The organism is Stenotrophomonas sp. RIT-551 (assembly GCF_026241915.1).
Taxonomy (GTDB): domain Bacteria; phylum Pseudomonadota; class Gammaproteobacteria; order Xanthomonadales; family Xanthomonadaceae; genus Stenotrophomonas; species Stenotrophomonas bentonitica_A.
Map to the genome: position 1 here is coordinate 55559 of NZ_JAPJIU010000002.1, position 225880 is coordinate 281438.

A 225880-nucleotide genomic window follows, 5' to 3' on the forward strand; every position below is an offset into this window, starting at 1 on the left:
ATCCACCAGCAGCACCACGCGGTTGCGGAACTCCAGGTGGATCGGGTTGAGCTTGCGGCGCACCGACTTCACGCGCTCACCCTGGCCCGGCATGATGAAGGTGCGGCCGATGTAGCGGTTCTTGATGAAGCCTTCGCGGTACTTCACCCCGAGGGTGTTGGAGATCTCCAGCGCGGCATCGCGCGAGGTATCCGGGATCGGGATGATGGTGTCGATGTCGTGGTCCGGGCGCAGGCGCAGGATCTTCTCGCCCAGCTTGATGCCCATGCGCATGCGCGCCTTGTGCACCGACACGTTGTCGATCATCGAATCCGGGCGCGCGAAGTACACGTACTCGAAGATGCACGGGCTGTGCTCGACCGGCTCGGCGCAGACTTCGGAGAACAGCTCGCCGCGCGCGGTGATGACCAGCGCTTCACCCGGGCGCACGTCGCGCACGCGCTGGAAGCCGAGCACGTCCAGTGCGGCCGATTCGGAGGCCACGATGTATTCATCGCCTTCGGCATGGGCGCGCTTGCCCAGTACCAGCGGGCGGATGCCATGCGGATCGCGGAAGGCGACCAGGCCCAGGCCCAGCACCACGCTGATCACCGCATAGCCACCCTTGACCCGGCGGTGCACGGCGGCCACGGCGCGGATCGCCGCTTCCGGGGTCAGCTGGCGCTGCGCGTCCAGTTCGAAGGCGAACACGTTCAGCAGCACTTCGCTGTCCGAATCGGTGTTGACGTTGCGGCGGTCCTGCTCGAACACCTGCTGGCGCAGGGCTTCGGTATTGATCAGGTTGCCGTTGTGGGCCAGCGCGATGCCGTACGGCGAGTTCACGTAGAACGGCTGCGCCTCGTCCATGCCTTCCGAACCAGCGGTGGGATAGCGCACATGCGCGATGCCGACGCGGCCTTCCAGCGTGGACATCCGCTTGGCATCGAACACATCACGCACCAGGCCATTGGCCTTCTGCACGCGCAGGCGGGTGCCATCGGCGGTGGCGATGCCGGCCGCGTCCTGGCCACGATGCTGGAGGACGGTCAGGCCGTCATACAACTGCCCGGCGACGTTCTGGTTGCCGACGATTCCGACGATGCCACACATGGTGCGAGTTCTCCGCTGGGCTGCGCCCATCTACAGTAAAGGTGGCCGTGCCTGGCCGGGGGTACCGTTCCGTGCCGGAGCGGTGTCGTCCGGACGCGGGTGCGCCGGCTCGATATTGACTGGCAGTGTGGAAGCCGGCCCGCGCGCCGCAGCGTCGGCAGGTGCCGTCTCCCTCCCCTCGTCAACGGGACGCGGCCATCCGCGCCCTGCCACTACCTCGCCAAGGACGCCATTATCGCCTGTCGCGAGCGGCTTGCCCAAATCCATCGTCGGCAGTTGCGGCAGATTCACCTCCGGCAACGCCATCTCGGGCAGCTGCGCCTGCATCCAGCGCACGCCCGGCTGCAGCAGCGGACGCACCTGCGAGGTCTGCCAGGCCGGCTCCTGCGGCAACGGTGTGAAGGCGGCCAGCATCAGCAGCACGCAGCCCAGGAAGGCGCCCCGGACCAGGCCCAGCGCGCCGCCCAGCATGCGGTCGGCGCCCGTCAGGCAGGTGACCTTCACGGCGGCCTTGATCAGCATGCCGATCAGGCCCACCGCGATCATGACGATCAGGAAGACCCCCAGATAGCCGGCAACATAGTGGCCGGTGCCCGGTTCCAGGGGGGCGGCCCACCCGTGCGCCGCGTCGTTGCCGAACAGGAATGCGGCCCAACCGGCCAGCAGCCAGGACAGCGTGCCAACCACGATCCCGACGAAGCCGCGCATCAGCCCCAGCAGGACCGAGGCGCCGATCAGGACCAGCAGGACGATGTCGATCATGCCGTCAGGCCGCGCGGCAGGCGCCGTCCAGCAGATGCGGGGCGGCGCAGGTCAGGCATCAGGGATGCGGGCGGACCATGCCGGCCACGCCGACCTTGGCGGCGACCTGGGCCTTGAGGTTCTCGGCATCGGCGCGGTTGGCGACCGGCCCGACGCGGACCCGGTTGAGGGTGCCCTTGTCGGTACGGACCTGCTCCACGAAGGCGCTGAAGCCGGCGGCGCGGACTTTGTCGCGCAGCGCGTTGGCTTCGGTGGCCTGGCCAAAGGCACCCAGCTGCACGGCGAAGCCGACGCTGCTGGCCGCCGGGGCCACCGGGGCAGCAGGCGCCGCAGCGGCAGCTTCGGGCTTGGGTGCCGGTGCCGGCTTGGGTTCGGGCTTGGGCGCGGCCGGCTTCGGTTCCGGCTTGGCGGCCGCGAACGGTTCGGCCGGCAGGGATTCGGTTTTCACCGTGTTGCCCGATGGCGCGGCGGCGGCGCTGGAGGCCGGCGGTGCAGCCGAGGGAGTCGGTGCGGTGGCGGCCGGGGTCGCGGCAACCGCGGTGTCCGCGCGCGCATCGAGGGTGATCACCTCGGCCTTGACGTCGTTGCGCACCTTCACCGCCTGCAGGCGGCCCGCTTCGGCCAGCGCACGATCGGCGTAGGGGCCGACACGCACGCGCCAGGCCTGGCGGCCGTTGATGGTGGCCGGCTCGCGGAAGCCCGCCAGCTGGGCACTCTTCAGCGAGGCGATGACGCGGTCGGCATCGGCTTCGCTGGCGTAGGCGCCAAAGCTCACGGCGTAGTTGCCGGCGGCCACGGCCGGCGAGGTATCGGCCGGGGCCGGATCGGCGGCGACGGCAGCGCTGTCGGCCAGCGGCTGGGTGGTGGATGCCCCGCTCTGCAGGCCGGTGGCGCCACCGGTCGGTGCGACCAGCGGCAGCTCGCGGGTTTCGAACTGGCCATCCGATGGCGCGGCCGGTGCGCTGATCGGCACGTTGGCGACACCACTGTCAGGTGCGGGACCCTTGACCAGCATGGGCAGGAAAATCACGGCCAACGCCACCAGGACGATGGCACCAATCAGTCGCTGTTTCAGAGGAGTATCCACGTGAAGGCAGGCAGGCGGCGCGGCGGAATGCCACGGCGATTATACGGGTGCGCGCGTGTGCGGCGGCTGATGCGGCTGAACGGCACCGCAAAGCGCCCTCAGGCGCCGGGGTCGAGCGTCTGCAGCGCCTGTGCGGCGGTATGGAAGGAGCCGAACACCAGCACGCGGTCGCCGGCGTTGGCCTGCGTCACGGCATGCTGCAGGGCCTCCACGACGGTCGCGTGCGGCGTTGCGGCGGCCGCAGCCGTACCCGCCAGGCGTGCCCGCAGTTCCGCGGCACTCTGCGCACGCGCGCCCTCCAGGCCGGCCAGATGCCACTGCTGGACCTGATCGGCCAAGGCATCCACGACACCGGCAGCATCCTTGTCCTGCAGGGCAGCGAACACGGCGATGGTGCTGCCGGTGACGGGACTGGCCTTCAGCGCCGCCGCCAGCTCACGGGCGGCCTGCGGGTTGTGGCCGACATCGACCAGCACCTCCACACCATCACGATCGAAGGATTGCAGGCGGCCACGGATGCGCGCGGCCGCCACGCCCTCGATGAAAGCGGTGCGCGGCAGCGGGCGATCCAGGGCACGCAGCGCGGCAATCGCGGTGGCGGCATTGGCGCGCTGGATCGGGCCACGCAGGGCCGGGTGCGGCAGTTCAAGCCGGAAGCCGACATCACGCCAACGCCAGCGTTCGCCATCGATGGCCTCGGCGAAGAAGTCGCTGCCGCCGCGGATGGCATTGGCCCCGAGCAGGTAGGCACGCGCGAGCACGCTCGAGGGCGGATCGATTTCGCCCAGGATGACCGGCTTCCAGCCCCGGATGATGCCGGCCTTCTCGGTGCCGATCGCTTCGCGGTCCTCGCCCAGCCAATCGCTGTGATCGATGTCTACAGTGGTGATCACCGCCACGTCGCCATCGACGATGTTCACCGCATCCAGGCGCCCGCCGAGGCCGACTTCAAGCACGGCCAGATCCAGCCCGGCCTGCGCGAACAGATGCAGCGCGGCCAGGGTGCCGTACTCGAAATAAGTGAGCGTGGTATCGCCGCGCGCGTCTTCGATGGCGTTGAAGGCGGCCATCAGCGCGTCATCGCTGGCGTCCTGCCCATCGATGCGCACACGCTCGTTGTAGCGCAGCAGGTGCGGCGAGGTGTACGCGCCGACCTTCCAGCCGGCCGCACGGGCGATCGCCTCGATGAAGGCAACCGTGGAGCCCTTGCCGTTGGTGCCCCCGACCACGATGCTGCGCTCGGCCGGTGCGCCCAGCCCCATCGCCTGCGCCACGGTACGCACCCGGTCCAGCCCCATGTCGATGGTGGCGGGGTGCTGCTGCTCGATGTAGCCGAGCCAGTCGGAAAGGGTTTGCGGGCGGGCGGTGGTGGTCATGGTCGTTGGATCGGAATCGTTGGGGCGGACGGCAGGATGGGACGCAGTGCGTTACAGCGCGCGGTGCTTGGCTTCGCCGAAGAACGGCGTGTGGTGGGCACAATCGTTGAGGCGGACCACTTCCAGTTGGTCCAGGTCGGGCCCTTCGAGCAGGTTGAGGGTGGTCGGTGCCTGGCGGAAGGTCCACAGCCGCGAGATCGGCAGGCCGAGGATGCGGCACAGGATCACGCGGTTGACGGCGTCGTGGGCGACCACCAGCAGGGTGTCATGCTCGCCGAGGCCTTCGGCGGCACGGGCCAGGCCGCGCCAGCTGCGCTCGAGCACCAGGCGCAGCGATTCGCCGCCGGGCATCAGCACGGTATCCGGCTCTTCGCGCCAGGCGCGCAGGCGGGAGGGATCCTTCTCGTGGATCTCGCTGGCCAGCAGGCCTTCCCATTCGCCGTGGGCGATTTCCTGCAGGTCCGGCTCGGTCAGCAGCATCGGGGCTCGCTCGGCGCCAAGGGCGAGCTGGGCGGTCAGCTGGGCACGCACGAGCGGTGAGGCGACGGCGCGGGTGATGTCGACCGAGTTGAGGCGTTCCCCCAAGGCCTTGGCCTGGGCTTCGCCGATCGGCGACAACGGGATATCGATCTGGCCTTGGTAGCGGCCTTCGGCATTCCACGGCGTTTCGCCGTGACGGGCAAGCAGGATGCGCATGCGGACAAGGGGTCCTTGGGGGGAGGAGGTTGCGGCGTTTCGTTCACATCCTGTGAAACCACACCGAACAGGGATCATACCCGGTCGCGGCGGTGAAGCTGTGCGGCGCTTTGCGCTTCGTTGCTTGCGGGCATGCTGGCTTGCTGGCCTCCCTTGCCCGGCCCAGGCCGGCGCGCCCCCACGGGGGAAAACAAGGCGCCGCGGGCTTGACTGTACGTCGCACATAAAAAAAACCCCGCAGATTTCGCTGCGGGGTCATCGAAACCGACGTGTCGGCTTACTTGCTGAGGTTCAGTTCCTTCAGCAGCTGCGGCGCCGGCGCCACTTCCTGCATGATCCACTGCATGTAACGGCTGTCCACGGCAATCATGCGGGTCATCACCGGATCGAACACCCAGTTCGAGCTCACCGATTCCCAGTTGCCGTCGAAGGCCAGGCCGACCAGCTTGCCGTTGGCATCGAGCACCGGCGAACCGGAGTTGCCACCGGTGATGTCCAGGTTGGACAGGAAGTTCACCGGCACCGAGCCGATGCGCTTGTCTTCCAGCCCGCCATAGCGCTTGGCCTTGACCGCTTCCAGCAGCGCCTTGGGCGAATCGAACGGGTCTTCGCCGGTTTCCTTCGCCGCCACGCCTTCCAGGGTGGTGAACGGGGTGTAGTTCACGCCGTCCTTGCCGTAGCCCATGACGTTGCCGAAGGTGATGCGCAGCGACAGGTTGGCGTCCGGATAGACGAACTCGCCCTTGCTCTTCTTGTAGTCGGCCACGGCCTGCAGGTACAGCGGGCGCGATACCAGCGACTCGCCTTCGCGGGTCTTCTTCTGCTCTTCCTGCTGCAGCAGCGCCGGCATCACCGCCACCGCGTACTGGATCGCCGGGTCGGTGCTGGCTTCGAAGGCAGCGCGGTCGGCCTTGAACCACTTCAGGCGCTCATCCAGGCTGCCCAGCTTGGTGCCCGAGAGCTTGCCGACCAGGCCATCCACGGCGGCCTTGTCGCTGCCGGCCAGCCACTGGTTGAGCACCTCGTTGCTGCGCTGCGCGGCCGGCAGGGCCACGTACTGGCTCAGCCAGTAGGTCTGCAGCTGCTGGTCCATGCGCGGCACGTAACGGCGGTCCATCTGCTTCAGGCCGCCTTCGATCGAGGGCAGGTCACGTTCCTGGTAGCCGACCTCACGCTCGGCATCGGCCTTGCTGCGTTCAATCGACAGGCGGTACAGGGTGATCGCCGAGCCCACTGCGGAGGTGCTGTTGAACTGGCTGACGAACAGGTCGCGCTCACGCGTGGCCTTGCTGGTGTCCAGGTGCTGGATCAGCTGCGCATGTGCGGCCAGGGCCGGCTTGCCGGCGGCACCGCGCTTCTTCAGCCAGGCCAGCACGGCGGCTTCTTCGGCCTGCTTCTGGCCGGCCGCGTCGATGCGCTTGAAGCCTTCCAACTGGCCCGCGTAGTTCTTGGCCACGTTGTTCATGCTGGCCGCGGTGGCGGCGTACTTCACCTTGACGTCCGGGTCGGCCTTGCCGGCCTCGTCGATCATCTTCAGCACCGCGTTGTAGTGGCGCGCGATGGTCGGGTAGGTCCAGCTGGCGGTTTCATTGAACTCGCCGGCCAGGGCGTAGCGGTTGGTGCGCCCCGGGTAGCCGGCCACCATCACGAAGTCGTCGGCGCCCAGCGGCTGGTCGGCGAACTTCAGGAAGTGCTTGGGCTGGTAAGGCACGTTGTCGGCCGAGAAGGCGGCCGGCTTGCCGTCCTTGCCCACGTAGGCGCGGTAGAACGAGAAATCGCCGGTGTGGCGCGGCCACATCCAGTTGTCGATGTCGCCGCCGAACTTGCCGACGCTGCCCGGGGGCGCGTAGACCAGGCGCACGTCCTTGATTTCCATGTTGCGGAACAGGCGGTAGGTGTTGCCGCCGGAGAAGCTGTACAGGCGGCAGCGGAAGCCGGCATCGGCTTCACAGGCGGCGGTCTGGGCCTTGTCGAAGGCCTCCAGCGCGCGGGTCCGGGCCAGCGGGTTCTTGCCGGCGGCGGCGATGGCGGCCTTGGCCTGGTCGGTGACGTCGGTGATCTGGTCCAGCACGAACACGCGGGCGTTCGGGCCGGCGCTCAGTTCGTCCTTCAGGGTCGGGGCGTTGAAGCCGTCCTTGATCAGGTTCTTCTCGGCCGTCGAATTCAGCTGGATCGCACCGTAGGCGCAGTGGTGGTTGGTGACCACCAGGCCCTGCGGGGAGACGAAGCTGGCGGTGCAGCCGCCCAATGCCACGACCGCGCCCATCGGGTCGCCGGTCAGGTTGGAGATCTGCTCCGGGGACAGCTTCAGGCCGGCCTGCTTGAGCGGGCCGGCGATTTCCGGCAGCTGCTGCGGCACCCACATGCCTTCAGCGGCATGGGCGACCTGGACCAGCCCAAGGCTGGCGACGACGGAGAAGGCAAGCAGGTTCGAGCGCATTGAGCAGCCCCTGGTGAAAGAACCGCCGAGTGTAGCCCAGCCCCCTGCCCCGGCCCGATCCCCGGAAGTCATGGGCTGGGCCATGCCGCCGTCCGCCGGGCATGGCCCGGCGAGCGCAGCGGCGCCGTTCGAAACGCCCACGCACCCCCGCCTTTCGTTCCGCCAGCGCACCCGCAGCGCAACATGGGAATTCCGCGCAGCCCTTTATAATCCGCGTTTTCCCCCAGATGAGTTCCACCCCGATGGCGCAGCAAACAATGAAGGCCCTGGTCAAACGCGAAGCCGCCAAGGGCATCTGGCTGGAAGAGGTTCCGGTCCCCACTCCCGGCCCGAACCAGGTCCTGATCAAGCTGGAAAAGACCGCCATCTGCGGCACCGACCTGCACATCTACCTGTGGGACGAGTGGAGCCAGCGCACGATCAAGCCGGGCCTGACCATCGGCCACGAGTTCGTCGGCCGCATCGCCGAGATCGGCCCGGGCGTGACCGGTTATGAAATCGGCCAGCGCGTCTCGGCCGAAGGCCACATCGTCTGCGGCCATTGCCGCAACTGCCGCGGCGGCCGCCAGCACCTGTGCCCGAACACCGTGGGCATCGGCGTCAACGTCAACGGCGCCTTCGCCGAATACATGGTGATGCCGGCCAGCAACCTGTGGCCGATCCCGGACCAGATCCCGTCCGAGCTGGCCGCCTTCTTCGATCCGTACGGCAACGCCGCGCACTGCGCGCTGGAGTTCAACGTGATCGGCGAGGACGTGCTGATCACCGGCGCCGGCCCGATCGGCATCATCGCCGCGGGCATCTGCAAGCACATCGGCGCGCGCAACGTGGTGGTCACCGACGTCAACGATTTCCGCCTGAAGCTGGCCGCCGACATGGGCGCCACCCGCGTGGTCAACGTGTCCAACACCTCGCTCAAGGACGTGATGAAGGAGCTGCACATGGAGGGCTTCGACGTGGGCCTGGAAATGAGCGGCAACCCGCGCGCGTTCAACGACATGCTCGACTGCATGTACCACGGCGGCAAGATCGCCATGCTCGGCATCATGCCCAAGGGCGCGGGCTGCGACTGGGACAAGATCATCTTCAAGGGCCTGACCGTGCAGGGCATCTACGGCCGCAAGATGTACGAGACCTGGTACAAGATGACCCAGCTGGTGCTGTCCGGCTTCCCGCTGGGCAAGGTGATGACCCACCAGCTGCCGATCGATGAGTTCCAGAAGGGCTTCGACCTGATGGAACAGGGCAAGGCCGGCAAGGTGGTGTTGAGCTGGAATTGATCACCTGCGCCTTCGGCACAGATGATCAATGGTCCAATCCACCGTATTCCCGCGCCGTTGGCGCGCCCCCTTGAACAGGAAGGGGGCGGCGCTCCAGCAGGGGTTCCGGTGTGAGACCCACAGAGAAAAGGCGCCCATCCGGGCGCCTTTTCTGATTCGCGAGGTGGTCGGCGGTGTCGGGCGCCGGTTACTGCCCGATGCCGACCGTGAACACCACGCGGCTGTCGGCCAGCTTGCCGGAGTTGTCGCGGCCGTTGCCGTCGGTGCCGTAGTAGCCCAGGCCGAGATTGAACAGGCCGAACTGGCGGCTGACGCCGACGTTCCAGTCGGTGTAATCCTTGGAGATGCCTTCTTCGAAGGTGCTGCGGCCGACGTTGGCGCTCAGCGTGAAGTCCTGCGGCAGCGCCCACTCGCCACCCACGGCGTAGTACCACGCATCGGTGCCCGAATTGAACACGTCGTTGGTGTAGGTCAAGGTCAGGCTGTACTGCTTGGCGAAGGTGGTCTTGGTGATGAACTCGTTGTACGCCAGTTCGCTGGAGCCCGGGTAGGTGTAGCGGTTCAGCAGCAGGTCCAGGTTGACGGTGTCGGTCACGTCGAAGGCGTAGCCGATCAGGTAGTCGACCTCGGCATCCGGGCCGCCATCGCCAAAGTCCACGCCCGAGCCCCAGACACCGGCGTACAGGCCGACCGGCGAGGTATAGGTGAAACCGGCCTGGATCGTCGGATCTTCATCGGTCTGGGAGACACCGCGGAACACGTAGTCCGACACGCCGGTCACGTTCCAGCTGAAGGGAGAGGCGGCCTCGTCCTGGGCACTGGCGGCAAACGGGGCAAGCAGGGCGGCGCAGAGCACAACGGCGGCGGTACAGCGCGTGGCGTGGTTCATGCGGGGTCTCTCCAGACGTGGGGGTGGGCGGAACGGTGCGGTTTACAGTTTTTTAACCTGATTGATATTGCGATGCAACAATCACGTCTGCAACGGTTCCCCGCCGGCCCCGGCGCGATCGACCGGACATGCAACCCGGCGGCCGCCTGCGACAGGTAAAATCCCGGGTTTCCCGTGCCGAAGACTGCCTGCCATGACCGACGCCACCACCGCCTCGCTGACCCAGCACTACGTTGAAGAACTCGAGGCGATACGCGCCCAGGGCCTGTTCAAGTCCGAACGCATCATCACCAGCCCGCAGTCGGCCGAGATCACCCTGGACGACGGCCGTACCGTGCTGAACTTCTGCGCCAACAACTACCTGGGCCTGGCCGACCATCCGGACCTGATCCAGGCGGCCAAGGACGCGCTGGATACCCACGGCTTCGGCATGGCCTCGGTGCGCTTCATCTGCGGCACCCAGGACCTGCACAAGCAGCTGGAAAAGCAGATCGCCGGGTTCTTCGGCAAGCAGGACACCATCCTGTACGCGGCCTGCTTCGACGCCAACGGCGGCCTGTTCGAGCCGCTGCTGGGCGAGCACGATGCGATCATTTCCGATTCGCTCAACCACGCCTCGATCATCGACGGCGTGCGCCTGTGCAAGGCCAAGCGCTTCCGCTACGCCAACTGCGACATGGCCGATCTGGAAGCCCAGCTGCAGGCCGCCGATGCGGCCGGCTGCAGGACCAAGCTGATCACCACCGACGGCGTGTTCTCGATGGACGGCTTCATCGCCCCGCTCGATGAGATCACCGCGCTGGCGAAGAAGTACAACGCGCTGGTGCACATCGACGAATGCCATGCCACCGGCTTCCTCGGCGCGACCGGCCGCGGCTCGGCCGAGGTCAAGGGCGTGCTGGAGAAGATCGACATCATCACCGGCACCCTGGGCAAGGCCATGGGCGGCGCACTGGGCGGTTTCACCTGCGCCAGCGCCGAAGTGATCGAGCTGCTGCGCCAGCGCTCGCGCCCGTACCTGTTCTCCAACTCGCTGCCGCCGCACGTGGTCGCCGCCGGCATCAAGGCCTTTGAAATGCTGGCCGCCGCCGACGACCTGCGCAGCACGCTGGCCGAGAACACCGCCTACTTCCGCGAGAAGATGACGGCTGCCGGCTTCGACGTGAAGCCGGGCGTGCACCCGATCAGCCCGGTGATGCTGTACGACGCGCCGCTCGCGCAGAAGTTTGCCGAGCGCCTGCTGGAAGAAGGCATCTACGCGATCGGCTTCTTCTTCCCGGTGGTGCCCAAGGGCCAGGCCCGCATCCGCACCCAGATCAGCGCCGCGCACACGCGTGCGCACCTGGACCGCGCCATCGATGCGTTCACCCGCATCGGCGTCGAGCTGGGCGTGATCAAGGGCTGAGGGCCGCAGCCGACCAACGGTCGGCACGGCCGTAGCACCCGCGCATTGCGGAGGTAGAGCCGACCGTTGGTCGGCTGCCTCTCGTCGCAGGTCATGAACCTCCGGCATGGGGGCACGCTTTGCGTGCTCCAGCCGACCAACGGTAGGCTCTACCGCTGGGGGGTGTGGACATCGGATGCGGGGGCTCGCCTTGCGTGCCCAGCCGACCAACGGTCGGCTCTACCGTTGGGGTGACGCGCGCGGCGGGTTACTTCTTCTTTTTCTTCTGGTCCTTGGCCTCTTCCTTGCTGGCCACCACCACCGGTGCCGCGACCGGGCCATCCTGGCCGTTGCCCTTGGCCACACGGATACCGTTGGCCTTCATCCACGCATCGAACTCGTCGGCGCTCATGCGCTTGTCGCCATCGCTCATCAGGAAGCGGTAGCTGCCGCGGCCATCGAGCTCGGGAATCTTGATCTCCACCACCTTGTCGGCCACCGGCGGATCCTGTTTGGCGATCTGTTTGTGGCCGCCGCAGGCGGTCAGCAGCGCGGCCGGCAACAGCAGGCAGGCGCCACGGAACAGGGAACGGTTGAGGGTACTGACGTGCATGGTCTTACTCCCGGTGTTGAACGGAACGTCCCTTCGAAGGCCATCCATTGCCCGGGTCGACTGGCCTGCCACCTGCCGGCAGGCCACGAGGTCACGGTGTCGCCGCGGCGCTGTCGGCCACGGCATGAAGCAGATCCAGATCGTGTTGGCTGAGCTTGCGCCAGGCGCCTTTGCCCAGCTCGCCCAACGGCAGCTGGCCGATCGCCACGCGTACCAGGCGCAGCACGGTAATGTCCAAGGCGGCCAGCAACCGGCGGATATGCCGGTTGCGGCCCTCCTCCAGCACGATTTCCAGCCAGGCGGTCTTGTCTCCGCTGCGCAGCAGCGTGGCGCGGCGCGCGCGCAGCCATTCGCCTTCGTCCTCGATGCCGGCGCACAACGCCTGCAACTGCGCGGCGTCGGGGATGGCATCGATCTGGACGTGATAGGTCTTGTCCGGACCGGTGGCCGGATCGGTCAGGCGCGCGGCCCACTGCGGATCATTGCTGAAGAGCAGCAGGCCTTCGCTGGCCTTGTCCAGGCGCCCGACCGGCGCAATCCACGGCAGCCCGGCATCGTCGAAGCAGCGGTAGACGGTGTCGCGGCCGCGCTCGTCCTGCGCGGTGGTGACCAGGCCGCGCGGCTTGTTCAACAGCAGGTACACGCGCTTGGGGGCGTCCAGCGGCTGACCATCCACGCGCACCTGGTGGCGGCCGTCGATGATCGGAAATTCGGGGTTGTTGATGACACGGCCATCGACCGTGACCCGGCCCTCGGCGATCCAGCGCGCCGCTTCCGTGCGCGAGCACAGCCCGGCTTTGGACAGTACCCGCGCCAGGCCATGGCGCGGTGCGGTCGGGGTGGCGCTGGAGGCGGTGCTGCGGCTGCCTGTTGCGGGGCTCGCACGCCGCTCGGGGCGGCGTGGTCGGGACGCGTTCGCGGCGGGTGGCCGGCGTGTCGTCATCGTGCTCCGCTCAGGCGACTTACTTCTTGTCCGCCGGCTTGGTCTCAGCCGGGGCTTCGGTGGCGGCGGCCGGGACGGCAGCCGGTACCGGGCGCGCCTTGACCACGCGCACACCGCGCGCCTTCATCCAGGCGTCGAACTCTTCGGCGGTCATGCGCTTGCCGTTCTGGCTCATGTCAAAGCGCCACGGCGTGTTGTCGAACTCGGTCTGCGGCTTGTAGGCGGCCGGATCGTTCGGGTTGATCACCGGTGCGCTGGGGATCGCCTTGGCGATGTTCTGGCAGCCGTCGATGCGCAGGCGCTGCAGCACGCGGTCCAGCGACTGTTCCTGGTCGAAGTTGGAGGTCAGCACGCCGGCAGGCATGCCCAGCTGCACGTTGCGGATGTACAGCTCTTCGGCCACCGGTGCGATCGCGGTGGCCGGCAGCGGCAGCGGTGATGCGCTGACAGGTGCCGAACAGTCCACGGCAGCGTGGGCGGTGGGAACCAGGGCCAGGCCAAGCGCGGCGGCCAGTGCAAAACGCTGCATGGGATGCATCCAGGAAGGGGTCGACGCGGCGAGTTTAACAGCGCCACAACGTCTTTCAAGCGCCACCTTCAATGAATACGGCAACTTGTTGGATTTATTGTTGATTTCTCTGTTTCTGGCCGGCCAGAGGCAAAAAAAAACAGGGCCCGGCAATGCCGGGCCCTGCTGATGAGACTGTACTGCCAGAAGGATTAGTTCTGGACGTTCAGCTCGGTACGACGGTTCTTGGCGCGACCTTCCGGGTTATCCGAACCATCCGGGTTGGTGTTCGGCGCAATCGGGCGGCTCTCGCCGTAACCGATCGGACCGACCAGACGCGAAGCGTCAACGCCGTTCTGGGTCAGGTAGTTGTACACCGAGGTGGCACGACGCTCGGACAGCTTCTGGTTGTAAGCGTCGGTACCCTTGGAATCGGTGTGACCGGCCACTTCAACGCGCAGATCCGGGTAACGCTTCAGGATTTCCGAAGCTTCGCTCAGGATCGCAACCGCGTCCGGACGCAGGTTCGACTTGTCGAAGTCGAAGTTCACGCCCTTCAGATCGATCGACACCGGGACCGGGCAACCGTCCGGACCGATGGTCTGGCCAGGCTGCGAGTTCGGGCACTTGTCGTCGCAGTTGTTGACGCCGTCACCGTCGTCATCCAGGTCGGCGCAGCTCGGGGCCACCGGAGCCGGAGCCGGCACGGCAGCAACCGGGGCCGGGCCCAGCGGGATCACGACGCCGACCGAAGCCAGCACGTCGCCGAACCAGTCTTCGCTCGGAGCAGCAACGCTCTGGTCGTCGAAGTCAGCGCGGTAGGCCACTTCGGCACGCACGGCGACGCGCTTTTCGAAGGTGGTCTGCAGACCGACGCCGAGCTTGGCGGCGAAGTTGCCGTCCTTGCGCTCACGCGGACCGTTGGTGTTCAGCGCTGCGTACTCTTCTTCCGACTTCTGGTAGCCCAGGCCGAACAGCAGGTACGGGTTCCAGCCGCGGCCTTCCTGGATGAAGTGGCGACGCAGGTCGAGCGAGGCGCCGTACTGGCTCCAGTTCAGATCCTGGTTGGCATCGAAGTTCGGGTTCTGGTAGTTCAGCTCGCCGTCCAGCGACCAGTTGGGGCTGATGAACTTACCGAGGCCCAGGGTAACGAACGGAGCGTCGTTGGTCAGACGGTCGCTATCCTGGAAGTTGAAGCCGGCCGAACCGGTCAGGTACCAGCGGTCGTCAAAATCCTGCGCCGATGCAGCCTGGGCGAAAGCCAGACCGCCCAGCAGCGCGGCAGTGAGGATCTTCTTGTTCATTGAGTACAGCTCCTATTTCGGGGGTATGAAACCGGTAGAGGCATGGGCCAGCACTACTGCGTCGTTTTCAGACTGCCGATTCAGCACGCCACCGCCGCGAACATTATGCTCAGGCGAGTGAAGGTGATGTTAACAGTCACGTAACATGTGAAGACGACCGCCAGACCTCTACCGGGTCCAGCTGGTGGCACCCTATACAGGTTGATGAAATTCCGCAAGACCCAGCAATGACAAGGGTTTTGCCTAATTCAGGCGACGTCGCGACACATTTTTCACGTTAGGGTTCAAATCGCGATGGCGCCTTGATTCAGCGCAAAAACAGGGACGGCCTGATCCGTATGATGGGGAGGATTCCCCCGTTTCCGGAGCCGACATGAAAGCCGTGGGATTGACCCAGTATCTGCCGATTGAAGACCCCGCCGCGCTGCAGGACGTGAATGTGGCGACCCCCGGCGCGCCAGAGGGGCGCGACCTGCTGGTGCGGGTACACGCTGTTTCCGTCAATCCCGTGGATACCAAACAGCGCGCGCCGCGCGCGCAGCACGAAAACCCACCGCGGATCCTGGGCTACGACGCGGCCGGTGTCGTGGAAGCCGTCGGCCCGGAAGTCAGCGCTTTCGCGCCCGGCGATGAGGTGTATTACGCAGGCGATGTCACCCGCCCCGGTTGCAATGCGCAGTACCAGTGGGTGGATGAGCGCCTGGTCGGGCGAAAACCCACCACGCTGGATTTCGCCGAGGCCGCGGCGTTGCCCTTGACCACGCTGACCGCCTGGGAGCTGCTGTTCCAGCGCATGCCGCTGCAGTTCGAAGATCGCCGCCATCGCGGCCAGCATCTGTTGATCATCGGCGGTGCCGGCGGCGTCGGTTCGATGGCGATCCAGCTCGCGCGCCATGCAGGCTTCACCGTGATCGCCACCGCGTCGCGCGAGCAGAGCCGTGCGTGGTGCCTGCAGATGGGCGCCGACCACGTGATCGATCATCGCCAGCCATTGGCGGCGCAGCTGCAGGCGCTGGGGATCACGCAGGTGCAGGTCGCGCTGAACCTGGCCGACACCGACCACTACTGGGACGCGCTGGGCGAACTGCTGGCCCCGCAGGGGCATGTGGGGCTGATCGTCGAACCCCGTGGACCCCTGCGGATCGGCGATCCCTACAAAGCCAAGTGCATTGGCATCCACTGGGAATTCATGTTCGCGCGCTCGCGCTTCCAGACCGCCGACATGATCGAGCAGCACTGCATCCTGGGCCGCGCCGCCAGCCTGATCGACGCCGGTGAGCTGCGCACCACCGCGCACACGCACCTGGGTACGATCAATGCGGCGAACCTGCGCGAGGCGCACCGGCGGCTGGAAGGCGGCGGGGTGATCGGCAAGCTGGTGCTGTCGAGCTGGGGGTAACCGGCGCGGCAACGTGTCAGCGCACATTCGCGGTCATCTGTATCTGTCGGCGCGGCCCGGCGCCGCCTACAGTCAGTGGCCCTTCCGGTGCGATCGCCATGCCCACTTCCCTGCCCCTGCGCCTGCTGCAACTCCTGCTTGGTCTGTTCCTGTATGGCTTCGGCGCGGCGGTGATGATCCGCGCCGCGATCGGCGTGGCGCCCTGGGATGTGCTTTCGCAGGGCATCGCGCTGCAGACACCGCTCTCCTTCGGCGTGGCCACCAATGTGATCGGCGCGCTGGTGCTGCTGCTGTGGTGGCCGATCCGGCAGAAGCCGGGCCTGGGCACCGTGCTCAACGTGCTGCTGATCGGCCCCAGCGCGCAGTTCGGGCTGTGGCTGCTGCCGGAGGTGCACGGCCTGGGCTGGCAGATCCCCATGTTCCTGTGTGGCCTGCTGCTGGTCGCGCTGGCCACCGGCCTGTACATCGGCGCGCGCTTCGGCCCGGGCCCGCGCGATGGCCTGATGACCGGCCTGCACGCCCGCACCGGCTGGCCGATCTGGATCGTGCGCAGCGCGATCGAAGGCACCGTGCTGCTGATCGGCTGGTGGCTGGGCGGCAATGTCGGTGTCGGTACCCTCGCCTTTGCCCTGCTGATCGGCCCGCTGTGCGGCATCACGCTGCCACTGTTCGGCATCCGCAAGCCCGCCCCGGCAACCGTCACCCCATAACGGGCCTCCGCACCGACCGGCGTTCGGTGCGTGGCAGGACACATGCGCTTGCTCTTCAGGGGCTTTCGCGGCACCCTGCGGGCTTCCGTACGCAAGCGTATCCACATGTCGCCAGCCGCTGAATCCGCCGCCTATCCGCATCTGTTTGCCCCGCTCGACCTGGGTTTCACCCAGCTGCGCAACCGGGTCCTGATGGGGTCCATGCACACCGGTCTGGAAGACCGCGCGCGCGATTTCCCGCGCCTGGCGGCGTATTTCGCCGAGCGGGCGGCCGGCGGCGTCGGCTTGATCGTCACCGGCGGCTTCGCCCCCAACGTGGTCGGCTGGCTCAAGCCGTTCGGCGGCAAGCTCTCCTGGCCGTGGGAGGTGCGACCGCATCGCCAGGTCACCCGGGCCGTGCACGACAACGGCAGCAGGATCTGCCTGCAGCTGCTGCATGCCGGCCGCTACGCCTACCACCCCCTGTCGGTGGCGCCTTCCAGGCTCAAGGCCCCGATCAATCCCTTCACCCCGCGGGCGCTGTCCGCGCGTGGCGTGGACCGGCACATCGCCGATTACGCGCGCAGCGCGCGGCTGGCCCGCGAGGCCGGCTACGACGGCGTCGAGGTGATGGGCTCGGAAGGCTATCTGATCAACGAATTCATCGCGCCACGCACGAACCAGCGCAACGACCGCTGGGGCGGCGACGCGGCGCAGCGCATGCGCTTTGCGGTGGAAATCGTGCGCCGCATCCGCGAGGCCTGCGGGCCGGACTTCATCATCATCTACCGGCTCTCGCTGGTGGATCTGGTGCCCGACGGCAGCAACTGGGCCGAGATCGTGCAGCAGGCCCAGGCCATCGAGGCGGCGGGCGCGACCCTGATCAACTCCGGCATCGGCTGGCACGAGGCGCGCATCCCCACCATCGCCACCTCGGTGCCGCGCGGCGCCTTTGCCGGGGTCACCGCCAAGCTCAAGCCGCATGTGCGCGTGCCGGTGATCGCCACCAACCGCATCAACATGCCCGACGTGGCCGAGCGCATCCTCGCCGCGGGCGGTGCCGACATGGTTTCGCTGGCGCGGCCGCTGCTGGCCGACCCGCAGTGGGCCAACAAGTCGCGCGCCGGCCGGCCGGAGGCGATCAACACCTGCATCGCCTGCAACCAGGCCTGCCTGGACCACGTGTTCGAGAACAAGACCGCCAGCTGCCTGGTCAACCCGCGCGCCGTGCACGAGACCGAGCTGGTCTACCGCCCCACCACCGCGCCGCGCCGGATTGCCGTGGTCGGTGCCGGCCCGGCCGGGCTGGCCTGCGCGACCGTGGCTGCCGAGCGCGGCCACGCGGTCACGCTGTTCGATGCCGGCAGCGAGATCGGCGGGCAGTTCAACGTCGCCAAGCGCATCCCGGGCAAGGAAGAATTCCACGAGACGCTGCGCTACTTCCGCCACAAACTGGACGAGACCGGTGTCGATGTGAAGCTGGACACCGTGGCCGACGTGGCCGCGCTGGCCAACTTCGACGAGGTGGTCATCGCCACCGGCATCACCCCGCGCCGGGTCGATTTCCCCGGCGCCGACCATCCCAAGGTGGTCACCTACCTGGACGTGCTGCTCGGCCGGGTCCGGGTGGGCGAGCAGGTCGCGATCATCGGCGCCGGCGGGATCGGCTTCGATGTCGGCGAGTTCCTGGTCCACGAGGGCCCCTCCTCGGCGCTGGACCCGGCACGCTGGATGGCCGAATGGGGCGTGGACCCCAGCTTCGAGGGCCGTGGCGCGCTGGCCAGGCCGGCGCCGGAGCCCCCTGCGCGCAAGGTGTGGCTGCTGCAGCGCAGCCCGGGCAAGCCCGGCGCCCGCCTGGGCAAGACCACCGGCTGGATCCACCGGGCCACGCTCAAGGCCAAGGGCGTGAGCATGCTCGGCGGCGTGGAGTACCTGGGCGTGGACGACAGCGGCCTGCGTATCCGCGTGGAGGGCGAAGAACAGCTGCTGCCGGTGAGCCATGTGGTGGTCTGCGCCGGGCAGGAACCGCGCCGTGATCTGCACGCCGCGCTGCAGGCCGCCGGCATCACCGCGCAGTTGATCGGCGGTGCCGATGTCGCCGCCGAACTCGATGCCAAGCGCGCGATCAATCAGGGCAGCCGGGTCGCCGCTGCACTCTGAGCCGGGATTGGATCAGGCTCTGATGCCGGTCCAAGCGGACCTGAATACGGGGCTGAACCGCCGATTCAGCCCCACCTCCCAACCTGAATGTCAAGCTTTCGGGTTCAGGATGTATTGGGAAATCCCCCCCTATCGTGCGCCAACTTTCCCGCTCACCACCCAGTTCGAGTGAGCGCGCGGACCCCACGTCTTGTTCGGGTCCGCCCCCGGGCGGCCCCGATGGCCGCCTCCCCATGACGCCAAGTCGTATCCCACGCCCCGTCCGCACGATCGGATGGAACAGCCAGGTGCGGCCCACACGGAGCAAGGAGATTTATGAAACTGGCCTGGATTCTCTGGCTGTCACAGTTGTTGCCGCAGCCTGCCGCCGATTCGTTGTGCCTGAGCACGACCGTCTACCTCGAAGCGCGTGACCAGACCCTGCGCGGCCAGCAAGCCGTCGCGGAAGTGGCCCTGCGCCGGCTGGACAGCGGCCTCTGGGGCGACTCGATGTGCCAGGTGGTGACCGCGCGCAAGCAGTTCGCCCCGACCATCGTCGCGCCCGGCACCCAGCTCGGCAACGCCGATGCCTGGCAGGAAGCGATGACCGTGGCCTTCGATGCCGAGCGCAACTGGGCCCTGCCCGCCGGTGAGCGCAAGGAGATCGTGCCCGGCGCGAGCCACTTCGCCGCCATGGCGATCGCCAACCCGAGCTGGCGCAACGCCTACCAGGTGGCCACCATCGGCGACCACACCTTCTACCGCGTGCAGAAACTCAAGCCGCGCGCGTCGTAACGATCTGTTACGGCCATACCGTTGAGGATGAAGGGCCAGCTCTGGAATAGTGGGCGGCTCACCTTCCACCGATCCGCAACGGAGTTCCCATGAAGCTGTACAGCAAGCCCGGAGCCTGCTCCACCGCCGACCACATCGCCCTGCAGTGGACCGGCCAGCCGTTCGAGGTGGAACTGCTCGACAAGGACACCCTGAAGGCACCGCCGTTCCTGGCCATCAATCCGGCCGGTTCGGTCCCGGTGGTGGTCGATGGCGATTTCGTGCTGACCCAGAACGCGGCAATCATGGGCTATATCGCCGATACCCACCCGCAGGCCGGCCTGACCGGCGATGGCAGCCCCAAGCAGCGCGCCGAAGCCACCCGCTGGCTGTCCTTCGTCAACTCCGACCTGCACCCGGCGTTCAAGCCACTGTTCGCGCCGGGCGCCTTCATCGAAGACGACACCCAGTACGACGCGCTCCGCGCCGCCGCCCGCAAGCGCCTGCGTGGCCTGTTCGAGCGCGCCGATGCGCAGCTGGCCGATCGCCCCTGGCTGGCCGGGTTCCGCAGCTTCGCCGACCCCTACTTCTACATCACCCTGCGCTGGGCGGCGGGCGCGAAGATCGACCTGAGCGGCCTGGACAACCTCGCCGCCTTCAAGCAGCGCATGGAGGCTGATACCGGCGTGCAGGCGGTGCTGAAGGCCGAAGGCCTCCTGTAAAGCCATCCCATGGGTGGCTGCAGCCGGTCCGGCCAGAACAGACGCGTCCGGCCGGACAAGGAGCCACGCATGGCGTGGCTCTACCCGATCGTACGTACCACAGTGCCCTCGGCATCGCGCAGCTCGCTCGGCTCCACCACCACCTGCAGCGCCGGCCAGCCCGGGATCGCATAGGTCCCGCGGCGTGGCATGACCGTGGCAACCAGCGCCTGCACCGTGGCCGGGGCCAACTGGCAGTCCAGCGCATCGGCGTCGATCACCAGCGCATTGACCGCCGCTGGCGACAGCGTGATCTGCCGGTCATTGCCGACCAGCGTCAACGGCTGCCCGAACAGCAACCGCGCTGGCAGCAGCGCGAGCAGCGATTCCACCTGGCGCGCGCCCAGCGTCAGGGTCAACTGCTGCCCAGCGCCCTCGCCCTGCACCGACCAGGCCAGCTTTTCCAGGAACAGATAGGCCGTCTGCGAGCCCTCGCGTGCCGCCCCCTCTGCCACGGCGGCAGCCAGTGCCGGGTCGCCCAGCAGCGAGCCACGCGCGATATCGGTGATCCACAGCGGCATCCTGGGCAGCAGCGTCTCGAGCACGCCGGTGGTCGACCAGCGCTTCACCGCCTCCATCTCGTCATCGGTCAGCCCGATCACCTGCAGGAACTCCAGCGAACCGTTGGGCGTCTCGCGCGGGGGCAGCTGCGGGTCGCGCATGAAGGCGACGTGCCGCAGCAGCGTATCGGTATCGGCGGCGATCGGCCCGCCCGCGTTGAGGTAGTGGCCCTGCTGGAACACCTTGCCGTTGGCGAACACGTAGCGCGCCAGGTTCTGCAGGAAGTTCATCGCCCACGCTGGTGGTTCGCTGCCCGCTGCGGCGGCCACCCGGAAGCTCAGCTCGAACCCGTAGCCACTGGTGGCCGGATCATCGCTCTCTTTTTCATACAGTTCGGAGAAGCCGTAGCTGACGAAATGCCAGTGCGGCAGCGGCGCATCGTTCCAGTACGCGCTGATGCCGTCCAACGGGTCCTCACCGCCCAGCAGCGAGCGCAGCACGGGACCGTAATGCTGTGGCGCCTGCACGGGATACACCGCCTTCAACGCGGCATCGATGGCCTCCCAGCCAGGCGCGCCGTCGTCCTCGATCTCGTCCACCATCACCGCTCTCCAGCCACAGAATCAGCGCGCATTCTAAACACCGCGCTGGCTGACTGCCGTGGAGGCCTCGGCTCAGGCGACCACGGGATCGGCCTGCACCAGCGCGCGCGTTTCGTCGAGCCAACGGTTGGCCAACGCCGGGCTTTTCGCCTTGCTGATCGCGGCGGCCATGTCCGGCCACAGCTTCTCCAGGCTGCCGGCATCGGTGCAGCGCTCCACTTTCAATTGCATGAAACAGCCCTTCAGACCGAGATGCCTGCGCACCGATTCGCTCATCCAGTCGTACAGTCGCTTGTACAGGTCCGGATCCTGCTCGCGCCCGGCGGTCAGGGCCGCAGCAACAACCGGCGCGACACTGCCGCCGACGATCTCGATCAGGCCCTGCGCGGACAACTGCGCGAGCGCGTCCTCCGGTGCACGCAGGCCCGGCAACAGAGCGGTCAGCGCAGTGTCATCGCGCTGACCATCCACCATCAGCAGAATGGAGCGCAGCGACGGCGGCAGGCGCCGTGCACGGTCCTCGATTTCCTGACGGCCAGCGGCCGTCTTGGCATGGATATACGCCATGTGTTCCCCCTCACGTGGTGCATCACCGCGCGTGGCACCCGGCCATTCGCCGATGCGTACGCGCCCCCTTGCGATCTTCCAGGCCGATGCGCATCACGGGCCGCGCGTGGCGCGCCGTGTCCCCAGCGCGCGGCGTCGGGCCGGTGAGGCCTGCAACGATCGCCTGCGCAGCTTACCGGAGCGCTCCGCTTGCCGGTAATGCGCTGCAGCATGGTCCTGAGCGGTGGCACGGTAGGCGTTGAAGGCCCGCCCTCGGGGGAAGGCGGACCGTGGGGAGGCGTGGGGCACGCCAGGACGACGGCCGGTCAGTTGCCCAGCGCGCGCCGGATCTCGTCCAGGGCCGCCGGGTCGTCCAGGGTCGACAGATCGCCCGGGTCACGTTCCTCGGCCAGTGCCTGCAGCGAGCGCCGCAGCAGCTTGCCCGAGCGCGTCTTGGGCAGCGCGTTGACGATATGGATGTGCGCCGGCCGTGCGACCGCGCCCAGCGTGCCACTCACCCGCTGCATCATCTCGGCCACCACGGCACTGCCGTCGCCTTGAAGGGCCTGCTTGAGGGTGACGAACACCAGCGGTACCTGGCCCTTGAGTTCGTCCTTGACCCCGATCACGGCAGCCTCGGCCACCAGCGGATGCCCGGCGATGCACTCTTCGATCTCACGCGTGCCCAGCCGGTGGCCGGCGACGTTGATGACGTCGTCGGTGCGGCCAAGGATGAAGGTGTAGCCATCCTCGTCCTGGATCGCCCAGTCGAGCGAGCTGTAGAGCAGTTCCTTGAAGTGGCTGAAATAGCTCTGGATGAAGCGCGCATCGTCCTTCCACACGGTGGTCATGCAGCCCGGCGGCAGGGGCGGAATCATCACCAGCACGCCCTTCTGCCCCGGCGCGACGGTGTCACCGGTGTTCTCGTCGATGACCTTCATGCGGTAGCCAAGATTCGGGAAACCAGGCGAACCGAAGCGGACCGGCTTCATGTCCACGCCCGGCAGCAGGGTCAACGCAGGCCAGCCGGTTTCGGTCTGCCAGTAGTTGTCGATGATCGGCTTGCCGAGTGCGTCGTTGATCCAGTGCGCGGTGGGTTCATCGAGCGGTTCACCGGCAAGGAAGACGTACTTCAGCGAGGCCAGATCGTGGCGGCGGATGAAGTCCGCATCGTGCTTCTTGAGCACGCGGATCGCCGTGGGCGAGGAGAACAGCGTGCGCACGCCGTACTGTTCGCACAGCGCCCACCAGATGCCCGGATCGGGACTGGTCGGCAGCCCTTCGTACAGCAGCGAGGTGCAACCGCCGATCAGCGGGCCGTACACGTTGTAGGAGTGCCCGACCGCCCAGCCCACATCCGAGGTGGAGAACATCACCTGGCCGGGTTTGCAATCGAACACGGTCTCCATCGACTGCGCCATTGCCACCGCGTAGCCGCCGACGTCGCGCTGCACGCCCTTGGGCTTGCCCGTGGTGCCGGAGGTATACAGCAGATAGCTGGGCTCGCTGGATTCCAGCCACACCACCGGCACATCCTGGTCGCCCACCTCGGCGCGCAACGTGGCGTAGTCCACGTCGCGGCCGGGCACCTTCGGCTCGGCCGGGTCCAGCCCGCGCGAGACGATCAGCACGTGCGGCGGCGGCGAAGCGGCTTCGGCGCAGGCGGCATCGACCATCGCCTTGTAGGGAATCACTTTGCCACCGCGCTTGCCGGCATCGGCGGCGATCAGCAGCTTGGGTTCGGCGTCGTCGATGCGCAGTGCCAGGTTGTGCGCGGCGAAGCCACCGAACACCACCGAGTGGATGGCACCGATGCGCGCGCAGGCCAGCATCGCGAAGACTGCCTCGGCCATGTTCGGCATGTAGATCACCACGCGATCGCCGCGCTGCACGTCCAGCCGCAGCAGCACGGCGGCGAAGGCATTTACTTCGCGGTGCAGCTCGCGGTAGGTGATCTCGCGGGTGACGCCGGTTTCACTGGAGACCGCGACCAGCGCGAGCTGGTCGGGGCGATCGACCAGATGGCGGTCCACCGCGTTGTAGCAGAGGTTGGTTTCCCCGCCCACGAACCAGCGCCGGAACGGCGGGTTGCTGTAATCGAGGATCTGCTGCGGCGGCGTGTGCCAGTAGATGCGCTGGGCCTCTTCGCCCCAGAACGCCTCGGGTTCATCGACCGAACGTCGATAGACATCTTCGTAACGCATGACAGCCCTCCCAGACAAAGTCATGGGATCGAGCATAGTCCGATGGTGAAGCGCGAGCCGTCCGACCTTGGTCGTAGGGCCGATCGGTGGGTCGGGCGCTGGGCCCCCATACCCTTGTAGGCGAAATAAAGGAGGAGGGGGCGGCCGCAGGCCGACGCCGGGGGACATTCGCCGGAAAGGGTATGGGGGCCCAGCGCCCGACCCACCGATCGCCGCGCAGGAAAAGACTCAGTTCGCGCCTCTACCTGCACCGCCGATGGGCGAAGAACAAAAAAACGCCGGGCAATGCCCGGCGTTTCTTCCATCAGGCACCGACCAACGGCCAGCACCTGTCGCGGCGTGCGATCAGCCCAGCAGGTGGGCGACGCCGGCGCGCTCTTCTTCCAGCTCGGCCAGGGTCTTGTCGATGTACTTCTGGCTGAAGTCGTCGACCGGCAGATCCTTGACCAGGGTGTACTCGCCGTTCTCGGTGGTGACCGCGAAGCCGAAGATCACGCCTTCCGGGATGCCGTAGGAGCCGTCGGACGGCACGCCCATGGTGACCCACTTGCCGTTGCTGCCCAGCACCCAGTCACGGATGTGGTCGACGGCGGCATTGGCGGCCGAGGCTGCCGAGGACGAGCCACGCGCTTCGATGATCGCCGCGCCGCGCTTGCCCACGGTCGGGATGAAGGTCGATGCGTTCCATTCCTGGTCGTTGATCGCCTCGGCGATGGAGGCACCATCGGCGGTGGCGAAACGGTAGTCCGGATACATGGTCGGGCTGTGGTTGCCCCACACGATCAGCTTTTCCATGCCACCGACCGGCTTGCCGAGCTTGGTCGACAGCTGGCTCAGCGCGCGGTTGTGGTCCAGGCGCAGCATGGCGGTGAAGTTGCGCGGGTTCAGGTCCGGCGCCGACTTCATGGCGATGTAGGCGTTGGTGTTGGCCGGGTTGCCGACCACCAGCACCTTGACGTCACGCTTGGCGACCTTGTTCAGCGCCGCGCCCTGGGCGGTGAAGATCTTCGCGTTTTCCAGCAGCAGATCCTTGCGCTCCATGCCCGGGCCGCGCGGACGCGCGCCGACCAGCAGGGCGATATCGGCATCCTTGAAGGCCACTTCGGCGTCATCGGTACCGACCATGCCGGCCAGCAGCGGGAAGGCGCAGTCTTCCAGTTCCATCATCACGCCGCGCAGGGCGGCCTGGGCCTTGTCGACCGGCAGCTCGAGCAGCTGCAGGATGACCGGCTGGTCCTTGCCCAGCATGTCGCCGGAGGCGATGCGGAACAGCAGGGCGTAGCCGATCTGGCCGGCGGCGCCGGTCACGGCAACACGAACAGGTGCTTTCATGGGGATTTCCTCTGCTAAGAATCGTAAAAACGGCCCCCTTCACAGGGGGCCGTCGGGATCGGATCAGGCGCTGGGGATCAGCTTGTTCCACTCCGCCACGCGCTCGGCCTGGGCGGCCAGCACGGCGTCGGTGTCGCCTTCCAGGGTGATCGAATGGATCACATCGCCCTGCTTGACCGAGTCCACGATGGCCTGGCCGTCCAGGACCTGGCCGAACACGGTGTGCTTGCCGTCCAGCCAATCGGTCTTGATGTGGGTGATGAAGAACTGGCTGCCGTTGGTGTTCGGGCCGGCATTGGCCATCGACAGCGAACCGACCTGATGCTTCACGCCATTCTTTTCGTCTTCGAACTTGTAGCCCGGGCCGCCGGTGCCACGACCCTGCGGGCAGCCGCCCTGGATCATGAAGTCGGGGATGACGCGGTGGAAGATCAGGCCGTCATAGAAGCCGTGCTTGACCAGGTTCACGAAGTTGGCGACCGTCAGCGGGGCCTTGTCGGCGAACAGCTCGACCTTGATCGGGCCCTGGGTGGTGTCGAAAGTGGCGATGAGGGACATGCAAATCCTTGGGGTACGGGGGTTTGTCGTTAGCCCCATAGGATACACCGCGCCCCCTGACCAACGGGCGCCTGTTGGACAAACGCGTCGCCACGCGCCCAGGCACCTCCGCGCCGGCACGGACACGCTTTGCTGAATGCCTCAGGGAGGGCGGTCGTGCCGGCCGTTGGCCAGCAGCCAGGCAAACCTGCCGGGGATCACGGGGTCGCCGGCCAGCGGCCGGCACTACCTGAATGCCCGTCCGGCAAGGCTTGCGAGGCACTTTTCGCGATTGGTCATCTTGGCCGTATAATGTTGGACTTCTTTTTCCAAATCCGGCGCCGACTGGCCCCCTTTCGCATGTCTATCGAAAATCTTCGCAACATCGCCATCGTCGCCCACGTCGACCACGGTAAGACCACCCTCGTCGACCAGCTGCTCAAGCAGTCCGGCACCCTCTCCGAGCGCACCGTGCTCGCCGAGCGCGTGATGGACAGCAATGACCAGGAAAAGGAACGCGGCATCACCATCCTGGCCAAGAACACGGCCATCACCTGGGAAGACAAGAAGACCGGCATCAAGAACCGGATCAACATCGTCGACACCCCGGGACACGCCGACTTCGGCGGCGAAGTGGAGCGCGTGCTGTCGATGGTCGACACCGTGCTGATCCTCGTCGATGCGATGGACGGCCCGATGCCGCAGACCCGCTTCGTGACCCAGAAGGCCTTCGCGATGGGCTTCAAGCCGATCGTCGTGGTCAACAAGGTCGACCGTCCGGGCTCGCGTCCGGATTGGGTGATCGACCAGGTCTTCGACCTGTTCGACAAGCTCGGCGCCACCAATGAGCAGCTGGACTTCCCGATCGTCTACGCCTCGGCCCTGAACGGCTACGCCGGCCTGGAAGACACCGTGCGCGACGGCGACATGACCCCGCTGTACGAAGCGATCATGCAGCACGCGCCGAAGCCGGAAGTGGACCCGGAAGGTCCGTTCCAGATGCGCATCAGCCAGCTGGACTACAACAACTTCGTGGGCGTGATCGGCATCGGTCGCGTGCAGCGCGGCACCCTGAAGAAGAACATGCAGGTCGCGGTCATCGATCGCGAAGGCAAGAAGCGCAACGGCAAGGTCGCGCAGGTGCTGGGCTTCCTGGGCCTGGAGCGCATCGAACAGGATACCGCCGAGGCCGGTGACATCATCGCCATCTCGGGCATCCCGGAACTGACCATCTCCGACACCCTGTGCCACCCGGACACCCCGGAAGCGCTGCCGGCACTGACCGTCGATGAGCCGACGATCTCGATGACCTTCCAGGTCAACAACTCGCCGTTCGCCGGCAACAAGGACCTGTCCGGTGGCAAGTTCCTGACCAGCCGCCAGATCAAGGACCGCCTGGACCGCGAGCAGGTCCACAACGTGGCCCTGAAGGTGGAACAGCTGGAAGACGCCGACAAGTTCCTGGTCTCCGGCCGTGGCGAACTGCACCTGTCGGTGCTGATCGAGAACATGCGTCGTGAAGGCTACGAGCTGGCCGTGTCGCGCCCGGAAGTGATCATCAAGCAGATCGACGGCCAGGCCATGGAGCCGATCGAGCAGCTGGTGGTGGACATCGAAGAGCAGCACCAGGGCGGCGTGATGGAAAAGCTGGGCACCCGCAAGGGCCAGCTGAAGAACATGGAGCCGGACGGCAAGGGCCGCGTGCGCCTGGAATACCAGATCCCGGCCCGTGGCCTGATCGGTTTCCAGAACGAGTTCAAGACCCTGACCCAGGGTTCGGGCCTGCTGTTCCACGTGTTCGATCATTACGGCCCGAAGGAACAGGGTTCGATCGCCAAGCGCCAGAACGGCGTGATGATCGCCAATGCTCCGGGTGCCACCCCGGCGTACTCCCTGGGCCCGCTGCAGGAACGCGGCAAGCTGTTCGCTGCTGAAGGCGACAACGTGTATGAAGGCCAGCTGGTCGGCATCCACTCCAAGGACAACGATCTGACCGTCAACGCGATCAAGACCAAGCCGCTGACCAACATGCGCGCTTCGGGCAAGGACGATGCGATCCAGCTGACCCCGGCGATCAAGTACTCGCTGGAGCAGGCCCTGGACTTCATCGAAGACGACGAGCTGGTCGAGATCACCCCGAAGGAAATCCGCCTGCGCAAGAAGGGCCTGACCGAAAGCGACCGCAAGAAGGCATCGCGCGGCGGCTGATAGGACCCTGTCGTGACCGACAAGCCCTACAACCCGGATCCTCACAAGCATCCGGGGCTTCACCTGATCGCCTTGCTGGAAGCCAGCAAGGCGGTTCTGGCGCTGTTGGCTGCGACCGGGCTGGAAATGCTCGGCCCGCAGCCCCTGCGCGATGCGGTCAATGCCTTGATCCGCCGGTTCAGTCTGGACCCGGATCACGGCACCCTGCCCTCGCTGCTCAACATGATCAGCCCCGATGCCGTGCATCTGGCGGCGGCTGCGATGGTCGCCTATGGCGTCCTGCACCTTTTCGAGGCCTGGGGCCTCTGGCGCGCCAAAGCCTGGGCCTCCTGGCTGGGCTGCGTCACCGCCGGCATCTACCTGCCATTCGATATCTACGCCATTCTCCGTCACCCGGGCTGGGCCTCGTGGTCGGTGCTGGTGATCAATCTGATCGTGGTCGGCGTGCTCGCCCGCGATATCCGCAAACGCCCTGGCAAGGCCGCCAACGCGGCTTGAGTTGCCAAGCGCCGTCTGTGCTGGTTAGCCTGTCGGCCGGTTCGGGGGGACAGGCATGCGCCTGACACTGACATCACTGATGCTCATCGCACTGGCCGGCTGCAGCCCGGGCCCGGCGCCCCTGCACGCCCGTGAGTCGCCTGCCGCGGCACCGCCCACCAGCGCGCCGATTCCCTTCGCCTACGCCGAAGCCGACATCGCCGATCTGCAGGCGCGCATGGCCAGCGGCGAGCTGGACAGCGTCACCCTGGCCCGCGCCTACCTGGACCGCATCGCCCGCCTCGACCGCGCCGGCCCGCGCCTGCGCGCGGTCATCGAGCTCAATCCGGACGCACTGCGCGAGGCCGCCCAACTGGACGCCGAGCGCCGCCGGGGCCAGCTCCGCGGCCCGCTGCACGGCATCCCGGTGCTGCTCAAGGACAACATCGGCGCCAGCCCCATGAGTACCACTGCCGGCTCGCTCGCACTGGAAGGCTTCCGCCCCGACGATGCGTTCCTGGTCAAGCGGCTGCGCGCGGCCGGCGCGCTGATCCTGGGCAAGACCAACCTGAGCGAATGGGCCAACTTCCGCTCCAGCCAATCGGTCTCTGGCTGGAGCGCGCGTGGCGGACAGACCCGCAACCCGTATCGGCTCAGCCACAGCCCCTGCGGCTCCAGCAGCGGCAGCGCGGTGGCGGTGTCGGCCAACCTGGCGGTGGCGGCGATCGGAACGGAAACCGATGGCAGCATCGTCTGCCCGGCCGCCGTCAACGGCGTGGTCGGGCTGAAACCGACCGTCGGCCTGGTCAGCCGGGAAGGCATCCTCCCGATCTCCTTCAGCCAGGACACCGCCGGCCCGATGGCGCGCAGCGTCGCCGATGCGGCGGCCCTGCTGACCGCCATGGCCGGCCGCGACGAGGCCGACCCGGCCACCGCGACCATGCCCGGGCGCGCGGTCTACGACTACACCTCCCGCCTCAACGCCGATGGCCTGCGCGGCGCGCGGGTCGGCGTGCTGTATGGCGACCTGATGCAGAAGCCAGGCATCGCCCCGGCCCTGCAGCATGCCGTGGCCGTGCTGCGCGACGCCGGCGCCACCGTGGTACCGGTGCAGCTGCCGACCCAGGGCCAGTGGCAGGACGCCGAACGCATCGTGCTGATGCACGAGTTCAAGGCGGGGCTGCAGCGCTACTTCACCACCTACCAGGCCCCGGTGCGCAGCCTGGAGGACGTGATCGCCTGGAACCGGCAGCACGCGGGCAAGGAGCTGGCGCTGTTCGACCAGGACCTGATGGAAACCGCCGCCACCATGGGCGGGCCGGGCACCCCGGCGTACATCCGCGCACGCAGTGACGCACGCCGCCTGGCCGGCCCCGAGGGCATCGATGCGGTGCTGCGCGAGCAGAAACTGGATGCGCTGGTGGCCCCGACCACCGGCGTGGCCTGGCCGATCCGGCCGGGCAGTGGCGATGACTTCCCGGGCGAGAGCTACAGCGCTGCCGCCGTGGCCGGCTACCCGAGCCTGACCGTTCCGATGGCGCACGTGAACGGCCTGCCGCTGGGCCTGCTGTTCATGGGCACCGCGTGGAGCGAACCGCGCCTGATCGAACTGGGCTACGCCTACGAGCAGCGCACGCGGGCGCGCCGCCCACCACGCTTCCAGACCGACAGTCTGCTGACGAACGCCGTCGCCCCCTGACGGGCGTGTACCGAGCAACGGTCGGCACCTACCCGATAACGTACGTCCCACCTCGGTAGTGCCGGCCGCTGGCCGGCAACCACGCGATCCCGACCCAAGGTCCATGCGTTTGCCGGCCAGCGGCCGGCACTACCGGGATGCATCACCCGGGTCTGGCAGGATCGCCGGCTCACCATCCTCGGCCCCGGGCGAGCGCACATCCTCGGCCGGCTGCGAGCGCGGCCGGCGCGTCGGCGTCACTTCCTGGTTGAGCTCGGCACGGGTGCGCGGCAGCGCCTGCGGATGCTCGCGCGCCAGGAAATCGAGCATCCGCTCGCGCACGATGCAGCGCAGATCGAATGCATCGCCGGAGTTGCGCGCGCTCACCAGCAGGCGCACCTGCAGGGTGTGCTCGCTGGTTTCGGTCACCTGGGTTACGCAGACCTGGCCGTCCCACAGTGCCTCGCCTTTGCAGATCCGCTCCAGTTCAGCGCGGATCGCCGGGATCGGCGCGGTGTAATCCAGCCACAGGAAGGCAGTGCCGAGCAGGTCCGCACTGCGCCGTGTCCAGTTCTGGAACGGGTGCTCGATGAACCACGTCAGGGGCACCACCATCCGCCGCGCATCCCAGATCCGCACCACCACGTAGCTGCTGTTGATTTCCTCCACCCGGCCCCACTCACCTTCCACGATCACCACATCGTCCAGCCGGATCGGCTGGGTCAAGGCGATCTGCAGGCCGGCGATCAGGTTGCCGAACACCGGCTTGGCCGCGATACCGGCGACCAGGCCGATGATGCCGGCCGAGGCCAGCAGCGCGGTGCCGATCTGGCGCACCATCGGGAAGGTCAGCAGGATCAGCGAGACGCCGACCAGGATGATCGCGCCCATCAGCACGCGGCTCAGCACGCGGGTCTGGGTCTGGATGCGACGCGCTTCGAGATTGTCGGCCACCTCCATCGGGTGGTCGCGCAGGATCGCCTGCTCGCCGGCAGCGACCGCGCGCACCAGCAGCCAGATGAAGCAGCCGGTCAGGCCGATATGCAGCAGGCGCAGTGACTGATCCAGCCAACGCCCGTGCAGCGGCGTGGCTTCCAGCGCGGGAATCAGCAGCAGCAGCGGCAGCGCGAACGCCAGCGGCCGGCTGATCACGCGCGCGATGCGGGCGCGGCGGTAATCGCGGTTTTTCAAGCGCCGCGTCAACGCCATCAGCAACCACCAGCCCGTGATCCCGATCACCAGTGCGATCGAGATCGGCCATAGATACAGCGCTGCCTGCTGCCAGTCCACGGTCACTGCACGCTCCTGTGTTCTTCGCAAGGAAGTCCACAGGATACCGGTACCACCATGACCGGGGTATCAGACAAATGTAAGGTGCGTGTCGAGGACACGCCCCCGGGTCAGTCGGCGTAATGCGCCTGCTTGCGCACGATCGCCATCGCGATCTCCAGCGACTGCTCGTAGTTCAGGCGCGGATCGACGGAGGAGCGGTAGGCACGCTCCAGGTCGCGTTCGGTCAGCTCGCGGGCGCCGCCGGTGCATTCGGTCACGTCCTCCCCGGTCAGCTCCAGGTGCACGCCGCCCAACCGCGTGCCGGCCGCGGCATGCAGATCGAAGGACATCTCGACCTCGCCACGCACGTTGTCGAAACGGCGCGTCTTGTAGCCATTGCTGGTGCTCTCGGTATTGCCATGCATCGCATCGCACACCCACAGCACGCGCCGGCCATCGCGCTTGACCGCATTCAACAGCGGCGGCAGCTTCTGCGCGATCTGAGCCGCGCCCATGCGGTGGATGAAGCTCAGGCGGCCCGGTTCGTCATCGGGGTTGAGCACATCGATCAGGCGCAGCAGCTGGTCCGGCTGCACCGACGGGCCGACCTTGATCGCGATCGGATTGCGCACGCCACGCAGGTATTCCACGTGCGCGCCATCCAGCGCCGCGGTGCGCATGCCGATCCACGGGTAGTGCGTGCTCAGGTTCAACCAACCCTGCTGGCGCGGCACCTGGCGGGTCAGCGCCTGCTCGTAGGGCAGCAGCAGCGCTTCGTGCGAGGTGTAGAAGTCGATCCGGTTGAGGTTGTACACCTGCGTGCCGGACAGCGTTTCCATGAAGCGCACCGCGTCGCCGATCGAGGACACCATCTTCTGGTAATCGGTGGCCAGCGGCGAATGCCGCACCCACTCCAGGTTCCAGTACTCGGGGTGGTGCAGATCGGCGAAGCCGCCATCGATCAGCGCCCGCACGAAGTTCATCGTCATCGCCGAATGCGCATGCGCCTGCAGCATCCGCCGCGGGTCGGGCAGACGGGCAGCTTCGGTGAATTCCGGCGCATTGATCACGTCGCCGCGGTAGCTGGGCAGGGTCACGCCGTCGCGGGTTTCGGTATCGGCCGAGCGCGGCTTGGCGTACTGCCCGGCGAAACGCCCGACCCGGATCACCGGCTTGCGCATGCCGTGTACCAGCACCAGGCTCATCTGCAGCAGCACCTTGAGCCGGTTGGAGATGGTGGTGGATTCGCAGTCGCTGAAGTTCTCCGCGCAGTCACCGCCCTGCAGCAGGAAGCGCTTGCCTTCCTGGGCATCGGCCAGCTGCTGCTTGAGCGCCAGGATCTCCCAGGAGGTCACCAGCGGCGGCAGCCGCTTGAGCTCGTGCAGCGAGGCATCCAGCGCCAGCGGGTCCGGGTAGGTCGGCATCTGCAGCGCCGGCTTGCCACGCCAGCTCTCCGGCGACCAGGCAGCGTCGACGGCGGTCGCGGCGGGATCGGCTACGGGGGGGGCGGACAGGCTCATCACGGACTTCCGGGGTGTGGGGCCGGTCATGGTCGCAGAGCGCGCCGCCGCCGCAAAGGGCTGGGCCGGCCTGCGCGGCTGAACACCGGTCAACGGGCGCGGCGATCGGCCAGATCGCGCATGGTCCAGCGGCCGCGGACAGGCGCATGATTTGTTACGGAGTAACACTTGCCAGGCCGGCCCCCTCCCCCCTTTGCCCAGCCAAGCCATCCTCATGAAGCCCTCCCTGCTTGCTACCGGTATTGCTATTTCCCTGGCCTTGACCGGCCTGCCCGCCCTCGCCGCCGCCCCTGCCAACACCACCCCCGCCGTCACCGATCTGGATGCCGTCACCGTCAGCGCCCAGCTCGACCAGGCGCGCAACGCCCTGTCGCCGGATATCGGCAGCAGCCAGTACCAGATCACCGCCGAAGACATCCAGAACCTGCCGCTGGGTGCCGCCACCCCGTTGAACCAGGTGCTGCTGCAGGCACCGGGCGTGGTCCAGGACTCGTACGGCGGCGTGCACGTGCGCGGCGACCACGCCAACCTCCAGTACCGCCTCAACGGCGTCCTGCTGCCCGAATCGATCTCCGGCTTCGGCCAGACCCTGGACGCCCGCGCGATCAAGAGCCTCCGCCTGATGGATGGCGCCCTGCCGGCACAGTTTGGCGAGCGCACCGCCGCCGTGGTCGACATCACCACCCGCAGCGGTGCCGAGCTGGGCAATGGCGGCAGCGCCGGCCTCACCGCCGGCTCCTACGGCAAGGTCAACCCCAACGCCTCGTGGTGGGGCAGCCAGGGCCGCTGGAGCTGGTACCTGACCGGCAACTACGACCAGGACCAGGTCGGCATGGAAAATCCCACCGCCTCGCGCCGGCCGGACCACGATGACACCCACCAGGGCAAGGCGTTCGCCGACCTGACCTACCTGGTCAATGACGCCACCCGCCTGAGCCTGTTCGCCGGCTTCTCCAACAACCGCTTCCAGATTCCGGTCAACCCCGGCCAGAGCCCGCAGTTCGGCTACCTGGATACGGTGAACGCCGCCTCGGCCGCGCTGGACGAAAACCAGCGCGAGACCACCCGCTTCGGCATGCTGGTGCTGCAGGGAACAGTGGGCGACACCGCCTACCAGGTCTCGGCCGGCCAGCGCTACAGCGACCTGTCCTTCGACCCGGACCTCGCCGGCGACCTCATCTTCAACGGCGTGGCCTCGCAGGTGGAGCGCAGCAATCGCGCCAACAGCGTGCAGGCCGATTTCTCCACGCCGCTGGGTGAGAACCACACGCTGCGCTATGGCCTGTACGTCAACGCCGAGCGCGCCCGCGCCGGCAGCGACACCTGGGTCTTCCCGGTCGATGCCGACGGCCAGCAGGCCAGCACGACGCCGCTGCGCATCCTCGACGCCAATGCCTTCAACGCCACCACCACGGCTGTCTACCTGCAGGACGAATGGCGCCTGGGCGACGACTGGACGATCAACTACGGCCTGCGCGGCGACCGCTACAAGGCCTTCGGTGGCACCGAGGGCCAGCTCAGCCCGCGCCTGGGCGTGGTCTGGAACGCCAGCGACAGCACCACCGTGCACGCCGGCTACTCGCGCTACTTCACCCCGCCGGCCAGCGAACTGGTGGCCAGCAGCGACATCGCCCTCTATGAGGGCACCACCAACCAGCAACCGGCCGGCGGCAGCACGATCCCGCTGTCCGAGCGCAGCGATTACTTCGACATCGGCGTCTCCCAGCAGATCGGCGATCACCTCACCCTCGGCCTGGACGCCTATGACCGCAAGGTCGACCGGCTGCAGGACGAAGGCCAGTTCGGCGCCGCCTACATCTACTCGACCTTCAACTATCGCTACGGGCATATCCACGGCGTGGAATTCAGCGCCGACTACAGCAATGGCCCGCTCAGCGCCTACGTCAACGCGGCCTACAACAAGGCCATGGGCAAGCAGGTCATCACTGGCCAGTACAACCTGGATCCGGAGGCACTGGCCTATGTCCAGGACAACTGGATCCACCTGGACCACGACCAGAAATTGACCTCCTCCGGCGGCATCAGCTACGCCTTCGCCGGCCACAATCGTCTTGGCGCCGACTACGTCTTCGGCAGCGGCCTGCGCTCGGACGCCGATGGCGTGCCCAACGGCGGCGAACTCCCCGCCTACTTCCAGCTCAACCTCAGTGCCGGCCACGACTTCAACGCCGACAGCGGCCACCCGCTGCATGCACAGCTGGCCCTGGTCAACGCACTGGACCGCAGCTACCAGCTGCGCGACGGCGGCGGGATCGGCGTCTTCGCCCCGCAGTGGGGCCCACGCCGTGGCGCCTACCTCAGCCTGCAGCAGGACTTCTGAGCGGTACCCTGACGCCTTGCGACCGGATCAGGCCGGGAACATCCCGACCTGACCGCAGCCTCCGACCTGGCCGCGCAACGCGTGCCAGGCCGGAGACGGCCGGATGCGACCTCAGTGGCGGCGGCGCGCACGGAACGCCGTCACCAGCGCCCACAGCGCCAAGGCCGCGAACCACACCAGGCTCCACATCGGCATCGTCAGGCCCAGGAACTGCCAATCGATGTTGCCGCAGTTGCCGGTACCGGTCAGCACCGTGCGGAACACCTCGAACGGCCCCATCGTCTCGCTGAGGAAGCTCAACGGTGGCCCGCAGCTCGAGCCCATGTCCTGCGGCAGCAACTGCACATACACATGGCGCCCGGCAATGCCGATACCGACAGCCGCCGCGATGAAGGCCAGCACGCCATAAGTCTTCCGCCCGGCCGGATCACGCGGACCGTGCAGCGCCCCGATCAGGAACAGCAGCCCCAGCGCCGCAAACGCGATCCGCTGGAAGATGCACAACGGGCACGGCTCCAGCCCCATCTTCAGCTGCAGGAAGATCGCATACCCCAACAGCGCCGCGCAGACCAGGAACCCCAGCAGGAACTGGGCGCGGAAACTCCAACGCAATGGATTCATTGCCAACACTCGTGAAAGTCCAGGCGCCAAGATTAGCAGGGCCGTGACCGCCCACGTCCATGCGCACCTGCCGACCATCGGCGCAGCCGACCGGACAGCGTGTTCCGTGCAGCACGCCGAACCACACGAACGTGGTGATGGTGCCGAGGAGCCGGCCAGCGGCCGGTACTACCCACGCGTCGAGACCGGCACATGCGCCGCTTTACCCCATGCGCACCGACCATGTGTGCAGGCGTTCCCGCCAACCTACCCGCGCCAACGCCCCCCCACCCGCAGCGCCACGCTCTTGCCGTCATCAAACCCCAGAAACGGAAAAACCCGGCACCAGGCCGGGTTCTTCACCGAATAACAGGTACAGCTCGAAGATTACTCTTCGACGGCTTCAGCCACAGCGGCCGGACGATCGACCAGCTCAACATAGGCCATCGGCGCATTGTCGCCAGCGCGGAAACCGCACTTCAGCAGACGCAGGTAACCGCCCGGACGGTTCGCGTAACGCGGGCCCAGGGTGGTGAACAGATTGCCGACGGCTTCGTTGTCGCGCAGGCGAGCGAACGCCAGACGACGGTTGGCGACGGAGTCGACCTTGGCCAGGGTGATCAGCGGCTCGGCAACGCGGCGCAGTTCCTTGGCCTTGGGCAGGGTGGTCTTGATCAGCTCGTGCTTGAACAGCGACGCGGCCATGTTCTTGAACATTGCTTCGCGATGGGCGCTGGTGCGGTTGAACTTGCGACCGGACTTCATATGACGCATGACGGTGATTCCTGAAGTGAATGTTGGATCGGTTGGGTATCGCTGTCGCCATCCTGGCGTTGCTGCTTGGACTGCGGATGGTCCGGTGCCAGCCGTCCTGGCTGGCCGTCACCGCAGGCTATCGACCTGTCGGTGCGGGGTGTTGCCGGTGAAGCCCCCGCACCCGAAGGTGCGGGGTAAAGCATCTTGCGTAGCGCTGGATCAGCCGAGCATGCCGTGCTGGGCGACACCGGCCGGCGGCCAGTTCTCCAGCTTCATGCCGAGCGAAAGGCCGCGCTGTGCGAGGACTTCCTTGATCTCGGTCAGCGACTTCTTGCCGAGGTTCGGGGTCTTGAGCAGCTCCACTTCGGTCTTCTGGATCAGATCGCCGATGTAATAGATGCTCTCTGCCTTGAGGCAGTTGGCCGAACGCACGGTCAGTTCCAGGTCGTCGATCGGGCGCAGCAGCACCGGATCCACGCCATTGTTGGCCGGCTTGGCCGCACCGCGGTCGCGGTGGGTGAAGTCACCGAAGACCGACAGCTGATCGCTGAGGATGTCGGCGGCAGTGCGCACGGCTTCCTCGGCATCGATCGTGCCGTTGGTTTCGATGTCCAGCACCAGCTTGTCCAGATCGGTACGCTGTTCAACGCGGGCCGCTTCCACCGAATAGGCGACGCGACGGACCGGCGAGAACGAGGCGTCCAGGACCAGACGGCCGATGGCACGGGTTTCTTCATCCGGACGACGACGCGCGGCCGCCGGCTGGTAGCCGAAACCACGCTCGATCTTCAGACGCATATTGATTGCCGTGTCCTTGGTCAGGTGGCAAATGATATGGTCGTTGTTGAGGACTTCGACGTTGTGGTCCAGCTTGATATCAGCAGCGGTCACGACACCCGGACCCTGCTTGGACAGCGACAACGTAGCGTTGTCACCGGTATGCATGCGGATGGCCACGTCCTTCAGGTTGAGCAGGACTTCCAGCACGTCCTCCTGCAAGCCTTCGAGCGTGGTGTACTCGTGCAGTACGCCATCGATTTCGACTTCCGTGATGGCGAAGCCCGGGATGGACGACAGCAGCACGCGACGCAGGGCGTTGCCCAGCGTATGCCCGTAACCACGCTCCAAGGGTTCGATGACGACCTTGGCGCGGGTATCGGTAAGGCGTTCGATCTGCGGACCGCGAGGACGCAGAACCTGGTTGGCGGTAACCGTCATGTTGCGGGTTCTCCTGCGAACCTCCGGTGTGACCCGGAGGTTCTCCAATGTGAATTACTTCGAATACAACTCGACGATCAGCGCTTCGTTGATATCCGCAGGCAGGTCCGAACGATCCGGCACGGCCTTGAAGATGCCGGCGAACTTGCCGGAATCAACTTCAACCCACGACGGACGCAGGTCATGCGTGGCAGACACGGTCAGGGCTTCCTGAACGCGCAGCTGCTTGGCAGCCTTCTCGGACAGAGCGACGGCGTCGCCAGCCTTGACCTGGTACGAAGCCAGGTTGACCGACTTGCCGTTCACGGTGACGCCGCGGTGCGAGACCAGCTGACGGGCAGCCGGACGGGTCACAGCGAAGCCCATGCGATAGACGACGTTGTCCAGACGGGTTTCCAGCAACTGCAGCAGGTTCTCGCCGGTGTTGCCCTTCTTGGTCGAGGCCTTCTTGTAGTAGTTGCGGAACTGACGCTCCAGCAGACCGTAGATACGCTTGACCTTCTGCTTTTCGCGCAGCTGGGTAGCGTAGTCGGACAGCTTGCCCTTACGGGCAGTGGCGCCGTGCTGGCCGGGCTTCTGCTCCAGCTTGCACTTGGAGTCCAGCGCACGGGCCGGGCTCTTGAGGGAAAGGTCGGCGCCTTCGCGGCGGGCGAGCTTACAGGTAGGACCGATATAACGAGCCATTTCTTATCGCTCCTTTAGACGCGACGCTTCTTCGGCGGACGGCACCCGTTGTGCGGGATTGGCGTCACGTCGATGATGTTGGTGATCTTGTAGCCCACGTTGTTCAGCGAGCGCACGGCCGACTCACGACCCGGACCCGGGCCCTTGATGCGGACTTCCAGGGACTTGACGCCGTAGTCGAGCGCGGCACGGCCGGCCTTCTCGGCAGCCACCTGGGCAGCGAACGGGGTGGACTTACGCGAACCGCGGAAGCCAGCGCCACCGGAGGTCGCCCACGACAGAGCGTTGCCCTGACGGTCGGTGATGGTCACGATGGTGTTGTTGAAAGAAGCATGGACGTGGGCGACGCCGTCAGTGACGACGCGCTTGATCTTCTTCTTGGTCTTAGCGACGGGCTTAGCCATTTCTTAGGTCCCTTACTTCCTGATCGCCTTGCGCGGGCCCTTGCGGGTGCGGGCGTTGGTACGGGTGCGCTGGCCACGAAGCGGCAGACCGCGACGGTGACGCAGACCGCGGTAGCAGCCCAGGTCCATCAGGCGCTTGATCGCGATACCGATTTCACGGCGCAGATCGCCTTCCACGATGTACTTGCCGACTTCGAGACGCAGACGCTCGATTTCCGGCTCCGACAGATCGCGGATCTTGGTGGTCGAGGTCACGCCTGCGGCGTCGCAGACCTTCTTCGAACGGGTACGGCCGATGCCGTAAATGCTTTGCAACCCGACCCAGACGTGCTTCTGGGCTGGCAGGTTGACGCCTGCAATACGCGCCATGACGCGGTTCTCCAGCTGAGTGATGGCCGACAGCGCACCATGGGCGCGCCAATCCGGCAGGATGGATCAAAAAAGTGAACTAGCGATTCTATCAAGGTCTCGGTTTACTGGGAAGCCCGTGGAACCTTGAGGTTCCATGGACCCGGCGTGGGGAGTGTGCCCATGCTCCGGCGCCGGATGTCGTTGACTGCAGAGGTTGCCCTCGCCGCCGCCCGCGCTACTCCCGCGCGGGACCACCACATCACACCCCCACCCGAAACCGCTGCAGGGGCCGCCCTTCGATTTGGAAGGCCAGTCCGGGAACCGGAGGGCCTTCACAACAAGAAGACTAGTGTAACAGGTCAATCAGCCGCGGGCAAAACCGCCGCGGTTGCCGCCCTTCAGGTTGGCCTTCTTCAACAGGCTCTCATACTGGTGCGACATCAGGTGCGCCTGGATCTGGGCGATGAAGTCCATCACCACCACCACCACGATCAGCAGCGAGGTGCCGCCGAAGTAGAACGAGGCGCCCAGCTGGGTGCGCAGGATTTCCGGCAGCAGGCAGACAATCACCAGGTACAGCGAACCGGCAGCCGTCAGGCGGGTCAGCACGGCATCCACGTAGTCGGCGGTGGCCTTGCCCGGACGGATGCCCGGAATCAGCGCGCCCGACTTCTTCAGGTTGTCGGCGGTTTCCTGCGAGTTGAACACCAGCGCGGTGTAGAAGAACGCAAAGCCACTGATCAGCGCAGCGAACACGATCATGTGCAGCGGCTCGCCCGGCCCGAGGGCGTTGGCGACCTTCTGCAGCCACGTGGCCGAGCTGGCCTGGCCGGACCACATCGCCAGCGTCGTCGGGAACGCCAGGATGCTTGAGGCGAAGATGGCCGGGATCACGCCCGCCATGTTCAGCTTCAGCGGCAGGAACGAGGTCTGGTTCATGTACGCGTTGCGGCCGCCCTGGCGACGTGCGTAGTTCACCGTGATGCGGCGTTGGCCGCGCTCGACGAACACCACGAAGTAGGTGAAGGCCAGCACCACCAGCACGATCAGCAGCAGGGCGATGAAGCTCATGTTGCCGTCGCGGTAGGCTTCCACGGTGTGGATGACCGCGCCCGGCAGGCCGGCCACGATGCCGGCGAAGATGATCAGCGACACACCGTTGCCGATGCCGCGCTCGGTGACCTGCTCACCGACCCACATCAGGAAGATGGTACCGGCGGTCAGCGCGACGATGGCGGTGAGCACGAAGCCCATGCCCGGTGCGTAGACGACCGGGGCACCGCCCGGGGAGACCTGGTTCTGCAGCGCCAGCGCGATGCTGCCGCCCTGCACCACCGCCAGCAACACGGCGCCGATGCGGGAATATTGGGTGATCTTGCGACGACCCGATTCACCCTCCTTCTGCATCGATTTCAATGCCGGGAAGATGTGGACCGCCAGCTGCATCACGATGGATGCCGAGATGTACGGCATCACGTTCAGCGCGAAAATGCTGAAACGGTGCAGGGCGCCGCCCGAGAACATGTTGAACATGTCCACGATGCCGCCGCCCTGCGCCTGCATGAGCGCAAGCATGGCATCGGGATTGACGCCAGGCACCGGCACATAACAGCCGATGCGATAGACGATCAATGCCCCGATGACGAACAGCAGGCGCTGGCGGAGTTCCGTGAACTTGCCGAGCCCGCCGCCGAGGTTACCAATGCCAGCTTGCGCCATGTCTTACTCCTGTACGCTGCCGCCGGCAGCTTCGATCGCGGCCTTGGCACTGGCCGTTGCAGCGACGCCCTTCAGGGTGAAGGCCTTGGTCAGGTCACCCTTCATGACGATCTTGGCACGCTTGGCGGTGCTCGGGACCAGCTTGGCAGCGCGCAGCGCGGCAAAGTCGATCTCGCCGGCTTCCAGGCGTTCCAGCTGGTAGGACAGCACTTCAGCGGTGTCCTTGGCGATCTTGGAACGGAAACCGACCTTCGGCAGACGACGCTGCATGGGGGTCTGGCCGCCTTCGAAGCCTGCCTTGATCTTGCCGCCACCCTTACGGGCGAACGAACCCTTGTGGCCGCGGCCGCAGGTCTTGCCCAGGCCGGAGCCGATACCACGACCGACGCGGGTGCGCTCTTTACGAGCGCCCGGTGCCGGGCTCAATTCATTCAGATGCATGGTCATTGGATTATTCCTCAACCTTGACGAGGTAGTGGACCTTGTTGATCAGGCCGCGAACCTGCGGGCTGTCCTTCAGTTCACGCACATCGTTGAGCTTGTTCAGGCCCAGGGCACGCACCGACAGGCGGTGACGCGACTGGGTGCCACGCAGGCCAGCCACCAGGCGGACCTTGACGGTCTTGACGGTTTCATTAGCCATGGTTGAGATCCTCCACCTTCTTGCCGCGCTTGGCCGCGATGCGGACCGGCGACTGCATTTCGGTCAGACCCTTCAGCGTGGCGCGAACCAGGTTGATCGGGTTACGCGAACCGACGGCCTTGGCCAGCACGTTCTTGACGCCAACGGCTTCCAGGACGGCGCGCATGGCACCACCGGCAATCACACCGGTACCTTCGGAGGCCGGCATCATGAACACGCGGGCTGCGCCGTGGCCGGACTTCACCGGGTGCCACAGGGTGCCGTTGTTCAGATCGACGGTGGCCAGGTTCTTGCGAGCCTGTTCCATCGACTTCTGGATCGCGACCGGCACTTCACGCGCCTTACCGTAACCGAAGCCGACCTTGCCTGCGCCGTCACCGACCACGGTCAGTGCGGTGAAGGTGAACTGGCGGCCGCCCTTGACGGTCTTGCTGACGCGGTTGACCGCGACCAGCTTTTCGATCATGCCGTCGTCGACTTTCTCTTCGCGGCGATCGCGATCGCGACCCCGCTGCTGACGTTCTTCTGCCATGTTGATTCCTTGATTGATTGAGTATGTACGGCTCAGGGCCGCTTATAGCTGTGAGATGGAGCGGTGATTCGAGCGCCCCTGCAGAAGAAGGACGTCGCCCGGCGCAACCCGCGCCGGCAGGCAGGCGGAAGCGGGGACCAGCCCCGCTTCCTTATCCCTTAGAACTGCAGGCCGCCTTCGCGGGCTGCATCAGCCAGTGCCTTGATGCGGCCGTGGTAGCGGTAGCCCGAGCGGTCGAAAGCGACCTTCTCGATGCCCGCAGCCTTGGCGCGCTCGGCGACCAGCTTGCCAACCTTGGCGGCGGCGTCGCTGTTCTTGCCGTTCTTCAGGCCTTCCTTGACGTCGGCCTGGGTGGTGTTGGCAGCTGCCAGCACCTTGGAGCCGTCGGCGGTGAAGACCTGGGCGTACAGGTGCTGACCGGTGCGCAGCACCGACAGACGCGGCACGCCGAGCACACGGATGTGGGCACGGGTCGACTTGGCACGACGCAGACGAGCGATGTTCTTGTTCATGATCTTTTTCCTTGAAAGCTGAGGGCGTGAGTTACGCCTTCTTGGCTTCCTTACGAATGATGACTTCGCCGGCGTACTTCACACCCTTGCCCTTGTAGGGCTCCGGCGGACGGAAGCCACGGATCTTGGCGGCAACTTCGCCAACGCGCTGCTTGTCGGTGCCCTGGACCAGCACTTCGGTCTGGGTCGGGGTCGAAATGGTGATGCCTTCCGGCGCCACGAACAGGACCGGATGCGAGAACCCGAGCGACAGGTTCAGGTCCTTGCCCTGCATGGCGGCACGGTAACCGACGCCGACCAGCTCGAGCTTGCGCTCGAAGCCTTCGGTCACGCCGTGGACCATGTTGGCCAGGATGGCGCGCACGGTGCCGGTGAGGGCGACCAGCGAGGCATCGTTGGCGGCCAGGGTGGCAACGCCGTTGTCGACAGTGATTTCAACGCCAGCAACCTTGGTAAGCGACAGGGTGCCCTTCGGGCCCTTCACGCTGACGGATTCCGGCTGGATGTTCAGTTCAACGCCCTTGGGCAGGTTGACTGGCTTCTTGGCTACGCGGGACATAGTTGTTTCCTTCTCGCCTTAGGCCACGAAGCACAGGACTTCGCCGCCGACGCCCAACTGGCGCGCCTGCGCATCAGTCATGATGCCCTTGGAGGTGGAGATGATGGAGATACCCAGGCCGTTGAGGACCTTCGGCAGCTCGGACTTGCCACGGTACTGGCGCAGACCCGAACGCGAGAAGCGCTTCAGGGTCTCGATGACCGGCTTGCCTTCGAAATACTTCAGGACGATTTCAAGCTCGGCCTTGTTGTTCTCGATCTTGGTCACGCGCAGATCGGTGATGTAGCCTTCGGCCTTCAACACCTCTGCGATTGCCACCTTGATCTTGGACGACGGTGCTTTCACCGTCTGCTTGCCAACCGCGGCCGCATTCTTGATGCGTACCAGCAGATCGGCGATGGGATCAGTCATGCTCATAGTCGATACCTTTGAGTGCACCGATATCCGCTTTCGCGAAAATCTTGTGTCTACCTGGGATGGGCCAGGGCCCTTGTTGCCTGTTCAGCGGACCAACGGCCCGCTCTACGCCAGCCCCCGTGACGGAGCAAGACGCGGGAGTATACGGCAAAAAGAGCCCGACTTGCGTCGGGCTCCCTTAATCCGGGATCAGGACCGGAAAACCGGCCCCTCTCCCCTGCCCCGTGCCGTGAAGGCGCGCGGCAGTGGAAGGGACGAATCCCTTACCAGCTGGCCTTGCGCAGGCCCGGCACGTCGCCACGCATGGTGGCTTCACGCAGCTTGTTACGGCCCAGGCCGAACTTGCTGTACACGCCACGCGGGCGGCCCGAGAGCTCGCAACGGTTGCGGTGACGGCTCGGCGACGAGTCGCGCGGCAGCTTCTGCAGCTTGATGACGGCCTCGGCCTTTTCGTCGTACGACGCGGTCGTGCTGGAGATGATCTTCTTCAGCTCTTCACGCTTGCCGGCGTACTTGACGGCCAGCTTCGCACGCTTGAGGTCGCGGTTGACCATGGAGGTCTTTGCCATTTCGGATTCCTCGACGTATCAGTTACGGAACGGGAACTTGAACGCTGCGAGCAGCGCCTTCGCTTCCGCATCGGTCTTGGCGGTGGTGGTGATGGCGATATCCATGCCGCGGATCGCGTCGACAGCGTCGAAGTCGATTTCCGGGAAGATGATCTGTTCCTTCACACCCATGTTGAAGTTGCCGCGACCGTCGAAGGAACGACCCGAGACACCACGGAAGTCGCGCACGCGCGGCAACGAGATGTTGATCAGACGGTCCATGAACTCGTACATCTTTTCACGACGCAGCGTGGTCTTGCAGCCGATCGGCCAACCATCGCGGATCTTGAACGATGCCACCGAGACGCGGGACTTGGTCACGATCGGCTTCTGACCGGAGACCTTGGCCATATCGGCGACGGCATTTTCCAGGATCTTCTTGTTCGTGGCTGCTTCGCCGACACCCATGTTCAGGGTGACCTTGACCAGCTTCGGAACCTGCATCGGATTGGTGTAGCCGAACTGCTTCATCAGCGCCGGCACCACTTCTTCCTTGTAAAACTTTTCGAGACGGGAATTCATCAGCTCATTCCTCAGGCGTCGAGCGCCTCACCGCTGGAGCGGAACACACGCAGTTTGCGTCCATCCTCCAGCACCTTGAAGCCAACGCGCTCGCCCTTGCCCGAAGCCGGGTTCAGCACATTCACGTTGGAGATATGGATCGACGCTTCACGCTCGACCACGCCGCCGGCAACGCCTGCCTGCGGGTTCGGCTTGGTGTGGCGCTTGACGATGTTCACGTTGGCGACGATCACACGATCGCCGTCGACGCGGACGACTTCGCCCTGCTTGCCCTTGTCCTTGCCGGTGTTGACGACGACCTGGTCGCCCTTCTTGATACGGTTAGCCATGATTATCTCCTGGCGCTCACAGAACTTCGGGAGCGAGCGAGACGATCTTCATGAACTTCTCGGAACGAAGTTCACGGGTCACCGGTCCGAAGATGCGGGTGCCGATCGGCTCTTGCTTGTTGTTGAGCAGGACCGCGGCGTTGCCGTCGAAACGGATCAGCGAGCCGTCGGCGCGACGCACACCCTTGCGGGTACGCACCACGACGGCGTCATACACTTCACCCTTCTTGACTTTGCCGCGCGGGATTGCGTCCTTCACGGTGACCTTGATGATGTCGCCGATGTGGGCATAACGGCGCTTGGAACCACCCAGCACCTTGATGCACATCAGTTCCTTGGCACCGGAGTTGTCCGCGGCGTCGAGGTAGCTCTGCATCTGGATCATGATTCAGATCTCCTTATTCAGCCGCACGCGTGATGACTTCCACCACGCGCCAGTTCTTGGTCTTGGACATCGGAGCAATCTCGGCCACGCGCACGACATCACCTTCGTTGCAGGTGTTGTCGGCGTCGTGTGCGTGCAGCTTGGTCGAACGCTTGATGTACTTGCCGTACAGGGCGTGCTTGACCAGGCGCTCCACCAACACGGTGACCGTCTTGTCCATCTTGTTGCTGACGACACGGCCTTCGACCGTGCGCAGCGTCTTGCTGTCGTTGTTATCGCTCATCGCGGCCATCCTTACTTGGTGCTGCCGAGCAGGGTCTTGACGCGAGCGATCTCGCGACGAACCCGGCGGGTTTCGTGGGTCTTCGGCAGCTGGCCAGTGACCTGCTGCATACGGAGCGAGAACTGCTCCTTACGCAGGTCGATCAGGTGGCTCTTCAGGTCGTCAGCCGACTTTTCGCGAAGTTGTTTGATATCCATCAGAGCACCGTCCGGGTCACGAAAGTGGTGGTCACGGAGAGCTTGGCGGCAGCCAGGCGGAACGCCTCACGTGCCACGTCTTCTGCGACGCCTTCGATTTCATAGATCATGCGGCCGGGCTGGATCTGGGCTACCCAGTACTCCACGTTGCCCTTACCAGAACCCATTCGGACTTCGATGGGCTTCTTGGTGATCGGCTTGTCGGGGAACACTCGGATCCACATCTTGCCGCCGCGCTTGACGTAGCGGCTGATCGAGCGGCGGGCCGCTTCGATCTGACGCGCGGTCAGCTGACCATGAGCGGTTGCCTTCAGGCCGTACTCGCCGAAGCTGACGGCGTTGCCGCTCCAGCTCAGACCATCGTTACGGCCCTTGTGTACCTTGCGGTATTTGGTTCGCTTGGGTTGCAACATTGTCGTTACCTCGCTTCACGAGCCGGGCGCGACGGACGGTCACCGCGGTCGCCGCGATCGTTACGATCGTTGCGCGGGGAGTCGTCCTGCTTTTCCTGGCCAACCTGGGAGAAATCGAAGACTTCGCCCTTGTAGATCCAGACCTTGATGCCGATGATGCCGTAGGTCGTCTTGGCTTCAGCGAAGCCATAGTCGATGTCGGCACGCAGCGTATGCAGCGGCACGCGGCCTTCGCGGTACCACTCCGAACGGGCGATTTCCGCGCCGTTCAAGCGGCCACCGACGTTGACCTTGATGCCCAGGGCACCGAGGCGCATCGCGTTGCCGACCGAGCGCTTCATCGCGCGGCGGAACATGATGCGACGCTCCAGCTGCTGCGCGATCGACTCGGCAACCAGCTGTGCGTCCAGCTCGGGTTTACGCACTTCGGTGACGTTGATGTGCGCCGGGACGCCCATCATTTCGCTCACTTCCTTGCGCAGCTTCTCGATGTCCTCACCGCGCTTGCCGATCACCACGCCCGGACGGGCGGTGTGGATCGTCACGCGAGCGGTCTTTGCCGGACGCTCGATCAGGATCTTGCTGATGCCGGCCTGCGCAAGCTTCTTGCGCAGCATGTCCCGCACCTTCAGGTCGGCTGCCAGATAACCAGCGAACTCGGCCTTGTTGGCGTACCACTTGGAGTTCCAGTCCTTGGAAATGCCGAGGCGGATACCAATCGGATGAACTTTATGACCCATGGTGTTTTCCTTTCCGCTTACTTGCCGGCGCCCACAACCACAGTGATGTGGCTGGTGCGCTTGAGGATGCGGGTGCCGCGGCCTTTCGCCCGCGCCATGAAACGCTTCAGGGTCGGACCTTCATCTACCATGATGGTCTGTACCTTCAGCTCGTCGACGTCGGCGCCCTGGTTGTTCTCGGCGTTTGCAATAGCCGACTCCACCACCTTCTTGATCAGGTGGGCAGCCTTCTTGTCCGAGAACTTCAGCAGGTTGACCGCACGCTCGGCCGGCAGGCCACGCACCTGGTCAGCGACCAGGCGGGCTTTCTGCGCAGAGATGCGCGCGGAGCGCAGGATTGCTTTCGCTTCCATTGTCATCTCTCCTTACTTGCCCGACTTCTTGTCACCACCGTGACCCTTGAAGGTCCGGGTGATGGCAAATTCGCCGAGCTTGTGGCCGACCATGTTCTCGTTGACGAGCACCGGAACGTGGTTCTTACCGTTATGAACGGCGATGGTGACGCCTACCATTTCCGGCAGGATCATCGAACGGCGCGACCAGGTCTTGATCGGCTTCTTGCTACCCGCAGCGGCTTCCACCTTCTTGATGAGGTGGTGATCGACAAACGGGCCCTTCTTGAGTGAACGTGCCATGGTCGATTAGCCCCTACGATCGCGGACGATGAATTGCTGGGTGCGCTTGTTATGGCGCGTCTTGTAACCCTTGGTCGGGACACCCCACGGGGTGACCGGATGCGGGTTGCCCTGGCCGGCCTTCGCCTCACCACCACCGTGCGGATGGTCAACCGGGTTCATGGCAGCACCACGAACGGTCGGGCGGACACCACGCCAGCGCTTGGCGCCAGCCTTGCCCAGCTTTTCCAGGTTGTGTTCGTCGTTACCGACTTCACCGATGGTGGCGCGGCACTCGACCGGCACCTTGCGCATTTCACCCGAGCGCAGGCGCAGGGTGGCGTAGATGCCTTCACGAGCGACGAGCTGCACGGCAGCGCCGGCGGCACGCGCGATCTGTGCACCCTTGCCCGGCTTCAGTTCGATGCCGTGGACAGTGGTACCGACCGGGATGTTGCGCAGCGGCAGGGTGTTGCCGGTCTTGATCGGCGCATCCGAACCCGCGATCACCTGGTCACCGGCCTTCAGGCCCTTCGGTGCGATGATGTAGCGGCGTTCGCCGTCGACGTAGCACAGCAGGGCGATATGGGCGGTGCGGTTCGGATCGTATTCGATGCGTTCCACGCGCGCCGGAATGCCTTCCTTGTTGCGCTTGAAGTCGATGACACGGTAGTGCTGCTTGTGACCACCACCCACGTGACGGGTGGTGATGCGGCCGTGGTGGTTACGACCACCGGACTTGCTCTGCGGCTCCAGCAGCGCGGCATGCGGCGCGCCCTTGTGCAGATCGGGCGTGACCACGCGCACGGCCGAACGGCGGCCGGGAGAAGTGGGTTTGAATTTCATCAATGGCATGGGATGGACCTCAGGCCTTGGCCGTTACATCGATGGACTGGCCATCGGCGAGACGCACGTACGCCTTGCGCCAATCGCCGCGGCGGCCGGTGCGGTTACGGAAGGACTTGTTCTTGCCCTTCACGTTCAGCACGTTGACCGACTCGACCTTGACGTCGAACAGCTGCTCGACCGCGGCCTTTACATCGGCCTTGGTGGCTTCGTTCGAAACTTCGAAGACATACTGGTTGGAATGTTCCTGCAGGCGCGCGGTCTTTTCGGAGACTCGCGGAGCGCGCAGCACGCTGAAGACTTTTTCGTTGCTGCTCATGCCAGCCACTCCTCGACCTTCTTGACCGCATCAGCGGTGATGACGACCGTGTCGGCACCGACCAGCGACACCGGGTCCAGGCCCTGCACGTCACGCACTTCCACGTAGGGAATGTTGCGCGCCGACAGGTACAGGTGCTCGGAAGCATCTTCGGTGACGATCAGCGGACGCTTGCCCACTTCCAGGCCGGCCAGCTTGGCGATCAACGACTTGGTGTTGGTCGCTTCGACATCGAAGGACTCCACGATCGTCAGACGGCCCTGGCGGTTCAGCTCGGACAGGATCGCGCACATGGCTGCACGGTACTGCTTACGGTTGACCTTCTGCTCGAAGCTGCGCGGCTTGGCCGCGAAGGTGACACCGCCGCCGATGAAGATCGGAGCCGTCAGTGCGCCATGACGCGCGCCGCCGCCCTTCTGCTTCTTCGACTTCTTGGTGGTACCAGCCACTTCAGAGCGAGTCTTCTGTGCCTTGGTGCCGGCGCGACCGGCGTTGCGGTAAGCAACGACGACCTGGTGAACCAGATCTTCGCTGAAATCGCGACCGAACACGGCATCGGAGACCGAGACCTTGTTGTTGCTACCCGTGATAACGAGTTCCATCGTCATCTCTCCTTATGCCTTGCTAGCCGGACGAACGATCACGTCACCACCCGCTGCGCCCGGAACGGCACCACGGATCGCGATCAGACCACGCTCGACATCGACCTTCACCACTTCCAGGTTCTGGGTGCTCTGCTGCACCGAACCCATGTGGCCGGACATCTTCTTACCCGGGAAAACGCGACCCGGGGTCTGGCGCTGGCCCAAGGAACCCGGCGCGCGATGCGACAGCGAGTTACCGTGGGTTGCATCGCCCATACGGAAGTTGTAGCGCTTGATGGTGCCCTGGAAGCCCTTACCCTTGGTGACACCCTGGACGTCGACCTTCTGGCCAACTTCAAAGATGTCCGCCTTGACTTCGCCGCCGACGGCGAAATCGCCGAGCTGCGCGTCTTCAACGCGGAATTCCCACAGGCCACGGCCCGCGTCGACCTTCGCCTTGGCGAAGTGACCGGCTTCCGGCTTGTTGACCAGGGCAGCGCGACGCGCGCCGACGGTCACCTGCACGGCGCTGTAGCCGTCAGCTTCGACGGTCTTGATCTGCGCGATGCGGTTCGGGGTGGCTTCAATCAGGGTTACCGGGATGGCCTGGCCATCTTCGGTGAACACGCGGCTCATGCCAGCCTTGCGGCCCACGAAGCCCAACGAATATTTCTTCGTCATGGTCGTAGTCCTCAGGTCAGCTTGATCTGAACGTCGACGCCGGCAGCCAGTTCGAGCTTCATCAGCGCGTCCACGGTCTTGTCGTTCGGGTCAACGATATCGAGCACGCGCTTGTGCGTGCGGGTCTCGTACTGGTCACGCGCGTCTTTGTCGACGTGCGGGGAGACGAGAATGGTGTAACGCTCGATCTTGGTCGGCAGGGGGATCGGGCCACGCACTTGCGCGCCGGTCCGCTTTGCCGTTTCTACGATCTCGCTGGCCGAACGGTCGATCAAACGATGATCGAACGCCTTCAGCCGAATCCGGATCTTTTGGTCCGCCATGACGGTGGGTTCCTTCGTTAAAAGAGCGACGGACAAGGCCTCTGGGTTGCCTTGTCCCATGAATATCCTGAATGCAGACGCCGCACATTCCTGCGCGGCGACAAGATCTTTCCGTAGACCTCAAAAATCGAGGCAGACCGGTTTCCCGATCTGCCCAGACAAAAAGTATAGCGCGCATACAAGTTGGCAGTCAACAGGGTCACTGTTGACAAAGCCTGAATGGCGCGACCCTTCCTGGTCTGGGGAACACGAGGTGCATCCTGCGCCTCTTTTCCCATTTAATTACGCCCCGATGCCCTACCCAGGCAACATCGGGGCGCAGATTCTAGCAGATTACTCGAGGATCTTGGAGACCACGCCGGCGCCGACGGTACGACCGCCTTCACGGATGGCGAAGCGCAGACCTTCGTCCATTGCCACCGGGTTGATCAGGGTGACAACCATCTTTACGTTGTCGCCCGGCATCACCATTTCCACACCTTCCGGCAGTTCGCAAGCGCCGGTGATGTCGGTGGTACGGAAGTAGAACTGCGGACGGTAGCCCTTGAAGAACGGGGTGTGGCGGCCGCCTTCATCCTTGGACAGGACGTAGACTTCGGCGTCGAACTTGGTGTGCGGCTTGATCGAACCCGGCTTGGCCAGGACCTGGCCACGCTCGACGTCGTCACGCTTGGTGCCGCGCAGCAGCAGACCGGCGTTGTCACCTGCCTGACCCTGGTCCAGCAGCTTGCGGAACATTTCCACGCCGGTCACGGTGGTCTTCTGGACCGGACGGATACCGACGATTTCGATTTCTTCGCCGACCTTGATCACGCCGCGCTCGATACGACCGGTCACCACGGTGCCGCGGCCCGAGATCGAGAACACGTCTTCCACCGGCATCAGGAAGGGCTTGTCGACGTCACGCTCCGGGGTCGGGATCCAGCTGTCGAGGGCTTCGACCAGCTTGATCACGGCCGGCACGCCGATCTCGCTCTGGTCGCCTTCCAGCGCCAGGCGGGCCGAACCCGAGATGATCGGGGTGTCGTCGCCCGGGAAGTCGTACTTGCTCAGCAGCTCGCGGACTTCCATTTCAACCAGTTCCAGCAGCTCGGCGTCATCGACCATGTCCGCCTTGTTCAGGAAGACGACGATGTACGGCACGCCGACCTGACGCGACAGCAGGATGTGCTCGCGGGTCTGCGGCATCGGGCCGTCAGCAGCGGAGCAGACCAGGATCGCGCCGTCCATCTGGGCAGCACCGGTGATCATGTTCTTGACGTAGTCAGCATGGCCCGGGCAATCGACGTGGGCGTAGTGACGAACGGTGGATTCGTATTCGACGTGCGCGGTCGAGATCGTGATGCCACGTGCCTTTTCTTCCGGCGCGGCGTCGATCGCGGAGTAATCCTTGAATTCGCCACCGAAGCGCTCGGCACCGATCTTGGTCAGTGCAGCGGTCAGCGTGGTCTTGCCGTGATCGACGTGACCGATGGTGCCGACGTTGACGTGCGGCTTGGTGCGCTCGAACTTACCCTTTGCCATTGTTGTATACCTTGGATATCAGAAAAGAATGAGGTGGAGTCCTGAGCTTATGCTCAGGACTTCTTGACCACGGCTTCGGCGATGTTCGACGGAGCCGGCTCGTAATGGTCGAATTCCATCGTGAACGTTGCACGACCCTGGGTCTGCGAACGCAGCGAGGTCGCGTAGCCGAACATTTCACCCAGCGGAATCATCGCATTGATGATTTCAGCCGAACCGTCACCGGTCACGCTCGAACCCTGCAGCATGCCGCGACGACGGCTCACGTCGCCCATCACGTCACCCTGGTAATCGCTCGGGGTCACGATCTCGACCTTCATGATCGGCTCCAGCAGGACCGGCTTGGCCTTGGAGAAGCCCTGCTTGAAGGCCATCGAGGCGGCCAGCTTGAACGCCATTTCCGAGGAGTCGACGTCGTGGTACGAGCCGAACACCAGCTTGACCTTGACGTCCACGACCGGGAAGCCCGCCAGCGGACCGCTGGTGATGGTTTCGCGCAGACCCTTTTCGATCGACGGAATGAATTCCTTCGGAATCACGCCACCGGTGATGTCGTTGATGAACAGGAAGTCGTCCTTGATCAGCGGCCCGATCTTCGGGTCGGCGCGATCTTCGGCGGTGATCGGCGACAGCTCGATCACGACGTGACCGTACTGACCCTTACCACCGGACTGCTTGGCGTGCTTGTAGTCCGACTTGACGTCCGCGGCCTGGATGGTTTCGCGGTAGGCCACCTGCGGCTTGCCGACGTTGGCTTCAACGTTGAACTCGCGCTTCATGCGGTCAACGATGATGTCCAGGTGCAGCTCACCCATGCCCGAGATGATGGTCTGGCCGGATTCTTCGTCGGTCTTGACGCGGAACGACGGATCTTCCTGCGCCAGACGGCCCAGGGCCAGACCCATCTTTTCCTGGTCGGACTTGGTCTTCGGTTCGACGGCCATCGAGATCACCGGCTCCGGGAACACCATGCGCTCCAGGATGATCGGATGGTCCTGCGAGCACAGGGTGTCGCCGGTGGTGGTGTCCTTCAGACCCACCGCCGCGGCGATGTCACCGGCCAGCACTTCCTTGATTTCTTCGCGATCGTTGGAGTGCATCTGCAGGATGCGGCCGATGCGCTCCTTCTTGCCCTTCACCGAGTTCAGCAGCTGGTCGCCGGCGTTCAGCGTGCCCGAGTAGACACGGAAGAAGGTCAGCGCGCCGACGAACGGGTCGGTGATGATCTTGAAGGCCAGGGCCGAGAACGGCGCCTTGTCATCGGACTTGCGGCTCAGCGCAACGGTTTCATCGTCGACGTCGGTACCGGTCACGTCCGGCACGTCGATCGGCGACGGCAGCAGCTGCACCACGCCGTCCAGCATGGCCTGCACGCCCTTGTTCTTGAACGCCGAGCCGCAGTACATCGGCACGATGTCGGTGGCCAGGGTGCGCACGCGCAGGGCTTCGACGATTTCGGCCTCGGTCAGCTCTTCGCCGCCCAGGTACTTTTCCATCAGCTCTTCGCTGGCTTCAGCCGCAGCTTCGATCATGTAGGTGCGGGCCTCTTCGGCCTCCGCCTGCATGTCCGCCGGGATCTCCAGGTACTCGAACTTCATGCCCTGCGAGGCTTCATCCCAATGGATGGCCTTCATCTTGATGAGGTCGACCACGCCCTTGAAGTTATCTTCGGCGCCGATCGGCAGCTGCATCGGGACGGCGACAGCACCCAGCTTGGCCTTCAGCTGGCCAACGACCTTGGTGAAGTTCGCGCCGGTGCGGTCCATCTTGTTGACGAACGCAATGCGCGGCACCTTGTAACGGTTGGCCTGGCGCCACACGGTTTCCGACTGCGGCTGCACGCCACCGACGGCGCACAGCACGAAGACGGCACCGTCGAGCACGCGCAGCGAGCGCTCCACTTCGATGGTGAAGTCGACGTGCCCAGGGGTGTCGATGATGTTGAAGCGGTGCTCCGGCAGGGACTTGTCCATGCCCTTCCAGAACGCGGTGGTGGCAGCGGACTGGATCGTGATGCCACGCTCCTGCTCCTGCTCCATCCAGTCCATGGTGGCAGCGCCGTCGTGCACTTCACCGATCTTGTGGCTCTTGCCGGTGTAGAACAGGATGCGCTCGGACGTGGTGGTCTTGCCGGCATCGATGTGGGCCATGATGCCGAAATTGCGGTAACGCTCGATGGGAGTGGTGCGGGCCACGGGAGCCTCTCAATTTCTTGGAATTCGGATGGCCGAACGCCGCCTTTCGGCGGCCTTCGGATTGGCGCGGCACCCCAGGTGCCGCGGGGCAGCACCTAGATGGTGCTGCCGTGCCTGTTTTGCAAGGCCGTCAAACTCACCAGCGGTAGTGCGCGAAGGCCTTGTTGGCTTCGGCCATGCGGTGGGTTTCTTCGCGCTTCTTGATGGCGCCACCACGATTTTCCGAGGCGTCCAGCAGTTCGGCAGCCAGCTTCTTCGGCATGGTGTTCTCACCACGCTTGCGCGCCGAGTCGATCAGCCAACGCATCGCCAGTGCCATCTTGCGCGAGGAACGCACTTCGACCGGCACCTGGTAGGTGGCACCACCGACGCGGCGGGACTTGACTTCGACCGACGGAGCCACGTTTTCCAGAGCCTTCTGAACCAGCTCGACGGAATTCGGGTTCTTTTCGCCGATCACGTCCATGGCACCGTAGACGATCTTTTCAGCGACCGACTTCTTGCCGCTCAGCATCACCATGTTGATGAAACGAGCGATGGTTTCACTTCCGTGCTTCGGATCCGGCAGGACAGAGCGCTGCGGCGTATTACCTTTACGAGACATGTGTACTTTCCCTTAGCTCTTCGGACGCTTGGCGCCGTACTTGGAACGGCCCTGGCGACGCTTGGCAACGCCGGAGGCGTCCAGCGAGCCACGCACGGTGTGGTAACGCACACCCGGCAGATCCTTGACGCGACCGCCACGGATCAGGACCACGGAGTGCTCCTGCAGGTTGTGGCCTTCGCCGCCGATGTAGCTAATCACTTCTTCCTGGTTGGTCAGGCGAACCTTGGCAACCTTGCGAAGCGCCGAGTTCGGCTTCTTCGGAGTGGTGGTGTACACGCGCGTGCAGACGCCACGGCGCTGGGGGCACTTATCGAGGGCCGGGGAGGCACTCTTATAAGTGGTTGCCTGCCGCGGCTTGCGGACAAGCTGATTGATCGTCGCCATCAGTATGTTCTTCTGAGAGAGGCCAATGAAAAGACTGGCCATGAATGCGGAAATGTGCGAGCAGGCGAAAGACCGGCCTGCTGAGACAGACGATTGTAGCAACCCGGCGAAAACGCAGTCAAATGCGCACGCGCCAAGCCAGCCCTGATCCCGGGCCGTTACAGGGGAGCCTTTTCCATGCCCCCCGTTCAGGTTGTCAAGCCGGTCCGTTGAAAGACCGGCGGGCATCCTACCTCATCGGCAGGCGGACGACCAGTGGCCGCTGCCTGCTGATTTGCCGGGAGGGCCACCGACCGGAGTCGGCGCCCTGCCCTGCCGCGGGCCCGGCCGGAGCCGGGCCTGCGTATTACTCGTCGCTGCCCGGCGCCTGGTCGGCGTCGGTCGATTCCACCGCCACGGCGGCCACCGGGGCCACCTCAGCCACGGCCGGCGCGCTGCCGGACAGGGTCTGCATTTCCGAGTCGGTCAGCCCGGAGGCGTTGCGACGACGGTTGGCGTGGTAAGCCAGGCCCGTACCGGCCGGGATCAGACGGCCGACGATGACGTTTTCCTTCAGGCCGCGCAGGTTGTCCGAGGTGCCGCGAACGGCCGCTTCGGTCAGCACGCGGGTGGTTTCCTGGAACGACGCCGCCGAGATGAACGATTCGGTCGCCAGCGAGGCCTTGGTGATACCCAGCAGGACCGGATCGAAACGGGCCGGCAGCTCGTTGCGGGCGGCCAGGCGGGCATTTTCCTCGATGACGCGCTGGCGCTCGGCCTGCTCGCCATTCAGGAACTTGCTGGTGCCCTGGTCGGTGATCTCGACCTTGCGCAGCATCTGGCGGGTGATCACCTCGATGTGCTTGTCGTTGATCTTCACGCCCTGCAGGCGGTACACGTCCTGGATTTCCTTGACCAGGTAGGCCGCCAGCGGTTCGACACCCAGCAGACGCAGGATGTCCTGCGGGCTCGGCTCGCCGTCCACGATGGTTTCGCCCTTGGTCACGTGCTCGCCTTCGAAGACGATCACCTGACGGTACTTCGGGATCAGCTCTTCGTGTTCCGAACCATCGGTGTCCTTGATGATCAGGCGCTGCTTGCCCTTGGTGTCCTTGCCGAAGCTGATGATGCCCGAACGCTCGGCCAGGATCGCCGGATCCTTCGGCTTGCGCGCTTCGAACAGATCGGCCACGCGCGGCAGACCACCGGTGATGTCACGGGTCTTGGACGCTTCCTGCGGGATCTTGGCGACCACGTCACCCACGCCGACGGCGGCGCCGTCCTGCAGGTTGACGATCGAGCGCGGCGGCAGCAGGTACTGGGCCGGCAGATCCGTGTTCGGAATGGTCAGGTCGTTGCCGTTCTTGTCCACGATACGGACGATCGGGCGCAGATCCTTGGCCTGCGAACCACGACGCTTCGGATCGGTGATTTCACGCGATGCCAGGCCGGTCAGTTCGTCGGTCTTCTCGATGACGGTGACGCCGTCGATGAAGTCGATGAAGCGGATGAAACCGGCCACTTCCGAAACGATCGGGTGGTTATGCGGGTCCCAGTTGGCCACGGTCTGGCCAGCCTTGACCGCATCGCCGTCCTTGGACGTGATGGTCGCACCGTACGGCAGCTTGTAACGCTCACGCTCACGGCCGTGGGCATCGAGCACCGACATTTCACCCGAACGCGAGACCGCCACCAGCGAACCGCTGGCGTGCTCGACCGACTTCAGGTTGTTGAACTTCACCGAACCGGTGGTCTTGACGGTGATGTTGTCGACCGCAGCAGCTCGCGACGCCGCACCACCGATGTGGAACGTACGCATGGTCAGCTGGGTACCCGGCTCACCGATCGACTGCGCGGCGATGACGCCGACCGCTTCGCCGATGTTGACGATGTGGCCACGGGCCAGATCGCGACCGTAGCAGTGTGCGCAGACGCCGAACGGCGAGGCGCAGCTGATGGTCGAACGGACCTTGACCGACTGCACCGAGGCGTCTTCCAGCTTGGCCACCCACTGCTCGTCGAGCAGCGTGTTGCGGGTCACGATCGGATCTTCGTCGTTGCCCGGCAGGAACACGTCCTCGGCCACGACACGACCCAGCACGCGGTCCTTCAACGGCTCCACGACGTCGCCGCCTTCCACGATCGGGGTCATGGTCAGGCCTTCGGTGGTACCGCAATCCACTTCGGTGATGACCACGTCCTGCGCCACGTCGACCAGACGACGGGTCAGGTAACCCGAGTTCGCCGTCTTCAGCGCGGTATCGGCCAGACCCTTACGGGCACCGTGGGTGGAGTTGAAGTACTCCTGCACGTTCAGGCCTTCACGGAAGTTCGCCTTGATGGGCGTTTCGATGATCGAGCCATCCGGACGCGCCATCAGGCCGCGCATACCGGCCAGCTGACGGATCTGCGCCTGCGAACCACGCGCACCGGAGTCGGCCATGATGTACAGCGAGTTCATCGACTTCTGGTCGATGGTCTCGCCTTCGGCATTGACCACCTTCTCGGTACCGATGGTGTCCATCATCGCCTTGGCGATGCGTTCATTGGTGCGCGACCAGATGTCGACCACCTTGTTGTAGCGCTCGCCGGCGGTGACCAGGCCCGACTGGTACTGCTCCTGGATTTCCAGCACTTCGGCTTCGGCCTCGGTGAGGATGCCGCGCTTCTCGTCCGGGATCAGCATGTCGTCGATGCCGATCGACACGCCCGCGCGGGTTGCGTAGGCGAAGCCGGTGTACATCAGCTTATCGGCGAACACGACCGTGTCCTTCAAGCCCAGCTGACGGTAGCTGGAGTTGATCAGGCGGCTGATGTTCTTCTTGGTCAGCTCGGTGTTGGCCAGCGCGAACGGCAGGCCTTCCGGCAGGATTTCAGCCAGCAGGGCGCGACCGATCGTGGTGTCCACGATCGAGGTCTTGTTCTGCTTGTTGCCTTCCTCGTCGGTCACCACTTCGGTGATGCGGACCTTGACGCGTGCGTGCAGTTCCACCACGCGATTGTCGTAGGCGCGCTTGACTTCGGCGATGTTGGCGAAGGCCATGCCCTCGCCCTTCTTGTTCACCAGCGAGCGGGTCATGTAGTACAGACCCAGCACGACGTCCTGCGACGGCACGATGATCGGCTCGCCGTTGGCCGGCGACAGGATGTTGTTGGTGGACATCATCAGCGCACGCGCTTCCAGCTGGGCTTCCAGCGAGAGCGGCACGTGGACGGCCATCTGGTCACCGTCGAAGTCGGCGTTGAACGCGGTGCAGACCAGCGGGTGCAGCTGGATGGCCTTGCCTTCGATCAGGACCGGCTCGAAGGCCTGGATGCCCAGACGGTGCAGGGTCGGCGCACGGTTCAGCATCACCGGATGTTCGCGGATGACCTCTTCCAGGATGTCCCAGACTTCGGCTTCTTCGCGCTCGACCAGCTTCTTGGCGGCCTTGATGGTGGTGGCCAGGCCACGACGCTGCAGCTTGGCGAACACGAACGGCTTGAACAGCTCAAGCGCCATCTTCTTCGGCAGGCCGCACTGGTGCAGGCGCAGGTACGGACCGACCACGATGACCGAACGGCCCGAGTAGTCCACGCGCTTGCCCAGCAGGTTCTGGCGGAAGCGGCCCTGCTTGCCCTTGATCATGTCGGCCAGCGACTTGAGCGGGCGCTTGTTGGTGCCGGTGATGGCACGGCCGCGACGGCCGTTGTCCAGCAGCGCATCGACCGATTCCTGCAGCATGCGCTTTTCATTGCGCACGATGATGTCCGGCGCGTTCAGCTCGAGCAGGCGGCGCAGGCGGTTGTTGCGGTTGATGACGCGGCGGTACAGATCGTTCAGATCGGAGGTCGCGAAGCGGCCACCGTCCAGCGGCACCAGCGGACGCAGGTCCGGCGGCAGCACCGGCAGCACGGTCATGACCATCCACTCCGGACGGTTGCCCGACTCGAGGAAGGCCTCGACCAGCTTGATGCGCTTGGTCAGTCGCTTGAGCTTGGTTTCCGAACCAGTGCTGGCGATTTCTTCGCGCAGGCGGGTCATTTCCGACTGCAGGTCGATGGTGCGCAGCAGTTCGTACACGGCCTCGGCGCCCATGGCGGCATCGAAGTCGTCGCCGTGTTCCTGGCGGGCCTGCAGGTACTGTTCTTCGGTCAGCAGCTGGCGGCGTTCCAGGGCGGTCAGGCCCGGCTCGGTCACCACGTAGGCTTCGAAGTACAGCACGCGCTCGATGTCACGCAGGGTCATGTCCAGCATCAGGCCGATGCGCGACGGCAGCGACTTGAGGAACCAGATGTGCGCGACCGGCGAGGCCAGGTCGATGTGACCCATGCGCTCGCGGCGCACCTTGGCCAGGGTGACTTCGGTGCCGCACTTTTCGCAGACCACGCCGCGATGCTTCATGCGCTTGTACTTGCCGCACAGGCACTCGTAGTCCTTGACCGGTCCGAAGATGGCGGCGCAGAACAGGCCGTCACGTTCCGGCTTGAACGTACGGTAGTTGATGGTTTCCGGCTTCTTCACTTCGCCGAAGGACCACGAACGGATCAGGTCCGGCGAGGCCAGCGCGATCTTGATCGCGTCGAAGTCCAGCGTCTGACGCTGCTGGTTGAAGAGGTTGAGCAAGTCTTTCATGGTGTTTCTCCGAAAGGAGGAAATCTTGTCGATGGGGCTGTCGGTTCAGATGTGGCGGCGCGGCTGCCGGGGCAGCCGCGCCTGCGCGATCAGTTGCCGTCCAGTTCCATGTTGATGGCCAGCGAGCGGATTTCCTTCACGAGCACGTTGAAGGATTCCGGCATGCCCGCGACCATCTCGTGCTCACCGTCGACGATGTTCTTGTACATCTGGTTGCGGCCCTGCACGTCATCGGACTTCACCGTCAGCATTTCCTGCAGGGTGTAGGCCGCGCCGTAGGCTTCCAGCGCCCAGACTTCCATTTCACCGAAGCGCTGGCCACCGAACTGCGCCTTGCCGCCCAGCGGCTGCTGGGTGACGAGCGAGTACGGGCCGGTCGAACGGGCGTGCATCTTGTCGTCGACCAGGTGGTTCAGCTTCAGGTAGTGCATGTAGCCCACGGTGGTGTGGCGATCGAATGCCTCACCGGTGCGGCCGTCATACAGCTGGGTCTGGCCGCTCAGCGGCAGGTCGGCCAGGGCAAGCATGTGCTTGATCTCGGCTTCCGTCGCACCGTCGAACACCGGCGTTGCCATCGGCACGCCGTCGGTCAGGTTGGCGGCCAGGCGCAGCAGCTCCTCGTCGCTGAACTGGGTCAGGTCGACGTGGTTGGCGTGCTGGGTCTTGTCGTGGTTGTAGACGTCGTCCAGGAACTTGCGCAGGTCGTTGATCGCGGCCTGGGCTTCCAGCATGCCCTGGATCTTGCGACCCAGGCCCTTGGCGGCCCAGCCCAGATGCACTTCCAGAATCTGGCCGATGTTCATACGCGACGGCACGCCCAGCGGGTTCAGCACGATGTCCACGGTTTCGCCCGAGGCCATGTACGGCATGTCCTCGACCGGCACCACGTTGGAGACCACACCCTTGTTGCCGTGGCGGCCTGCCATCTTGTCACCCGGCTGGATGCGACGCTTCACGGCCAGGAACACCTTGACCATCTTCAGCACGCCCGGGGCCAGATCGTCGCCCGCGGTGATCTTGCCGCGCTTGTCGGCGAAGCGACGCTCGAATTCCTTCTCGTGCGCCTGGATCTGCTTCTGGGCGCGTTCGATGGCTTCGGAGGCGTCCTCGTCCTTCATGCGCAGCACGAACCAGTCAGCCTTCTTCAGGCCGTCCAGGTAGGCGTCGGTAACGGTGTCGCCCTTCTTCAGGTTGGCACCGCCGTTGACCACCTTGCCCACGATCTGCGAACGCAGACGGGCGTAGATGGCGCCTTCCAGGATGCGGAACTGGTCGTCGAAGTCCTTCTTGACGCGCTTGATTTCAGACTCTTCGATCTGACGGGCGCGCTTGTCCTTCTCGATGCCATCGCGGGTGAAGACCTGCACGTCGATGACGGTGCCGTCCATGCCCGGCGGCACGCGCAGCGAGCTGTCCTTCACGTCCGAGGCCTTCTCGCCGAAGATCGCGCGCAGCAGCTTCTCTTCCGGGGTCAGCTGGCTTTCGCCCTTCGGGGTGACCTTGCCGACCATGATGTCGCCGGCGCGGACTTCGGCACCGATGTACACCACGCCGCTCTCGTCCAGGCGGTTCAGGGCCTGCTCGGAGACGTTCGGGATGTCGGCGGAGATTTCCTCCGGCCCCAGCTTGGTGTCACGCGCAACGCAGGTCAGCTCTTCGATGTGGATCGTGGTGTAGCGATCCTCTTCCACCACGCGCTCGGAAAGCAGGATGGAGTCTTCGAAGTTGTAGCCGTTCCACGGCATGAAGGCGATCAGCATGTTCTGGCCCAGGGCCAGTTCGCCGATGTCGGTGGACGGACCGTCAGCCAGCACGTCGCCACGCGCCACCACGTTGCCCACTTCCACCAGCGGACGCTGGTTGATGCAGGTGTTCTGGTTGGAGCGGGTGTACTTGATCAGGTTGTAGATATCCACGCCGGCGTCGGTCGCGTCGGTGATCTCCACTTCGTTGACCTTGACCACGATGCGGCCGGCGTCGATCTGCACGATCTCGCCACCACGACGGGCGTTCACGGTCACACCCGAGTCACGGGCCACGGCGCGTTCGATACCGGTACCCACCAGCGGCTTCTGGGCACGCAGGGTCGGCACGGCCTGACGCTGCATGTTGGCGCCCATCAGCGCGCGGTTGGCGTCATCGTGCTCCAGGAACGGGACGAGCGCGGCAGCGATCGACACGGTCTGCATCGGCGAGACGTCCATGAAGTGGACTTCCGCCGGCGGCTTGAGCAGCGACTCACCCTGGAAGCGGCACGGCACGAACTGCTCGGTGAGCATGCTCTTGGCATCGGTCAGGGCGTTGGCCTGGGCGATGACGTACTCGTTTTCTTCGATGGCCGACAGGAATTCGATCTCGTCGGAGACCTTGCCGTCGGCAACCTTGCGGTACGGGGTCTCGAGGAAGCCGTACTGGTTGGTGCGGGCGTACACGGCCAGCGAGTTGATCAGGCCGATGTTCGGGCCTTCCGGCGTTTCGATGGTGCAGACGCGGCCGTAATGGGTCGGGTGCACGTCGCGCACTTCGAAGCCGGCGCGTTCGCGGGTCAGGCCACCCGGGCCCAGGGCCGAGACGCGACGCTTGTGCGTCACTTCCGACAGCGGGTTGTTCTGATCCATGAACTGGGACAGCTGCGAGGAGCCGAAGAACTCCTTGATGGCCGCAGCGACCGGCTTGGCATTGATCAGTTCCTGCGGGGTCAGGCCTTCGGATTCGGCCATCGACAGGCGTTCCTTGACCGCGCGCTCGACGCGGACCAGGCCCACGCGGAACACGTTCTCGGCCATTTCACCGACCGAACGCACGCGACGGTTGCCCAGGTGATCGATGTCATCGACCACGCCGCGACCGTTGCGGATCTCGGTCAGGACCTTGATCACGTCCAGGATGTCGGAGGTGTCGGCGTGCTCGGCGACCAGGCGCTTGGACTCTTCGTCGTTGCGCTCACCGAAGTACTTGCGGTCGTACAGCACGGCTTCGCCGGTGACTTCCTTGCGGCCGACACGACGGTTGAACTTCATGCGGCCGACCGTGGACAGGTCGTAGCGCTCGAAGGTGAAGAACAGGTTGTGGAACAGGTTCTGCGCGGCGTCCTTGGTCGGCGGCTCGCCCGGACGCATCATGCGGTAGATCTCGACCAGGGCTTCGAGCTGGGTCTTGGTCGGATCGATGCGCAGGGTGTTGGACAGGTACGGGCCACGATCCAGATCGTTCACCCACAGGGTGCCCACGGCATCCACGCCGGCCTTGCGGAAGGCCTGCAGCTGCTCGTCGGTGATTTCGTCGTTGGCCTGGGCCAGCAGTTCGCCGGTGTTCGCATCGACCACGTCGTGCGACAGGATGCGGCCGACCATGTACTCGTCCGGCACGGCCAGGGCAGCGATGCCCGAGGCTTCCAGCTGCTTGACGTGGCGCGCGGTGATGCGCTTGCCCGCTTCCACGATGACCTTGTCACCGTCGGCCAGGTCGAAGTTCAGGGTCTCGCCACGCAGGCGCTCGGAGACCAGCTCCAGCTGCACGCCTTCATCGGGGTTGATGTGGAACGTGTTGATCTCGAAGAACTCGGCCAGCATCTCTTCGTTGCTGTAACCCAGCGCACGCAGCAGGATCGACACCGGCAGCTTGCGGCGACGATCGATACGGGTGAACAGGGCGTCCTTCGGGTCGAACTCGAAGTCCAGCCAGGAGCCGCGGTACGGGATGATGCGGGCGCTGTACAGCAGCTTGCCCGAGCTGTGGGTCTTGCCACGGTCGTGGTCGAAGAACACGCCCGGCGAACGGTGCAGCTGCGAGACGATCACGCGCTCGGTACCGTTCACGATGAAGGTGCCGTTGTCGGTCATCAGCGGGATTTCGCCGAGATAGACTTCCTGCTCCTTCACGTACTTGATGGCCTTGGTCGACGACTCGCGGTCGTAGATCACCAGGCGCACGGTCACGCGCAGCGGCGCGCCGTAGCTCATGCCACGCTGGCGGCACTCGCGCTCGTCGAACACCGGGTCGCCGAGCTTGTAGCCGACGTATTCCAGGGCGGCATTGCCGCTGTAGCTGGAAATCGGGAACACCGACTTCAGGGCCGCATGCAGGCCGTGGTCCGTGCGCTTGGCCGGATCGACGTTTTCCTGCAGGAATTCACGGTAGGAATCGACCTGGATGGCAAGCAGGAACGGCACTTCGAGGATCGAGCGCTGCTTGCCGAAATCCTTGCGGATACGCTTCTTTTCGGTGAACGAATAAGACGTCATGAGGTATCACCTTGGCTGTGCGGATCGTGCGTCCACGACCCGAGGGGAAACTGAAATTGTCAGTTGGAAGTCGCTGGTATTGCCGGCACCAGCACGCCTTCTCCCGCTACTTCCAACTGCCAACTCGTCTGCATCCACTCCCCTGCCCGCGCGCTTGTGCGCCGCTGTGACGGGGGATGACCGCAGCCCGTGTTGGGCTCGTACTTCGGGTGTTGCGTGAAACGACCAAAGGCCGGGGGCTTACGCCCCCAGCCTTGGCTGCATCGCCGTGTTTCGATGGCGAGGCAAGGAACTGCTTACTTGACTTCGACAGTCGCGCCAGCAGCTTCCAGGTCCTTCTTGAACTTGGCAGCGTCGTCCTTCGAAGCGGCTTCCTTGATCATGCCGCCGGCTTCTGCCAGATCCTTCGCTTCCTTCAGGCCCAGGCCGGTGATGGCGCGGACAGCCTTGATGACTTCGACCTTCTTGTCGCCGGCCGACTTCAGGATGACGTCGAATTCGGTCTGCTCTTCAACAGCGGCAGCCGGGCCAGCAGCAGCTGCTGCGGCGACCGGAGCAGCGGCGGAGACGCCGAACTTCTCTTCGATGGCCTTGACCAGCTCCATCACTTCCATCAGGGACTTCTCGGCGATGGCGTCGACGATCTGTTCGTTGGTAAGGGACATTTTGATTACCTTTGGATAATTTTCTGGGTTGAGGTTCCGTTCGGAACCACGGAAACGTCGACTCAGGCGGTTTCGGCGACCGGCTCGGCAGCGTCAGCGGTTTCACCGCCATCCTGCTTGTCGGCCACGGCCTTGACGGCGCGGGCGAACATGGCAGCCGGCTCGGACAGGACGCGGGCCAGCATGGCCAGGGCCTGATCACGGGTCGGCAGCGAGGCCAGCACGTCGACATGACCGGCCGGGAACAGTTCCCCGCCGATGGCCACGACTTTTGCCTGCAGCTTGTCGTTGGTCTTGGCAAAATCCTTGATCAGGCGACCGGCTGCGCCGGGCTCCTCGAGCGAGAACGCGTACAGCAGCGGACCGACGAGTGCGTCTTTGGCGCATTCGTATTCGGTACCTTCCACTGCACGTGCCGCCAGCGTGTTCTTGACAACTTTCAAGAAAACGCCGGTTTCGCGTGCCTGCTTGCGCATCGCGGTCATCTGGGAGACCGTGGTGCCAGCGTATTCGGCTGCGATCAAGGAGTGAGCCTTGGCGGCGACGTCTGCCAGCTCGGCGACTACTTCTTGCTTCTGGGACAGATTGAGAGCCATTGCACTCCTCCAATTGAACTCCGCTTACGGCTCCTGCCGTGTGCGGTCCTGGGCGGCATCCGTCCTGGACGCCGGGAACATCAGGTGATGTTCCAAGGGTGGGCCGTTCTAGACCTGGATGGCCAACCTGGGAGAACCCAGACGTGCGTAAACCAGAAAAACTCCAGAAGGGCACCATCTACGCAGGGTGATTCCCGGGGGAATCGATTAAGCGTTCGGTACTGCGCCGGCGGCGACTCCCTGCCAATGCGAGCATCCCTGCCCGTCGCCGGTATGTACTGACCGCGCCTGCGGTCTTTGACGGCTATCTCCGCGGGGCGGACCCCACTCGGATTGCCTTCAAATATCGCGGGTACCGGACCGGAGCCCGGTACCCGCTTGAAACGATTACTTCAGCGACAGCGACGACTGGTCGACAGTGACGCCCGGGCCCATCGTCGAGCTGACCGAAACCTTCTGCAGGTAGGTGCCCTTCGAGGTGGCCGGCTTGGCCTTGATCAGGTCCATCAGCAGCGCCTGCAGGTTCGACTTCAGCGCGTCTTCGGCGAAGTCGGCCTTGCCGATGGTGCAATGGATGATGCCGGCCTTGTCGGTGCGGTAACGCACCTGACCCGACTTGGCATTCTTGACGGCTTCGCCCGGGTTGGCCGAGACGGTGCCGACCTTCGGGTTCGGCATCAGGCCGCGCGGGCCGAGCACGGTGCCCAGCTTACCCACGACGCGCATGGCATCCGGGGTCGCGATGACGACGTCGTAGTTCAGATCGCCGGCCTGCATCTTCTCGGCCAGATCGTCCATACCAACGGCTTCGGCGCCAGCGGCCAGGGCTTCGTCAGCCTTGGCACCGGCCGGAGCGAAGACGGCAACGCGCACGCTCTTGCCGGTACCGGCCGGCAGCACGGTGGAACCGCGCACCTGCTGGTCGGACTTCTTGGCGTCCACGCCCAGGCGCACAGCAACGTCGAAGGACTCGACGAACTTGGCCTTGGTAGCGGTCTTCAGGATCTTGATGGCGTCCTCGAAGGCATATGCCTTGCCCGGGACGACGGCGGCCTTGATGGCCTTCTCACGCTTGGTCTGTGCCATCTTCTTAACCCTCTACCACGAGGCCCATGGAACGGGCAGAACCGGCGATGGTGCGCACCGCGGCATCCAGATCGGCAGCCGTCAGGTCTGCTTCCTTGGTCTTGGCGATCTCTTCGAGCTGCTTGCGGGTCACCTTGCCCACCTTCTCGGTGTTCGGACGCTTGGAGCCCGACGAGATGCCTGCAGCCTTCTTGAGCAGCACGGCAGCCGGGGTGCTCTTGGTGATGAAGGTGAAGGTACGGTCCGAGTAGGCCGTGATGATGACCGGCACCGGCAGACCCGGCTCCAGCTTCTGCGTGGCGGCATTGAAGGCCTTGCAGAATTCCATGATGTTCAGGCCACGCTGACCCAGCGCAGGACCGACCGGCGGCGAGGGGTTGGCCTGACCGGCCTTCACCTGCAGCTTGATATAACCGACAACTTTCTTTGCCATGAGTATGCTCTCCGGGTGCTAGCGCCTTGCGACAACAGGCTCCCCATCGGACCGGGAATCACGCGTCCCGGCATCGCGTTTTGAATTCACGCAGAAGGCCACCTTGCGGCGGCCCTTGCTTTTTGCCAGCTTCCTGGCAGGAAGCCGCGCACTATATCAGGTTTTTTCTTCCCCTGCCGCATGGCAGAGGGTACCGGGCTGTTCAGGTTCCGGGCGGCCGCCCGGAACCCACTGCCCTCAGGCTCAGACGGCCTTTTCGACCTGGCCGAACTCGAGCTCGACCGGGGTGGCACGACCGAAGATCAGCACCGAGACGCGCAGACGGCTCTTCTCGTAGTTGACTTCCTCGACCACGCCGTTGAAATCGTTGAACGGGCCTTCGGTGACGCGGACCATCTGGCCCGGCTCGAACAGCACCTTCGGACGCGGCTTTTCGACACCTTCCTGAACGCGGTCCAGGATGGCGGCAGCTTCCTCGTCACGGATCGGCAACGGACGGTCGGCGGTGCCGCCGATGAAGCCCATCACCTTGGACGTATCCTTCACAAGGTGCCAGCTTTCGTTGTCGATGCGCGGAATGCCGTTTTCTTCGTGGGTCTCGATCTGGACCAGCACGTAACCCGGGAAGAACTTGCGCTCGGAACGGCGCTTCTGGCCGGCGCGCATTTCAACCACTTCCTCGGTCGGGACCAGGACGTCACCGAAGCGCTCCTGCATCTCGTCACGCACGATGCGATCGCGCAGAGCCTGCGCCACCGACTTTTCGAAGCCCGAATAGGCGTGAACGACGTACCAACGCTTCACTGGTTTCTCCTTATCGACCCAGGAACCACTGGGTCAATTTCTGAATCACGAAGTCAAATCCGCCCAGCAGCAGGCTGAGGATGATCACCACGACGATCACCACCCAGGTCATGCGAATGGCTTCCTGGCGCGTCGGCCAGACCACCTTGCGCAGTTCGAAACGCGATTCGGAAAGGAATTCCCGCGTGTCGCGACCCTTGCCGGTCAGCAGGAACACGCCGAGGCCGGCCACCAGGCCAACGACAACGGCCAGACCGCGAAGCGGACCGGCCCATGCACTCTGTGAGGCGTGCTCAGGAGCACCGAACCAATACCAAGCAAAAAGACCCGCCAGCACGAGGATCGCTGCGGCGGCGTACTTGACGATGTCACCTCCAGTGGAGGCGTTGTCTTTGGAATGCTCGATCTTGCTGTTCATCCGGCTCTGGCTGCTGTGGCGGCATAGCCGCTGGAAGGGAGAAGTGGCACGCCAGGAGGGACTCGAACCCCCAACCTGCGGTTTTGGAGACCGCTGCTCTGCCAATTGAGCTACTGGCGTACTGAAAAAACTTGCCTTCCCTAAGACGGCGAAGGCGGACCGAGGTTCCCGGCCCGCCACTCGCGAGACCGGCAGCGCAATGCAACCGCCGGTATAACGCTGTTACTCGAGGATCTTGGAGACCACGCCGGCGCCGACGGTACGACCGCCTTCACGGATGGCGAAGCGCAGACCTTCGTCCATTGCCACCGGGTTGATCAGGGTGACAACCATCTTCACGTTGTCGCCCGGCATCACCATTTCCACACCTTCCGGCAGTTCGCAAGCGCCGGTGATGTCGGTGGTACGGAAGTAGAACTGCGGACGGTAGCCCTTGAAGAACGGGGTGTGGCGGCCGCCTTCGTCCTTGGACAGGACGTAGACTTCGGCGTCGAACTTGGTGTGCGGCTTGATCGAACCCGGCTTGGCCAGGACCTGGCCACGCTCGACGTCGTCACGCTTGGTGCCGCGCAGCAGCAGACCGGCGTTGTCACCTGCCTGACCCTGGTCCAGCAGCTTGCGGAACATTTCCACGCCGGTCACGGTGGTCTTCTGGACCGGACGGATACCGACGATTTCGATTTCTTCGCCGACCTTGATCACGCCGCGCTCGATACGACCGGTCACCACGGTGCCGCGGCCCGAGATCGAGAACACGTCTTCCACCGGCATCAGGAAGGGCTTGTCAACGTCACGCTCCGGGGTCGGGATCCAGCTGTCGAGAGCTTCGACCAGCTTGATCACGGCCGGCACGCCGATCTCGCTCTGGTCGCCTTCCAGCGCCAGGCGGGCCGAACCCGAGATGATCGGGGTGTCGTCGCCCGGGAAGTCGTACTTGCTCAGCAGCTCGCGGACTTCCATTTCAACCAGTTCCAGCAGCTCGGCGTCATCGACCATGTCTGCCTTGTTCAGGAAGACGACGATGTACGGCACGCCGACCTGACGCGACAGCAGGATGTGCTCGCGGGTCTGCGGCATCGGGCCGTCAGCAGCGGAGCAGACCAGGATCGCGCCATCCATCTGGGCAGCACCGGTGATCATGTTCTTGACGTAGTCAGCATGGCCCGGGCAATCGACGTGGGCGTAGTGACGAACGGTGGATTCGTATTCGACGTGCGCGGTGGAGATCGTGATGCCACGCGCCTTTTCTTCCGGCGCGGCGTCGATCGCGGAGTAGTCCTTGAACTCACCGCCAAAGCGCTCGGCACCGATCTTGGTCAGTGCGGCGGTCAGCGTGGTCTTGCCGTGGTCAACGTGACCGATGGTGCCGACATTGACGTGCGGCTTGGTGCGCTCGAACTTACCCTTGGCCATGGCTGCTTATCTCGAAATCGTCTGAATTGGTAGCACTTAGATGGTGCTCACGAAAGGAATCGAACCTTCGACCTCCTCCTTACCAAGGAGGTGCTCTACCGACTGAGCTACGTGAGCGAGTTTTGTATTATGGCACGAATTTGAATATATTCAAATTCATTCAATGGAGCGGGAGACGGGGATCGAACCCGCACCATCAGCTTGGAAGGCTGAGGTTCTACCATTGAACTACTCCCGCATCGGAAGCTCTTGCCACAACATGAAACTGGTGGAGGGAGGTGGATTCGAACCACCGAAGGCGTAAGCCAGCAGATTTACAGTCTGCCCCCGTTGGCCGCTTGGGTATCCCTCCTTACCACCCTGTCCCGTGGCGCCGAAGCGTTTTCGGTGTGGGGTGGAAGAGCCGTGAATTTTGGGGATAAACGGGGGTTCTGTCAACAACCTTTTTGAATTTTTTCACACGAATTTCGAATTGCCTTGCCGGGACAGGCTATTGGCCCGGTAACGGCAGGGTTTCGCTGGCGAAGATCGCCACATGCGGCACGCCATCGGCGCCGATCCAGCCGCGATACATGCCCTGCGTGTTGAACGGTGTCGCCACGCGGCCGTCGGCCGCGAGCACGATCGCACCGCCATCGCCCCCGAGCGCGGGAATGCGCTCGTTGATCACCGCGCGTCCCGCCTCCTCCGGGCCCTGCTTGAGGTAGCGCATGCGCGCGCAGATATCGTGCGCGGCCGCAGTGCGGATGTAGTACTCGCCCCAGCCCGTGCCCGATACCGCACAACCGGCATCGGCATAGGTGCCGGCACCGATGATCGGCGAATCGCCGACACGCCCGTAGCGCTTGTTCGTCATGCCACCGGTGGAGGTTCCTGCAGCGAGCCTGCCGTCCTTGTCGAGTGCGACCGCACCCACCGTGCCGAAGTGGCGCGCCGTTTCCAGATCCGCATGGGCCTGGCCGCTGGCTTCTTCCTTGAGGGCCTTCTGCAGCTGCTGCCAGCGCTTGTCGGTGCGGAAGTACGACGGGTCCACCAGGGTAATGCCCTGGCCCGTGGCGAAGGCTTCGGCGCCCTGCCCGACCATCATCACGTGCGGGGAATGCTGCATCACGGCCTCGGCCAGCAGGATCGGGTTGCGCACGCGCTGCACGCCGGCCACCGCGCCGGCCTTGAGGGTGGCGCCATCCATCAGCGAGGCATCCAGTTCGTTGCGGCCATCGTGGGTGAACACCGCGCCCCTGCCTGCATTGAAGGTGGGATCGTCCTCGAGCACGGTGATCGCCGCGGTCACGGCCTCCAGTGCCGGCTTCCCGGCGGCCAGGGCGGCATGCCCCTTCACCAGGGCGTGCTGCAGGGCCGCGCGCGCCGCCTTTTCCTCGGCCGGCGAGAGATCCCTGCGCTCCACGCCGGCGCCGCCATGGATGACCAGCACCGGTTCGGCGGCATGGACAAACGGGCTCAGCAGACACAGGGACAGCAGCAATGCGCGTGGACGGGACATGGGCAACGCACTCGGATCCGGAGGTGCCCGCATCATGGCACGCGCCACGGATCACCCGCGCGCGTGACCCGCACGCGACAGCGCCCGCACAGCCCCTGGCGTGCGTGGATCTACGGGTGCAACTGCAGGCGGCCTTCCCGGATATCGGCCGTCATCCGGAAGGCGGCATCGTCCACCCGGAAGCCATCCAGATGCAGGCGGCTGCCCTCGCCCACCCCGGTCACCGGAATGGCGCGGAACTCCAGCGGGCTGCCGCCGCGCAGGCGATCGGCGGCGCGCTGCGGCATCACCAGCCAGGCGTAGCCGCCGTCCCGACTGAACACCTGGCCGGTGCCGTCCGCCTCCACGCACAGCGCGGTGTCCTCGTCCACGCCCAGGCCGACCATGTCCTGCTGCCCGCTGCGCTGTGCCGCCCGGGCCACGAACACGATCAGGCGCCCGAGCCGGTCGCGCTTGCCGAAATGGGTATCGGTGACCACGTTGGCCAGGTACGGCATGGCCAGGAAATCACTGTCCAGGGTCACCGCGCTGCCCATGGGGTCGCGCAGGGCACGACGGGAGGTGACGCTGCCACCATCCAGCGCGCCATAGCTGTAGCCGCCCAGTATGGCGAGCCCGGCGCTGGTGCCGGCGATCGGCCGGCCAGCACGTACATGTGCGTTGAGTGCCTCGTTCACCGCCGTGCCTTTCCAGAAACGGATATAGCGCGACTGGTCGCCGCCGGCGATGAAGATCGCATCGGCGGCGGCGATCACGCCCAGCACCGCGGGGTCATCGGCTGCACGCCGGCTGTTGAACACCAGGGTCTGGACCGAGACCGCCCCGCCGACGTCCCGGTACAGGCGGTTCTGCAACTCATCGGCGCCGGAGGCGCGCAGGATCACCACCCGGCCATGGCCGGCGCGCCCCAGCCACCATTGGAAGGCGGCGGGCACCCACTCGCCGCCGCCCATCAGCATCATCGCCGGCTCGGTGCGGGCTGCCCGGGGCGCGCCCACCGCACCTATCTCGTAATAGCGATAGCCCGGCTCCTGCAGGCTGCGCACCCCCTGCGCGTGGCCGGGCATCGAGAGCGCTGCCAGCAGCAGCGACAGGAAGGCGTGGAGCGGCCGGAAACCCTTGTGCACGTTGACCTCCCTGAATGAAACGAGGGTGTAAGCGCTTCCACTCTTTGCCAGAGAAACTGGCAGTGGTCAACCCCGTAAAAAAGGCGTTAAATGCGCGCCGTCCATTCGCGAAATGTGAATGGGGGACAGGCCTCCCTCGAGGCCGACACTTTCTTCTCGAGAATTCTCATGCGTAAACAGGCGATGGCGTGGTCGATCCAGCTGGCGTTGATGGGTGTGGCCGCGACCGCGGGTGCCCAGACGCCCGCCCCCGGGGTGCAGCAACTGGATACGTTGCAGGTCACCGGCTCGCGCATTCCACGCGCGCAGGTAGAAGGGCCGGCGCCCGTGACCGTCATCACCGCCGAGCAGATCCAGGCCAGCGGCTTCACCAGCGTGCCCGACGTGCTGCGGTCGATGACCCAGAACGGCGGTGAGACCCAGAGCCAGCAGTCCTCCAGCGGCGCTGATTTCTCGCCCGGCGCGCAGCAGGTCGACCTGCGCGGCCTCGGCCCCAACCACACGCTGGTGCTGGTCAACGGCCGCCGCATCGCCGATTTCCCGATGCCGTTCCAGGGCCGCAGCAACTTCACCGATGTCTCCAACATCCCGATCGGGATGATCGAGCGCATCGAAGTGCTGACCGGCAGCGCCTCGGCGATCTACGGCTCGGACGCGATCGCCGGGGTGGTCAACTTCATCCTGAAGAAGCAGGTCGATGGCACCACGGTGGACATGCGCATGGGCACCACCAGCGAAGGTGGCGGTGAGTCCTTCGACATGAGCATCGCCAGCGGTTTCGATGCGGGCCGTTTCAGCGCGGTCTACAGCCTGGAACTGCAGTCGCAGACGCCGTTGTGGGCGTATGAGCGCAGCCAGCAGGATTCCACCCTCGACGCGCCCACCGAGAGCGCCCGCGCCGCGCGCCGCGCCTACCTGCGCACCGACTACAACGACGACTACCTCGATCCGGGCCAGGCCACCTGCGATGCGCTGGCCGGCCAGAACAACGGCAGCACCCGGTACGCCGAGCGTGCGCGCTACGGCTTCTACTGCGGCAGCGACCGGTCGATCGGCTACGGCACGATCCTCAGCAAGCGCCGCGGCGCCAACGGCTACGCCTCGCTGCGCTATGCCTTCGACAATGGCGCCGAATGGTTCGCCGATGTGCAGATGGGCTACCACGACCTGGCGCTGATGCGCGATGTGACCCAGTGGGGCCGCATGGCCGCCGATGGCAACGAGGACGGCTACTTCTACAACCAGGCCACCGACCAGGTGGAGTTCTGGCAGCGCCAGTTCTCCCCGGAAGAAATGGGCGGGCTCAACAACGGCATGGTGCGCAGCACGCAGAAGACCTTCAGCGTGACCACGGGCTTCAAGGGCGCGCTCGGCGCGGACTGGGAATACGAGGCCTCGTTGAGCCACTCGCAGTACCAGTCCAGCATCCGCTGGCCGCAGATCATCGCCGCCAGGGCCAATGCCCTGTTCCTGGGCGAGCAGCTGGGCGAGTACACCGATGACGATGACAACGTGTTCCCGGTGTTCAACGCCGACCCGGCGCGCCTGTACCGGCCGCTGAGCCGCAGCGAGTACGACTCGATCGCCGCGCGCACCACCTATACGCCGAAGTCGCGCACCGATACCGCCGCGCTGACCCTGACCAACGGCGAGCTGTTCGAGCTGCCGGGCGGCAAGGCCGGCTTCGCGGCGACGGCCGAGTTCGGCAACCAGTCCTACGCGCTGAATCCGGACCCGCTGGCGACGCAGTACTACTACTACAGTTGGAAAGACTCGGACGGCCACGGCAGCCGCAACCGCTGGGCGACCGCGGCCGAGCTGCGCCTGCCGCTGCACGACACGTTCAACCTCAGCGTGGCCGGCCGCTTCGACCAGTACCGCTACTCGGGCAACACGATCGGCAAGGCGACCTGGAGCGGTGGCCTGGAATGGCGCCCGATCGAGACCCTGCTGGTGCGCGGCTCCTACGGCACCGCCTTCCGCGCGCCGGACCTGCATTACGTGTATGCCGGCCCGGGCAACGACGAAACCAGTGCCAACGACTATTACACCTGCGCGGTGGACGGTGGCGATGACTGCTCGGACTACGAAGAGAACCTGATCCGCACCCGCGAGGGCAACCGCAGGCTGGATCCGGAAACCAGCACCTCGTGGAGTGCCGGCGTTGTGTGGTCGCCTGCACTGGGGCTGGACCTGTCGGTGGACTGGTTCGACATCGACATGCGCGACCAGGTGCAGGACATGGACGTGAGCACGATCCTGCGCGATGAGGCGGCCTGCCGCCTGGGCGGCGCCGATGCGGCATCGCCGACCTGCGTGGATGCGATCAGCCGGGTCACCCGCACCAGCGATGGCCGCCTCTACGGCGTGCATGTGAGCCCGATCAACATCGCGCGCGAAACCACGCGCGGCATCGATGTGGGCCTGCGCTACCGCCTGGGCACCGGGATCGGCGACTTCATCTTCAGCGGCAACCACACCTGGGTGAAGACGCACGATTTCCAGCAGTTCGCGGGCGATGTGGTCGAAGACCAGTTCGCGGTCAACAGCGGTTTCGATATCCCGCGCACCAAGACCAGCGCGAGCGTGACCTGGGAGAACGCGGCGTGGTCGGCCACGCTGTATGGCTCGCGCCTGGGCAGGCTGCCGACTTACGACAGCTACGACCAGAGCTTCGATCCGGACAGCGGCGACAGCCCGTGGATCGGCGCCACGTACCGTTACAACGTGTCGCTGCAGTACCGCTTCGATGATCATTCGCGCCTGTCGCTGTCGGTGGTCAACATCGCCAACAAGACGCCGCCGAAGGACGCGACCTATACGCCGTACCCGTACTACGACGTCTCCTGGTTCGACACGGTGGGCCGCACGATCAACCTGCAGTACACGCACAAGTTTGGTGGTACGGCGCTGTAAGCCCGGTTTCTGCGGGTCGCCCTTCGTGTTCTCCACACACCCCGTGGAAACCCATGGGGGTTTGGTGTGGACAAGTGCATGCGAGCCATGCAGCGCAACGCCTTCATGGCGTGGCGATATTTTGTCCAGCCGCGGATCGCGGTTTTCCACACACACCGTGGAAAGCGATGGGGGTTTGCTGTGGACAACCCCGGGTGAGCGATGCACTGCAACGGTTTTCAGTGGTGGTCAGAAATTGTCCACATCGCTTGCGGGCGGGTCTGACGGGGTGCCGGCCAGCGGCTGGCACTAGCGCCCAGGGGTTTTCCACACGGTACGTGGAGAGGCGTGGGAGTTTGTTGTGGACAAGTGAGCCGGAGGCATACCAGGCAAGCGTTTCAAGGCCTGGTCATTTTTTGTCCAACCTGTCCAGAGGCGCGGATCACGCGCGCCGGAAACGCAAACGCCCCGCGCGGGGCGGGGCGTTGCGGGCATCAACGTGCGAGCGACTCAGACGTTGAAGCGGAAGTGCAGGATGTCGCCTTCCTGGACGCGGTATTCCTTGCCTTCCAGGCGCAGGCGACCGGCTTCCTTGGCACCGGCTTCGCCCTTGTACTTGATGAAGTCGTCATACGCGATGGTTTCGGCGCGGATGAAGCCCTTCTCGAAGTCGGTGTGGATCACGGCAGCGGCCTGCGGGGCGGTGGCGCCCTTGCGTACGGTCCATGCGCGGACTTCCTTCACACCGGCAGTGAAGTAGGTCTGCAGGCCGAGCAGGCTGTAGGCCGCGTTGATCACGCGGTTCAGACCCGGCTCGGTCAGGCCGAGATCGGCCAGGAAGGTATCGCGGTCTTCGTCATCCAGTTGCGACAGCTCTTCTTCGATCGCCGCCGACACCGGCACCACCTGCGCACCTTCTTCGGCGGCACGGGCGCGCACGGCATCCAGGTGCGGGTTGTTCTCGAAGCCGTCTTCCAGCACGTTGGCGATGTACATCACCGGCTTGAGGGTCAGCAGGAACAGGTCACGGACCAGCGCCTTCTCTTCCTCGTCCAGGCCGGCGGTGCGGCCTGCCTTGCCATCGGCCAGTGCGGCCTGCAGCTTGGCCAGCACCGGCTTGCGGGCGGCCGCATCCTTGTCGCCGCCCTTGGCGGCGCGCTCGGCGCGGTTCAGTGCCTTCTCGACGCTGTCCAGATCGGCCAGGGCCAGTTCGGTATCGATGGTGTCGATGTCCGAAAGCGGGTCGACCTTGTTGTTGACGTGGATGACGTCGGCGTTCTCGAAGCAGCGCACCACATGGGTGATCGCATCGACTTCGCGGATGTGGGCCAGGAACTTGTTGCCCAGGCCTTCACCGCTGGCCGCGCCGGCGACGAGGCCGGCGATGTCCACGAACTCCACTGCGGTCGGGATGACCTTCTGCGGGTTGATGATCGCGGCCAGCTCGTTCAGACGGGGATCGGGCACCGGCACGATGCCGACGTTCGGTTCGATCGTGCAGAACGGGAAGTTGGCCGCCGCGATGCCCGCCTTGGTCAGCGCATTGAACAGGGTCGATTTGCCGACATTGGGCAGACCGACGATGCCGCATTTGATACCCATCTTTGACAACCTCTGGGGGTGGTAGGTACCGACCGATGGTCGGTACACCGTGGTTATTTCGGGGTGTGGAGGCGCTTCATCGCCTCACTGTAATCGCCGGATACCGCCAGCGGCAGCACGTCGATCGCATCTTCGATGGCACGACCGATCAGCACATCATCGTCTTTGCCGGCACGGCCCAGTACCCACGGGACCACGCGGTCCTTGTGGCCGGGATGGCCGATGCCGATGCGCAGGCGATGGAATCTGCCATGGCCGAGCAGGCGGATGGTGTCGCGCAGGCCATTCTGGCCGCCGTGGCCGCCATCGAACTTGAGCCGCGCCACGCCGGGCGGCAGGTCCAGCTCGTCGTGCGCCAGCAGGGTTTGTTCCGGTTCGATCTTCCAGAAGCGCTGCGCGGCGGTGACCGATTTGCCACTGAGGTTCATGAAGGTGGCGGGCTTGAGCAGCCACACCGGCTGGCCGGCGATGTCGACCTTGGCGGTCTCGCCGAACAACTTGCTGTCCACGCTCCAGCGCGCGCCGGCCTGTTCCACCAGGGCGTCAATGAAACGAAACCCGGCATTGTGCCGGGTCTGGGCGTGCTCGGGTCCGGGGTTGCCCAGGCCAACGATCAATCGCAATCCTGTCATCACTCTTCTTCGTCGGTACCCGCCCTGTGCCGGTACATACAGAAACGGCGCCTGCCCCGAAGGACAGGCGCCGCAATCACTTACTCTGCAGCCGGCGCTTCGTCGGCAGCTTCTTCCTTGCCGAGCTTGGCGGTGACGATCGCGTCGTCATGGTCCTTGCCCTGGGCCAGGGCCGGGATCTCGACGCCCTTCGGCAGCTTGATGTCCGACAGGTAGATCACGTCACCGGCCTTCAGGTCGGCCAGGTCGACGTCGATCGATTCCGGCAGGTCCTTCGGCAGGCAGGTGATGGTCACTTCCTTCAGTTCGTGGGTGACCACGACGTCGGCAGCCTTGCCGGCAGCCGAGGTGTCTTCATTGATGAAGTGCAGCGGCACGCTGGCGGTCAGTGCTTCGTTCTCGTTCACGCGCAGGAAATCCAGGTGGATGATCAGCTGCTTGAACGGGTGGCGCTGCATGTCACGCAGCAGCACCTTGGTGACCTGGCCGTCCAGGTTCAGGTCCAGGATGGACGAGTAGAACCACTCGTTCTGCTGCGCCAGCCAGATCTGGTTGTGGTCCAGGTTGATGTTGATCGGAGCGACGTCGCCGCCGTACACGACGGCCGGGATCACGCCGGCGTGACGCAGGCGGCGGCTCGCACCCTTGCCCTGCACGTCACGAGCGGTGACCTTGATTTCATGAGTCTTGGACATTGTTTTACTACCAGTTGATGCCTCGCCCTGCGGCGAAGCGGTGAGGAGACATCCGCGACCAGATGCCCCCGGGAAACCACCCACCGTTGCCGGCGGGCGGAAAAAATCAATCCACGTACAGCGAGCTGACCGACTCACCGAAGGCGATGCGGCGCATCGTCTCGGCCAGCATTTCCGCCACGCTGAGCTGGCGGATCTTGCTGCACACCCGCGCCTCTTCACGCAGCGGGATGGTGTCGGTCACCACCAGCTCATCGAGCTGGGAGTTGTTGATGTTGTCCACTGCCGGGCCCGAGAGCACGGCGTGGGTGCAGTACGCGGCAACCTTGAGGGCGCCACGCGCCTTCAGCGCCGCGGCAGCCGCACACAGGGTGCCGGCGGTATCGACGATGTCATCGACCATCACGCAGGTCTTGCCTTCGACGTCACCGATGATGTTCATCACGGTGGAGACGTTGGCGCGCGGCCGGCGCTTGTCGATGATGGCCAGATCGGCATCATCCAGGCGCTTGGCGACGGCGCGCGCACGCACCACACCACCCACGTCCGGGGACACCACGATCAGGTTCTCCGTGCCGTAGGCGCGCCAGATATCGGCGAGCAGCAGCGGCGAGGCGTACACATTGTCCACCGGCATGTCGAAGAAGCCCTGGATCTGGTCGGCATGCAGATCCACCGTCAGTACCCGGTCAGCCCCGACAGCGCTGAACATCTTTGCCGCCACCTTGGCGGTGATCGGCACGCGCGAGGAACGCATGCGGCGATCCTGGCGCGAGTAGCCGAAATACGGCACCACGGCGGTGACACTGTTGACCGAGGCGCGCTTGAGCGCATCGATCAGGACCAGCAGTTCCATCAGGTTCTCTGCGCTGGGCGCGCAGGTCGGCTGGATCACGAACACGTCCTGCTTGCGGACGTTTTCCTCGATCTCGACCTGCACTTCACCATCGGAGAAGCGCGACACCAACGCCTTGCCAGGCCGCACCCCCAGTTCCTTGCAGATGCTCTGCGCAAGGCGCTTGTTGGCGTTGCCGGAAAATACCAGCAGGTTGGGGTGTTCTTGCATCATGACGGTCTCGGGCGGGAGCGATTGGCGGAGAACTGGGCCGCTGGCACCCGGAGGTGTCTGCGGTGACAACACCGCGGCGTATGCACCGCGCCCGCGCAGACATGCGCATGGAGTCGCGGCAGATATCCGCTAGTGGCAGGGGCGGGAGGATTCGAACCTCCGAATGCCAGGATCAAAACCTGGTGCCTTGGGCCTCTTGGCGACGCCCCTGCATCAAAATCAGTAACGCTCGAGTACATCAAGCAGTGGCGAGCGCTCCATGCCCGCAGCCACCCATGCCTGCAGTTCCTTCGGCAATTGCGCCAGGCCCTGCTCTGCAGCAGCGCGCGTGGCGAATTCGACGAAACAACCGCTTCCCGACCCGGTGAGTCGTGCCCGGCCGATACTGCTCAACGCTGCAAGCGCTGCCTCTACGGCAGGTTCGCGGCGGCGCAGGACCGGCTCGAACGCATTCCCGAGCAAAGACCCGGAAGCGAAGTCCGCTATTTTCGCCACTGGGGCATCCCGCGTCAAATCCGGTGATGCGAAAAGTGCGGGAGTCGGCACGTGAACGCCCGGGTGGACCAGCACGAACCAGGCCGGCGGCAGCGCGATGGGGGTGAGCAGTTCGCCCACGCCTTCGGCCCAGGCGTTGTGCCCGCGCACGAAGACCGGCACGTCCGCGCCCAGCTGGAGACCCAGCGCGGCCAGCGCATCCACGTCCAGGCCGGCGTTCCAGAGACGGTTCAAGGCGACCAGGACGGTGGCGGCATCGGACGACCCTCCCCCGAAACCACCGCCGGCAGGCACATGCTTTTCGATGCCGATATCAGCACCTTGGGCGACGTTCGCGACACGTTGCAACAACAGCGCCGCCCGCACGGCGAGATCATCGGCTTCGGCCACCCCCGCCACCGAGGTGCCTTCGCGGCGGATCCGGCCGTCTTCGCGGACCCGCAGCCGGATCCGGTCACCCCAGTCGAGCAGGCGGAACACGGTCTGCAGCGCGTGGTAACCGTCCGGGCGGCGGCCGGTGATGTGCAGGAACAGGTTCAGCTTGGCCGGGGCTGGCCAGTTCGACCAACCCTCGCGCGCATCCAACGTACTCATGGGCTGGCCAGCACCCAGCTGTCGACCACCAGACGGACCTTGGCGTCGCCATTGACCGCTTCGATGCGCCGCGGCAGCACCGGACGACCGGCGTCGGCCGGGTACCAGTCCAGATACTGGATCTCCCACCCGAGCTGCCGCACACGGCGCGGACGACCTTCGCCGTCGCGCTCGATCAGCCCCGCCGGCGCGCCGTCGGCCACCAGGCCGCGCACCCACTCGGGCAGCTGGTTGACCGGGATATCCCAGCCGGTGGCCTCCAGCAGAACCTGCTGGGCGTCTTCGCCTTCACGCGTGCCGCCCTCCAGGCCTTCCAGGCGCCCGCCCTGGTGCTGGCTGTCGCCGGTCAGCTTCCAGCTCTGCCGGGTGACCGGGGCACTGAGTTCGACCACGTACCCCTGGGCCTGCTGCTGCCAGTCGATGCGGCCGTTGCCACCGTTCTTGCCCTTGCTGATCGCCACCCGGCCCTGGAACGACCAGGCCGGCGAGGCGCGCACGGCGGCGACGCGCTCGGCCTCGGCCTGCTGCGCAGCGGGCGAAACAGTGGTGACCACGGTCGGGGCGGAGGGCGCCTTGCGCTCGTCCAGCGATACACAGGCGGAGAGCGACAACGCCGCGACCGCGGCAAACGCGGCTTTCAGGGACAGCAGATTCATACGCCGTATTTCTCGATCACGCGCTGCAGGGCGCGGTTGTCCGGGTCGAGTTTGCGCGCCTCTTCAAAGAAATGGCGCGCCTCGTCCTTCTTGTTCAACACCCACAGCACTTCGCCCACATGCGCGGCGATCTCCGCATCCTTGGCCAGCGTCCAGGCGCGGCGCAGCTGCACCAGTGCTTCTTCGTTGCGACCCAGGCGATACAGCACCCAGCCGTAACTGTCGACGATGGCGGCGTTGTCCGGCTCGGCCACGCGCGCGCGGTCGATCAGTTCCAAGGCTTCCTGATAACGCTGCGTGCGGTCGGCCAAGGTATAGCCGAGCGCGTTGAGCGCGGCGATGTTCTCCGGATCGGTGACCAGCACCTTGCGCAGGTCGGCCTCGGCGCGCGGGATGTCGTCGCGACGCTCCCAGGCCAGGGCGCGGGCATACAGCAGCGCGTTCTCGTCCGGATACGCGGCCAGGCCACGGGCCAGCGCGTCCAGTTCACCGGCATCGTCGTTGCCGCGCTGGCGCAGCTCGGCCTCGAGCAGATAGGCATCGCGGCGGGCATCGTCATCGACGGTGGCATCGGACTGGATCGCGTGCACTTCGGCCAGCGCCTTGTCGGTGCGGCCCAGCTCGTTCTGCGCATTGGCCGCCCGCAGCCGCGACTCATCGCGCTCCGGGCCACCGGGCACGCTGTGGTACCAGTTGACCGCTTCCTCGTAGCGCTTGAGGTACTCGGCGATCTTGCCCAGCAGCAGGCGCTGGGCCGGGTCCGGCTTGGTCGCCTGCCGGGAGATGTCGGTATACAGGGCCAGCAGGCCCGGGTCGTCCTTCTGCTTGGCCAGCAGCGACGCACGCATGCCGTAGGTCTGCACGTCCTGCGGGCCGACCGCCAGCACGCGCTCAGCGGCGGCGGGCTGGCCCATCAGGTCGTAGGAGATCGCGACCGCATTGCGCAGCTCCGGGTCTTGGGTGGTCCTGGGCTCCACGCCCTTCAGCAGGGCCAGGGCCTCATCGGTCTTGCCGGCCTGGTTGAGCTGGCTGGCATGCAGCAGGGCCACGCGTGGTTCATCGGGGAAGCGCTTGACCACCTCGTCGACCATGCGCCGGGCCAGCTCGGGCTGCTCCATGCGCATCGCCAGCCGGCCGAATTCCTGCCAGACCTCCAGGCGGTCGGGGATCGCGTTGGCATCGACCAGCTCGCCCAGCACCTGGGCCGGCACCTTGGGATCGCTGCCGCCGCTGATCAGGGCGCCGATCGCGAACTTCCAGGCGGTGGGATCGGGATCCTTGAGCAGGGCCTGCAGTTCGGTGCGGGCCGCCTTCACCTTGTTCTGGCGCATGTCCAGCGCGGCGGTGCTGCTGCGCATGGCCAGTGAGCGCGGCGCACGCTGCTCCCACAGGGCCAGCGCGCGGGCGGCGCGCTTGTCATCGTTGGCCAGCATGGCGATCCGGGAGGCGCGCTCGGCCAGGCCGGCATCGCCTTCACTGGCCTCGGCCGCCTCCAGGTACCAGCGCGCGGCGTCGCCCAGTTTGCCTGCCTGCAGGGCGAATTCGCCCGCCATGACCGGGGCCAGGGGGACCGCCTCGGCCGTGCTGTCCTTGCCTTTGGCCGGGGCTGCCGGGGGGGCGGCCAGGGCGTTGGCGGTGAACAAAGACAGCAGCAGAACGCTGGAGATGCGAATCAATGCGGGCATCGGGGGCATCTGAGCCTTAAAATGACGACTTGAATGGCCAGCAGCTTAGCGCAAGCAACTGAACAATGACCCTGTGGGTGCTCGGACTGAATCACCAGACCGCGCCGGTGGAACTGCGCGAACGCGCGTCCTTTGGCGGCGACGCCCTGCCCCAGGCATTGGCGTCGCTGCGCGATACCCCGCAGGTGGCCGAGGCGGTCCTGCTCTCCACCTGCAACCGCACCGAGCTGTATGCGGTGGCCGAATCCGGTGATGCACTGGCGCAGTGGCTGGAGTCGCACGCCGGCACCTTGCATGGGTACCTCTATCAGCACGCCGACGCCGATGCGGTGCGCCACCTGTTCCGGGTGGCCACCGGGCTGGATTCCATGGTGCTGGGCGAGCCGCAGATCCTGGGCCAGGTGAAGGACGCCTGGGCGCTTGCCCGCGACCACGGCCTGCTCGGCCAGCGCCTGGACCGGCTGTTCCAGCAGACCTTCTCGGTGGCCAAGCGCGCCCGCACCGATACCCGCGTCGGTGCCAACCCGGTCTCGGTGGCCTCCACCGCGGTGCGGTTGGCGCAGAACTCGTTCGCACGGCTGGAAGATTCCACCGTGCTGCTGGTCGGCGCCGGCGAGACCATCGAACTGGCCGCACGCCATCTCAGCGAAGGGCGCGTGCGCCGGCTGCTGATCGCCAACCGTACCCTCGCCCATGCGCAGGAGCTGGCCAGCCGGCATGGCGGCGTCGCCCTGCCATTGAGCGAACTGGACCGCCACCTGGGCGAGGCCGACGTGGTGTTCTCGGCCACCGCCGCGCGCGAGCCGGTGATCACCCGTGCGCACGTCGCTGCCGCGTTGAAGACGCGCAAGCACAAGCCGATGCTGCTGTTCGATCTGGCCGTGCCCCGCGATATCGAGGCCGGCGTGGGTGAACTGGCCGATGCCTTCCTGTACACCGTGGACGATCTGGAGCGGGCGGTCGAAGACAACCGCCGCAGCCGCCGGGAAGCCGCGGCCGAGGCCGAAGCGATCATCGAGCTGCAGGTCGCCCGGTTCGTGGAAACCCTGCAGGCCAGTGTGCACCAGGCCCCGCTGCGGCAGCTGCGCGCCTACGGCGAAGCGACCCGCGTGGAGATGCTGGAGAAAGCCCGCCAGCAGCTGGCCCATGGCAAATCACCCGAGGAAGTGCTCGAACTGCTCGCGCACGGCCTGACCAACCGCCTGCTGCACCCGCCCACCGCCGCCCTGCGCGCGGCTGCGCTCAGCGGCGATACTGAACTCACCCGCGCCGCCGAGCGCCTGTTCCCGGCCAAGCCGGGTTACCAGCACCCTGCCGTGCGTACCGATGTAGCGAGGAATGATGACGCCGACCCTGCGCCGTAAGCTGGAAGCGCTGGCCGAGCGCCGCGAAGAACTGGAACGCCTGTTGTCCGACCCGGCCGTGGTCGGCGACAACGACCGCTTCCGCACGCTCTCGCGCGAGTTTTCGCAGCTGGAGCCGGTCGCCAACGCGCTGGCCGACGAAGCCCGTGCCAAGGCCGATCTCGCCGCCGCCGAAGCGATGCGCGAAGACCCGGACCTGCGCGAGCTGGCCGACGAGGAAATCACGGCCGCCCAGCAGCGCCTGCAGCAGCTGGACGAGGAACTGGCCCTGCTGCTGGTCCCGCGCGATCCGCGCGACGACGGCAACCTGTTCCTGGAAGTGCGCGCCGGTACCGGCGGTGACGAGGCGGCGATCTTCGCCGGCGATCTGTTCCGCATGTACGCCCGCTACGCCGAGCGCCAGGGCTGGAAGGTCGAGATCGAATCGGACAACCCCGGCGAACATGGCGGCTACAAGGAAGTCGTGGCGCGCGTGGTCGGCCGGGGGGCATTCTCGCGGCTGAAGTTCGAATCGGGCACGCACCGCGTGCAGCGCGTGCCGGCGACCGAGTCGCAGGGGCGCATCCATACCTCCGCGGCGACCGTGGCGATCATCCCCGAGGCAGACGACGTGGAGGACGTGGTGATCAACCCGGCCGACCTGCGCGTGGACACCTACCGCTCCTCCGGCGCCGGCGGCCAGCACGTCAACAAGACCGAATCGGCGATCCGCATCACCCACCTGCCGACCGGCGTGGTGGTGGAGTGCCAGACCGAGCGCAGCCAGCACGCCAACCGCGACAAGGCGATGAAGCGCCTGAAAGCGCAGCTGCTGGACACCGAACGCAGCAAGCAGGCCGCCGCCCAGGCCGAAAGCCGCCGGCTGCAGGTCGGCAGTGGCGACCGCAGCCAGCGCATCCGGACCTACAGCTTCCCGCAGGGCCGGATCACCGACCACCGCGTGGAAGGGCTGACCCTGTACGACCTGCCCAACATCCTGACCGGCGATCTGGATGCACTGGTCAGCCGCCTGACCCACGAACACCAGGCCGACGAGCTGGCCCGGCTCGCGGAAGGCAGCTGAGCATGCCCGCCGCGGAGCGGCCACGATGAGTGCCGATCCGCAGCGTCTGCAGCTGCGTCAGGCCGTCCAGCGCCAACCGACGGATTTCATTGCCTGGGTGATGCTGGCCGACGCCGAGCTGGAGGCCGGCGACGTGCGTGCCGGCGAGCAGGCTGCAGCGCGCGCGCTGCAGCTGCGCGGCGACCATCCCGAGGCACTGGCCCGGCTCGGTCGCGCACGTTGGATGCAGGGTCGCCATGATGAGGCGGCCACCCTGCTGCGCCAGGCCGCCGATCGCGCGCCGCAGCACCCCGGGATCACGCTGTGGCTTGGCCACGCACTGGAAGACGCCGGTCAGCCCGAAGCGGCCGCCGATGCGTATCGCCATGCGCACCGTCTGCTGCCCAGCGAGCCCTACATCACCGCGCAGCTGCTCAACTGGCAACGCCGCCTGTGCGACTGGCGCGACCTGGATCGGCTGTCGGCGCGGGTGCGCCAGGCCGTCGCCCAGGGCCAGGCCGTGGTCGAGCCGTTCGCCTTCCTCAGCGAAGACAGCAGCGCCGCCGAGCAGCTTGCCTGTGCGCGGCAGCGTGCGGCGGCGCTGGCCGAGGGAATCGCGCGGTTGCCGCCTTCCGGGGTGCGCCACGCGGGCAGGTTGCGGGTCGGCTTTCTTTCCAACGGCTTCGGCGCACATCCCACCGGCCTGTTGACCGTGGCGCTGTTCGAACAGCTGCGCGCGCAGGGCATGCTGGAGCTGCATCTGTTCGCGCTCACCGGGGACGACGGCAGCCCCATCCGCCAGCGCCTGCAGCAGGCGGCAAACACGTTGCACGATGTCAGCGCGCAGCCGCACCAGCACATCGCCCGACGCATCCGCGAGGCGGGCATCGATGTGCTGTTCGATCTGCGCGGCTGGGGCGGTGGCGGAACGCCGCAGGTGCTGGCGATGCGGCCGGCGCCCGTGCAGGTCAACTGGCTCGCCTACCCGGGCACCTCCGGCGCGCCGTGGATCGATCATGTGCTGGCCGATGCCTTCGTGCTGCCCGACGCGCTGGTGCCGGCCTTCAGTGAGAACGTGCGGCGCCTGCCGCGCGCGTTCCAGCCCTCGGACAACACCCGCGTGCTGGAACCGGCACCGTCGCGCGAGGACTGCGGCCTGCCGGCGCAGGGCATGGTGCTGTGCTGCTTCAACAACAGCTACAAGCTCAACCCGCGCAGCATGCAGCGGCTGTTGGCGGTGCTGCAGGGCATACCGGGCAGCGTGCTGTGGCTGCTCTCCGGCCCGGGCAATGCCGACGCGCGGCTGCGCAGCGCGGCACGCCAGGCGCAGCTGGATCCGGCGCGGCTGGTGTTCATGCCGCGCCTGCCCCACCCGCACTACCTGGCGCGTTACCAGCACGCCGACCTGTTCCTGGACACCCATCCCTACAACGCCCACACCACCGCTTCGGATGCGCTGTGGGCCGGCTGCCCGGTACTGACCTGCCCCGGCACGACGTTCGCCTCGCGCGTGGCCGGCAGCCTGAATCATCACCTGGGCATGCACGATTTCAACGTCGCCGATGATGCCGCGTTCGTGGCCACCGCAGTGCGCCTGGGCAATGACCCGGCCGCGCTGCAGGCCGCGCGCGCGACGCTGGCCCAGCGTCGTGAGGACAGCGGGCTGTTCGACATGGCCGGCTTCGCGCGCGATTTCAGTGCGGTGGTCGAGGCGCTCGCACGCGAGCGTGGTTGGCAGGGCCCACACATCGCCTGAGCATCGGCTGCGCTAGGCTCGGGCCTCCTGTGGATGACCGAGGCACGCTGATGGGCAAGCTCAAGCGCAAGGACTACCAGGCCCTGCTGGAACCGATGCAACTGGAACTGGCGGCAATGGCGCGCTGGGTGCAGCACACCGGGCAGCGCGTGCTGGTGCTGTTCGAAGGCCGCGACACCGCCGGCAAGGGCGGCGCGATCCAGGCCATCGCCGAGCATCTCAATCCGCGCCAGTGCAAGGTGGTCGCGCTGCCCAAGCCGACCGACCGCGAGAGCACGCAATGGTATTTCCAACGCTACGTCTCACACCTGCCGGCGGCCGGTGAGATCGTGCTGATGGACCGCAGCTGGTACAACCGTGCCGGGGTCGAGCACGTGATGGGCTATTGCACCGAGGCGCAGTACCGCAGCTTCCTGGCGCAGGCGCCGGTGTTCGAAAAGCTGCTGATCGATGACGGCATCGTGCTGTTCAAATACTGGCTCAGCGTGGACCAGGCGCAGCAGGAAAAGCGTTTCGCCGAACGCCACCTCGATCCGCTCAAGGGCTGGAAGCTCTCACCGGTGGACCTGGAATCGCGCAGCAAGTACAGCGCCTACACCGAGAGCCGCGAAGCGATGCTGCGCGCCACCCACAACGACGATGCGCCGTGGACGCTGGTGGACTTCAATGACCAGAAGCGCGGGCGGCTGGGTCTGATCCGCAACCTGCTCGACCGCCTGCCCGATACCCGCGTGGACGAACCGGTACTGGCGCTGCCACCGTTGAAGGGCAAGCTGCACAAGGAGCACTTTGGCGTGCTGAAGCCGATCGAGGCGTTCGTCACCACGTAGATTCACGCCATGCGTGGATGCTTTTGGGTCTACCGCGCGCAACGGGGCAAAGGCGTGCCGACCATCCACCGGCACGCCCGTCAGGCTCAGCCTTCCTTGATCCGCGCCTCGATGTCATGCGCGGTGACCGGGCCGAGGAATTCCTTGGCGACCTTGCCGTCCGGTGCGATCAGGTAGGTCATCGGCAGGCCGCGCGGGATCGCGAAGTCTTCCGGCGGGTTGTAGGTGTCCACGATCACGATCGGGTAGGTGACCGGCCGCTTCTCCAGGAAGGCCTTCATCTCGGCCGGCTCGATGTCCTCGAAGGCCAGCCCGACCACTTCGATCTCATTGCGCATCGCGTGCAGCGCCGAGAGCTCGGGCATTTCCTTGCGGCACGGCGCGCACCAGGTCGCCCAGAAGTTCACCACCACCCATTTGCCACGGTGCGCGGCCAGATCGTAGTCGGTGCCATCCAGCGCCTTGGCCTTGAGCGTGGGCTGTTCGACGGTCCTGCGCTCGGTGGCTGGCACCGCATCGGTCGGCGGCACAGCCGGTTCATCGATCGGGGCCGGGGCGGCGGGCGCAGCGGCCTCGCTCTGTGCAGCGGGCTTGTTGCAGGCGGCCAGCGTCAGCAGGCCCAGGGCCAGCAGCAGGGGCTTGGCGGTCATGGTTTGTCTCCGGGGGTCGAATAGATATCGCTGACGCGGCGTTTGAGCAGTTCGCGCAGCGGCAGGCGCAGCGTGTCCAGTGCGGCCACCGAGGCCGTGCCCAGGCTGTCGTCGCGATACGGCAGGTAGGCTTCCTTGATCGGGATCCGCATCTGCGTGGTCTCGTACAGGTCGGCCAGGGTGAGTTTGTCCAGGTCGCGCGCCAGCAGCCACTCGCCCTGCTCGTCGCGGCGGACCACGCGGATCGCTTCCAGATCGCACAGCAGGGTATGCAGCAGCGAATCGGTCAGCATCGGCTCCAGCCGCAGGATCTCGTCGTCATCCAGGCTGCGGCCATCGGCGCGCGCCTGGTGGAAGCGGCCGATCAGCCGCAGCAGGCCGTAGATCTCGTAGCCCACCGGCAGGCGCAGGTCGGCCGGCTGGTAGCGGAACGCGGCGATCGAGGAGGCCAGCGAGGCGCCGAGCAGCACCGAGACCCAGCACAGGTAGATCCACAGCAGCAGGATCGGCACGAAGGCGACCGTGCCGTAGAGCTTCTGGTAGGACTGGAAGCTGCCCAGGTAGGCGCCCATGCCCCACTTCACCAGCTCGAGCATGATCGCGGCCAGGATCGCGCCGGGAATGGCATGCCGCCATTTGACCGTGTGGTGCGGCACCACGCGGTAGACCAGCATGATGCAGAGGAATTCGATCAGGATCGGGGCGACGGTCAGTGACACGTTGGCCAGCCAGCGGCCTTCGCTGGTGCCGAACAGCGGCAACGCGAACACCCGCGCCGAGACCGCCAGCGACGCCGCCGCCAGCATGGCGCCGAGGGTGAGCACGGTCCAGTAGACCAGGAAGCGGGTCAGCTTCGGTCGGGTCGAACTCACCCGCCAGATCTGGTTGAAGGTTTCCTCCACGCTGTTGAGGGTGATCAGCAGCGACACCACCAGCGCGATGAAGCCGGCGGCAGTGAGCTGCCCGGCGCTGGCCGAGAACTGGCGCAGGTAGCCTTCGGCGGCGCGCGCGGCGTTGGGCACGAAGTTGGAGAACACGTAGTCGCTGAGGGTGTCGCTCCAGCGGTCGAACACCGGGAACGCGGAGAGCACCCCGAACACCACGATGGCCAGCGGCACCAGCGCGAACACCGTGGTGTAGGCCAGCGAGGCGGCCGCCTGGAACAGACGGTCATCAAGGAAACGGCGCCACAGGAAGCGGCCGAAGCTGATCGTGCGCGCGCGGTCCCGGACGCGTTCGATCCACAGGTTGATCGTATCGAGAGGTTCCATCGGCGCAAGGGTACCCGATGACGGGTGTGCGGCATGCACGCCTGCTCACGGCGGCCGGCCCGCCACGGACCTCGCCCTGAGCGGGCTGCGTTGCCATACTGCCTGCATCGGACGCAACGAGATGAAAGCGAAATGGCGGAGATCCTGGTGCTGTATTACAGCCGTGGCGGTTCAGTGGCACGGCTTGCCCGCCAGATTGCGCGCGGCATCGGCGAGGTGCCGGGCATGAGCGCGCGGCTGCGCACGGTGCCGCCGGTGGCCGCGGTGACACAGACGGCCCTGCCCCCGGTGCCCGAAGACGGTGCGCCGTATGTGAGCGTGGCCGATCTGGCCGAGTGCACGGGGCTGCTGCTGGGCAGCCCGACCCGGTTCGGCAACATGGCCGCGCCGGTGAAGCACTTCCTGGACGGGCTGGGTGCGGAATGGGTCAACGGCACCCTGGCCGGCAAACCAGCCGGGGTGTTCACCTCCACGGCCTCGCTGCACGGTGGGCAGGAGTCGACCCTGCTGTCGATGCAGGTACCGCTGCTGCACCACGGCTGCCTGATCGTGGGCATCCCCTTCACCGAGCCGGCACTGAGCCACACCACGACCGGGGGCACGCCGTATGGCGCCAGCCATGTGGCCGGGGCGGACGACAACCCGGTGCCCAGCGAGGATGAAAGCATCCTGGCGCGGGCGCTGGGGCGGCGGGTGGCCGATATCGCACGGCGGCTGGCGTGAGCACCCGGGCGCAGGAGATCGTGCTGGCCCTGCTGCTGGTGGCGTTGGCGGTGCTGTTCGCGGTCTGGTTCGCGCAGGACAAGCATTGGCTGGCCACCCAGCTGGTCTTCACCCTGCCGCCGCTGCTGCTGGCGCTGGGTGTGCTGGTGCGGCGGGGCAAGGCGATGTTCTGGGCCGGGGTGCTGGCGCTGTTCTGGTTCAGCCACGGGGTGATGAGCGCCTGGAGCCACCCGGAGGTCGCGTTGTGGGGGTGGCTCGAGCTGGCGCTGGCGCTGGCGGTGATCGGGGTGGCGAGCACGCCGGGGCTGCGGCGGCGCTTCGGGCGGAAGACCACAACCGGCTGACCGTGTGGCGTCGCAAGCCTGCATCGGGCGGGCGTCAGCCGTATCATCTACCGGTCGGCGCGGCGGTTCCGTGCCCTTCTGTCTGGTACCCAGGATGCTTGCAATGGAAGAACTACTGATCATCACCACCGGTGGCACGATCGACAAGATCTACTTCGACGACAAGTCGGACTATCAGATCGGTGATCCGCAGATCGGGATGATCCTGCGCGAGCTGGGCGTGACCTTCCGTTTCAACGTGATTCCGATCCTGCGCAAGGATTCGCTGCACATCACCGACGAGGACCGCGAGCTGATCCGGGCGACGATCGCCGCGCAGCCGACCCGGCATGTGCTGGTGACCCACGGCACCGACTCGATGGTGCAGACGGGCCAGGTGCTGAAGTCGATCACCGACAAGACCATCGTCATGACCGGCGCGCTGAGCCCGGCACGGTTCCGCGGTTCGGATGCGGAGTTCAACATCGGCTGCGCGATCGGTGCGGTGCAGTCGCTGCCGAGCGGTGTGTACATCGCGATGAACGGCCGGATCTGGAATCCGGAGCAGGTGCGCAAGAACGTCGCCGCGAACCGGTTCGAAGCGGCGTAATCCTTGGCGCAGCGTGTTGATCGAACGAACGCCCCGGCATGCCGGGGCGTTCTGCGTTGGTGCGATGGGAAAGCGATCAGTACTGCGCGGTCAGGGTGACCCCGGAGAAGGTCGAGTAGGCCTTCACCCGCACATGCCAGGTGCCGGCCGCCGGCGACGGGATCGTGCAGGTCTCGTTGTTGCCGCTCAGGTACGGGCGGCAGGTGTAGACGGTATCGGTCGGCGCGCTGCCGTTGCGGACATACAGATCGGCATCGCCACTGCCGCCGGCGATGGTGACCTTCAACTGGCTGCTGCCCGAGGGCACGGCCACGGTGTAGGCCAGCGAGGCACCGCTGGCAGCGCCCAGGCCCGTGACCGGCACATTGTTCTGCAGCACGGTGCCGGTACCCGGGCCCGGGCCGGTGCCGTTGAGCGCGGCGGTCACCGCCGCATCGGCGTCCACGATCCCCGCGCCGCAACCGCCGGAGCAGGCGCCCGGCAACGGCCGTGCGGTGCTCTTGAGCAGGCTTTCGATGGCGGCCGGGCTCAGCGTGGTGGGCGCGACGGACTGGATCAGCGCGACCACGCCGGCCACGTGCGGTGCCGCCATCGAGGTGCCGTTGTAGGAGGCGTAGGACGCACTGCCCGGTACCGTGGTGCCGCTGTTGAGGGTGGAGAGGATGCCCTGCCCCGGCGCGGAGATGTCGATGCCGGTTCCGTAGTTGGAGAAGCTGGCGCGGGCGCCGGCCGAGGTGGTCGCGGCCACCGCGATGACGTTGGCGCAGTTGGCCGGTACCGAGGAAGAGACGTTGGTGTTGCTGTTGCCGGCCGCCACGACCACCGTGGTGCCGCGCGAGACGGCGCCGTTGATCGCGGTCTGGTAGGTGGTGGAGCAGCTGCCACCGCCGCCGAGGGACATGTTGATCACTTCGGCCGGGTTGGCGTTGGCCGGGACGCCGCTGACGGTGCCGCCAGAGGCCCAGACAATGGCGTCGGCGATGTCGGAGGTGTAGCCGCCGCACTTGCCGAGCACGCGCACCGGCACGACCTTGGCATTGAAGGCCGTGCCCGCCACGCCGGTGCTGTTGTTGGTCACCGCCGCGACAGTGCCGGCCACGTGGGTCCCGTGCCAGCTCGAATTGGCGGCCGGAATGCCCGAGCCGCATTCGTTGGCGGCGTACCAGTCGCCTTCGTCGTTGGGGTTGTTGTCGCGGCCACCGCCGTCGCGCGCCATCGCCGCGTCGCTGATGAAGTCGTAGCCGGGCAGGAGGTTGGCGTTGAGATCGGGGTGGTTGGTGATGCCGGTGTCGATCACCGCCACCACCACGCCGGCGCCGGTGGCCTTGTCCCAGGCCGGGCGTACGTTGATCGAGGCATTGCTGGTGCCAAAGCCCCACTGTTCGGAGAACCGGGCGTCATTGGGCACCAGGGTGGCCTGCATCAGCTGATCGACCTCGACGTATTCCACGCTCGGATCGGCGGCCAGGCGGCGCATCAGCAGCTCGGCTTCGGCACGGTCCAGCGGCCGGTCGGCCTTGACCACGGTCGGGCCGATCGCCAGCTGGCGCAGCTTCTGCAACCCCAGCGCGCGGCCCTGGGCGGCCGGTACCGCCGCCGCGGCGGCCTTGAGCGAGCTGGCCAGTGCAGTCGGGGTGGCGACCTCGGTGCTGCCGTCCTTGTACTTCACGATGAAGCGCTGATGGGTCGGCGCCGAGGACAGGCCGCTCAACTGCACATCGCCAGCGAAGGCCGGGGTGGCCAGCAGCAGGGTCGACAGAACGGACGCGCCCAATACAACCAATGCACGCTGACGCAAACGGTGTTGCGAGACATGAGACATCGGATTTCCCTTTCAGACAGTGAATGCCGTCGTCGCGGCTGAGAATCCAGGTCCGATCCGGGGGCTACTGCAATCGATGGCGCGGATCGGCCCGGTGAGTGGATCGGTTCCCCTGAATCAAACCGCCCATCGCGACGCTAGTGGCTGACTGGTCGATCAACAATGTTTCAGCTGCACTTCAGTGACATGAAATGTCGGATCTGAGACTTTCCGGGTCGAGGGTTTGTGAAAGTGAAGGCGCAATCGGCCTTTCGGGTGGGCCGATTGCGCCACGGATTGTCTGAAATGGCTGTCGCGTCCGACAAATCCGGGACAACACTTGCGCATCAATCACTTACGCCACTGCTACCGCAGGACAGTAGTGCCGGCGCGGTGGCCGGCTCCCGACCATCGCGTAGTGCCGGCCGCTGGCCGGCTCCGCGGAATGCTGCAGAGCCGGCCAGCGGCCGGCACTACCGATGTCGAACGCTGCGCGGCCTGTCTTGGGGGAGCACCACCGGCGCGGTGCCGAACGGGCAACAAAAAACCCGCCTGTCGCCAGGCGGGTTTTCGATGCTTGCGCTCAGACCCCGAGGACTCAGGCGTCCAGGCGGACCAGCCAGCCGTGACGGTCCGGCAGGCGGCCGTACTGGATGTCGGTCAGTTCCTTGCGCAGCGACATCGTCACTTCGCCGGCCGGGGCGTTGATGTCACCCACCGAGAAGCCTTCGCCCTTGAGCTGGCCGATCGGGGTGACCACCGCAGCGGTACCGCAGGCGAACGCTTCCACGATCTCGCCGGAGGTCACGCCATCCTTCCACTCCTCCAGGGTGACCTTGCGCTCTTCGACCTTCATGCCGCGGTCGCGGGCCAGCTGCAGGATGCTTTCACGGGTGATGCCTTCCAGGATGCTGCCCGACAGCGCCGGGGTCACCAGGGTGCCGTCCTTGTAGACCAGGAACACGTTCATGCCACCCAGTTCTTCCAGGTACTTGCCCTCGACCGGGTCCAGGAACAGCACCTGCGAGCAGCCCTGTGCCTGCGCCTTCTGCTGCGGCAGCAGCGAGGCGGCGTAGTTGCCACCGCACTTGGCCGCGCCGGTGCCGCCCTTGCCTGCGCGTGCGTACTCGGTGGACAGCCAGATCGCGACCGGCGCCACGCCCTTGGCGAAGTACGGGCCGGCCGGGCTGGCGATGACGTAGTAGCCGGCCTTGTGCGCGCCGCGCACGCCGAGGAAGGCTTCATCGCCGATCATGAAGGGACGGAAGTACAGGCTGGATTCGTCGGCCGAGGGCACCCACGACGCGTCCACGGCGATCAGCTGCTTGAGCGATTCGACGAAGATCTCCACCGGCAGTTCCGGCAGCGCCAGGCGCTGGGCCGAACGCTGCAGGCGGCGGCCGTTGGCCTCCGGGCGGAAGGTCCAGATCGAGCCGTCGGCGTGGCGGTAGGCCTTGATGCCTTCGAAGATTTCCTGGCCGTAATGGAGCACCGCGGCGGCCGGGTCCAGCTGCAGCGGACCGTACGGGCGCACCACGGCATCGTGCCAGCCGGTGTCCTTGTCCCAACGCACTTCCACCATGTGATCGGTGAAGTGCAGACCAAAACCGGGGGCGGCCAGGATGCGCTCACGCTCCTCGCTGCTGCGCGGCTGGGCGGAACGGGTGGTGTTGAAGCTCACGGAAGACTGGGACACCGGATATTTCCTGTTCTGGTTACGGGGAACGCCGTGACGCCGGCTGGCGATGGGCGGTTACAGCATGCCGGTTTCGAGCCGGGCGGCCTCGGACATCATGTGACGGCCCCACGGCGGGTCGAACACCAGCTCGACGTCGGCCTCGGCCACCGTCGGGATCATTTCCAGCTTGCTGCGCACGTCATCGACGAGGATCTCGCCCATGCCGCAGCCGGGCGCAGTGAGGGTCATCTTGATGTCGACCTCGCGCTGGCCGTCGTCCAGGTGCTTGAGGTCCACTTCATAGACCAGCCCCAGATCGACGATGTTGAAGGGGATCTCCGGATCGAAGCAGGTGCGCAGCTGTTGCCACACCAGTTTTTCGACCTCCTCGTCGGAGGCATCGGCGGGCAGTTCCAGCGCCGGGGGCGCTTCCTTGCCGATGGCATCGCCATCCTTGCCGGCGATGCGGAACAGATTGCCTTCGACAAAGACGGTATAGCTGCCACCCAGGGCCTGGGTGATATAGCCATAGCTGCCAGCGGGCAGCGTGACCGTTTCGCCCTGCGGGACCATGACGGCCTCGCAGTCGCGTTCGAAGTGGACAGGTTCACTGCTACGGGAATACATGTGGATCGATATGGGGGTCGCGGCCAATTCCCGCAAGGCGACCATTTTAGCCCAGTGGCCGCCCACGCGCCGGTCACCCCGCAAGCCGGTATCCTGTGGGGACTTACAGGAAGATTGCATGTCGCCCACGTCCGTGCCTGTCCGGAGCCGCCACTGGCTCTGGCCCCCGCTGTTTCTGCTTGGTGTTGTCACGGCCACGCTGGCCTGGTTGTTCATCGCCCTGCTCACTGGCCGCCAGGCCAGCTGGATGGCGGTTGTGGCCGCGCTGGAGATCGCGTTCATGCTGCGCCTGGGCACCCTGCGCGCCGGTGCCCCCCGGGTGGTGCTGACCGTGCTGGCCACCGTGCTGGTGGCGCTGGCGGCCAACTGGGGGATCGCCTCGGCCTACCTGGGCGGCTCGATGGGGCTCACCCCGTGGGAATCAGCGTTGCGCATGGGGCCCTATCTGGCCTGGACCCTGAGCGGCCTGGCCAACGGCGCGGTGGAATGGCTGTGGCTGGGTGTGGCGCTGGTCGTGGGTTGGTGGGTGGCCAAGTAAGGCACCCTGCACGCTGTCGGAAGGCAGCTGAAAGAGAGCCCCCTGAGTCAGGGGGCGGCGCCGAAGGCGCGGGGGTCTGGGTGCTGATGAGACCGGGCCCGCGTTTTGCGCAGCAGAACGTGGGGCGTCAGCGCGCATGCGATGACGTTTACCCGCCGTCGAGGGCCTTCAGTTCGCTGACCAGCGCGCTGGCCGCACCGGCGCCATCGCCGTACAGCATCCGGGCGTTGTCGGCATAGAACAGCGCATTCTCGATGCCGGCAAAGCCGGTGCCCTTGCCGCGCTTGATCACCACCACGTTGCGGGCGTTGACCACGTCCAGGATCGGCATGCCGTAGATCGGGCTGGCCGGATCCGTGCGCGCGACCGGGTTGACCACGTCGTTGGCGCCGATCACCAGCACCACGTCGGTGTTCGGGAACTCGGGGTTGATGTCGTCCATGTCGGCGATCAGGTCGTACGGCACGCCCGCTTCGGCCAGCAGCACGTTCATGTGCCCCGGCATGCGCCCGGCCACCGGGTGGATCGCGAACTTCACCTTGATGCCGCGATCGATCAGGCGCTGCGCCAGTTCCCACACCTTGTGCTGGGCCTGGGCCACGGCCATGCCGTAGCCGGGCACGATCACCACGCGCTCGGCGAAGGCCAGCATCGCGGCGACATCGCTGGCCTCGATGGGCTTCTGCGCGCCGCTGATTTCCTGCGCCACGCCGCCGCCCCCGAAATTGGAGAACAGCACGCCGCTGATCGGCCGGTTCATCGCCTTGGCCATCAACCGCGTCAGCAGGATGCCGGCCGCGCCGACCATCATGCCGGCGATGATCAGCGCCTCGTTGCCGAGCACATAGCCTTCGAACGCCACCGCCAGGCCGGTAAACGCGTTGTACAGCGAGATAACCACCGGCATGTCGGCGCCGCCGATCGGCAGCGTCATCAGCACGCCCAGTGCGAGTGCGACCACGAAGAAGCTGATGATCGCCACCGGGCTCAGCGTGACCGCCGCCCAGATGCCCAGCACCACCATCGCCAGCGCGACCAGCAGGTTGAACACCTGCTGCCCCGGGAACGTGACGCGGCGGTCCAACCGCCCGTCGAGCTTGGCCCAGGCGATGATCGAGCCGGACAGCGACACCGCACCGATCGCCGAGCCGATCACAGCCAGCGCCAGCACCGTCGCCGACGGCTGGCGCGCGGCCAGATCGGCCAGCGCCTGCTCGCTCCAATGGGTGGTATCGCGGTTGGCCAGGAAGGAGAAACGCAGCAGTTCAACCGCACCGATCGCTGCCGCCGAACCGCCGCCCATGCCGTTGTAGAGGGCCACCATCTGCGGCATGTCGGTGATCGCCACGCGCTTGGCCGACCACCAGGCCACTCCGGTGCCGATCGCCACCGCCGCCAGGATCAGCGGAATGTTGTGCAGCTCGGGCAGGAAGAACGTGGCTACCGTGGCGATCAGCATGCCCAGCCCGGCCCAGCGGATGCCGCTGCGCGCGGTCATCGGCGAGGCCATGCGCTGCAGGCCAAGCAGGAACAGGGTCGCGGCGACCAGGTAGCTCACCTGGACAAGCCATTGCAGCAGCTGCGCGGTGGTCACGTTCAAGGCGCCTTCTCCCCGGCGTCGCGCTTGGCGCTGGGCTTGAACATGTCCAGCATGCGTTCGGTCACCACGTAGCCGCCGGCTGCGTTGCCGGCGCCCAGGACCACCGCGATGAACCCGATGATCTTCTCCAGCGGCGTCTGCGCGTGCCCCAGCACCACCATCGCGCCGATCAGCACGATGCCATGGATGAAGTTGGACCCGGACATCAGGGGGGTATGCAGGATCACCGGCACCCGCGAAATGATCACGTGGCCGGCAATGGCGGCCAGCATGAAGATATACAACGCCACGAACCCGTCGCTCATTGCAGTCACTCTCCCAGGCGGTCATCCCGTCCCCTGCATCATAACCATGCGCTGAACCAATCGGGCAGGCCGGTCAACCACGCCCGCCCCGGGGCGTTCTCACGGTATCCCCCTGCCGGAACGCTACCCTGTGCTGGTGAGCTCTCCCCTACCGTCGACGGATGCCGACCTGCCCGCCACGCCCGAGGTGGCGCTGCCGGTGTCGCTGGACGCCTTCCTGGCTGGCATCGGCCCGCGCGCGTTCCGCTTCGCCGAAGCGGGCCTGCGCCAGCGCGAGGACGCGCTGGATGCGGTGCAGGACAGCATGTTGAAGATGCTCGGCTATCGCGACAAACCCGCCGCCGAATGGGCGCCGTTGTTCTGGAGCATCCTGCGCCGCCGCGTGGTCGACCTGCAGCGCCGCCGTGGCTTCCGCCTGAAGTTCTGGCGCAGCAGCGACGAGGCCGGCGGCGACCACGATATCGACTGGGCCGACAGCGCCCCCGGTCCGGCCCAGGCCCATGAGCAGCGCGACCAGTACGCGCAACTGGTGCAGGCGCTGCGGGAGCTGCCCGCGCGCCAGCGTGAGGCCTTCACCCTGCGCGTGCTGCAGGACCTGGATGGCGCCACCACGGCCAAGGCCATGGGCTGCAGCGAAGGCGCGGTCAAAACCCATCTTTCGCGCGCCCGCCAGGCGCTGCAGCAGTCTCTGGAGATCGCCCTGTGAACCGCCCCCTGCCCCCTTCGATGCCTGACGATGCCGCCCTGCGGCAGCTGCATGCGCAGGCGCTGGATACGCTCTCGCCGACCACGCTGGCGCGGCTGCGCAGCGCGCGCCATGCGGCCTCACCGGCCAAGCGGCATGCGCCGTCGTGGTGGATGGCGACGGCCTGTTCGGCGGTGGTCGCCCTCGCCTTGGGCTACAGTTTCCTCCTGGGCGAATCGAGCGCCCCGCCGGCACCGGTGATGGCGAGCGCCACCGATGACAGCAGCGATGTCCTCGACGAGAATCCCGATCTGTATTTGTGGCTGGGCGGCACCGACCTGGCAATGGAGTGATGATGAAACTGCGACTGTCCCTGGGGCTGGTATGGCTGACCTTGAGTGCGGCGGGCTGGGCGCAGACCGCCCCGCTGCCGGACTGGGACGCGCTCAGCCCGCAGCAGCGCGAGGCGTTGATCGCGCCCGTGCGTGACCGCTGGAACGACGCGCCTGCCCCGCAGCGCGAGCGCATGCTGCAGCACGGCCAGCGCTGGCTGACCATGACCCCGGAGCAGCGCGCGCAGGCGCACCGCGGCCGCCACCGTTTCGAGAACATGACGCCGGAGCAGCGCGAGCAGGCGCGCGCATTGTTCGGTCAGATGCGCAGCATGAGCCCGGCGCAACGGCAGGAGCTGCGCGACCGCTGGGCGCGGATGACGCCGGACGAACGCAAGGCGTGGCTGAAGGCCAACCCCGCCCCTGCTGCGCCGCCGTCCAAGCGCTGAAGCGCCGAAGCACTGAAGCAACGACCAACAACGGGGACGGGGGTAGTTATCAACTATCCCCGTCCCCGTTTTTTCAGGCGGCGACCCAGCGGGTTTTCGCGAGCAGTTCGTCGTCCCAGTCGAAGGTGACGGCGCCGTCTTTCAGGAACAGCGCGACGAAGTTGTAGACGTTGCGGGCGTACATCTCGCTGGCATGCACCGCGCCCTGGCTGGCCAGGTTGAGCGGGCCGTCGATGAGCACGCCGTCCAGGTCCACCACCTCGCCCGGTTGGGTGGCTTCGCAGTTGCCGCCGGTTTCCGCGGCCAGATCGACGATCACGCTGCCTGGTTTCATGCCACGCGCCATCGCGGTGCTGACGATTTTCGGCGCGGGCCGGCCGGGCACGGCGGCGGTACAGATCACCACGTCCACCGTGCGCAGGTGCTCGCCCAGGCGGCGCTGCTGCTCGGCACGTTCCTCATCGGTCAGCGGCCGCGCGTAACCACCTTCGCCGACCGCGCTCACACCCAGGTCAAGGAATTTGCCGCCCAGCGATTCGATCTGCTCGCGGGTTTCCGGACGCACATCGAAACCTTCCACCTGCGCGCCGAGACGGCGGGCGGTCGCGATGGCCTGCAGGCCGGCCACGCCGGCGCCGACCACCAGTACCTTCGAGGGGCGGATCGTGCCCGCAGCGGTGGTCAGCATCGGGAAGAAGCGCGGCGCGCGCTGCGCCGCGATGAGGGTGGCTTTGTAGCCCGCCATGCCGGCCTGCGAACTGAGCACGTCCATGGACTGGGCCCGCGTGGTACGCGGCAAGCGCTCCAGCGGAAACGCCTGCAGGCCGCGCGACTGGATCAGCCCGGCGCGCTCGGCATCGGCCTGCGGATGCAGCATCCCGATCAGGCTGGCGCCCGGTTTCAACCGGGCAAGGCGGTCATTGGCGGGAGGCTGCACGCACAGCACGATGTCGGCCTGGGCCAGGCGGGTGTCATCGGCGGGCTGCGCGCCCACCTCCTGATACAGCGCATCGGGGAAGCCGGCCGCCAACCCGGCACCCGGTTCGAATGACACGCCTGCGCCGAGCGCGATCAGCTTGCGCGCCGTTTCCGGCGTCATCGCCACGCGCCGTTCCCCCGGCGCGTGCTCCTTTACCACCAACACCTCGACAGCCATGCCTGTCCCCGACGATCAGCGGATTGTGGGCTGATCGTAACCTGATCGTCAGGCCAAGGTGGCCCTCCGGGCTCAATGCACGGTGGCGTTCCTGGTATCCAGCCGATCGATCACGCCCTGCATGGCACTGTCGAAGGCGCCATCGTCGATATGCGCCCGCAGGCGACCCAAGCGCACCATCACGGCAAGTTCTTCCGGCGAGGCCACGCAGAAGCGCACCCCGCGCCGGTTGACGAACAGCAGGCGCTGGGAAATCGGGCTCACCCAGGACAGCTTGCCGGCCTGGACCTTGCCGTCCTTGTCGACGAAATCCAGCCAGCTGCCGATCTCCAGGCCGCGGAAGCGGTCGGCATCGGCATTGTCGAAATCGCTGACATCCACCTTGCTGCCCAGCTCCACCGATGGCGATTCCTGGGCCGGTGGCGAGGGCAGCGCGACCTGCGGCAGTTCGGGCAGCGCGCGCTCAAGCTCCGGGCGCGATTCGGCGATGCCCTGCAGGGTGTCGTGCAGCGCGTCGATGGCACTGGTGGCTGCATCGGCGTGCACCCCCACGCTGGCGAACACCTTGCGCAGCGCGGGATGCCAGGCCTGCAGCCACGGCTTGCCGACGATATGGCGGCGGGCCTCGGCCACTTCCTCCAGCATGCCATCGGCCAGGCTCAGCGCCTCACCGACCGACGCCCCGTCTTCGCCTTCGCGCAGCACGGTCAGGGTCAGGTGGTGCTGCCAGGGCTGGCGCAGGAACTCGCCGATGGCCTGCGGCAACGTGGTATCGCCAATACGGCGGTCCAGTTCGGTAGTGGCGCGCTGGCGCGCCATCTCCAGCTTTTCCTGGCCGCGCTGGGTCTCGGCGGCCCGGCGCTCGGCGATCTCGATCCGGCGACGATGCTGGGTCAGGAACTCGCGGAATTCTTCTTCCAGGGTCAGGAAGATCGCCAGGTTCTCATTGAACTCGGCCACCAGCCGCTCGATGATTTCTTCGACCTTGCCCATCAGCACGCGCTCGGCCTGGCTCTCGCCGGTATTGCCCTCGCAGGCTTCGGCCAGCGAGTTGAGCAGCTTGCGCGCCGGGTGGGTCTTCTGCACGAACATGCGGCGATCGAGCATGGCGACCTTGACGAAGGGCACCACCAGACGGCCGATCAGCTCGCGCGAGCGGCCTTCCAGGTCGCGCTCGTCGAGCATTACATCGAACAGCATGCCGACCAGATCGATCGCGTCCTCGTCCTGCGGGTCCAGCCGGGCCTGCGCGGGGTCGACCCCCAGCCGGGTCGCACCGGACAGCACTTCACTTTTCAGGCGCTGCGCCAGCGATTCGCCGTCTTCGCCGATCGCCGCACGCAGGGTCGCGCTCGGCGTGGCCTGCAGCAGCGACAGCACCGACATCATCTCGCGCTGGCTCAACGGGCGCTGCTGGCCCACCGCGACGCTGGCCGCCGAGGTGGCGTCCTCGCGCACATGGCGGGTCTGCTGCAGCAGTTCGTGCAGGGCATCAAGCAGCATGCCCTGGTTGCCGCCGAGGCTGTCACCGCCCTCACCCGGCCCTTCGTACCCGCCCTGTCCGCCGCCCTGGAGGCGGCCCCGGCTCTCGGCCCAGCGGTCGGCGAAGCGACGCGCCCAGGCCGGTGCCTGGCTTTCGTCGCCCGCCGATCCCATCCCGGCCTCGGCCTGGAACCCATCCAATGCATCGCGCTCGTCGCGCGGCGGCGGCGAGGGTGCACGCGGCGCCGGCCGGCGCGCGGCCATCTGCGGCATCACGCCCGCAGCGGCCAGTTGTTCATCCAGGTACTCGTAACGCTTGCCGATCGGCTGATGCAGATCGCGCTCGCACAGCTTGATCAACACCAGGCGCACTTCCGGGGCCAGTTCACAGTCGGCGAAGGCCTCATGGATGGCAACGCCCAGATGCTCGGGGCTGATCGGGTTGGTATCGGCCTGCAGCTCCAGCGCGCCGGCGATCAGGCCGAGGCGGCGGTCCAGCCGCGACAGCACCGGCTTGAAGTCACGCAGCAGCACGGTGGCGAAGTTGCGCACCGCCAAGCGGGATTCCAGGACATGCTCGGGCACCAGGCTCAGCCCGTCCTCGACCTGCCCGGCCAGGGTGGCCTCGGCCGACAGCGGTTCACCCCGCTCCAGCGCTTCCCAGGCCTGGGCCAGGTGGGTGCTGAAGCCGGCCACGATGTCGTCCCGGCGGCGGCGCAGCTCGCGCATGCCATCCAGGAACAGCAACTGCGAGGCGCCGGCGTCACCGGCACGGTCGAACAACACATCGTCAAAGCGCGCCAGCACCGTCGAGAACGACTCGACCAGCCCTGGCAGCACGGCCTCGCGGGCCATCTTCAACAACGCCGGGTCACGGCCCGGGTGCCCCCCTACATTGGGCGTGGCGATCATGCGAAAAGGCTCCCCACCCTCGCAGGCACTGAGTACAACATGGATACAACGAACGCCGGCGCACCCCATGCGCCCACGCTCGGATGGTAGGCCGGCCGACCGATCAAAGACAGTGAAGCAGTCGACACTTTAAACCTCATCACCGGTGGCCCGGCAGGCTTTGTATCGTAAGCGCAGCAGGCCGTGGAAGCGAGTACAGCCACGTGAAGGAAGTCCGCTGATTAGGTGATGTTCATCACGTTTTGTCGCAAATTGCACCGAGATCGTCCGAGGCCGTGTCACAAACGGTCGCGACTATAATCGGGGCATCGTTAAGTCTGATTGAGAACCCATGTCCGTCCCCTCCGCCCTGCACGCCCTGGATGCACGCCGTTCGGTCCCCGCCAAGCAACTGGGTGAACCCGGCCCCGACCCGGCCACCGTGCTGCGGATGCTGACCTCGGCCGTGCGGGTACCCGACCACGGCAAGCTGGTGCCTTACCGCTTCCTGCGGATCGCCAGCGATGCGCGTCACAGTCTGGGTGCGTTCCTGGCCGAGCGCGCCGTCCAGCGCGACCCCCAGGTCTCGCCGGCCCAGCTGGACAAGGATCGCCAGCGTTTCTCCCATGCCCCGCTGATCATCACCGTCATCGCCAGCCCGCGCCCGAGCGCCAAGGTGCCCGAGGCAGAGCAGCTGATGACCGCCGGCTGCGTCTGCTTTGCCTTGCTGCAGGCCGCCCAGGCGCTGGGCTTCGGGGCGCAGTGGCTGACCGCGTGGATGGCGTTCGACCCGGCCGTGCATGCCCGCCTGGGCCTGGCCGAGGGCGAGCAGATCGCCGGCTTCATCCATATCGGCACCCCGAAAACCGAGGTACCCGAGCGTGAGCGTCCGGACCCGGCCGCGCTGCTGCAGGACTGGGAGGGCTGAGATGTCCGCCCTTCCCGCCGGCCCGGGCATGCCCCCGCCGCCGCTGCGTGCGCCGCTGTATCTGGTCGATGCCAGCCTGTATGTGTTCCGCGCGTGGCACTCGATGCCCGACGAATTCCAGGACCAGCAGGGCTGGCCGACCAATGCCGTGCACGGCTTCGCGCGCTTCCTGCTCGACCTGCTCGAACGCGAGCGCCCGGCCAACATCGCCATCGCCTTCGATGAAGCGTTGGACAGCTGTTTCCGCCATCGGATCTACGCTGCCTACAAGGCCAACCGCGATCCCGCGCCCGATGCGCTGCGCCGCCAGTTCGCGCACTGCAAGGCGCTGTGCACCGCGCTGGGCCTGGCGGTGCTGGCCCACCACGAGTACGAGGCCGATGACCTGATCGGCAGCGCCCTGCACGCACGCCGCGACGCCGGCATGCGCGGGGTGATCATCTCCGCCGACAAGGATCTTTCGCAGCTGCTGTTCGAGCATGACGAACAGTGGGACTACGCACGCAACCAGCGCTGGGGCATGGCCGGGGTCAAGGCGCGCCACGGCGTGCATGCGCACCAGATCGCCGACTACCTGGCGCTGTGCGGCGATGCGGTCGACAACATCCCCGGCGTGACCGGCGTGGGTGCCAAGTCCGCCGCCGTGCTGCTGGCCCACTTCGGCAGCCTGGACGTGCTGTATGAGCGCCTGGATGAAGTGCCGTTCCTGCGCCTGCGCGGTGCCGCGCAGATGGCCGTACGCCTGCGCGAACAACGCGAGCATGCGCTGCTGTGGCGTCAGCTGACCACCATCGCGCTGGATGCGCCGCTGGCGGGCGCCGCTGCCGATTTCAGCCGGGGCGTGGCCGATGCACAGATGCTGCAGGGCCTGTGCGATGCGCTGCGTTTCGGCCCGTTGACCCGGCGCCGCCTGTTCGCCGCCGCCGGCCTGTCCGATTCCTCTTCCGTTGCCAGCGAGTTCGCATGAGCCCCGATACGCAAGCCCCCAAGGTCGTTTTTGAAGGCAAATACCAGCGCATGGTCGTGCGCGGCACGTGGGAGTACAGCGAGCGTACCCACGCCGGTGGCCTGGCCGCGATCATCATTGCGGTCACCCCCGAAGATACCGTGCTGTTCGTCGAGCAGTTCCGCATACCGCTGCAGGCCAGGACCATCGAGATGCCCGCCGGCCTGGTCGGCGACATCGATGCCGGTGAATCCATCGAGGTCTCGGCGGTGCGCGAGCTGGAGGAAGAAACCGGCTGGACCGCCGACCACGCTGAAGTGCTGATGATCGGCCCGACCTCCTCCGGTGCCAGCAGCGAGAAGATCGCCTTCGTGCGTGCCACCGGCCTGCGCAAGGTCGGTGAAGGCGGCGGCGATGCCAGCGAAGACATCACCGTGCACGAGATTCCCCGCGCCCGCGCCGCGGCGTGGCTGGTCGAAAAGATGGGCCAGGGCTACGAGCTGGATGCCAAGCTGTGGGCCGGGCTGTGGATGATCGAACACCACCTGGACGGGACCCCGCGTGGCTGATTCGCTGTTCCATCCACAGACCGGCGCATCACTGCTCGGGCCGGCCGACCCGGCGCCGTTCACCGTGCATCAGGCGCAGGGCCGTTCGTCCTTCGTGCTGATCGCCGACCACGCCGGCCAGCAGGTGCCGGCCGCATTGGACGATCTCGGCCTGCCGCAGGCCGAGCTGGACCGCCACATCGGCTGGGACATCGGCATCGCCGGGGTCACCGTGGAACTGGCACGGCTGCTGGATGCCTGGGCGATCACGCAGACATATTCGCGGCTGGTGATCGACTGCAACCGGCCGTTGGCTTCGCCCACGCTGATGCCGGCGGTCAGTGACCTTACCGTCGTTCCCGGCAATCAGCGCCTGACAGCGGCGCAGCGACAGCAGCGCATCGACGCGATCCACGCGCCCTACCATGCGCGCATCGATGCCGAGCTCGATACCCGCCAAGCGCAGGCCCGGCCGACGGTGCTGGTGATGATGCACAGCTTCACCCCGGTGATGAATGACGCTGCGCGGCCTTGGCATGCCGGGGTGCTGTACCACCGCGACACGCGATTCGCGCTTCCCCTGCTGCAGGCGCTGCGCGATGAAGGCGACCTGGTGGTGGGCGACAACCAGCCCTACGCCGTCAGCAGCACCAGCGACTACGCCGTGCCGGTGCATGGCGAAGGCCGCGGGCTGGTGCACGTGGAGCTGGAGATCCGCCAGGACCTGATTGCCGATGCCGCTGGCCAGCAGGCGTGGGCACAGCGCCTGGCGCGGATCTTCACCGCCCTGCAGCCGCAACTGGACGCACTGCCGCCTGCGTAAGGCTTGGTGATCGATTCAGCCTTCGCCCGCGCACACCGGCGTGGGCGCTGCACGGTCCTGCTGTGGCCGCAGCCACAGCGCCACGCCCACGCCCAGCAACGCGAACAGTGCCGCACCGTACTGCGCGTGGATCATGCCCTGCAGGGCCGCGTCGCTGCTGGCACCGGCGCTGCCACGACCGGCATTGGCCACCATCACCAGCAGCGCCAGGCCCAGCGCACCGCCGATCTGCTGCGCGGTGGCGGCCATGCCCGAGGCCACGCCCTGCTGCGCGGCCGGCACGCCCTGCCCGGCCACGATCCACATCGAGGTCCAGGTGATGCCCTGCCCGAGGCTGAGCACCACGATGCCCGGCAGCAGCGCCCAGTAGGTCGCGCCATACGGCAACGCAACGGCGACCGCAGCGATGCCGATCGCACCGGCCAGCATGCCCACCGCCAGCACCTGGCGCGGCGAACGCTGCGCGAGCATGCGCTCGGCGATGCGGATGCCGAAGGTGCACACCAGGGTGGGTGGCAGAAACGCCAGGCCAGCCTGCAGCGCACTCCAGCCGTAGCCATCCTGGTAATACAGCGCCAGGAAGTAGTACTGCACGCCGTAGCTGCTCATGAACAGCATGGTCAGCAGCATCGCCGCACGCAGGCTGCGCAGGCGCAGCAGCGAGAACTGCATCAGCGGGTCGCGGCTGCGGCGTTCGATCTGCACGAAGGCGGCCAGCATCACCGCCGATACCACCAGACAGATCAGCGTGCGCGGTGCCAGCCAGCCCCACTCCGGGCCCTGCACCAGCGTGGTCACCAGCAGGCTGCCGCCGAGGGTCACCGTGACACAGCCGGCCAGATCGAACGAGCGGCCCGCCAGCGGCGCGGGATCGCGCGGCAGCCACCAGCCGCCCAGCAGCGCGCAGCCACCGGCGAAGGGGACGATCACCAGCAGTACCGAGGCCCACCCGAAGCTCTGGGTGAGCACGCCACCGAGCAGGGTGCCCAAGGCCAGGCCGCCGGCGCTGGCCATCGACCAGATCGCCAGCGCGCGGTTGCGCGGCGCGCCTTCGGCATAGATCGTGTTGATCAGCGCCAGCGTGGCCGGGAACAGCAGCGCCGCGCCGATGCCCTGCACCGCGCGGGCGGCAATCAGCAGCCACGCACTGCTGCTGAACCCACCCACCAGCGAGGCCAGCGCGAACAGCGCCATGCCGAGCCGATAGATACGGCGTCGGCCCAGCAGATCGGCCGCGCGGCCGCCAAGCAGCAGGCAGCCGCCGAAGGCCACCGTATAACCACTGACGATCCACTGCAGCTGCTGGGCATTGATCTGCAGCTGCGTGCCCATCTCGTGCAGGGCGACGAAGATGATCGTGGAATCCAGCGCGATGATCAGCTGGGCCATCGCCAGCAAAGCCAGGGCGAGGCGTGGAAATGCGGGCGCCGGCGCGCCAGCGGGAGACAGGGGGGAGGTCATGCCGACTCGGTACTGCGTAAGAAGGTGGGCAGTCTCATTGATGACGCTTCATAAATAAACCCGGATACTTCGATATCTGTCATGCATATCCGCATGAATCGGAGGACGTCATGGATCTCAACGCCGTGCGCATGCTGGTGCAGGTGGCGGAGGCGCGCAGTTTCACCCTCGCCGCCGGTCAGCTGGGGATCAGTCAATCCGGGTTGTCGCGCGCGATCGGACGGCTGGAGAGCGCGCTTGGCGTGCGCCTGCTTCACCGCAACACCCGCAACGTCAGCCTGACCCCGGATGGCCGCCAGTTCGTCGAGCACTGCGCGCCGCTGCTGAGCGGGCTGGAGGATGCCGAGCGTCGGCTGGGTGATCGCCCCTCCACGCCGTCGGGCGTGCTGAAGCTGACGGCGCCGTCGATGTTCGGGCGCAAGGTGCTGGTGCCGCTGGCCGGGCAGTTGATGGCGGCACACCCGCAACTGCAGTTCGAGCTGGTGCTCAACGACCGGCTGGTCGATCTGGTCGAGGAAGGCTTCGACGCCGCATTGCGCACCGGGCCGATCAGCGATGTGCGCATGGTGGCGCGCCCCCTGCGGCCGTTGAACTGGGTCACCGTCGCCTCCCCCGCCTACCTCGCGCAGCACGGTGAACCGGCCACCGTGGATGCGCTGCACGATCACGCCTGCCTGGCGGTGCGCAATCTGCGCAGCGGGCGGCTGGTGGATTGGCAGTTCCGCGAGGCCGAGGGCCAGCTGCGCGAGTTCACCCCGCCGGCGCGGATGGTGTTCGACAGCGGCGACCCGCTGGTCGAGGGCGCACTGGCCGGGATCGGCATCGTGCAGGTGATGGATTTCGCGGTGGCCGATGCACTCGCAGACGGCCGGCTGCAGCGGGTGCTGCAACCCTTCGAAGGCCGCAGCCGGGTGCTGTCGCTGGTCTACCCGCCCTCGCGGCAGGCCTCACCGAAGCTGCAGGTGTTGGCGGAGGCGTTGTTGGGTGGTGATTGGTAGCGGCCGCATCACGACCAACGGTCGTGATCCACCGCATGGTGCACGGGGCGATGGCGATCACGACCAACGGTCGTGATCCACCGCGCGACGTCTGGGGGTGACCCGGCAGGTGCCGACCGTTGGTCGGCACGTCTCCATCAACCCGCGAAGCGATCGGTCGCACGCACCAGCGCGTCGACATTCTCCGCTTCGAACGCGGAGTGACCCGAGGCCGGGCTGATCTCCAGCGTCGATTTCGGCCACGCCTTGTGCAGTTCCCACGCGCTCTGCAGCGGGCAGACCACGTCGTAGCGGCCGTGCACGATCACGCCCGGAATGTCGGCGATGCGGTGCGCGTCGCGCAGCAGCTGGTCTTCCACCTCGAAGAAACCGCCGTTGACGAAGTAGTGGTTCTCGATGCGGGCGAAGGCCAGCGCGAACTGCGGGTCCTGGTGGCTGTTCACGAAGTCGTCGTCCACGTGCAGGAAGCTGGTTGCCCCTTCCCATACGCTCCACGCCTTGGCCGCCGCCAGGCGGGTGGCCTCGTCATCGCTGGTCAGGCGGCGATGGAAGGCCGAGATCAGGTCGTGGCGCTCCACCGCCGGGATGGGCTTGAGGTAATGCTCCCACGCATCCGGGAACAGGCGGTTGGCGCCTTCCTGGTAGAACCATTCCAGCTCCCAGCGGCGCAGCATGAAGATGCCGCGCAGGACCAGTTCGGTCACGCGCTGCGGGTGGGTCTGCGCGTAGGCCAGTGCCAGGGTCGAGCCCCAACTGCCGCCGAACACCTGCCAGCGATCCACCTTGAGGTGCTCGCGCAGCGTCTCGATGTCGGCCACCAGGTCCCAGGTGGTGTTGTCGACCAGGTCCGCATGCGGCGTGGAACGGCCGGCACCGCGCTGGTCGAACAGGATGATCCGGTACTTGGCCGGGTCGTGGAACTGGCGCATCTTGTCGCTGCAGCCGCCGCCCGGGCCACCGTGCAGCATCACCACCGGCTTGCCATCGGGATTGCCGCACTGCTCGAAATACAGCGTGTGGCGGTCATCGACCTGCAGGGTGCCGACGTCGTAAGGGGTGATGGCGGGATACAGCGTACGCATGACAGGAACTCCATGTGGAATGACAGTCGCCGCATCACGCTGCGCGGCGGCCCGGTGGACAGGTCATTCTAGCCCCGGGGTCGGCGCGGGGCCGGCACGCGGTCAGGCCGCCAGACAGCCCAGGCTCACCCGGTCGCGCTGCTCCAGGTCGCGCTCGGTGGCGACCGACTGGAAACCGGCCTGCTGCAACAACGCGCGGATCGCCTCGCCCTGGTCCCAGCCGTGTTCGATCAGCAGCCAGCCGCCGGGAAGCAGGTGCGCTGCCGCGCCGTCGATGATCAGGCGGATGTCGTCCAGCCCATCGGGGCCGGAGGCCAGCGCGGTGGCCGGTTCGAAACGCAGGTCGCCCTGCGCCAGGTGCGGGTCGTCGCTGGCGATGTACGGCGGGTTGGTGGCGATCAGCTCGACGCGCTCGCCCGCCAGGGGCGCGTACCACGCCCCCTGCCGGAAGCTGACATTGTCCAGTGCGTGGCGCTGCGCGTTGCGTGCTGCCACGGCCAGGGCCGCCTCGCTGAGGTCGGTCGCGATCACCTGCGCCAACGGCCGCTCGCTGGCCAGGGCCAGCGCGATCGCGCCGCTGCCGGTGCCCAGATCCGCGACCCGCAGCGGGGTATCCGCGGGCAACCGCGCCAGCGCCAGCTCGACCAGCAGTTCGGTCTCCGGGCGCGGGATCAGGGTGGCCGGGCTGACCTCCAGGTCCAGGGTCCAGAAGCCGCGGCGGCCCAGCAGGTAGGCCACCGGTTCGCCGGCCAGGCGCTTGGCGAGCAGGGCCTCGAACGCGGCCACCTGCGCGGGCGCGACCGGATCGGTGGCGTGGGTGAACAACCAGCTGCGCTCACGCTCCAGCACCTGCAGCAGCAGCAGTTCGGCGTCGTGCCTGCCCTCCACACCGGGCAGGCGGGTGGCGGCATCGGCGAGCAGCTGGCGGACGTCTGGCGGGGCGGCAGTCATGGCGGATCGGAGCAACGTCGGGGCGCGCAGTGTAGTGCACCGGCAGCGGTCGGCCAGGCGTGCGCCAGGGGCGTTCGGCGGCAGCAACGCGATTGAAGCCACGCATCGCCACTGCATATATAGATTCGTAGCTGCTATCGAATTCCGTGGGAAAACCGGGCGTTCCGGCACTGAGGCGCCCCGCGCCGTTCAGGTTCCCACCGCGGCGCATATGCAGAAGCTATTGAAGCGATCATTCGCCACCGCCCGCTGGTCATTGCGCTGCAACGCTTATGACGGCCATGGCCATCACCATTCATCGCAGGATCAGACCCTTTTGATAGCCTATGACTATCGCATAGATGCAATCAATGGATTGTCCTTATGGGAACGGAGCCGCTAACCTGTGTTGGTCGCTTCACCCACCCCCTTCACCAAGAGGAACAACGATGTCGCTCATCAACACCCAGATCCAGCCGTTCGAAGCCAACGCCTACCAGAACGGCGAGTTCATCAAGGTCTCCGACAGCACCCTGAAGGGTCACTGGTCCGTGCTGATCTTCATGCCGGCCGCGTTCACCTTCAACTGCCCGACCGAGATTGAAGACGCCGCCGACCATTACGCCGAGTTCCAGAAGGCTGGCGCCGAGGTCTACATCGTCACCACCGACACGCATTTCTCGCACAAGGTGTGGCACGAAACCTCGCCGGCCGTCGGCAAGGCCCAGTTCCCGCTGGTCGGCGATCCGACCCACCAGCTGACCCGCGCCTTCGGCGTGCACATCGAAGAAGAAGGCCTGGCCCTGCGCGGCACCTTCATCATCAACCCGGAAGGCGTGATCAAGACCCTGGAGATCCACTCCAACGAGATCGCCCGTGACGTCTCCGAGACCCTGCGCAAGCTGAAGGCTGCCCAGTTCACCGCCGCCAACCCGAACCAGGTGTGCCCGGCCAAGTGGAAGGAAGGCGAGAAGACCCTGACCCCGTCGCTGGACCTGGTCGGCAAGATCTAAGCCGTATCCCATCCCCATCCCCGCCCGCCGGGGATGGGGGTGAACCCAAGCCGGTGCCCCACGCGCCGGTTTCGGTTCACCCCCATGTCGCGCAGATGCACCCGCGGGGTTCGTCGACGCTGTTCCCTTGCCTGAATCAAGGAGTTTTTCGATGTTGGATGCCAACCTCCAGTCCCAGCTGAAGACCTATCTGGAACGTGTCACCCGTCCAATCCAGATCACGGCGCACGTGGATGACGGCGCCAAGTCGCAGGAGATGCTCAAGCTGCTCAACACGCTGACCACGCTGTCGGCGCAGATCAGCCTGGACGTGCGTCGCGACAGCAGCGAGCGCACGCCCTCCTTCGCGCTGACCACGCCCGGCCAGGACATCCATCTGGTGTTCGCGGGCCTGCCGATGGGCCATGAGTTCACCTCGCTGGTGCTGGCCCTGCTGCAGGTCGGCGGCCACCCGTCCAAGGCCACGGCCGAGCTGATCGAGCAGGTGCGCAACCTGGAAGGCGAGTACCGCTTCGAAACCTACTTCTCGCTGTCCTGCCAGAACTGCCCCGACGTGGTGCAGGCATTGAACCTGGCGGCGGTGCTGAACCCGCGCATCCAGCACGTGGCGATCGATGGCGGCCTGTTCCCGGCCGAGGTGGAAGCGCGCCAGATCATGTCCGTGCCGACCGTGTACCTCAACGGCGAAGTGTTCGACCAGGGCCGCATGACGCTGGAACAGATCGTGGCCAAGCTCGATACCGGCGCGGCCAAGCGCGATGCCGAAAAGCTCAGCACCAAGGCACCGTTCGACGTGCTGGTGGTGGGGGGTGGTCCGGCCGGCGCAGCGGCAGCGATCTACGCCGCACGCAAGGGCATCCGCACCGGCGTGGCCGCCGAACGCTTCGGTGGCCAGGTGCTGGACACCATGGCGATCGAGAACTTCATCTCGGTCAAGGAAACCGAAGGTCCGAAGCTGGCCGCCGCGCTGGAACAGCACGTGCGCGAGTACGAGGTGGACATCATGAACCTGCAGCGCGCCACCGCCCTGGTGCCCGCCGGCGATGATGGCCTGGTCGAAATCAAACTGGAAAACGGTGCATCGCTGAAATCGCGTTCGGTGATCCTTTCCACCGGTGCACGCTGGCGCCAGATGAACGTGCCCGGCGAAGATCAGTACCGCAACAAGGGCGTGGCGTACTGCCCGCATTGCGACGGTCCGTTGTTCAAGGGCAAGCGCGTGGCGGTGATCGGTGGCGGCAACTCCGGCGTGGAAGCAGCGATCGATCTGGCGGGCCTTGTGACGCATGTGACCCTTCTGGAATTTGATGACAAACTGCGCGCCGATGAAGTACTGCAGAAGAAGCTTCGCAGCCTGGGCAACGTCACCATCATCACCAGCGCCCTCACCCAGGAAGTGCTGGGCGATGGCCAGAAGGTGACGGGCCTGGTCTACCAGGACCGTGTCGGTGGCGATTCGCACCGGGTGGAACTGGAAGGCATCTTCGTGCAGATCGGTCTTCTGCCCAATACCGAATGGTTGAAGGACACGGTGGCGCTGTCACCGCGTGGCGAGATCCTGATCGACGACCGCGGCCAGACCAGCGTGCCGGGTGTCTTCGCCGCAGGCGATTGCACGACCGTTCCGTACAAGCAGATCGTCATCGCGATGGGCGCCGGTTCCACTGCGGCACTGAGCGCCTTTGATCACCTGATCCGCACCTCCGTTCCCAAGAGCAGCGGCGCTGTCGCCGAAGCTGCCTGAAACGTTTCGGTTCCCGGTTCGCCGGGAACCTTGTCTGTCTGCTGGGTAGCCACGCCATCACCCGGTCCATTGCCGCAAGAGGTCCAAGGAAATGAACCTACGTGATTTGAAGTATCTGGTGGCGCTGGCCGACCACCGCCATTTCGGCAAGGCGGCCGCCGCCTGCTTCGTCAGCCAGCCCACCCTGTCCACCCAGATCCGCAAGCTCGAGGACGAGCTGGGGTTGCCGTTGGTGGAACGTGCCCCGCGCAAGGTCATGCTCACCCCGGCCGGGGTGGAAGCGGCCGCGCGCGCGCGCACCATCGTGGCCGAGGTGGAGCAGATGAAGGAAGCCGCACGGCGCAGCCGCGATCCCGAAGCCGGCACCGTCCGGCTCGGCATCTTCCCGACGCTGGGCCCGTATCTGCTGCCGCATGTGATCCCCAACATCCGCGAGCGTTTCCCGCAGCTGGAACTGCTGCTGGTCGAGGAAAAGAGCGATGAGCTGCTGACCCGGCTGCGCGAGGGCAAGCTCGATGCTGCCCTGCTGGCACTGCCGCTGGACGATGACCAGCTGCACGCCGAGTTCCTGTTCGAAGAGCCCTTCCTGCTGGCGGTTTCCCAGCAGCACCCACTGGCCCGCCGCCAGCATCTGGACGTGCAGGAGCTGTCGTCGCAGAAGCTGCTGCTGCTCGAGGATGGGCACTGCCTGCGCGACCAGGCGCTGGCCGTCTGCCGGTTGTTTGGCGCCAACGAGAAATCGGAGTTCCGCGCCACCAGCCTGGAGACGCTGCGGCAGATGGTGGCTGCCGATGTGGGCATCACCCTGCTGCCGACGCTGTCGGTCAAGCCCCCGGTGCCGCGCTCGGACAACATCCGCCTGCTGGACTTCAGCGGCGATGACCGCCCCAGCCGCCGCATCGCGATGGCCTGGCGCCGCAGTTCGGCGATGACCGGGTTACTGGAACAGCTGGCCCAGCAGTTCAAACGGCTGCCGCAGGGCCTGCTCGCGCTGGAGTCCACCGACGTTCCGGGTGCCACGGCCACGCCGCTGCAACGCGCTGGCTGAGCCTGGCTGAACCGGCCGGCGGGGCCGATACGCCGGACGGGTCGCATCCGTCTACGATTGTCAGCACAATAGGACGAGGCGGTGCCAGCAGGCGCCGCCTTTTTGCATGGGTCTTCCACAAACGCAAGGAGCTACACCATGTCCACTTCCAGCGGACTGCCCCCTTCCATCATTGTTTCAAGCCACGACATGGACCGCCTGGACGCCATGCTCGAGTCTCCCGCTGTCAGCCAGACCCCCGCCGGGATCGCCCTGGCCGAAGAACTCAACCGGGCGACCGTTGTGGCGCCGGACCAGGTTCCCGAGGGCACCGTCATGATGCATTCGCGCGTGGAGTGCGAAGATGAGCTGCAGAACGAAAAGCACGTTCTGACGCTGGTCTATCCGCGCGAGGCCGATGTTGAACAGGGCAAGGTATCGATCCTCGCACCGGTGGGCACCGCCCTGCTGGGCCTGTCGATCGGCCAGACCATGGATTGGGTGGCACCGGGCGGCCGCAAGCTGCGCCTGCGGGTGACCGCCGTCCACCACCAGCCCCACGCCTGACCCCGCCTGCTGCGTCGTCGCGCAGGTTCCACCGTTTCGTCCCAGGAGTTGCAATGAGCACCGTTTCGCTGTCCAAACTCTCCCAGCTGCGTGATCTGTCCGTGGTGGTTGCCGATACCGGCGATTACGAGGCGATCAAGCGCTTGAAGCCGGTCGACTGCACGACCAATCCCACCCTGGTGAAGAAAGCGCTGGACCTGCCGGTGTACGCCGATCTCATCGAGAGCGCGCTGGCCTGGGGCCGCGAGCAGGGTGGCGAGCGCGAGGCGGTTGTCCACGCGGTGGCCGATCGCCTGACCGTGGGCGTGGGCACCCTGCTCAGCACCCTGGTGCCGGGCCGGGTCTCGACCGAGGTCGATGCCGACCAGGCGCACGACACCGCCGCGACGGTCGCCAAGGCGCGCCAGTTCATCGCCATGTACGAGGCGGCCGGCGTGCCGCGCAGCAAGGTGCTGATCAAGATCGCAGCAACCTGGGCAGGCGTGGAGGCAGCGCGCCAGCTGCAGGCCGAAGGGATCGACTGCAACCTGACGTTGATCTTCAATCCCACCCAGGCGCTGGCCTGCAGTGAGGCCGGTGCGTTCCTGATTTCGCCGTTCGTGGGCCGCATCCTGGATTGGTATGTGGCCAACGGGCAGGCGCCGGCAAGCATCGATGAAGACCCGGGCGTGGTGTTCGTGCGCGGCGTGTATGCCGAGTTCAAGCGCCGTGGTTCGCCGACGGTGGTGATGGGTGCCTCGTTCCGTTCGACGGCACAGATCGAGGCGCTGGCCGGCTGCGATCGCCTGACGATTTCGCCGGACCTGCTGGAGAAGCTGGACGCCGATCATGGCGAGCTGCCGCGCAAGCTGGTGGCCGGTGCGGCCGAGTCGGTGCAGGTGACACCGATCGATGCGGCGCGCTTCGCGGCGGATCTGGCGGGCGACCCGATGGCGACGGAGAAGCTGGCAAGCGGTATCGATGCGTTCGCCAAGGATCTGGAGGCGTTGCGCCAGACGATCCGCGAGCGCCTGTAAGCGCTGGCCGTTGGCTCGCTATGCAAAAGGCCCCGCACTGCGGGGCCTTTCGTTTTTGGCGCTTGCGGCAACTGCAACTGCAACTGCAACTGCAGCCGCAACCTCTCACTTTCGTCGGGGTTGGCGCGATGTGGGCCTGATTGCTGGACGCGCCGTCGACACATGGCGGGTGCGTCCGGGTGCGCAGCACAGCAGTGAACCCAAGGCCGCCTATTGGACCGGGTAGAGCCGACCGTTGGTCGGCTCTGGGGTATCAGGCACCCACACCGATCGGGCAACTGACGCCGGTGCCACCGATGCCGCAGTAGCCGTTGGGGTTCTTGGCGAGGTACTGCTGGTGGTCATCCTCGGCGTAGTAGTACTCGGGCGCCGGAAAAACGATATCGGTGGTGATCGCGCCGTAGCCGCTGTCGTTCAGGCGCTGCTGGTAGGCATCACGGCTGGCCAGGGCGGCGTCGAGCTGGGCCTGGGTGGTGGCATGGAGCGCGGAGCGGTACTGGGTGCCGGTATCGTTGCCCTGGCGCATGCCCTGGGTGGGATCGTGGCTTTCCCAGAAGACCTGGAGCAGGCGTTCGAGCGGGACGATGGCCGGGTCGTAGACGACCTCGACGATTTCGGTGTGCCCGGTAAGGCCGGAGCAGACTTCTTCGTAGGTCGGGTTCGGGGTGACGCCGCCGGCGTAGCCGACCGAGGTGGAGTAGACGCCGGGGATCGTCCAGAATTTGCGTTCAGCGCCCCAGAAGCAGCCCATGGCGAAGCGGATGCGCTCCAGGCCGGTGAAGCTGTCTTTCAGCGGGTGGCTGTTGACGTAATGCTGGTTGTGCAGCAGTGGCAGCGGGTGCTCGCGGCCCGGCAACGCCTCTTCCGGGCGCGGCAGGCGCTGCTTGAAGGCGCCGATGCCCAACAGACCGTTTCCAATACCCAACATGGCGTTCTCCTAGGCCGGCAACAGGCCGGCGCTTTCGTCTCCATCGAACATGGGGGCGTCCGGGGCCGCGCCCAAGTCCAGCTGGGCGACGATGTCTTCGGCTTCGGGACGGGCCAGGTCGGGAACGCACACGCGCAGGACGCCGAACAACGGGAGTTCGCCCATGCCGCCCAGCAGGGATTCGCCGAAGACGAACGCGGGGATTCCCGCATCCTCCAGGGCGTGCTTGACCAGATGGGCGTCGAACAGGTTGTCGGCCTGGTAGATCACGTGCATGGGCGGGCTCCGGAGGGCATGGGGCCAGCATACGCCCAGGGGCTGAAGGCGTGCCGACCCACGGCGGTCATCTTCCAGGCGCAGCCGGATCCGGTCGTGCCGGCCGCTGGTCGGCTCCCGATATCGCCGGCAATGTGCAGCGCCGGCCAGCGGCCGGCACTACCGACTGCATCTGGCGGAGAAGCCCCCTGAGTCAGGGGGCGGCGCCGAAGGCGCGGGGGTCTGGGTGATGGTGAGATGGGGCCCGCGGTTTGCGCAGCAAAACGTGGGGCGACAGCGCGAATGCGGTGGCGCGTCCCCCGACAGGCTAAACTGTTGGTCTTTCTACCTTTTAACTGCGACCGCGCATCATGTCCGAGTCTACCGCCGCCCCCACCGACGCCCTTCCGGAAACCCAGGAAAAACGGGATTTCATCCGTCAGATCGTCCGTGAGGACCTGGCCGGCGGCAAGCATGCCGAGATCAAGACGCGCTTCCCGCCCGAGCCCAACGGCTACCTGCACATCGGCCACGCCAAGTCGATCTGCCTGAACTTCGGCATCGCCGGCGAGTTCAACGGGGTGTGCAACCTGCGCTTCGACGATACCAACCCGGCCAAGGAAGACCCGGAGTACGTGGCCGCGATCCAGGACGATGTGCGCTGGCTGGGCTTTGAGTGGAACGAGCTGCGCCATGCCTCGGATTATTTCGATGCGTACTACCTGGCCGCCGAAAAGCTGATCCGCGACGGCAAGGCCTACGTGTGCGACCTCTCGGCCGAGGAAGTGCGTGCCTACCGCGGCACCCTGACCGAGCCGGGTCGCCCGTCGCCGTTCCGCGACCGCAGCGTCGAGGAAAACCTGGACCTGTTCCGCCGCATGCGCGCGGGCGAGTTCCCGGATGGTGCGCGCACCGTACGGGCCAAGATCGACATGGCCAGCGGCAACATCAACCTGCGCGACCCGGCCCTGTACCGGATCAAGCACGTTGAACACCAGAACACCGGCAATGCATGGCCGATCTACCCGATGTACGACTTCGCGCATGCACTGGGCGATTCCATCGAGGGCATCACCCACTCGCTGTGCACGCTGGAGTTCGAAGACCACCGCCCGCTGTACGACTGGTGCGTGGACAACGTCGATTTCGCCCATAACGACGCGCTGACCCAGCCGCTGGTCGATCGCGGCCTGCCGCGTGAGGCGGCCAAGCCGCGCCAGATCGAGTTCTCGCGTTTGAACATCAACTACACGGTGATGAGCAAGCGCAAGCTGATGGCGCTGGTCACCGAGCAGCTGGTGGATGGCTGGGAAGACCCGCGCATGCCGACCCTGCAGGGCCTGCGTCGCCGTGGCTATACCCCGGCGGCGATGCGCCTGTTCGCCGAGCGTGTGGGCATCAGCAAGCAGAATTCGCTGATCGATTTCAGCGTGCTCGAAGGCGCGCTGCGCGAAGACCTCGACAGCGCCGCCGCGCGCCGCATGGCGGTGGTCGATCCGGTCAAGCTGGTGCTGACCAACCTGCCCGATGGCCACGAAGAAACCCTGACCTTCTCCAACCATCCCAAGGATGAGGCCTTCGGTACCCGCGAGGTGCCGTTCGCCCGCGAGCTGTGGATCGAGCGCGAGGATTTCGCCGAGGTTCCGCCCAAGGGATGGAAGCGCCTGGTGCCGGGTGGCGAAGTGCGCCTGCGCGGTGCCGGCATCATCCGCTGCGATGAGGTGATCAAGGACGCCGACGGCACCATCACCGAACTGCGCGGCTGGCTGGATCCGGAATCGCGCCCGGGCATGGAAGGCGCCAACCGCAAGGTCAAGGGCACCATCCATTGGGTCAGCGCCGTGCATGCGGTGCCGGCCGAGATCCGCCTGTACGACCGTCTGTTCTCGGTGCCGAACCCGGACGACGAAACCGACGGCAAGACCTACCGCGATTACCTCAATCCGGACTCGCGCCGCACCGTCACAGGCTATGTCGAGCCGGCCGCGGCCAGCGCCGCGCCGGAACAGTCGTTCCAGTTCGAGCGGACCGGCTACTTCGTGGCCGACCGCCGCGACCACACCGCCGCCAAGCCGGTGTTCAACCGCAGCGTGACCCTGCGCGATACCTGGTCGGCGTAAGCTGCACCCGGCCGGTGCCAGGCACCGGCCACCGCGTGACCCCGGCGCGGCCCTGCATCGGCAGGGCCTGCGCTCCAGATTCCCTGCGACCGGCGCGCCCCGCGCCGGCGTGCGCGTGGCCGCGTTCAGCGCGGGCACGGCATCCCCGGGCGCGGCCCGATACACTGCCGCTGCTCCATCTTTGAAGAGGTTCATGTCCCGATGCTGTACGCGCAAGTCCATCTCACCCTGCCCGCCTGGATCCACGACCAGATCGATCTGGGCCGTGTCTATCCCGAGGACGCCGACAAGGTCGCGCTGGCGATTGAACTGTCGCGCCTGAATGTCGAGGCACAGAGCGGCGGCCCGTTCGGCGCCGTGGTGTTTGGGCCGGATCATCGCGTGATCGCCGCCGGCGTGAACCGCGTGGTGCCGCATACGACCTCGCTGGCGCATGCCGAAAACATGGCCTACATGCTGGCCCAGCAGCGCCTGCAGACCCCGCGCCTGAACGATGTGCTGTCACCGATCACCCTGGCCACCTCCTCGCAGCCGTGCTGCCAGTGCTACGGCGCCACCATCTGGGCCGGCATCGATCGGCTGCTGATCGGTGCCAGCGCACAGGACGTGGAAGAACTGACCCCCTTCGATGAAGGCCCGCTGCCGGCGGACTGGATCGGCGAACTCAACAAGCGTGGCATCGAGGTCGCGCGCGACATCGAGCGCGACGCCGCGCGCGCGGTGCTGCGCCAGTACGGAGAGATCAACGGTGCCCATTACTGATATCCGCGCTTCGGGCGCGATGCGATGAGCGGCCTGCTGTGTCTGTGCCGCCAGGGGTTTGAACCGGAACTGGCCGCCGAGCTGTCCGAACGCGCCGCCTATGCCAACGTGGCCGGCTATGCGCGCACCCAGCGCAATGACGGTTACGTGGTGTTCGTCACCGACGAAGGTGCGGCGCTGTCCAAGGCCCTGTCCTGGCGCTCGCTGATCTTCGCCCGGCAGAAGCTGCAGGTGCTGGCCGAGCTGCCGCAGCTCGATGCTGCCGACCGCATCACCCCGATCCTCGCCGCCCTGCAGGGGCAGCAACGCTTCGGCGACATGTGGGTCGAACATCCGGACTCGGACGAAGGCAAGCCGCTGGCTGGCCTGGCCCGCGCGTTCGGCAATGCGCTGCGCCCGGCGCTGCGCAAGGCCGGCCTGCTGACCGACAAGCCGAACACCGGCCTGCCGCGCCTGCACATCGTGTTCGTGGATGGCCGTCATGCCTTCGTGTGCGTGGCCGACACCCGCGACAGCGCGCCCTGGCCGCTGGGCATTCCACGCCTGAAGCTGCTGCCCGACGCGCCCTCGCGCTCGGCGCTGAAGCTCGATGAAGCCCTGCTCACCCTGATGACGCCCGAAGAGCGCGAACTGCTGGTCAAGCCGGGCATGCGCGCGGCCGACCTGGGCGCTGCACCGGGCGGCTGGACCTGGGTATTGACCCGCCAGCACCTGAAGGTGATCAGCGTGGACAACGGCCCGCTGCGCGAGCACGTGCTGGAGACCGGGCTGGTTGAGCATCTGCGCGCCGATGGCTTCCATTGGCAACCGGAGACCCCGCTGGACTGGATGGTCTGCGACATGGTCGAACAGCCCCGCCGCGTGGCCGAACGCATGGCCACCTGGTTCCGCGAGGGCTGGTGCAAGCATGCGATCTTCAACCTCAAGCTGCCGATGAAAAAGCGCTGGGATGAAACCCGCATGTGCCTGGAGCTGTTCCAGGAACAGGCCGGCAAGCCGCTGCATCTACGCGCCAAGCAGCTGTACCACGACCGCGAAGAAATCACGGTGCTGGCCTCGCCACTGCGCTGAACCACGCGCACCGCCGGTAGAGCCGGGCCATGCCCGGCTGGCCGCGCAACGCGCGGCAATGATCGAAGCACGCGCCGCCCCCCCGGCGTCCCTACGTCACGAACGGAGATTCCATGCGACGCCGATCCCGCCTCATCCTGCTGCTGACGCTGCTGCCCACGCTCGCCCTGGCCCAGGTCCGCCCGCCGTCACCGGCGATCAGCGAACCGCTGCGCGAGATCCCCGCGAGCGTGCGCGCACAGCCGCTCTCGCAGGGCGAGGTGACCCATCAGGTGACGCTGGCCGCGCCGGCCGGCGAAGCTGCGGTAACGGTGCGTTCGGTGCAGCCGGTGAGCGTGGTCGGTCAGTACCGGATCGCGTTCGCGGCGCTGGATGTCGACGGCGACGGCTTCATCAGCCGTACCGAAGCGCAGGCCAACCCGACCCTGGCCGATGAGTTCAACGCGCTGGACGTGAAGCGGCGCGGCAAGCTGGACCGCGCCGACCTGGCCGGCTGGCTGATCGACTGAGCGCGCGGGTCACAGCCCCGCGGCGCGCTTCCAGAACATCGACACCAGCGGCGGCAGCTTGCCGGCGCAGCCCAGCGCGCGCCCGCGCGCCAGGGTCAGGTGCATTTCATCGTTGGAGAACACCGTATTGATCGCATCGAAGCTGTACGCAGCGACGGTGTTCTCGCTGCGGCGCTCGCGCGCCCAGCGCTGCAGGCGGTGCGGTGACATCCAGTCCTGGCGGCGCTGCTGTGCGGCCAGCACCATTGCCCGCAACGCAGCCACATCACGCAGGCCGAGATTGACGCCCTGCCCGGCCAGCGGGTGCACCACGTGGGCCGCATCCCCCAGCGCGAGCACGCGGCCGGCCACGTAACCGGTCGCCAGCTGTCGGCGCAGCGGGAAAGCCGCGCGCCTGGAGGCCAGCGTCATCGCGCCGAGGCGGCCGGCAAAGGCATTGGTCAGCTCGCGACCGAACGCCGCATCATCCAGCGCCAGCACGCGCTCGGCCTCGGCGTCGGGCAGGGTCCACACGATCGAGCTGCGGTGCGTGCCGATCGGCAGCACCGCCAGCGGGCCGGTCACCAGGAAGCGCTGCCACGCCGTGGCTTCGTTGGCCTTTTCGGTATCCACGTAGGCGACCACGCCACGCTGGCCGTACTCCTGGCGCGTGACCTCCAGCCCGGCCAGCCGGCGCAGGGTGGATTCGGCCCCGTCGGCGGCAATCGCCAGCGACGCCTCGAGCCTGCGGCCGTCATCCAGGCGCAGGCGCACCCCGTTGGCGTCCTGCTCCAGGGCTTCCACCCGCGCCGGGCAGCACAGCTGCACGCCGGCCGCGGGCAGCGCCGCCCACAGGCGGTCCACCAGCAGATCGTTCTCCACGATCCAGCCCAGTTGTTCACGGCCGAGCGTGTCGGCATCGAAGCGCAGTTCATCGCCACCGGCCGCATCCCAGACCCGCATCCGGCGGTAGGCACACGCCCGCGCCGTGCTCACCGCCGGCCACACGCCGAGCGCGGCCAGCAGCTGCGCATTGTCCGGCGCGAACGCATACACGCGCAGGTCCGGCTGCTGCGGTTGCCATGCGGCGGGCTCGCGGCCTTCGACCAGCGTCACCGTCAATCCGGCCTCGGCCAAGGCCAGGGCGCAGGCCGCACCGACCACGCCGCCGCCGACCACCACCACGTCCTGCGGGCGCCGGCTCACAGGCCGGCTCCGCGGCACAGCGCCGGCACCTGACCGCGGAAGCCCATCGCGCCACCCACCAGCATCGACTGCATCGGCGTCGCCTGTGCCGCCAGCAGGCCGAGCGACCGCAGCGGCCGCATCAGCGGCGCCGGGTTGCTGGTCAGGCGCGCCAGCCCACCGGAGAAGGCGATGGTCTGCTCGCGGTCCTCCAGACGCCGTGCCACGTGTTCGCGCAGCAGCGCATCGCTGCCGGCATCGTCGGCGTCGGCCACGAGTTCGGCCAGAGTCAGCGCATCGCGCAGGCCCAGGTTGAAGCCCTGTGCGCCCAGCGGATGGATGGTCTGCGCGGCATTGCCCAGCAGGACCGTGCGCTCACCGACCAGCGCGCGCGACAGCACCTGGATCAAGGGGTACGCGCTGCGTGGCCCACTCTCCAGCAGGCGGCCGGCACGCCAGCCGATGGCCCCCTGCAGCCGGCTCACCCAGGCGGCATCGTCCAGCGCCATCACCGCCTCGGCCTGGTCGCGGGCAACGCCGTGCACCGCACCGAAGTGGCGGTCGCCACGCGGCAGCAACGCGGTCGGGCCGGTGTCGGTGAAACGCTCGTACGCGGTGCCGTCCGGCGCCCGGGCGGCGCGCACCCGCGAAACGAACAGGGTCTGCTCGAAATCATGCTCGTCCACCTCGATCCCCAGCGCCTCGCGCACCCCGCTGCGGGTGCCGTCGGCACCGACCACCAGGCGCGCCAGCAGGCAGCGCTCACCGCTGTCATCGGCGATGAAGACCTGGCGATACCCGTCCACCGTGGCACCCAGGCGCACGAACCGGGCCGGGCGATAGCGGGTAAGGTGGGCCAGCATGTCCAGCCGCGCCTCCAGCGCCTGGCCGAAATCGCGGGCGACCACGACCTGGCCGAACCACGGGCGCTGGTACTGCGCGGCCGCCATCTGCACCCGACCGAAATCGCCTGCGCGGCTGACATGGATGCGGGTGATCGGGCCGGGCGCAGTAGCCAGCTTCTGCATCACGCCCAGTGCGGTCAGCGCGTTGACCGTGGCGGCCGCGAAGCTGAGGTTGCGCTGGTCGAACACTGCCGGCAGCGTGCCCAGCGGCGAAGCCTCGACCAGACCGACATCACGGCCGGCACGGTCCAGGGCGATGGCCAGGCTGGCACCGACCAGCCCGCCGCCTACGATCACTACATCATGTCGTTCACTCATGCCCGCCATGATAAGGGTTCGCCCGTTCGGGCGGCGTGCGGCGGGGTGCCGCAGCAGGCGCTAGAATGAATGCCTGCCCCCACCCGTCACCGCCATGACCTCCACTGCCCACCGCGCCTTCGTCCTGTCCGTGCTCGTGCTGCTGATGGCGGCCACGCGGGTCAACCATTTCGCGGCGATTCCAGATGCGTCCTGGGCGGTGTTCTTCATCGGCGGCTTCTACCTGCGCGCGTGGACCCGCGGCGCGTTTCCGCTGCTGATGGCGGTGGCGGTACTGGTGGACTGGATCGTCATCCGCCGCAGCGGCCTGGACTTCTGGCAGCACTACTGCGTGTCACCGGGCTACTGGATGCTGCTGCCGGCCTATTTCGCCATGTGGGGCGGCGGCATGCTCCTGCGCGCCGGCTATCACGGCGCCAGCTGGGCCGCACTGGGCAAGGGCGCGCTGCTGCTGGTCGCGGCGGTGGCGGTCTGCCACCTGTTCGCCCAGGGCGGTTTCTACTGGACCAGCGACAACGTCGCCACGCCCACCTTCAGCGGCTGGGCGAAGAACTACGGCGACTGGTTCCTGCCCTACCTGCGTACCGCCGCGGTCTACGTCGGTCTGGCCGCCGCCCTGCAGCTGGCGACCGAACAGGTCGGCAAGCTGCTGCAGGCGCGCCGCGACGTGCTGCGCTGACCGCGGCCGGAGGCGACCGTGGGCAACCGCTTGTCCCGCATCTATACGCGCACCGGTGACGACGGCAGCACCGGCCTGGGCGATGGCAGCCGCGTAGCCAAGGACGACGCCCGGGTGGCCGCCTACGGCACCGTCGATGAAGCCAACTCGGCGCTGGGCGTGCTGCTTGCGGTGCCGCTGCCGGCCGATGTGCGCACCCTGCTGACGGTGATCCAGCACCAGCTGTTCGATCTGGGCGGCGAGCTGTGCGTCCCCGGCCATGCCGCCATCCACGCGGCCGACATCCAGGCCCTGGAGCAGCAGCTGGATCACTACAACGCCGATCTGCCGGTGCTCAAGGAGTTCATCCTGCCCGCCGGTGGCGAAGCCGCTGCGCGCTGCCACCTGGCCCGCACCATCGTGCGCCGCGCCGAGCGCGAGACCGTCACCCTGGCGCGCCGGGAGACGGTCCGCCCGGAAGCGCTGCATTACCTCAACCGCCTGTCGGACCTGCTGTTCGTGCTCGCGCGCGTACTGGCCCGTGCCGACGGCCACGGCGAGGTGCTCTGGCGCCACGAGCGCCGCCACGCCTGAGCGGCCCCGCCGCCCCACCGGATATCCTGCCCGCATGCTGGTTTTCACCCACCCCGCCTGTCTGCAACACGATCCCGGCCGCGGCCATCCCGAATGCCCGGCGCGCCTGCAGGGGGTACTCGATGCGCTGAAGGCGGCCTATCCGGACCAGCTGGACTGGCGCGAAGCACCGCCCGCCAAGCTCGGCGAGCTGGCCCGGGTCCACGACAGCGAACTGATCGACCTGGTGCTCAAGCCGCAGACCGAGCCGTTGCGCCTGATCGACATGGACACCATGACCTCGCCCGGCTCGGCCAGCGCGGCCCTGCATGCAGCCGGTGCCGGCGTCGCCGCGGTGGATGCGGTGATGCTCGGCGACGACCCGGTCGCCTTCTGCGCGGTGCGCCCGCCCGGCCACCACGCCAGCGCCAGCACCGCCATGGGCTTCTGTCTGTTCAACAACATCGCCATCGCCGCGGCCTACGCGCGTGACCGCTATGGGCTGGAGCGGATCGCCATCGTCGATTTCGACGTGCACCACGGCAACGGCACCCAGGACATCTTCATCGCCGATCCCGGCGTGGCCTACTACAGCACCCACCAGGCCGGGCTGTTCCCCAACTCCGGCCTGCGCCGCGACCGCGGGGCCGGCAACCTGATGAACATCCTGCTGCCGCCGGGCAGCGGCGGCTTCCGCTTCCGCAACACCTGGGCCGACGAGATGCTGCCGGCCATCGATGATTTCCGCCCGCAACTGCTGCTGATCTCGGCCGGCTTCGATGCGCACATGCGCGATCCGCAGGCCGACCTGATGCTGGAAACCGAGGATTTCGCCTGGATCACCACCGAGCTGCGCGGCCTGGCCCGGCGCCACGGGGCCGGCCGGATCGTCTCCATGCTCGAGGGCGGTTACGACCTGCAGGCCCTGGCCGAGTGCAGCGTGGCCCACGTCGGCCAGCTGCGCTGAGCCGCGCGGGGCCGCCCGGCGAATGAACCCGGCCCCCTGCCTGGGCCGGGCCTTCATTGCCCCTATGCAAGGGATGGGGCAAGCTACGATCCGTTTTCGTCCGAATCCGATACCGCGTGCGCCGAGCCCTCCGCCTGCTGCCCCTCCCCCTCAGTATCGCCATCTGCCTGCCGGCCCTGGCCGACGACAAGCCGGTGAACTGGGGCCTGTGCCCGGTGACCGACGTGCTGCCCGTGTTCGACGACGCGCCCAAGGCCGACAAAGCCGCGGCCGCGACGCGTGACCAGCAGCCGACGGACATCGAAGGCGACCAACTGACCGGTACCTCCGTGGTGCCCAACTACCAGGGCAATGTCGCGCTCAAGCGCGGCGACCAGTTCCTGGGCACCGACAACCTGAGCTTCGATACCGAAAGCGGCAACTACATCGCCGAGGGCAATGTCCGTTACCAGGACTCCTCGATCCGGATGAAGGCCCGTCGCGCCGAGGGCAACCAGGAAAGCGACACCCACAAGATCAGCGATATCCAGTATCAGCTGGTGTCCCGCCGCGGCAATGGCGGCGCCGAGTCGATCGACCTGCAGGGTGCGGTCGGCCAGATGCACCGCTCCACCTACACCACCTGCGATCCCTCGCAGCCGGTATGGAAGCTGTCGGCACCGCAGATCGAGGTCGATAACGACGCCGGTTTCGGCACCGCACGCAACGCGGTGCTGCGGATCGGCAAGGTGCCGGTGCTGTGGGCGCCCTACTTCAAGTTCCCGATCGATGATCGCCGCCAGACCGGCCTCCTCTATCCGCAGGTTGGCCTGTCCGGGCGCAACGGCTTCGATTACACCCAGCCGATCTATCTGAACCTGGCGCCGAACTTCGACGACACCCTGATGCCGCGCTACATGAGCAAGCGCGGCTTCATGCTCGACAACGAATTCCGCTACCTCTACGACGGTGGCCGCGGCGAACTGCTGACCGCCTACCTGCCCAACGACAAGCTGCGCGACAAGGATCGCGGCCGCGTGGAGTTCAGCGGGTATCACAACATCAACGCCAACTGGCAGGCCCGTGCCAGCCTGGCCTGGGTCAGCGATGAGCGCTATCTGGAGGATTTCTCCAACCGGCTGCTCGGCGTGACCACCTCCAACCTGCAGAGCCAGATCGGCATCTACGGCACCGGCGAGAACTGGACCGGCGGGCTGATGGCCGATTACTGGCAGCTCACCGATTACACCCTGACCGAAGCGTCCCTGCCCTACGCCCGCCAGCCGCGCCTGTTCGTCAACTGGGACAAGCCGCTGCTGCCCTGGCTGGAAACCGGCGTGTACGCCGAAGCCGTCAACTTCACGCACCTGGATGTGCATGAGAAGTTCGGCGCCGACCAGGAGTACGAGCGCACCGGCGTGTCACGCAGCATGGACGGCGGCTCGCGCCTGGACGTGAAGCCGTATGTGTCCATGCCCTTCAGTGGCGCGGCCTGGTACGTCACCCCGACCCTGGCCTACCGCTACACCGGGTACGACCTGGAGCGCGGCCTGGCCGACGACATCCGCCGGCAGAACCTGATCGCCGCCGGTATCGATCCGGCCACCGCGACCCCGGACCAGCTACGCGGCAATACTTCGCCAAGCCGCAGCCTGCCGATCGGCACCATCGACGCCGGCCTGTTCTTCGATCGCGAGACCAAAATCGGCGATACCCGCTTCCTGCATACCCTGGAACCGCGCCTGTTCTACCTGCGCACGCCGTACCGCGACCAGAGCGATCTGCCGGTGTTCGATACGCGTGACTTCACCTTCAGCTGGGGCCAGCTGTTCCGCGATTCGCGCTATTCCGGCGCCGATCGGCAGAACGATGCCAACCAGCTGACCATGGCGGTGAGCACCCGTTTCATCGACCAGGACACCGGTAAGGAGCGCTTCTCCGGCAGCATCGGCCAGATCCTGTATTTCGATGATTCACGGGTCACGCTCAACAGCAGTGAAACCCCGGTCGAGCAGGGCAAGTCGGCCTGGATCGCCGATACGAACTACATGATCAACGACCGCTGGACGCTGGGCGCCACCTACCAGTGGGACCCCAAGTACAAGCGTGAGGACCTGGCCAGCGTGCGCGCGCGCTACCTGATGTCCAACGACGGCATCGTCAATCTGACCTACCGCAGCCGTTTGAATCCGCAGGCCTCGACCACGGCGACCCGCCGCGACCGGACCCTGCTGGAGCAGGCCGACCTGTCCTTCCTGTACCCGCTCAATGAGCGCTGGAGCCTGGTCGGCCGCTATTACTACTCCATCCAGGACCGCGCCCCGCTGGAAATCATCGGCGGTGTGCAGTGGGACAGCTGCTGCCTGGCCGTTCGCGCCATCGCCCGCCGCTACGTGCGCAACCGCGAGGGTGAACTCAACAACTCCTTCCAGATCGAGTTCGTGCTCAAGGGCCTGAGCTCCATCGGCCAGAACACGGACCGCACCTTGCGCCGTGCTATTCTCGGCTACTACCGAGACGACCTCTATCTGGTGCCGCCCAGCAACACCGGTGCAGCCCGCGACGACTACGATCCGAATCAGATCCCATGACCAAGACCCTTCCCGTACTCCTCGCCTCCCTGCTGGCGGTCTCCTCCGCGACGGCCCCGTTGCAGGTGCTGGCCCAGCAGAGTCAGCCGCTGGACCGCATCGCGGCGATCGTCGATGAGGACGTCGTGCTGCAGAGCGAACTGGACCGTGCCGTCCAGAACATCAAGGCGCAGTACGCCGGTCGCGAAAACCAGCTGCCGCCCGATGATGTGCTCAGCCGCCAGGTGCTGGAGCGTCTGGTCCTGGTCAAGCTGCAGGTGGCGCGTGCCGAGAGCAGCGGCATCAAGGTCAGCGACCAGGAACTGAACCAGGCCATCAACGCCATCGCCCAGCAGAACGGCTCCACCCTGGATGCCCTGCGCCAGCGTCTGGCCAGCGACGGTCTGGATTTCAACGATTTCCGCAATTCGGTGCGTGACGAGATCACCGTCCAGCGCCTGCGCCAGAGCTTCGCGCAGAGCCGCATCACCGTCAGCGAAGGCGAAGTGGATGGCGCGCTCAAGCAGCAGGCCACCGTGGGCACCCAGTACCACCTGGCCCACATCCTGATCGGCCTGCCCGAAGGTGCCACCGCCGAGCAGATCACTACCGGCCAGAAGAAGGCCGATGGCGTCAAGGCACTGCTGGACAAGGGTGAGATCGACTTCAACGCCGCGGCGGTCCGTTATTCGGACAGCCCGAACGCGCTGGAAGGCGGCGACCTGGGCTGGCGTTCGCTGGATGAGATCCCCAATGCCTTCGCGCAGATGATGAAGGAAATGAAGACCGGCGACGTGGTCGGTCCGTTGCGTGGCCCCAGCGGCTTCCAGCTGCTGAAGCTGGTGGAGGTGCGTGATGCCAGCGCGGCCGCCGCCGGCGGTCACACCATCACCGAGTACCACGCCCGTCACATCCTGGTCCGCATCACCGACCAGCAGGACAACGCCGCGGCCAAGGCCAAGATCGATACGCTGCGCGCCCGCATCGCCGGTGGCGCCGAGTTCGACGCGGTCGCCAAGGAATCCTCGGAAGACAACAACAGCAAGGGCCAGGGCGGCGATCTGGGCTGGTTCCCGGTCGATGCATTCGGCCCGGACTTCGGCAAGCAGGTCGAAGGCGTGGCCGACGGCGGCGTGAGCCAGCCGTTCCGCACCGATGCCGGCTGGCATATCGTCCAGCGCGTTGCCACGCGCCAGACCGATGCCACCACCGACAACCAGCGCGCCCAGATCCGTGAAACGATCGGCCGCCGCAAGCTGGAGGAAGAGTACAACCGCTTCCTGCAGGAACTGCGTGGCGAAGCCTACGTGGACATGCGCGGCTATGCGCCGGGTGCCGCGGCGACCACGCCGCCGCAGTCCTGATCCATGCTCCCGCAGCTCGCGCTGGTACCGGGCGAGCCGGCGGGGATCGGCCCGGAGCTCTGCCTCCGCCTGATCCAGCAGCCGCGCGCCGATTGCCGGCTGCTGGCCTTCGCCGACCCGGATACCCTGCACGCCGCCGCCGCGGCGCTGTCGCTGCCGCTGCAGCTCCTGCCTGAAGACGCGATCGCCCGCCAGCCGGGCGATCTGCCGTTGCGGGTGGTGCCCAATGCGGTGCCATCCCGTTTCGGCACTCCCGACCCGGCCAATGCCGGCGCGGTGATCGGCGCCCTGCGCCAGGCCGGCCAGGCCTGCCTGACCGGTGAGCTGGCGGGCGTGGTCACCGGCCCGGTGCACAAGGCGGTCATCAATGAAGGCGGCATCGCCTACAGCGGCACCACCGAACTGCTGGCGGACCAGGCCCGCACCCCGGTGGTGATGATGCTGGCCAACCAGATCGTGCGGGTCGCCCTGGCGACCACCCACCTGCCGCTGCGCTCGGTCGCCGATGCGATCACCGCGGAGAGCCTGGCCCTGACCCTGCAGATCGTCCACGACGCCCTGCAGCGCGATTTCGGCCTGCCCTCGCCGCGCATCGCCGTGCTCGGGCTCAACCCGCATGCCGGCGAAGACGGCCATCTGGGCCGCGAAGAGCTGGACCTGATCATCCCGCTGCTGGAGCGCCTGCGCGCCCGGGGCATGGACCTGGTCGGCCCGCTGCCGGCCGATACCGCGTTCCTGCCGGCCAAGCTGGCCGGTTTCGACACGGTGCTGGCCATGTACCACGACCAGGGCCTGCCGGTGCTCAAGTACAGCGGCTTCGAGCAGGCCGTCAACATCACCCTGGGCCTGCCCTACCCGCGCGTCGCGGTCGACCACGGCACCGCCCTGGACCTGGCCGGCCGCGGCATCGCCGACCCCTCCAGCCTCCTCGCTGCCACCGCGCTGTGTGCCCGGCTGGCGCGCCAACGTACACTGGTGCCATGACTTCTTCGTATTCCTCCTCCGGCGCGCCCGGTTTCTCCGGCCCCGCCAAGAAGCAGCTCGGCCAGCACTTCCTCGCCGACCGCAGCTACATCGACAAGATCGTCCTGGCGGTCAACCCGAAGGACGGCGACCGCCTGGTCGAAATCGGCCCCGGCCAGGGCGCCATCACCCTGCCACTGCTGCGCCGCCACCCGAAACTGACCGTGATCGAGTTCGATCGCGACCTGGTCGGGCCACTGGCCGCCGCCGCCGAACCGCTGGGTGAGATGACCATCATCCACCGCGACGTGCTGCAGGTGGATTTCACCGAGCTGGCCGCCGGCAGTCCGATCCGCCTGGTCGGCAACCTGCCCTACAACATCTCCTCGCCGATCCTGTTCCATGCGCTGGACCACGCGGCGGTGATCACCGACATGCACTTCATGCTGCAGAAGGAAGTGGTCGACCGCATGGCCGCCGATCCGGGCAGCAAGGTCTACGGCCGGCTGAGCGTGATGCTGCAGGCGTTCTGCAAGGTGACCTCGCTGTTCGTGGTGCCGCCGGGTGCGTTCCGGCCGCCGCCGAAGGTCGATTCGGCCGTGGTGCGGCTGGTCCCGCGCGATCCGGCCACGGTCGGCATCCTGGACCGCAAGCGATTTGCCCACGTGGTAAAGGCCGCCTTCGGGCAGCGCCGCAAGACGCTGCGCAATGCACTGCAGAACGTCTGCACGCCCGAGCAGTTCGAAGCAGCCGGGGTGCGCAGCGATGCCCGTGCCGAGCAGCTGGACGTGGCGCAGTTCATCGCGCTGGCGAACGTGCCGTACACCGACGGTGACGACGCCGCGCAGGGATGAGCGCCTCGCCCGCGGCCCCCGGGCGCCGCGCGCACGTGGAACCGCCTGACCTTCATGACGGGGCGCTGCCAGCCGGGCAGCACTCATCTCATCGTGCACAACTTTTACTACACTGCCTGCATGAACGACGCTGCAAATTACGCGATCTCCGTCGAGGTCGCCCCCCGCTTCCTCGATGACCAGTCCACGCCGGAGGACGGGCGCTACGCGTTCGCCTACACGATCCGCATCCTCAACCAGGGGCGCGTCGCCGCACGCCTGGTGGCCCGCCACTGGCGGATCACCGATGCCAATGGCCGCACCGAGCGGGTCGACGGCGACGGGGTGATCGGCGAGCAGCCGCGGCTGCGCCCCGGTGAAGACTTCCGTTACACCTCCGGTGTCATGCTGGAGACCGAGCACGGCACGATGCAGGGGCACTACGACATGGTGGCCGATGACGGCACCGAGTTCGCCGCCCCCATCGCGCCGTTCGTCCTGACCGTTCCGCGCACACTGCACTGATGGAGGCGCACGCATGAGTGTCTGGGCCATCGGCGACCTGCAGGGCTGCTACGACGTCACCCAGCGGTTGCTGGAAAAGATCAACTTCGACCCCGCGGTCGACAAGCTGTGGTTCTGCGGTGACCTGGTCAACCGCGGTGGGCAGTCGCTGGAAACCCTGCGCCTGGTCCATTCGCTGCGCCAGAGCAGCGTGATCGTGCTGGGCAACCATGACCTGTCGCTGCTCGCGGTCGGTGCACGCACCGAGGAAGAGCAGCGCAAGGTCAACCCGGACCTGCTGCGCATCGTGCAGGCCGAGGACCGCGACGAGCTGCTGGAATGGCTGCGCATGCAGAAGCTGGCCCATGTGGACCGTGAGCTGGGCTGGATGATGATCCACGCCGGCCTGGCCCCGAAATGGAGCACCCAGCTGGCCGAGAAGCACGCCCGCGAGGTCGAGCAGCAGCTGCATGGCAGCGGCTACCGCAAGCTGTTCCGCAACATGTACGGCGACAAGCCGAGCTGGTCGCCCGGCCTGGCCGGCTACGACCGCTCCCGCGCGATCATCAATCTGTTCACCCGCATGCGCTACTGCACGCCGCGTGGCCGGATCGGGATCGAGGACAAAGGCACGCCGGGTACGCAGGAACAGGGGCTGTATCCCTGGTTCGAAGTGCCGGGCCGCGCCGAGCGCGATCTGAAGATCGTCTGCGGGCACTGGTCCGCCCTGGGCCTGACCATCACCCAGGGCGTGCACGCCATCGATACCGGCGCGGTCTGGGGGGGCAAGCTCACCGCCCTGCAGCTGGATACGGACGAGCTGCGCGTGGTGCAGGTGCCGGGCCGCGACGTGCCCAAGCCGGTCTCCGCGCCGCGTCCGCCGGCACGCCGGCCGGCCGCCGAAGGCACGCCGCCGAACGGGCGCCCGCCGCGGCAGGGCCAAGGCCAGGGGCGCGACCGTGGCCGGGGCGGCCAAGGTCGCCAAGGTGGCGGCACCAAGCCCGCACAAAGCACACAACCGCAGCCGCAGCACAGCGACGTCACCAGCGACGCGGAGTGATCCGCAGGCCGGTCAACACGACCGGCCTGACTTCACCGCCGGCTCAGGCGCGGCGGTAATCCACGAAATCGAATGCGAATGCGTGCCGCTCATCGGCCGCGTGGTGCTCGCGCGCCACTTCCACCCATAGCGCTGGATCGACGGCAGGGAAATGGGTATCAGCCGGCACGGTGGTGTCCACCCAGGTCAGGTGCAGATCGGTGGCCTGGTCCATGGCCAGGCGATAGATTTCGCCGCCACCAATGACGCACAACTCTTGTGCCCCCGCATCGCCTGCAGCCTGCAGCGCCTGCTCGATCGAAGCCACCGCCTGCATGCCCTCGAACGGCACCTGGCCACTGCGGGTCAGCACCAGGTTCAGGCGGCCCGGCAGGGCGCGACCGAGCGACTGCGCGGTCCTGCGCCCCATCAGGATCGGCTTGCCGACGGTCAGCGCCTTGAAGCGCTTGAGATCGTCCGGCAGCTTCCACGGCAGGTCATTGTCACGACCGATACCGTGCCCGGTGTCGAGCGCAGCGATCAGCGAGAGCTTCATGCGCGGGCCACTCACACCGCCACCGGCGCCTTGATCGCCGGATGCGGATCGTAGCCATCAATGCGGATGTCCTCGAACTGGAACCCGAACAGATCGGTCACCTCGGGGTTCAGCCAGAGCGTCGGCAGCGCGCGCGGCTCGCGGGCGAGCTGTTCGCGGGCCTGCTCGACATGGTTCGAGTACAGGTGCGCATCGCCCAGGGTGTGCACGAAATCGCCGACGCCCAGCCCGGTGGCCTGCGCCACCATGTGGGTCAGCAGCGCGTAGCTGGCGATGTTGAACGGCACGCCCAGGAAGATGTCGCCGCTGCGCTGGTAGAGCTGGCAGCTGAGCTTGCCGTCCACCACATAGAACTGGAACAGGTTGTGGCACGGCATCAACGCCATCTGCGACAGCTCGCCCACGTTCCAGGCACTGACCACCAGCCGGCGCGAATCGGGGTTGCGCTTGATCTCGTCCACCAGCCACTGCATCTGGTCGATCGCCCCGCCATCGGCAGTGCCCCAGCTGCGCCACTGCTTGCCGTAGATCGGGCCGAGGTCGCCGTTGGCATCGGCCCATTCGTCCCAGATCCGCACCTGGTGGTCCTTCAGGTACCCGATGTTGGTATCGCCCTTCAGGAACCACAGCAGCTCATGGATGATCGAGCGCAGGTGCAGTTTCTTGGTGGTGACCAGCGGGAAGCCGTCATTGAGGTTGAAGCGCATCTGCCAGCCGAACACGCTGCGCGTGCCGGTGCCGGTGCGGTCGGATTTTTCCGTGCCGTGCTCCAGCACGTGCTCGAGCAGCGCCAGGTAGGCCTTCATGCCTTGGCTCCTGCCGGGGCGACCGGCACCACCGGCTGCAGCACCGGCGCGCGACGCGACAGCGCCAGCAGGACCAGGCCGAAGGCGACCAGCGGCAGGCTGAGCAGCTGGCCACGGGTGAACCAGTCGAAGGCGAGGTAGACGCCGTTGTCGGGCATGCGCACGAACTCCACTGCGAAGCGGAAGATGCCGTACATCAGCGCGAACAGGCCGGCGATCACGTAGCGGTGGCGCGGCTTGGCCGAGACCGCCCACAGCACCACGAACATCACCAGGCCTTCCAGCAGCGCTTCATACAGCTGCGAAGGATGGCGCGCGTACTGGTTGAGCGCGCCGGTGGCGAACTCGGCCTTGAGCGTGGCCAGGTCCAGCCCGTTCAACGGCGCGGGCAGGCCGCTCGGGAACACCACGCCCCAGGTGCCGTCGGTGTACTTGCCCCACAACTCGGCACCGATGAAGTTGCCGATGCGGCCGAAGCCCAGGCCCAGCGGCACCAGCGGGGACATGAAATCGAGGGTGTCGAACAGGTGCAGGCGGTGCTTGCGCGACCACCACCACGAGGCGAACAGCACGCCGAGCAGGCCGCCATGGAAGCTCATGCCGCCGTCCCACACTTTGAACAACAGCAGCGGGTTGTGCAGGAATTCGGCGGTCGCGTAGAACAGCATGTAGCCCACGCGGCCACCGACAACCACGCCGAGCATCGCGTAGAACAGCAGGTCGGAGAAGCCGTTGGCATCGACCCCGGGCAGGCGACCGGCGGCGATCCGCTTGCGCCCCAGCCACCAGGCAGCGGTGAAGCCGAGCAGGTACATGATGCCGTACCAATGCACCTTGATCGGCCCGAGCGAGATGGCGATGGGGTCGATGTCGTGGAAATAGATCATGAAGGGCGCCTTGCAGGGATGCAGATATTCTAGCGCCGCCCGGGAGCGGCCTCGCGGCGGCCCCGACCGTGCGATTGCCAGGCTTCAGCCCAGGATCTGCGGCGTGTCCGGCAGGCCGTCATCCTGTGACCCCGGAAGGGGCGGATAGTGCCCGGCCAGCAGGTCCGACACCTCTTCGATCGCCAGCAGTACGCCCGCCTGCAGGGCGCCCTCACGCAGCCGCTGCTGCATGTGCGCGCAGATCGCCTGCCACTGCGCCTCGCCGATGCGCCCGCGCAGGCCGCGGTCAGCGACCAGCTCGATGGCATGGTCGGCCAGCAGCAGGTAGATCAGTACACCATTGTTGTGTTCAGTATCCCAGGTGCGCAGTTGGGCGAAGGCATGTTCGGCGCGCTGTTGGGGCGTGACGCCCTGCCACAACGCGGCCAGCGGCAGATCCGCTTCCACCGCGAACATCACCTGGCCACCGTGGCGCCGCTCGCCGGCGCTGATCGCATCGGTGATCGCCTGCAGATGTGCCGGTGGGAAGGCGCGCCGCACCGAAGGAGAAAACACGTGCCGGAGCCAGCGCATCACCAGCCTCCCGAGGCGCCACCGCCACCCCAGCCGCCACTGCGCGCGAACACGCCGCCGCGACCGGCCGACGTCAGGCCGACCAGCAGGCCCACCACGGCGGCCGCGCCACTGGCGACCACCAGCGAGGTGAACAGGAACGCGGCCACCCCGGCCCCGGCACCGCTGGCCAGCGCGCGCAGCGGTCGCGGCAGCCAGCCCAGGATGCCGCGCAGGAACAGGCCGGCAAACAGGCCAATGCCCAGCGCCATCGTCCAGTTGCCCCCCGCCGGGGCGTCCTGGGCGCGATGCGTGCTGACCGGCGCGGGCAAGGCCTCGCCGTCGATCAGCTTGACCAGCGCGGCGCTGGCATCGGTGAGGCCACCGGCGTAGTCGTTGCTGCGGAACCGCGGGGCCAGGTATTCCTGGATCACCCGGTTGGCGATCGCATCCGGAATCGCGCCTTCCAGGCCGTAGCCCGGCTCGATGCGGACCCGGCGGTCATCCTTGGCCACCACCAGCAGCACGCCGTCGTCCACGCCCTTGCGGCCGATGGACCACTGCTCGAACACACGCTGGGTGTACTGCTCGATGGTTTCCGGCGCGGTGCTCGGCACCATCAGGATCTGCAGCTGGCTGCCCTTGCGCTGCTGCAGCGCCAGCGCCTGCGCCTCCAGCGCCTGGATCTGCGCCGCGTCCAATGTGCCGGTGGTATCCACCACCGGCGAGGACATCGGGGGGATCGCCGCCTGGGTCTGCGCCCAGGCAGGCAGCGCCAGCGCCAGGCAGAGCAGCAGCAGGCAACGCAGCAGGCGCGTGGTCACGGGCTCAGTTCGCCGGCTGTGGCTGCTGCTGCGGGGCCTGCGGCTGCGGCGCGGGCGCGGGGGCCGGTTGCTGCGAACCGAACTTGACCGCCGGCGGCTGCGAGATCTGCGCTTCGTTCTCCACCGTGAAGTTCGGCTTGGTCGCATAGCCGAACAGCTTGGCGGTGATCACCTGCGGGAACTGGCGGATGTAGGTGTTGTAGTCCTGCACCATCTGGATATAGCGGCCGCGCGCCACGGTGATCCGGTTCTCGGTGCCTTCCAGCTGCGCCTGCAGATCGCGGAAACCCTGGTCGGACTTCAGGTTCGGGTAATTCTCGGTGACCACCAGCAGGCGTGACAGCGCACCGCTCAACTCACCCTGGGCCTGCTGGAACTGCTTGAGGGAGTCGGCATCGTCGGCGTTGACGTTGACCTGCCCCACGCGTGCACGGGCGTTGGTGACATCGGTCAGGACCTGGCGTTCCTGGTTGGCATAGCCTTCCACGGTCTGCACCAGGTTGGGGATCAGATCGGCGCGGCGCTTGTACTGATTGAGCACCTCGGCCCAGCCCGCCTTGACCTGCTCATCCTTCTGCTGGATGGCGTTGTAGCCGCAACCGGACAACAGGGAGGCCAGCACGGCCAGGCACAACAAACGGGAGAACGATCGCATGGCCGGCTCCGGATCTCGATGAACGGGATCCGGAGCATGCCATGTTCCGGGTAAAGCGGATGTGGGTATCGACCAAAGGTCGGCACCTACCCCCTTACCAGTTGCCGGCACCCGGCACGTTGTGCGCCACGGCGCGGCGGCGCATCAGCAGGTTCAGCCATTCCACCAGCACCGAGAAGCCCATCGCGGCATAGATGTAGGGCTTGGGCACGTGCACGCCCAGGCCATCCAGGATCAGCACCACGCCGATCAGCAGGATGAAGGCCAGGGCCAGCATCTTCACGGTCGGGTTGGCGTCGATGAAGCGGCCCAGCGGGTTGGCGGCCAGCAGCATGACGGCCACCGACAGCAGAATCGCGGCGACCATCACCGGGATGTGATCGGCGATGCCGACGGCGGTGATCACCGAGTCCAGCGAGAACACGATGTCGATCACGGCGATCTGCGCGATCACCATGCCGAACACGGCCGAGGCCTTGGTGGTGGTCGGGTCTTCGTCTTCGCCGCCGGTGATCAGCTCGCGGATCTCCATGGTGCCCTTGATGATCAGGAACAGGCCACCGAGGATCAGCACCAGATCGCGGATGGAGATGCCCATGCCGGCGATGGTGAACAGGTTGGCTTCCATGTGGGCCAGGTAGGCCAGCGAGACCAGCAGCAGGATGCGGGTGATGCAGGCCACCGCGATGCCGAGTTTGCGCGCGAACGGGCGGCGCGCTTCGGGCAGCTTGCTCACCGCGATCGAGATGAAGACCAGGTTGTCGATGCCCAGCACGATTTCCAGCGCGCTCAGCGTGAACAGGGTCAACCAGACATTGGGGTCGGACAACAACTCAAGGAACATGGACTTCCATCCTTACAGGGGGGATGACGCGGCAGGACCGCGTCAGAAGATTTGCGGCAGCAGGATCAGGACCCAGCACACCAGTACGTTCATCATCAGCACGAAGACCGCGGCCGAGCCCATGTCCTTGGCGCGACCGGCGAGCTCGTGGAACTCCGCGCCGTAGCGCTCGATCACCGCCTCGATCGCCGAATTGGCCAGTTCCATGGCCAGCACCAGCAGCACCGAGCCGATCATCAGCGCGCGTTCCACCGGGGTCTGGCCGAGCCAGAGTGCCAGCGGCGCGAGCACGATCAGCAGGTAGACCTCCAGCCGGAACGAGGACTCGTGCAGCCAGGCCGCACGCAACCCCTGCCAGGACCACACCGCGGCCTTGAAGATGCGCTTGGGGCCGCGCGGCAGGTGGCCGATTTCATCGGCCATGGGCAGGCACCCCGGTCGGCAACGCACGCCGGAACGGCAGGAACAGCACACGGCAGACAGTCATGGGCATCGCTGAATGGGGCAGGCAATCCCTCATTTTGCCATAAGCCGGTCGGGGCATTGTCGAAGGCGGCCAACGCCCGTCCGTGGTAAAGCGCGGCCGGGCCGCAACTTCTATGATGAACGTCTACCCGTCCGGGCGCCCCAGGCGCCCACCACAGGAGTCGTCCATGCTGCACCGTCGTGCCCGCCCCCTTCTGCTCGCTCTTGCCCTGGGGGCCGCCCTGCCCGCGCTGGCGCGCTCCCCCGCCCCTGTCGCACCGCAGGTGCCGACCCAGGTCTCCAACGTGGCGTGGGCCGGCGACATGGCGCAGTTCGCATCCCAGGACGCGGCCAACCCGCCGCCGCGCGGCGGCATCGAGTTCATCGGCAGCTCCTCGATCCGGATGTGGGAGAGCCTGGCCACCGATTTCCCGGGCCAGCCGGTGTTCAACCGCGGCTTCGGCGGCTCGGAAGTGCGCGACAGCACCTGGTATGCCGACCGCATCGTGATCCCGTATGCGCCGTGCAAGGTGTTCTTCTACGCCGGCGACAACGACCTCAACAGCGGCCGCAGCCCGGCCCAGGTCCGCGATGACGTGGTGGCCTTCGTGCAGCGCGTGCACCGCGACCTGCCCAGTACGACGGTGGAGATCATCTCGATCAAGCCCAGCCCGTCACGCGCGAACCTGCTGCCCGCGGTGGTGGAAGCCAACGGCTTGATCCAGAAGGCCCTGGCCTCGCTGCCCAACACCGGCTACACCGATGTCTACACGCCGATGCTCGGTGCCGATGGCCAGCCACGCGCCGCGCTGTTCCGCGAGGACATGCTGCACATGACCCCGGAAGGCTATGCGATCTGGCGCAAGGCGCTGGCGCCGAAGGTGCAGTGCGACTGAACCAGGCGGGGAGGCGCCACGCCTCCCCGACTCAACGGTAGTGGATCGTGGCCTGGGTGCCCTGCCCGGGCGCACTGTTCAGGCCGATCTTCCAGCCGAAGCGGTCGCACAGCCGGCGCACGATCGACAGCCCCAGCCCGGTGCCCTGCGGGCGGCTGTGTTCGGCACGGTAGAACGGCTCGAACGCGCGGCTGAGCGCTTCGGGCGACATACCGATGCCGGTATCGCGCACGACCACCCGGTCGTCTTCGACATCGACATCGATCCGGCCTTCGTCGGTGTAACTGCAGGCGTTGCGCAGCAGGTTGCTGACCACCACCTGCAGTACCCGCGGCGGGGCGTGCAGCATCACCGGGCCGTGGCTGTGCAGGTGGATCTCGACCGGTCGCCCGGCGATCAGCTCGCGGGCGTTGTCGACCTCGTAGCGGACGATCTCATTGACGTCGAACAGCTCGACCTGCGGCTCGACATCGGCCTCGCGGGCCAGGATCAGGAAGGCATCGATCACCGCTTCCATGTCACGCCCGGCGCGCTGGATGCGCTGCAGGCCACGGCGCAGGCGTGGCGTCATGTCCTGGTCGCCCAGTGCCATGTCGCTGGCCACGCGGATCACGGTGAGCGGGGTGCGCAGCTCGTGGCTGGCATCGCGGGTGAAGTTGCGTTCGCGCGCGACGTGCGCGGTGACCTTGGTCGCCAACGAGTGCAGCGCGGCGGCCAGCTGGCGGGTCTCGCCCTGCATGTCGGCCGGCAGTTTGGCCGGCGCCAGATCGGCCGCCTCCGGGTGCCCGGGATCCCAGCGCGACACGCGCCTGGCCAGCCAGTTGACCGGCGAGACCAGGCGTTTGGAGGCGCGGTAGGTGATCCAGGAGGCGCCATAGACGGCCAGCAGGGTCAGCAGCACCGGCACCACGCCGAACCAGAACGCCAGCATCTCCGCGCGCGAGCGCAGGAACACCAGGTACAGGCGGCCTTCCGGACGCGCATCGACCAGCACCAGCTGGTCGTCGTCCTTGAGCTCGTGGAAGCCGGCAGGGAGCGTGCGAAGGTTGGCTGGCAGGCTCAGCGGCGACTGCCCGGTCTCGAGAAGATACCCGCGGATGTTCTGGGTGTTGGGCGGCGGCTGCACCGGCGAGGCCTCGTGCAATTGCCAGTAATAGCTGGCCTCTTCCTGCAGCGCGCTGCTGACCAGGCTGTGCTTGATCACCAACGACACCAGCCACGCGCCCAGCAGGATGCCCAGGCTGGCGAGCACGGCTTGGAGGATGAAGACGATGCGGATCTTGCGCGGCAGACCGTGCGGCATTACGGGGTCCAGGGCGGTTCGCGGCGATTATAGGAAAGCTTGCCGTGATTCCATCGTGCAAACCATGACAACGGCCCGGCAAGCGCCGGGCCGTCATGCTCCAGAGGGTGCCGGAGGATCGCCGCCCAGCTCACCGGCAGGTGGCCGAGCGGCGATCGATCCCCTGTCAGCTCATCGGCTGGGCGATATCGGCAATGCGGTAACCGGCACTTTGCACCGTGTGCAGCAGCGGGCGGTCGAACGGCTTGTCGATGATCTTGCGCAGGTTGTACAGATGGCTGCGCAGGGTATCCGAGTCGGGCAGGCCATTGCCCCAGATCTCGCGTTCGATTTCCTGGCGGGTCACCACACGCGGCGATTCGCGCATGAGGATCGTCAGCAGGCGCAGGCCGATCGGCGAGAGCTGCAGTTCGGTCCCGGCACGGGTGGCGCGCATGCTGACCGGATCGAGCACGAGGTCGGCGACCTTGAGCACTTCCGAGCCGACCTGGCGACGCTCGCGGCGGATCAGCGCGCGCAGGCGGGCTTCCAGTTCCTGGATCGCGAACGGCTTGGTCAGGTAGTCATCGGCGCCGAACCCCAGGCCGGTGAGCTTGTCGTCCAGCGTGTCGCGCGCGGTCAGCATCAGCACCGGCGTCGACTTGCGGGCGTCGTTGCGCAGGCGGCGACAGACCTCGATGCCGTCCAGACGCGGAAGCATCAGGTCCAGCACGACCACGTCGTAGCTGTTCTCGGCCGCCAGACGATAACCGTCCAGCCCATCCTGGGCGTAGTCGACTTCAAAGCCGCGCCCTTCCAGGTACTCGCCGATCATCTCGGAAATATTACGGTTGTCTTCGACCACCAGCACCAGGCCGGAGGTCTCCTTTGTCTGACGCATGGGATTCCCTCTTTCTTCAGCTTTGTGAAACATGCCGCATCGCCAGTGGACGCGGCGTGAAGTTCCTCACACACCGATCAAAGCAGGGGTTTGAGCAGCGGCCAGACGTTGTCCAGCACCTGCGGCTGCGCAGCTGCGGTGGGGTGCAGCCCGTCGGCCTGCATCAGGTTGGGCTTCAGCGCCACGCCTTCCAGCAGGAACGGCAGCAGCGGTACCTCGTACTGCCGGGCCAGCTCCGCATAGGTCTGGCGCAGGCGCTGGCGGTAAGCCGGGCCGTAGTTGGGCGGCACGTCGATGCCCAGCAGCAGCACCTTGGCGCCGGCCTTCTGGCTGGCCACGATCATCTTTTCCAGGTTGCCGCGCAGCTGGGCCGGAGTGAGCCCGCGCAGCGCATCGTTGCCACCCAGCTCGATCACCACCACCGAAGGGCGGTGCTTCTCCAGCAGGCCCGGCAGGCGGGTCAGCGCGCCGGCGGTGGTTTCGCCACTGATGCTGGCATTGATGATCGCCGGCGGCGGCGTGATCTGTTGTTTGACCCGCTGCTGAAGCAGGTTTACCCAGCCCGACGCGGCCGGGATATTGTGGGCGGCACTGAGGCTGTCGCCGACCACCAGCACCGCCGCACGGGTGTCCGGACCTTTGGCACAGGCCAGCATCGGCATCAGCAGCAACCATGCCAGCAGCCAGCCCATCGGGGCCGCACTGCCCTTTCCACTTGCTTGGTTCATTGGAGAATCCTCATCGACAGCCTGTCCCCCCGCAGCGCGCCCGTCGCCATCGCCGCCCACAACGTGGGCAAGTCCGCACGTGGCCCGGAGGGTGAAGTCCACATACTGGACAACATTGACATGACCGTCCATGAAGGCGAGAGCGTGGCCATCGTCGGCGCTTCAGGTTCGGGCAAGACCACCCTGCTCGGCCTGCTCGCCGGGCTGGACCTGCCGAGCCACGGCAGCATCGCGCTGGCCGGTGCCGATCTCAACACGCTCGATGAGGAGGCCCGCGCGCAGCTGCGCGCGCGCGAAGTGGGTTTCGTCTTCCAGAGTTTCCATCTGCTGCCGGCCCTGACCGCCGAAGAGAACATCGCGCTGCCGCTGGAGCTGGCCGGCCGCGAGGATGCCGCGCGGGTACGCGAGGTGCTGGAGCAGGTCGGCCTGGGCCACCGTGCGCGTCACTACCCGCGCCAGCTTTCCGGTGGCGAGCAGCAGCGTGTGGCACTCGCCCGCGCCTTCGTGGCACGGCCGCGCATCCTGTTCGCCGATGAGCCCACCGGCAGCCTGGACCAGGCCACCGGGCAGCAGATCAGCGACCTGCTGTTTGCGCTCAATGCCACCAGTGATACCACCCTGGTGCTGGTCACCCATGACCTGCGCCTGGCCCAGCGCTGCGAGCGCATCTACCAGCTCGACGGTGGCCGCCTGGCCGATACCGTTGCCGGCGTGGGCGCATGAACGTCGTGCGCCACGCGGCGCGTGCGCTGCGCCGCGAGTTCCTGGCGGGGGATCTGCTGACCGTGTTCGCCGCGCTGGTGCTGGGCGTGGCGGTGATGACCGCGGTGGGCACGCTGGTCAACCGGGTGACGCTGGCACTGACCAGCAGCGCGGCGGAAATGCTTGGCGGTGATCTGGGCCTGAGCGGACGCGAGGATGTGCCGCAGAGCTTCGCCGAGGCAGCGCGCGAACGCGGCCTGGCCCATACGCGCATGGTCAGTTTCCCAAGCGTGCTGTTCCATGGCGATGACAGCCAGATGGCCAACATCAAGGCAGTCGCCGACGGCTATCCGCTGCGCGGCGAACTGCGGGTCAGCCGCACCCTGCATGACACCGCCAGCGAGACCGCGGGCACGCCGCCGCCCGGCCAGGCCTATGCCGATCCGCGGCTGATGCAGGCGCTTGGCCTGCAGGTGGGCGATGCCCTGGAATTCGGCGCAGGCACGTTGACCGTGACGCGGGTGCTGCAGGCCGAGCCGGATACCTCCGGTGAGCTGATGCAGCTGTCGCCGCCGCTGCTGGTCAATCGCATGGATGTGGACCGTGCCGGCCTGCTCGGCCCGGGCAGCCGCGCCTCGTACCGGATGATGTTCGCCGGCGAGCCGGCGCAGATCGCCGCCTTCCGCGAGTGGCTGACGCCGCAGGCCAAGGGCTACCGGATCGTCGGCATCGACGATACCCAGCGCGGGGTGCGCGGCGCATTCGATCTGGCCGGCCGTTTCCTGTCGCTGGCCGCGTTGCTGGCGGTGCTGCTGGCGGGGGTAGCGACGGCGCTGGCCGCCAACCGCTTCGCGATGCGTCGCATCGACCAGGTCGCGATCCTGCGCTGCCTGGGCGCGCGCCAGCGCGACATCCTCAGCGCGATGGCGCTGCAGCTGGTGATGCTGGCGGTGCCCGCCTGTCTGGTCGGCATCGGCTTGGGCATGGCCGCGCAGGCCGGGCTGGTGCAGGCACTGGGCGGATTGATTCCGAACCGCCTGCCCCTGCCGCAGGCCACGCCGGCGCTGAGTGGTGCCGGCATCGGCCTGGTGCTGCTGCTCGGCTTCGGCCTGCCGCCGCTGCTGCGCCTGCGCAGCGTGCCGCCGATGCGCGTGCTCAACCGCAGCTTCGCGGCGTTGCCGCCGAGTTCCATGCTGGTCTATGCGGCCGCGCTGGCGGCCACCGTCGCGCTCACGGTGCAGGCCACCGGCGACGTCAAGCTGGCTGCGTGGGTGCTGGGCGGGCTGGCCGCACTGGCGGCACTGGCCGGTGCGCTCGGTGCTCTGCTGCTGTGGCTGCTGCGTGGCGTGCAACCGCGCCTGCGCGGGCGCTGGAAACTGGGCCTGGCCTCGCTGACGCGGCGGCGCGGGCTGGCGGTGATGCAGCTGGTCGGCCTGTCGCTGTCGCTGTGTTCGCTGCTGCTGCTGTCGGTGATCGGCCCGGGGTTGTTGGCGCAGTGGCGCGACCGCCTGCCGACCGATACGCCGAACTACTTCCTGATGAACATCCAGCCGGAGCAGCGCGATGCGGTGCTCTCGACCCTGGCCGGGCTGGGCGTGGTCTCGCCGGGCATCGAGCCGTTCAGTACCGGTCGCCTGCTGGCGGTCAACGCGCGTCCGCCGCAGCGGCAGGCGCGCGAGGACAACAGCAACGAGGACGACGATGCCAACCGCCCGGTCAACTTCTCGTGGCGGCATGATTTCCCGCCGGCCAACACGCTGCTCGGCGGAACCTTCTGGAAGGCCGGCAGTACCGCGGCGGAAGCCTCGATCGAACAGGGCTGGGCTGAGCGTTACGGGATGAAGCTGGGCGACACGGTCACGCTGCAGATGGGCGATCAGGAGCGCAGCTTCACGGTCACCAGCATCCGCAAGGCGGACTGGGATTCGTTCCGGGTCAATTTCTTCCTGCTGCTCAACGAAGGCGCGGTGGCCGATGCGCCCTACAACCTGATCACCGCCTTCCACCTGCCGCGCGCGCAGGCACCGGCGCTGGCCGGGCTGACCCGGGCGTACCCCAACATTTCGCTGCTGGACATCGACGGCATCCTCGAGCGCGTGCGCGAGGTGATCAACCGGGTGACGCAGGCGGTGCAGCTGGTCATGGGCTTCAGTCTGCTGGCCGGCCTACTGGTGCTGCTGGCGGCATTGCAGGCCACGGCCGGCGAGCGCCGCTATGACAGTGCGGTGCTGCGCACGCTGGGGGCCACGCGGCGCCAGCTGCGGGGCGCGGTGCTGGTCGAGTTCGGGGCGCTGGGCCTGTTGTCGGCGTTGCTGGCGGTGGGCACGGCGGCGCTGCTGGGCAGCGTGGTGGCGCGGCAGGTGTTCGAGTTGACGCTCAGTCCGCCCTGGGGGCCGTTGCTGCTTGGCGGTGGGCTGGGCGTGCTGTTGAGCATGCTGGCCGGCTGGTGGGGCACGCGGCGGATCCTGCATACCCCGCCGGCGCTGGCCCTGCGGGAGGCATGAGCACGCGGCGATGACACAGGCACGGGGCGTGCCTCGGTATGCTGCACGCCCCTGCCCCCTGAGATCGCCCGGATGCCCGGCACCCCGTTCACTGCCTATCTGTATCCCGTACTGCTATTGCTGGGCAGCAACATTTTCATGACCTTCGCCTGGTACGGGCATCTGAAGTACAAGAGTGCGCCGTTGATGACGGTGATCCTGGTCAGCTGGGGCATCGCGTTTTTCGAGTACTGCCTGCAGGTACCGGGCAACCGCCTGGGCAGTGCGGTGTATTCGGCGCCGCAGTTGAAGGGCATGCAGGAGGTGATCACCCTGGTGGTGTTCGCGGCCTTCTCGGCGTTCTACCTGGATCAGCCGCTGAAGTGGAACCACTGGGCCGCGTTCGGGCTGATCCTGGTAGCGGCGTTCTTGATGTTCAAGGAGTGAGGGCGACGCCCGCATTCGGGCCGCCACCGGCTTCGCGTCGGTGACAGCTGCGATGGCGCGGCATCGACGCCGGGCCGGCCCGTCGTTTCAGATTACAGCTGGATCACCGGCATGCCGTCGGCTGCCCACGCTCCGCCGCGGCGAGCGGCGGTGGCGCAGCAGCAGTCGTCGACCCAGAGCTCGCCTTCGGCCCCTTCGACGTGCCCGATCCGGCGTGCGGTGGTCGCCCCCAGGGCCGACAACGAGGCCAGGCTGGCGGCGAGTTCGCGGCCTTCGCCGACCTGCAGGCGCAGTGCGCACATGCGCCAGGCGTCGTTGCCCAGGCGCACGGCCAGGCGCCGCCACAGGCGCTCAGCGACGCCGGCGTCGTTGACCGGCTCGGGGCGTGCGGGGAAGGCGGAAACCAGGCGGTCCCAGGCGAGGAAATCGCTGTCCGGCAGCAGGTACAGCCGCCAGCAGCAGCGGCCGCGGGCATCGACGAAGCACAGGCTTTCGCGGATGCCTTCGCTGTCCATGCCCTGGCAGGCGTGGGCAGACACGGCGTGCTTCCAACCGCCCAGTTCACTGCTGTCCGGGCGGTACAGGCACAGCACGGTGCCCAGTGAGGCCAGCTGTGCGGCCGATGGCAGGCCGGCGATGGGATGGCGGCCCGGTGGGCGGCCGACGGAAAGGGCGCGGCTCATGGGATCTACCTGCAATCGGCGGTTGCGGGGGAGACCCTCGACCCACGCCGCGGGCCGGAGCCGACGGCGGAGTGTCGAGGGGGAGAGAGCTGGGATAACGGCCTGCCCAGGGAAGGCACGGATCGCGTAGCCACGCGGTCATCGGTGCCTCCCCGCGGGGGAGGCAGCGCCGTCATTTGGTCAGGATCAACTTGTCGTTGCTGGTATGGCGCAGGCGATAGAAGCGGTCGCCGTGCTGGATCAGGATTTCACGGCGGCCCTTGAGCAGGGCTTCGCTGTCGATCACTTCTTCGGGCGGGACCACGCGGACCGGACGGTCGCGGAGGGTCAGCGTTTCGGGGCGCAGCAGTACAGCAGCTTGAGTGTTCATCGTCTGGACTCGTTGCGAGGGGCGAGTCAAATGATAATGATTCTCAGTTGACAATCAACAACCATTCTCAATTTGATAGATGGCATTAATGATCGAACTTCATCTATCAATAGGTTTCGTCAATCGCATAGTGGGACGCGTGCCGCTGCACGGGATTGCGGAGCCGGCCAGCGGCCGGCACGACCTTCCACCAGTCGGGTACCTCGATGTCCCTGCCACGGGATCGGTAGCGCCGGCCGCTGGCCGGCGCCCTGCACCCAACCGGCCGATCAACCAAAGACCGCGTCCACCTGCTGCCAGACGCTTTCATCGAGCTGCTCGAACAGCGCCAGTGCGCCCAGGTTCTCTTCCAGCTGGCTGACCCGGCTCGCGCCTAGGATCACGCTGGAGACGTTGGGATTGCGCAGGCACCAGGCGATCGCCAGTTGCGCCGGGGAGACCCCCAGCTGCGCGGCCAGCGCGGTATAGCGGCGGACCCGCTCCAGGCGGTCGCTGCCGTCCTCGAGCACCTGCGCCTTCAACCAGCCCAGCTGTTCCTGGCCCAGCCGCGACTGCGGGTCGACGCCGGCGTTGTACTTGCCGGTCAGCAGGCCCGAGGCCAGCGGCGACCAGATCGTGGTGCCCAGCCCCGCCTCGGCATACAGCGGCGCGTACTCGCGCTCGACCCGCTCGCGGTGCAGCAGGTTGTACTGCGGCTGCTCCATCGACGGGGCGTGCAGGTGGCGTGCGCGGGCGATATCCACCGCTTCCTGGATCTGCGCGGCCGACCATTCCGAGGTACCCCAGTACAGCACCTTGCCCTGGCGGATCAGGGTATCCATGGCCTGCACGGTCTCGGCGATCGGGGTGTCCGGATCCGGGCGGTGGCAGTAGTACAGGTCCAGATAGTCCACCCGCAGGCGCTTGAGCGCGGCGTGGCAGGCGTCGGTCACATGTTTGCGCGACAGGCCCTGCTGGGTCGGGCGCGGGTCGTCGACCGCCCCGAAGAACACCTTGCTGGAGACACAGAAGCCATCACGGGGCAGGCGCAGGTCGGCGATCACATCCCCCATCACCTGCTCGGCGCGGCCGCGGGCATAGCCCTCGGCGTTGTCGAAGAAGTTGACCCCGGCATCCCAGGCGGTGGCGATCAGCTTGCGGGCCTCATCGCGGCCGATCTGGTCGCCGAAGGTCACCCAGGCCCCGAAGGACAGGGCCGAGAGCTTCAGGCCGGTGGAGCCAAGACGGCGATAGAGCATGTGATTCTCCTGCTGCGGGCCCGCGACCGGGCCGGATCGATGCCGGTAAGTGTAGAGGGTGGCGCGCAGCGCGCGCAGGCCGGCCGCGGCGATCTCACGGCCCGTGACACACCACGCGCCACGCTGGCCATGCCTTGTCGATACAGGCCCGATCACGACCGATCGGCTCGCAGACGCTGCTTTTCCTTGCCCCGCCCTTGCCGCTGCTCTAGGCTTCCCGTTTTTCGCGGCGCCCCAAGGGAAGTCTCATGGTCGAAGGTTTGGGCAGGATTGGCTTCGGCCTGTTCGGGTTGGCAGTGCTGATCGGCATTGCCTGGTTGTTCTCGAACAACAAGCGGGCCGTCGACTGGCGCCTGGTGGTCACCGGTATCGCACTGCAGATCGCCTTCGCGGCGGTGGTGCTGCTGGTGCCGGGTGGCCGTGATGTGTTCGATGCGCTGGGCAAGGGCTTCGTCAAGATCCTGAGCTTCGTCAACGAGGGCTCCGGCTTCATCTTCGGCAGCCTGATGAACACCGAGCAGTTCGGTTTCATCTTCGCCTTCCAGGTGTTGCCGACCATCATCTTCTTCTCGGCGCTGATGGGGGTCATGTACCACCTCAACGTGATGCAGACGATCGTGCGTGCGATGGCCTGGGCGATCACCAAGATCATGCGCGTGTCCGGTGCGGAAACCACCAGCGTCTGCGCCAGCGTCTTCATCGGCCAGACCGAAGCACCGCTGACGGTGCGCCCGTACATCGCCAAGATGACCCAGTCCGAGCTGATCACGATGATGATCGGCGGCATGGCGCACATCGCCGGCGGCGTGCTGGCCGCCTACGTGGGCATGCTCGGTGGCAGCGACCCGGCCCAGCAGGCCTTCTACGCCAAGCACCTGCTGGCGGCGAGCATCATGGCCGCCCCGGCGACCCTGGTGGTGGCCAAGCTGCTGGTGCCCGAAACCGGCACCCCGCTGACCCGCGGCACGGTCAAGATGGAAGTGGAGAAGACCTCCAGCAACATCATCGACGCCGCCGCGGCCGGTGCCGGCGACGGCCTGAAGCTGGCACTGAACATCGGTGCGATGCTGCTGGCCTTCATCGCGCTGATCGCGCTGCTGAACGCCCCGCTGACCTGGCTGGGTGACGTGACCGGCCTGGCCGCGATCATCGGCCGCCCGACCGACCTGTCCACCCTGTTCGGCTACCTGCTGGCCCCGATCGCCTGGGTGATCGGTACCCCGTGGGCCGATGCCACCACGGTCGGCTCGCTGATCGGCCAGAAGGTCGTGATCAACGAGTTCGTGGCGTACTCGGAGCTGTCCAAGATCGTCAACGGCCAGGTGCCGGGCATGGTGCTCTCCGACGAGGGCCGCCTGATCGCCACCTACGCGCTGTGCGGTTTTGCCAACTTCAGCTCCATCGCGATCCAGATCGGTGGTATTGGTGGTCTGGCACCGGAGCGCCGCCACGATCTGGCCAAGTTCGGCCTGCGTGCGGTGCTGGGCGGTACCATTGCCACCTTCATGACGGCGACCATCGCCGGCGTGCTGACGCATTTCAGCTGATATCCGTTCCCTGAGAAACAGTCTTTATGAGTAGCAGTGTCGTCGTAATCGGTTCCTTCAATGTGGATCATGTCTGGCGTTGTGAGTCGCTCCCGGCCCCGGGTGCGACCATTGCCGGCCGCTACAGCACCGGTCCCGGCGGCAAGGGCTTCAACCAGGCCGTGGCCGCCCGCCGTGCCGGCGCGCCGACCACGTTCCTGTGCGCGCTGGGCAATGACGCCGGCGGTGCGATGGCCCGCGGCCTGGCCGAGCAGGACGGTTTCGCGCTGACCGCCGAGGCCAGCAGCGAGCCGACCGGCACCGGCGGCATCTATGTCGACAGCCGCGGCCGCAACACCATCGTGATCGGCCCGGGCGCCAACGCCGCGTTGAGCCTGGGTTTCGTTGACCAGCAGCGCGCGCTGCTGGCCGGTGCCAAGGTGGTGCTGGCGCAGCTGGAATCGCCGGTGGAAACGATCGAGGCGGCCCTGGCCATCGCACGCGAGGCCGGTGCCACCACCGTGCTCAACGTCGCGCCTGCCGATGCGCCCTCCAGCATCGGCCTGCTCAAGCTGGCCGATGTGCTGACCCCGAACGAGACCGAGTTCGCCGCCCTGCTCGGCCGTCATGTCGGCGAGCGCGTGGATGCCAACGATGTCGCCGCGCTGGATGGCGCCAGCCTGCATGCGCTGTGCCGCAAGCTGGTCGGCAACGGCACGGTGGTGGTGACGCTGGGTTCGGTGGGTGTGTTCGTGTCGCACGCCGAAGAGAACCTGCGTGGCGATACCCAGCCGTATTACCGCGTGGGCGCCGAGCAGGTGCAGGTGCTGGACACCACCGGTGCCGGCGATGCGTTCAACGGTGCGCTGGTGGCCTCGATCGCGCAGGACCCGGAGGCGGCCTTCGCCCGTCACGTGCGGTTCGCCAACCAGTTCGCCGGTCGTTCGACCGAGAAGGAAGGCGCCGCTGCGGCGATGCCGCACTTCACCCCGGGTGATGCCGAGAACAAGTAAGCGTCACCGGTATGGATATCGGAAGGCCAGCGTTCGCGCTGGCCTTTTTTGTTCTGCTCCCATCTGCGTGAAATCAAGAAGCGCCCTCTGAGCCTTTCCGGGCGAGGCCTCGAGTAGGTCGAGCGCTGGGGCGCGATGCCCTTGCCGGCGAATGTCCCCCGGCGTCGGCCTGCGGCCGCCCCCTCCTCCTTTATTTCGCCCACAAGGGCATCGCGCCCCACGTGTCCAGACCACTGGCGCTGCATGGAAAGCACGGCTTCTCTTCTGCCTACCGCGAGCCGGAGCGCCGTAGCGGCCGGTAGGCCCCTGGGCAAAATCAAGGAGGAGGTCGTCGCTGTGAGGCGGCGGCCGGGGGACATTTGCCGAGGGGCCTACCGGTCGCTACGGGGCCCTTGAGCTCGCGGTGATCCACAGCGCCAGCGCGCCCACCACGAGGCCGGCAAGCACGTCCAGCAGATCGTGCTGCCAGGTGGTGAGCGTCGAAACCAGGATCAGCCCACAGGCGCCGTGCCACAGCCAGCGCAACGCCGCCGTATCGGCCAGCAGCCAGCGGCGCCATGCCTGCCAGACCACCACCAGTACCGCGGCATGCAGCGACGGCGCCATGTTGAACGGCGCCTCGAACGCGCGCAGCTGGGCGAACACCAGTCCGCTCGCGCCATCCGGCTGCGGCAAAACACGCACGTTGCCGGTCGGCCAACACACGAAGGCGAGCATGCAGGCGGCCTGCACCAGCGCGATGGCCATCGCATGGCGGCGCAGGGCGGATCGGGTCGGGCAGAGGAAGAACGTCAGCGGGTACAGCAGGTTCAGCGCCAGGTACGGCCAGATCGACCAAGGCCAGAACGGGATCGCCTCGTCCCAGCGACCGTGCAGGCTGTAGGTATGGGCCTGGCTGGCGGCCCATTGATTGGTCCAGCTGTAGCCATGGATGAACATCGCGCCGAGCAGCAGCATCCACAGCATGGCCTCGCGCCAGGGCGGATGCGGGAGCGGAGTGTTGGCATGAGGCGGGGTGGGCACGCGCGCACCGTAGCAGAACGTGGCAAGCGTGTTTGCCGCTATCCTTGCGCTTTCGCGGATACCGGGACTGTACGCAGTGGCAGCAGCAGGCAGTCAGCACCACGCAGGTACGCACGCGGACACACCGCGCTGGACGCGCAATCCGGCCTGGGCCCTGTTTTCGCAGACCCATGCGCAGCGCCCGCTGCTGCTGGTGTCCGGTGGCGCCGACGAATTGTATGTGGTCGACGAGGCCGATACCCCAACGGTCATCGAACGCATCCTCGGCCATTGGCAGGACGACACACTGGCGCTTGTGCAGGACGATGCCGACTGTGGCCCGGCGGTCCGCCAGTTGATGCGCCTCGGCGTACTGGTGCCGTCGCAGGCGGTGCGCCCTGTGCGCCGCTATGCACTGGATTGGCTCGGGGAACCGCTGCCTGGGCTGGCCGAGGCCTTCGACCAGCATGCCAGCGCGGATCTGCAGCGCGTCGATGCCGCCGCCGATGTCGACCTCCTCGTGCTGGTCCGCTACGGGCTCGGCTGGGAACAGGCCTTGGCCCGCTACGTGTCACATATGCCGGCACAGCCGCATCTGCTGCTGGACCTCAGCTATCACCACACCCTCGCGCTTGGACCCTATGTGGTGCCCGGCCAGACTGCCTGTGTGTATTGCCTGGGCAACCGCGTACTGCGCCGCTGGGGCGAAGCGGTGGTGCCCGCGCTGCCGGAAGTCGCAACGCAACCGGCACGGATCGCGGCGCTGGTCGCGCCGTTGCTGGATCAGCCGCACCTGTTGCTGGGCTATCTCGAACGCAGCGTCTGGCTCGACCTGCATCGCCTGCATGGGGAACGCGACCGGGTGCTGCGGCTGCCATGGTGCCCCGCCTGCCAGGGCGGTGAGATGTCGATGCCTGCACCGCTGCCGCTGCCTTGGGACACCGGGCGCCCGTGATAATGTGGGCCGTGCGCCGGGCGTTTCCGCCTCGGTCAACGGAGTGACCCCATGTATCGCCTGCCGACCCAGTTCGATGCCAGTGCCTCGCGCCAGGACCTTGCCGCGGCAGGTGGCGGCTCGACATCGACTACCTGCAGTTCCTGCGTTGTCACCCTGCTCGGCACCTCGGTACTGTCGGCAGTGGTGCTGGGCAAGCTGGAACCCGTCGCGCCCGCCGCCATCAGCAGCGCCGCAGACATCCCCCCCGTCACCGTCGATACCCCCACCGAGCGCCACGGCCAGCCACCTGCGTTGCCGCAGGAACCGCCCAGCGCCGTCACTCCGGATCATCCGGCGGCACCGGCACCGGTGATGCCGGCAGCCGGCCTGAGCCGCACCAGTCGGATACTGCTGGGGCTGTTCGCCTTGCCGCTGGCCGCGATCGGCGGCGGCATTTTCATCAGCACCTCCAACCCGATATTCGGGCTATTCGTCGCCGTCGGGCTGTATCTCGGCATTTATGCCCTGGTCTACGAGCGCGCGGGGCGTTCGCTCGGGCGCGGCATCGGCATCGCCATCGGGCTGCTGCTGGGCCTGTTCGCCGTAGGCGCGCTCGAGATGATGCTCTGGCTGAGCGTGATGAAATGAGCCGCGCCGCCGTGCAGGCGGCAGAGCCGGAAACGCCCACGCTGTCGTCGCACCTGCTGCATGGCGCAGCGCGTCCGCGCTGTGGCCTGGTGCGCCCGGCCCAGCCGATCGAGGCCAACCCGTGCGATGCAACCGGCCCCTTGTTCGAGGGACGGCGCGTACACAATGCCGCCACGCCGGCCGACCCGGCCAATCCCTGGCAGGGCGTCTCGGGCGCAGTCGCGCTGGAGGCAGCTGCGGCCGCCGACGGCGCGGTCGCCGAGGCGCTGGAGCGGCTGGCGGCGGCGCAGGCGAGCCTGGAAGTGCGTCGTCGCGATGCGCTGACGCCCACACAACGTCTGGACGAATCGGCATTCGCGCTGTTCTCGGCGAGCCAACGCGCCATGCCGGACTTCCCGTGGCCGATGCCCGAACGCGACGAGGACCTGTTCGCTGCGGTGCATGCGCTGGACGACAACCGGGTCGCCTGGGTGCCGCAAGAGCTGGTTGGACTGGGGCCGCGCAGCGGCCAGGCGCGATTGCCATCGACGTCCAGTGGTCTGGCGGCCTGGCGGGATGGGCGCGATGGCGCCTGGCTGGCGCTGTTGCGCGCGGCGCAGGAACTGCTGGAGCGCGATGCACTGGCGGTCACCTGGCTCAATGGCGTGGCCGGCCGGCGAATCGCCCTGCCGGCGCAATGGCACGCCCATGTGGACGCGCGCGGTGGTGAACTGCAGGCGTTCGACCTGACCCAGCACTGGAATCCGCACCCGGTCATCGCGGTCGCCGGTGGCATTCCCTTCGAAGGCCGCCCCCGCTACGTCCTCGGCATCGCCTGCCGCGCCGATCCGGGCGAGGCACTGCACAAGGCGCTGCTGGAATGGCAGCAGGCACTGACCTTTGCCGCGCATCTGTGTGGCCGCGAAAGCGCCCGGCTGCCTCGTGAACCCGCAGCGCTGCGCAGCTTCGACGAGCATGCCGCCTTCTACACCCTGCGCCCGGAGCTGTGGTCGCAGCTGCCGCTGCTGCGGGAGGCGGGCCGCAGCACGTTGCAGCTGCCACTACCGGGCGCGGCGATCCCGTCCGCCGCGCCGCGCGCGGTCATCGAGCTCGATCAGCTGCGACGCCGGCTGGGCCGTGCCGGCATCGCGCTGTACTACCGCGAGTTGACCACCGCCGATGTGGCCGCGGCGGGCCTGCGGGTGATGCGGGTGTTGTCGCCACAGCTCAGCGGTCTGCATGCCGACGAACGTGCGCCGTTCCTTGGTGGCCGCTGCCGGGACGTGGCATGGCGCTATCCCGGCGTGCCGCACGGCGGCGCGTTTCCCAACCCCTTCCCGCATCCATTGGGCTGATCCCCGAGGACCGCATGCCGTCACCGCCTTCCCCCTGGGACGATGCCCCGCTGTTCCATCTGTTCTGGCACAACGGCGAGCTCAATCCCGCGCGCGCAGACGTGATGCACGCGCGCATCGCCGAAGATGCCGCACGCGCCTGGTCGCCGCCACGGCCGTTGCATGCAGCAGCCGGCGTCGCCTTGCCGGACCCGGTACGCCCCGGCGATGCCCTCGCGCAGCGCCGCAGTGGCCGCCGTTTCGGTGATGCACAGTGGGGCGCGCAGGAACTGGGGCGCGTGCTGGCCCCGCTGCGGGCCCGGCCCGGCGACAGTGACACGCGGCGTCTGCCATCCGGTGGGGCCAAGTACCCGATCCAGGCCTATGCCGCCCTGTACGGCATCGACGATGCGATCGCATCAGCGCCGGGCATCCATTGGTACGACCCGCTCGAGCACGCGCTGGTACCGGTGGCGCCCTGCCCCGCATGGCCGGCGCTGTCCGGGCTGCTGGGCGTGGACTGGCCGGAGCGGCCGGCGGCCGTGCTGTTCCTGATCGCCGAGCCAGGCGGGACGCTGGCCAAATACGGCGAGCGCGGCGGCCGCTTCGTATTGATCGAGGCTGGAGTCTGGCTGGGAGCGCTGGGGCAGCAGGTGGCGTCGATGAACGCCGCCGGCTGCGCGATCGGCTCGTTCGACGACGCCGCCCTCCTGGACCTGCTCGGGCTCGACCCGCGGCGGCATCTGGCGGTGTTGGCCTATGCGTGTGGTCCGGCGCCCTGAACGATCGCCAGAATCGCGGCAGGCCCCGCCTGATCATGCGATTCCCGGCCAGCGGTCGGCACGATCGGTAACCACCCAGCATCCGCCGCCGCTGGGGGCGGCGGAACCAATCGTCAAGCATATGCTCATGACCGGAGCGCATCAGACCCTTCCGGATCGGCCTGAACAGGTACCGGTACCTGCGTGGTTGGCGGCCAGCGGCCGGCACTACAATGCGCACATGCAGATTGGCCCCTACAACATCCAGCCCAACGTGGTGCTGGCACCGATGGCCGGTGTCACCGACAAGCCCTTCCGCCTGCTGTGCAAACAGCTGGGCGCGGGCCTGGCGGCCTCGGAGATGACCATCTCCGACCCGCGCTTCTGGAACACCCGCAAGTCGCTCCACCGCATGGACCATGCCGGCGAACCGGACCCGATCAGCGTGCAGATCGCCGGCACCGAGCCGCAGCAGCTGGCCGAGGCAGCACGCTACAACGTGGACAACGGTGCGCAGATCATCGACATCAACATGGGCTGCCCGGCCAAGAAGGTCTGCAACGCCTGGGCCGGCTCGGCGCTGATGCGCGATGAAGACCTGGTCGCGCGCATCCTGACCGCGGTGGTCAACGCGGTGGACGTGCCGGTCACGCTGAAGATCCGCACCGGCTGGGACTGCGATCACCGCAATGGCCCGCTGATCGCCCGCATCGCCGAGGACAGCGGCATCGCCGCGCTGGCCGTGCATGGCCGTACCCGCGACCAGCATTACACCGGCACCGCCGAATACGACACCATCGCCGCGATCAAGGCGGCGCTGCGCATTCCGGTGGTCGCCAACGGCGACATCGATTCACCGCAGAAAGCGGCGCAGGTCTTCAAGCAGACCGGCGTGGACGCGGTGATGATCGGCCGCGCCGCCCAGGGCCGGCCCTGGATCTTCCGCGAGGTGGCGCACTACCTGGCCACCGGCGAGCTGCTGGCGCCGCCCTCGGTCACCGAGGTCCGCGATCTGCTGCTGGGCCACCTGCGCGCGCTGCACGATTTCTATGGCGAGCAGCAGGGGGTGCGCATCGCGCGCAAACACCTGGGCTGGTACGCCAAGGACCGGCCGGAGAACGCCGCCTTCCGTGCGGTGGTCAACCGCGCCGAGGATGCCGCCAGCCAGGTCGCCCTGACCACCGACTATTTCGACGCCCTCGCCGCCGGCGAGCCGTTGTCGTCCGCTGCCTGAGCCTTCTGTCATGAACCCGCCGATCACCGCACCGACCTATCTCCACGGCTTTTCCGATACCGAGCAGCATCGCCTGGTCACCCAGTCGCGCCTGTTCGAATCGAGCATCTTCAGCGGCATCGACTACGGCGGCGCAACGCGCCTGCTGGAAGTCGGCAGCGGCGTGGGCGCACAGACGGACATCCTGCTGCGGCGGTTCCCGGACCTGCACGTCACCGGCGTGGACCTGAGCGAAGCGCAGCTGGCCACTGCCGCCACCAACCTGGCCAAGACCCCGTGGTGCCGCGAGCGCTACACCCTGCTGCAGGCCGACGCCGGCAATCTGCCGTTCGGTGCGCGCGAGTTCGATTCGGCCTTCCTGTGCTGGGTGCTGGAGCATGTGCCTTCGCCGGCGCGGGTGCTCAACGAAGTGCGCCGCGTGCTGGTCCCGGGTTCGCCGGTGTATGTCACCGAAGTGATGAACGCCTCGTTCCTGCTCGATCCTTACTCGCCGCACATCTGGCGCTACTGGATGGCGTTCAACGATTTCCAGTACGACCACGGCGGCGATCCGTTCGTCGGTGCCAAGCTCGGCAACCTGCTGTTGGCTGGCGGCTTCCGCGACGTGCACACCGAGATCAAGACCATCCACCTGGACAACCGCGAGCCGGCGCGTCGCAAGACGATGATCGCGTTCTGGGAGCAACTGCTGTTGTCGGCGGCCGATCCGCTGCTGGAAGCCGGCCTGGTCGACCAGGAGACGGTGGACGGGATGCGCCGCGAGTTCAGCCTGGTCCAGAACGACCCCAACGCGGTGTTCTTCTTCTCCTTCGTGCAGGCGCGCGCGACGGTGTATTGACCGGGGGGCGGCGCTAGCGCGTCACCCAGGCGATCACGGTCACCACCACCGCTGCGGCCAGCAGCAACCACAGGCCCAGTCCGCCCCGATCACCCGGGGCGACCGTCGCACTGCCGGCGGTGAGACGGGCACCTTCGCGCGGACGCGCGGTGGGCGTGTGGCCTACTTCCAGCGTGCCGGTGGCCGGCCGCTGGTTACGCTCGGTGAGCTTGTTCTGCATGCGCCGCGCCCGCTCAGGGTCGACCTTGTGCAGTTCCTCCAGCAGCACCTGCTGCTGACGCGCGCGGTCCGGCTGCGCCCTGGCCTTGTGCAGGATCTCGCGCAACGGCACCGCCGGCTGCTCAGCGGAGCGACCCGGGGTCACATCCAGCAACAGTGCGCGGTACTCCGGCGGTACATCGGCCAGCCGGGTGTAGCGCGTGCCATTGATCTCCATTTCAAACCGTTCGGTCACGGTGCCTCCGTCCAACCTGCCTTGGGTGCGATCACCTCGGTGCTCGCCGGTGCATGCCAGATGCGTTGCCACATCGCCGAGAACCGGCGCTTCACCATCGCCCTGCCCTGCTCCCCTTCATACGCCGGGCGCAGCTGTCGTGGCGTGATCGCAGCCCAGCCCCCGCCCTCGGCCCGGGCCACCGCGAAGGTGAAGGTGTAGTCCGGCTCCAGGCCCATGCGCAGATCGCTCAGCCGCAGCTCGCCATCGACCACCTGCGCGCGCATGAAGCCGCGGTTGAACCAGTTCAGGCGCTGCACGGCCGGCAGCGTGGCCGCCTGGCGCAGGGCCTGCACGTTGGAGGGATGGCCTTCAAAGGTCATCGGGCCGCGGTCGGCGATCAGCGAGCGTTCGCCGATCACGTAGCCGCTGGGCGTCATCGCCACCACCTGCCAGAGCAGCGTGTTGAATGGCATCGCCACCGAGAAGCGCGGCGCATCGCCCAGCCCCATCGCGGCCAGGGCGCGGTCGGCCTCGCGGTCGACACTGTGCTTGGCCAGCAGCGACCAGCCCAGGTAGCCACTGCTGAGCACCAGGCCGGCCACGAGCGCCTTCTGCGCCAACGGCCGCGCCCGCGCGAACCACGCCACTGCACAGGCGATCAGCAGCCACACGGTGTAGAGCGGGTCGATGATGAAGACGCTGGCCCACATCGTCGGGTGCGGGGTGAACGGCCACCACAGCTGGGTACCGTAGACGGTGAAGGCATCCAGCAGCGGATGGGTGATCAGCGCCAGCGTGATCGCCCAGAACCAGCGGCCCGGCGCCTGCGCCACCCGGCCGTGACCAAAGCGTTTGAACAGCCACCAGATCAGCGCGGCCACCCACGGCAACACCAGCAGCGAGTGGCTGTAGCTGCGGTGCTCGACCATCAGCGCCACCGGATCGGCGGCGGTGAACGCCAGCAGCAGCGCGTCCAGGTCCGGCAGGGTGCCGAGCGCGGCACCGGCCAACAGGGCGGCGCGGCGATGGCCGGCCGGTGCGATGGCGGCGGCGACCGCGCCGCCGAGTACGATCTGGGTGAGGGAGTCCATCGGCCGATGCTAGCAGCCGGGCCTGGCGCTGCGCGTTGATGCCGTTCTGCTCAGGCAGCTCTGGCCAGTGCGGCGTTGCCGGGCAGCGCCGCCAGGGTCTGCCCGGTGTGATCGAGCAGCCGCAGGCTGCCGTCCGGATCCTCGGCCAGCGCGGTCAGGCTCTCGACCCAGTCGCCGTCGTTGGCATAGATCAGCCCGTCGCGCTCCACCAGTGCGGCGCGGTGGATGTGCCCGCAGATGATCCCGTCCAGCCCACGCCGACGCACATCCTCGAGCCCGGCCTGGACGAAGCGTTCGATGTAGCGTTCGGCCGCGCCGCTGCGCTTCTTGAGGAATTCAGAGAGAGACCAGTAGCGCTGACCCAGCCGCCGCCGGACCGCGTTGAGCAGGTGGTTGCCGGTCAGGATGCGGTAATACAGCCAGTCGCCGAAGCGCTCCTGCAGGCCACCGAAATGAGTGATGCCGTCGTAGTCGTCGCCATGCACGACCAGCAGCCGCCGTCCGTCGGCGGTCACGTGGATCGCCCGCCGGCGTACCTGCATGGCCGGCAGCATCAGCCCGCAGACCTTGCGCAGCGAAGCATCGTGGTTGCCCGGGATGTAGATGATCCGGGTGCCGGCCCGCTGCAGCGCGTGCAGGGCCTGGATCACCTCGCTGTGGGCCGGCCGCCAACTGGCCCGGCGGTGCGCCATCCACCACAGGTCGATGATGTCGCCCACCAGATACAGGCGCTCGCAGCGCAGCCCGGCCAGGAACCTGGCCAGTTCGGCGGCGTGGCAGTGGCGTGAGCCAAGATGAACATCGGAAAGGAAGACGGCCCGCCGATGGGGCGCCAGGGTCGTCACGGGCCGTTTGGCGGCTTCCCGCGCGTCGCGCTGCTCGACGTCGTGCATGGCGTGCTCCTCAGGTCCGGCGGCCGGATGCGCCGAAGCCTGCCCTGCGGCGACGACAGCCCGATGGCGGTTTGACGACGGGCCGGTGACGCTCGCGGAGTTCGGATGCACGTCGCGCCCTTCGTGAGGCGCGTGCGGCTGGCATGCTTCTCGGGCAGGTGCCGCTGCGGGCGGCCGTTTGTCACGCTGGTGGAACACTGGGCGGTGACGCTGGGCCTCAATCCCGTCACACCGGGCCCTGCGACGGGCACGCAGGCTTAACCACGGGCAACCCTCGCTGGCGCACAATGCAAGCGCGCGACTTGCCGTGTATCATTCGCGCCCATCTTTCCATCCGAATCAAAGGATATTACGCCTGATGTCCAGCTACCTGTTCACCTCCGAATCGGTCTCCGAAGGCCATCCGGACAAGATTGCCGACCAGATCTCCGATGCGGTGCTGGACGCGATCCTGACCCAGGACAAGCGTGCGCGCGTGGCCTGCGAAACCATGGTCAAGACTGGCGTGGCAATCGTCGCCGGTGAAATCACCACCAGCGCCTGGATCGACCTGGAAGCCTTGACCCGCAAGGTGATCCTGGACATCGGCTACGACAGCTCCGACGTCGGCTTCGACGGCGCGACCTGCGGCGTGCTGAACCTGATCGGCAAGCAGTCGCCGCACATCGCCCAGGGCGTGGACCGCAAGAAGCCCGAAGAAATGGGCGCTGGCGACCAGGGCCTGATGTTCGGCTATGCCACCAACGAGACCGACAGCTACATGCCGGCCGCGATCCACCTGTCGCACCGCCTGGTCGAGCAGCAGGCCAAGATCCGCAAGAAGAAGAACTCGCCGCTGTCCTGGCTGCGCCCGGATGCCAAGAGCCAGGTCACCCTGCGCTATGAAAACGGCGCCGTCTCGGCCATCGACGCGGTGGTGCTGTCGACCCAGCACGCCCCGGGCGTGAAGCAGAAGGACCTCATCGAGGCCGTCCGCGAAGAGATCATCAAGCCGGTGCTGCCGGCCAAGTGGCTGCACAAGGGCACCAAATTCCACATCAACCCGACCGGCAAGTTCGAGATCGGCGGCCCGGTGGGCGACTGTGGCCTGACCGGCCGCAAGATCATCGTCGACACCTACGGCGGCTGGGCCCGTCACGGTGGTGGTGCGTTCTCGGGCAAGGATCCGTCCAAGGTCGACCGTTCGGCTGCCTATGCTGCCCGTTACGTCGCCAAGAATGTCGTGGCCGCCGGCCTGGCCGACCGCTGCGAAGTGCAGGTCTCCTACGCCATCGGCGTGGCCGAGCCGACCTCGATCTCGGTCACCACCTTCGGCACCGGCAAGATCAGCGATGACAAGATCGAAAAGCTGATCCGCAAGCATTTCGACCTGCGCCCGTACGGCATCATCCAGATGCTGGACCTGATCCACCCGATGTACCAGCAGACCGCGGCCTACGGCCACTTCGGCCGCAAGGCGAAGGAGTTCAGCTACACCAACGGTGCTGGCGAACAGGTCAACGCAACCGCCTTCTCCTGGGAGAAGACCGATCGCGCCGCCGCCCTGCGCGCGGATGCGAAGTTGAAGTAAGAAATGGGCCGCGAAAGCGGCCCTTTTCTTACGGGTAGAGCCGACCGTTGGTCGGCTGGCGGCGGGTAGAGCCGACCGTTGGTCGGCTGGCCGCGCGCAGCGCGGCAATGATCGGCGAAACAAACGGCGGGCCGCGAAAGCGGCCCGTCGTCGTTTTGGCGCCTTGACCCATCGTCGCGCCGCGCGCGACCAGCCGACCAACGGTCGGCTCTACCAATGGGTCAAGCGGCGCTACACTCCAGTCATGCCCGAATTCAAATCCAACCAGCTCTCCATGACGGTGCTGATGTCGCCGGACATGGCCAACTTCTCCGGCAAGGTACACGGCGGTGCGGTGCTGCGCCTGCTCGACCAGGTTGCCTATGCCTGCGCCAGCCGCTATGCCGGCAGCTACGTGGTCACCCTTTCGGTGGACCAGGTGATGTTCCGGCAGCCGATCGCGGTCGGCGAGCTGGTCACCTTCCTGGCCTCGGTGAACTACACCGGCACCTCCTCGATGGAGATCGGCGTCAAGGTGGTGGCCGAGGACATCCTCAAGCGCAGCGTGCGCCACGCCAACAGCTGCTTCTTCACCATGGTCGCGGTGGATGACGAGGGCAAGCCGACCCCGGTGCCGCCGCTCGTGCTGGAGACCGCCGACGAACGCCGCCGGCATGCCGCCGCGTTGATCCGCCGCCAACTGCGCGAGGAGATGGAGCAGCGCCACCTGGAGCTGCTGGCATCCAATCCGCCTGCACCAGGTGATCTGGTCGAGCGGGTCTGAGAAGCGCTGCCGGCCAGCGGCCGGCACTCCCCCTTCATGGCCTACCCGGTGTTCTGTACGCCCTGCGAAACACCGTTCACGCAGGCCACCAGCGCGCGCAGCACGTCATCGTCTTCGCCACCGCTTTCACGCCAGCGGCGCAGCAGATCCACCTGCAGCACGCTGATCGGATCGATGTAGGGATTGCGCAGGCGGATCGACAGCGCCAGCCGCTGGTCGTGCTGGAGCAGTGCATCCTGCCCGGTCAGCACAAGGATCCACTGCGCGGTGAGCTCCAGCTCACGCTGAATCTGCGGGAAGAAACGGCCATGCAACGCACCAGACAGCTGCGAGAACTGCTCGGCGATGGTCAGGTCGCCCTTGGACAGCACCATCGCGATGTCATCCAGGAAGGTGCTGAAGAACGGCCAGTCGCGCGCCATCTCTTTCAGGATGTCCTCGTGGCCGGCATCGATCGCCGCCTGCAGGCCGCTACCCACGCCATACCAACCCGGAATCACGGCACGCGCCTGGCTCCAGGCGAACACCCACGGAATCGCGCGCAGGTTGGTCAACGCGGCATCTTCACCCAGTCGGCGCGAGGGGCGTGAGCCCAAGGTCATCCGCTCGATCACGTCGATCGGCGTGGCCAGCCGGAAGTACTGCATGAAGTCTTTCTGGCCGACGAAGACACGGTAGGCATCCGCACTCTTCTGCGCGATCAGGTCCATCACCGGGCGCCACTGTTCCTCGCGCGGTTCCGGTGCACGCGGGCGCAGGCTGGAGCGCAGCACCGCACCGGTGGACTGCTCCAGCGAGCGCAGCGCCAGCGCACGGATGCCGTACTTGCGGTGGATCACTTCGCCCTGCTCGGTCACGCGCAGGCGGCCGTCGATGCTGCCGCGCGGCGAGGCATCCACGGCGTGCGTGGTCTTGCCGCCCCCGCGGCTGATCGAGCCGCCGCGGCCGTGGAAGAAGGTCAGGCGGATGTCGTTCTCGGCAGCGACCTCCAACAGCTCCACCTGGGCGCGCTGAAGGCCCCAGCGCGACGCCGCGATGCCCCCATCCTTGCCGCTGTCCGAGTAGCCGAGCATCACCATCTGCACATCGCCGCGTGAGGCCAGGTGCGTGCGGTAGACCGGATCGGCCAATAGATCGCGCAGGGTGTCGGTACCGCGCTTGAGATCGTCCACGGTTTCAAACAGCGGGGCGATGTCGAGCGGCACCGCGCCGGCGTCATCCACCAGGCCGCCACGACGTGCCAAGGCGAGCACGGCGAGGACATCGCTGCGGTCATGCGCCATCGAGATGATGTAGCTGCCCAGTGCATCGGCCCCATGCCGGTGATGGGCATCAGCCAGCGCCGCGAACACCGCGTCCAGGCGCTCACCGCCTTCTTCGTTGCTCACCGGCAGCGCCTGCTCGCCACTGGCGAACGGGGCCAGCCGTGCCGCGCGGGTGACCGCATCGGCGGCGTCCCAGGCCTCCTGCCCATCCAGCACGCTGGCCAGCGCGCGACCATGCACGCTCGATTCCTGACGCACGTCCAGGCGCGCCAGATGGAAGCCGAAGGTGCGCACCCGCCACAGCAGGCGACGCACCGCGAAGCCGCCGGCATGGTCGCCCTTGTTCTCGTGCAGGCTGCGCAGGATCAGCTCGATGTCGTCGGTCAGCTCCTGCGGCGACGCGTAGGCGCCTTCTGCATCGTCCATCGTCGCCTGTACCCGCGCGCGCATGCGGTCATTGAGCAGGCGATAGGGCATGTCGGCATGACGCGGGCGCGAGGTGACCTTGGGCAGCAACGCCTTGTAATGGTCCACGCGGGCCTGCAGTTCATCACTGACCGCCACCCGCTCGGTGGACTGGCTGAGCAGGCTGGCCAACTGCAGCAGGTCTTTCTGGTAGCGGCCGAGCACGGCCTGGCGCTGCGCATCCAGGGTGTTGCGGATGGTGCCGGCGTCCACGTTCGGATTGCCATCCATGTCGCCGCCCACCCACGTGCCGAAGCGCAGCAGGCGCGGCAGCGGCAGTTCCTGGCCATAGGTATCCAGCAGTGCCTGCTGCAGCGATTCGTACAGCACCGGAATCACCCGGTACAGCACCTGCACCAGATAGAAGCCGACATGCTCGCGCTCGTCTTCCACGGTCGGGCGCACGGGCGAGGAATCGGTGGTCTGCCACGAGGCGGTCAGCGCCATGCGGAAACGCGCGGCGTCAGCGGCCGCTTCGCCCGGGGTGCGCTGGCCGTCGAGGTTGTCGACCAGGCTGGCCACCATCAACTGCTCTTTCTCCAGCAGCGCGCGGCGGACCGCCTCGGTCGGGTGCGCGGTGAACACCGGCTCGATGTCGATGCGCGGCAGCCACTCGGCCAGCTCGTCCAGGGTGACGCCCTGTGCCTTGAGGTTGACCAGTGCGTCCTGCAGACCATCGGGCTGCGGCGTGGCGGTACCGGCGCGCTGGTAGTCGCGGCGGCGGCGGATGCGGTGCACCCGCTCGGCGATGTTCACCACCTGGAAATAGGTACTGAACGCGCGCACCATCGCTTCGGCGCGCGCCGGCGGCAGGCCGGTCAGGGCATCGTTGAGATCGGACAGCGGGGCGTCGCTTTCGCGGCGGGCGATGGCGCGCGTACGCACCTGTTCCACATCGTCGAAGAACTGCGTTGAGACCTGCTCGGCGAGCAGGTCGCCGACCAGTGCGCCGAGTCGGCGTACATCGTCGCGCAGGGGAATATCGGGAGTGGCAAAAACGATGCTGCTACGGTACTCGTTCATCTGCGACGCACTGGCCTCGGGAACGGAATCCGCTCAAGCCTAACCCACAATCGCGTCGTTGCTGCGTCGCGCAAATAGTTACATCTGGTAGTGCCGGCCGCTGGCCGGCTCCATACAGATCTGACAGATGCCAGTGCGGGCATCGCGAGGAGCCGGCCAGCGGCCGGCACTACCGATCGCGTGCATTCCGAGGAGCCGGCCAGCGGCCGGCACTACCGATCGCGTGCATCGCGGGGAGCCGGCCAGCGGCCGGCAGGTGGCGATCGTTTCCGGTACCGGCCAACGGCCGGTACCCACCGGTTGTTTCAGCGCTTCTTCTTCACTGGCTTGCCCTCGCCCACGGTCTGCTCCAGCCAGCGCTCGCTCTCGGCCAGCATGGTCATGATCGATTCGCGTGCCCGGTAAGCGTGCGATTCATTGGGCAGCATCACCAGCCGCGACGTCCCGCCCAGCCCCTTCACCGCGGCGAACATGCGCTCGCTCTGGATCGGGAACGTGCCGGAGTTGTTGTCGTCCACGCCATGGATGAAGAGGATCGGGTCCTTGATCTTGTCGGCGTAGTTGAACGGCGACATCTTCTGGTAGACGTCCTGCGCCTGCCAGTAGTTGCGCTCTTCGGCCTGGAAGCCGAACGGGGTCAGCGTGCGGTTGTAGGCGCCGCTGCGCGCGATGCCGGCCTTGAACAGGCGGGTATGCGCGAGCAGGTTCGCGGTCATGAACGCACCGTAGGAGTGGCCACCGATCGCAATGTGCTCACGGTCGGCCACGCCACGCCGCACCACTTCATTCACGGCGGCCTCGGCATTGGCGATCAGCTGCGGCAGGTAGGTGTCGTTCGGTTCCTTGTCGCCCTCACCGATGATCGGCATCGACGGGCTGACCAGCACCGCGTAGCCCTTGGCCAGGAACGCCTGCGGACCCCAGTAGCTGATCGCGTTGAAGCGGTACGGCGAATCGGTGACCTGGCTGGCGGCTTCGGCGGTCTTGAACTCCCCCGGGTAGGCCCACATCAGCAGCGGCAACGGACCGTCCTTCTTCGCGTTGTAACCCGGCGGCAGCATCAGCGTGGCGGTCAGGTCGACGCCGTCGTTGCGCTTGTAGCGGATCTGCTCCTTGCTCACCCCACGCAGCTGCGGCAGCGGGTGCTGGAAGTGGGTCAGCGCCTTCGGTGCAGCCGTGGCATCACCCAGCGACTGCACGTAGAAGTTGGCCGGCTCATCGGGCGATTCACGGGTCAGCAGCAGCGAGGTGCCTTCCTGGTCGAGCAGCGCCACCGGCGCGGCATAGGACGGGGCCTGCGAGTGGAACAGGCGCGTGGTCTGCTTGCTGTCCAGATCGAAGCGATCCACGAACGGACGATCGCCTTCCGGCGAAGCGCCCAGCCCGTACAAGAAGATGCTGCGGCCATCGGCACTCACCTGCAGGCGCGCGCGCCCGTTGACGTCGCGCACCAGGCCCGGGCGACCGGGATCGTTGTAGCGGTCCTGCGAGGAACGTGCGGACAGCAGTTCAGCTGCCTTCTCCGGCTGGTCGGGCGCGATCCGCCACTGCTTGACCTCGCGGTTCTTCCACCACGATTCATTGAGCAGCGCCAGATCACCACGGCCCCACTGGATGCCGGCATAGCGGCTGCCCAGCTGCGCCAGCGTCACCGGCGGCGTGTCGAAGGGGGCGGCCTGCATCAGCACCGCATCGCGCACCTTGGCCTCGCGGTTCGGGTCGCCACCATCCTGCGCCTCGGCCCAGACCAGGGTCGCCGGGGCATCGGCGCGCCAGTCGATCCGGCGCACGCCGGTGGCCACCGCATCGTTGCCGGTCGGCAGGCCTTCCTTCAACGGCAGGTTGGCTACGGTGTGCTCCAGCTTGCCGTCCACGGCGGACAGCACTTCGATGCGACGCGCGAATGCGCTGGCCGGCACCAGATAGGAATACGGGCGCACCACCCGTTCGCTGAGCAGGTAACGGCCATCCGGGGAGAGCGTGACGTCCCAGTACACCCCGCCCGTGGAGAGCGGCGTGGTCACGCCGTTGAGCGCGACCTTGGCCGGCTGCGCGCTGGCGTAGTAATCAAAGAGGCGGGCATCGGCCTCGTTCTTGAGCATGTCCTGGTAGGTGCGGATGGTGCGCACACCGGCGTCGGCCTCGGTCTGCTGGATCGCCGGGCCGGTCGGAATGCCGCCGGCAGACGGTGCCGGCCCCTGGCCCTTGAGCTGCTGCATCACCAGCAGGCCCCGGCTGTCGGGCTGCCAGCTGTAGCCATCGCCCATCACCGTGTTCAGATCGCCGACCAGGCGCCGCGCCGAACCGGCGTCCACATCAACGATCCACAGTTCATTGGTGTTGGTGGCCGCATGCACCTGGTTGAAGGCGATGTACTTCTGGTCCGGCGACCACGCAAAGGTGGCGATCGACAACGGCTGCGGCAGCCCGCTGATCTGGCGCTCCTTGCCATCGGCCACGTTCATCAGCCACAGCTTGTCGGCGAAGCTGAAGCGGCTGGCCGAATGCGTGGCCGGGTTGATGCGCAGGCCGGCCAGCTTCAGTTCGGGCTGGGCGACGTCGTTGATCGACGGCAGCGGCGGGGTCTGCAGCAGCGCGGCCAGGTCACGGCGCGGGGACAGGCTCAGGGTCGGGGCACGCGGCGCGTCGACCACCGCCTGCAGCGCCGGCGAGGGCAGCTCATAGCCGCTCGGGTCACCCTTGGCGGCGGCCACGGCCTGCGCGGAGGTCTTCGCGGCCGGCGCGGCGGCCAGCGCCAACGGCGGCACCGCCAGCAGGGCCAGGCCGAGGATCAAGGTATGGCGCCATTGCGGTGCGCGTCGACCATGGTTGCGTGTCATGTTCCGTCCCTATGCTGATACAAACCCCCGACCTTAACAGCCGGGCGCCGATCGCCCCCCTGCCGATGGTTGGGGGCGGGGACCGATTCATGCCAACGCAGCGGGCCGCGATATAATGGGCGACCCTCCACCGAGGGGCGCTGCGACCGTTCCGGACCTTTCCGGGGGCGGCCAGGCTCGGTGGCCAGGATTGGTTCCAACGGCGCCCGGCGAACACGAGTACCGACTCGTCATTACACCGGAGCTTTGAATGAACGCTGTTGCCAAGACCTTCTCCACCGAAGGCGATTACAAGATTGCCGACATCTCCCTGGCCGATTGGGGCCGCAAGGAGCTGGACATCGCCGAGCATGAGATGCCGGGCCTGATGTCGATCCGCCGCAAGCATGCCGCCACCCTGCCGCTGAAGGGCGTGCGCGTGACCGGCTCGCTGCACATGACCATCCAGACCGCGGTGCTGATCGAGACCCTGAAGGACATCGGCGCCGACGTGCGCTGGGCGTCCTGCAACATCTTCTCGACCCAGGACCACGCCGCCGCCGCGATCGCCAAGTCCGGCACCCCGGTGTTCGCCTGGAAGGGTGAGTCGCTGGAGGAATACTGGGACTGCACCCTGGACGCACTGACCTTCACCCTGCCCGACGGCACCCTGACCGGCCCGGAGCTGGTGGTGGACGATGGCGGCGACGTGACCCTGCTGATCCACAAGGGCTACGAGCTCGAAAACGGCAGCAACTGGGTCAATGAAAAGGCCGCCTCGCACGAAGAGCAGGTCATCAAGAACCTGCTCAAGCGCGTGGCCACCGAGCGCCCGGGTTACTGGGGCCGCGTGGTCAAGGACTGGAAGGGCGTCTCCGAAGAGACCACCACCGGCGTGCATCGCCTGTACCAGCTGGCCCAGGCCGGCACCCTGCTGATCCCGGCGATCAACGTCAACGACTCGGTCACCAAGAGCAAGTTCGACAACCTGTACGGCTGCCGCGAGTCGCTGGCCGATGGCCTCAAGCGCGCGATGGACGTGATGCTGGCCGGCAAGGTCGCCGTGGTCTGCGGCTACGGTGACGTGGGCAAGGGCTGCGCCGCTTCGCTGCGTGCCTACGGCGCGCGCGTGGTGGTCACCGAGATCGACCCGATCTGCGCCCTGCAGGCCGCGATGGAAGGCTTCGAGGTCAACACCATCGAATCCACCCTGGGCCGTGCCGACCTGTACGTCACCACCACCGGCAACAAGGACATCATCCGCATCGAGCACCTGAGCGCGATGAAGGACCAGGCCATCGTCTGCAACATCGGCCACTTCGACAACGAGATCCAGGTCGATGCCCTGGTCGGCTTCCCGGGCGTGCAGCACATCAACATCAAGCCGCAGGTGGACAAGTACGTCTTCCCGAACGGCAACGCGATCTTCCTGCTGGCCGAAGGCCGCCTGGTGAACCTGGGCTGCGCCACCGGCCACCCGAGCTTCGTGATGTCCAACTCGTTCGCCAACCAGACGCTCGCACAGATCGACCTGTGGGCGAACAAGGACAGCTACGAGAAGAAGGTGTACCTGCTGCCGAAGAAGCTGGACGAGGAAGTGGCGCGTCTGCACCTGGAAAAGATCGGCGTGAAGCTGACCACCCTGAGCCAGGAACAGGCCGATTACATCGGCGTGCCGGTGGATGGTCCGTTCAAGCCGGAGCATTACCGCTACTGATCGGCCTGCCGGTCCAGTTGCGTTGAACACAGACGGGCGCCGAAAGGCGCCCGTTTTTTTGTGGCAGCTACCGACCGTTGGTCGGTACGGCGGTTCCGATAGCCTCGGTCAAGCCGACACCCCGCGCACCACGCTACGATGCCGCCATGACCCCCGCCATCAACCTGCTGAAGACCTCCGGCATCGCGCACAGCGTGCTGTCCTATCACCATGACGCCGCCGCCGAATCCTACGGTGGCGAGGCCGTGCAGCAGCTCGGGCTGGATCCGGCCCAGGTGTTCAAGACCTTGCTGGCAACCACCGAGACACATGAGCTGCTGGTGGCGATCGTGCCGGTGAGCGGCACCCTGGACCTCAAGGCACTCGCCGCCGCGGCCGGCTGCCGGAAGTGCGGGATGGCCAACGCCGAAGCGGCGCAGCGCGCGACCGGTTACCTGGTCGGCGGGATCAGCCCACTGGCGCAGAAGAAAAAGCACCGCACCTTTCTTGATGCCAGCGCGCAGGCCTTGCCGACGGTGCATGTCAGTGCGGGTAGGCGTGGGCTGGAGGTGGCGCTGGCACCGGCCGATCTGCTGCGGCTCACCGGCGGATGCTATGCCGCCATCGGCAAGGCACGCTGATGCGCTGGCCTCTCAACCGGGACTCAATCGCCCCCACCGAGGGCCCTGGCGCGCAGCACCTGCAGGCGCTGCTGTCATCCGAGCCTGACCGCATCTACAGCGCAGCCTGCGCCATCGCCCAGCTCCGTGATCCGGCCGAACTGGACGCGCTTTCGCCGTGGGTCGAACGGATCGAGCGCGCCACCGCGGACATCGCGCTGGGTGGCGCCCTGTTCGCCAACAACCATCACCTGCAGTTCGCCCTGCGCCGGCTGCGCTTCTGGCGGGACCGGGCCGGCTGCCTGTGTGCGCTTTACCCGCACTACCCGTTCTTCGATCCGCGTCGCGAGGCCACGCGCGGGCATGTGGTCATCGATGCCGTGGGGGAAGCCGAGGACGGCTGGGGCGAGGCGCATGCCGTCACCTGCGTGGACTGCGCAACGCACTGGTTGGCCACCGACCGCGAGTATCACTACCCGTGGTGGGAGTGGAAACTGACGCGCCCCACCGTGGAGGGAGCCCCACCGCATGCGTGATTGCAGCGCCGCTGCACATCGCACTGGCGGCATGCTCCGGCGCATGGGCATCCACCCGGACGCTTCATGGACCTGTAGAGCCACGCCATGCGTGGCTGCGTTCGCTCCGGTCCGCGTGCAGCCACCCATGGGGTGGCTCTACAGGGGGGGCGTGCAGCGAGCCTGGGCGCCTCAGGGCCGCCAGTTGGCGTTGCTCTCCCAGAACGCCACCGCGCGCGCATAAGCGTCGCGATCCAGCGGCACACCCGAGCCGCCTTCTTCCACGCCCAGCGCATTGCGCATCATGGTGATCGGGGCCATCGGCACTTCCTCCGGCTCGGCGGTGTAGATGCAGCCCACGATGCCCCAGTCCGCATCGATGGGGGAGCCCTCTTTGGCCAGCTGCTCGGCGCTGTACAGGATCACCACCAGGTAGTTCGCGCGCGGCGATTCGACGCCTTCGAACCAGCGCACCAGCACCGGCAGCTCCTCGCGGTTGCGCGCTTCATAAGCACTGCGCAGCTGGTGACGGTTGGCCTCGGTGATCGGCACGGTCAGGCAGCGCGTGGAGGTCCAGTTCTCATACACGTGCAGCTTGCAGAACGGCGCGTAGCCATCCAGCACCTTGAACGGCGCGTGCGTGTTGAGGTGCTGTTCGAACTGCTCGGCGCTGCAGTCCTGGATGGTGTTGCCGCGCGGCACGCGGGGGAACAGGCGGGGACGGGCGAATGCAGTGAGGACGATGGACATGGGCACAGTCAGGCGGTGGAGATCCCATACAGGGTAGCGTGTGCGGCGCGTGCCCTACAGCGCCAACCGCTCACGCAGCTCGCGCGCCTGGCGCCGCGAGACCTCGACCTGGCTGCCGTCGTCGAGGGTCAGGTCGTAGCCATCGCCGAGCGACGGTTCGATCGCCCGCACGCGGCGCAGGTTGACCAGGGTGTTGCGGTTGGCGCGGAAGAACATCGCCGGCGACAGTCGTGCTTCCAGGGTACTGAGGCTGCGTGCCAGCACCGCGTTCTGGTCACGGAACCAGAGCCGGGCATGGTTGCCGTCGACCACGATCTTGCGGATCTCGCCCAGTGCCACGAACCAGCAGCGCTCGCCATCGCGCAGGAACACCTGATCGTCGGCGCCCAGCGAATCGCGGCCGCTGTTCGTCGCAACGGGGGCGGCTGGCACCGGGAGGCGCGCCCGGCCGCGCTCCAGCGCCGCCCGAAGGCGGTCTGCCTCCACCGGCTTGACCAGATAATCGAGCGCATTGGTGTCGAAGGCGCGCACGGCGTACTGGTCGTAGGCGGTGACGAACACCACCATCGGCACGGTCTCCAGTCCATCCAGCACATCGAACCCCTCACCCGAGGGCATCTGCACATCCAGCAGCACCAGGTCGGGCTGCTCGCGCAGGATCGCATCGCGCGCGGCGGGTACATCGTCCGCCTCACCGACACAGTCCACCCACGGGATCGCCGCCAGCAACGTGCGCAGTTCACTGCGCGCCAGCCGCGCATCGTCCACGATCAGCACGCGCAGGGAGGGGCTCATTGCCGCACCTGCAATCGGGCCATCATGTGCTCGCCCTGACGCTCCAGCAGGAACGTGCCGCGGCCGGATGCGGAACGCGACTCGTCCAGGCCGAGCTGGGCGCGCAGATACGTCAACCCGATACCGTGGCCTGCGCTGCAGGCGTCGTGCGGGGCGGGATTGTCCACCTCCACCCGCAGCCAGCCGCCATCGAGCTGCACGCGGATCGTCAGCTCGCCACCGCCCGGGTGGACCGCGATGCCGTGTTTGATCGCGTTCTCCACCAGCAGCTGCAGGGCCATCGGCGGCAGCCGTGCGGACAGCGCGGCGGGGTCGATATCGGTGCGCACCCGCAGGCGGTCTTCGTAGTGGATCGCCTCCACCGCCAGGTAGTCCTGCACCACGCGCCACTCCTCGGCCACGGTGACCCAATCGCCATCGGTATGCACCAGGGCGTGGCGCAGCGTGCTGGACAGATGGGTAACCATGTCGCGTGCGCGCGCCGGGTCTTCATTGATCAGTGCACGCAGGTTGTTGAGCGCGTTGAACACGAAGTGGGGATTGAGCCGCGCACGCAGTGCCTGGTGCTCCAGCGTCGCCCGCTGTGCTTCGGCGCGCAGCTGTGCCATCTCACTGTGCCGGGCCCGCTGCAGCGCGCGGCGGCCGGTCCACAGTGCGCACCACACGCTCAGGACGATGGCGGTATTGAACCAGTAGCCGAAGACAGCGGCCGGGCGATAGTTCGCACGTTGCCCCGGCAGCTGCACCCAGTCCCAGGCCAAAGCGGGCAATAGCACAGCGGCGGTGAGCACCTGGGTAGCCGCTGCCACGATCACCACCGCGAGCAGCAGCCGCCACGTCAACCCAAGCAGATCGCGCTGCAACCAGTCATGGCCAAGCGCCCAGCGGCGGATGAACGCGCTGCCCACCCACAAGCAAAGCGACACCATCAGCGAGATCAGGACGATGCCGGACCAGTGGCCTCCATAGGAAAACCCGAGCACCAGGCTCACCCCAAGGTAGACCAGCCAGACCGCGCTGTTGCGCCACCAGAAGCCGGAACTGCGTGCTGCCTGCGTCGTGCTCATCATCTCCATGCCGCTATCGATCAGGGCGCCGCAGGCAGATCGAGGAAGTCCCGGATCTGCGTCTGCAGCCAGCGCGGATCATCCCACATCAGGAAGTGGTAGCCGGCGCGGCTCATCTCGATCCGCACCCCGGGCAGCGCGGCGTACTGCGTCGCGAACACCTGGCGTGTGCTGGCTTCGGTCGCACCGAACGGCTGGTAGGCCGCCCAGGCACCGAGCACCATCACCGGGGCGGTGATGCCGGCGATCGGCTGGCGCAGGTCGGTCATGGTCATCGAATACATCGCGTTGGCGGTGGTGGCGCGGTCACTGTCGCGTCCCCATTGCTTCAACGTGGCAACACGTTCTGGTGCATGCGCCATCCCGGCCACCGCGGCATCGGTCTGCGCCGCGTACCGGGTGGCGTCGGCGGCGAGCATGCCGGCCCGCATCTGCTCGGCCATCGGCTTGAGCGAAGCCGGTGTTGCAGCCGGGTTCTGCACCGCGCCGAGGTAGGGCAAGGCATCGACGATCACCAGTGGGCCGATCTTCTGCGGCGCCGCGATCGCCATCTGCAGGGCCAGGACGCCGCCGAGGCTGTGGCCGATCACCGCCGGATGATCGAGCTTGCGGTCGGCGCTGTAGGCCAGCAGGCGGTCCCGCATGGCGCTGAGGAAATCATCGCTGGCCACGGCGGGCGCACCGGCGAAGCCGGGCAGCTGGATCAGGTGGCATTGCACCTGCGGCTGCAGCGCGGCGCAGGTCTCGCGCCAGACCTGCGCGCCGCTGTTGAGGCCGGGGATCATCAGCACCGGCCGGCCGGTGCCGATCACCTCGACCTGCAGATCCTGAAACGCTTCGGTCGCTGCGTGGGCGGGGCTGACCAAGGTGGCCCAGGCGGTGAGCGCGAGTGCGGCCAATGGCGCAAGGGAGTGGATGCGGCGGTTGCGGCGGGTCGACATGGCAGGCTCCGGCTGGGGTGAGCCTGCAGACTGCCGCATGCAGGCACGGCCGGGGCGATGACATGAGCAGCGGCCGCAGCGGGCCATGAGCGGTCGCCAGGCGGGGATGGAAATGCGACCTCAGTGCTCCGGCGCGCCCACGATGGCCTGCAGGGCGCCCGGCAGCGAGGGGTACTGGAACGTGAAGCCTTCGGCCAGCGCGTGTACCGGCTGCACGTTCTGCCCGGTCAACAGCAGCCCGGCCATCTCGCCGAACGCCACCTTGAGCGCGAAGGCCGGGGTGGTCAGCCGCGCAGGACGATGCAGCGCCTCACCCAGCGTGGTGGCGAACACGCGGTTGGTGACGGTACCCGGCGCGGTCCCATTGTAGGCACCGCGCGCCTGCCCGTTGCCCAGCAGCCACAGGATCATGCCCACCAGGTCCTCGCGGTGGATCCAGCTCATCCACTGCCGGCCGTCGCCCATCGGGCCACCCACGCCCATCCGGAACGGGGGCAGCATCTTGAGCAGGGCCCCGCCGTCCCGGTCGAGCACGATGCCGGTTCGCAGCACGCAGGTACGCACGCCGAGGTCTTCCGCCTTCAGGGCCTCCGCTTCCCATTGCCGGCACAGCATCGCCGCGAAGTCATGCCCGGGCGAGGCGGTTTCATCCAGGGGTGTGCTGTCACGCGGGCCGTACCAGCCGATCGCAGAACCGGACACCAGCACCCGAGGCCGTTCGGGCAGCGCAGCGATCCAGGCGAGCAGCGCCTGGGTGGTGCCGATCCGGGAGTCGCGCAGCGCCTGCTTGCGCGCATCGCTCCAACGGCCGTCCATCAGCGGCTCGCCGGCCAGGTTGACCACCGCCTGGACCGGGCCGACCTCGTCCAGCGTGGCAACGCTGCGGATCCCCGGCTGCGGGTTCCGCCCGGGCCGGCGGGTCAACACGATGGGGTCATGGCCCTCGGCCAGCAGGCGCGCGCACAGGCGGCTGCCGATGAAGCCGGTGCCACCGGTCACGAGAATCTGCATGGCGAGTGCTCCGGAAGATCAGCGCTCACTGTACCCGGCGCGGCGTGCACGGCGCATCGACGCACTTCACATTCATCGCGATGAAGAGATATGATTGAGCCACACCCGCCGACGCGCCCCGCCCATGACCGCCATCAGCTTCGAGTTCTACCCGCCCAAGACCGACGACCAGCGTGCCCAGCTGGACCGGACCGCGGCCAAGCTGAAGGCGTTCGCGCCGGAGTACGTGTCGTGTACGTTCGGTGCCGGCGGCTCCACCCTCAGCTATACCTCCGAAACCGTGCGCCACCTCAAGCAGCACCATGGTTTCGAAGCCGCCCCGCACCTGTCCTGCGTCGGTGGCAGCCGCGAGGAGATCCGCGAGCTGCTCAAGCTGTACCGCGCGATCGGCTGCCGGCGGATCGTCGCCCTGCGCGGTGACCTGCCCTCCGGCATGGGCCATCCGGGCGATCTGCGCTATGCCTCCGAACTGATCAGTTTCATCCGTGCCGAGCATGGCGATGCGTTCCGCATTGAAGTGGGCGCGTATCCGGAGACCCATCCGCAGGCCAGCGACGCCCTGCTCGACCTGAAGCACTTCAAGACCAAGATCGACGCGGGCGCCGATGCGGCGATCACCCAGTACTTCTTCAACGCCGACGCCTACTTCCACTTCGTCGATGCCGTGCGCGCGCTGGGCGTGACCGTGCCGATCGTGCCGGGCATCATGCCGATCTCCAACTTCAGCCAGCTGCGCCGCTTCTCCGAGCAGTGCGGTGCGGAAATCCCGCGCTGGATCGGCAAACGCATGCAGGCCTATGGCGACGATGCCGAATCGGTCCGCGCGTTCGGTGCCGAGGTGGTGGCCAGCCTGTGCGAACGCCTGGTCGCCGGCGGCGCCCCGGGCCTGCACTTCTACACGCTCAACCTGGCCAAGCCGACCACCCAGGTGCTGAAACTGCTGCGCAGCTGAGGCGGTTGCGCATCGCTTGCAGATAACGCCGGCGCCGCTACGCTGCTGCGATGAAACCGCTCGTGTGGCTCCTGCTGTGTGCGCTGTGCCTGCCCTCGCCGCCCGTCCTGGCGCAGGCGCCGCAGCGCGTGAACCGCTGCACCAACGCGCAGGGCGAAACCGTCTTCACCGACCGCCGCTGCGATGCAGTGGGTGCTACGTCGCGCTTGGCCCCGCGCACCGCGAGCGTGGGCAACACCGGCATCTATCGCGCCGGCTGCGCGCGCCGACTCAGCGAGCTGACCGGCCAGATCCGCGACGCGGTCAGCGCGCAGGACGTGAACCGGTTGTCCTCGATCTACCTGTGGAGCAACGTCTCCAACGCCACCGCGAACCACATCATCGGGCGGCTGGAATCGGTAGTGCAGCGCCCCCTGGTCGACATCGCCCCGGTCTACTCCGAAAGCACGCCGGTGATGGTGGACCCGGCGCTTGCCGCTGCAGGTCCTGAATCGGCGCCTTCGCGCCCCCGCCCCATCGGCCTGCGCATCGAACAGACACTGGGCAGCACCGCCACCCCGGCCCGGACCGTGTTCGGCCTGCGGCGTCAGTACGGCTGCTTCTGGATCACGCTGTAGCCGGCCACAGCGAGCGGATCGCTGCGATGCCCTGCGCGCCGTGGCGGCGCGCCTGCTCGATATCGCCGGGGGTCATCCCGCCCAGCGCGTACAGCGGCAGCGAGACCTGCTCGCGCAGCGCTTCGAACGCGCCCCAGCCCAGCGGCGCGATGCCGGGATGGCTGTCCGTCGCCTGCACCGGTCCCAGCACCGCGAAGTCACAGCCCAGCCGCTGCGCCGCCTGCAGCTGCGCCAGATCGTGGCAGGAGGCCGCCACCAGCTGACCGGCCGGCAGCGGCCGCTCGCCCAGCGCCAGCAGCTGCTCACTGCCCAGATGCACCCCGACGCCCAGCCGCCCGGCCAGGTCGATATCCCGGTTCACCAGCCACTGCGTGCGCGGCCCATGCTGCTGGATCACGCGCTCGGCCAGCGCCACCCGCGCCGGACTGGATGGCGTGCGCAGCTGCACCCGGCGCACGCCACTCTCCAGCGCCTGCGCCAGGCGCCCCAGCCAAGCCTGGTGGACGCTGTCCTCCTCGCCCTCCAGCTCCGGGGTGATCAGATACCGATCCGGCTGGCGCAACGCCGCCACCACCGGCAGGTCTGCCGGCGGCATCGAGTACCGGTGCAATTTGTCCGGGGCCACCCAGGTGATCGCCTGCCCTTCCCGCCCACGCGGCGAGCCCTTCCAGCCCTGGATCCGGCGCACCTCCAGGCGGAGCCGCTTGTCCGGGTAGATCTGCGGCACGTCCATGATCCACTCACCGACCTCCGCCTCGATCCCCAGCTCCTCGCGCAGTTCCCGCACCAGGGCCTGCTCGGAGGTCTCGCCGGGCTCCCGCTTGCCGCCCGGGAACTCCCACAGGCCGGCCATGTCGCGGTTCTCGGTACGACGGTTGAGCAGGATGCGGCCGCGGGCATCGGTGATGACGCCGGCCACGACATGGATCGAACGAAGGGGAGATGACATACCCGGAGGATGCCCAAAGCGGCCCCGGTGACGCAATGCCCCTGCGGGTCGTTGTGGAGGCGCAGGGTGGATCGTCGTGGTGTCTCCGCTCAGGGGTGCGGCGAGCGTAAGGGCCCCGCAGCGACCAATAGGCCCCTCGGCAAATGTCCCCCGGCCGCCGCCTGGTGGCGACGGCCTCCTCCTTGATTTTGCCCAGGGGCCTATCGGCCGCTACGGCGCTCGCGCGTGGTACGCATACGGCACGCCGGCGCTTGCAGTGCGGCGCCCGTCGTCTGGATACGTGGGCTGGGATGCCCTTGTGGGCGAAATCAAGGAGGAGGGGACGGCCGCAGGCCGGCACCGGGGGCGTCGCCGGCAAGGGCATCGCGCCCCAGCGCCCGACCCAGCCACCGCCGCCCTGGAGCAGGTCAGACCGCGCTGCATGCCTGCCACGCGGATGTGAGTAGAACCAAAAAAAAGCCCCGCACAAGGCGGGGCTTCTTCAGCAATTCCAGTCAGCCGATCATCCGATCAGCCAATCAGCCAATCAGCCAATCAGCCAATCAGCTCAGCTGACCATGGCAGTGCTTGTACTTCTTGCCGCTGCCGCACGGGCACGGATCGTTGCGGCCGACCTTCGGCTCATCGCGGGTGACCTGCGGCACGCCGTTCTGGGCGGCCTCCACCTGCGCGGCCTCTTCGTCCGCACCGTAGCCGCCGGCGTCCTGGTGCTGGAACTGCGACTGCAGCAGGCGTGCTTCGGCCTGCTGACGCTCGGCCTGCTCCAGTGCCGCCACTTCCTCTTCGCTGCGGATGCGCACGCGCGCCAGCAACGTCACCACTTCGCGCTTCACGTTCTCCAGCATTTCCGAGAACAGCTCGAAGGCTTCCTTCTTGTACTCCTGCTTCGGCTGCTTCTGCGCATAACCGCGCAGGTAGATGCCCTGGCGCAGGTAATCCATGCGCGCCAGGTGCTCCTTCCAGCTCTGGTCCAGCACGGTCAGCATCACGTGCTTTTCCAGCGCGCGCATGGTCTCGTCGCCCACGCCGGCTTCCTTCGCGGCGAAGTGCTCGTCCACCTTGGCCTGCACCTTCTCGGCGATGCCTTCGGCGTCCAGTTCCTCGTGTGCCTTGACCAGCTCGGTCAGCGACATGTCGATGCCGAAGTCCGAGGCCAGCGTCGCTTCCAGACCCTGCAGGTCCCACTGCTCATCGATCGAGTTCGGCGGCACGAAGCGCGCCACCACATCGAAGATCACGTCGCCGCGGATGCCATCGACGTTCTCCTTCACCGACTCCGCATCCAGCAGTTCGTCGCGCTGGCTGTAGATCACCTTGCGCTGATCGTTGTTGACGTCGTCGAAGTCCAGCAGGTTCTTGCGGATGTCGAAGTTGTGCGCTTCGACCTTGCGCTGCGCCTTCTCGATCTGGCGGCTGACCAGACGATCCTCGATGACGTCGTCTTCCTTCATGCCCATCATGCGCATCGCCTTCTGGACCCAGTCCGAGGCGAAGATGCGCATCAGGTTGTCTTCCAGCGACAGGTAGAAACGGGACGAACCCGGATCGCCCTGGCGGCCCGAACGGCCACGCAGCTGGTTGTCGATACGGCGCGATTCGTGGCGCTCGGTACCGACGATGTGCAGGCCACCGGCCGCCTTGACCGCGTCATGGCGCTTCTGCCACTCGGCCTTGACCTGGGCGCGCTGCTCGTCGGTGGCGTCTTCGCCCAGCTCATGCAGCTGCGCTTCCAGCGAACCACCGAGCACGATATCGGTACCACGGCCGGCCATGTTGGTGGCGATGGTCACCGCGCCCGGCATGCCGGCGTTGGCGATGATGGTCGCTTCGCGGTCGTGCTGCTTGGCGTTGAGCACTTCGTGGTGCACACCGGCCTTGGTCAGGTGCTCGGACAGCATCTCCGAGGTTTCGATCGAGGTGGTACCCACCAGCACCGGCTGGCCGCGCTCGTTGCAGGCCTGGATATCGGCCAGCACGGCGTTGAACTTGCCGTTGCGGTTGAGGAACACCTGGTCCGAACCGTCCTTGCGGATGGTCGGGCGGTTGGTCGGGATCACCACCACTTCCAGGTTGTAGATGCTCTGGAATTCGTAGGCTTCCGTATCGGCCGTACCGGTCATGCCGGACAGCTTCTTGTACATGCGGAACAGGTTCTGGAAGGTGATGCTCGCCAGGGTCTGGTTCTCGCGCTGGACCGGCACGCCTTCCTTCGCTTCCACCGCCTGGTGCAGGCCATCGGACCAGCGGCGGCCGGCCAGGGTACGGCCGGTGAATTCATCGACGATCACCACTTCGCCATCGCGCACGATGTAATCCACGTCGCGCTGGTAGATGGCATGCGCGCGCAGGGCGGCATTGAGGTGATGCACCACGGTCAGGTTCTGCGCGGCGTACAGGCCTTCGGTCTCGGCATTGAGGATGCCGGCTTCGACCAGCAGCGCCTCGGCATGCTCCATGCCCGCTTCGGACAGATGGACCTGCTTGCCCTTCTCGTCCACCCAGAAATCGCCCTCGCCTTCCTCGGCATCCTGCTTGATCAGGTGCGGGACGACGCGGTTCACGCGGATGTACAGCTCCGGGGAGTCATCGGCCGGGCCGGAGATGATCAGCGGGGTACGGGCTTCATCGATCAGGATGGAGTCGACTTCGTCGACGATGGCGTAGTGCAGCCCGCGCTGGTAGCGGTCCGCACGGGACAGCGCCATGTTGTCGCGCAGGTAATCGAAGCCGAATTCGTTGTTGGTGCCGTAGGTGATGTCGCTGGCGTACGCCTCGCGCTTGTCGCCGTGCGGCATGCCCGGGTAGACCACGCCCACGCTCAGGCCCAGCCAGTTGTAGAGCTTGCCCATCTGCGCCGAGTCACGGCGGGCCAGGTAGTCGTTCACGGTGACCACGTGGACGCCCTTGCCTTCCAGCGCATTGAGGTAGACCGGCAGCGTGGCGACCAGGGTCTTGCCTTCACCGGTGCGCATTTCGGCGATCTTGCCCAGGTGCAGGACCATGCCGCCGATCAGCTGGACGTCGTAATGGCGCATGCCGAGCACGCGGCGGCTGGCTTCACGGCAGACCGCGAACGCTTCGGGCAGCACCTTGTCCAGGGCTTCACCGTCAGCGATGCGCTGCTTGAACTCCGGGGTCTTGGCCTTGAGCTGCTCGTCGGAGAGCTTTTCGATTTCCGGCTCCAACGCATTGACCTTGGCGACGATGCGGTTGAGCTGGCGCAGCTGTCGTTCATTACGACTGCCGAAGACGCGGGTAAGCAGGCTGTTGATCATTGAAGGAACCGGTTGGAATGAGACGCCCCAACGGCGGCGCTCTCCCCGGGGGATGCGCACGCCGCAAACGAAACAGGGCGCACCGCGCCCTGTCTATGGCAACACCCATTGTAGCTTGGGACGGGGGTCCGGCGTTTCAAGCACCCCCGTTCAAGTTCGTTACCGTGATCAGCCCCGCGAAACGCGGCCGACCGGGGTGTTGCCGCCATCACCGAGGAACTTGCGCGGATTGACCACCTGGCCGCGTTCCCAGACCTCGAAGTGCACGTGGGCACCGGTGGAACGGCCCGTGGAACCGGCCTTGGCCACTTCCTGGCCGGCCCGGACCAGATCGCCCGGCTTCACCACCAGGCGCGAATTGTGCGCATAGCGGGTCACATAGCCGTTGCCATGGTCCACATCGACCACGTTGCCGTAACCGCCCTTCACACCGGCGAAGCTGACCACGCCATCGGCCACCGACATCACCGGGTCACCGACCTTGGCGTGGAAATCCATGCCCTTGTGGGTGGCCGCACCGCGACCGAACGGATCGCTGCGGGTACCGAAGTTGGAGGTGATGTAGGTGTTGCGGATCGGCATGCGCGAGGGCACGGCATTCTGTTCGAGCTGGTGGTCGAACATCAGCGATTCCATCACCGACAGCTGGCGGCCTGAAGCAGCAAAGCGCTGCTCCAGCACCTGTAAGTCGGCGTTGACCGCGCTGACCGGGATGTCCTGGGTCGGGCCGGGCTCGCCTTCACCGAGGCCGGGGGTCTCGTTGAAGTCGAATTCGCCGTCTTCCAGTTTGCCCATCTGGGTGAGTCGTTCGCCCAGGGCGTTGAGACGGGTGGCCTGCGCCTGCAGCTCGCCCATCCGCGCTGCCAGCGCGTTGACCTGGGTCTGGGCGTCCTTCTGGGCCTGCGCCAGTTCGCGTTCCTGCTGTGCGACCTTGGCGTGGAGCCGGGAATCGTTGAACATGCTGCCACCGATACCGGCACCGAAGCCGATCAGGCAGCCCACCCCCAGCACACTGCCCAGCAGGGCACGGGGGGAATCTTCGAAGTAGAAACGCAAACGCGCCAGCGGCGTCTTGGCCTGTCCTTCACGCGTTTTGATTACGATCTTTTTGAATGCCATCAGTGAGTTTTCATGTCTGAGCCGAAATCCAGTGCCCGTTCCCCATCCACGCCGAAGCCGGCGCTGGATGCGGTCATGGCGGACAAAGCCGGTAACCCGCTGCGTCGTGCCTTGTGGCTCGACGCGCTGGACCGTCAATTGCGCCCCCATTTGCCGCCTGCACTGGCCACCCGTTGCCGGCTGGCGAATGTAAACGGCGAGCACCTCGTTTTTCTCGTCGAATCTCCCGTGTGGCACGCCAAGGTCCGGCTTGCCGAAGCACAGTTGATCGACGCGGCCCGGTCCATCGGGCTGAAGGTCACCAAGGTGACCGTCAAAACAGCGTCCGCCCCTCCCCCACGCTCCCCAGCGATCGACAACAGGAATGGCCCCCACGCTGTTTCAGCCGCCACGCACAAAGGGCTACGCGACGCGTTGGCTTGTCTGCGCGACGTGGATTCCTCCAAGTCGTGAAGCCATCGGGGCATCCCGCCCCTTCCCGGCCGCGTCACGATCACGTGAACTTTGGCTGGGAGCCGGTCTGCACTGTAGCGGCGTCGGTGCCGCCAGTCGTTAGTGTTTTATTAAATTAACGTTAAATTCGGCACAAACCTTGATGAGGTTCACAAATCTGTGCGCTGTGCACCCCTACGGTTCATTGACGTCAAGATCACGCGGCGTTGAGCCCGTCCTGACCCCCTGAAACAGAAACGGCGCCTTGGGCGCCGTTCTATTTTCTATAAAATCAATGGGTTGGCCAGCACTTGGCTCAGGCGTAGGCCGGCAGACCATAGACGACGGGGGCCTCGACCGCAGGCGACTCGTAGCTGACCCATTCCCACGCGCTGGCATCGGCCAGCAGGGCGCGTACCAGCTTGTTGTTGAGCGCATGGCCGGACTTGAAGCCCTCGTAAGCGCCGAGCACCTGGCCACCGGCCAGGTACAGATCGCCGATCGCGTCGAGGATCTTGTGGCGCACGAACTCGTCGGCGTAGCGCAGGCCGTCGTCGTTGAGCACGCGGAACTCGTCGAGCACGATGGCGTTGTCCATCGAACCGCCCAGGCCCAGGTTGCGCTCGCGCATGTATTCCAGATCCCGCATGAAGCCAAAGGTCCGGGCGCGGGAGATTTCCTTGGTGTAGGCCAGGGTCGAGAACTCGATTTCGGCGCGCGACTGCTTGGCCGGGATCATCGGGTGGTTGAACTGGATGGTGAAGCCGAGCTTGTAGCCTTCGTACGGCTCGAAGCGGGCGACCTTGTCGCCATCGGTGACTTCCACCGTCTTGAGAATGCGGATGAAGCGTTTCGGCGCGTCCTGTTCGGCGATGCCCGCCGACTGCAGCAGGAACACGAACGGGCCGGAGGAACCGTCCATGATCGGCAGCTCGGCCGAGGACAGCTCCACGATGATGTTGTCCACACCCAGGCCGGCCAGGGCCGACATCAGGTGTTCGACGGTCTGGATCTTGGCCTCGTGGTAGGTCAGGCCGGTGCACAGCGTGACTTCGGTGACCAGGTCCGCACGCGCGGGCACTTCCACCACCGGGTCCATATCGACGCGGCGGAACACGATGCCATGGTTGACCGGGGCCGGGCGCAGGGTCATGTAGACCTTGTCACCGCTGTGAAGGCCGACGCCGGTGGCGCGGATCGTGTTCTTGAGGGTGCGTTGCGGGATCATCGGGGGGCAGGACCAGAAAGCGCGCGGTCAGCGCGGCTGTGACAAACAAGAATAACACGCACTACCGCTGTCCCTTCCGTGAACCGTGGTGCGTCGACAGCACTGCCCGGACGTGCGCGATGCACGACGGCGGTCAGACTGCCGGGCCGATCCTGGCCCGGCAGCATGGGACATGGAGGTGCTTACCGGGGAGGACAAGGCCCCGGCCAGCGTTACTCAGTCCGCCTGGCGGCGCAGGAACGCCGGGATGTCCAGGTAATCGTTGGGCAGTTCAGCGGCGGCCGGACCCGAAGCGCTCGGAGCCGACGGTGCCACGGTGTCGGCGCTGGGACGACGCAGGCCCATGCCCATGCCCATCCCGCCGACGGCCTTGGAGACCGCATCGCCGCCGTTGTCGAATTCGCCGAACTCCGGCTGGCCGGTGGTGGCGTTGCGGACCAGCTTGATCGGTGCGCGCTCGCCCGGACGCTGGGTCTTGGCGGTGACGGCACGGTTCAGGCCGGTGGCGACCACGGTCACGCGGACTTCGTCCTGCATGTCCGGGTCCAGCACGGTACCCACGACCACGGTGGCATCTTCGGAGGCGAAGCCATCGATGGTGCGGCCGATCTCGTCGAACTCGGCCATCGTGAAGTCGGCGCCGGCGGTGATGTTGACCAGGATGCCGTTGGCACCGGCCAGGTTCACATCGTCCAGCAGCGGGTTCTGGATGGCGGCTTCGGCCGCGGCCTGGGCGCGGTCATCGCCACGCGCGGTGCCGGTGCCCATCATCGCCAGGCCCATTTCGGACATGACGGTGCGCACGTCGGCGAAGTCGACGTTGATCAGGCCCGGACGCACGATCAGATCGGCGATGCCCTGCACGGCGCCCTGCAGCACGTCGTTGGCGGCACGGAAGGCCTGGATCATGGTGGCGTTGCGGCCCAGCACGGTGATCAGCTTTTCGTTCGGGATCGTGATCAGCGAATCGCAATGCTGGCTCAGCTCTTCGATGCCCTTCAGCGCGACCTGCATGCGGCGACGGCCTTCGAACGGGAACGGCTTGGTGACCACGGCGACGGTCAGGATGCCCATCTCCTTGGCCAGCTGCGCCACGACCGGGGCTGCACCGGTGCCGGTGCCGCCGCCCATGCCGGCGGTGATGAACACCATGTCCGCACCCTGCAGGGCATCCATGATGCGCTCACGGTCTTCCAGCGCGGCCTGGCGGCCGACTTCCGGGTTCGCGCCTGCGCCCAGGCCCTTGGTGACGTTGGTACCCAGCTGCAGCTGCAGCTTGGCACCGCAATTCTTGATGGCCTGCGAATCGGTGTTGGCGGTGATGAATTCCACGCCGTCCACACTGGTGCTGACCATGTGCGCCACGGCGTTACCGCCGCCGCCGCCCACGCCGATCACCTTGATCACCGCATTGGGTGCCATCTTTTCAATCAGTTCGAAATGCGCCATGTCCGTGTCCTCGTGTTGCCGTTTACGCGGGACGGGGGCTTCGGAGAATCCTTCTCCTGTCCTCCCCACCGTCGTGCCGGCGAGTTGTAGTTGGTATGCCGGGCTGGATAGAGCCAACCGCGGCGGTGTTGCCTGCTTCAGTGGTCGGCCAGGTGGCCGGGTAATGCGCTTGCTGTGTACGTCGTGATGCGGGGTGTTGCGGCGTTGCGTGGACGGTGTGTGGATTTTTCGGGAACTGCTTATCGCTTATTGCATGTGTACTGCGTGTTGCGGGCCGCGATCAGAACTCGCCGCGGAACCAGGTTTTGAGCTTCTTGAACATGCTGCCGGCGCGGCCGGTCGGCAGCGACGGGCGACGCGGGTGTTCGATCTGGCTGCCCATCAGCAGCAGGCCCACGCCGGTGGCATGCACCGGGTTGCCCACCACTTCGCCCAGACCGGTGACGTGCTGCGGGATGCCCACGCGTACCGGCATCTGCAGCATTTCCTCGGCCAGTTCGACCACGCCTTCCATCTTCGAAGCGCCGCCGGTGAGCACCATGCCGGCGCGCACCAGTTCCTCGAAACCGGAGCGGCGCAGTTCGGCCTGCACCATCTCGAAGATCTCTTCGTAGCGGCCCTGCACCGCCTGGGCGAGTGCATGGCGCGGCATCCGGCGCGGCGGACGATCGCCGACGCTGGGCACCTGGATGCTTTCCTCGGCGGTGGCCAGCTGGGCCAGGGCGCAGGCGTAGCGCACCTTGATCTGCTCGGCTTCCGGGGTCGGCGTGCGCAGCATGTGCGCGATGTCGTTGGTGACGTGGTCGCCGGCGATCGGCAGCGAGGCGGTGTGGCAGATCGCGCCCTGCACGAACACGGCCAGGTCGGTGGTACCGGCGCCCATGTCCACCAGCACCACGCCCAGCTCGCGCTCGTCGGCGGTCAGCACGGCCACGCTGGAGGCCAGCGAGGACAGCACCAGGTCATCGACCTGCAGGCCGCAGCGCTGCACGCACTTGGAGATGTTGGCGGCGGCCGACTGTGCGCACACCACCAGGTGGGCGTGCACCTCCAGGCGCACGCCGGTCATGCCGACCGGATTGCGGATGCCTTCCTGCGAATCATCCAGCACGTACTCGCGCGGGATCGCATGCAGGATCTTCTGGTCGGCCGGGATGGCCACCGCCTTGGCTGCGTCCAGCACCCGGTCCAGGTCGCCCCAGGTCACTTCGCCGTCGCGGATCGGCACGATGCCGGGCGAGTTCTTGCACTGCACGTGGTTGCCGGAGATCGAGGCGTACACCGAGCGGATCTCGCAGCCGGCCATCAGCTCGGCCTCTTCGACCGCACGCTGGATGGACTGCACGGTCGATTCGATATCCACCACCACGCCGCGCTTGAGACCGCGCGATTCGTGCGAGCCGATGCCGATGACCTCGATCGGATTGCCCGGCGAATACTCGCCGACCAGCGCCACCACCTTGGAGGTGCCGATGTCCAGACCGACGATCAGTGATTTGTCACCCTTGCGATTCATGTCCTGTCCTGCGTCCTGTGCGCCACATTGGCCGGCGCGGCCGGTGCGGCCGGCGTCGCCGGAGCCGGGGTACCCCAGCTCAGTGTGAAACCATTGGTATATCGGAGGTCGGCGCGCTCGATCGGCGCCGCCTGGTTGGCCAGCTGCGGCAGCACGCGCACGAAGCGCTGCAGGCGCGAGCGGGCATCGTCGCGGCCGACGACCACTTCAGTGCCGTTGCTCAGCACCAGCGACCAGCTGCCGCGTGCGTCCATGGTGACCCGCTTGACGTCCACCCCGGCCGGCGCGAACAGCGCGCGCGCATCGTTGTAGAGCGCCACCACTTCTTCGGTCTGGCTGTCCGGACCATCCAGGTCGGGCAGTTCCAGGTCCTGCAGTTTCTTGGGCGTGGCGAACAGCTTGCCCTGCTCGGAGAGCAGGCGGTCATGGCCCCAGCGCGCGAACGGCTTGTGCTCGACCAGGGTGATTTCCAGCACGTCGGGCCACTGCTTGCGGACCTGCGCGCTTTCCACCCACGGCAGCGTTTCGATGGCGTCCTGCGCATCCTGCAGCTTGACCGCGAAGAAGCCGGACTTCGCATACGGCAGCACCACCTGCTGCAGCTGCTCGGCCGGCACCCGCTTGAACTCACCGTGCACACGCAGCTTGGCCAACGGCCACCGCTCGGCACCGACCCAGCCGTTGAGCACCGCCACCACGGGCAGTGCCACGACCGACAGGGCCAGCAACCAGACGAAGATGCGCAGCACCGCGTTCATGCGTGGCGGTTCTCCTGCGCTGCGTGACCCGGCAGGGTCTGTTCCAGTACGCGCCAGACCAGCTCTTCAAAGCCGATCCCGGCCTGGCTGGCCGCCTTGGGCACCAGCGAATGGCTGGTCATGCCCGGCGCGGTGTTCACTTCCAGCAGGTAGAAGCGGCCCGTGCTGCGGTCGCGCATCACGTCCACCCGGCCCCAGCCGCGGCAACCGGCAGCGCGGAACGCGGCCAGGGCGAGGCGGCGGATCTCGATCTCGTCCTCGCCTTCCAGCCCCGGGCACAGGTACTGGGTGTCCTCGGCGATGTACTTGGCGTTGTAGTCGTACCACTGGCCCTTGGGCACGATGCGGATCGACGGTAGCGCCTGGTCGCCCAGGATCGCCACGGTCAACTCGTCGCCGACCACCATCTGCTCCATCAGCAGCTGGCCGTCATAGCGCACTGCCAGTGCAACCGCCTCATCCAGGCCGGCCTCTTCCACCACGCGGCTGATGCCGACGCTGGAGCCTTCGTTGGCCGGCTTGACCACCACCGGCAGGCCGAGCTCGGCTGCGGCGGCGTGGACATCGGAGGCCTGGTCCAGCGCGATGAAGCGCGGGGTCGGCAGGCCGTGCGAGATCCACACCTGCTTGGTGCGGATCTTGTCCATGCTCAGCGCCGAGCCGAGCACGTCCGAGCCGGTGTACGGCACGCCGAAGGCCTCCATCAGGCCCTGCACGATGCCGTCCTCACCACCGCCGTTGTGGCCGTGGAGGATGTTGAAGACGCGGTCGAAACGCTTCTCGACCAGCGCCAGCGCCAGGGCCGGGATGCCATCGACGGCGATCGCATCGACGCCGCGGGCGCGCAGCGCTTCGATCACGTTGCGGCCCGAATCCAGCGAGACGTTGCGCTCGCTGGAGGTGCCACCGAGCAGCACGGCAACGCGGCCGAACATGGCCGGATCGGTGAGGCGCAGTGGCGGGAAGGTCAGCGCGTTCATGCCGCCGGGGCCTCCTGGAAGCCTTCGCCGGCGATCTGCTGGGCGATGTAGCCGATGTCGCCTGCGCCCATCATCAGCAGCAGGTCACCGTCCTGCAGGACGTCGGGCAGCACGTGCGCCAGTTCGGCGGCGTTGCCGACCACGACCGGCTCGCTGCGGCCACGCGCGCGGATGGCGCGCGCCAGCGAACGCGAATCGGCCCCCGGGATCGGCGCCTCGCCGGCCGGATAGACCTCGCTCAGCACCAGTGCGTCCACTTCGGAGAGGACCGCCGCGAAGGCGTCGAACTGATCGCGGGTGCGGCTGTAACGGTGTGGCTGGAACGCCACGACCAGGCGCTGGCTCGGCCAGCCGCCGCGGGCGGCGGCGAACACGGCGGCCAGTTCGCGCGGGTGGTGGCCGTAATCATCGATCACACGCACCTTGGCACCGGTGTGCGTGGTGACGATGCCCAGATCGTTGAAGCGGCGGCCGATGCCGGCAAAGCTTTCCAGCGCGCGCGCGATCGCCTCCGGCGCCACGCCCAGCTGCCAGCCCACGGCCGCGGCGGCCAGGGCGTTGAGTACGTTGTGCGCGCCCGGCAGGGCCAGCGTCACCGGGTGGCTGCTGCCTTCGGGCAGGCGCAGGGTGAAGCGCATGCGCGGGCCGTCCTGGACCACATCCTCGGCGCGCACGTCGGCGTTGCTGCTCATGCCATAGCTCATGACATGGCGCGGCGTCTGCGCGGCCAGCGCAGCCACTTCCGGATCATCGATGCACAGCACCGCCAGGCCGTAGAACGGCAGGCGCTGCAGGAACTCGGCGAACGCAGCCTGGACCCGGGCGAAATCGTTGCCGTAGTTTTCCAGGTGGTCCGAATCGATGTTGGTGATCACCGAGACCAGCGGGTTCAGGCGCAGGAAGCTGCCATCGCTTTCATCGGCTTCGGCCACCAGCCACTGGCCACTGCCGAGCTTGGCGTTGGCACCGGCAGCGAGCAGCTGGCCGCCGATCACGAAGGTCGGGTCCAGCCCGCCTTCGCTCAGCACCGCGGCCGTCAGGCTGGTGGTGGTGGTCTTGCCGTGCGTGCCGGCCACCGCGATCCCGCGGCGGAAACGCATCAGTTCGGCCAGCATCGCCGCGCGCGGCATGATCGGAATGCGCTGGCTGCGCGCTTCCATCAGCTCGGGGTTGTCATCGCGGATCGCGCTGGAGACCACCACGCAGTCGGTGCCGAGCACGTTGGCAGCCGAATGGCCACGCATCACGCGCGCACCCAGGCCGGCCAGGCGACGGGTCGCGGCGTTGTCGGCGTTGTCCGAACCGGACACTTCATAGCCCAGCGTCAGCATCACTTCGGCGATGCCGCTCATGCCGGTGCCGCCGATGCCGACGAAGTGCACGCGCGGGAACGCACGTACCAGGTCGTTGGTGTCGTGGAGGCGGCGGATCATGCGCGGCCTCGCGCCAGGCTGGCGCGCGTAGCGGTGTTCATTTGGATTCCTCGAGAATGATGTCGGCGATGCGCTCAGCGGCATCGACCTTGGCCAGGGCACGCGCGGCGTTGGCCATCTGCATGCGTCGGGCGGAATTTTCGGACAGATCGCGCAGCACGCCGTCCAACTGCGTCGCCAGCGTTTCATCCTGCTTCAGCAACACGGCCGCGCCGCGCTCGACCAGATACTCCGCATTGCGGGTCTGGTGATCGTCGACGGCCGCCGCGAACGGCACCAGCACACTGCCCACGCCGACCGCGCAGAGCTCGGCCAGGGTGGAGGCACCGGAACGGCACACCACCAGATCGGCCCAGGCGAACGCCTCGGCCATATCGGCGATGAAGGGTTCCACGCTTGCCTGCACGCCGGCATCGGCATAGGCCTGCAGCGCTTCGGCATGCAGCTTCTCGCCGCTCTGGTGACGCACCTGCACCGGCATGCCGGCGCCCAGTGCGGCCAGCGCCTTGGGCACCGCGTTGTTGAGCACGCGTGCGCCCTGGCTGCCACCGAGCACCAGCAGGCGCAACGGGCCCTGGCGATTGGCCAGGCGCAGATCCGGCGGCGTGATCGCGGCGATCTCGGCACGCACCGGATTGCCGACCGCTTCCTCGCGCTTGGCGAAGCTGCCCGGGAAACCGGACAGCACGCGGCGCGCGACGTGCGACAGCACGCGGTTGGTCATGCCCGGGGCGCGGTTCTGTTCGTGCACCAGCAGCGGCAGGCCGTGCAGGCGCGCGGCGATACCGCCCGGGCCGGAGGCGAAGCCACCGAAGGCGATCACCGCACGCGGCTGGCGATCGCGGATCAGGAAGCCGGCCGCGCGGATCGCACGCAGCAGCCGCAGCGGCGCGCCGAGTAGGGCCAGCTTGCCCTTGCCGCGCAGGCCGCCGATGGCCAGCGTGTCGATGGGGATGTCGTGCTGCGGCACCAGGCGCGTTTCCATCGCGCCATCGGCACCCAGCCAGGTCACCGGCACGCCGCGCTCGCGCAGCACCTTGGCCACGGCCAGGCCCGGGAAGATGTGCCCCCCGGTACCACCGGCCATGATCATGACCGGGCGACGGGACGGATCGAGGCGAGGCGTGCTCATCCCATCCTCCCCAGCGTCGGCTCGATGCGCTGTTGCATGCGGCTGGTGCCACGGGTGGAGCTGTCGCGCGGTGCGGCATCGCGGTTGCCGCTGTCCTGCATCGCGGCGGCGACCGCACTGGCGCTCTCCGCCCTGGGCGCATCCCCCGGCAGCGGACCCTCCTGGTCGGCACCCATGCGCACGGCCTGGCGGCGCTCGGCGCGATCCAGTTCGTAGGAGACGCGCAGCAGCAGGCCCATCGCCACGCAGGTCATCAGCACGCTCGAGCCGCCCGAGGAAATCAGCGGCAGGGTCAGCCCCTTGGTCGGCAGGATGCCCAGGTTGACCCCGATCGAGACGAAGCTCTGCATGCTGATCCACAGGCCGATGCCGAAGGCGATGTAGCCGGAGAAGTGGCGCTTCATTTCCACGCAGCGCATGCCCAGCCAGAAGGTGCGGCCAACCAGCAGTGCGTACAGCGCGATGATCAGGCAGGTGCCGAGGAAGCCCAGCTCTTCGGCGGTGACCGAGAAGATGAAGTCGGTATGCGCTTCGGGCAGGTAATAGAGCTTCTGCACCGAGTTGCCCAGGCCCACGCCGGTCCACTCGCCGCGGCCCACGGCCATCAGCGCGTTGGACAGCTGGTAGCCGTCGCCCTGCTGGTCGGCCCACGGGTCCAGGAAGGAGGTGATGCGGCGCATGCGGTACGGCTCGATGATCGCCAGCGCGCTCATGCCGACCATGCCGATGATCACCGGCATGGACATGCGCGGCATGTTGACCCCGCCCAGCACCAGCATGCCGGCGGTGATGGCCAGCAGCAGCGTGGACGAACCGAAGTCCGGCTGCAGCAGCAGCAGCACCACCAGCGCGCCGGCCACGCCGAGCGGCTTGAGCATCGCCGGCCAGGTGGCATTGACCTCATCGCGGAAGCGGACCAGGTAGCTGGACAACCACACGATGTAGAGCACCTTGACCGCTTCGACGGTCTGGAACTTGGAAATGCCCAGGTTGATCCAGCGGCGGGCACCGTTGACGCTGCTGCCCAGGCCCGGGATGAACACCACCACCAGCAGCGCGAAGCAGCCCAGCAGCAGGATCTGGTTGTACTGCTCGATGCTCTTGAGCTCGGTGCGCATGGCGATGATCGCCAGGCCGATACCCACCGCCAGGAAGATCAAGTGGCGGTTGAGGTAGTAGAACGGGCTGCTCATCAGCGCGATCGAGCTCGACGCGACCATCACCACGCCCAGCCCGGTGAGCGCGATGATCGCGCCCAGCAGCCACTTGTCGAAGTGGCCTCCGATGGCTTCAAGGCGGGTTGCCTGGCGCGAGAGGTCGTTCATCAGCGGACCTTCAACGTGGCCAGGCCGATCAGGACCAGCACGACCGAGATGATCCAGAAGCGCACGATCACGCGCGGCTCCGGCCAGCCCTTCAGTTCGAAGTGGTGGTGGATCGGCGCCATGCGGAACACGCGCTTGCCGGTCAGCTTGAACGAGGCGACCTGGATCATCACCGACAGCGTCTCGATCACGAACACGCCCCCCATCACCACCAGCACCAGTTCCTGGCGGGTGATCACCGCGATCGTGCCCAGCACCGCGCCCAGCGCCAGCGCGCCGATGTCGCCCATGAAGACCATGGCCGGATAGGTGTTGAACCAGAGGAAGCCCAGCCCTGCGCCGGCGATCGCCGCGCAGATGATGACCAGCTCACCGGCGCCCGGGATCTGCGGGATCTGCAGGTAGCTGGAGAACACCACGTTGCCCGAGGCGTAGGCGAACACGCCCAGCGCGCAGGCCACCAGCACGGTCGGCATGATCGCCAGCCCGTCCAGGCCGTCGGTCAGGTTGACCGCGTTGGAGAAGCCGACGATCCAGAAGTAGGCGATGGCCACGAAGCTGATGCCGGCCAGCGGCAGCGCGATCGACTTGAACATCGGGATGTAGAACGTCATCGCCGCCGGGACATCGGCGGTGTAGAACAGGAACAGACCCGCCGCGAGGCCGAAGATCGACTGCAGCAGGTACTTCCAGCGCGACTTCAGGCCGTTGGGATCACGACGGACGATCTTGATCCAGTCGTCGTACCAGCCGATCGCACCGAAGCACAGCATCACCGCCAGCACCAGCCAGACGTAGCGATTGCGCAGGTCGGCCCACAGCAGCACCGACAGCGTGATCGTCAGCAGGATCAGCGAACCGCCCATGGTCGGCGTGCCGGCCTTGGAGAAATGGGTCTGCGGCCCGTCCTTGCGGATCGGCTGGCCGCCCTTGAACTGGGCAAGCTTGCGGATCATCGCCGGGCCGAGCCACAGCGACAGGAACAGGGCGGTCAGCGCCGCGAGGATGCCGCGCAGGGTCAGGTAGCCGAACAGCCCGAACAGGCTCTCCAACTGCTGCAGCCATCGGGCCAGTTCAAGCAACATTGGGGGTTTCCTCTCCTTGCGCGAGCAGCGCTTTGACGATCGTGTCCATGGCGCTGCCACGCGAGCCCTTGACCAGGCAGCGCACGCCGGCATGCAGTTCGGTGGCGAGCGCGGCGGCCAGGGCCTGGTGGCTCTGGAAATGCTGACCGCCTTCACCGAAGGCGGTCGAGGCGGCGGCGCTCAGCGGACCAAGCGTGTACAGCCGCGCCAGGCCAGCCTCGCGCGCACGGCGGCCGGCCTGCGCATGCAGCGCCTCGCCGTCCGGGCCGAGTTCGCGCATGTCGCCGAGCACCAGCCAGCCTTCTTCCTTCGCGCCTGCCAGGGCATCGATGGCCGCGGCCAACGAGCCGGGGTTGGCGTTGTAACTGTCATCGATCAGCACCGCGCCGTTGGGCAGCTGGTGCGCGATCTGGCGGCCCGGGACCGGCTCGGCGCGGGCCAGGCCGGCGGCGATCTGCGCCACCGGAAGGCCTGCGGCCAACGCCAGCGAGGCAGCGGCCAGGGCATTGCTGATGTTGTGCCGGCCCGGCAGGCCCAGCGTGATCTCTGCATCGCCCTGCGGCGTGGACAGCACGAACTGGCTGCCCTGCGCGGCCGGACGGATCGCACGTGCGGTGACATCGGCGCTGTGGTCCAGGCCGTAGCGCAGCACGCGGCAGCGCGGCGGCTGGCCGACGATGTGCTGTTCGAACCAGATCCCGAAGGCGTCATCGGCATTGATCACGGCCACGCCATCGGAGGGCAGCGCCGCGTAGATCGCACCCTTGGTGGTGGCCACGCCCTGCAGGCTGCCCATGCGCTCCAGATGCGCCGGCGCGATGTTGTTCACCAGCGCGTAGTGCGGGCGCACGATCTCGGTGAGGTAGGCGATATCGCCCGGCTTGCCGGCGCCCATCTCGTAGACGGCGTAGTCGGCATCTTCCGGCGCATCGAGGACCGCCAGCGGCAGGCCGATCTCATTGTTGCGGTTGCCCGGGTTGGCGTAGACCACCTTGCGGTCGTCCCGTGCCACCTGCTCCAGGATCGCCAGCAGCAGGCTCTTGACGCTGGTCTTGCCGTTGCTGCCGGTGATCGCGAACACCTCGGTGCCGCGGTCGCGCTGCATGCCGGCGGCGATGCGGCCCAGGGCGTGCTCGCTGTCGGCAACCACGATCTGCGGCAGGGCCACATCCAGCAGGCGCTCGACCAGCATCGCCGAAGCACCGCGCGCCAGGGCGTCGGCTGCGAAATCATGACCATCGAAACGCTCGCCGCGCAGCGCCACGTACAGGCTGCCCGGGGCAAGCGTGCGGGTGTCATTGCTGATCGCATCGATGGCGGTGTCTTCGCCATGGATCTCGCCACCGGCCCAATGGGCGATCAGCGACAGCGGCGTGCGCTTCATGGGGCCTCCCTGCGCAGCGTGCCCGCGTTGTCTACGCGCGCGGCCAGCACTCGGCCGGCCACCTCGGTGTCGTCGAAGGCGTGCTTGACCCCGTCGATCTCCTGGTAGGGCTCATGTCCCTTGCCGGCGATCAGCACGATGTCGCCCGCGCCGGCCTGGCCGATCGCAGCAGCGATCGCGGCGGCACGGTCGCGCTGCACGGTGACCGCCGCGGGTGCGTCAAATCCCTTGAGGATGTCGGCCACGATCACGTCGCCGTCTTCGCCGCGCGGATTGTCGTCGGTGACGATCACCACGTCGGCATGCTGTTCGGCGATGGCGGCCATCTGCGGGCGCTTGCCGGTATCGCGCTCGCCGCCGCAGCCGAACACGCAGACCAGGCGGCCGGCCAGATGGCCCTGCACGCTGGTCAAGGCCTGTTCCAGCGCATCCGGGGTGTGGGCGTAATCGACCACCACGGTGGGCAGCCCACCCTCGCCGCCCAGGCGGTTCATGCGGCCGGCAATCGGCTGCAGCTGCGAGAGCAGCGCGGCGATCGCGGCCGGGATGTGGTCCAGCGCATACAGCGCACCGGCTACGGCCAGCAGGTTGTCCACGTTGAAACGACCGAGCAGCGGCGACTGCACCGGATGGCGCTGGCCGTCGACCACCAGGTCGAAGGCGATGCCGCGCCCATCCAGGGTGAGCGAATCGGCGCGCAGGGTGGCCTGTGCGGCACCGCGCGAGCTGACGCCGATCGGGCGGACGCTCGCGCCGACGGTGCGCAGCAGCTCGCTGCCGAAGCTGTCATCGAGGTTGACCACGGCAGCCTTCAGACCATCGCGGTGGAACAGCCTGGCCTTGGCCGCACCGTACTGCGCCATGTCACCGTGATAGTCGAGATGGTCACGGGTGAGATTGGTGAACACCGCCACGTCGTAATGCACGGCGTCCACGCGGCCCTGGTCGAGCGCGTGCGAGCTGACTTCCATCGCCACGGCCTGGGCGCCGGCATCGCGCAGCTGCGCCAGCACCTCATGCATTTGCAGCACCAGCGGCGTGGTGAACCCGGTCGGCACGACGTTGCCGTACAGACCCACGCCCAGCGTGCCGATGCTGCCACTGGCGGTGCCGAGCAGGTGCCAGGCCTGGGCCAGCAGCTGCACGGTGGACGTCTTGCCGTTGGTGCCGGTCACCCCGACCATCGTCATCGCGCGCGAGGGATGGCCGTGGAACTGGTCGGCCATCGCGCCCATGCGGTTGCGCAGACCCGGCACGGCGATCGCATCGGCCGGCGCCGGCAGCTCGGCCGGGGCCGGCGGGTCGAACAGGATCGCCGCAGCGCCATTGGCGCGCGCCTGGTCGACAAACCCCAGCCCGTGCGCGCCGAAACCGGCGATCGCCACGAAGGCGTTGCCCGGGCGCACCGCGCGGCTGTCCAGCACCAGGCCGGTGAGGGTCGGATCGTGGCTCAGCGCCACATCGGGAAGCAACTGCGAAAGCAACATCGTCTGGCTCATTGGGTGCCTCCCTGCGCGGGCGGCACCGTGGCGTGCGCGCTGGGCAGCGCGGCATCGAATTCTGCGGCGGCGTCGGGTGCGATCACCGTTTCCGGCGGCGGCATCGGCAGCACCGAGGCCGAGTGGCCCATCTTTCCGGACTGCTGGGCGGCCAGCCACGACTCGATGTCATCCGGCGGCACGTCCATCAGGCGCAGTGCGCCTTCCATCACGTTGTGGAACACCGGTGCGGACACCAGGCCGCCGTAGTACTTGCCGGCCTGCGGGTCGTTGATGACGATCACCGTGGCAAAGCGCGGGTTGGTGGCCGGCACCACACCGGCGAACAGCGCGTTGTAATGGCCACGCTCGTAGCCGCCCGGGCCGGCCTTTCGGGCCGTACCGGTCTTGCCGGCCACGTGGTAGCCCAGCACCGCGGCCTGCTTGGCGCCGCCCTGGGTGACCACGGTTTCCATCATCGCCACCACTTCCTTGGCGATGTTCTCATCGATGATCTGCTTGCCTTCGTTGCGCTGGCCTTTGACAAAGGTCGGCGCGATCAGCTTGCCGCCGTTGCCCAGCGCCGAGTAGGCGGTGGCGATCTGCAGCGGGCTGACATTCAGGCCGTAGCCATAGGACATGGTGGTCTTGGACGGACCACTCCAGCGCGCCGGGCGCGGCAGCACGCCGGCCGATTCGCCGGGGAAGCCGCTGTGCGGGGCGACGCCATAACCGAAGCTGTGAATGTGGTCGTAGAAGACTTGGTCCGGCATCTTGGCGGCGATCTTGGCCGCGCCGATGTTCGAGCTGCGGGTGATCACGCCGGTGACGGTGAGCACGCCATTGTTCCGCGGCACGTCCTTGATCGTGTAGCGGCCCAGCGCCATGTAGCCCGGGTTGGTATCCACCGTGGTGTCTTTGGTGACCACGCCGGACTGCAGCGCCGAGGCGATGGTCAGCGGCTTCATGGTCGAACCCGGCTCGACCAGATCGGTCACCGCGCGGTTGCGGCGGGTGTCCGGCGCAGCGCCACCCACGGCATTGGGGTTGTAGGTGGGCAGGTTGACCATGGCCAGGATCTCGCCGGTGGCCACATCCATGATCACCATCGAGCCACCCGCAGCCTTGTTCTCGATCAGCGCGTTGCGCAGCTCCTTGAAAGCCAGGAACTGGATGCGGCGGTCGATGCTGAGGGTGAGGTCCTTGCCCGGCTCGGCGGCGCGCAGCAGATCGCTCTCCACCGTGTCGCCCTTGCGGTTGCGGATCACGCGCTTGGCGCCTGCCTTGCCGCGCAGCCATTCGTCGAAGGCCAGTTCCAGCCCTTCCTGGCCGCGGTCGTCGATATTGGTGAAGCCGAGCACGTGCGCCATCGCCTCACCCTGCGGATAGAAGCGACGGAACTCGCGCTGCGAGGCCACGCCCGGGATCTTCAGCGCGACCACCTTTTCCGCGTCGTCCGGGTTGATCCGGCGGCGCAGGTACATGAATTCCTTGTCCGCCTTCTGCGAGAGCTTGGAGGTCAGCTCGTCCAGCGGCATGCCCAGCGCGGTGGCCAGCTCCGGGATGCGGTCCGGGGCGCGCAGCAGTTCCTGCGGGTTGACCCAGATCGAGGCGACCGGCGTGGAGACCGCCACCGGTTCGCCATTGCGGTCGGTGATCATGCCGCGCGAGGTGTTGATCGGCAGTTCGCGCAGGTAACGCGCTTCGCCCTGGCGCTGGTAGAACTCGCTGTTGATGATCTGCACGTAGGCGGCGCGACCGACCAGCGAGACCGAGCACAAGCCCAGCGCCAGCCCCACCCACTTCAGGCGCTGGCGGAGGTTGAAGCTGTTGCGCGCACGGTTGCGCCCGGACTTGTTCATGGCCGGATCACCACGACATCGGCCGCTTCGGGGAACTTCATGCCCAGGCGCTCGCGGGCGACGCGGTCGACCCGGGTGGCCTCGGCCAGGGTGGCCTGCTCGAGCTGCAGGCGACCGAACTCGATGTTGATCTCATCGCGCGCCCGCTCAACCCGGGACAGCTCCACGAAGGTCTGGCGGTGGCGATGGCGCATGAACACCACGCCGATCGCCGAGGCGACGGTGCAGGCCAGCAGCACGATCAACAGCAGGCGGCTCATCCGGCCACCTCGCACTTCTCGGCGACGCGCAGCACGGCGCTGCGCGAGCGCGGATTGACCGCCAGCTCGTCATCGTCGGCCTTGATGGCGCCGCCGTGCAGCACCAGGGTCGGCACGAACGGCTGCGCCTCGGGCAACCGGCGGTTGCTCGGCGGTGCCTTGGCATGGCGGTTCATGAACTGCTTGACGATGCGGTCTTCCAGCGAATGGAAGCTGATCACGGCCAGGCGGCCACCGGGCTTGAGGCGCGCCAGGGCGGCATCCAGGCCGGCCTCAAGGTCGGCCAGTTCGCGGTTGATGTGGATGCGGATCGCCTGGAAGCTGCGCGTGGCCGGGTTGATCTTGTCCTTGCCACGCGGCATCACGGCGGCGATGGCATCGGCCAGTTCGGCGGTGCGGCTGAACGGCTGCTTCTCGCGGCGGGCCACCAGCGCGCGGGCGATGCGCCGGCTCTGGCGCTCTTCGCCATAGGTCCACAGGATATCGGCGATCTCGCGCTCTTCGGCACGGTTGAGCCACTGCGCCGCGCTTTCGCCGCTGTCCGGGTCCATGCGCATGTCCAGCGGGCCGTCCTTGCCGAAGCTGAAGCCCCGCTCGGCGACATCCAGCTGGGGCGAGGACACGCCCAGGTCGAACAGCACGCCATCCAGGCCCTGCGCGGTGGCCTCCCAGTGCAGCAGATCGGCGAAGCTGCCACGGAAGATCGAGACGCGCGGGTCCGGCGCGAAATCACGCTCGGCTACCGCAATCGCCTCGGGATCCTTGTCCATGACCAGCAGCCGGCCTCCGGGACCGAGTTGCTCGAGCACGCCGCGGGCGTGACCGCCACGACCGAACGTGCCATCGAGATACACTCCGTTTTCGATCACCTTCAGGCCATCCAGGACCTGCGTGTACAGGACCGGCAGGTGGCCTGCCGGCGACTGCGACACCGGAAGGTGACCGGTCTGCGCTGCTCCGCGCATCCGGGCACCCCGGCTCACAACTTCAGGTCGAGCAACCCATCGCCGAGATCCTCGTCAGACAACGTCTGCTGGATCAACGCGCGATGAGCCTGCTCGCTCCACAATTCGAATTTGTCGCCCATACCGAGCAGCACCGCCTTCTTTTCAATGCCAACGGCACCACGGTGGCTGGCGGGAATACTGATGCGGCCGTTGCCGTCCAGCTCCAGATGCGCGGCCGAACCGACCAGCTTCTGTTGCAGGAGGCGCACGACGCGCTGTGTGTTGGGCTTGGACATGACGTCATCACGGACGCGTTCCCATTCCTGTTCGGCGTACAGCCAGAGGCAGCCGGACTCGAACGGGTTGTAGGTCAGGACCAGACGGTTGTTGCTCACACGCGCGACAAGGTCGCGATGCGCGGTCGGAACCGCCATGCGCCCTTTGTCGTCAACAGTGATGGCCGTCTCGCCTTGAAACACGACGTTTTCACCTTTCCTTCGCTTGGTGAAACATTGAACCACGAAAAACCACAAAAAACCCGGTTTCCCCTCTGATTCCCACCTTAGCAGTGCCGATTGGGTTGTCAACAACTTTGCGAAGGGGAAATCACTTTGAACATCAAGGGCTTGCAGCAATGTTTAGAGACTTGTTCAAGGCTTATCCACAAGTTGCTGTTTCGTCTCATTTTTTGAGATTTCGCCGAAGTTCAGGCCTGTGGAGACCGCGTGAAACATCGCCGCGTATTCAGTCCTGACGCGGTCGGCTTCGTCTCGCCGCTGCGCAGAACCGGCACAATGTGAGGCATGTGTCTGCTCGCCCTCGCATGGAAAACACACCCCCTCTGGCAGCTGGTGATGGCCGGCAACCGCGATGAATTCCACGCGCGGCCCACCGCCGCGCTGGCGCGCTGGTCTCCGCCGGATGAAGCCGTGGCCGCCGGCCGCGACCTGCGCTCGGGCGGGACCTGGGCCGGGATCGGCGGGCAGGGCCGGATGGCGGTGGTGACCAACGTCCGCGACCCGCTGGCCCGGCAGACCGGCCCCTCGCGCGGCGCCCTGGTGGCCGGCTACCTGCGCGACGACGCGCCGGCCGCCGTCTTCGCCGACCAGCTCGCCGCGCGCGCGGTGGAATTCGCCCCCTTCAACCTGGTGCTGGCCGACCGCGACAGCTGCCAGTTCCTGGGCAACCATCCCCTGCACCGCCAACCGCTGGCCCCGGGCATCCATGGCGTGTCCAACGGGCCGCTGGACGCGCCGTGGCCGAAAACCGTGACATTGAACGCAGCGCTGCGCGCGTGGGTGGACGCCGGCAGCGAGGACCTGACCCCGCTGTGGGACGCCCTGCGCGATGAGACCCGCGCCGACGACCGCGCCCTGCCCGACACCGGCATCGGCCTGGCGCGCGAGCGCTGGCTGTCCTCCGCCTTCATCCGCAGCCCCGAGTACGGCACCCGCGCCAGCACGATCATCGCGCTGGACGCCAATGGCCACGGCTTCATCGCCGAACGCCGGTTCGATGCGGAGGGTGTCTTCATCGGCGAGACCCGGCTGACGACCACGCAGCTGTCTGCGCCGAGGTGACGTGAATGTGGGACAATGCGCGCGGCGGAGTCGGCCAGACAGTCGCGTCATCCCTTGCGGATGCCGAGGAAAGTCCGGGCTCCACAGGGCAAGGTGCCAGGTAACGCCTGGGCGGCGCGAGCCGACGGAAAGTGCAACAGAAAGATACCGCCTACGTTTCCTTCGGGAAGCCGGTAAGGGTGAAATGGTGCGGTAAGAGCGCACCGCGAGTCTGGTAACAGACCGGCACGGCAAACCCCACCTGGAGCAAGACCAAATAGGGACCTAATGGCGTGGCCCGCGTCGGGTCCGGGTAGGTTGCTTGAGCGCTGCGGTGACGCAGCGCCTAGAAGAATGACTGTCCACGACAAAACCCGGCTTATCGGCCGGCTCCGCCGCTTTTTTCGTCATGACGAAAAAGCCCCAAGGTTTGCAGCGCAAACCTGGGGCCCCGGGCCACCAGCGCCCAATTCCCCGCGGCTGTCGCTGCGCGCCCTTTACTAAAGGGGGCTGTGCATCCATACCGTTGGCGTGGGCCGGCATTCAATCTGCACGCGCGGTAGCCACCCCATGGGTGGCTGCCTCACGTTCTGGCACCGCGTGCAGCCACCCGTGGAGTGGCTCTACCTTCTTTGGCACCGCGTGCAGCCACCCATGGGGTGGCGCGACCGGCCGATCAACCGCCGTACAGGGCTTTTCTGGGGGCACCGGTGAGTTCGGCGGCGAGCTTGGCTGCGGTGGACGGCGGGAGGTGTTCGCTGAGCTTGGCGTACATGCGGCGGCCGGCGGCCAACTGAGCCTCCTCATCGTCGGCCGCGCCCTGCACCATCACCACGAACTCGCCCTTGCGCTGGTTGTCGTCCGCCTCGACCTGCTGCAGCAGCGAGGCCAGGTCGCCGTCCAGCACGGTCTCGAACAGTTTGGTCAGTTCGCGCGCCAGCACCGCCGGCCGCTCGGGCCCGAACGCGGCGACCATGTCCGCCAGCGATTCGGTGATCCGGTGCGAGGATTCGTAGAACACCAGGGTGCGGGTCTCACCGGCCAGCGCGTTGAGGCGCTCGCGGCGGCCGGACGCCTTGGCCGGCAGGAACCCTTCGAAGGTGAAGCGGTCGCTGGGCAGGCCGGCCACGCTCAGTGCGGCAATCGCCGCGCAGGCGCCGGGCACCGGGCTGACCTTGATCCCGGCTTCGCGCGCGGCGCGGACCAGGCGGTAGCCCGGATCGCTCACCAGCGGGGTGCCGGCGTCGCTGACCAGCGCCAGCGACTCACCGGCCAGCAGGCGCGCCACGATCCGCTGCGACAGCGCTTCCTCATTGTGATCGTGCAGCGCCACCAGTGGCTGCTGGATGCCGAAGTGGGCCAGCAGCTGGCCGCTGCGGCGGGTGTCCTCGGCGCAGATCGCGGCCACCGAACGCAGCACGTCCTGTGCCCGCGGGGTCAGATCGGCGAGGTTGCCGATCGGGGTGGCAACGACATACAGCGTGGGGACAGCACTCATCAGCGGCTCTTCCGTGGTCAAGGGTAGAATCGTACCGTTCCCCGGCCACGGCCGCTGCCCCCATCGAATGGACCTGATCATGAACAAGCCCGTCGTAAGGATCTCCGCCCTTTCGTTGTCGCTGATGCTGCTTGCCGGCTGCGCCACGACCAGCTTCACCAGCGCGCCGGAATCGCCGGCCCAGAGCCAGGCCCTGGCCTTGATCGAGCAGGGCAAGCCGCGCGATGCGGCGCTCCAGCTTGAAGCGCTGGCCAACACCCTGCGCGGCAGTGCCCGCAGCGCTGCCCTGGCCGATGCCGCCTTTGCCTGGCACGAAGCCGGCGATGCCACCCGTGCCCGCACGCTGCTGGCCCAGGTCACCGCGCGCCAGCTCAGCGGCGCCAGCCTGCAGCGCTACCAGCTGACCACCGCCGAACTGGCGCTGGCCGACAAGCAGCCGGCGCAGGCGCTGGCCGCGCTGAAGGATTCGGCCGATGCGGTCACCCCCTCGCTGCGCACGCGCTGGCAGCTGGCCCGCGCCAACGCGCTGCAGGCCACGGGTGACAACCTCGGTGCCGCACTCGAGCGCGCCCGTGCGCACGCCGCACTGACCGGCAAGGCGCGCAGCGACAACCAGCAGGCCATCGCCGGCCTGCTCGGCACGCTGGACGATGCCACCCTGCGCGCCCGCGCCGCCGCACTGCCGGCCAATGAGCCGCTGTACAACTTCGCCGGCCGTGCGCTGATCGCCCGCGGCCTGCCGCTGCCGCGTCCATTTGATCGTGAAGCCGCCTCGCAGTTCGATACCAGCAAGCGCCCACCGGCCATGAGCGATGGCTACCGCCCGCCGGTGAAGATGGCCGTGCTGCTGCCGCTCAGCGGCCGCCTGGCCACCGCCGCGCAGCCGGTCCGCGATGGCCTGCTCAGCGGTTACTACGGTGAAACCCGCCGCCGCCCGGACATCCAGTTCATCGATACCGCCGGCACCGCGGCCGGGGCCGTGGCGGCCTACGACAAGGCCGTGACCACCGGCGCCGATTTCATCGTCGGCCCGCTCGGCCGCGACGAAGTGGATGCCGTGTTCGGCCGCCGCGAGCTGCCGGTGCCGGTGCTGGCGCTGAACCGCGGCAAGGACACCCCGCCGGCCGGCAGCGCCGGTTTCTCGCTGGCCCCGGAAGACGACGGCATCATCGCCGCCGAGTATCTTCGCGGCCGCGAGCGCAGCAAGGTGCTGGTGATCCACAGCAACGATGACAACGGCCGCCGTGCCGCTGCCGCCTTCCGCGAGCGCTTCGCGCAGCGTGGTGGCCAGGTGGTGGCGACGATCGGCGTCAGCGACACCGTCGGTGATATCGGCGCGCAGGTGCGTGCCGCCGGTGCCATCGACGGCGTGCTGCTGGCGGTCAGGGCACCGCAGGCGCGTGCGCTGACGCCGCAACTCGCACTGGCCGGTGCGGGCGGCGCCACCCGCGTCGGCACCTCCCAGCTCACCGTCGGCGCCGGCAAGCCCGAAGAAGACATGGCGCTGGACGGCATCGTCTACCCGAACGAAGCCTGGAACGTGCGCGGCGTGCCCGGCCTGCCAGCCGCTTCCACCGCCGGGCAGATCCTGCCCTCGGCACGTGGCGCCTCCGGTCGGCTGTTCGCGTTTGGTTTCGACGCCTGGAAGATCAGCGCCTACCTGGACAAGGTCGCCACCGAAGGCGGCCTGGCCGGCGCCACCGGCACCCTGTTCCTGGACAGCAACGGCAACGTGCTGCGGGTACCGGCATGGTCGACCTTCAGCGGCGGCCGGCCGATGCCGATCGCCAGCAGCAACTGATCGGCGTGCCGACAGGGCGCGCGCTACGTGGCGCGGCGGTGGAAGCCGCCGCGCAGCAGCATCTCCGTGAGGCCGGACTGCGCCCGGTCACCACCAACGCGCGTTATCGCCGCGGTGAGATCGACCTGATCATGCGCGACGGCGATGTCGTCGTGTTCGTGGAAGTGCGCTACCGCGCCAGTGCCCGCTTTGGCGGCGGCGCGGCCTCGGTGGACCTGCGCAAGCGACGCAAGCTGGTGATCGCCGCGCAATTGTTCCTGCAATCGCATCCCTGGCTGGCCGAGCAGCCCTGCCGCTTCGACGTGGTTGAAGGCAGTGGCGAGCCGCCGCAGCTGAACTGGCTGCGCGACGCGTTCCGGCTGGAAGACTGCTGATGCCGGCGAGCGTTGTTACCCGCGCCTCATTCCACCGCCGTCGTGGTGCGCCGCGCCGATGCGCCCCAGCCGATACCCGGACCCGATGATGACCACCGCCCTGCCCGCTGCGTTTGCTGCCACCCTGCATGCCCTGCTTGGCGAGGACGGCTGGCGCACCGATGACCGCGCACTGGACGCACATGCGCAGGACAACTCGTGGCGGCACACGCTGCCGGCCGGTGTCGCCTTCCCGCGCGATCGCGGGCAGGTGGTCGCCCTGGTCCGCGCCTGCCGCGAGCACCACATCGCCCTGGTCGCACGTGGCGCCGGTACCGGCACCACCGGCGCGGCGGTGCCGATCGAAGGCAGCATCGTGCTCTCGTTCGCGCGCATGAACCGTATCCTCGCCATCCAGCCCGGCGACCGCTGCGCGGTGGTCGAACCCGGCGTGCTCAACGGCGACCTGCAGCAGGCACTGATGCCTCATGGTCTGTTCTGGCCACCAGACCCTTCCAGCGCGGAGATCTGCAGCATCGGCGGCAACCTGGCCTGCAACGCAGGCGGCCCGCGCGCGGTGAAGTACGGCACCAGCCGCGACAACGTGCTGGGCCTGGTGGCGGTGACCGGTGCCGGCGAACTGATCACCTGCGGCGGGCCGTACACCAAGGATGCCACCGGCTACGACCTGACCCATCTGCTTGTGGGCAGCGAAGGCACGCTGGCGCTGATCGTGGAGGCGACCTTGAAGCTGACCCCGCTGCCGGTGACACAGGCCGGGCTGCGCGTGCTGTACCGCGATGCCGATGCCGCCGCCGCGGCCGTGTCACGCCTGATGTCGCAGCCGGTGGTCCCCACGCGGTTGGAGTTCATGGACGCGCGCAGCCTGGAACTGCTGCGGCTCAACGGCGCCGACGTACCCGAGGCGGGCGCCATGCTGCTGGTGGAAGCCGACGGCGACCACGACACCCTGCCCTACCTGCTGCAGGCGCTGGCTGCTGCTGCCGAGGGTGACGGCATGATCACGCTGGACGTGGCCATGGAAGGGGCCGCGCGCGAAAAACTGTGGGCCGCACGCAAGGCGTTGTCCCCGGCACTGCGGACCGTCGCGCCGGGCAAGATCAATGAAGACGTGGTGGTGCCGGTGTCGCGCATTCCGGACCTGGTGTCTGGCGTGCAGGCGCTTGCACGCGACCACACGCTGACCATCGTCACCTTCGGTCATGCCGGCAACGGCAACCTGCACGTCAACATCCTCTACCACCCGGACGATGCCGACGAAAACGCACGCGCGCACGCCGCACTGCCGAACATCTTTGCGCTGACGCTGGCGCTGGGTGGCACGTTGTCGGGTGAGCATGGGATCGGCCTGGCCAAGCGCGACTTCATGGCGCAGGCGTTCACGCCGGCCACGCTGGCGACGATGCGCGCGATCAAGGCCGCGTTGGATCCGGATGGCATCCTCAACCCGGGCAAGGTGCTGCCGCCGGCTTAGCGATAGGTGGCGGTCAACACCGCCTCCCCGACGATCTGGCCAGGGCGAAGGGGATCGCTCGTGCGGACATAGCGCGCGGTGAAGGGAATGTCCTGGCTGCCCTTGCTGGACCCACCATGCCGCCACGACTGGCCGAACTGGACCGGGCTGCCACCGCGCAGCATCTCCACGCGTACGCCCCCCGCATCGGAACCAGACGCCGGTGCCAGCACGCTGCCTCGGTTGGCGGCGTCGTTCGCATCGGCCAGCACCATCTCGACGTCGATGTTCGCACTGGGGCAGCTCATGCTCATCACCACTGGCTTCTCGCCTGCATCGCTGCCGACCACGGCCAGCTGGTCGGCCGACACCGGATCAAGCGTACGCGCGGTGTCGCTCAGGGTGCAGGTCAGCACCGGCACATTCACCTCCAACCGGATGTGATGCTGGATGCGCTGGCTCGGGTCGCTGTCGCTCCAGGAAGTAGCGGTGCCGAGATGGGTCATGGGAATGCTCTCCATCGCGCCACCGCGGAAGAACAACATCACATACATAGACACGTCCACCGGCTCGTCAGCGTTGGAGACGATACCGGGGTTACGAAACGGTGTTCCCACCGAGACGGCTTGCTGGCTGGCACGCCAAGCGCTGTTGTGCGAAGTACTGACCGAGTGCATGAAACCGATCAACGGCGATCGCGGACCCAAGCTGTAGACGCTGTAGGTACGGCCGTCTTCTGCGGCAATCTCACGCTCGTATGTGAGACCGGTCAGTGGCAGCTCGAGCTGAAACGCACTCTGGCCAGCGTCACAGCGATAGGCGTCAGCAACTGCTCCGTGCGAAAGTGCGACAAAGCGCCTGTCTGGCAAGTCCAGGTTCGGCATGGTCCGGCTGATGGTCATGTCCTGGTCGCCCGGGTTCAACCGTACGCAGGCGGCGGATGCCTGCGCGGCGCCGAACACGACACTTAGCGCACAGACCAGGCGCGTCCACGACCGCAGCGTGCTGCCTCGCGCGGCGCCAGCAAGAAAGCCATCGCGATGACGGCACATCTCAGGGACGGCTCGACGGGCGGGCAGGATCATCCTTCGCAGTGGCATTACGCGGCTCATTCGTAGTCCGCCGTCACGATGATCTCGGCTTGCACCGCGCCGGCCGTCAGCCCCCCGAGCACCGGCAGGTAGTAACCCGCACGCAACGCATAGCTGGCCGTCGCGCCGGTCACCGGCACGTCGATGCCGGTATCGCCGCGCTTGAGGTAGGTACTGCCGGTGGCGCCTGCCAGCAGGGCGATCGATACGCCATCGGCCGCATCGGTGCTGGCGGTGTTCTTCCAGCGTGCGGCATCGCCATCGGCGGCGGTACCGTCGAAGGACAACACCGCCTTGCTCACGCCCACGCAGCCGGTGAAATTCAAGACGCCGGCCTTGAGCAGATTGTCACCCTGGGTGAGGTCATTGGCATTGACCGGATCCAGCGTGATCGCCGGTGCATCCAGCGTGCATGTGCCCGGCAGCACGCGGCCGCTGATGGTGAGGGTGGCGGTATCGGCGAACGTGGCCGGGGCAAAGGCCAGCAACGCGGCGACCAGCACGATACGGTGGGAGTTCAACATGGGGGTGCTCCTGCAGAGGAAGGGCATGAGAGGAAGGTCAATCAGCGCGTGCCGCGGCGGCTGGGCGGCACGCTGTCGGGCGAACACGGCATCGGCCTGGCCAAGCGCGACTTCATGGCGAAGGCGTTCACCCCGGAAACGCTGGCGACGATGCGCGCGATCAAGGCCGCGCTGGATCCGGATGGCATCCTCAACCCGGGCAAGGTGCTGCCGCCGGCTTAGCGATTGGTGGCGGTCAACACCGCCCCGACCGGCGCATGCGAAGGGCTGTTTTTTGCCTGCCGTGCGTTGGCCGAGCACGCGGCTATGCGGCGCACGCGGCATGAGTGGGCACGCAGAAGGGGGATCCCTTTGCAACGCAAAGGGATCCGACCCCACAGGGTTTACCAGCTGTAGCTCAGGCCCACCTGGGCGCTGGTCTGGTGGTAACCCGAGGCACGCTGCAACGACAGCCCACCCCACGCGCCCACGCCATTGGCAAATTTCAGCGACGCACCGGCACTGAACTCGCCACGGCTGCGTGGAATGCGCGCGTCCACCGCCTCATCGTCCATCAGCACGCCCGACGCCGCACGCTGGTGCAGCCAGTGCGCAGCCACATACGGCTGCACCTGCGCGGCGCTCGTGCCCCACCGGGTCACGCCGGAAAGGCGCACGCCCGCACGGCCGAACAACCCATCAGCATCACGCGTGGTCACAACCGTGCCGTTGGCTTCGGTGTGGCGCAGGTCATCCCAGCGGTTGTACCCGACCTGCAGCTGCGGCTCCAGGTAGAGGCCACCGTTGGCAGCACCACCTACGCGCACCGCATAACCCGCTTCCACCGCGCCCTGCCACGCCTTGCTGTCATAGCGCTCCGGGGTCAGGGCCAGGCCTTCAACCCGGTTGCGGAACTGCGAACGCTGCAGCGAACCATCCACATAGAACCCTGCATACGGATCTTCATGCGGTGCACGCCAGGTGCCATACACACCCAGTGCGGCGCCCTTCACCTTGCCGCGCGCGTAGTAGCCGGTCAGCGCATTGGTGGAGGTGCTGCCGGCGTTGCCGGCCGACAGCATGACGCCGAAGGCGCTGCCGTTGGGGTTGCGCAGCAGGTCTGCCCCCACGCTCAGCGCCTGGCTGTTGCCCTGCACATCCAGCTGGCGGCTGACCGCATCGAAGCCACTACGCGAACCATCCACCCGCGCCCAGCCGCGGCCACCGTTCTGGCCTGCCTGGCGGTCGTGGTAGCCCAGGCGGAACATCACCTGCGAAGCGGTCAGATTGGCCAGGTAGGCACCGCCTTCCGGGCGCAGCACCGGTACTACCGGGCCGCCGCAGTCGGGCAGCGTCGGATCGGCATCGCACGGGTCCGGCGTGGTCGGCAGCTGCGAGCGCAGGTACCAGTTGCCCTCGCCACCGGCCACGCCACCCTTGTGCAGGAAGTACTCGTACTGCCCGCCCACCGCGCGCCCGGCCAGATCGAACTGGCCGTTGGATGCCCCATCCACGCGGATCAGCTCGATGCCATCCACCGTCTGCGCGCCGGCGCCGCCCACATTGTTGACCGCCACCTTGGCGGTGCCGCTGGTATCGCCCAGCACGTGCAGCAGGTCGGTGTTGGACCCATCGGCGCCCAGCACGGTGTTGAACAGCACGGTGCCGCCGTTGCCGGTGAAGGTGTCCACGCTGAGCGTATTGAAGGTGCCACCATCGCCCAGCGCCAGCGTGCCGCCATCGTTGAGCGCCAGCGTGCCCACGCTGCTGTCGCCGCTCATCTGCCAATGGCCGCCGTTGTCCAGCGTGGCGCTGGTGACGTTGGTGAACGCACCGGTGATGCTGCCGCCGTTGGACAACGTCACGTGGCCCTGGCTGCCATCGTCGCCCACCACGATGTTGCCGCGCAGAGCGCTGGATTGAACGTCGAAGTGGGCGATGGGCAGGTCAGTACCCGTCGTCGACACCTCCAGCAGGTTGCCATTGCCGCCGATCAACTGGCTGCCATTGCGCACGGCAATCCGTGCCTCAGCCGAAGCGCCGCCGCTGGAGGTTCCCAGTACCGAGATGGCCGGTCCGGCAAGGCCTTCCACGGTCGAGCCGTCGATGACGTTCTCACCGGGCGCATCCATGCTGATGTCGCCCACCCTGAGCCGGATGCCGGCGGCTACGCCCTCAATGCGGCTGCCGCCAAGGACGCTGAGGCGACCACCGAACGAGTTGATGCCAACGTTGCCACCCGCGACGGAGGTATTGGAGAGCGTCAGCTCCGTGCGGGAACCCATGTTCACCGCATTGACGTCGGATCGGATCGTACTGCCACTGACGTTCACCGTCGTCCTTTCTGGCGAAGTGTCGGAATATAAGAGCCGCAAGGCCTCACGATTGGTGCTGGTCAGGGATGAATTGGAGATGGTGGCCGTACCCAGGACGCCCACGGTAGAGCCCGTACCGGAGACCGTAGCGCCATCCATCAGCAGGGTCCCTGCGCCGTTCATGGAAATGTCGATGAGCTGCGCGCCCGGCTGCACGATCAGCGTGCCGCCGGTTCCCACCGTCCAGCGTTCGGCAGGCGCCCCCGGCCCCAACACTACTTCACCATCGGCCGGAACTACGCCGGCAAAGGCAGCGGGGGTCGCGGCCACGGTGGCGAGGGCGGCCATGAGGGCCAGGGTCAATCGGCGGTGCTGAATGGGATTCATGGAAGCGTTCCTGTTTGAAGGATCAGGCAGCCAAACCCGCGCAGCTGCGTAGGCCGGTAATGGCCGCTACTGTGTCCGTCGTGCCGAATCAATCACATTCAATTAGTTGTAAAAATGTGCGATTGCGACAACAAGTTACGTTTTGTTAATACTGGCGCGCAGGAACGTGATGGATATGTGAGCGGCGTTGCCGGCATGCCTGGACCAACTGCCGCCCGCACGACGCGCCCTACCAGTAATCCACGTTCAGCACGGCTTCGCCTTTGATCTGACCGGGCTTCAGGGCTTCATTCAACCGGATATAGCGTGCGGTGAACGGATGGTCGTGCACGCCGCCGGTACCCGGATCGAAGTCCCACGATTGTCCGAACTGCATCTCCCTGCCATTGCGCAGCAATTGCACCCGCACCCCCTGGGCGTCCGAATCGGCTGTGGGCGTCAGCTGACTCCCCGTATTTCCCGCGTCGCCAGCATCGACCAGCGTCATGCGCGCACGCGGCGGGTCGATACCGCAGTTCATGCGGATCGCCACCACTTTCTCACGGGCCGTACTGCCGGGCGTCGACAGCTCCGCTATCTGAACCTCCTGGAGGGTTTCGTCGACGTCCTGCAACGGGCAGGTCGTTGCCGGAAATTCGATGCGCAGACGCACCGGCATGACGGTGTTGACGGCCGGCCTCTCCACTGAGGTCATCGTCAGCGTCCCGCGGGTCTCGAAGGTGCGCATCCGGCCGCCCCGGCTGAAAACATAGAACTGTGGCGCGAATGCTGCGCGGCCCTCCCCGCTGACGTCCGCCAGATAGGGAACCTCCTCCCCATTGCGCAGCGCCACTTGGTCCCATCCGAACGTCTGCACTTGGGTGACCGCAAGCAATGCCGAATCCGGCGATGCCTCATACGCCGGCATGACGATTCCGTTGTAGGTGACATCCCCTACCGGCAGCAGATCCGGCATGTCCAAGCGGACACTGGTCTGGAACGGCGGACCGACGCAATCCAGGATGGTGATGGCCCCCGGAACCTGCCACATCCATACCTTGGGCGCTTCGGGGTAAGTGTCATACCGCAGATCCCGGTCCACTGGCCACATGGTGGTGGAGCAGGCCTGGGCGCCCCCCGCAACCAGACAGGCACCGAGCATTACCCAGGATGCGCTACGTTTACTCATAGTCTGCCGTCACCGTAATCTCGGTCTGCACCGCACCCGCGTTCGCCGCCCCCACCGTGGGCAGGTAGTAGCCGGCGCGCAGGGCGAAGGTGGCGGTCGAACCTGTCACCGGCACGTCGATGCCGGTATCGCCGTTCTTCAGATAGGTCGTGCCCGTGGCGCCCTGCAGCAGCGCAATGGAGACGCCATCGGCCGCATCGGCGGCAGCCGTATTCTTCCAGCGCTCTGCGTCGCCATCAGCGGCGGTACCGGCGAAGGACAGCGTGGCCTTGTTCACGCCCACGCAACCGCTGAAATCGAGGCTGCCGGTCTTGAGCTTGTTGTCGCCCTGGGTGAGCTCGTCGGCTTTCACCGGATCCAGCGCGATGGCGGGCGCGTTCAACGTGCAGGTACCCGGCAGCACGCGGCCGCTGATGGTCAGCGTGGCGGTATCGGCCAACGCGGTGGGCGTAGTGGCAATCAATGCGAGGAGGGTGGCGCTACGCAGGGCAACAGCATTCATGGGGAATCTCCTGTGGAAGGGAATGGCGGATCAGGGGGTTGCGGGAGCGGCGGCCTGCAGGCCCCGCACGGGGGCAGCCAAGGGCACGCACAGCGCCTGGCTCCACGACAGGCCATAGCCATCGGGCGCACCGGGCATGCGGTATTCCAGACGGCAGCGCTGCGTGCCGTCCGGGTCGACAATCAATGCGCCGGCATCGTGCGCACCGCGCAGCTGGATGACGCCGCCCTGCCCGACGGCGCCCTTGGGCGTGCCGGATTCGTCTTCCACCCGCGCAGCGAACGGCAACGGCTGGCCGAGGGCATCGGTGGCGTCGATGAACAAGATGCGCTCGCGACGCGCGCCGAATTCCACACGCACGATGCTGCCCGCCGTGGGCGCTACCCGCTGCGAGGTCTGCAGCAGTTCCACCTCGATCGGCAGGCCGGACGGGTCCAGATCGATCTGGTTCCAGCGGTACGGACTGATGTGCGGCAGCAGCGCGTAGCCATTGCCAGCCACGCGCACCTGGCCGCCATGGCCGACGCGCGCGCCCTGCGCGCCATCGGCATGGATGAGCACAAAGCCCTCGCCCGCCGGCGGGCCCAGGTTCATGCCGCCGCGATGCAGGGCGACGCTGCCGCTGGCACCCAGCGACAGGGCGCGGTAAATACCGCTGCGGCCGTAGCCCGCGGTGACGTTGCCACGGCTGCCCTGGTACGCGGCGTAGGCGCTGGCGTTGCCCTGGCTGCCGTTGCCGTCGCTTGCCGACAAGCTGTAGCTGAATGCACGGTGTTCGCCCAGTACGCCGTGGATGCCCAGCTGTGCCTGCGTGCCGCTGGCGGCATGGCTGAGTTGGGTGCCCAGGCGCGGCGTGTTGGGGCTGCGGCCAAGTGGCACGCTGACGGTAAGCGCATAGCGCGTGTCCTGGTGCCCTTCGCCGATCTGGTAGCGCAGCGCGGAGACGCCGATGTTGGCCACGGCCACCACGGTCTGCATGCCCAGCTGCACGTCGTTGTGGCGGCGTGCGCTGTCCCAGTACCGGGTATGACCACCGCTGAGGTACAGCGTGCTGCGCTGGCCCAGCTTCTGCGAGAAGTTCATCTGGTAGCGCTGGCGGGCGCGGCTGGCATAGCCCCAATCGTCACTGCGTACGCGTGCGAAATCGCCCAGCGACAGGTAGCCACGTGTGCTGTAGCGGTAAGCGGCCAGACCGAAGTTGGTACCGCTGCGCGCGACGTAGCGCTGGTAGTTGATGCGAAGGCTGTTGCCGCTGACCGGCCCGGCATGCAGCGGCTGCGCGCGCGAATGGGTAACGTCGGCACCGAAGGCACCCACTGGTGTGTTGAACGCTGCGCCGGCCAGCAGCGAGCGGTAATCTTCGCCCAACTGGGCGCCGCCCAGCAGGGTCAGTCGGTTGCTGATGCCGCGTGCGTAGGTGGCTTCGGCAAAGCGCAGTTCTTCCCAGCGATCGCTGGTGTCGCGCAGCTGGCCCACGGTGGCGCTGAAACGGCTGGCGCCGGGACGCAACGCCTGCGGCACGGCGGAGAAGTTGACGTTGAAACGCTGCTCGCGACCGTCAGGCTCGGTAACGGTCACTTCAAGATCGCCACCGAAATGGGTGGGATACAGATCCTCGATGACGAACGGGCCCGGCGCCACCGTGGTTTCGTGGATGACGTTGCCGTTCTGGCGGATGCGCACCACTGCGTTGCCCTCGGCAATGCCACGCACGACCGGCGCAAAGCCGCGCAGCGAGTCCGGCAACATGCGCTCGTCGCTGGCCACGCGCAGGCCGGTGAAGGCCACGCTCTCGAAAAGCTCGCCGCCGGTGTTGCTTTCGCCCAGCAGCAGCTGGCTGTTCCAGCCGGTCAGTTCGCGCTGCAGCGTACTGCCGATCACATCGCGGCGGTGACCGTCGCTGCCATGGCTGATGGACGAGCGATGCCGCAGTCGCCACGCGCCCAGGTTCAGGCCGGCGTTGACGCCGAGGTAGGTGCTGTCGCGGCCACCGCTGCGGGTGTGGTTTAGGCTGTAATCGAAGAAGCCGGCAGTGATGCCACGATCGCGCTGGTCCGGTGCCACATGGCCGCGCGCGCGACGCGCCTGCGCCGCCTGCGGAAGACCGATGCGCAGCTGCAGCGTACTGCTGTCAATCGCCACGGTGGCGCCGTCGATCAGGCCGGGCAGATCGATGCAGGCGTCGGGGCCATCACCCAGCTGGGCACGGATGTCGTCCTTCAGATCCAGCTGACGCACTACTGCCGTGGGCAGGCACATCACGCCATCGCGCACACCGATATCCACGTTGCGCTGAAAGGCGTCGTTGACCAGCAGCTCCAGCGGGTAGTGGCCATCGGGTAATGGATTGCCCTGCGCGTAGCGCTGCATGTCGATGGCCTGGCCACCGATGAGGAAGCCGTCGCTGAACTCCACATCATCGGCAGCCGCCGACGCGATACCGGTCGAGCACAGCACGATGGCGACGGCCGCACACAAGGCCCGGCGCGGTACAGGAAGGGGGGTGGGAGAGGAACGCAGTGTCATGGAGGAATTTCAGGTTGCGGCCCGCACAGGCGCGAACGTCGCAGCGAAGATTAGGCAGGCGTGTCCCACATGCCCATGCAACTTGTTGCAATTCCAGCAAGGCCGCTCCCGGCCATGCGCACGTGGCGAGCGCCAAGGCTTCGCGTCTGGTCCGACCTGCGTACGAAGGCCGATCACCTCATCGCGCGCACGTGTCGACGCAGCGTCTGCTCATCGAGTGGACTGCCTGCGACGTCGTGTATCCGCGCCTCCTTTTGCAACTAGTTGCATTGGTTGTCCGCCGCCCCGCCTGCAGACTGCGCGCTGTCGATCGGGCGCCGAGCGTTCGTCGGCGTTCCTTTTCTGATCTACCAAGAGAATCCCATGTCGAACATCATCCGCGCGCTGGGCGCTTGCCTGCTCGTTGCCGTTGCGCCATCCGTCTTCGCCGAGAAGCTGGAGATCACCGGCGAGATCATGCCCACCACCTGCGAGGTGCAGGCTGCCGCTGGCACCATCACCGTGCCGATGGGCAAGGTTGAACTGACCTCGATCAATGCCGATACCCGTGCTGGCCAGAAGAACTTCAGCATCCTGCTGGACTGCTCCGGCTCGGGCGCCGCGCAGGACGTAGGCGTGCGCTTCGGTGGCGCGCCGCATGGCACCACCGGCAACCTGGCGCTGAATGCTGGCTCGAGCGCCACCAACGTGGGCGTTGCGCTGTACGACTTCGCCGGCAACCACCAGAAGATCGGTGAGGACCCGGTGCAGTGGGTGACCATCCCCGCCGCCGGCAGCGGCCAGCTTGACTACAGCGCGTGGTACGCCTCGCCGAGCCAGAATGCCACCGCCGGTAGCGCCAATGCGTCCGGTGATTTCGTGGTCGTCTACAAGTAAGCCCGCGCCTGTTTCCGGCCCGGCCCGGCCCGGTCCGGGCCGGAAACAGCTTGTACAAGAGTCAAGCCATGAATCTCCGAGCAACCGTGTGTGTCGCCCTGCTGGCTGGCGCGATATCGATCCCTGCGCATGCCGCCGTGACCCTGCAGGGCACGCGCATCGTGCATGACGCGAGCAAAGGCCGCGACGTGACCGTGCAGGCCAGCAATCGCGGCGAACAGCCCGCTATGGTGCAGGTGTGGATCGACAACGGTGACAGCCAGGCACGACCCGAGCATGTGCGTACGCCGTTCCGGCTGACCCCGGCCGAACCGCGCCTGCTGCAGGCACATCAGGGCCAGGCGTTCCGCGTCACCTATGCCCCACGCCCGGGCGAAGCGCCGCTGCCAACCGATCGCGAATCCCTGTTCTATTTCAATCTGTTGGACATCCCGCCCAAGCCCAAGGACGCCGCGGGCAGGAACCTGTTGCAGTTTGCGGTGCGCACGCGGGTGAAGCTGTTTCATCGGCCCGAAGGATTGCAGGGTGCGGCGCGCGATGCCGCGGCGGCATTGCAGTGGTCGGCCGATGGCGACGCATTGCAGGTACGCAACCCCAGCGCCTACCACGTGACACTGAGCACGCTCACCCTGGCCGATGGCCGCAAGCTGGACGTGGACATGATCGCGCCGGGCACTGAGGTACGGTTGCCGTTGCCGCAGGGCACGACGATGCCGGCCACGGTGAGCTTCCAGTGGTTGGACGATTACGGCACGCCGCGCAACCACGATGCGCCCGTAGGCCCATGAGCACCGCACTCGTGCAACCTGGTTCCCGCGTCGCTTCGGCCTTTGGTGGCTGCGGGGCGGACGCTTACCTGTACGATGTGATCACGCGAAGTGCTGGTAGCCGCCGTCGGTGGCTTCACCATCCACCTGCACGCCTTGCCCGTCGACAATGCGGCCGATACGGGTCAGTGGCAGGTCCAGTGATTCGGCCAGATAGTGCAGCGCATCGCGCTGGTCGGCAGCGGCGGTGAAGCACAGTTCGTAGTCGTCGCCACCGCGCAGCGCGCACTCGCGTGCACCCTCGCGGCCGAGCAATTCGCGCAGGGAAGACGAGACCGGCAGCAGATCGGCGTCCACTTCGGCGCCCACACCACTGCGTGCAGCGATATGACCGAGGTCGGCCAGCAGGCCGTCGGACACATCCACGGCGGCATGCGCGAATGCACGCAGGCGCAGGCCCAGGGTGACGCGCGGGGTGGGCCGCAGCAGGCGCAGGCGCAGGCGTTCGTAGTCGGCCAGCAAGGTGGCGGTGGCCACGTTCAATGCGCCCTGCTGCCACAGGCGCAGCGCACCGGCGGCATCGCCGAGTGTGCCGCTCACCCAGATGTCATCGCCCACCTGTGCACGGTCGCGGCGCAGTGCCTGGCCGCGTGACACCTGCCCCATCGCGGTGACCGACACTGACAGCGGGCCACGCGTGGTGTCGCCGCCGATCAGCGCGATGTCGTGCTGGTCGGCCAGGGCGAAGAAGCCATCGGCAAAGGCATCGATCCAGTCTTCGCCGGCCTCGGGCAGCGACAGCGCCAGCGTGCACCAGGCCGGGCGTGCGCCCATCGCGGCGAGGTCGGACAGGTTGACGGCCAGCGTCTTCCAGCCGATGTCGAACGCCGGGGTCTCCGCCGGAAAATGCACCCCGCTGTTGAGGGTGTCGGCGGTGACCACCAGTTGTTCCTTCGGGCGCGGCTGCAGCAGTGCAGCGTCATCGCCGATGCCGAGCACGATGTCGTCGCGCTCGACGGTGCGCGCCCGGATGCGGTCGATGAGGGCAAATTCAGCCAGGGACATGGGGCCGATCAGCCCCCGTTTTCGACCTTGCGCCATTCCACGGCGGCGCGATCCAACACCCCGTTGACGTAGGTGTGGCCGTGCTCGGAACCGAAGCGCTTGGCCGATTCGATCGCTTCGTTGATCACCACGCGGTACGGCACGTCCAGGCGGTAACGCATTTCATAGGCGGCCACGCGCAGCGCGGCGCGTTCGATCGCATCCACTTCCTCGATGCCGCGGTCCAGGTACGGATCGATCGCCGCGTCCAGGTCCTTGCGATTGTCGAGCACGCCGTGAACGAGCGCTTCGAAGTAGGCCAGATCGGCGATCTCGCGGGCCTGTTCGTGGGCGAACTGGGCGATCACGCTCTGCGCGTTGCCCCCCGAGATCTGCCACGCATAGATTGCCTGCAGCGCACGACGGCGGGCGCGCGAACGCAGCACCGGATCGACGCCATCACGGCGGACGGGCTTACCGGAGGGCTTGCCCGGGTTTGACTTGTTCATGGCAGCTGCTCCAGAAGATTGACCATTTCCAACGCCGTCAGTGCGGCTTCCTCACCCTTGTTGCCGTGGCTGCCACCCGCGCGGGCTTCGGCATCCTCGACCCGCTCCACCGCCAGCACGCCATTGAGCACCGGCACGCCGAAATCCAGCTGCACGCGCATCAGGCCCTCGGCGCAGCGGTCCGCCACGTGTTCGTAATGACGGGTATCGCCCCGGATCACGCAGCCCAGGGTGATGATCGCGGCATGCTGATGGGCGGCGGCCAGGCGCGCGGCGACCAGCGGCAGTTCCCACGCGCCGGGCACGCGGATCACGTCGATGGCGGCCTCGTCGATCCCGTTGCCGGCCAGGCTCTGCCGCGCACCGGCCACCAGCACGTCGGTGATGCGGGCATTCCAGCGGCTGGCGAGGATGGCGAAACGGGCCTTTTCCGGAGTACGGAGGTCGCCTTCGTAATGGCTCATGTTCGGCGTGGGGTCCATTTAATAGGTGAATATTCTAGCGCATGGCCGCGTGTCGCCGGGCCGCTGCGCGTTACGGGACGGGTCGGGTGCAGCAGCCCCCCTTGGGTCAGGGGGCTGCCGCGAAGCGGCGGGAGTCTGGATGAGGCCAGGAAGGACCCGCGGTTTGCAAAGCAGATCGTGGGGCGTCAGCGCGAATGCGATGACGTGTTCCCCACCGTCTCGACCACTTCCAGGCCATACCCGGCCAGACCGATCTGGCGGCGGGGGGTGCCCAGCACGCGCAGCTTGCCCAGGCCCAGATCGGACAGGATCTGGGCCCCGGCGCCGTTGCGGCGCCACTGGCTCACGTCCTTGTCCTTGCCCGGCACCACCGGCTGCGGCTGTTGGCGCAGGCGGGCCAGCAGGCTGTTGGTGTCGCGCGGGGCCGACAGCACCACCATCACGCCACGCTCGGCAGCCGCGATCGCGCGCAGCGCATCGGTGGAGGCCACGCCGAAATCGTCGCGGCGCCAGTGCAGCAGATCGGCCAGCGGGTTTTCGACCTGCACCCGGACCAGGGTCGGCTCGGTATCGGGGGTGCCGCGGACCAGCGCGAAGTGCAGGTCGTGGGCGATCCGGTCGCGGTAGGTGACCAGCGTGAACGGGCCGAACTCGGTCTCGATCTCACGCTCGTCCACCCGCTCGACGGTCTTCTCGGTGGCCAGGCGGTAGGCGATCAGGTCGGCGATGGACCCCATCTTCAGGCCGTGCTCGCGGGCGAACACCTCCAGCTCCGGGCGGCGCGCCATGCTGCCGTCCGGATTCAGGATCTCCACCAGCACGCCGGCCGGTTCCAGCCCGGCCAGCATGGCCAGGTCCACGCCCGCCTCGGTATGCCCGGCTCGGGTGAGTACGCCGCCCGGCTGGGCGATCAGCGGGAAGATGTGGCCCGGCTGGTGCAGGTCGGCCGGCTTGGCATCCGGCTTCACCGCGGTGCGGATGGTGTGCGCGCGGTCGTAGGCCGAGATGCCGGTGGTGACACCCTCGGCGGCCTCGATGCTGACCGTGAAGTTGGTCTGGAACTGCGCGGTGTTGGCCTGGACCATCGGCGCCAGGCCGAGATCGGCAGCGCGCTCGCGGGTCAGCGGCAGGCACACCAGGCCACGGCCATGGGTGACCATGAAGTTGATGTCCGACGGCTTGACCAGCTCGGCGGCCATGATCAGGTCGCCTTCGTTCTCGCGGTCTTCGTCATCGACGATGACGACCATGCGGCCGAGGCGGATGTCCTCGAGGATCTCGGGAATCGGGGCGAAATTCATGCGCGTGCTCCTGCACCCAGCAAACGTTCGACGTAGCGGGCCACCAGATCGATTTCAAGATTGACCGCACTGCCCACGGCGGTGGCGGCGAAGGCGGTGTTGGCGACGGTGTGTGGAATGAGCGCGACCTCGAAGCCCTGCTCGTCCACCTCGTTGACGGTCAGGCTGACCCCGTCCACGCAGATCGAGCCCTTCTTGGCGATGTAGCGCAGCAACGCGGCCGGCGCGGCGAAACGCCAGCGCTGGGCACGCGCGTCGTCATGCACCGACAACACCTGGCCCAGGCCATCGACATGGCCACTGACCAGATGGCCGCCGAGGCGGTCGGTCGGGCGCATCGCGCGTTCGAGGTTGATGACGGCGCCGTCGGCCAGCTGCCCCAGCGTGGTCAGGCCCAGGGTCTCGGTCGAGGCGTCAGCCTGGAAGCTGCTGGCGTCGAATGCGATGACGGTGAGGCAGACCCCGTTGATGGCGATGCTCTCGCCCATCTGCACGTTCTCGAACGGCAGGGTGCCCACGTTGAAGGTGAAGCGGACATCGCCGCCAAGGGACTCGCGTGCGGCCAGACGGCCGACGCCTTCGATGATTCCAGTAAACACGTAACGTTCTCCGCGGAAAGTGAGCGAAAAACGCCGCAAGGCATATAGGTGCACGCCGGGCACAAGGCCCGGCGGCACCGTCTTCTTTCATCCGGACTATACCGTCGGCTCCGGCATTGGACCGGATCTGCTGACCTTCCCGGGGGCCGGGAAGCGCTCGCGGGCTCGTGCTTGCGCACCTACCGCCGGTGGGGAATCGCACCCCGCCCTGAAGACGTTTATGTACCGGCGAACCGGCCAGGCTAGTGTAACAGGGCACCCTGACTGGGGGCTTTAAGTTAAATAAGTGTTAAGCTACGCGACTGAGTGCTGCGCCGCGTGGATATGACGGCGCACACGTCGGTTACTGATCGAGCTGCAGCGTCCGCGCCGCGCCATGATCGAACGGGTCCCGCAAGGGGCCCGTTTTTTATGGGCTGTCTTTTCAGACAAATTGCATGGTGTCCGGCGGGCTGCTGCCGCAGGCTGCGGGTCTTTTTCCCGATCCTTCGCCAAGGGCGATCCTTGATGCGTACGCTTCTCTACTTCCTGGTCCTTGCCGCCTTCCCGGCTGCAGGCAGCCCCGATGCTCTTTCGCCCGAGGCTGCGTTTGATCTGCACGCGCGGGTAATGCTGCAGAACGACGCCGAGGCGCGCCGCGAGTTCGATGCACGCATCGGGCCGGCGCAGGGTCCGTACCAGGGTATGCACCCCGAGGTGCCGCCGCTTGCCAGAGGCTTGTCCACCTCATCCATGGACTTGATGCTGCAGAGTGCCGCAGCCGACGGCGCGCGACACGACACCTATCCTTGGGCCACGGCCGTCCTGCGCCGGACGCATTGCCATGCCACAGGCAGCCGGGTCGGGCAGCGAAGCAGCGATGGCCGCCACGTGGCCGATATCCGCTTCACATGCCAAGCCGCTGATGTGCAGAACCTGTATGACTGGTACATCGCCACGCTGTTCGACCAGCGCCATGGCAACGACCGGTTCTGGGCCGCCTACATGAAACAGCTACTGGAAGGCCCCTTGCGGACAACGGAAGGCACCACGCAACTGGTCGCCGCACCTGACGACGGCATCTGGCACAGTGAGCGCCTGGCCGGCACATTCCCTGTCATTGAGCAGGATGTAGCTGCGGCACTGTGGGCAACCTGGCTGCCCATGACACAGTGGCGGGCGGAGGCAAAGCAACGCATGGCGGAGCGCCTGACCCGCAACGCGGAATGCGATTCACTACTCCGACGGTACTGGAGGTGCTCCGCACGACTGGGCCCGCAGGATCTTTCCGGTGCTGATGCACTGGCAGCGATGCTGGGCGACTCGCAGCACAACGTGCCGGAAGCCGAACGTTCACAGCAGTGCACGGCGCTGCGTCCGAAGATCGAGGCGCTGTGGCCGGAGCCCTGCGAATGAGGACTCCTGCATCCGGATGTCAGGGCGGCGCCTGCAGCGTAGACCGACGCTAGCACGAAGCCTGATCACGCAAGTGGTGAAGCCAGATGCCTTCGAAAATTCAAACAAAGTGCATGGACAGTCGCTGGCGTGCCCTGCACCCTCGCGAGCCTACACTCAGGTCTACGATGATGCGTTTAATGCTTCTCCCACTGCTGGCGGTCATGGTGCCGGCAGCAGCTCGACCGGGTCCCGCTCACACCAGAAGCCACTTTCGAGCTGTATATGCGGACGGCGATCGAGGATGACCCCCAGGCGCGGAGGGAATTCGAAACAAACTTGGGCTCTGCACTGCACCTGTTCCCGGATATGAAAACCGAAGCATCTTCGTTGGCCGAAGCGCTGCCATCCGGCGCTTTGAAATGGTTGGTCAACGACGCCGGAGTGGACGATGCCGCACGTGCCCAGCAGGCGTGGACGACTGCGGTTCTCCGCAACACACGCTGCCGCGCCCTGAGCAGCAATATCTGGCACCGGCTAAGCGACGGCTATCGTGTTGCCACCATTCGCTTCAGCTGCCAGGTGGGTGACACCGAACGACTGCGCACTCTGAGTGATGCCTCGATGTTTGACCCCCAGGAAGAAGAGGACGATCGCTTCTGGTCAGCGTATGTTGCGCTCCTGCGGGATGGCCCTTTCAAGACGATTTACGGCACATCAGCGCTGGTGATGGCTCCTGACAGCGAAATCTGGCACAGCGAAGCGTTCGATCCGCGAGCCCTCGGTAGCGAGGTCGACAACGATGTCGGCAGTGCGCTGGCGGGCGAGTGGCAGGCGATGCACAGCTGGTGGTTACAGACAATGCGCATGACGGAGCGACGCATGACCTTGGTTGCAGAATGCGACGAACTTGTCCAACAGTACCGCCGTTGCGCCGCCCGCTTCGCGCCGCAGGAGCTTCTGGGTGCTTACGCGCTGGCGAAGCAGGTGAGCGACCAGCACGGGACCATTGCAGACAGCGAATTGGCACAGCAGTGCCTGGCACTGCGGCCCAAGATGGAGGCCCTGTGGCCCGAGCCCTGCGAGTAGCACGGCAACGTCCAGCGCCGTTCCGAGCATGGGCAGACGCGGGAGGTGTGGAGCAGGCCTACCGCGGAGGGGCAACGCGTCGGCCCGTTCCGGGAAGCCGGTAAGCGGCCGGTGCTTCCGCAAGTCACGCCCGCAGCAGCAACCGCAGGTCATCCCCCACCTGGCGCTGGTCGACCACGCGCAGGCGGCGTTGCTGGTCCATCGCTTCAATGCCCAGGCCTGCCAGCAGCGGGCGGCCATGTTCGCCCAGCAGCGTGGGCGCCTGGTACAGCAGCAGCTCGTCCACCCAACCGCCGGCCAGCAACGCACCGGCCAGCGTCGCACCGGCTTCGGTGTGCACTTCATTGATGCCGCGTTCGGCCAGTAGCGCCAGCACCGCCCCCAGATCCAGGCGGCCATCCACGCTGGGCGCAGTGGCGAATTCGGCATCAGCCGCATCCGGCGCGCTGACGGCGGCGTCGTGCACGTACAACGTCGGCGCCCCACCCTCGCGTACGCGACTACATTCCAGCGAACGCAGGCGTGCATCGAGCACCACGCGCAGCGGCGGCAGTACCTCGGTGTCGGCCAGGCGCACGGTCAGCATCGGGTCGTCGGTCAGCACGGTGTCGGCGCCGGTCAGGATCGCACCCGCACGCGCGCGCCAGTGCTGCACATCCGCGCGCGCGGCCGCACCGGTGATCCACTTCGATGTCCCATCGGCCATCGCGGTGCGGCCATCCAGGCTGGCGGCCAGCTTCACCCGCAGCCACGGCCGGCCGCGCTCGATGCGCGACAGGAAGCCCTTGTTGAGCTCGCGCGCCTGCGTGGCCATCAGGCCTTCGGCCACCTCGATGCCGGCCTCGCGCAGCAGCACGAAGCCGCCCCCGTCGACCTTCGGGAAGGGATCACGCATCGCGGCCACCACGCGGCTGACACCGGCGTCGATCAGGGCCAGTGCACACGGCGGTGTGCGCCCGTGGTGCGCGCAGGGCTCCAGGGTGACGTAGGCGGTGGCGCCGCGGGCCTGCTCACCGGCCTGGCGCAGCGCGAACACTTCGGCGTGCGGGCCGCCGGTGCGCTGGTGCCAGCCCTCGCCCACCACGACCCCATCGCGGGCAATCACGCACCCCACCATGGGATTGGGCCGCGCGGTGTATGCGGCACGTTCGGCCAGGCGCAGCGCGTGCGCCATGTGCTGATGGTCGAGAGCGGAGAAATCGGTCATGGCGAGGATCATCTGGCGGCGTGCAGCCGCGATGGTAGCCCAGCCGGGGTGGCCGCGATGCGGCCGGGGCTCAGCCCTTTTTCTTCTTGGTCAGCGCGATCACATCGCCGAGCAACTGCAACTGCTCGGTGCTGGAGGGCAGCTCGCGTTCGAGCTTCTCGATCTCCTCGCGGAAATCGGCCACGTCTTCGAAGCTGCGGTACACCGAGGCAAAGCGCACGTAACCCACGTGGTCCAGCTTGCGCAGTTCGTTCATCACGAACTCGCCGACCTTGATCGAGGGGATTTCGCGTTCGCCACAGATGCGCGCCTGCTGCATCACCGCGCGCACCGCCAGCTCGATCTTGTCTTCGGGCACCGGACGCTTCTGCAGCGCGCGGTCGAAACCACTGCGGACCTTGCGCGCATCGAAGGCCTCGCGGCTGCCGTCGCTTTTGACGATCGCCGGCAGTTTCAGTTCGATGGTTTCCAGGGTGCTGAAGCGCTCGTTGCAGGCCTCGCACTCGCGGCGACGCCGGATCGTCGCGCCGTCTTCAGAGACGCGCGAATCGATCACACGGGTGTCGGCATGCTGGCAGAACGGACAGTACATGGAACGCCTTGCATCGGGAAAACGTCATGCCGTGGTCACGGCAGCGTCGCAACGGTACCTGAGAGAGACAGGCAACAGCAAATGGCAGGGGGCAGAGGCCAGCCCAGCCTAGGCCGGCTGCCGACGAAGCCACAGCAGGTGCGCCGCGCAGGAGAGCATCGGCGGCCCGGCCAGCAGCAGAACCAGTGCCGTCGGACTCACGGCGGCCTGCCAGAATGCCATGCCGACCACCGCCAGGGCGGCAAGGACGCCAAGGCCCAATGCAGCCCACGGCCAAGGCCCGGCATCGCGCAGGCCGGTGCGTCCCTTTCGGAGATAGCGGCCACTCAACCACAGCCAGCCCACGATCCCGATCAGGCCGGCCGCCCCCCAGCCGCCAATCACCAGGCGCGAGGCCCGGTCCAGATAGGCCGGCTCGCCCCATGCGACCCAGACCCCGATGGCGGCGAAGGTGCCACCGCCAGCCATCCCCACGATGCCGCAGACCAGGGCCAGCACGGCGTAAGTACGCCGTTGCCGGCCCTCGTCCATGTCAACCGTAGACCGGGTACTTGCGGCACTGCGCGCTGACCGCATCGCGCACGCGGGCGATCACGGCCTCGTCAGCCGGGGCATCGAGCACGTCGGCGATCCAGTTGGCCAGGTCCACGCAGTCCTGTTCCACGTAACCGCGCGTGGTGACCGCCGGGGTGCCCAGGCGCAGGCCCGAGGTCACGAACGGCGAACGCGGGTCGTTGGGCACCGAGTTCTTGTTGACGGTGATGTGGGCCAGGCCGAGCGCGGCTTCGGCATCCTTGCCCGAGACATCCTTGCCGATCATGTCGACCAGCATCAGGTGGTTCTGGGTGCCGCCGGACACGATCTTGTAGCCACGCGCGATCAGCGTGTTGGCCATCGCCTGGGCGTTCTTGACCACCTGCTGCTGGTAGGCCTTGAAGCCCGGCTCCAGCGCTTCCTTGAAGGCCACGGCCTTGCCGGCGATGACGTGCATCAGCGGGCCGCCCTGGATGCCCGGGAACACGATGGACTGCAGCTTCTTCTGCAGTTCTTCGCTGGCCCCCTTGGCGATGATGATGCCGCCACGCGGGCCGCGCAGGGTCTTGTGGGTGGTGGAGGTAACCACGTGGGCGTGCGGCAGCGGGCTCGGGTAGACGCCGGCGGCGACCAGGCCGGCCACGTGCGCCATGTCCACGAACAGGTAGGCACC

Annotated in this window: 217 protein-coding genes, 5 tRNA genes, 1 other RNA gene, 1 pseudogene and 2 riboswitches (2 of these 226 cut by a window edge); of the genes and pseudogenes, 76 read left to right on the plus strand and 148 right to left on the minus strand. The window is 66.9% G+C overall.

Going from position 1 to position 225880, the window contains the following annotated elements; translation table 11 throughout:
* From purF to ORK51_RS02890, 6 genes are all read right to left on the minus strand, one after another.
* On the minus strand, positions 1–1089 hold the 5' portion of the coding sequence (gene purF, locus ORK51_RS02865; RefSeq protein ID WP_019185825.1) for an amidophosphoribosyltransferase. It extends 378 nt beyond the left edge of the window; 1089 of the gene's 1467 nt are visible here — the first part of the coding sequence; its start codon is at positions 1087–1089; the stop codon falls past the left edge of the window.
* 30 nt (positions 1090–1119) lie between these two features.
* On the minus strand, positions 1120–1851 hold the full coding sequence (locus ORK51_RS02870) for a CvpA family protein (RefSeq protein ID WP_266083929.1): 732 nt from the start codon (positions 1849–1851) through the stop codon (positions 1120–1122).
* A 58-nt stretch (positions 1852–1909) separates the two neighbouring features.
* On the minus strand, positions 1910–2938 hold the full coding sequence (locus ORK51_RS02875; RefSeq protein ID WP_266083931.1) for an SPOR domain-containing protein: 1029 nt from the start codon (positions 2936–2938) through the stop codon (positions 1910–1912).
* Positions 2939–3036: 98 nt separating this feature from the next.
* On the minus strand, positions 3037–4314 hold the full coding sequence (gene folC / locus ORK51_RS02880; protein ID WP_266083933.1) for a bifunctional tetrahydrofolate synthase/dihydrofolate synthase: 1278 nt from the start codon (positions 4312–4314) through the stop codon (positions 3037–3039).
* 51 nt (positions 4315–4365) lie between these two features.
* On the minus strand, positions 4366–5010 hold the full coding sequence (locus ORK51_RS02885) for a histidine phosphatase family protein (RefSeq protein WP_019185829.1): 645 nt from the start codon (positions 5008–5010) through the stop codon (positions 4366–4368).
* Between the two features lie 277 nt (positions 5011–5287).
* Positions 5288–7450: a S46 family peptidase gene (locus ORK51_RS02890; RefSeq protein WP_070426702.1), complete on the minus strand. Its 2163-nt coding sequence runs from the start codon at positions 7448–7450 to the stop codon at positions 5288–5290.
* A gap of 257 nt (positions 7451–7707) precedes the next feature.
* Here ORK51_RS02890 and tdh point away from each other — a divergent pair, with 257 nt between their 5' ends.
* Positions 7708–8730, plus strand: a complete 1023-nt coding sequence (gene tdh / locus ORK51_RS02895) for an L-threonine 3-dehydrogenase (RefSeq protein WP_026070190.1) — start codon at positions 7708–7710, stop codon at positions 8728–8730.
* Between the two features lie 187 nt (positions 8731–8917).
* On the opposite strand, the gene ORK51_RS02900 is transcribed toward tdh, so the two are convergent.
* Positions 8918–9619, minus strand: a complete 702-nt coding sequence (locus ORK51_RS02900; protein WP_266083936.1) for a TorF family putative porin — start codon at positions 9617–9619, stop codon at positions 8918–8920.
* A 193-nt stretch (positions 9620–9812) separates the two neighbouring features.
* On the opposite strand from ORK51_RS02900, the gene kbl reads away from it, so the two are divergent.
* The gene (gene kbl, locus ORK51_RS02905; RefSeq protein WP_070426700.1) at positions 9813–11024 is read left to right on the plus strand and encodes a glycine C-acetyltransferase; all 1212 of its coding nucleotides are present in this window, start codon (positions 9813–9815) and stop codon (positions 11022–11024) included.
* Positions 11025–11271: 247 nt separating this feature from the next.
* On the opposite strand, the gene ORK51_RS02910 is transcribed toward kbl, so the two are convergent.
* The 4 genes from ORK51_RS02910 to ORK51_RS02925 form a co-directional block, all read right to left on the minus strand.
* Positions 11272–11616, minus strand: coding sequence for a hypothetical protein (locus tag ORK51_RS02910; protein WP_266083938.1), 345 nt, complete (start codon positions 11614–11616; stop codon positions 11272–11274).
* A gap of 91 nt (positions 11617–11707) precedes the next feature.
* A complete protein-coding gene (locus tag ORK51_RS02915; RefSeq protein ID WP_266083939.1) occupies positions 11708–12559 on the minus strand; it encodes a pseudouridine synthase in 852 nt (283 codons plus the stop codon).
* A 19-nt stretch (positions 12560–12578) separates the two neighbouring features.
* Positions 12579–13088, minus strand: a complete 510-nt coding sequence (locus ORK51_RS02920) for a hypothetical protein (RefSeq protein ID WP_046272397.1) — start codon at positions 13086–13088, stop codon at positions 12579–12581.
* 191 nt (positions 13089–13279) lie between these two features.
* Complete coding sequence (locus tag ORK51_RS02925; protein ID WP_019185837.1) at positions 13280–14371, minus strand: OmpA family protein; 1092 nt, start codon at positions 14369–14371, stop codon at positions 13280–13282.
* A 373-nt stretch (positions 14372–14744) separates the two neighbouring features.
* Between ORK51_RS02925 and ORK51_RS02930 the strand changes: the two genes are divergently transcribed.
* From ORK51_RS02930 to ORK51_RS02950, 5 genes are all read left to right on the plus strand, one after another.
* Complete coding sequence (locus tag ORK51_RS02930; protein ID WP_266083942.1) at positions 14745–15770, plus strand: zinc-binding alcohol dehydrogenase family protein; 1026 nt, start codon at positions 14745–14747, stop codon at positions 15768–15770.
* Between the two features lie 98 nt (positions 15771–15868).
* Positions 15869–16480: a membrane protein YczE gene (gene yczE / locus ORK51_RS02935; protein WP_266083944.1), complete on the plus strand. Its 612-nt coding sequence runs from the start codon at positions 15869–15871 to the stop codon at positions 16478–16480.
* 105 nt (positions 16481–16585) lie between these two features.
* Entirely contained in the window at positions 16586–18619 is a 2034-nt protein-coding gene (locus tag ORK51_RS02940; RefSeq protein ID WP_261997717.1) for an NADPH-dependent 2,4-dienoyl-CoA reductase, read from the plus strand.
* Between the two features lie 315 nt (positions 18620–18934).
* Positions 18935–19393 (plus strand): cell wall hydrolase, encoded by a 459-nt coding sequence (locus tag ORK51_RS02945; protein WP_019185842.1) that lies wholly within the window; start codon positions 18935–18937, stop codon positions 19391–19393.
* 89 nt (positions 19394–19482) lie between these two features.
* The gene (locus tag ORK51_RS02950; protein ID WP_266083946.1) at positions 19483–20094 is read left to right on the plus strand and encodes a glutathione S-transferase family protein; all 612 of its coding nucleotides are present in this window, start codon (positions 19483–19485) and stop codon (positions 20092–20094) included.
* 80 nt (positions 20095–20174) lie between these two features.
* On the opposite strand, the gene ORK51_RS02955 is transcribed toward ORK51_RS02950, so the two are convergent.
* From ORK51_RS02955 to ORK51_RS02975, 5 genes are all read right to left on the minus strand, one after another.
* Positions 20175–21236, minus strand: a complete 1062-nt coding sequence (locus ORK51_RS02955; protein ID WP_070426695.1) for a suppressor of fused domain protein — start codon at positions 21234–21236, stop codon at positions 20175–20177.
* A 72-nt stretch (positions 21237–21308) separates the two neighbouring features.
* Positions 21309–21803 carry a hypothetical protein gene (locus tag ORK51_RS02960; protein ID WP_070427538.1) on the minus strand — a complete coding sequence of 165 codons (495 nt, stop codon included), beginning with the start codon at positions 21801–21803 and terminating at the stop codon, positions 21309–21311.
* A 305-nt stretch (positions 21804–22108) separates the two neighbouring features.
* A complete protein-coding gene (gene prpE, locus ORK51_RS02965; RefSeq protein WP_070426694.1) occupies positions 22109–23986 on the minus strand; it encodes a propionate--CoA ligase in 1878 nt (625 codons plus the stop codon).
* A gap of 345 nt (positions 23987–24331) precedes the next feature.
* Positions 24332–25318 (minus strand): malate dehydrogenase, encoded by a 987-nt coding sequence (locus ORK51_RS02970; RefSeq protein ID WP_019186175.1) that lies wholly within the window; start codon positions 25316–25318, stop codon positions 24332–24334.
* Positions 25319–25381: 63 nt separating this feature from the next.
* Positions 25382–25876 carry a peptidylprolyl isomerase gene (locus tag ORK51_RS02975; RefSeq protein WP_019186174.1) on the minus strand — a complete coding sequence of 165 codons (495 nt, stop codon included), beginning with the start codon at positions 25874–25876 and terminating at the stop codon, positions 25382–25384.
* 339 nt (positions 25877–26215) lie between these two features.
* Between ORK51_RS02975 and typA the strand changes: the two genes are divergently transcribed.
* From typA to ORK51_RS02990, 3 genes are read left to right on the plus strand one after another with little or no spacing between them, the layout of a single operon-like run.
* Positions 26216–28063 (plus strand): translational GTPase TypA, encoded by a 1848-nt coding sequence (gene typA, locus ORK51_RS02980; RefSeq protein ID WP_026070244.1) that lies wholly within the window; start codon positions 26216–26218, stop codon positions 28061–28063.
* A gap of 12 nt (positions 28064–28075) precedes the next feature.
* A complete protein-coding gene (locus tag ORK51_RS02985; RefSeq protein WP_266083949.1) occupies positions 28076–28561 on the plus strand; it encodes a DUF2127 domain-containing protein in 486 nt (161 codons plus the stop codon).
* A 55-nt stretch (positions 28562–28616) separates the two neighbouring features.
* Positions 28617–30239, plus strand: coding sequence for an amidase (locus ORK51_RS02990; RefSeq protein WP_266083951.1), 1623 nt, complete (start codon positions 28617–28619; stop codon positions 30237–30239).
* 129 nt (positions 30240–30368) lie between these two features.
* Here the strand turns inward: ORK51_RS02990 and ORK51_RS02995 are convergent, their stop codons facing one another.
* Positions 30369–31514, minus strand: coding sequence for a mechanosensitive ion channel family protein (locus ORK51_RS02995; protein ID WP_399622140.1), 1146 nt, complete (start codon positions 31512–31514; stop codon positions 30369–30371).
* A 104-nt stretch (positions 31515–31618) separates the two neighbouring features.
* Complete coding sequence (locus ORK51_RS03000) at positions 31619–33010, minus strand: class II 3-deoxy-7-phosphoheptulonate synthase (protein ID WP_046272403.1); 1392 nt, start codon at positions 33008–33010, stop codon at positions 31619–31621.
* A 214-nt stretch (positions 33011–33224) separates the two neighbouring features.
* Here ORK51_RS03000 and ORK51_RS03005 point away from each other — a divergent pair, with 214 nt between their 5' ends.
* Positions 33225–35351, plus strand: coding sequence for a TonB-dependent receptor (locus tag ORK51_RS03005; protein WP_266083954.1), 2127 nt, complete (start codon positions 33225–33227; stop codon positions 35349–35351).
* Positions 35352–35462: 111 nt separating this feature from the next.
* Here the strand turns inward: ORK51_RS03005 and ORK51_RS03010 are convergent, their stop codons facing one another.
* The 47 genes from ORK51_RS03010 to ORK51_RS03240 form a co-directional block, all read right to left on the minus strand.
* A complete protein-coding gene (locus ORK51_RS03010; protein ID WP_019186167.1) occupies positions 35463–35972 on the minus strand; it encodes a disulfide bond formation protein B in 510 nt (169 codons plus the stop codon).
* A gap of 366 nt (positions 35973–36338) precedes the next feature.
* Positions 36339–36725, minus strand: a complete 387-nt coding sequence (rplQ, locus tag ORK51_RS03015; RefSeq protein WP_019186166.1) for a 50S ribosomal protein L17 — start codon at positions 36723–36725, stop codon at positions 36339–36341.
* 201 nt (positions 36726–36926) lie between these two features.
* The gene (locus ORK51_RS03020) at positions 36927–37925 is read right to left on the minus strand and encodes a DNA-directed RNA polymerase subunit alpha (RefSeq protein ID WP_019186165.1); all 999 of its coding nucleotides are present in this window, start codon (positions 37923–37925) and stop codon (positions 36927–36929) included.
* A 54-nt stretch (positions 37926–37979) separates the two neighbouring features.
* On the minus strand, positions 37980–38609 hold the full coding sequence (gene rpsD, locus ORK51_RS03025) for a 30S ribosomal protein S4 (RefSeq protein WP_019186164.1): 630 nt from the start codon (positions 38607–38609) through the stop codon (positions 37980–37982).
* Positions 38610–38623: 14 nt separating this feature from the next.
* The gene (gene rpsK, locus ORK51_RS03030) at positions 38624–39013 is read right to left on the minus strand and encodes a 30S ribosomal protein S11 (protein WP_017355427.1); all 390 of its coding nucleotides are present in this window, start codon (positions 39011–39013) and stop codon (positions 38624–38626) included.
* 12 nt (positions 39014–39025) lie between these two features.
* On the minus strand, positions 39026–39382 hold the full coding sequence (gene rpsM / locus ORK51_RS03035) for a 30S ribosomal protein S13 (protein WP_019186163.1): 357 nt from the start codon (positions 39380–39382) through the stop codon (positions 39026–39028).
* A 345-nt stretch (positions 39383–39727) separates the two neighbouring features.
* Complete coding sequence (secY, locus tag ORK51_RS03040) at positions 39728–41083, minus strand: preprotein translocase subunit SecY (RefSeq protein ID WP_019186162.1); 1356 nt, start codon at positions 41081–41083, stop codon at positions 39728–39730.
* Between the two features lie 3 nt (positions 41084–41086).
* Positions 41087–41530, minus strand: a complete 444-nt coding sequence (gene rplO / locus ORK51_RS03045; protein WP_019186161.1) for a 50S ribosomal protein L15 — start codon at positions 41528–41530, stop codon at positions 41087–41089.
* Positions 41531–41534: 4 nt separating this feature from the next.
* The gene (rpmD, locus tag ORK51_RS03050) at positions 41535–41726 is read right to left on the minus strand and encodes a 50S ribosomal protein L30 (RefSeq protein WP_019186160.1); all 192 of its coding nucleotides are present in this window, start codon (positions 41724–41726) and stop codon (positions 41535–41537) included.
* The gene (gene rpsE, locus ORK51_RS03055; RefSeq protein WP_019186159.1) at positions 41719–42258 is read right to left on the minus strand and encodes a 30S ribosomal protein S5; all 540 of its coding nucleotides are present in this window, start codon (positions 42256–42258) and stop codon (positions 41719–41721) included. The genes rpmD and rpsE overlap by 8 nt, the downstream gene beginning before the upstream one ends.
* A gap of 158 nt (positions 42259–42416) precedes the next feature.
* Positions 42417–42770: a 50S ribosomal protein L18 gene (rplR, locus tag ORK51_RS03060; protein ID WP_019186158.1), complete on the minus strand. Its 354-nt coding sequence runs from the start codon at positions 42768–42770 to the stop codon at positions 42417–42419.
* A gap of 31 nt (positions 42771–42801) precedes the next feature.
* Entirely contained in the window at positions 42802–43329 is a 528-nt protein-coding gene (gene rplF / locus ORK51_RS03065; protein WP_070426689.1) for a 50S ribosomal protein L6, read from the minus strand.
* Positions 43330–43347: 18 nt separating this feature from the next.
* Entirely contained in the window at positions 43348–43746 is a 399-nt protein-coding gene (gene rpsH / locus ORK51_RS03070; protein ID WP_019186156.1) for a 30S ribosomal protein S8, read from the minus strand.
* A gap of 263 nt (positions 43747–44009) precedes the next feature.
* Positions 44010–44315 (minus strand): 30S ribosomal protein S14, encoded by a 306-nt coding sequence (gene rpsN / locus ORK51_RS03075; protein WP_019186155.1) that lies wholly within the window; start codon positions 44313–44315, stop codon positions 44010–44012.
* Positions 44316–44333: 18 nt separating this feature from the next.
* Positions 44334–44876: a 50S ribosomal protein L5 gene (rplE, locus tag ORK51_RS03080; RefSeq protein WP_019186154.1), complete on the minus strand. Its 543-nt coding sequence runs from the start codon at positions 44874–44876 to the stop codon at positions 44334–44336.
* An 11-nt stretch (positions 44877–44887) separates the two neighbouring features.
* Positions 44888–45205, minus strand: coding sequence for a 50S ribosomal protein L24 (gene rplX, locus ORK51_RS03085; protein WP_017355416.1), 318 nt, complete (start codon positions 45203–45205; stop codon positions 44888–44890).
* 16 nt (positions 45206–45221) lie between these two features.
* Entirely contained in the window at positions 45222–45590 is a 369-nt protein-coding gene (rplN, locus tag ORK51_RS03090; protein ID WP_019186153.1) for a 50S ribosomal protein L14, read from the minus strand.
* Positions 45591–45603: 13 nt separating this feature from the next.
* Positions 45604–45873, minus strand: coding sequence for a 30S ribosomal protein S17 (rpsQ, locus tag ORK51_RS03095; RefSeq protein WP_019186152.1), 270 nt, complete (start codon positions 45871–45873; stop codon positions 45604–45606).
* 11 nt (positions 45874–45884) lie between these two features.
* Positions 45885–46070 (minus strand): 50S ribosomal protein L29, encoded by a 186-nt coding sequence (rpmC, locus tag ORK51_RS03100; RefSeq protein ID WP_019186151.1) that lies wholly within the window; start codon positions 46068–46070, stop codon positions 45885–45887.
* Positions 46070–46483, minus strand: coding sequence for a 50S ribosomal protein L16 (gene rplP / locus ORK51_RS03105; RefSeq protein WP_019186150.1), 414 nt, complete (start codon positions 46481–46483; stop codon positions 46070–46072). Before rplP ends, rpmC begins: the two co-directional genes overlap by 1 nt.
* A 5-nt stretch (positions 46484–46488) precedes the next feature.
* Positions 46489–47223: a 30S ribosomal protein S3 gene (gene rpsC / locus ORK51_RS03110; protein ID WP_019186149.1), complete on the minus strand. Its 735-nt coding sequence runs from the start codon at positions 47221–47223 to the stop codon at positions 46489–46491.
* A gap of 17 nt (positions 47224–47240) precedes the next feature.
* Positions 47241–47576, minus strand: coding sequence for a 50S ribosomal protein L22 (gene rplV / locus ORK51_RS03115; protein ID WP_017355410.1), 336 nt, complete (start codon positions 47574–47576; stop codon positions 47241–47243).
* A 12-nt stretch (positions 47577–47588) separates the two neighbouring features.
* A complete protein-coding gene (rpsS, locus tag ORK51_RS03120; RefSeq protein ID WP_019186148.1) occupies positions 47589–47858 on the minus strand; it encodes a 30S ribosomal protein S19 in 270 nt (89 codons plus the stop codon).
* Positions 47859–47864: 6 nt separating this feature from the next.
* Entirely contained in the window at positions 47865–48692 is an 828-nt protein-coding gene (rplB, locus tag ORK51_RS03125) for a 50S ribosomal protein L2 (RefSeq protein WP_017355408.1), read from the minus strand.
* Positions 48693–48702: 10 nt separating this feature from the next.
* Positions 48703–49002, minus strand: coding sequence for a 50S ribosomal protein L23 (gene rplW / locus ORK51_RS03130; protein ID WP_019186147.1), 300 nt, complete (start codon positions 49000–49002; stop codon positions 48703–48705).
* Positions 48999–49604 (minus strand): 50S ribosomal protein L4, encoded by a 606-nt coding sequence (gene rplD / locus ORK51_RS03135; protein ID WP_019186146.1) that lies wholly within the window; start codon positions 49602–49604, stop codon positions 48999–49001. Before rplD ends, rplW begins: the two co-directional genes overlap by 4 nt.
* Positions 49605–49616: 12 nt before the next feature.
* On the minus strand, positions 49617–50267 hold the full coding sequence (gene rplC, locus ORK51_RS03140) for a 50S ribosomal protein L3 (RefSeq protein WP_019186145.1): 651 nt from the start codon (positions 50265–50267) through the stop codon (positions 49617–49619).
* Positions 50268–50278: 11 nt separating this feature from the next.
* A complete protein-coding gene (gene rpsJ, locus ORK51_RS03145) occupies positions 50279–50590 on the minus strand; it encodes a 30S ribosomal protein S10 (protein WP_010341589.1) in 312 nt (103 codons plus the stop codon).
* Positions 50591–50923: 333 nt separating this feature from the next.
* Positions 50924–52114, minus strand: coding sequence for an elongation factor Tu (tuf, locus tag ORK51_RS03150; protein WP_019186113.1), 1191 nt, complete (start codon positions 52112–52114; stop codon positions 50924–50926).
* Positions 52115–52167: 53 nt separating this feature from the next.
* A complete protein-coding gene (gene fusA / locus ORK51_RS03155) occupies positions 52168–54309 on the minus strand; it encodes an elongation factor G (protein ID WP_019186123.1) in 2142 nt (713 codons plus the stop codon).
* A 136-nt stretch (positions 54310–54445) separates the two neighbouring features.
* A complete protein-coding gene (gene rpsG / locus ORK51_RS03160) occupies positions 54446–54913 on the minus strand; it encodes a 30S ribosomal protein S7 (protein WP_019186122.1) in 468 nt (155 codons plus the stop codon).
* A 12-nt stretch (positions 54914–54925) separates the two neighbouring features.
* Entirely contained in the window at positions 54926–55300 is a 375-nt protein-coding gene (rpsL, locus tag ORK51_RS03165) for a 30S ribosomal protein S12 (RefSeq protein WP_017356008.1), read from the minus strand.
* Between the two features lie 346 nt (positions 55301–55646).
* Positions 55647–59894, minus strand: a complete 4248-nt coding sequence (rpoC, locus tag ORK51_RS03170; RefSeq protein WP_070426688.1) for a DNA-directed RNA polymerase subunit beta' — start codon at positions 59892–59894, stop codon at positions 55647–55649.
* Positions 59895–59983: 89 nt separating this feature from the next.
* Positions 59984–64138 carry a DNA-directed RNA polymerase subunit beta gene (gene rpoB, locus ORK51_RS03175; protein WP_266083998.1) on the minus strand — a complete coding sequence of 1385 codons (4155 nt, stop codon included), beginning with the start codon at positions 64136–64138 and terminating at the stop codon, positions 59984–59986.
* Positions 64139–64434: 296 nt separating this feature from the next.
* The gene (rplL, locus tag ORK51_RS03180; protein ID WP_019186119.1) at positions 64435–64803 is read right to left on the minus strand and encodes a 50S ribosomal protein L7/L12; all 369 of its coding nucleotides are present in this window, start codon (positions 64801–64803) and stop codon (positions 64435–64437) included.
* A gap of 62 nt (positions 64804–64865) precedes the next feature.
* On the minus strand, positions 64866–65399 hold the full coding sequence (rplJ, locus tag ORK51_RS03185) for a 50S ribosomal protein L10 (protein WP_019186118.1): 534 nt from the start codon (positions 65397–65399) through the stop codon (positions 64866–64868).
* A gap of 387 nt (positions 65400–65786) precedes the next feature.
* Positions 65787–66485 (minus strand): 50S ribosomal protein L1, encoded by a 699-nt coding sequence (rplA, locus tag ORK51_RS03190; RefSeq protein ID WP_019186117.1) that lies wholly within the window; start codon positions 66483–66485, stop codon positions 65787–65789.
* A gap of 4 nt (positions 66486–66489) precedes the next feature.
* Positions 66490–66918 carry a 50S ribosomal protein L11 gene (rplK, locus tag ORK51_RS03195; protein ID WP_019186116.1) on the minus strand — a complete coding sequence of 143 codons (429 nt, stop codon included), beginning with the start codon at positions 66916–66918 and terminating at the stop codon, positions 66490–66492.
* A gap of 243 nt (positions 66919–67161) precedes the next feature.
* Complete coding sequence (nusG, locus tag ORK51_RS03200; protein WP_019186115.1) at positions 67162–67722, minus strand: transcription termination/antitermination protein NusG; 561 nt, start codon at positions 67720–67722, stop codon at positions 67162–67164.
* A 10-nt stretch (positions 67723–67732) separates the two neighbouring features.
* Entirely contained in the window at positions 67733–68140 is a 408-nt protein-coding gene (gene secE / locus ORK51_RS03205; RefSeq protein ID WP_019186114.1) for a preprotein translocase subunit SecE, read from the minus strand.
* Positions 68141–68184: 44 nt separating this feature from the next.
* A tRNA-Trp gene (locus ORK51_RS03210) sits at positions 68185–68260 on the minus strand.
* Positions 68261–68362: 102 nt separating this feature from the next.
* Positions 68363–69553: an elongation factor Tu gene (gene tuf / locus ORK51_RS03215; RefSeq protein WP_019186113.1), complete on the minus strand. Its 1191-nt coding sequence runs from the start codon at positions 69551–69553 to the stop codon at positions 68363–68365.
* A 41-nt stretch (positions 69554–69594) separates the two neighbouring features.
* Positions 69595–69670 (minus strand) — tRNA-Thr (locus tag ORK51_RS03220).
* A 47-nt stretch (positions 69671–69717) separates the two neighbouring features.
* Positions 69718–69791 (minus strand) — tRNA-Gly (locus ORK51_RS03225).
* 28 nt (positions 69792–69819) lie between these two features.
* Positions 69820–69905 (minus strand) — tRNA-Tyr (locus tag ORK51_RS03230).
* Between the two features lie 138 nt (positions 69906–70043).
* Positions 70044–71054, minus strand: a complete 1011-nt coding sequence (locus ORK51_RS03235; protein ID WP_070426687.1) for an isoaspartyl peptidase/L-asparaginase family protein — start codon at positions 71052–71054, stop codon at positions 70044–70046.
* 110 nt (positions 71055–71164) lie between these two features.
* Entirely contained in the window at positions 71165–72181 is a 1017-nt protein-coding gene (locus ORK51_RS03240; protein WP_070426686.1) for a cyanophycinase, read from the minus strand.
* 168 nt (positions 72182–72349) lie between these two features.
* Here ORK51_RS03240 and ORK51_RS03245 point away from each other — a divergent pair, with 168 nt between their 5' ends.
* Positions 72350–75097: a TonB-dependent receptor plug domain-containing protein gene (locus ORK51_RS03245; RefSeq protein ID WP_266084003.1), complete on the plus strand. Its 2748-nt coding sequence runs from the start codon at positions 72350–72352 to the stop codon at positions 75095–75097.
* Between the two features lie 489 nt (positions 75098–75586).
* On the opposite strand, the gene ychF is transcribed toward ORK51_RS03245, so the two are convergent.
* The 8 genes from ychF to ORK51_RS03285 all read right to left on the minus strand — a co-directional run bounded on the left by ychF (position 75587) and on the right by ORK51_RS03285 (position 82504).
* The gene (gene ychF / locus ORK51_RS03250; protein WP_019186109.1) at positions 75587–76678 is read right to left on the minus strand and encodes a redox-regulated ATPase YchF; all 1092 of its coding nucleotides are present in this window, start codon (positions 76676–76678) and stop codon (positions 75587–75589) included.
* A 53-nt stretch (positions 76679–76731) separates the two neighbouring features.
* The gene (pth, locus tag ORK51_RS03255) at positions 76732–77310 is read right to left on the minus strand and encodes an aminoacyl-tRNA hydrolase (protein ID WP_019186108.1); all 579 of its coding nucleotides are present in this window, start codon (positions 77308–77310) and stop codon (positions 76732–76734) included.
* A gap of 80 nt (positions 77311–77390) precedes the next feature.
* Positions 77391–78005, minus strand: a complete 615-nt coding sequence (locus ORK51_RS03260; RefSeq protein ID WP_070426684.1) for a 50S ribosomal protein L25/general stress protein Ctc — start codon at positions 78003–78005, stop codon at positions 77391–77393.
* A gap of 106 nt (positions 78006–78111) precedes the next feature.
* Positions 78112–79071, minus strand: a complete 960-nt coding sequence (locus ORK51_RS03265) for a ribose-phosphate diphosphokinase (protein WP_026070235.1) — start codon at positions 79069–79071, stop codon at positions 78112–78114.
* A gap of 136 nt (positions 79072–79207) precedes the next feature.
* A tRNA-Gln gene (locus ORK51_RS03270) sits at positions 79208–79284 on the minus strand.
* A 9-nt stretch (positions 79285–79293) separates the two neighbouring features.
* A complete protein-coding gene (ispE, locus tag ORK51_RS03275; protein WP_261997709.1) occupies positions 79294–80163 on the minus strand; it encodes a 4-(cytidine 5'-diphospho)-2-C-methyl-D-erythritol kinase in 870 nt (289 codons plus the stop codon).
* Positions 80160–80819: a lipoprotein insertase outer membrane protein LolB gene (gene lolB / locus ORK51_RS03280; RefSeq protein ID WP_266084007.1), complete on the minus strand. Its 660-nt coding sequence runs from the start codon at positions 80817–80819 to the stop codon at positions 80160–80162. The genes ispE and lolB overlap by 4 nt, the downstream gene beginning before the upstream one ends.
* Positions 80816–82504 (minus strand): tetratricopeptide repeat protein, encoded by a 1689-nt coding sequence (locus tag ORK51_RS03285; RefSeq protein WP_175440334.1) that lies wholly within the window; start codon positions 82502–82504, stop codon positions 80816–80818. The genes lolB and ORK51_RS03285 overlap by 4 nt, the downstream gene beginning before the upstream one ends.
* A 65-nt stretch (positions 82505–82569) precedes the next feature.
* Between ORK51_RS03285 and hemA the strand changes: the two genes are divergently transcribed.
* The 4 genes from hemA to ppk2 are packed head-to-tail and all read left to right on the plus strand — an operon-like array spanning position 82570 to position 87496.
* Positions 82570–83868 carry a glutamyl-tRNA reductase gene (gene hemA, locus ORK51_RS03290; RefSeq protein ID WP_019186102.1) on the plus strand — a complete coding sequence of 433 codons (1299 nt, stop codon included), beginning with the start codon at positions 82570–82572 and terminating at the stop codon, positions 83866–83868.
* Positions 83846–84931, plus strand: coding sequence for a peptide chain release factor 1 (gene prfA / locus ORK51_RS03295; RefSeq protein WP_019186101.1), 1086 nt, complete (start codon positions 83846–83848; stop codon positions 84929–84931). Before hemA ends, prfA begins: the two co-directional genes overlap by 23 nt.
* Before the next feature lie 25 nt (positions 84932–84956).
* Positions 84957–86666, plus strand: coding sequence for an O-linked N-acetylglucosamine transferase, SPINDLY family protein (locus ORK51_RS03300; RefSeq protein ID WP_266084010.1), 1710 nt, complete (start codon positions 84957–84959; stop codon positions 86664–86666).
* A gap of 50 nt (positions 86667–86716) precedes the next feature.
* Complete coding sequence (gene ppk2, locus ORK51_RS03305) at positions 86717–87496, plus strand: polyphosphate kinase 2 (RefSeq protein WP_019186099.1); 780 nt, start codon at positions 86717–86719, stop codon at positions 87494–87496.
* 86 nt (positions 87497–87582) lie between these two features.
* Here the strand turns inward: ppk2 and ORK51_RS03310 are convergent, their stop codons facing one another.
* Positions 87583–88146: a TlpA family protein disulfide reductase gene (locus ORK51_RS03310; protein ID WP_266084013.1), complete on the minus strand. Its 564-nt coding sequence runs from the start codon at positions 88144–88146 to the stop codon at positions 87583–87585.
* Positions 88143–89417 carry a YihY family inner membrane protein gene (locus tag ORK51_RS03315; RefSeq protein ID WP_019186097.1) on the minus strand — a complete coding sequence of 425 codons (1275 nt, stop codon included), beginning with the start codon at positions 89415–89417 and terminating at the stop codon, positions 88143–88145. Before ORK51_RS03315 ends, ORK51_RS03310 begins: the two co-directional genes overlap by 4 nt.
* A 132-nt stretch (positions 89418–89549) precedes the next feature.
* Between ORK51_RS03315 and wrbA the strand changes: the two genes are divergently transcribed.
* The 3 genes from wrbA to ORK51_RS03330 all read left to right on the plus strand — a co-directional run bounded on the left by wrbA (position 89550) and on the right by ORK51_RS03330 (position 91073).
* Positions 89550–90140: an NAD(P)H:quinone oxidoreductase gene (gene wrbA / locus ORK51_RS03320; protein ID WP_019186096.1), complete on the plus strand. Its 591-nt coding sequence runs from the start codon at positions 89550–89552 to the stop codon at positions 90138–90140.
* Complete coding sequence (locus tag ORK51_RS03325; RefSeq protein WP_070426677.1) at positions 90137–90484, plus strand: DUF2069 domain-containing protein; 348 nt, start codon at positions 90137–90139, stop codon at positions 90482–90484. The genes wrbA and ORK51_RS03325 overlap by 4 nt, the downstream gene beginning before the upstream one ends.
* A gap of 103 nt (positions 90485–90587) precedes the next feature.
* Complete coding sequence (locus tag ORK51_RS03330; RefSeq protein WP_026070231.1) at positions 90588–91073, plus strand: asparaginase domain-containing protein; 486 nt, start codon at positions 90588–90590, stop codon at positions 91071–91073.
* A gap of 76 nt (positions 91074–91149) precedes the next feature.
* Here the strand turns inward: ORK51_RS03330 and ORK51_RS03335 are convergent, their stop codons facing one another.
* From ORK51_RS03335 to sufT, 3 genes are all read right to left on the minus strand, one after another.
* Positions 91150–92895, minus strand: a complete 1746-nt coding sequence (locus ORK51_RS03335; protein WP_266084016.1) for a S8 family peptidase — start codon at positions 92893–92895, stop codon at positions 91150–91152.
* A 577-nt stretch (positions 92896–93472) separates the two neighbouring features.
* The gene (locus tag ORK51_RS03340; protein ID WP_019182392.1) at positions 93473–94570 is read right to left on the minus strand and encodes a branched-chain amino acid aminotransferase; all 1098 of its coding nucleotides are present in this window, start codon (positions 94568–94570) and stop codon (positions 93473–93475) included.
* A gap of 57 nt (positions 94571–94627) precedes the next feature.
* Positions 94628–95179, minus strand: a complete 552-nt coding sequence (sufT, locus tag ORK51_RS03345; RefSeq protein ID WP_019182393.1) for a putative Fe-S cluster assembly protein SufT — start codon at positions 95177–95179, stop codon at positions 94628–94630.
* Positions 95180–95297: 118 nt separating this feature from the next.
* On the opposite strand from sufT, the gene ORK51_RS03350 reads away from it, so the two are divergent.
* Entirely contained in the window at positions 95298–95717 is a 420-nt protein-coding gene (locus ORK51_RS03350; RefSeq protein WP_070426675.1) for a hypothetical protein, read from the plus strand.
* 148 nt (positions 95718–95865) lie between these two features.
* Here the strand turns inward: ORK51_RS03350 and ORK51_RS03355 are convergent, their stop codons facing one another.
* Together ORK51_RS03355 and ORK51_RS03360 are read right to left on the minus strand one after the other, a co-directional pair.
* A complete protein-coding gene (locus tag ORK51_RS03355; protein WP_070426674.1) occupies positions 95866–97317 on the minus strand; it encodes an NAD(P)(+) transhydrogenase (Re/Si-specific) subunit beta in 1452 nt (483 codons plus the stop codon).
* On the minus strand, positions 97314–97622 hold the full coding sequence (locus tag ORK51_RS03360) for an NAD(P) transhydrogenase subunit alpha part 2 (RefSeq protein WP_019182396.1): 309 nt from the start codon (positions 97620–97622) through the stop codon (positions 97314–97316). The genes ORK51_RS03355 and ORK51_RS03360 overlap by 4 nt, the downstream gene beginning before the upstream one ends.
* A 130-nt stretch (positions 97623–97752) precedes the next feature.
* On the opposite strand from ORK51_RS03360, the gene ORK51_RS03365 reads away from it, so the two are divergent.
* The 3 genes from ORK51_RS03365 to ORK51_RS03375 are packed head-to-tail and all read left to right on the plus strand — an operon-like array spanning position 97753 to position 99088.
* A complete protein-coding gene (locus tag ORK51_RS03365; protein WP_261997703.1) occupies positions 97753–98328 on the plus strand; it encodes an RNA polymerase sigma factor in 576 nt (191 codons plus the stop codon).
* Positions 98325–98660: a hypothetical protein gene (locus ORK51_RS03370; RefSeq protein WP_421116534.1), complete on the plus strand. Its 336-nt coding sequence runs from the start codon at positions 98325–98327 to the stop codon at positions 98658–98660. The genes ORK51_RS03365 and ORK51_RS03370 overlap by 4 nt, the downstream gene beginning before the upstream one ends.
* Positions 98660–99088, plus strand: coding sequence for a DUF3106 domain-containing protein (locus ORK51_RS03375; protein WP_019182399.1), 429 nt, complete (start codon positions 98660–98662; stop codon positions 99086–99088). The genes ORK51_RS03370 and ORK51_RS03375 overlap by 1 nt, the downstream gene beginning before the upstream one ends.
* A gap of 73 nt (positions 99089–99161) precedes the next feature.
* Here the strand turns inward: ORK51_RS03375 and ORK51_RS03380 are convergent, their stop codons facing one another.
* Both ORK51_RS03380 and pacR read right to left on the minus strand, forming a co-directional pair.
* Positions 99162–100244, minus strand: coding sequence for an NAD(P) transhydrogenase subunit alpha (locus ORK51_RS03380; RefSeq protein ID WP_266084024.1), 1083 nt, complete (start codon positions 100242–100244; stop codon positions 99162–99164).
* A 72-nt stretch (positions 100245–100316) separates the two neighbouring features.
* Positions 100317–102638 carry a PacR family protein gene (gene pacR / locus ORK51_RS03385; RefSeq protein ID WP_266084026.1) on the minus strand — a complete coding sequence of 774 codons (2322 nt, stop codon included), beginning with the start codon at positions 102636–102638 and terminating at the stop codon, positions 100317–100319.
* Positions 102639–102969: 331 nt separating this feature from the next.
* Between pacR and ORK51_RS03390 the strand changes: the two genes are divergently transcribed.
* The 4 genes from ORK51_RS03390 to ORK51_RS03405 are packed head-to-tail and all read left to right on the plus strand — an operon-like array spanning position 102970 to position 105862.
* On the plus strand, positions 102970–103545 hold the full coding sequence (locus tag ORK51_RS03390; protein WP_266084027.1) for a nitroreductase family protein: 576 nt from the start codon (positions 102970–102972) through the stop codon (positions 103543–103545).
* Position 103546: 1 nt separating this feature from the next.
* A complete protein-coding gene (locus tag ORK51_RS03395; RefSeq protein WP_429000606.1) occupies positions 103547–104512 on the plus strand; it encodes a 5'-3' exonuclease in 966 nt (321 codons plus the stop codon).
* Positions 104509–105060 (plus strand): NUDIX hydrolase, encoded by a 552-nt coding sequence (locus tag ORK51_RS03400; RefSeq protein WP_019182404.1) that lies wholly within the window; start codon positions 104509–104511, stop codon positions 105058–105060. The genes ORK51_RS03395 and ORK51_RS03400 overlap by 4 nt, the downstream gene beginning before the upstream one ends.
* Complete coding sequence (locus ORK51_RS03405; RefSeq protein ID WP_266084030.1) at positions 105053–105862, plus strand: N-formylglutamate amidohydrolase; 810 nt, start codon at positions 105053–105055, stop codon at positions 105860–105862. The genes ORK51_RS03400 and ORK51_RS03405 overlap by 8 nt, the downstream gene beginning before the upstream one ends.
* 15 nt (positions 105863–105877) lie before the next feature.
* Here ORK51_RS03405 and ORK51_RS03410 read toward each other — a convergent pair whose 3' ends face one another.
* Positions 105878–107323, minus strand: a complete 1446-nt coding sequence (locus ORK51_RS03410; protein WP_070426667.1) for an MFS transporter — start codon at positions 107321–107323, stop codon at positions 105878–105880.
* Positions 107324–107433: 110 nt separating this feature from the next.
* Between ORK51_RS03410 and ORK51_RS03415 the strand changes: the two genes are divergently transcribed.
* Complete coding sequence (locus ORK51_RS03415) at positions 107434–108321, plus strand: LysR family transcriptional regulator (RefSeq protein ID WP_046271989.1); 888 nt, start codon at positions 107434–107436, stop codon at positions 108319–108321.
* 137 nt (positions 108322–108458) lie between these two features.
* On the opposite strand, the gene pip is transcribed toward ORK51_RS03415, so the two are convergent.
* Positions 108459–109403, minus strand: a complete 945-nt coding sequence (pip, locus tag ORK51_RS03420; RefSeq protein WP_266084035.1) for a prolyl aminopeptidase — start codon at positions 109401–109403, stop codon at positions 108459–108461.
* Positions 109404–109505: 102 nt separating this feature from the next.
* Positions 109506–110354 carry a peptide chain release factor N(5)-glutamine methyltransferase gene (gene prmC, locus ORK51_RS03425; protein ID WP_266084037.1) on the minus strand — a complete coding sequence of 283 codons (849 nt, stop codon included), beginning with the start codon at positions 110352–110354 and terminating at the stop codon, positions 109506–109508.
* A 428-nt stretch (positions 110355–110782) separates the two neighbouring features.
* On the opposite strand from prmC, the gene ahpC reads away from it, so the two are divergent.
* From ahpC to ORK51_RS03450, 5 genes are all read left to right on the plus strand, one after another.
* On the plus strand, positions 110783–111346 hold the full coding sequence (gene ahpC, locus ORK51_RS03430) for an alkyl hydroperoxide reductase subunit C (protein ID WP_019182410.1): 564 nt from the start codon (positions 110783–110785) through the stop codon (positions 111344–111346).
* A gap of 151 nt (positions 111347–111497) precedes the next feature.
* On the plus strand, positions 111498–113090 hold the full coding sequence (gene ahpF, locus ORK51_RS03435) for an alkyl hydroperoxide reductase subunit F (protein ID WP_266084040.1): 1593 nt from the start codon (positions 111498–111500) through the stop codon (positions 113088–113090).
* Positions 113091–113181: 91 nt separating this feature from the next.
* Complete coding sequence (gene oxyR, locus ORK51_RS03440) at positions 113182–114138, plus strand: DNA-binding transcriptional regulator OxyR (RefSeq protein WP_266084042.1); 957 nt, start codon at positions 113182–113184, stop codon at positions 114136–114138.
* Between the two features lie 138 nt (positions 114139–114276).
* Positions 114277–114684 (plus strand): nucleoside diphosphate kinase regulator, encoded by a 408-nt coding sequence (gene rnk, locus ORK51_RS03445; protein WP_019182413.1) that lies wholly within the window; start codon positions 114277–114279, stop codon positions 114682–114684.
* Positions 114685–114737: 53 nt separating this feature from the next.
* Positions 114738–115700, plus strand: coding sequence for a transaldolase (locus tag ORK51_RS03450; RefSeq protein ID WP_266084044.1), 963 nt, complete (start codon positions 114738–114740; stop codon positions 115698–115700).
* A 253-nt stretch (positions 115701–115953) separates the two neighbouring features.
* On the opposite strand, the gene msrA is transcribed toward ORK51_RS03450, so the two are convergent.
* Together msrA and ORK51_RS03460 are read right to left on the minus strand one after the other, a co-directional pair.
* A complete protein-coding gene (gene msrA / locus ORK51_RS03455; protein WP_070427537.1) occupies positions 115954–116607 on the minus strand; it encodes a peptide-methionine (S)-S-oxide reductase MsrA in 654 nt (217 codons plus the stop codon).
* Positions 116608–116637: 30 nt separating this feature from the next.
* The gene (locus ORK51_RS03460; RefSeq protein WP_019182416.1) at positions 116638–116904 is read right to left on the minus strand and encodes a putative signal transducing protein; all 267 of its coding nucleotides are present in this window, start codon (positions 116902–116904) and stop codon (positions 116638–116640) included.
* A 350-nt stretch (positions 116905–117254) separates the two neighbouring features.
* Between ORK51_RS03460 and ORK51_RS03465 the strand changes: the two genes are divergently transcribed.
* The 4 genes from ORK51_RS03465 to ORK51_RS03480 all read left to right on the plus strand — a co-directional run bounded on the left by ORK51_RS03465 (position 117255) and on the right by ORK51_RS03480 (position 121345).
* Positions 117255–119003 (plus strand): glutamine--tRNA ligase/YqeY domain fusion protein, encoded by a 1749-nt coding sequence (locus ORK51_RS03465; RefSeq protein WP_266084046.1) that lies wholly within the window; start codon positions 117255–117257, stop codon positions 119001–119003.
* Positions 119004–119204: 201 nt separating this feature from the next.
* On the plus strand, positions 119205–119765 hold the full coding sequence (locus ORK51_RS03470) for a nucleoside deaminase (protein WP_266084048.1): 561 nt from the start codon (positions 119205–119207) through the stop codon (positions 119763–119765).
* 24 nt (positions 119766–119789) lie between these two features.
* The gene (gene rlmM, locus ORK51_RS03475; protein WP_070426660.1) at positions 119790–120836 is read left to right on the plus strand and encodes a 23S rRNA (cytidine(2498)-2'-O)-methyltransferase RlmM; all 1047 of its coding nucleotides are present in this window, start codon (positions 119790–119792) and stop codon (positions 120834–120836) included.
* A 113-nt stretch (positions 120837–120949) separates the two neighbouring features.
* Positions 120950–121345 (plus strand): EF-hand domain-containing protein, encoded by a 396-nt coding sequence (locus ORK51_RS03480; RefSeq protein ID WP_266084050.1) that lies wholly within the window; start codon positions 120950–120952, stop codon positions 121343–121345.
* A 9-nt stretch (positions 121346–121354) separates the two neighbouring features.
* On the opposite strand, the gene ORK51_RS03485 is transcribed toward ORK51_RS03480, so the two are convergent.
* Together ORK51_RS03485 and ubiH are read right to left on the minus strand one after the other, a co-directional pair.
* A complete protein-coding gene (locus tag ORK51_RS03485; RefSeq protein ID WP_070426658.1) occupies positions 121355–122530 on the minus strand; it encodes a UbiH/UbiF family hydroxylase in 1176 nt (391 codons plus the stop codon).
* The gene (gene ubiH / locus ORK51_RS03490) at positions 122527–123732 is read right to left on the minus strand and encodes a 2-octaprenyl-6-methoxyphenyl hydroxylase (RefSeq protein WP_261997690.1); all 1206 of its coding nucleotides are present in this window, start codon (positions 123730–123732) and stop codon (positions 122527–122529) included. Before ubiH ends, ORK51_RS03485 begins: the two co-directional genes overlap by 4 nt.
* 94 nt (positions 123733–123826) lie before the next feature.
* Between ubiH and ORK51_RS03495 the strand changes: the two genes are divergently transcribed.
* The 9 genes from ORK51_RS03495 (at position 123827) to ORK51_RS03535 (ending at position 133203) form a co-directional block, all read left to right on the plus strand.
* Entirely contained in the window at positions 123827–124411 is a 585-nt protein-coding gene (locus ORK51_RS03495) for a hypothetical protein (RefSeq protein ID WP_070426657.1), read from the plus strand.
* Positions 124412–124429: 18 nt separating this feature from the next.
* Entirely contained in the window at positions 124430–124984 is a 555-nt protein-coding gene (locus ORK51_RS03500) for a cob(I)yrinic acid a,c-diamide adenosyltransferase (RefSeq protein WP_266084055.1), read from the plus strand.
* Positions 124985–125018: 34 nt separating this feature from the next.
* Entirely contained in the window at positions 125019–125930 is a 912-nt protein-coding gene (locus ORK51_RS03505) for a histone deacetylase family protein (protein ID WP_019182425.1), read from the plus strand.
* 116 nt (positions 125931–126046) lie between these two features.
* Positions 126047–128500, plus strand: coding sequence for an LPS-assembly protein LptD (gene lptD / locus ORK51_RS03510; RefSeq protein WP_261997688.1), 2454 nt, complete (start codon positions 126047–126049; stop codon positions 128498–128500).
* The gene (locus ORK51_RS03515; protein WP_019182427.1) at positions 128497–129843 is read left to right on the plus strand and encodes a peptidylprolyl isomerase; all 1347 of its coding nucleotides are present in this window, start codon (positions 128497–128499) and stop codon (positions 129841–129843) included. Before lptD ends, ORK51_RS03515 begins: the two co-directional genes overlap by 4 nt.
* Before the next feature lie 3 nt (positions 129844–129846).
* Complete coding sequence (gene pdxA, locus ORK51_RS03520) at positions 129847–130827, plus strand: 4-hydroxythreonine-4-phosphate dehydrogenase PdxA (protein ID WP_070426654.1); 981 nt, start codon at positions 129847–129849, stop codon at positions 130825–130827.
* Complete coding sequence (rsmA, locus tag ORK51_RS03525; RefSeq protein ID WP_019182429.1) at positions 130824–131660, plus strand: 16S rRNA (adenine(1518)-N(6)/adenine(1519)-N(6))-dimethyltransferase RsmA; 837 nt, start codon at positions 130824–130826, stop codon at positions 131658–131660. Before pdxA ends, rsmA begins: the two co-directional genes overlap by 4 nt.
* A gap of 120 nt (positions 131661–131780) precedes the next feature.
* Positions 131781–132164 carry a Co2+/Mg2+ efflux protein ApaG gene (gene apaG, locus ORK51_RS03530; protein ID WP_046272001.1) on the plus strand — a complete coding sequence of 128 codons (384 nt, stop codon included), beginning with the start codon at positions 131781–131783 and terminating at the stop codon, positions 132162–132164.
* Between the two features lie 13 nt (positions 132165–132177).
* A complete protein-coding gene (locus tag ORK51_RS03535; RefSeq protein ID WP_266084059.1) occupies positions 132178–133203 on the plus strand; it encodes a symmetrical bis(5'-nucleosyl)-tetraphosphatase in 1026 nt (341 codons plus the stop codon).
* Positions 133204–133246: 43 nt separating this feature from the next.
* Here ORK51_RS03535 and ORK51_RS03540 read toward each other — a convergent pair whose 3' ends face one another.
* From ORK51_RS03540 to ORK51_RS03575, 8 genes are all read right to left on the minus strand, one after another.
* Positions 133247–133738, minus strand: a complete 492-nt coding sequence (locus ORK51_RS03540; RefSeq protein ID WP_266084061.1) for a dihydrofolate reductase — start codon at positions 133736–133738, stop codon at positions 133247–133249.
* A gap of 11 nt (positions 133739–133749) precedes the next feature.
* Positions 133750–134544 carry a thymidylate synthase gene (locus tag ORK51_RS03545; RefSeq protein WP_019182433.1) on the minus strand — a complete coding sequence of 265 codons (795 nt, stop codon included), beginning with the start codon at positions 134542–134544 and terminating at the stop codon, positions 133750–133752.
* Positions 134541–135431, minus strand: coding sequence for a prolipoprotein diacylglyceryl transferase (gene lgt, locus ORK51_RS03550; RefSeq protein WP_070426652.1), 891 nt, complete (start codon positions 135429–135431; stop codon positions 134541–134543). The genes ORK51_RS03545 and lgt overlap by 4 nt, the downstream gene beginning before the upstream one ends.
* Positions 135432–135515: 84 nt before the next feature.
* The gene (locus ORK51_RS03555; RefSeq protein WP_070426651.1) at positions 135516–136004 is read right to left on the minus strand and encodes a TPM domain-containing protein; all 489 of its coding nucleotides are present in this window, start codon (positions 136002–136004) and stop codon (positions 135516–135518) included.
* A complete protein-coding gene (locus tag ORK51_RS03560; protein ID WP_266084065.1) occupies positions 136004–136807 on the minus strand; it encodes a TPM domain-containing protein in 804 nt (267 codons plus the stop codon). Before ORK51_RS03560 ends, ORK51_RS03555 begins: the two co-directional genes overlap by 1 nt.
* Before the next feature lie 4 nt (positions 136808–136811).
* The gene (locus ORK51_RS03565) at positions 136812–137462 is read right to left on the minus strand and encodes a LemA family protein (protein WP_019182437.1); all 651 of its coding nucleotides are present in this window, start codon (positions 137460–137462) and stop codon (positions 136812–136814) included.
* Between the two features lie 94 nt (positions 137463–137556).
* A complete protein-coding gene (locus ORK51_RS03570) occupies positions 137557–138306 on the minus strand; it encodes a TerC family protein (protein WP_046273668.1) in 750 nt (249 codons plus the stop codon).
* Between the two features lie 42 nt (positions 138307–138348).
* A complete protein-coding gene (locus ORK51_RS03575; protein WP_019182439.1) occupies positions 138349–138729 on the minus strand; it encodes a diacylglycerol kinase in 381 nt (126 codons plus the stop codon).
* Positions 138730–138959: 230 nt separating this feature from the next.
* Here ORK51_RS03575 and ORK51_RS03580 point away from each other — a divergent pair, with 230 nt between their 5' ends.
* Entirely contained in the window at positions 138960–139667 is a 708-nt protein-coding gene (locus ORK51_RS03580) for an SGNH/GDSL hydrolase family protein (RefSeq protein WP_070426649.1), read from the plus strand.
* Positions 139668–139698: 31 nt separating this feature from the next.
* Here the strand turns inward: ORK51_RS03580 and ORK51_RS03585 are convergent, their stop codons facing one another.
* The 3 genes from ORK51_RS03585 to ORK51_RS03595 all read right to left on the minus strand — a co-directional run bounded on the left by ORK51_RS03585 (position 139699) and on the right by ORK51_RS03595 (position 142578).
* The gene (locus ORK51_RS03585; protein WP_266084071.1) at positions 139699–140970 is read right to left on the minus strand and encodes a sensor histidine kinase; all 1272 of its coding nucleotides are present in this window, start codon (positions 140968–140970) and stop codon (positions 139699–139701) included.
* 166 nt (positions 140971–141136) lie between these two features.
* Entirely contained in the window at positions 141137–141850 is a 714-nt protein-coding gene (locus ORK51_RS03590; protein WP_019182442.1) for a response regulator transcription factor, read from the minus strand.
* Positions 141851–141927: 77 nt separating this feature from the next.
* Positions 141928–142578 (minus strand): arylesterase, encoded by a 651-nt coding sequence (locus ORK51_RS03595; RefSeq protein ID WP_323053962.1) that lies wholly within the window; start codon positions 142576–142578, stop codon positions 141928–141930.
* Between the two features lie 48 nt (positions 142579–142626).
* Between ORK51_RS03595 and ORK51_RS03600 the strand changes: the two genes are divergently transcribed.
* The 3 genes from ORK51_RS03600 (at position 142627) to ORK51_RS03610 (ending at position 146210) form a co-directional block, all read left to right on the plus strand.
* Positions 142627–143301: an ABC transporter ATP-binding protein gene (locus ORK51_RS03600; RefSeq protein ID WP_399619003.1), complete on the plus strand. Its 675-nt coding sequence runs from the start codon at positions 142627–142629 to the stop codon at positions 143299–143301.
* Positions 143298–145784: an ABC transporter permease gene (locus tag ORK51_RS03605; protein WP_266084075.1), complete on the plus strand. Its 2487-nt coding sequence runs from the start codon at positions 143298–143300 to the stop codon at positions 145782–145784. Before ORK51_RS03600 ends, ORK51_RS03605 begins: the two co-directional genes overlap by 4 nt.
* A 72-nt stretch (positions 145785–145856) precedes the next feature.
* Positions 145857–146210 (plus strand): DMT family protein, encoded by a 354-nt coding sequence (locus ORK51_RS03610; RefSeq protein ID WP_019182446.1) that lies wholly within the window; start codon positions 145857–145859, stop codon positions 146208–146210.
* 92 nt (positions 146211–146302) lie between these two features.
* Here the strand turns inward: ORK51_RS03610 and ORK51_RS03615 are convergent, their stop codons facing one another.
* The 3 genes from ORK51_RS03615 to ORK51_RS03625 all read right to left on the minus strand — a co-directional run bounded on the left by ORK51_RS03615 (position 146303) and on the right by ORK51_RS03625 (position 148501).
* A complete protein-coding gene (locus ORK51_RS03615; RefSeq protein WP_019182447.1) occupies positions 146303–146893 on the minus strand; it encodes a ChuX/HutX family heme-like substrate-binding protein in 591 nt (196 codons plus the stop codon).
* A gap of 172 nt (positions 146894–147065) precedes the next feature.
* Complete coding sequence (hemP, locus tag ORK51_RS03620) at positions 147066–147263, minus strand: hemin uptake protein HemP (RefSeq protein ID WP_019182448.1); 198 nt, start codon at positions 147261–147263, stop codon at positions 147066–147068.
* Positions 147264–147532: 269 nt separating this feature from the next.
* Positions 147533–148501, minus strand: a complete 969-nt coding sequence (locus ORK51_RS03625) for a potassium channel beta subunit family protein (RefSeq protein ID WP_019182449.1) — start codon at positions 148499–148501, stop codon at positions 147533–147535.
* Between the two features lie 248 nt (positions 148502–148749).
* On the opposite strand from ORK51_RS03625, the gene ORK51_RS03630 reads away from it, so the two are divergent.
* Together ORK51_RS03630 and ORK51_RS03635 are read left to right on the plus strand one after the other, a co-directional pair.
* Positions 148750–150048 carry a NupC/NupG family nucleoside CNT transporter gene (locus tag ORK51_RS03630; RefSeq protein ID WP_019182450.1) on the plus strand — a complete coding sequence of 433 codons (1299 nt, stop codon included), beginning with the start codon at positions 148750–148752 and terminating at the stop codon, positions 150046–150048.
* Positions 150049–150074: 26 nt separating this feature from the next.
* On the plus strand, positions 150075–151040 hold the full coding sequence (locus tag ORK51_RS03635; protein WP_266084081.1) for a ribokinase: 966 nt from the start codon (positions 150075–150077) through the stop codon (positions 151038–151040).
* 381 nt (positions 151041–151421) lie between these two features.
* Here the strand turns inward: ORK51_RS03635 and ORK51_RS03640 are convergent, their stop codons facing one another.
* Positions 151422–152006 (minus strand): phosphatase PAP2 family protein, encoded by a 585-nt coding sequence (locus ORK51_RS03640; protein WP_266084083.1) that lies wholly within the window; start codon positions 152004–152006, stop codon positions 151422–151424.
* 133 nt (positions 152007–152139) lie between these two features.
* Between ORK51_RS03640 and ORK51_RS03645 the strand changes: the two genes are divergently transcribed.
* The 6 genes from ORK51_RS03645 (at position 152140) to ORK51_RS03670 (ending at position 157773) form a co-directional block, all read left to right on the plus strand.
* Positions 152140–152997, plus strand: coding sequence for a hypothetical protein (locus ORK51_RS03645; RefSeq protein WP_266084085.1), 858 nt, complete (start codon positions 152140–152142; stop codon positions 152995–152997).
* A gap of 51 nt (positions 152998–153048) precedes the next feature.
* Complete coding sequence (locus ORK51_RS03650; RefSeq protein ID WP_266084087.1) at positions 153049–153627, plus strand: hypothetical protein; 579 nt, start codon at positions 153049–153051, stop codon at positions 153625–153627.
* On the plus strand, positions 153624–154961 hold the full coding sequence (locus ORK51_RS03655) for a YcaO-like family protein (RefSeq protein ID WP_266084089.1): 1338 nt from the start codon (positions 153624–153626) through the stop codon (positions 154959–154961). Before ORK51_RS03650 ends, ORK51_RS03655 begins: the two co-directional genes overlap by 4 nt.
* 14 nt (positions 154962–154975) lie before the next feature.
* A complete protein-coding gene (locus ORK51_RS03660) occupies positions 154976–155722 on the plus strand; it encodes a SagB/ThcOx family dehydrogenase (RefSeq protein ID WP_266084091.1) in 747 nt (248 codons plus the stop codon).
* Positions 155723–155942: 220 nt separating this feature from the next.
* Positions 155943–156935 (plus strand): tRNA dihydrouridine synthase DusB, encoded by a 993-nt coding sequence (gene dusB / locus ORK51_RS03665; protein ID WP_266084092.1) that lies wholly within the window; start codon positions 155943–155945, stop codon positions 156933–156935.
* Between the two features lie 10 nt (positions 156936–156945).
* Positions 156946–157773 (plus strand): methyltransferase domain-containing protein, encoded by an 828-nt coding sequence (locus tag ORK51_RS03670; RefSeq protein WP_046273661.1) that lies wholly within the window; start codon positions 156946–156948, stop codon positions 157771–157773.
* A 13-nt stretch (positions 157774–157786) separates the two neighbouring features.
* On the opposite strand, the gene ORK51_RS03675 is transcribed toward ORK51_RS03670, so the two are convergent.
* From ORK51_RS03675 to ORK51_RS03685, 3 genes are read right to left on the minus strand one after another with little or no spacing between them, the layout of a single operon-like run.
* Positions 157787–158227, minus strand: a complete 441-nt coding sequence (locus ORK51_RS03675) for a hypothetical protein (RefSeq protein ID WP_083279855.1) — start codon at positions 158225–158227, stop codon at positions 157787–157789.
* Positions 158224–159300 carry a metal-dependent hydrolase gene (locus ORK51_RS03680; RefSeq protein ID WP_266084095.1) on the minus strand — a complete coding sequence of 359 codons (1077 nt, stop codon included), beginning with the start codon at positions 159298–159300 and terminating at the stop codon, positions 158224–158226. The genes ORK51_RS03675 and ORK51_RS03680 overlap by 4 nt, the downstream gene beginning before the upstream one ends.
* Before the next feature lie 50 nt (positions 159301–159350).
* Positions 159351–160193, minus strand: coding sequence for a UDP-2,3-diacylglucosamine diphosphatase (locus ORK51_RS03685; RefSeq protein ID WP_266084097.1), 843 nt, complete (start codon positions 160191–160193; stop codon positions 159351–159353).
* Between the two features lie 358 nt (positions 160194–160551).
* Between ORK51_RS03685 and metK the strand changes: the two genes are divergently transcribed.
* Positions 160552–161763, plus strand: a complete 1212-nt coding sequence (metK, locus tag ORK51_RS03690; RefSeq protein WP_019182462.1) for a methionine adenosyltransferase — start codon at positions 160552–160554, stop codon at positions 161761–161763.
* Between the two features lie 244 nt (positions 161764–162007).
* Complete coding sequence (locus ORK51_RS03695; protein ID WP_026069660.1) at positions 162008–162526, plus strand: acyl-CoA thioesterase; 519 nt, start codon at positions 162008–162010, stop codon at positions 162524–162526.
* A gap of 41 nt (positions 162527–162567) precedes the next feature.
* Here ORK51_RS03695 and ppc read toward each other — a convergent pair whose 3' ends face one another.
* Positions 162568–165279, minus strand: coding sequence for a phosphoenolpyruvate carboxylase (gene ppc, locus ORK51_RS03700; protein WP_266084099.1), 2712 nt, complete (start codon positions 165277–165279; stop codon positions 162568–162570).
* A gap of 305 nt (positions 165280–165584) precedes the next feature.
* Positions 165585–168119: an alpha/beta hydrolase family protein gene (locus ORK51_RS03705; RefSeq protein ID WP_266084101.1), complete on the minus strand. Its 2535-nt coding sequence runs from the start codon at positions 168117–168119 to the stop codon at positions 165585–165587.
* 126 nt (positions 168120–168245) lie between these two features.
* A riboswitch (S-adenosyl-L-homocysteine riboswitch) is annotated at positions 168246–168334 on the plus strand.
* A 35-nt stretch (positions 168335–168369) separates the two neighbouring features.
* On the opposite strand from ORK51_RS03705, the gene ahcY reads away from it, so the two are divergent.
* The 3 genes from ahcY (at position 168370) to ORK51_RS03720 (ending at position 170950) form a co-directional block, all read left to right on the plus strand.
* Entirely contained in the window at positions 168370–169815 is a 1446-nt protein-coding gene (gene ahcY, locus ORK51_RS03710; protein WP_046273657.1) for an adenosylhomocysteinase, read from the plus strand.
* Positions 169816–169961: 146 nt separating this feature from the next.
* Positions 169962–170435, plus strand: a complete 474-nt coding sequence (gene ybaK / locus ORK51_RS03715) for a Cys-tRNA(Pro) deacylase (RefSeq protein WP_266084102.1) — start codon at positions 169962–169964, stop codon at positions 170433–170435.
* The gene (locus ORK51_RS03720; RefSeq protein WP_266084104.1) at positions 170435–170950 is read left to right on the plus strand and encodes a hypothetical protein; all 516 of its coding nucleotides are present in this window, start codon (positions 170435–170437) and stop codon (positions 170948–170950) included. Before ybaK ends, ORK51_RS03720 begins: the two co-directional genes overlap by 1 nt.
* A gap of 171 nt (positions 170951–171121) precedes the next feature.
* Here ORK51_RS03720 and ORK51_RS03725 read toward each other — a convergent pair whose 3' ends face one another.
* From ORK51_RS03725 to ORK51_RS03745, 5 genes are all read right to left on the minus strand, one after another.
* Positions 171122–171679 carry a DUF3228 family protein gene (locus ORK51_RS03725; protein ID WP_266084105.1) on the minus strand — a complete coding sequence of 186 codons (558 nt, stop codon included), beginning with the start codon at positions 171677–171679 and terminating at the stop codon, positions 171122–171124.
* Positions 171680–171733: 54 nt separating this feature from the next.
* Complete coding sequence (locus ORK51_RS03730) at positions 171734–172474, minus strand: LytR/AlgR family response regulator transcription factor (RefSeq protein WP_070426630.1); 741 nt, start codon at positions 172472–172474, stop codon at positions 171734–171736.
* Positions 172471–173544 (minus strand): sensor histidine kinase, encoded by a 1074-nt coding sequence (locus ORK51_RS03735; RefSeq protein WP_429000611.1) that lies wholly within the window; start codon positions 173542–173544, stop codon positions 172471–172473. Before ORK51_RS03735 ends, ORK51_RS03730 begins: the two co-directional genes overlap by 4 nt.
* Positions 173545–173561: 17 nt before the next feature.
* Positions 173562–174482 (minus strand): alpha/beta fold hydrolase, encoded by a 921-nt coding sequence (locus ORK51_RS03740; RefSeq protein WP_266084110.1) that lies wholly within the window; start codon positions 174480–174482, stop codon positions 173562–173564.
* 120 nt (positions 174483–174602) lie between these two features.
* On the minus strand, positions 174603–175493 hold the full coding sequence (locus ORK51_RS03745; RefSeq protein WP_266084112.1) for a TIGR01777 family oxidoreductase: 891 nt from the start codon (positions 175491–175493) through the stop codon (positions 174603–174605).
* A gap of 124 nt (positions 175494–175617) precedes the next feature.
* Between ORK51_RS03745 and metF the strand changes: the two genes are divergently transcribed.
* Positions 175618–176445 carry a methylenetetrahydrofolate reductase [NAD(P)H] gene (gene metF, locus ORK51_RS03750; RefSeq protein ID WP_019182475.1) on the plus strand — a complete coding sequence of 276 codons (828 nt, stop codon included), beginning with the start codon at positions 175618–175620 and terminating at the stop codon, positions 176443–176445.
* Between the two features lie 50 nt (positions 176446–176495).
* Positions 176496–177062 carry a hypothetical protein gene (locus ORK51_RS03755; protein WP_266084114.1) on the plus strand — a complete coding sequence of 189 codons (567 nt, stop codon included), beginning with the start codon at positions 176496–176498 and terminating at the stop codon, positions 177060–177062.
* On the opposite strand, the gene ORK51_RS03760 is transcribed toward ORK51_RS03755, so the two are convergent.
* The 3 genes from ORK51_RS03760 to ORK51_RS03770 form a co-directional block, all read right to left on the minus strand.
* On the minus strand, positions 177052–178011 hold the full coding sequence (locus tag ORK51_RS03760; RefSeq protein ID WP_266084116.1) for a Nudix family hydrolase: 960 nt from the start codon (positions 178009–178011) through the stop codon (positions 177052–177054). The genes ORK51_RS03755 and ORK51_RS03760 overlap by 11 nt on opposite strands.
* Positions 178012–178553: 542 nt before the next feature.
* The gene (gene secA / locus ORK51_RS03765; protein ID WP_019182478.1) at positions 178554–181286 is read right to left on the minus strand and encodes a preprotein translocase subunit SecA; all 2733 of its coding nucleotides are present in this window, start codon (positions 181284–181286) and stop codon (positions 178554–178556) included.
* 168 nt (positions 181287–181454) lie between these two features.
* Positions 181455–182405 carry a M23 family metallopeptidase gene (locus tag ORK51_RS03770; RefSeq protein ID WP_019182479.1) on the minus strand — a complete coding sequence of 317 codons (951 nt, stop codon included), beginning with the start codon at positions 182403–182405 and terminating at the stop codon, positions 181455–181457.
* A gap of 12 nt (positions 182406–182417) precedes the next feature.
* Here ORK51_RS03770 and ORK51_RS03775 point away from each other — a divergent pair, with 12 nt between their 5' ends.
* Complete coding sequence (locus tag ORK51_RS03775; RefSeq protein ID WP_026069663.1) at positions 182418–182858, plus strand: DciA family protein; 441 nt, start codon at positions 182418–182420, stop codon at positions 182856–182858.
* A 295-nt stretch (positions 182859–183153) separates the two neighbouring features.
* Here the strand turns inward: ORK51_RS03775 and lpxC are convergent, their stop codons facing one another.
* From lpxC to mraZ, 15 genes are all read right to left on the minus strand, one after another.
* Positions 183154–184065 (minus strand): UDP-3-O-acyl-N-acetylglucosamine deacetylase, encoded by a 912-nt coding sequence (gene lpxC / locus ORK51_RS03780; RefSeq protein ID WP_019182481.1) that lies wholly within the window; start codon positions 184063–184065, stop codon positions 183154–183156.
* Positions 184066–184281: 216 nt separating this feature from the next.
* Complete coding sequence (ftsZ, locus tag ORK51_RS03785; RefSeq protein ID WP_019182482.1) at positions 184282–185514, minus strand: cell division protein FtsZ; 1233 nt, start codon at positions 185512–185514, stop codon at positions 184282–184284.
* A gap of 280 nt (positions 185515–185794) precedes the next feature.
* Entirely contained in the window at positions 185795–187030 is a 1236-nt protein-coding gene (gene ftsA / locus ORK51_RS03790; RefSeq protein WP_017355446.1) for a cell division protein FtsA, read from the minus strand.
* Positions 187027–187788: a cell division protein FtsQ/DivIB gene (locus ORK51_RS03795; RefSeq protein ID WP_019182483.1), complete on the minus strand. Its 762-nt coding sequence runs from the start codon at positions 187786–187788 to the stop codon at positions 187027–187029. The genes ftsA and ORK51_RS03795 overlap by 4 nt, the downstream gene beginning before the upstream one ends.
* The gene (locus ORK51_RS03800; RefSeq protein WP_070471725.1) at positions 187785–188768 is read right to left on the minus strand and encodes a D-alanine--D-alanine ligase; all 984 of its coding nucleotides are present in this window, start codon (positions 188766–188768) and stop codon (positions 187785–187787) included. Before ORK51_RS03800 ends, ORK51_RS03795 begins: the two co-directional genes overlap by 4 nt.
* The gene (gene murC / locus ORK51_RS03805) at positions 188765–190201 is read right to left on the minus strand and encodes a UDP-N-acetylmuramate--L-alanine ligase (protein ID WP_019182485.1); all 1437 of its coding nucleotides are present in this window, start codon (positions 190199–190201) and stop codon (positions 188765–188767) included. The genes ORK51_RS03800 and murC overlap by 4 nt, the downstream gene beginning before the upstream one ends.
* A gap of 37 nt (positions 190202–190238) precedes the next feature.
* The gene (gene murG, locus ORK51_RS03810; RefSeq protein ID WP_266084124.1) at positions 190239–191333 is read right to left on the minus strand and encodes an undecaprenyldiphospho-muramoylpentapeptide beta-N-acetylglucosaminyltransferase; all 1095 of its coding nucleotides are present in this window, start codon (positions 191331–191333) and stop codon (positions 190239–190241) included.
* Complete coding sequence (gene ftsW / locus ORK51_RS03815; protein ID WP_070426622.1) at positions 191330–192658, minus strand: putative lipid II flippase FtsW; 1329 nt, start codon at positions 192656–192658, stop codon at positions 191330–191332. Before ftsW ends, murG begins: the two co-directional genes overlap by 4 nt.
* Complete coding sequence (mraY, locus tag ORK51_RS03820; RefSeq protein ID WP_019182488.1) at positions 192658–193743, minus strand: phospho-N-acetylmuramoyl-pentapeptide-transferase; 1086 nt, start codon at positions 193741–193743, stop codon at positions 192658–192660. The genes ftsW and mraY overlap by 1 nt, the downstream gene beginning before the upstream one ends.
* Positions 193733–195127, minus strand: a complete 1395-nt coding sequence (locus ORK51_RS03825) for a UDP-N-acetylmuramoyl-tripeptide--D-alanyl-D-alanine ligase (protein ID WP_266084128.1) — start codon at positions 195125–195127, stop codon at positions 193733–193735. The genes mraY and ORK51_RS03825 overlap by 11 nt, the downstream gene beginning before the upstream one ends.
* The gene (locus ORK51_RS03830; protein WP_070426620.1) at positions 195124–196626 is read right to left on the minus strand and encodes a UDP-N-acetylmuramoyl-L-alanyl-D-glutamate--2,6-diaminopimelate ligase; all 1503 of its coding nucleotides are present in this window, start codon (positions 196624–196626) and stop codon (positions 195124–195126) included. The genes ORK51_RS03825 and ORK51_RS03830 overlap by 4 nt, the downstream gene beginning before the upstream one ends.
* Complete coding sequence (locus tag ORK51_RS03835) at positions 196623–198467, minus strand: peptidoglycan D,D-transpeptidase FtsI family protein (RefSeq protein WP_266084131.1); 1845 nt, start codon at positions 198465–198467, stop codon at positions 196623–196625. Before ORK51_RS03835 ends, ORK51_RS03830 begins: the two co-directional genes overlap by 4 nt.
* Positions 198464–198727 carry a cell division protein FtsL gene (gene ftsL / locus ORK51_RS03840; protein ID WP_019182492.1) on the minus strand — a complete coding sequence of 88 codons (264 nt, stop codon included), beginning with the start codon at positions 198725–198727 and terminating at the stop codon, positions 198464–198466. Before ftsL ends, ORK51_RS03835 begins: the two co-directional genes overlap by 4 nt.
* The gene (gene rsmH / locus ORK51_RS03845) at positions 198724–199692 is read right to left on the minus strand and encodes a 16S rRNA (cytosine(1402)-N(4))-methyltransferase RsmH (protein ID WP_070426618.1); all 969 of its coding nucleotides are present in this window, start codon (positions 199690–199692) and stop codon (positions 198724–198726) included. The genes ftsL and rsmH overlap by 4 nt, the downstream gene beginning before the upstream one ends.
* Before the next feature lie 14 nt (positions 199693–199706).
* Entirely contained in the window at positions 199707–200153 is a 447-nt protein-coding gene (gene mraZ, locus ORK51_RS03850; protein WP_019182494.1) for a division/cell wall cluster transcriptional repressor MraZ, read from the minus strand.
* Positions 200154–200477: 324 nt separating this feature from the next.
* Between mraZ and ORK51_RS03855 the strand changes: the two genes are divergently transcribed.
* Both ORK51_RS03855 and rnpB read left to right on the plus strand, forming a co-directional pair.
* Positions 200478–201254, plus strand: coding sequence for an NRDE family protein (locus ORK51_RS03855; protein WP_266084135.1), 777 nt, complete (start codon positions 200478–200480; stop codon positions 201252–201254).
* 26 nt (positions 201255–201280) lie between these two features.
* Positions 201281–201631, plus strand: an RNA gene (rnpB, locus tag ORK51_RS03860) — RNase P RNA component class A.
* Positions 201632–201909: 278 nt separating this feature from the next.
* Here rnpB and rsmI read toward each other — a convergent pair.
* Complete coding sequence (gene rsmI, locus ORK51_RS03865) at positions 201910–202731, minus strand: 16S rRNA (cytidine(1402)-2'-O)-methyltransferase (protein ID WP_266084137.1); 822 nt, start codon at positions 202729–202731, stop codon at positions 201910–201912.
* Positions 202732–202810: 79 nt separating this feature from the next.
* On the opposite strand from rsmI, the gene ORK51_RS03870 reads away from it, so the two are divergent.
* From ORK51_RS03870 to ORK51_RS03880, 3 genes are all read left to right on the plus strand, one after another.
* Positions 202811–204532 carry a penicillin-binding protein activator gene (locus ORK51_RS03870; protein ID WP_266084139.1) on the plus strand — a complete coding sequence of 574 codons (1722 nt, stop codon included), beginning with the start codon at positions 202811–202813 and terminating at the stop codon, positions 204530–204532.
* On the plus strand, positions 204481–204906 hold the full coding sequence (locus ORK51_RS03875; protein WP_323053978.1) for a YraN family protein: 426 nt from the start codon (positions 204481–204483) through the stop codon (positions 204904–204906). Before ORK51_RS03870 ends, ORK51_RS03875 begins: the two co-directional genes overlap by 52 nt.
* 88 nt (positions 204907–204994) lie before the next feature.
* Positions 204995–206380 carry an FAD-binding oxidoreductase gene (locus ORK51_RS03880; protein ID WP_266084141.1) on the plus strand — a complete coding sequence of 462 codons (1386 nt, stop codon included), beginning with the start codon at positions 204995–204997 and terminating at the stop codon, positions 206378–206380.
* On the opposite strand, the gene ORK51_RS03885 is transcribed toward ORK51_RS03880, so the two are convergent.
* Both ORK51_RS03885 and ORK51_RS03890 read right to left on the minus strand, forming a co-directional pair.
* Complete coding sequence (locus tag ORK51_RS03885; protein WP_266084143.1) at positions 206377–207471, minus strand: fimbrial protein; 1095 nt, start codon at positions 207469–207471, stop codon at positions 206377–206379. The genes ORK51_RS03880 and ORK51_RS03885 overlap by 4 nt on opposite strands.
* A complete protein-coding gene (locus ORK51_RS03890; protein ID WP_266084145.1) occupies positions 207468–207974 on the minus strand; it encodes a fimbrial protein in 507 nt (168 codons plus the stop codon). Before ORK51_RS03890 ends, ORK51_RS03885 begins: the two co-directional genes overlap by 4 nt.
* A gap of 60 nt (positions 207975–208034) precedes the next feature.
* On the opposite strand from ORK51_RS03890, the pseudogene ORK51_RS03895 reads away from it, so the two are divergent.
* Positions 208035–208196, plus strand: a pseudogene (locus tag ORK51_RS03895) (FAD-linked oxidase C-terminal domain-containing protein); the annotation flags it as partial.
* A gap of 161 nt (positions 208197–208357) precedes the next feature.
* Here ORK51_RS03895 and ORK51_RS03900 read toward each other — a convergent pair.
* From ORK51_RS03900 to ORK51_RS03915, 4 genes are all read right to left on the minus strand, one after another.
* On the minus strand, positions 208358–210655 hold the full coding sequence (locus ORK51_RS03900; RefSeq protein ID WP_266084147.1) for an autotransporter family protein: 2298 nt from the start codon (positions 210653–210655) through the stop codon (positions 208358–208360).
* Between the two features lie 229 nt (positions 210656–210884).
* Positions 210885–211823 carry a fimbrial protein gene (locus tag ORK51_RS03905; protein WP_266084149.1) on the minus strand — a complete coding sequence of 313 codons (939 nt, stop codon included), beginning with the start codon at positions 211821–211823 and terminating at the stop codon, positions 210885–210887.
* The gene (locus ORK51_RS03910; protein ID WP_266084151.1) at positions 211816–212325 is read right to left on the minus strand and encodes a fimbrial protein; all 510 of its coding nucleotides are present in this window, start codon (positions 212323–212325) and stop codon (positions 211816–211818) included. The genes ORK51_RS03905 and ORK51_RS03910 overlap by 8 nt, the downstream gene beginning before the upstream one ends.
* Before the next feature lie 30 nt (positions 212326–212355).
* Positions 212356–214851: a fimbria/pilus outer membrane usher protein gene (locus tag ORK51_RS03915; RefSeq protein WP_266084153.1), complete on the minus strand. Its 2496-nt coding sequence runs from the start codon at positions 214849–214851 to the stop codon at positions 212356–212358.
* A gap of 363 nt (positions 214852–215214) precedes the next feature.
* Here ORK51_RS03915 and ORK51_RS03920 point away from each other — a divergent pair, with 363 nt between their 5' ends.
* On the plus strand, positions 215215–215727 hold the full coding sequence (locus ORK51_RS03920) for a fimbrial protein (protein WP_266084155.1): 513 nt from the start codon (positions 215215–215217) through the stop codon (positions 215725–215727).
* Between the two features lie 68 nt (positions 215728–215795).
* The gene (locus ORK51_RS03925; RefSeq protein ID WP_261997667.1) at positions 215796–216515 is read left to right on the plus strand and encodes a fimbrial biogenesis chaperone; all 720 of its coding nucleotides are present in this window, start codon (positions 215796–215798) and stop codon (positions 216513–216515) included.
* 81 nt (positions 216516–216596) lie between these two features.
* Here ORK51_RS03925 and thiL read toward each other — a convergent pair whose 3' ends face one another.
* From thiL to ORK51_RS03950, 5 genes are all read right to left on the minus strand, one after another.
* The gene (gene thiL / locus ORK51_RS03930; RefSeq protein ID WP_266084158.1) at positions 216597–217559 is read right to left on the minus strand and encodes a thiamine-phosphate kinase; all 963 of its coding nucleotides are present in this window, start codon (positions 217557–217559) and stop codon (positions 216597–216599) included.
* An 8-nt stretch (positions 217560–217567) separates the two neighbouring features.
* The gene (gene nusB, locus ORK51_RS03935; RefSeq protein WP_019182513.1) at positions 217568–218047 is read right to left on the minus strand and encodes a transcription antitermination factor NusB; all 480 of its coding nucleotides are present in this window, start codon (positions 218045–218047) and stop codon (positions 217568–217570) included.
* Positions 218044–218511 carry a 6,7-dimethyl-8-ribityllumazine synthase gene (gene ribH, locus ORK51_RS03940; RefSeq protein ID WP_070426609.1) on the minus strand — a complete coding sequence of 156 codons (468 nt, stop codon included), beginning with the start codon at positions 218509–218511 and terminating at the stop codon, positions 218044–218046. Before ribH ends, nusB begins: the two co-directional genes overlap by 4 nt.
* 185 nt (positions 218512–218696) lie before the next feature.
* Positions 218697–219812, minus strand: coding sequence for a 3,4-dihydroxy-2-butanone-4-phosphate synthase (gene ribB / locus ORK51_RS03945; RefSeq protein WP_019182515.1), 1116 nt, complete (start codon positions 219810–219812; stop codon positions 218697–218699).
* Entirely contained in the window at positions 219809–220411 is a 603-nt protein-coding gene (locus tag ORK51_RS03950; RefSeq protein ID WP_266084161.1) for a riboflavin synthase, read from the minus strand. Before ORK51_RS03950 ends, ribB begins: the two co-directional genes overlap by 4 nt.
* Positions 220412–220486: 75 nt before the next feature.
* Positions 220487–220631: riboswitch (FMN riboswitch) on the minus strand.
* 287 nt (positions 220632–220918) lie between these two features.
* Between ORK51_RS03950 and ORK51_RS03955 the strand changes: the two genes are divergently transcribed.
* Positions 220919–221806 (plus strand): hypothetical protein, encoded by an 888-nt coding sequence (locus ORK51_RS03955; protein WP_266084163.1) that lies wholly within the window; start codon positions 220919–220921, stop codon positions 221804–221806.
* Between the two features lie 264 nt (positions 221807–222070).
* On the plus strand, positions 222071–222874 hold the full coding sequence (locus tag ORK51_RS03960) for a hypothetical protein (RefSeq protein WP_266084165.1): 804 nt from the start codon (positions 222071–222073) through the stop codon (positions 222872–222874).
* A gap of 124 nt (positions 222875–222998) precedes the next feature.
* Here the strand turns inward: ORK51_RS03960 and ribD are convergent, their stop codons facing one another.
* From ribD to glyA, 4 genes are all read right to left on the minus strand, one after another.
* A complete protein-coding gene (gene ribD, locus ORK51_RS03965) occupies positions 222999–224081 on the minus strand; it encodes a bifunctional diaminohydroxyphosphoribosylaminopyrimidine deaminase/5-amino-6-(5-phosphoribosylamino)uracil reductase RibD (RefSeq protein WP_266084167.1) in 1083 nt (360 codons plus the stop codon).
* Between the two features lie 70 nt (positions 224082–224151).
* Entirely contained in the window at positions 224152–224673 is a 522-nt protein-coding gene (gene nrdR, locus ORK51_RS03970) for a transcriptional regulator NrdR (RefSeq protein ID WP_019182518.1), read from the minus strand.
* A gap of 108 nt (positions 224674–224781) precedes the next feature.
* Positions 224782–225204, minus strand: a complete 423-nt coding sequence (locus ORK51_RS03975; protein WP_266084169.1) for a hypothetical protein — start codon at positions 225202–225204, stop codon at positions 224782–224784.
* A 1-nt stretch (position 225205) separates the two neighbouring features.
* Positions 225206–225880, minus strand: partial view of a serine hydroxymethyltransferase gene (glyA, locus tag ORK51_RS03980; RefSeq protein WP_102789012.1) — the 3' portion only. It continues 579 nt past the right edge of the window; only the last 675 of its 1254 coding nucleotides appear in the window; its start codon lies beyond the right edge, outside the window; its stop codon occupies positions 225206–225208.

Coding starts and splice junctions, on each gene's coding strand:
- ORK51_RS02870 (WP_266083929.1), bottom strand. CDS start 1,851: ATGATCGACATCGTCCTGCTGGTCCTGATCGGCGCCTCGGTCCTGCTG.
- folC (WP_266083933.1), bottom strand. CDS start 4,314: ATGACCACCACCGCCCGCCCGCAAACCCTTTCCGACTGGCTCGGCTAC.
- ORK51_RS02885 (WP_019185829.1), bottom strand. CDS start 5,010: ATGCGCATCCTGCTTGCCCGTCACGGCGAAACGCCGTGGAATGCCGAA.
- ORK51_RS02890 (WP_070426702.1), bottom strand. CDS start 7,450: ATGCGCTCGAACCTGCTTGCCTTCTCCGTCGTCGCCAGCCTTGGGCTG.
- tdh (WP_026070190.1), top strand. CDS start 7,708: ATGAAGGCCCTGGTCAAACGCGAAGCCGCCAAGGGCATCTGGCTGGAA.
- ORK51_RS02900 (WP_266083936.1), bottom strand. CDS start 9,619: ATGAACCACGCCACGCGCTGTACCGCCGCCGTTGTGCTCTGCGCCGCC.
- kbl (WP_070426700.1), top strand. CDS start 9,813: ATGACCGACGCCACCACCGCCTCGCTGACCCAGCACTACGTTGAAGAA.
- ORK51_RS02910 (WP_266083938.1), bottom strand. CDS start 11,616: ATGCACGTCAGTACCCTCAACCGTTCCCTGTTCCGTGGCGCCTGCCTG.
- ORK51_RS02915 (WP_266083939.1), bottom strand. CDS start 12,559: ATGACGACACGCCGGCCACCCGCCGCGAACGCGTCCCGACCACGCCGC.
- ORK51_RS02920 (WP_046272397.1), bottom strand. CDS start 13,088: ATGCAGCGTTTTGCACTGGCCGCCGCGCTTGGCCTGGCCCTGGTTCCC.
- ORK51_RS02925 (WP_019185837.1), bottom strand. CDS start 14,371: ATGAACAAGAAGATCCTCACTGCCGCGCTGCTGGGCGGTCTGGCTTTC.
- ORK51_RS02930 (WP_266083942.1), top strand. CDS start 14,745: ATGAAAGCCGTGGGATTGACCCAGTATCTGCCGATTGAAGACCCCGCC.
- yczE (WP_266083944.1), top strand. CDS start 15,869: ATGCCCACTTCCCTGCCCCTGCGCCTGCTGCAACTCCTGCTTGGTCTG.
- ORK51_RS02940 (WP_261997717.1), top strand. CDS start 16,586: ATGTCGCCAGCCGCTGAATCCGCCGCCTATCCGCATCTGTTTGCCCCG.
- ORK51_RS02945 (WP_019185842.1), top strand. CDS start 18,935: ATGAAACTGGCCTGGATTCTCTGGCTGTCACAGTTGTTGCCGCAGCCT.
- ORK51_RS02950 (WP_266083946.1), top strand. CDS start 19,483: ATGAAGCTGTACAGCAAGCCCGGAGCCTGCTCCACCGCCGACCACATC.
- ORK51_RS02955 (WP_070426695.1), bottom strand. CDS start 21,236: ATGGTGGACGAGATCGAGGACGACGGCGCGCCTGGCTGGGAGGCCATC.
- ORK51_RS02960 (WP_070427538.1), bottom strand. CDS start 21,803: ATGGCGTATATCCATGCCAAGACGGCCGCTGGCCGTCAGGAAATCGAG.
- prpE (WP_070426694.1), bottom strand. CDS start 23,986: ATGCGTTACGAAGATGTCTATCGACGTTCGGTCGATGAACCCGAGGCG.
- ORK51_RS02970 (WP_019186175.1), bottom strand. CDS start 25,318: ATGAAAGCACCTGTTCGTGTTGCCGTGACCGGCGCCGCCGGCCAGATC.
- ORK51_RS02975 (WP_019186174.1), bottom strand. CDS start 25,876: ATGTCCCTCATCGCCACTTTCGACACCACCCAGGGCCCGATCAAGGTC.
- typA (WP_026070244.1), top strand. CDS start 26,216: ATGTCTATCGAAAATCTTCGCAACATCGCCATCGTCGCCCACGTCGAC.
- ORK51_RS02990 (WP_266083951.1), top strand. CDS start 28,617: ATGCGCCTGACACTGACATCACTGATGCTCATCGCACTGGCCGGCTGC.
- ORK51_RS03000 (WP_046272403.1), bottom strand. CDS start 33,010: ATGAGCCTGTCCGCCCCCCCCGTAGCCGATCCCGCCGCGACCGCCGTC.
- ORK51_RS03005 (WP_266083954.1), top strand. CDS start 33,225: ATGAAGCCCTCCCTGCTTGCTACCGGTATTGCTATTTCCCTGGCCTTG.
- ORK51_RS03010 (WP_019186167.1), bottom strand. CDS start 35,972: ATGAATCCATTGCGTTGGAGTTTCCGCGCCCAGTTCCTGCTGGGGTTC.
- rplQ (WP_019186166.1), bottom strand. CDS start 36,725: ATGCGTCATATGAAGTCCGGTCGCAAGTTCAACCGCACCAGCGCCCAT.
- ORK51_RS03020 (WP_019186165.1), bottom strand. CDS start 37,925: ATGACGGTTACCGCCAACCAGGTTCTGCGTCCTCGCGGTCCGCAGATC.
- rpsD (WP_019186164.1), bottom strand. CDS start 38,609: ATGGCTCGTTATATCGGTCCTACCTGTAAGCTCGCCCGCCGCGAAGGC.
- rpsK (WP_017355427.1), bottom strand. CDS start 39,013: ATGGCTAAGCCCGTCGCTAAGACCAAGAAGAAGATCAAGCGCGTCGTC.
- rpsM (WP_019186163.1), bottom strand. CDS start 39,382: ATGGCGCGTATTGCAGGCGTCAACCTGCCAGCCCAGAAGCACGTCTGG.
- secY (WP_019186162.1), bottom strand. CDS start 41,083: ATGGCGCAAGCTGGCATTGGTAACCTCGGCGGCGGGCTCGGCAAGTTC.
- rplO (WP_019186161.1), bottom strand. CDS start 41,530: ATGACCATGCATCTGAATGAATTGAGCCCGGCACCGGGCGCTCGTAAA.
- rpmD (WP_019186160.1), bottom strand. CDS start 41,726: ATGGCTAATGAAACCGTCAAGACCGTCAAGGTCCGCCTGGTGGCTGGC.
- rpsE (WP_019186159.1), bottom strand. CDS start 42,258: ATGGCAGAAGAACGTCAGCAGCGGGGTCGCGATCGCGATCGCCGCGAA.
- rplR (WP_019186158.1), bottom strand. CDS start 42,770: ATGAACAAGAACATCGCTCGTCTGCGTCGTGCCAAGTCGACCCGTGCC.
- rplF (WP_070426689.1), bottom strand. CDS start 43,329: ATGTCCCGCGTAGCCAAGAAGCCAGTCAACCTGCCCAAGGGCGTTGAA.
- rpsH (WP_019186156.1), bottom strand. CDS start 43,746: ATGAGCATGACTGATCCCATCGCCGATCTGCTGGTACGCATCAAGAAT.
- rpsN (WP_019186155.1), bottom strand. CDS start 44,315: ATGGCAAAGACCTCCATGGTCAACCGCGACCTCAAGCGTGCGAAGCTG.
- rplE (WP_019186154.1), bottom strand. CDS start 44,876: ATGAATTCCCGTCTCGAAAAGTTTTACAAGGAAGAAGTGGTGCCGGCG.
- rplX (WP_017355416.1), bottom strand. CDS start 45,205: ATGGCTAACCGTATCAAGAAGGGCGACCAGGTCGTCGTCAACACCGGC.
- rplN (WP_019186153.1), bottom strand. CDS start 45,590: ATGATCCAGATGCAGAGCTACCTCGACGCCGCGGACAACTCCGGTGCC.
- rpsQ (WP_019186152.1), bottom strand. CDS start 45,873: ATGAGCGATAACAACGACAGCAAGACGCTGCGCACGGTCGAAGGCCGT.
- rpmC (WP_019186151.1), bottom strand. CDS start 46,070: ATGGATATCAAACAACTTCGCGAAAAGTCGGCTGACGACCTGAAGAGC.
- rplP (WP_019186150.1), bottom strand. CDS start 46,483: ATGTTGCAACCCAAGCGAACCAAATACCGCAAGGTACACAAGGGCCGT.
- rpsC (WP_019186149.1), bottom strand. CDS start 47,223: ATGGGTCATAAAGTTCATCCGATTGGTATCCGCCTCGGCATTTCCAAG.
- rplV (WP_017355410.1), bottom strand. CDS start 47,576: ATGGAAGCGAAAGCAATCCTGCGCTCCGCGCGCATCTCTGCGCAGAAA.
- rpsS (WP_019186148.1), bottom strand. CDS start 47,858: ATGGCACGTTCACTCAAGAAGGGCCCGTTTGTCGATCACCACCTCATC.
- rplB (WP_017355408.1), bottom strand. CDS start 48,692: ATGCCATTGATGAAATTCAAACCCACTTCTCCCGGCCGCCGTTCGGCC.
- rplW (WP_019186147.1), bottom strand. CDS start 49,002: ATGAGCAGCAACGAAAAAGTCTTCAGCGTGCTGCGCGCTCCGCGAGTC.
- rplD (WP_019186146.1), bottom strand. CDS start 49,604: ATGGAACTCGTTATCACGGGTAGCAACAACAAGGTCTCGGTCTCCGAT.
- rplC (WP_019186145.1), bottom strand. CDS start 50,267: ATGACGAAGAAATATTCGTTGGGCTTCGTGGGCCGCAAGGCTGGCATG.
- rpsJ (WP_010341589.1), bottom strand. CDS start 50,590: ATGGCGGACCAAAAGATCCGGATTCGGCTGAAGGCGTTCGATCATCGT.
- tuf (WP_019186113.1), bottom strand. CDS start 52,114: ATGGCAAAGGGTAAGTTCGAGCGCACCAAGCCGCACGTCAACGTCGGC.
- rpsG (WP_019186122.1), bottom strand. CDS start 54,913: ATGTCTCGTAAAGGTAATACGCCGCAGCGCTCTGTCCTGCCGGATCCG.
- rpsL (WP_017356008.1), bottom strand. CDS start 55,300: ATGGCGACGATCAATCAGCTTGTCCGCAAGCCGCGGCAGGCAACCACT.
- rpoC (WP_070426688.1), bottom strand. CDS start 59,894: ATGAAAGACTTGCTCAACCTCTTCAACCAGCAGCGTCAGACGCTGGAC.
- rpoB (WP_266083998.1), bottom strand. CDS start 64,138: ATGACGTCTTATTCGTTCACCGAAAAGAAGCGTATCCGCAAGGATTTC.
- rplL (WP_019186119.1), bottom strand. CDS start 64,803: ATGTCCCTTACCAACGAACAGATCGTCGACGCCATCGCCGAGAAGTCC.
- rplJ (WP_019186118.1), bottom strand. CDS start 65,399: ATGGCTCTCAATCTGTCCCAGAAGCAAGAAGTAGTCGCCGAGCTGGCA.
- rplA (WP_019186117.1), bottom strand. CDS start 66,485: ATGGCACAGACCAAGCGTGAGAAGGCCATCAAGGCCGCCGTCGTCCCG.
- rplK (WP_019186116.1), bottom strand. CDS start 66,918: ATGGCAAAGAAAGTTGTCGGTTATATCAAGCTGCAGGTGAAGGCCGGT.
- secE (WP_019186114.1), bottom strand. CDS start 68,140: ATGAACAGCAAGATCGAGCATTCCAAAGACAACGCCTCCACTGGAGGT.
- tuf (WP_019186113.1), bottom strand. CDS start 69,553: ATGGCCAAGGGTAAGTTCGAGCGCACCAAGCCGCACGTCAATGTCGGC.
- ORK51_RS03235 (WP_070426687.1), bottom strand. CDS start 71,054: ATGTCCCGTCCACGCGCATTGCTGCTGTCCCTGTGTCTGCTGAGCCCG.
- ORK51_RS03245 (WP_266084003.1), top strand. CDS start 72,350: ATGCGTAAACAGGCGATGGCGTGGTCGATCCAGCTGGCGTTGATGGGT.
- ychF (WP_019186109.1), bottom strand. CDS start 76,678: ATGGGTATCAAATGCGGCATCGTCGGTCTGCCCAATGTCGGCAAATCG.
- pth (WP_019186108.1), bottom strand. CDS start 77,310: ATGACAGGATTGCGATTGATCGTTGGCCTGGGCAACCCCGGACCCGAG.
- ORK51_RS03260 (WP_070426684.1), bottom strand. CDS start 78,005: ATGTCCAAGACTCATGAAATCAAGGTCACCGCTCGTGACGTGCAGGGC.
- ORK51_RS03265 (WP_026070235.1), bottom strand. CDS start 79,071: ATGCAAGAACACCCCAACCTGCTGGTATTTTCCGGCAACGCCAACAAG.
- ispE (WP_261997709.1), bottom strand. CDS start 80,163: ATGAGTACGTTGGATGCGCGCGAGGGTTGGTCGAACTGGCCAGCCCCG.
- lolB (WP_266084007.1), bottom strand. CDS start 80,819: ATGAATCTGCTGTCCCTGAAAGCCGCGTTTGCCGCGGTCGCGGCGTTG.
- ORK51_RS03285 (WP_175440334.1), bottom strand. CDS start 82,504: ATGCCCGCATTGATTCGCATCTCCAGCGTTCTGCTGCTGTCTTTGTTC.
- hemA (WP_019186102.1), top strand. CDS start 82,570: ATGACCCTGTGGGTGCTCGGACTGAATCACCAGACCGCGCCGGTGGAA.
- prfA (WP_019186101.1), top strand. CDS start 83,846: ATGACGCCGACCCTGCGCCGTAAGCTGGAAGCGCTGGCCGAGCGCCGC.
- ORK51_RS03300 (WP_266084010.1), top strand. CDS start 84,957: ATGAGTGCCGATCCGCAGCGTCTGCAGCTGCGTCAGGCCGTCCAGCGC.
- ppk2 (WP_019186099.1), top strand. CDS start 86,717: ATGGGCAAGCTCAAGCGCAAGGACTACCAGGCCCTGCTGGAACCGATG.
- ORK51_RS03310 (WP_266084013.1), bottom strand. CDS start 88,146: ATGACCGCCAAGCCCCTGCTGCTGGCCCTGGGCCTGCTGACGCTGGCC.
- ORK51_RS03315 (WP_019186097.1), bottom strand. CDS start 89,417: ATGGAACCTCTCGATACGATCAACCTGTGGATCGAACGCGTCCGGGAC.
- wrbA (WP_019186096.1), top strand. CDS start 89,550: ATGGCGGAGATCCTGGTGCTGTATTACAGCCGTGGCGGTTCAGTGGCA.
- ORK51_RS03330 (WP_026070231.1), top strand. CDS start 90,588: ATGGAAGAACTACTGATCATCACCACCGGTGGCACGATCGACAAGATC.
- ORK51_RS03335 (WP_266084016.1), bottom strand. CDS start 92,895: ATGTCTCATGTCTCGCAACACCGTTTGCGTCAGCGTGCATTGGTTGTA.
- sufT (WP_019182393.1), bottom strand. CDS start 95,179: ATGTATTCCCGTAGCAGTGAACCTGTCCACTTCGAACGCGACTGCGAG.
- ORK51_RS03350 (WP_070426675.1), top strand. CDS start 95,298: ATGTCGCCCACGTCCGTGCCTGTCCGGAGCCGCCACTGGCTCTGGCCC.
- ORK51_RS03360 (WP_019182396.1), bottom strand. CDS start 97,622: ATGAGCGACGGGTTCGTGGCGTTGTATATCTTCATGCTGGCCGCCATT.
- ORK51_RS03375 (WP_019182399.1), top strand. CDS start 98,660: ATGATGAAACTGCGACTGTCCCTGGGGCTGGTATGGCTGACCTTGAGT.
- ORK51_RS03380 (WP_266084024.1), bottom strand. CDS start 100,244: ATGGCTGTCGAGGTGTTGGTGGTAAAGGAGCACGCGCCGGGGGAACGG.
- pacR (WP_266084026.1), bottom strand. CDS start 102,638: ATGATCGCCACGCCCAATGTAGGGGGGCACCCGGGCCGTGACCCGGCG.
- ORK51_RS03390 (WP_266084027.1), top strand. CDS start 102,970: ATGTCCGTCCCCTCCGCCCTGCACGCCCTGGATGCACGCCGTTCGGTC.
- ORK51_RS03395 (WP_429000606.1), top strand. CDS start 103,547: ATGTCCGCCCTTCCCGCCGGCCCGGGCATGCCCCCGCCGCCGCTGCGT.
- ORK51_RS03400 (WP_019182404.1), top strand. CDS start 104,509: ATGAGCCCCGATACGCAAGCCCCCAAGGTCGTTTTTGAAGGCAAATAC.
- ORK51_RS03410 (WP_070426667.1), bottom strand. CDS start 107,323: ATGACCTCCCCCCTGTCTCCCGCTGGCGCGCCGGCGCCCGCATTTCCA.
- ORK51_RS03415 (WP_046271989.1), top strand. CDS start 107,434: ATGGATCTCAACGCCGTGCGCATGCTGGTGCAGGTGGCGGAGGCGCGC.
- pip (WP_266084035.1), bottom strand. CDS start 109,403: ATGCGTACGCTGTATCCCGCCATCACCCCTTACGACGTCGGCACCCTG.
- prmC (WP_266084037.1), bottom strand. CDS start 110,354: ATGACTGCCGCCCCGCCAGACGTCCGCCAGCTGCTCGCCGATGCCGCC.
- ahpC (WP_019182410.1), top strand. CDS start 110,783: ATGTCGCTCATCAACACCCAGATCCAGCCGTTCGAAGCCAACGCCTAC.
- ahpF (WP_266084040.1), top strand. CDS start 111,498: ATGTTGGATGCCAACCTCCAGTCCCAGCTGAAGACCTATCTGGAACGT.
- oxyR (WP_266084042.1), top strand. CDS start 113,182: ATGAACCTACGTGATTTGAAGTATCTGGTGGCGCTGGCCGACCACCGC.
- rnk (WP_019182413.1), top strand. CDS start 114,277: ATGTCCACTTCCAGCGGACTGCCCCCTTCCATCATTGTTTCAAGCCAC.
- ORK51_RS03450 (WP_266084044.1), top strand. CDS start 114,738: ATGAGCACCGTTTCGCTGTCCAAACTCTCCCAGCTGCGTGATCTGTCC.
- ORK51_RS03460 (WP_019182416.1), bottom strand. CDS start 116,904: ATGCACGTGATCTACCAGGCCGACAACCTGTTCGACGCCCATCTGGTC.
- ORK51_RS03465 (WP_266084046.1), top strand. CDS start 117,255: ATGTCCGAGTCTACCGCCGCCCCCACCGACGCCCTTCCGGAAACCCAG.
- ORK51_RS03470 (WP_266084048.1), top strand. CDS start 119,205: ATGCTGTACGCGCAAGTCCATCTCACCCTGCCCGCCTGGATCCACGAC.
- rlmM (WP_070426660.1), top strand. CDS start 119,790: ATGAGCGGCCTGCTGTGTCTGTGCCGCCAGGGGTTTGAACCGGAACTG.
- ORK51_RS03480 (WP_266084050.1), top strand. CDS start 120,950: ATGCGACGCCGATCCCGCCTCATCCTGCTGCTGACGCTGCTGCCCACG.
- ubiH (WP_261997690.1), bottom strand. CDS start 123,732: ATGAGTGAACGACATGATGTAGTGATCGTAGGCGGCGGGCTGGTCGGT.
- ORK51_RS03495 (WP_070426657.1), top strand. CDS start 123,827: ATGACCTCCACTGCCCACCGCGCCTTCGTCCTGTCCGTGCTCGTGCTG.
- ORK51_RS03505 (WP_019182425.1), top strand. CDS start 125,019: ATGCTGGTTTTCACCCACCCCGCCTGTCTGCAACACGATCCCGGCCGC.
- ORK51_RS03515 (WP_019182427.1), top strand. CDS start 128,497: ATGACCAAGACCCTTCCCGTACTCCTCGCCTCCCTGCTGGCGGTCTCC.
- pdxA (WP_070426654.1), top strand. CDS start 129,847: ATGCTCCCGCAGCTCGCGCTGGTACCGGGCGAGCCGGCGGGGATCGGC.
- rsmA (WP_019182429.1), top strand. CDS start 130,824: ATGACTTCTTCGTATTCCTCCTCCGGCGCGCCCGGTTTCTCCGGCCCC.
- apaG (WP_046272001.1), top strand. CDS start 131,781: ATGAACGACGCTGCAAATTACGCGATCTCCGTCGAGGTCGCCCCCCGC.
- ORK51_RS03535 (WP_266084059.1), top strand. CDS start 132,178: ATGAGTGTCTGGGCCATCGGCGACCTGCAGGGCTGCTACGACGTCACC.
- ORK51_RS03540 (WP_266084061.1), bottom strand. CDS start 133,738: ATGAAGCTCTCGCTGATCGCTGCGCTCGACACCGGGCACGGTATCGGT.
- ORK51_RS03545 (WP_019182433.1), bottom strand. CDS start 134,544: ATGAAGGCCTACCTGGCGCTGCTCGAGCACGTGCTGGAGCACGGCACG.
- lgt (WP_070426652.1), bottom strand. CDS start 135,431: ATGATCTATTTCCACGACATCGACCCCATCGCCATCTCGCTCGGGCCG.
- ORK51_RS03555 (WP_070426651.1), bottom strand. CDS start 136,004: ATGCGCTGGCTCCGGCACGTGTTTTCTCCTTCGGTGCGGCGCGCCTTC.
- ORK51_RS03565 (WP_019182437.1), bottom strand. CDS start 137,462: ATGCGATCGTTCTCCCGTTTGTTGTGCCTGGCCGTGCTGGCCTCCCTG.
- ORK51_RS03570 (WP_046273668.1), bottom strand. CDS start 138,306: ATGTTCCTTGAGTTGTTGTCCGACCCCAATGTCTGGTTGACCCTGTTC.
- ORK51_RS03575 (WP_019182439.1), bottom strand. CDS start 138,729: ATGGCCGATGAAATCGGCCACCTGCCGCGCGGCCCCAAGCGCATCTTC.
- ORK51_RS03580 (WP_070426649.1), top strand. CDS start 138,960: ATGCTGCACCGTCGTGCCCGCCCCCTTCTGCTCGCTCTTGCCCTGGGG.
- ORK51_RS03585 (WP_266084071.1), bottom strand. CDS start 140,970: ATGCCGCACGGTCTGCCGCGCAAGATCCGCATCGTCTTCATCCTCCAA.
- ORK51_RS03590 (WP_019182442.1), bottom strand. CDS start 141,850: ATGCGTCAGACAAAGGAGACCTCCGGCCTGGTGCTGGTGGTCGAAGAC.
- ORK51_RS03595 (WP_323053962.1), bottom strand. CDS start 142,578: ATGAACCAAGCAAGTGGAAAGGGCAGTGCGGCCCCGATGGGCTGGCTG.
- ORK51_RS03605 (WP_266084075.1), top strand. CDS start 143,298: ATGAACGTCGTGCGCCACGCGGCGCGTGCGCTGCGCCGCGAGTTCCTG.
- ORK51_RS03610 (WP_019182446.1), top strand. CDS start 145,857: ATGCCCGGCACCCCGTTCACTGCCTATCTGTATCCCGTACTGCTATTG.
- ORK51_RS03615 (WP_019182447.1), bottom strand. CDS start 146,893: ATGAGCCGCGCCCTTTCCGTCGGCCGCCCACCGGGCCGCCATCCCATC.
- hemP (WP_019182448.1), bottom strand. CDS start 147,263: ATGAACACTCAAGCTGCTGTACTGCTGCGCCCCGAAACGCTGACCCTC.
- ORK51_RS03625 (WP_019182449.1), bottom strand. CDS start 148,501: ATGCTCTATCGCCGTCTTGGCTCCACCGGCCTGAAGCTCTCGGCCCTG.
- ORK51_RS03630 (WP_019182450.1), top strand. CDS start 148,750: ATGGTCGAAGGTTTGGGCAGGATTGGCTTCGGCCTGTTCGGGTTGGCA.
- ORK51_RS03635 (WP_266084081.1), top strand. CDS start 150,075: ATGAGTAGCAGTGTCGTCGTAATCGGTTCCTTCAATGTGGATCATGTC.
- ORK51_RS03640 (WP_266084083.1), bottom strand. CDS start 152,006: ATGCTGTGGATGCTGCTGCTCGGCGCGATGTTCATCCATGGCTACAGC.
- ORK51_RS03650 (WP_266084087.1), top strand. CDS start 153,049: ATGTATCGCCTGCCGACCCAGTTCGATGCCAGTGCCTCGCGCCAGGAC.
- ORK51_RS03655 (WP_266084089.1), top strand. CDS start 153,624: ATGAGCCGCGCCGCCGTGCAGGCGGCAGAGCCGGAAACGCCCACGCTG.
- ORK51_RS03660 (WP_266084091.1), top strand. CDS start 154,976: ATGCCGTCACCGCCTTCCCCCTGGGACGATGCCCCGCTGTTCCATCTG.
- dusB (WP_266084092.1), top strand. CDS start 155,943: ATGCAGATTGGCCCCTACAACATCCAGCCCAACGTGGTGCTGGCACCG.
- ORK51_RS03670 (WP_046273661.1), top strand. CDS start 156,946: ATGAACCCGCCGATCACCGCACCGACCTATCTCCACGGCTTTTCCGAT.
- ORK51_RS03680 (WP_266084095.1), bottom strand. CDS start 159,300: ATGGACTCCCTCACCCAGATCGTACTCGGCGGCGCGGTCGCCGCCGCC.
- ORK51_RS03685 (WP_266084097.1), bottom strand. CDS start 160,193: ATGCACGACGTCGAGCAGCGCGACGCGCGGGAAGCCGCCAAACGGCCC.
- metK (WP_019182462.1), top strand. CDS start 160,552: ATGTCCAGCTACCTGTTCACCTCCGAATCGGTCTCCGAAGGCCATCCG.
- ORK51_RS03695 (WP_026069660.1), top strand. CDS start 162,008: ATGCCCGAATTCAAATCCAACCAGCTCTCCATGACGGTGCTGATGTCG.
- ppc (WP_266084099.1), bottom strand. CDS start 165,279: ATGAACGAGTACCGTAGCAGCATCGTTTTTGCCACTCCCGATATTCCC.
- ORK51_RS03705 (WP_266084101.1), bottom strand. CDS start 168,119: ATGACACGCAACCATGGTCGACGCGCACCGCAATGGCGCCATACCTTG.
- ahcY (WP_046273657.1), top strand. CDS start 168,370: ATGAACGCTGTTGCCAAGACCTTCTCCACCGAAGGCGATTACAAGATT.
- ybaK (WP_266084102.1), top strand. CDS start 169,962: ATGACCCCCGCCATCAACCTGCTGAAGACCTCCGGCATCGCGCACAGC.
- ORK51_RS03720 (WP_266084104.1), top strand. CDS start 170,435: ATGCGCTGGCCTCTCAACCGGGACTCAATCGCCCCCACCGAGGGCCCT.
- ORK51_RS03725 (WP_266084105.1), bottom strand. CDS start 171,679: ATGTCCATCGTCCTCACTGCATTCGCCCGTCCCCGCCTGTTCCCCCGC.
- ORK51_RS03730 (WP_070426630.1), bottom strand. CDS start 172,474: ATGAGCCCCTCCCTGCGCGTGCTGATCGTGGACGATGCGCGGCTGGCG.
- ORK51_RS03735 (WP_429000611.1), bottom strand. CDS start 173,544: ATGATGAGCACGACGCAGGCAGCACGCAGTTCCGGCTTCTGGTGGCGC.
- ORK51_RS03740 (WP_266084110.1), bottom strand. CDS start 174,482: ATGTCGACCCGCCGCAACCGCCGCATCCACTCCCTTGCGCCATTGGCC.
- ORK51_RS03745 (WP_266084112.1), bottom strand. CDS start 175,493: ATGCAGATTCTCGTGACCGGTGGCACCGGCTTCATCGGCAGCCGCCTG.
- metF (WP_019182475.1), top strand. CDS start 175,618: ATGACCGCCATCAGCTTCGAGTTCTACCCGCCCAAGACCGACGACCAG.
- ORK51_RS03755 (WP_266084114.1), top strand. CDS start 176,496: ATGAAACCGCTCGTGTGGCTCCTGCTGTGTGCGCTGTGCCTGCCCTCG.
- ORK51_RS03760 (WP_266084116.1), bottom strand. CDS start 178,011: ATGTCATCTCCCCTTCGTTCGATCCATGTCGTGGCCGGCGTCATCACC.
- secA (WP_019182478.1), bottom strand. CDS start 181,286: ATGATCAACAGCCTGCTTACCCGCGTCTTCGGCAGTCGTAATGAACGA.
- ORK51_RS03770 (WP_019182479.1), bottom strand. CDS start 182,405: ATGGCATTCAAAAAGATCGTAATCAAAACGCGTGAAGGACAGGCCAAG.
- ORK51_RS03775 (WP_026069663.1), top strand. CDS start 182,418: ATGTCTGAGCCGAAATCCAGTGCCCGTTCCCCATCCACGCCGAAGCCG.
- lpxC (WP_019182481.1), bottom strand. CDS start 184,065: ATGATCCCGCAACGCACCCTCAAGAACACGATCCGCGCCACCGGCGTC.
- ftsZ (WP_019182482.1), bottom strand. CDS start 185,514: ATGGCGCATTTCGAACTGATTGAAAAGATGGCACCCAATGCGGTGATC.
- ftsA (WP_017355446.1), bottom strand. CDS start 187,030: ATGAATCGCAAGGGTGACAAATCACTGATCGTCGGTCTGGACATCGGC.
- ORK51_RS03795 (WP_019182483.1), bottom strand. CDS start 187,788: ATGAACGCGGTGCTGCGCATCTTCGTCTGGTTGCTGGCCCTGTCGGTC.
- ORK51_RS03800 (WP_070471725.1), bottom strand. CDS start 188,768: ATGAACGCGCTGACCTTCCCGCCACTGCGCCTCACCGATCCGGCCATG.
- murC (WP_019182485.1), bottom strand. CDS start 190,201: ATGATCCGCCGCCTCCACGACACCAACGACCTGGTACGTGCGTTCCCG.
- murG (WP_266084124.1), bottom strand. CDS start 191,333: ATGAGCACGCCTCGCCTCGATCCGTCCCGTCGCCCGGTCATGATCATG.
- ftsW (WP_070426622.1), bottom strand. CDS start 192,658: ATGAACGACCTCTCGCGCCAGGCAACCCGCCTTGAAGCCATCGGAGGC.
- mraY (WP_019182488.1), bottom strand. CDS start 193,743: ATGTTGCTTGAACTGGCCCGATGGCTGCAGCAGTTGGAGAGCCTGTTC.
- ORK51_RS03825 (WP_266084128.1), bottom strand. CDS start 195,127: ATGAAGCGCACGCCGCTGTCGCTGATCGCCCATTGGGCCGGTGGCGAG.
- ORK51_RS03830 (WP_070426620.1), bottom strand. CDS start 196,626: ATGAGCCAGACGATGTTGCTTTCGCAGTTGCTTCCCGATGTGGCGCTG.
- ORK51_RS03835 (WP_266084131.1), bottom strand. CDS start 198,467: ATGAACAAGTCCGGGCGCAACCGTGCGCGCAACAGCTTCAACCTCCGC.
- ftsL (WP_019182492.1), bottom strand. CDS start 198,727: ATGAGCCGCCTGCTGTTGATCGTGCTGCTGGCCTGCACCGTCGCCTCG.
- rsmH (WP_070426618.1), bottom strand. CDS start 199,692: ATGCGCGGAGCAGCGCAGACCGGTCACCTTCCGGTGTCGCAGTCGCCG.
- ORK51_RS03855 (WP_266084135.1), top strand. CDS start 200,478: ATGTGTCTGCTCGCCCTCGCATGGAAAACACACCCCCTCTGGCAGCTG.
- rsmI (WP_266084137.1), bottom strand. CDS start 202,731: ATGAGTGCTGTCCCCACGCTGTATGTCGTTGCCACCCCGATCGGCAAC.
- ORK51_RS03870 (WP_266084139.1), top strand. CDS start 202,811: ATGAACAAGCCCGTCGTAAGGATCTCCGCCCTTTCGTTGTCGCTGATG.
- ORK51_RS03875 (WP_323053978.1), top strand. CDS start 204,481: ATGGTCGACCTTCAGCGGCGGCCGGCCGATGCCGATCGCCAGCAGCAA.
- ORK51_RS03880 (WP_266084141.1), top strand. CDS start 204,995: ATGACCACCGCCCTGCCCGCTGCGTTTGCTGCCACCCTGCATGCCCTG.
- ORK51_RS03885 (WP_266084143.1), bottom strand. CDS start 207,471: ATGAGCCGCGTAATGCCACTGCGAAGGATGATCCTGCCCGCCCGTCGA.
- ORK51_RS03890 (WP_266084145.1), bottom strand. CDS start 207,974: ATGTTGAACTCCCACCGTATCGTGCTGGTCGCCGCGTTGCTGGCCTTT.
- ORK51_RS03900 (WP_266084147.1), bottom strand. CDS start 210,655: ATGAATCCCATTCAGCACCGCCGATTGACCCTGGCCCTCATGGCCGCC.
- ORK51_RS03905 (WP_266084149.1), bottom strand. CDS start 211,823: ATGAGTAAACGTAGCGCATCCTGGGTAATGCTCGGTGCCTGTCTGGTT.
- ORK51_RS03910 (WP_266084151.1), bottom strand. CDS start 212,325: ATGAATGCTGTTGCCCTGCGTAGCGCCACCCTCCTCGCATTGATTGCC.
- ORK51_RS03915 (WP_266084153.1), bottom strand. CDS start 214,851: ATGACACTGCGTTCCTCTCCCACCCCCCTTCCTGTACCGCGCCGGGCC.
- ORK51_RS03920 (WP_266084155.1), top strand. CDS start 215,215: ATGTCGAACATCATCCGCGCGCTGGGCGCTTGCCTGCTCGTTGCCGTT.
- ORK51_RS03925 (WP_261997667.1), top strand. CDS start 215,796: ATGAATCTCCGAGCAACCGTGTGTGTCGCCCTGCTGGCTGGCGCGATA.
- thiL (WP_266084158.1), bottom strand. CDS start 217,559: ATGTCCCTGGCTGAATTTGCCCTCATCGACCGCATCCGGGCGCGCACC.
- nusB (WP_019182513.1), bottom strand. CDS start 218,047: ATGAACAAGTCAAACCCGGGCAAGCCCTCCGGTAAGCCCGTCCGCCGT.
- ribH (WP_070426609.1), bottom strand. CDS start 218,511: ATGAGCCATTACGAAGGCGACCTCCGTACTCCGGAAAAGGCCCGTTTC.
- ribB (WP_019182515.1), bottom strand. CDS start 219,812: ATGAATTTCGCCCCGATTCCCGAGATCCTCGAGGACATCCGCCTCGGC.
- ORK51_RS03955 (WP_266084163.1), top strand. CDS start 220,919: ATGCGTACGCTTCTCTACTTCCTGGTCCTTGCCGCCTTCCCGGCTGCA.
- ORK51_RS03960 (WP_266084165.1), top strand. CDS start 222,071: ATGCGGACGGCGATCGAGGATGACCCCCAGGCGCGGAGGGAATTCGAA.
- ribD (WP_266084167.1), bottom strand. CDS start 224,081: ATGACCGATTTCTCCGCTCTCGACCATCAGCACATGGCGCACGCGCTG.
- nrdR (WP_019182518.1), bottom strand. CDS start 224,673: ATGTACTGTCCGTTCTGCCAGCATGCCGACACCCGTGTGATCGATTCG.
- ORK51_RS03975 (WP_266084169.1), bottom strand. CDS start 225,204: ATGGACGAGGGCCGGCAACGGCGTACTTACGCCGTGCTGGCCCTGGTC.